Annotated in this window: 186 protein-coding genes and 13 pseudogenes; 170 read left to right on the plus strand and 29 right to left on the minus strand. The window is 29.2% G+C overall.

The annotated features are described in order from the left end of the window. The first annotated feature begins 327 nt into the window (after positions 1-327). The 18 genes from helD (at position 328) to J2Z24_RS09210 (ending at position 15,215) form a co-directional block, all read left to right on the plus strand. Positions 328-2,574: an RNA polymerase recycling motor HelD gene (gene helD / locus J2Z24_RS09125; protein WP_035153115.1), complete on the plus strand. Its 2,247-nt coding sequence runs from the start codon at positions 328-330 to the stop codon at positions 2,572-2,574. A gap of 82 nt (positions 2,575-2,656) precedes the next feature. Further along, positions 2,657-3,127: a hypothetical protein gene (locus J2Z24_RS09130; RefSeq protein ID WP_111947741.1), complete on the plus strand. Its 471-nt coding sequence runs from the start codon at positions 2,657-2,659 to the stop codon at positions 3,125-3,127. Between the two features lie 771 nt (positions 3,128-3,898). Next, the gene (locus tag J2Z24_RS09135) at positions 3,899-4,276 is read left to right on the plus strand and encodes a VOC family protein (RefSeq protein WP_035152871.1); all 378 of its coding nucleotides are present in this window, start codon (positions 3,899-3,901) and stop codon (positions 4,274-4,276) included. Between the two features lie 45 nt (positions 4,277-4,321). After that, positions 4,322-4,669 (plus strand): VOC family protein, encoded by a 348-nt coding sequence (locus J2Z24_RS09140; RefSeq protein ID WP_035152869.1) that lies wholly within the window; start codon positions 4,322-4,324, stop codon positions 4,667-4,669. A 225-nt stretch (positions 4,670-4,894) separates the two neighbouring features. Further along, complete coding sequence (locus tag J2Z24_RS09145; protein WP_035152867.1) at positions 4,895-5,281, plus strand: hypothetical protein; 387 nt, start codon at positions 4,895-4,897, stop codon at positions 5,279-5,281. A gap of 333 nt (positions 5,282-5,614) precedes the next feature. Next, on the plus strand, positions 5,615-5,932 hold the full coding sequence (locus J2Z24_RS09150; protein WP_035152864.1) for a hypothetical protein: 318 nt from the start codon (positions 5,615-5,617) through the stop codon (positions 5,930-5,932). Positions 5,933-6,147: 215 nt separating this feature from the next. Then, entirely contained in the window at positions 6,148-6,885 is a 738-nt protein-coding gene (locus tag J2Z24_RS09155) for a hypothetical protein (protein WP_035152861.1), read from the plus strand. A 25-nt stretch (positions 6,886-6,910) separates the two neighbouring features. Beyond that, positions 6,911-7,054, plus strand: coding sequence for a hypothetical protein (locus J2Z24_RS09160; protein WP_185665896.1), 144 nt, complete (start codon positions 6,911-6,913; stop codon positions 7,052-7,054). Positions 7,055-7,135: 81 nt separating this feature from the next. Further along, positions 7,136-8,155, plus strand: a complete 1,020-nt coding sequence (locus J2Z24_RS09165) for an Ig-like domain-containing protein (protein WP_035152858.1) — start codon at positions 7,136-7,138, stop codon at positions 8,153-8,155. Between the two features lie 105 nt (positions 8,156-8,260). Further along, positions 8,261-8,944 carry a response regulator transcription factor gene (locus tag J2Z24_RS09170; RefSeq protein WP_035152855.1) on the plus strand — a complete coding sequence of 228 codons (684 nt, stop codon included), beginning with the start codon at positions 8,261-8,263 and terminating at the stop codon, positions 8,942-8,944. Between the two features lie 5 nt (positions 8,945-8,949). Continuing rightward, on the plus strand, positions 8,950-10,383 hold the full coding sequence (locus J2Z24_RS09175) for a sensor histidine kinase (protein WP_035152852.1): 1,434 nt from the start codon (positions 8,950-8,952) through the stop codon (positions 10,381-10,383). 56 nt (positions 10,384-10,439) lie between these two features. After that, positions 10,440-10,694: a DUF4179 domain-containing protein gene (locus tag J2Z24_RS09180; protein WP_035152849.1), complete on the plus strand. Its 255-nt coding sequence runs from the start codon at positions 10,440-10,442 to the stop codon at positions 10,692-10,694. 210 nt (positions 10,695-10,904) lie between these two features. Beyond that, positions 10,905-11,267 (plus strand): WXG100 family type VII secretion target, encoded by a 363-nt coding sequence (locus J2Z24_RS09185; protein ID WP_035153117.1) that lies wholly within the window; start codon positions 10,905-10,907, stop codon positions 11,265-11,267. A gap of 51 nt (positions 11,268-11,318) precedes the next feature. Continuing rightward, positions 11,319-12,488, plus strand: coding sequence for a type II toxin-antitoxin system RelE family toxin (locus tag J2Z24_RS09190; protein ID WP_111947742.1), 1,170 nt, complete (start codon positions 11,319-11,321; stop codon positions 12,486-12,488). A 13-nt stretch (positions 12,489-12,501) separates the two neighbouring features. Next, positions 12,502-12,831: a hypothetical protein gene (locus J2Z24_RS09195; RefSeq protein ID WP_111947743.1), complete on the plus strand. Its 330-nt coding sequence runs from the start codon at positions 12,502-12,504 to the stop codon at positions 12,829-12,831. After that, a complete protein-coding gene (locus J2Z24_RS09200; protein ID WP_111947744.1) occupies positions 12,815-13,225 on the plus strand; it encodes a hypothetical protein in 411 nt (136 codons plus the stop codon). The genes J2Z24_RS09195 and J2Z24_RS09200 overlap by 17 nt, the downstream gene beginning before the upstream one ends. Positions 13,226-13,591: 366 nt before the next feature. Next, positions 13,592-15,085, plus strand: coding sequence for a sodium-dependent transporter (locus J2Z24_RS09205; protein ID WP_111947745.1), 1,494 nt, complete (start codon positions 13,592-13,594; stop codon positions 15,083-15,085). 16 nt (positions 15,086-15,101) lie between these two features. After that, the gene (locus J2Z24_RS09210; RefSeq protein ID WP_111947746.1) at positions 15,102-15,215 is read left to right on the plus strand and encodes a MetS family NSS transporter small subunit; all 114 of its coding nucleotides are present in this window, start codon (positions 15,102-15,104) and stop codon (positions 15,213-15,215) included. Between the two features lie 142 nt (positions 15,216-15,357). Here the strand turns inward: J2Z24_RS09210 and J2Z24_RS09215 are convergent, their stop codons facing one another. From J2Z24_RS09215 to J2Z24_RS09235, 5 genes are all read right to left on the minus strand, one after another. Beyond that, the gene (locus tag J2Z24_RS09215; RefSeq protein ID WP_035149077.1) at positions 15,358-15,885 is read right to left on the minus strand and encodes a GNAT family N-acetyltransferase; all 528 of its coding nucleotides are present in this window, start codon (positions 15,883-15,885) and stop codon (positions 15,358-15,360) included. Between the two features lie 814 nt (positions 15,886-16,699). Next, positions 16,700-17,902, minus strand: a complete 1,203-nt coding sequence (locus tag J2Z24_RS09220; RefSeq protein ID WP_035149082.1) for a hypothetical protein — start codon at positions 17,900-17,902, stop codon at positions 16,700-16,702. A 142-nt stretch (positions 17,903-18,044) separates the two neighbouring features. Continuing rightward, on the minus strand, positions 18,045-18,662 hold the full coding sequence (locus J2Z24_RS09225) for an ATP-binding cassette domain-containing protein (RefSeq protein WP_173680102.1): 618 nt from the start codon (positions 18,660-18,662) through the stop codon (positions 18,045-18,047). 5 nt (positions 18,663-18,667) lie between these two features. Further along, positions 18,668-19,582 carry a hypothetical protein gene (locus tag J2Z24_RS09230; RefSeq protein WP_035149085.1) on the minus strand — a complete coding sequence of 305 codons (915 nt, stop codon included), beginning with the start codon at positions 19,580-19,582 and terminating at the stop codon, positions 18,668-18,670. A 120-nt stretch (positions 19,583-19,702) separates the two neighbouring features. Beyond that, positions 19,703-20,350, minus strand: coding sequence for a hypothetical protein (locus tag J2Z24_RS09235; protein WP_051593323.1), 648 nt, complete (start codon positions 20,348-20,350; stop codon positions 19,703-19,705). 510 nt (positions 20,351-20,860) lie between these two features. On the opposite strand from J2Z24_RS09235, the gene J2Z24_RS09240 reads away from it, so the two are divergent. From J2Z24_RS09240 to J2Z24_RS09305, 14 genes and pseudogenes are all read left to right on the plus strand, one after another. Next, positions 20,861-22,591: a hypothetical protein gene (locus tag J2Z24_RS09240; protein ID WP_207657986.1), complete on the plus strand. Its 1,731-nt coding sequence runs from the start codon at positions 20,861-20,863 to the stop codon at positions 22,589-22,591. A gap of 21 nt (positions 22,592-22,612) precedes the next feature. Continuing rightward, positions 22,613-23,005 (plus strand): immunity 22 family protein, encoded by a 393-nt coding sequence (locus tag J2Z24_RS09245; RefSeq protein WP_035152745.1) that lies wholly within the window; start codon positions 22,613-22,615, stop codon positions 23,003-23,005. 319 nt (positions 23,006-23,324) lie between these two features. After that, positions 23,325-23,909, plus strand: coding sequence for a hypothetical protein (locus J2Z24_RS09250; RefSeq protein WP_146750609.1), 585 nt, complete (start codon positions 23,325-23,327; stop codon positions 23,907-23,909). A gap of 144 nt (positions 23,910-24,053) precedes the next feature. Then, a complete protein-coding gene (locus J2Z24_RS09255; protein ID WP_035149647.1) occupies positions 24,054-24,560 on the plus strand; it encodes a hypothetical protein in 507 nt (168 codons plus the stop codon). Beyond that, positions 24,557-25,006 carry a hypothetical protein gene (locus tag J2Z24_RS09260; protein WP_035152476.1) on the plus strand — a complete coding sequence of 150 codons (450 nt, stop codon included), beginning with the start codon at positions 24,557-24,559 and terminating at the stop codon, positions 25,004-25,006. Before J2Z24_RS09255 ends, J2Z24_RS09260 begins: the two co-directional genes overlap by 4 nt. Positions 25,007-25,504: 498 nt before the next feature. Beyond that, on the plus strand, positions 25,505-25,654 hold the full coding sequence (locus tag J2Z24_RS09265) for a hypothetical protein (protein ID WP_156950256.1): 150 nt from the start codon (positions 25,505-25,507) through the stop codon (positions 25,652-25,654). Positions 25,655-25,778: 124 nt separating this feature from the next. Continuing rightward, a complete protein-coding gene (locus tag J2Z24_RS09270; protein ID WP_206538612.1) occupies positions 25,779-26,294 on the plus strand; it encodes a hypothetical protein in 516 nt (171 codons plus the stop codon). Between the two features lie 19 nt (positions 26,295-26,313). Beyond that, positions 26,314-26,604 carry a hypothetical protein gene (locus J2Z24_RS09275; RefSeq protein ID WP_035149651.1) on the plus strand — a complete coding sequence of 97 codons (291 nt, stop codon included), beginning with the start codon at positions 26,314-26,316 and terminating at the stop codon, positions 26,602-26,604. A 103-nt stretch (positions 26,605-26,707) separates the two neighbouring features. After that, positions 26,708-27,022 carry a hypothetical protein gene (locus tag J2Z24_RS21360; protein ID WP_035152478.1) on the plus strand — a complete coding sequence of 105 codons (315 nt, stop codon included), beginning with the start codon at positions 26,708-26,710 and terminating at the stop codon, positions 27,020-27,022. A gap of 125 nt (positions 27,023-27,147) precedes the next feature. After that, positions 27,148-27,369: a Com family DNA-binding transcriptional regulator gene (locus tag J2Z24_RS09285; protein ID WP_035149657.1), complete on the plus strand. Its 222-nt coding sequence runs from the start codon at positions 27,148-27,150 to the stop codon at positions 27,367-27,369. A 165-nt stretch (positions 27,370-27,534) separates the two neighbouring features. After that, entirely contained in the window at positions 27,535-27,843 is a 309-nt protein-coding gene (locus J2Z24_RS09290) for a bifunctional DNA primase/polymerase (protein WP_111947751.1), read from the plus strand. A 10-nt stretch (positions 27,844-27,853) separates the two neighbouring features. Beyond that, positions 27,854-28,021, plus strand: a pseudogene (locus J2Z24_RS09295) (IS110 family transposase); the annotation flags it as partial. 221 nt (positions 28,022-28,242) lie between these two features. Further along, positions 28,243-28,437: a hypothetical protein gene (locus tag J2Z24_RS09300; protein WP_035149662.1), complete on the plus strand. Its 195-nt coding sequence runs from the start codon at positions 28,243-28,245 to the stop codon at positions 28,435-28,437. Between the two features lie 17 nt (positions 28,438-28,454). Then, positions 28,455-28,610, plus strand: a complete 156-nt coding sequence (locus J2Z24_RS09305) for a hypothetical protein (RefSeq protein ID WP_156950257.1) — start codon at positions 28,455-28,457, stop codon at positions 28,608-28,610. Here J2Z24_RS09305 and J2Z24_RS21920 read toward each other — a convergent pair. Continuing rightward, entirely contained in the window at positions 28,556-28,780 is a 225-nt protein-coding gene (locus J2Z24_RS21920; RefSeq protein ID WP_085059117.1) for a DDE-type integrase/transposase/recombinase, read from the minus strand. The two genes, J2Z24_RS09305 and J2Z24_RS21920, sit on opposite strands and share 55 nt — an antisense overlap. Further along, positions 28,762-28,914, minus strand: coding sequence for an IS3 family transposase (locus J2Z24_RS21925; RefSeq protein ID WP_085059118.1), 153 nt, complete (start codon positions 28,912-28,914; stop codon positions 28,762-28,764). Before J2Z24_RS21925 ends, J2Z24_RS21920 begins: the two co-directional genes overlap by 19 nt. A 234-nt stretch (positions 28,915-29,148) precedes the next feature. On the opposite strand from J2Z24_RS21925, the gene J2Z24_RS09320 reads away from it, so the two are divergent. The 3 genes from J2Z24_RS09320 to J2Z24_RS09330 are packed head-to-tail and all read left to right on the plus strand — an operon-like array spanning position 29,149 to position 29,827. Then, positions 29,149-29,370 (plus strand): DUF1659 domain-containing protein, encoded by a 222-nt coding sequence (locus tag J2Z24_RS09320; protein WP_035149664.1) that lies wholly within the window; start codon positions 29,149-29,151, stop codon positions 29,368-29,370. 13 nt (positions 29,371-29,383) lie between these two features. Continuing rightward, positions 29,384-29,602 carry a DUF2922 domain-containing protein gene (locus tag J2Z24_RS09325; RefSeq protein ID WP_035149666.1) on the plus strand — a complete coding sequence of 73 codons (219 nt, stop codon included), beginning with the start codon at positions 29,384-29,386 and terminating at the stop codon, positions 29,600-29,602. 45 nt (positions 29,603-29,647) lie between these two features. Beyond that, positions 29,648-29,827, plus strand: a complete 180-nt coding sequence (locus J2Z24_RS09330) for a YvrJ family protein (protein WP_035149669.1) — start codon at positions 29,648-29,650, stop codon at positions 29,825-29,827. A 10-nt stretch (positions 29,828-29,837) separates the two neighbouring features. Here J2Z24_RS09330 and J2Z24_RS09335 read toward each other — a convergent pair whose 3' ends face one another. Beyond that, positions 29,838-30,347: a GNAT family N-acetyltransferase gene (locus J2Z24_RS09335; protein ID WP_035149671.1), complete on the minus strand. Its 510-nt coding sequence runs from the start codon at positions 30,345-30,347 to the stop codon at positions 29,838-29,840. Positions 30,348-30,768: 421 nt separating this feature from the next. Here J2Z24_RS09335 and J2Z24_RS09340 point away from each other — a divergent pair, with 421 nt between their 5' ends. The 4 genes from J2Z24_RS09340 to J2Z24_RS09355 are packed head-to-tail and all read left to right on the plus strand — an operon-like array spanning position 30,769 to position 34,006. Continuing rightward, positions 30,769-31,479 (plus strand): LytR/AlgR family response regulator transcription factor, encoded by a 711-nt coding sequence (locus J2Z24_RS09340; RefSeq protein WP_035149673.1) that lies wholly within the window; start codon positions 30,769-30,771, stop codon positions 31,477-31,479. 12 nt (positions 31,480-31,491) lie between these two features. Further along, positions 31,492-32,799 carry a sensor histidine kinase gene (locus J2Z24_RS09345; RefSeq protein ID WP_173680103.1) on the plus strand — a complete coding sequence of 436 codons (1,308 nt, stop codon included), beginning with the start codon at positions 31,492-31,494 and terminating at the stop codon, positions 32,797-32,799. 39 nt (positions 32,800-32,838) lie between these two features. After that, the gene (locus J2Z24_RS09350) at positions 32,839-33,633 is read left to right on the plus strand and encodes a YhfC family intramembrane metalloprotease (RefSeq protein WP_035149674.1); all 795 of its coding nucleotides are present in this window, start codon (positions 32,839-32,841) and stop codon (positions 33,631-33,633) included. After that, positions 33,617-34,006 (plus strand): DUF3887 domain-containing protein, encoded by a 390-nt coding sequence (locus J2Z24_RS09355; protein ID WP_207714599.1) that lies wholly within the window; start codon positions 33,617-33,619, stop codon positions 34,004-34,006. Before J2Z24_RS09350 ends, J2Z24_RS09355 begins: the two co-directional genes overlap by 17 nt. Positions 34,007-34,142: 136 nt before the next feature. Here the strand turns inward: J2Z24_RS09355 and J2Z24_RS09360 are convergent, their stop codons facing one another. Next, a complete protein-coding gene (locus J2Z24_RS09360) occupies positions 34,143-34,691 on the minus strand; it encodes an L-2-amino-thiazoline-4-carboxylic acid hydrolase (protein ID WP_051593356.1) in 549 nt (182 codons plus the stop codon). 358 nt (positions 34,692-35,049) lie between these two features. On the opposite strand from J2Z24_RS09360, the gene J2Z24_RS09365 reads away from it, so the two are divergent. Continuing rightward, positions 35,050-35,340: a hypothetical protein gene (locus tag J2Z24_RS09365; protein ID WP_035149677.1), complete on the plus strand. Its 291-nt coding sequence runs from the start codon at positions 35,050-35,052 to the stop codon at positions 35,338-35,340. Positions 35,341-35,557: 217 nt separating this feature from the next. On the opposite strand, the gene J2Z24_RS09370 is transcribed toward J2Z24_RS09365, so the two are convergent. Further along, positions 35,558-36,640: a TolB-like translocation protein gene (locus tag J2Z24_RS09370; protein WP_035149679.1), complete on the minus strand. Its 1,083-nt coding sequence runs from the start codon at positions 36,638-36,640 to the stop codon at positions 35,558-35,560. A 287-nt stretch (positions 36,641-36,927) separates the two neighbouring features. On the opposite strand from J2Z24_RS09370, the gene J2Z24_RS09375 reads away from it, so the two are divergent. Next, positions 36,928-38,427, plus strand: a complete 1,500-nt coding sequence (locus J2Z24_RS09375) for a glycosyl hydrolase family 18 protein (RefSeq protein WP_085059119.1) — start codon at positions 36,928-36,930, stop codon at positions 38,425-38,427. Positions 38,428-38,481: 54 nt separating this feature from the next. Then, on the plus strand, positions 38,482-38,748 hold the full coding sequence (locus J2Z24_RS09380; protein ID WP_035149682.1) for an Rpn/YhgA-type helix-turn-helix domain-containing protein: 267 nt from the start codon (positions 38,482-38,484) through the stop codon (positions 38,746-38,748). 35 nt (positions 38,749-38,783) lie between these two features. Here the strand turns inward: J2Z24_RS09380 and J2Z24_RS09385 are convergent, their stop codons facing one another. Next, positions 38,784-39,788, minus strand: a complete 1,005-nt coding sequence (locus J2Z24_RS09385; RefSeq protein WP_035149684.1) for a CPBP family intramembrane glutamic endopeptidase — start codon at positions 39,786-39,788, stop codon at positions 38,784-38,786. Between the two features lie 431 nt (positions 39,789-40,219). On the opposite strand from J2Z24_RS09385, the gene J2Z24_RS09390 reads away from it, so the two are divergent. The 12 genes from J2Z24_RS09390 to J2Z24_RS09445 all read left to right on the plus strand — a co-directional run bounded on the left by J2Z24_RS09390 (position 40,220) and on the right by J2Z24_RS09445 (position 50,528). Next, entirely contained in the window at positions 40,220-40,414 is a 195-nt protein-coding gene (locus tag J2Z24_RS09390; RefSeq protein ID WP_035149687.1) for a helix-turn-helix transcriptional regulator, read from the plus strand. A gap of 131 nt (positions 40,415-40,545) precedes the next feature. After that, positions 40,546-41,082: a sigma-70 family RNA polymerase sigma factor gene (locus J2Z24_RS09395; RefSeq protein WP_035149711.1), complete on the plus strand. Its 537-nt coding sequence runs from the start codon at positions 40,546-40,548 to the stop codon at positions 41,080-41,082. Between the two features lie 64 nt (positions 41,083-41,146). Further along, a complete protein-coding gene (locus J2Z24_RS09400) occupies positions 41,147-41,935 on the plus strand; it encodes a conserved phage C-terminal domain-containing protein (RefSeq protein WP_051593357.1) in 789 nt (262 codons plus the stop codon). After that, complete coding sequence (locus tag J2Z24_RS09405) at positions 41,874-42,716, plus strand: ATP-binding protein (protein WP_051593358.1); 843 nt, start codon at positions 41,874-41,876, stop codon at positions 42,714-42,716. The genes J2Z24_RS09400 and J2Z24_RS09405 overlap by 62 nt, the downstream gene beginning before the upstream one ends. A 182-nt stretch (positions 42,717-42,898) precedes the next feature. Further along, complete coding sequence (locus tag J2Z24_RS09410; protein ID WP_035149692.1) at positions 42,899-43,513, plus strand: DUF3267 domain-containing protein; 615 nt, start codon at positions 42,899-42,901, stop codon at positions 43,511-43,513. A 249-nt stretch (positions 43,514-43,762) separates the two neighbouring features. Then, positions 43,763-44,416, plus strand: a complete 654-nt coding sequence (locus tag J2Z24_RS09415) for a response regulator transcription factor (protein ID WP_035149717.1) — start codon at positions 43,763-43,765, stop codon at positions 44,414-44,416. Next, a complete protein-coding gene (locus J2Z24_RS09420) occupies positions 44,417-45,838 on the plus strand; it encodes a sensor histidine kinase (RefSeq protein WP_111947754.1) in 1,422 nt (473 codons plus the stop codon). Between the two features lie 121 nt (positions 45,839-45,959). After that, the gene (locus tag J2Z24_RS09425; protein ID WP_035151212.1) at positions 45,960-46,625 is read left to right on the plus strand and encodes a hypothetical protein; all 666 of its coding nucleotides are present in this window, start codon (positions 45,960-45,962) and stop codon (positions 46,623-46,625) included. A 317-nt stretch (positions 46,626-46,942) separates the two neighbouring features. Continuing rightward, positions 46,943-47,593, plus strand: coding sequence for a TetR/AcrR family transcriptional regulator (locus tag J2Z24_RS09430; protein WP_035151213.1), 651 nt, complete (start codon positions 46,943-46,945; stop codon positions 47,591-47,593). 60 nt (positions 47,594-47,653) lie between these two features. After that, positions 47,654-48,487, plus strand: a complete 834-nt coding sequence (locus J2Z24_RS09435) for a CPBP family intramembrane glutamic endopeptidase (protein ID WP_051593412.1) — start codon at positions 47,654-47,656, stop codon at positions 48,485-48,487. A gap of 210 nt (positions 48,488-48,697) precedes the next feature. Continuing rightward, on the plus strand, positions 48,698-49,138 hold the full coding sequence (locus tag J2Z24_RS09440) for a MarR family winged helix-turn-helix transcriptional regulator (RefSeq protein WP_035151215.1): 441 nt from the start codon (positions 48,698-48,700) through the stop codon (positions 49,136-49,138). A gap of 7 nt (positions 49,139-49,145) precedes the next feature. Continuing rightward, complete coding sequence (locus tag J2Z24_RS09445) at positions 49,146-50,528, plus strand: MATE family efflux transporter (RefSeq protein ID WP_035151216.1); 1,383 nt, start codon at positions 49,146-49,148, stop codon at positions 50,526-50,528. Positions 50,529-50,827: 299 nt separating this feature from the next. On the opposite strand, the pseudogene J2Z24_RS09450 reads toward J2Z24_RS09445, so the two are convergent. Then, positions 50,828-51,523, minus strand: a pseudogene (locus J2Z24_RS09450) (agmatine deiminase family protein); the annotation flags it as partial. A gap of 228 nt (positions 51,524-51,751) precedes the next feature. Here J2Z24_RS09450 and J2Z24_RS21365 point away from each other — a divergent pair. From J2Z24_RS21365 to J2Z24_RS09520, 15 genes and pseudogenes are all read left to right on the plus strand, one after another. Further along, positions 51,752-52,096 (plus strand): MerR family transcriptional regulator, encoded by a 345-nt coding sequence (locus J2Z24_RS21365; RefSeq protein ID WP_278320994.1) that lies wholly within the window; start codon positions 51,752-51,754, stop codon positions 52,094-52,096. 441 nt (positions 52,097-52,537) lie between these two features. Then, positions 52,538-52,771 (plus strand): annotated as a pseudogene (locus J2Z24_RS21370) (fatty acid kinase subunit FakA-related protein); the annotation flags it as partial. A 49-nt stretch (positions 52,772-52,820) separates the two neighbouring features. Next, on the plus strand, positions 52,821-53,156 hold the full coding sequence (locus tag J2Z24_RS09460) for a hypothetical protein (RefSeq protein WP_035152620.1): 336 nt from the start codon (positions 52,821-52,823) through the stop codon (positions 53,154-53,156). Between the two features lie 407 nt (positions 53,157-53,563). Then, positions 53,564-55,039, plus strand: coding sequence for an AHH domain-containing protein (locus J2Z24_RS09465; protein ID WP_207657987.1), 1,476 nt, complete (start codon positions 53,564-53,566; stop codon positions 55,037-55,039). A gap of 18 nt (positions 55,040-55,057) precedes the next feature. Next, entirely contained in the window at positions 55,058-55,624 is a 567-nt protein-coding gene (locus J2Z24_RS09470; RefSeq protein ID WP_035152601.1) for an imm11 family protein, read from the plus strand. Positions 55,625-55,783: 159 nt separating this feature from the next. Next, positions 55,784-56,275, plus strand: coding sequence for a hypothetical protein (locus J2Z24_RS09475; protein ID WP_035152598.1), 492 nt, complete (start codon positions 55,784-55,786; stop codon positions 56,273-56,275). Next, a complete protein-coding gene (locus J2Z24_RS09480) occupies positions 56,276-56,497 on the plus strand; it encodes a Com family DNA-binding transcriptional regulator (protein ID WP_035152594.1) in 222 nt (73 codons plus the stop codon). A gap of 168 nt (positions 56,498-56,665) precedes the next feature. Next, positions 56,666-56,974 carry a bifunctional DNA primase/polymerase gene (locus J2Z24_RS09485; RefSeq protein WP_051593454.1) on the plus strand — a complete coding sequence of 103 codons (309 nt, stop codon included), beginning with the start codon at positions 56,666-56,668 and terminating at the stop codon, positions 56,972-56,974. Next, a complete protein-coding gene (locus tag J2Z24_RS09490) occupies positions 56,946-57,152 on the plus strand; it encodes a hypothetical protein (protein WP_035152592.1) in 207 nt (68 codons plus the stop codon). Before J2Z24_RS09485 ends, J2Z24_RS09490 begins: the two co-directional genes overlap by 29 nt. 108 nt (positions 57,153-57,260) lie before the next feature. Next, the gene (locus J2Z24_RS09495; RefSeq protein ID WP_035152590.1) at positions 57,261-57,659 is read left to right on the plus strand and encodes a hypothetical protein; all 399 of its coding nucleotides are present in this window, start codon (positions 57,261-57,263) and stop codon (positions 57,657-57,659) included. 18 nt (positions 57,660-57,677) lie between these two features. Continuing rightward, positions 57,678-58,511 carry a hypothetical protein gene (locus J2Z24_RS09500; RefSeq protein WP_035152588.1) on the plus strand — a complete coding sequence of 278 codons (834 nt, stop codon included), beginning with the start codon at positions 57,678-57,680 and terminating at the stop codon, positions 58,509-58,511. A gap of 96 nt (positions 58,512-58,607) precedes the next feature. Beyond that, positions 58,608-58,859, plus strand: a complete 252-nt coding sequence (locus J2Z24_RS09505; RefSeq protein WP_035152585.1) for a hypothetical protein — start codon at positions 58,608-58,610, stop codon at positions 58,857-58,859. A gap of 144 nt (positions 58,860-59,003) precedes the next feature. Beyond that, the gene (locus tag J2Z24_RS09510; protein ID WP_035153299.1) at positions 59,004-59,225 is read left to right on the plus strand and encodes a hypothetical protein; all 222 of its coding nucleotides are present in this window, start codon (positions 59,004-59,006) and stop codon (positions 59,223-59,225) included. Positions 59,226-59,766: 541 nt separating this feature from the next. Then, the gene (locus tag J2Z24_RS09515) at positions 59,767-60,219 is read left to right on the plus strand and encodes an ASCH domain-containing protein (RefSeq protein WP_035152637.1); all 453 of its coding nucleotides are present in this window, start codon (positions 59,767-59,769) and stop codon (positions 60,217-60,219) included. 249 nt (positions 60,220-60,468) lie between these two features. Beyond that, entirely contained in the window at positions 60,469-60,879 is a 411-nt protein-coding gene (locus tag J2Z24_RS09520; protein WP_035152634.1) for a hypothetical protein, read from the plus strand. A gap of 168 nt (positions 60,880-61,047) precedes the next feature. Here the strand turns inward: J2Z24_RS09520 and J2Z24_RS09525 are convergent, their stop codons facing one another. Continuing rightward, positions 61,048-62,709, minus strand: a complete 1,662-nt coding sequence (locus J2Z24_RS09525) for an MFS transporter (protein ID WP_035152631.1) — start codon at positions 62,707-62,709, stop codon at positions 61,048-61,050. A 155-nt stretch (positions 62,710-62,864) separates the two neighbouring features. Between J2Z24_RS09525 and J2Z24_RS09530 the strand changes: the two genes are divergently transcribed. The 3 genes from J2Z24_RS09530 (at position 62,865) to J2Z24_RS09540 (ending at position 64,591) form a co-directional block, all read left to right on the plus strand. Continuing rightward, the gene (locus J2Z24_RS09530; RefSeq protein ID WP_027625656.1) at positions 62,865-63,521 is read left to right on the plus strand and encodes a TetR/AcrR family transcriptional regulator; all 657 of its coding nucleotides are present in this window, start codon (positions 62,865-62,867) and stop codon (positions 63,519-63,521) included. A 48-nt stretch (positions 63,522-63,569) separates the two neighbouring features. Beyond that, positions 63,570-64,073, plus strand: coding sequence for a GNAT family N-acetyltransferase (locus J2Z24_RS09535; protein WP_035152625.1), 504 nt, complete (start codon positions 63,570-63,572; stop codon positions 64,071-64,073). Positions 64,074-64,339: 266 nt separating this feature from the next. After that, entirely contained in the window at positions 64,340-64,591 is a 252-nt protein-coding gene (locus J2Z24_RS09540; RefSeq protein ID WP_035152622.1) for a fatty acid kinase subunit FakA-related protein, read from the plus strand. 362 nt (positions 64,592-64,953) lie between these two features. Here J2Z24_RS09540 and J2Z24_RS21930 read toward each other — a convergent pair. Then, a pseudogene (locus tag J2Z24_RS21930) lies at positions 64,954-65,022 on the minus strand (putative holin-like toxin); the annotation flags it as partial. Positions 65,023-65,212: 190 nt separating this feature from the next. On the opposite strand from J2Z24_RS21930, the gene J2Z24_RS09545 reads away from it, so the two are divergent. From J2Z24_RS09545 to J2Z24_RS09625, 22 genes and pseudogenes are all read left to right on the plus strand, one after another. Next, positions 65,213-65,578, plus strand: coding sequence for a hypothetical protein (locus J2Z24_RS09545; RefSeq protein ID WP_035151219.1), 366 nt, complete (start codon positions 65,213-65,215; stop codon positions 65,576-65,578). A gap of 39 nt (positions 65,579-65,617) precedes the next feature. Next, positions 65,618-65,782: pseudogene (locus J2Z24_RS21375) on the plus strand (GNAT family N-acetyltransferase); the annotation flags it as partial. Between the two features lie 209 nt (positions 65,783-65,991). After that, on the plus strand, positions 65,992-66,450 hold the full coding sequence (locus J2Z24_RS09550) for a hypothetical protein (RefSeq protein WP_035151222.1): 459 nt from the start codon (positions 65,992-65,994) through the stop codon (positions 66,448-66,450). A gap of 87 nt (positions 66,451-66,537) precedes the next feature. Further along, a complete protein-coding gene (locus tag J2Z24_RS09555) occupies positions 66,538-66,969 on the plus strand; it encodes a hypothetical protein (protein ID WP_035151224.1) in 432 nt (143 codons plus the stop codon). Positions 66,970-67,066: 97 nt separating this feature from the next. Next, positions 67,067-67,243, plus strand: coding sequence for a hypothetical protein (locus tag J2Z24_RS09560; protein WP_169735837.1), 177 nt, complete (start codon positions 67,067-67,069; stop codon positions 67,241-67,243). A 445-nt stretch (positions 67,244-67,688) separates the two neighbouring features. Continuing rightward, positions 67,689-67,949, plus strand: coding sequence for a TfoX/Sxy family protein (locus J2Z24_RS09565; protein WP_035151226.1), 261 nt, complete (start codon positions 67,689-67,691; stop codon positions 67,947-67,949). A gap of 52 nt (positions 67,950-68,001) precedes the next feature. Continuing rightward, on the plus strand, positions 68,002-68,496 hold the full coding sequence (locus J2Z24_RS09570; protein ID WP_035151228.1) for a GNAT family N-acetyltransferase: 495 nt from the start codon (positions 68,002-68,004) through the stop codon (positions 68,494-68,496). Positions 68,497-68,600: 104 nt separating this feature from the next. Further along, positions 68,601-68,768, plus strand: a pseudogene (locus tag J2Z24_RS09575) (fatty acid kinase subunit FakA-related protein); the annotation flags it as partial. A 105-nt stretch (positions 68,769-68,873) separates the two neighbouring features. Further along, complete coding sequence (azlC, locus tag J2Z24_RS09580) at positions 68,874-69,584, plus strand: azaleucine resistance protein AzlC (protein WP_035151231.1); 711 nt, start codon at positions 68,874-68,876, stop codon at positions 69,582-69,584. Then, positions 69,581-69,913 (plus strand): branched-chain amino acid transporter permease, encoded by a 333-nt coding sequence (locus J2Z24_RS09585; protein ID WP_035151234.1) that lies wholly within the window; start codon positions 69,581-69,583, stop codon positions 69,911-69,913. The genes azlC and J2Z24_RS09585 overlap by 4 nt, the downstream gene beginning before the upstream one ends. A 15-nt stretch (positions 69,914-69,928) precedes the next feature. After that, positions 69,929-70,048: pseudogene (locus tag J2Z24_RS21380) on the plus strand (flavodoxin family protein); the annotation flags it as partial. 358 nt (positions 70,049-70,406) lie between these two features. Beyond that, entirely contained in the window at positions 70,407-70,730 is a 324-nt protein-coding gene (locus tag J2Z24_RS09590) for a DUF3788 family protein (RefSeq protein ID WP_085059157.1), read from the plus strand. Positions 70,731-70,779: 49 nt separating this feature from the next. Beyond that, positions 70,780-71,553 carry a class I SAM-dependent methyltransferase gene (locus J2Z24_RS09595; RefSeq protein ID WP_242990830.1) on the plus strand — a complete coding sequence of 258 codons (774 nt, stop codon included), beginning with the start codon at positions 70,780-70,782 and terminating at the stop codon, positions 71,551-71,553. Between the two features lie 57 nt (positions 71,554-71,610). Next, positions 71,611-72,072: a GNAT family N-acetyltransferase gene (locus J2Z24_RS09600; protein WP_035151237.1), complete on the plus strand. Its 462-nt coding sequence runs from the start codon at positions 71,611-71,613 to the stop codon at positions 72,070-72,072. Between the two features lie 471 nt (positions 72,073-72,543). Next, positions 72,544-73,146, plus strand: a complete 603-nt coding sequence (locus J2Z24_RS09605; protein ID WP_035151239.1) for a DUF6033 family protein — start codon at positions 72,544-72,546, stop codon at positions 73,144-73,146. Positions 73,147-73,285: 139 nt separating this feature from the next. Beyond that, positions 73,286-73,414, plus strand: a pseudogene (locus J2Z24_RS21385) (AraC family transcriptional regulator); the annotation flags it as partial. 517 nt (positions 73,415-73,931) lie between these two features. After that, positions 73,932-74,075 (plus strand): annotated as a pseudogene (locus J2Z24_RS21390) (AraC family transcriptional regulator); the annotation flags it as partial. Between the two features lie 103 nt (positions 74,076-74,178). Then, on the plus strand, positions 74,179-74,532 hold the full coding sequence (locus J2Z24_RS09610) for a GNAT family N-acetyltransferase (RefSeq protein WP_278320995.1): 354 nt from the start codon (positions 74,179-74,181) through the stop codon (positions 74,530-74,532). Between the two features lie 260 nt (positions 74,533-74,792). Further along, the gene (locus J2Z24_RS09615) at positions 74,793-75,326 is read left to right on the plus strand and encodes a hypothetical protein (RefSeq protein WP_035151243.1); all 534 of its coding nucleotides are present in this window, start codon (positions 74,793-74,795) and stop codon (positions 75,324-75,326) included. A 134-nt stretch (positions 75,327-75,460) separates the two neighbouring features. Beyond that, the gene (locus tag J2Z24_RS09620) at positions 75,461-75,874 is read left to right on the plus strand and encodes an IS607 family transposase (RefSeq protein ID WP_242990831.1); all 414 of its coding nucleotides are present in this window, start codon (positions 75,461-75,463) and stop codon (positions 75,872-75,874) included. After that, complete coding sequence (locus tag J2Z24_RS21395) at positions 75,840-76,070, plus strand: hypothetical protein (protein WP_242990817.1); 231 nt, start codon at positions 75,840-75,842, stop codon at positions 76,068-76,070. Before J2Z24_RS09620 ends, J2Z24_RS21395 begins: the two co-directional genes overlap by 35 nt. Positions 76,071-76,085: 15 nt before the next feature. Continuing rightward, the gene (locus tag J2Z24_RS09625; RefSeq protein WP_241392950.1) at positions 76,086-77,282 is read left to right on the plus strand and encodes an IS200/IS605 family accessory protein TnpB-related protein; all 1,197 of its coding nucleotides are present in this window, start codon (positions 76,086-76,088) and stop codon (positions 77,280-77,282) included. Positions 77,283-77,667: 385 nt separating this feature from the next. Here the strand turns inward: J2Z24_RS09625 and J2Z24_RS09630 are convergent, their stop codons facing one another. Both J2Z24_RS09630 and J2Z24_RS09635 read right to left on the minus strand, forming a co-directional pair. Further along, positions 77,668-78,333 carry a class I SAM-dependent methyltransferase gene (locus tag J2Z24_RS09630; RefSeq protein WP_035151246.1) on the minus strand — a complete coding sequence of 222 codons (666 nt, stop codon included), beginning with the start codon at positions 78,331-78,333 and terminating at the stop codon, positions 77,668-77,670. 164 nt (positions 78,334-78,497) lie between these two features. Beyond that, positions 78,498-78,677: pseudogene (locus tag J2Z24_RS09635) on the minus strand (IS1595 family transposase); the annotation flags it as partial. A gap of 115 nt (positions 78,678-78,792) precedes the next feature. On the opposite strand from J2Z24_RS09635, the pseudogene J2Z24_RS09640 reads away from it, so the two are divergent. The 10 genes and pseudogenes from J2Z24_RS09640 to J2Z24_RS09680 form a co-directional block, all read left to right on the plus strand. Continuing rightward, positions 78,793-79,053, plus strand: a pseudogene (locus J2Z24_RS09640) (M28 family peptidase); the annotation flags it as partial. Positions 79,054-79,141: 88 nt separating this feature from the next. Then, the gene (locus J2Z24_RS09645) at positions 79,142-79,558 is read left to right on the plus strand and encodes a 2-thiouracil desulfurase family protein (RefSeq protein ID WP_035151250.1); all 417 of its coding nucleotides are present in this window, start codon (positions 79,142-79,144) and stop codon (positions 79,556-79,558) included. A gap of 396 nt (positions 79,559-79,954) precedes the next feature. Further along, complete coding sequence (locus J2Z24_RS09650; RefSeq protein WP_035151252.1) at positions 79,955-80,716, plus strand: MBL fold metallo-hydrolase; 762 nt, start codon at positions 79,955-79,957, stop codon at positions 80,714-80,716. A gap of 465 nt (positions 80,717-81,181) precedes the next feature. After that, positions 81,182-81,349 carry an N-acetyltransferase gene (locus tag J2Z24_RS21935; RefSeq protein WP_372440080.1) on the plus strand — a complete coding sequence of 56 codons (168 nt, stop codon included), beginning with the start codon at positions 81,182-81,184 and terminating at the stop codon, positions 81,347-81,349. A gap of 273 nt (positions 81,350-81,622) precedes the next feature. After that, positions 81,623-82,741 (plus strand): DUF5667 domain-containing protein, encoded by a 1,119-nt coding sequence (locus tag J2Z24_RS09655; protein WP_051593416.1) that lies wholly within the window; start codon positions 81,623-81,625, stop codon positions 82,739-82,741. A gap of 233 nt (positions 82,742-82,974) precedes the next feature. Then, positions 82,975-83,586, plus strand: coding sequence for a dienelactone hydrolase family protein (locus J2Z24_RS09660; RefSeq protein WP_085059159.1), 612 nt, complete (start codon positions 82,975-82,977; stop codon positions 83,584-83,586). Between the two features lie 231 nt (positions 83,587-83,817). Continuing rightward, positions 83,818-84,351, plus strand: coding sequence for a MaoC family dehydratase (locus J2Z24_RS09665; protein WP_035151258.1), 534 nt, complete (start codon positions 83,818-83,820; stop codon positions 84,349-84,351). Positions 84,352-84,691: 340 nt separating this feature from the next. Beyond that, on the plus strand, positions 84,692-85,246 hold the full coding sequence (locus J2Z24_RS09670; protein ID WP_035151261.1) for a TVP38/TMEM64 family protein: 555 nt from the start codon (positions 84,692-84,694) through the stop codon (positions 85,244-85,246). Between the two features lie 153 nt (positions 85,247-85,399). Then, positions 85,400-85,687 carry a DUF3795 domain-containing protein gene (locus J2Z24_RS09675; protein ID WP_035151263.1) on the plus strand — a complete coding sequence of 96 codons (288 nt, stop codon included), beginning with the start codon at positions 85,400-85,402 and terminating at the stop codon, positions 85,685-85,687. A 118-nt stretch (positions 85,688-85,805) separates the two neighbouring features. Beyond that, positions 85,806-86,381 carry a GNAT family N-acetyltransferase gene (locus J2Z24_RS09680; protein WP_241392951.1) on the plus strand — a complete coding sequence of 192 codons (576 nt, stop codon included), beginning with the start codon at positions 85,806-85,808 and terminating at the stop codon, positions 86,379-86,381. Positions 86,382-86,787: 406 nt separating this feature from the next. Here J2Z24_RS09680 and J2Z24_RS09685 read toward each other — a convergent pair whose 3' ends face one another. Continuing rightward, entirely contained in the window at positions 86,788-88,527 is a 1,740-nt protein-coding gene (locus J2Z24_RS09685) for a methyl-accepting chemotaxis protein (RefSeq protein ID WP_035151267.1), read from the minus strand. Positions 88,528-88,919: 392 nt separating this feature from the next. Here J2Z24_RS09685 and J2Z24_RS09690 point away from each other — a divergent pair, with 392 nt between their 5' ends. From J2Z24_RS09690 to J2Z24_RS09750, 13 genes and pseudogenes are all read left to right on the plus strand, one after another. Next, positions 88,920-93,182 (plus strand): 2-hydroxyacyl-CoA dehydratase, encoded by a 4,263-nt coding sequence (locus tag J2Z24_RS09690; protein WP_035151269.1) that lies wholly within the window; start codon positions 88,920-88,922, stop codon positions 93,180-93,182. A gap of 330 nt (positions 93,183-93,512) precedes the next feature. Next, positions 93,513-94,403, plus strand: a complete 891-nt coding sequence (locus tag J2Z24_RS09695) for an NUDIX hydrolase (protein WP_035151271.1) — start codon at positions 93,513-93,515, stop codon at positions 94,401-94,403. An 18-nt stretch (positions 94,404-94,421) separates the two neighbouring features. Beyond that, on the plus strand, positions 94,422-95,219 hold the full coding sequence (locus tag J2Z24_RS09700; protein WP_035151273.1) for a phosphoribosyltransferase family protein: 798 nt from the start codon (positions 94,422-94,424) through the stop codon (positions 95,217-95,219). 14 nt (positions 95,220-95,233) lie between these two features. Then, positions 95,234-95,785 (plus strand): cysteine hydrolase family protein, encoded by a 552-nt coding sequence (locus tag J2Z24_RS09705; RefSeq protein ID WP_035151276.1) that lies wholly within the window; start codon positions 95,234-95,236, stop codon positions 95,783-95,785. Further along, complete coding sequence (locus J2Z24_RS09710; RefSeq protein ID WP_035151280.1) at positions 95,785-97,254, plus strand: nicotinate phosphoribosyltransferase; 1,470 nt, start codon at positions 95,785-95,787, stop codon at positions 97,252-97,254. Before J2Z24_RS09705 ends, J2Z24_RS09710 begins: the two co-directional genes overlap by 1 nt. Before the next feature lie 58 nt (positions 97,255-97,312). After that, positions 97,313-98,047: an NAD(+) synthase gene (nadE, locus tag J2Z24_RS09715; protein WP_035151282.1), complete on the plus strand. Its 735-nt coding sequence runs from the start codon at positions 97,313-97,315 to the stop codon at positions 98,045-98,047. A gap of 520 nt (positions 98,048-98,567) precedes the next feature. Next, positions 98,568-99,422, plus strand: a pseudogene (locus J2Z24_RS09720) (AraC family transcriptional regulator). A gap of 33 nt (positions 99,423-99,455) precedes the next feature. Beyond that, positions 99,456-100,265: an alpha/beta hydrolase family protein gene (locus J2Z24_RS09725; protein WP_035151285.1), complete on the plus strand. Its 810-nt coding sequence runs from the start codon at positions 99,456-99,458 to the stop codon at positions 100,263-100,265. Positions 100,266-100,621: 356 nt separating this feature from the next. Next, positions 100,622-101,302: a response regulator transcription factor gene (locus tag J2Z24_RS09730; protein ID WP_035151291.1), complete on the plus strand. Its 681-nt coding sequence runs from the start codon at positions 100,622-100,624 to the stop codon at positions 101,300-101,302. After that, positions 101,302-102,222, plus strand: a complete 921-nt coding sequence (locus J2Z24_RS09735; RefSeq protein ID WP_035151294.1) for a sensor histidine kinase — start codon at positions 101,302-101,304, stop codon at positions 102,220-102,222. The genes J2Z24_RS09730 and J2Z24_RS09735 overlap by 1 nt, the downstream gene beginning before the upstream one ends. 104 nt (positions 102,223-102,326) lie before the next feature. Continuing rightward, positions 102,327-103,004 (plus strand): ABC transporter ATP-binding protein, encoded by a 678-nt coding sequence (locus J2Z24_RS09740; protein WP_035151295.1) that lies wholly within the window; start codon positions 102,327-102,329, stop codon positions 103,002-103,004. Next, positions 103,001-105,496 (plus strand): ABC transporter permease, encoded by a 2,496-nt coding sequence (locus J2Z24_RS09745; protein WP_035151298.1) that lies wholly within the window; start codon positions 103,001-103,003, stop codon positions 105,494-105,496. Before J2Z24_RS09740 ends, J2Z24_RS09745 begins: the two co-directional genes overlap by 4 nt. A 615-nt stretch (positions 105,497-106,111) precedes the next feature. Further along, positions 106,112-106,621, plus strand: a complete 510-nt coding sequence (locus tag J2Z24_RS09750; RefSeq protein ID WP_035151301.1) for a GNAT family N-acetyltransferase — start codon at positions 106,112-106,114, stop codon at positions 106,619-106,621. Between the two features lie 228 nt (positions 106,622-106,849). Here the strand turns inward: J2Z24_RS09750 and J2Z24_RS09755 are convergent, their stop codons facing one another. After that, positions 106,850-106,951, minus strand: coding sequence for a putative holin-like toxin (locus J2Z24_RS09755; protein WP_035151303.1), 102 nt, complete (start codon positions 106,949-106,951; stop codon positions 106,850-106,852). 290 nt (positions 106,952-107,241) lie between these two features. On the opposite strand from J2Z24_RS09755, the gene J2Z24_RS09760 reads away from it, so the two are divergent. The 28 genes and pseudogenes from J2Z24_RS09760 (at position 107,242) to J2Z24_RS09890 (ending at position 131,945) form a co-directional block, all read left to right on the plus strand. Further along, positions 107,242-107,457 (plus strand): peptide deformylase, encoded by a 216-nt coding sequence (locus J2Z24_RS09760; protein ID WP_035151306.1) that lies wholly within the window; start codon positions 107,242-107,244, stop codon positions 107,455-107,457. Positions 107,458-107,640: 183 nt separating this feature from the next. After that, positions 107,641-107,901, plus strand: a complete 261-nt coding sequence (locus tag J2Z24_RS09765) for a hypothetical protein (RefSeq protein WP_035151309.1) — start codon at positions 107,641-107,643, stop codon at positions 107,899-107,901. Between the two features lie 15 nt (positions 107,902-107,916). Beyond that, complete coding sequence (locus J2Z24_RS09770; protein ID WP_035151312.1) at positions 107,917-108,117, plus strand: hypothetical protein; 201 nt, start codon at positions 107,917-107,919, stop codon at positions 108,115-108,117. Between the two features lie 248 nt (positions 108,118-108,365). After that, a complete protein-coding gene (locus J2Z24_RS09775; protein ID WP_035151314.1) occupies positions 108,366-110,180 on the plus strand; it encodes an ABC transporter ATP-binding protein in 1,815 nt (604 codons plus the stop codon). A gap of 1 nt (position 110,181) precedes the next feature. After that, on the plus strand, positions 110,182-111,978 hold the full coding sequence (locus tag J2Z24_RS09780; RefSeq protein WP_035151316.1) for an ABC transporter ATP-binding protein: 1,797 nt from the start codon (positions 110,182-110,184) through the stop codon (positions 111,976-111,978). A gap of 324 nt (positions 111,979-112,302) precedes the next feature. Next, on the plus strand, positions 112,303-112,467 hold the full coding sequence (locus J2Z24_RS09785; protein ID WP_173680125.1) for a hypothetical protein: 165 nt from the start codon (positions 112,303-112,305) through the stop codon (positions 112,465-112,467). A gap of 1 nt (position 112,468) precedes the next feature. Next, on the plus strand, positions 112,469-113,032 hold the full coding sequence (locus J2Z24_RS09790; protein ID WP_035151320.1) for an ATPase: 564 nt from the start codon (positions 112,469-112,471) through the stop codon (positions 113,030-113,032). A gap of 270 nt (positions 113,033-113,302) precedes the next feature. Beyond that, on the plus strand, positions 113,303-114,781 hold the full coding sequence (locus tag J2Z24_RS09795; RefSeq protein ID WP_372440079.1) for an aminoacyl-histidine dipeptidase: 1,479 nt from the start codon (positions 113,303-113,305) through the stop codon (positions 114,779-114,781). Positions 114,782-115,019: 238 nt separating this feature from the next. Further along, entirely contained in the window at positions 115,020-116,936 is a 1,917-nt protein-coding gene (locus J2Z24_RS09800) for an OPT family oligopeptide transporter (RefSeq protein ID WP_035151325.1), read from the plus strand. Then, positions 116,926-117,276: a PqqD family peptide modification chaperone gene (locus tag J2Z24_RS09805; RefSeq protein WP_035151328.1), complete on the plus strand. Its 351-nt coding sequence runs from the start codon at positions 116,926-116,928 to the stop codon at positions 117,274-117,276. Before J2Z24_RS09800 ends, J2Z24_RS09805 begins: the two co-directional genes overlap by 11 nt. A 300-nt stretch (positions 117,277-117,576) precedes the next feature. Next, a complete protein-coding gene (cbiM, locus tag J2Z24_RS09810) occupies positions 117,577-118,575 on the plus strand; it encodes a cobalt transporter CbiM (protein WP_035151331.1) in 999 nt (332 codons plus the stop codon). Positions 118,576-118,598: 23 nt separating this feature from the next. Continuing rightward, a complete protein-coding gene (locus J2Z24_RS09815; RefSeq protein WP_035151334.1) occupies positions 118,599-119,393 on the plus strand; it encodes an energy-coupling factor transporter transmembrane component T in 795 nt (264 codons plus the stop codon). Between the two features lie 4 nt (positions 119,394-119,397). Beyond that, entirely contained in the window at positions 119,398-120,126 is a 729-nt protein-coding gene (locus J2Z24_RS09820) for an energy-coupling factor ABC transporter ATP-binding protein (RefSeq protein WP_035151336.1), read from the plus strand. 151 nt (positions 120,127-120,277) lie between these two features. After that, a complete protein-coding gene (locus J2Z24_RS09825; protein ID WP_035151338.1) occupies positions 120,278-121,114 on the plus strand; it encodes an AraC family transcriptional regulator in 837 nt (278 codons plus the stop codon). Between the two features lie 93 nt (positions 121,115-121,207). Continuing rightward, positions 121,208-121,756 (plus strand): DUF6144 family protein, encoded by a 549-nt coding sequence (locus J2Z24_RS09830; RefSeq protein WP_035151341.1) that lies wholly within the window; start codon positions 121,208-121,210, stop codon positions 121,754-121,756. 296 nt (positions 121,757-122,052) lie between these two features. Next, positions 122,053-122,493, plus strand: a complete 441-nt coding sequence (locus J2Z24_RS09835; protein WP_035151345.1) for a GNAT family N-acetyltransferase — start codon at positions 122,053-122,055, stop codon at positions 122,491-122,493. A gap of 166 nt (positions 122,494-122,659) precedes the next feature. Continuing rightward, positions 122,660-123,184, plus strand: a complete 525-nt coding sequence (locus J2Z24_RS09840) for a CPBP family intramembrane glutamic endopeptidase (RefSeq protein WP_035151348.1) — start codon at positions 122,660-122,662, stop codon at positions 123,182-123,184. 220 nt (positions 123,185-123,404) lie between these two features. Next, positions 123,405-124,154, plus strand: coding sequence for a GNAT family N-acetyltransferase (locus tag J2Z24_RS09845; protein WP_035151351.1), 750 nt, complete (start codon positions 123,405-123,407; stop codon positions 124,152-124,154). A 165-nt stretch (positions 124,155-124,319) separates the two neighbouring features. After that, positions 124,320-124,391: pseudogene (locus tag J2Z24_RS21400) on the plus strand (glutamine amidotransferase); the annotation flags it as partial. A 52-nt stretch (positions 124,392-124,443) separates the two neighbouring features. Then, complete coding sequence (locus J2Z24_RS09850) at positions 124,444-125,160, plus strand: response regulator transcription factor (protein WP_035151353.1); 717 nt, start codon at positions 124,444-124,446, stop codon at positions 125,158-125,160. 108 nt (positions 125,161-125,268) lie between these two features. Beyond that, positions 125,269-126,180 (plus strand): ABC transporter ATP-binding protein, encoded by a 912-nt coding sequence (locus J2Z24_RS09855; protein ID WP_035151355.1) that lies wholly within the window; start codon positions 125,269-125,271, stop codon positions 126,178-126,180. A 157-nt stretch (positions 126,181-126,337) separates the two neighbouring features. Then, the gene (locus J2Z24_RS09860) at positions 126,338-126,910 is read left to right on the plus strand and encodes a hypothetical protein (protein WP_241392952.1); all 573 of its coding nucleotides are present in this window, start codon (positions 126,338-126,340) and stop codon (positions 126,908-126,910) included. A 14-nt stretch (positions 126,911-126,924) separates the two neighbouring features. Continuing rightward, a complete protein-coding gene (locus tag J2Z24_RS09865; RefSeq protein ID WP_035151358.1) occupies positions 126,925-127,638 on the plus strand; it encodes an ABC transporter permease in 714 nt (237 codons plus the stop codon). A gap of 68 nt (positions 127,639-127,706) precedes the next feature. Beyond that, complete coding sequence (locus J2Z24_RS09870) at positions 127,707-128,630, plus strand: ABC transporter ATP-binding protein (protein ID WP_035151360.1); 924 nt, start codon at positions 127,707-127,709, stop codon at positions 128,628-128,630. After that, positions 128,623-129,363 carry an ABC transporter permease gene (locus J2Z24_RS09875; RefSeq protein WP_035151362.1) on the plus strand — a complete coding sequence of 247 codons (741 nt, stop codon included), beginning with the start codon at positions 128,623-128,625 and terminating at the stop codon, positions 129,361-129,363. The genes J2Z24_RS09870 and J2Z24_RS09875 overlap by 8 nt, the downstream gene beginning before the upstream one ends. 115 nt (positions 129,364-129,478) lie before the next feature. Next, positions 129,479-130,378 (plus strand): sensor histidine kinase, encoded by a 900-nt coding sequence (locus J2Z24_RS09880; RefSeq protein WP_035151365.1) that lies wholly within the window; start codon positions 129,479-129,481, stop codon positions 130,376-130,378. Between the two features lie 30 nt (positions 130,379-130,408). Then, the gene (locus J2Z24_RS09885; RefSeq protein ID WP_035151368.1) at positions 130,409-131,494 is read left to right on the plus strand and encodes a UvrB/UvrC motif-containing protein; all 1,086 of its coding nucleotides are present in this window, start codon (positions 130,409-130,411) and stop codon (positions 131,492-131,494) included. A 286-nt stretch (positions 131,495-131,780) separates the two neighbouring features. Beyond that, positions 131,781-131,945, plus strand: coding sequence for a hypothetical protein (locus J2Z24_RS09890; protein WP_244983372.1), 165 nt, complete (start codon positions 131,781-131,783; stop codon positions 131,943-131,945). Between the two features lie 285 nt (positions 131,946-132,230). Here J2Z24_RS09890 and J2Z24_RS09895 read toward each other — a convergent pair whose 3' ends face one another. Continuing rightward, complete coding sequence (locus J2Z24_RS09895) at positions 132,231-132,392, minus strand: hypothetical protein (RefSeq protein WP_162175688.1); 162 nt, start codon at positions 132,390-132,392, stop codon at positions 132,231-132,233. A 213-nt stretch (positions 132,393-132,605) separates the two neighbouring features. Between J2Z24_RS09895 and J2Z24_RS09900 the strand changes: the two genes are divergently transcribed. The 5 genes from J2Z24_RS09900 (at position 132,606) to J2Z24_RS09920 (ending at position 136,423) form a co-directional block, all read left to right on the plus strand. Further along, positions 132,606-132,758 (plus strand): hypothetical protein, encoded by a 153-nt coding sequence (locus J2Z24_RS09900; RefSeq protein WP_206538620.1) that lies wholly within the window; start codon positions 132,606-132,608, stop codon positions 132,756-132,758. Between the two features lie 199 nt (positions 132,759-132,957). After that, the gene (locus J2Z24_RS09905) at positions 132,958-133,527 is read left to right on the plus strand and encodes a TetR/AcrR family transcriptional regulator (RefSeq protein ID WP_035151374.1); all 570 of its coding nucleotides are present in this window, start codon (positions 132,958-132,960) and stop codon (positions 133,525-133,527) included. A gap of 80 nt (positions 133,528-133,607) precedes the next feature. Beyond that, positions 133,608-134,099, plus strand: a complete 492-nt coding sequence (locus tag J2Z24_RS09910; RefSeq protein WP_035151375.1) for a hypothetical protein — start codon at positions 133,608-133,610, stop codon at positions 134,097-134,099. 44 nt (positions 134,100-134,143) lie between these two features. Next, entirely contained in the window at positions 134,144-135,025 is an 882-nt protein-coding gene (locus J2Z24_RS09915) for a hypothetical protein (protein ID WP_035151377.1), read from the plus strand. Positions 135,026-135,265: 240 nt separating this feature from the next. Beyond that, positions 135,266-136,423, plus strand: coding sequence for a MerR family transcriptional regulator (locus J2Z24_RS09920; protein ID WP_035151379.1), 1,158 nt, complete (start codon positions 135,266-135,268; stop codon positions 136,421-136,423). Between the two features lie 93 nt (positions 136,424-136,516). Here J2Z24_RS09920 and J2Z24_RS09925 read toward each other — a convergent pair whose 3' ends face one another. Further along, positions 136,517-137,842 carry a DUF4317 domain-containing protein gene (locus tag J2Z24_RS09925; protein WP_035151380.1) on the minus strand — a complete coding sequence of 442 codons (1,326 nt, stop codon included), beginning with the start codon at positions 137,840-137,842 and terminating at the stop codon, positions 136,517-136,519. A 231-nt stretch (positions 137,843-138,073) separates the two neighbouring features. On the opposite strand from J2Z24_RS09925, the gene J2Z24_RS09930 reads away from it, so the two are divergent. The 7 genes from J2Z24_RS09930 to J2Z24_RS09960 all read left to right on the plus strand — a co-directional run bounded on the left by J2Z24_RS09930 (position 138,074) and on the right by J2Z24_RS09960 (position 146,904). Next, a complete protein-coding gene (locus tag J2Z24_RS09930) occupies positions 138,074-140,905 on the plus strand; it encodes a HEAT repeat domain-containing protein (protein ID WP_206538621.1) in 2,832 nt (943 codons plus the stop codon). A gap of 53 nt (positions 140,906-140,958) precedes the next feature. Continuing rightward, a complete protein-coding gene (locus J2Z24_RS09935) occupies positions 140,959-141,438 on the plus strand; it encodes a hypothetical protein (RefSeq protein ID WP_206538622.1) in 480 nt (159 codons plus the stop codon). 96 nt (positions 141,439-141,534) lie between these two features. Next, the gene (locus J2Z24_RS09940; protein WP_156950269.1) at positions 141,535-142,767 is read left to right on the plus strand and encodes a cytoplasmic protein; all 1,233 of its coding nucleotides are present in this window, start codon (positions 141,535-141,537) and stop codon (positions 142,765-142,767) included. Between the two features lie 219 nt (positions 142,768-142,986). After that, entirely contained in the window at positions 142,987-144,084 is a 1,098-nt protein-coding gene (locus tag J2Z24_RS09945; RefSeq protein ID WP_035151385.1) for a PQQ-dependent sugar dehydrogenase, read from the plus strand. A gap of 198 nt (positions 144,085-144,282) precedes the next feature. After that, the gene (locus tag J2Z24_RS09950; RefSeq protein ID WP_035151388.1) at positions 144,283-145,602 is read left to right on the plus strand and encodes an ABC transporter substrate-binding protein; all 1,320 of its coding nucleotides are present in this window, start codon (positions 144,283-144,285) and stop codon (positions 145,600-145,602) included. Between the two features lie 30 nt (positions 145,603-145,632). Next, positions 145,633-146,619: an alpha/beta hydrolase gene (locus tag J2Z24_RS09955; RefSeq protein WP_035151488.1), complete on the plus strand. Its 987-nt coding sequence runs from the start codon at positions 145,633-145,635 to the stop codon at positions 146,617-146,619. A gap of 105 nt (positions 146,620-146,724) precedes the next feature. Further along, positions 146,725-146,904: a GreA/GreB family elongation factor gene (locus tag J2Z24_RS09960; protein WP_035151391.1), complete on the plus strand. Its 180-nt coding sequence runs from the start codon at positions 146,725-146,727 to the stop codon at positions 146,902-146,904. 129 nt (positions 146,905-147,033) lie between these two features. On the opposite strand, the gene J2Z24_RS09965 is transcribed toward J2Z24_RS09960, so the two are convergent. Next, entirely contained in the window at positions 147,034-147,753 is a 720-nt protein-coding gene (locus tag J2Z24_RS09965; RefSeq protein ID WP_035151394.1) for a gamma-glutamyl-gamma-aminobutyrate hydrolase family protein, read from the minus strand. 387 nt (positions 147,754-148,140) lie between these two features. Between J2Z24_RS09965 and J2Z24_RS09970 the strand changes: the two genes are divergently transcribed. The 3 genes from J2Z24_RS09970 (at position 148,141) to J2Z24_RS09980 (ending at position 153,271) form a co-directional block, all read left to right on the plus strand. Further along, a complete protein-coding gene (locus J2Z24_RS09970) occupies positions 148,141-149,508 on the plus strand; it encodes an MATE family efflux transporter (protein WP_035151401.1) in 1,368 nt (455 codons plus the stop codon). Between the two features lie 427 nt (positions 149,509-149,935). Next, positions 149,936-151,048, plus strand: a complete 1,113-nt coding sequence (locus J2Z24_RS09975) for a helix-turn-helix domain-containing protein (RefSeq protein WP_035151402.1) — start codon at positions 149,936-149,938, stop codon at positions 151,046-151,048. Between the two features lie 213 nt (positions 151,049-151,261). Beyond that, complete coding sequence (locus J2Z24_RS09980; protein ID WP_051593417.1) at positions 151,262-153,271, plus strand: methyl-accepting chemotaxis protein; 2,010 nt, start codon at positions 151,262-151,264, stop codon at positions 153,269-153,271. A gap of 143 nt (positions 153,272-153,414) precedes the next feature. Here the strand turns inward: J2Z24_RS09980 and J2Z24_RS09985 are convergent, their stop codons facing one another. The 8 genes from J2Z24_RS09985 to J2Z24_RS10020 all read right to left on the minus strand — a co-directional run bounded on the left by J2Z24_RS09985 (position 153,415) and on the right by J2Z24_RS10020 (position 164,284). After that, positions 153,415-154,539, minus strand: coding sequence for a Ger(x)C family spore germination protein (locus J2Z24_RS09985; RefSeq protein WP_035151409.1), 1,125 nt, complete (start codon positions 154,537-154,539; stop codon positions 153,415-153,417). Between the two features lie 12 nt (positions 154,540-154,551). Continuing rightward, complete coding sequence (locus J2Z24_RS09990; protein WP_035151411.1) at positions 154,552-155,622, minus strand: GerAB/ArcD/ProY family transporter; 1,071 nt, start codon at positions 155,620-155,622, stop codon at positions 154,552-154,554. Then, positions 155,623-157,080: a spore germination protein gene (locus J2Z24_RS09995; protein WP_035151414.1), complete on the minus strand. Its 1,458-nt coding sequence runs from the start codon at positions 157,078-157,080 to the stop codon at positions 155,623-155,625. A 429-nt stretch (positions 157,081-157,509) separates the two neighbouring features. Beyond that, positions 157,510-158,652, minus strand: a complete 1,143-nt coding sequence (locus tag J2Z24_RS10000) for a glycerate kinase family protein (protein WP_035151417.1) — start codon at positions 158,650-158,652, stop codon at positions 157,510-157,512. A gap of 82 nt (positions 158,653-158,734) precedes the next feature. Next, positions 158,735-159,988 (minus strand): GntP family permease, encoded by a 1,254-nt coding sequence (locus J2Z24_RS10005; RefSeq protein WP_035151418.1) that lies wholly within the window; start codon positions 159,986-159,988, stop codon positions 158,735-158,737. A 211-nt stretch (positions 159,989-160,199) separates the two neighbouring features. Further along, positions 160,200-161,303: a CdaR family transcriptional regulator gene (locus J2Z24_RS10010; protein WP_051593418.1), complete on the minus strand. Its 1,104-nt coding sequence runs from the start codon at positions 161,301-161,303 to the stop codon at positions 160,200-160,202. A 91-nt stretch (positions 161,304-161,394) separates the two neighbouring features. Further along, positions 161,395-162,492 (minus strand): hypothetical protein, encoded by a 1,098-nt coding sequence (locus tag J2Z24_RS10015; RefSeq protein WP_035151421.1) that lies wholly within the window; start codon positions 162,490-162,492, stop codon positions 161,395-161,397. 4 nt (positions 162,493-162,496) lie between these two features. Next, the gene (locus J2Z24_RS10020) at positions 162,497-164,284 is read right to left on the minus strand and encodes an HSP90 family protein (protein WP_051593419.1); all 1,788 of its coding nucleotides are present in this window, start codon (positions 164,282-164,284) and stop codon (positions 162,497-162,499) included. Positions 164,285-164,530: 246 nt separating this feature from the next. On the opposite strand from J2Z24_RS10020, the gene J2Z24_RS10025 reads away from it, so the two are divergent. The 10 genes from J2Z24_RS10025 (at position 164,531) to J2Z24_RS10070 (ending at position 178,956) form a co-directional block, all read left to right on the plus strand. Continuing rightward, positions 164,531-166,537 carry a methyl-accepting chemotaxis protein gene (locus J2Z24_RS10025; protein ID WP_051593420.1) on the plus strand — a complete coding sequence of 669 codons (2,007 nt, stop codon included), beginning with the start codon at positions 164,531-164,533 and terminating at the stop codon, positions 166,535-166,537. 194 nt (positions 166,538-166,731) lie between these two features. Continuing rightward, positions 166,732-167,379, plus strand: coding sequence for a class I SAM-dependent methyltransferase (locus J2Z24_RS10030; RefSeq protein WP_035151430.1), 648 nt, complete (start codon positions 166,732-166,734; stop codon positions 167,377-167,379). A gap of 100 nt (positions 167,380-167,479) precedes the next feature. After that, positions 167,480-168,481, plus strand: a complete 1,002-nt coding sequence (locus J2Z24_RS10035; protein ID WP_035151433.1) for a LacI family DNA-binding transcriptional regulator — start codon at positions 167,480-167,482, stop codon at positions 168,479-168,481. A 233-nt stretch (positions 168,482-168,714) separates the two neighbouring features. Then, positions 168,715-169,662 (plus strand): ROK family protein, encoded by a 948-nt coding sequence (locus J2Z24_RS10040; protein WP_035151435.1) that lies wholly within the window; start codon positions 168,715-168,717, stop codon positions 169,660-169,662. A gap of 214 nt (positions 169,663-169,876) precedes the next feature. Next, positions 169,877-171,550, plus strand: coding sequence for a glycoside hydrolase family 13 protein (locus J2Z24_RS10045; protein WP_035151438.1), 1,674 nt, complete (start codon positions 169,877-169,879; stop codon positions 171,548-171,550). A 34-nt stretch (positions 171,551-171,584) separates the two neighbouring features. Continuing rightward, entirely contained in the window at positions 171,585-173,243 is a 1,659-nt protein-coding gene (locus J2Z24_RS10050; protein ID WP_035151441.1) for a PTS transporter subunit IIBC, read from the plus strand. A 3-nt stretch (positions 173,244-173,246) separates the two neighbouring features. Further along, the gene (locus J2Z24_RS10055) at positions 173,247-174,041 is read left to right on the plus strand and encodes an endonuclease/exonuclease/phosphatase family protein (RefSeq protein WP_035151443.1); all 795 of its coding nucleotides are present in this window, start codon (positions 173,247-173,249) and stop codon (positions 174,039-174,041) included. A gap of 227 nt (positions 174,042-174,268) precedes the next feature. Further along, positions 174,269-175,264 (plus strand): AraC family transcriptional regulator, encoded by a 996-nt coding sequence (locus J2Z24_RS10060; protein WP_035151446.1) that lies wholly within the window; start codon positions 174,269-174,271, stop codon positions 175,262-175,264. A 220-nt stretch (positions 175,265-175,484) separates the two neighbouring features. After that, positions 175,485-177,230: an ABC transporter ATP-binding protein gene (locus J2Z24_RS10065; protein WP_035151451.1), complete on the plus strand. Its 1,746-nt coding sequence runs from the start codon at positions 175,485-175,487 to the stop codon at positions 177,228-177,230. Between the two features lies 1 nt (position 177,231). Next, positions 177,232-178,956: an ABC transporter ATP-binding protein gene (locus J2Z24_RS10070; RefSeq protein ID WP_035151454.1), complete on the plus strand. Its 1,725-nt coding sequence runs from the start codon at positions 177,232-177,234 to the stop codon at positions 178,954-178,956. Positions 178,957-179,123 lie beyond the last annotated feature (167 nt).

A 179,123-nucleotide genomic window follows, 5' to 3' on the forward strand; every position in this document is an offset into this window, starting at 1 on the left:
ACTCTTTAAATTAAAAAAAGCCTTAATGTTAAAGGCTTATTAAAATGCGTCATTTTTTAAGTGCTGAACTCATTTGGATTTAAAGCATCTTTAAACTTGCTATGAAATACCCAAAAAACGCTGTCGCGTTAGCAAATTTTTTATGCTAATGCGACATCCCCTTTAATATTGACATAACAAAATAAAAATGATACTATAAATCAAGTGTTACCTTTTTATATAATTTATTTCATATCTTCTCAATTATATTATACATCTTTAGAAAAGCAATGTCAATAGGTTTTAGAAATAATCTTACCAAATTATTTATTATTAAGGGGGTTCATTATGGAAAATAAGGATTTTGAATGGAAAATTGAAAATCAATGGCTGCTAGAGGTACTTAAAGAGGTTAAAAAGCAGTTTGATGAAAAACATGATTTTAAGGAAAAGTTTAAAAAGGATGCTATAAAGACACAAAAGCAGCTGTGGCAGGACATAGGTTCTGTTTCCATAAACAATGGACTGGAGCAGATTGTGGACTTTATGGAATTTATCAATACCATGAAAATACAAAAGAGAAGTCATGAGTTTACTAGAAAGCTTGAGGAAAAATATGGAATAATGCTTTTGTCCCCCTATTTTGCAAGAATGGATTTTGTTGAAAAAGGGGAGGAAAAGGCTGAAAAATATTATATAGGAATCTCCAATGTTATTGATGATAATTTTGATTTCCTCGTATATGACTGGAGAGCACCAATTTCCAGCATGTTTTATGATTATGAAATTGGAGAAGCAAATTATAAGTGCCCTGAAGGAACCATAAATGGGGAACTTACATTGAAAAGACAGTACAAAATTAATAAAGGTAAAATGGAGTATATGTTTGACAGCAATCTTAAGATAGATGATGAAGTACTACAGGATATCTTGAGTAAGAGTACCGATAGCAAGATGAAGGCCATAGTAACAACTATTCAAAGAGAGCAGAATAAAGCAATTCGTAATGAGGAGTACAAAAATTTGATTGTTCAAGGTCCTGCTGGAAGCGGAAAAACTTCTGTTGCTCTTCATAGAATTGCTTATCTTTTATATAAGCATAGAGATAAGATAACACCTGAGAATATAATAATATTTTCTCCAAACGATATTTTCAATGATTATATTTCTAATGTATTACCTCAGCTTGGAGAAGACAATATGTACCAGACTACGGTTAAGGAATATATGCATAAGGCATTAGGAAGTGAGCTTAAGAAGGAAAGTTACTGCGACATGATGGAATATATCCTTGATTCAAGGAAGGAATGCTCATATCAAAAGAGAATCAGCAATATAAAATTTAAATCTTCAATGGAGTTTATAGATATATTAAAACAATATGCAGCTTATGTTGAAAAATTGAATAGAAATTTTGTAGATATAATTTTTAGGGATAATTTAATAATCTCCTCAAAGGAGTTAGAAGAATTGTTTTTTAAAGATTACGCACAGCTTCCAGTAAAAAGAAGACTTCAAAAGATAAGAGAAAGAATTTTATTCCTTTTAGAGCCTTATGAAAAACATCATATAGAAGAAATTGCTGATGAGCTTAGGGATTCAGGCTATTATATAGATGAAGAAGAGATTAAGGAACTTAGTATAGCTATGGTAAAGGATGAACTGAAAGATATTTATTATGAAATCAATAGAATGACAAAGTTTGATTTATTGAATATTTATAAAAAGTTATTTGAGAATTTGGAGCTTTTCTTTAGTAGTTCAAATACCGAATATGGTGGAAAGAAAATTGGCGAAATAAAAAGCTATACCTTAGAAAAGCTGAAGGCTGGAAAGCTTAATTATGAGGATCAACCACCTCTTTTATATCTAAAAGGCGCACTAGGAGATCTTCCCAAAACCTCAGAAATCAAATACGTTATTATTGATGAGGCTCAGGACTATACACCGCTGCAGTATGAAATTTTTTATCAGCTTTTCAATCACGCCAATATAACTATACTAGGTGATCTTAATCAATCTATCAATCCGTTTATGAACGTAGGAGATTATAATAATATCTCTCATATATTCCCCAAAGATAATACCTGCATAATGAATTTAACTAAAAGCTACAGATCCACAATGGAAATCACTAAGTTTTCAAGAAGGTTGCTTAATAAGAACATTACTGATGAATGTGTAGAAAGAAGTGGAGATGAGCCTTTACTCCTTGGCTTTTCAGATGAAGAAGCTATAAAATCAAGAATTATTGACGATATAAAAATATATAAGGACAAAGGCCACCAATCTATTGGAATCATAACAAGGACTGCAAAGGAAGCACAGGAGGTATACAGTTTCTTGCAAGATAGGGTTCCAGTTAAAGCAATAATAAAGGATGATGATGAATATGTGAGTGATACCTTGGTGATTCCAGCTTACCTTGCTAAAGGATTGGAATTTGATGTGGTGCTTATCTATAATGCAGGAGATGAAAATTATATTTGTGAGGAAGAAAGGCTTCTGCTTTATACCGCCTGTACCAGAGCACTTCATGTTTTATGCATATACTACTCAGGTAAGGAAACACCATTGGTTAAAGGAAATTATTAAATAGTAATTTATAAGTGAGATTATGTAAGAATAATTTATTTATAATATATGATTAGAACTTAGATTTTTAGAGGTGATAAAAATGATGTTAGAACCGGATGGAGTAGGTACGGTAGTTGTTTTGATAAAGTTCAATAATTTATTACAATACTATGTTACAGATAAAGAAATATGGATTTTGAATGAGGAAATTTTAAAAAACGCTTTCATAGAAAAAGGGTATGAAATACCTGAATATGAAGATGATATCAGATATGGTTTTTCAATATTATCAGAAAAAAACATTGTTAGTTTTCTAGCCAGAGTTGTGAATTTTAAAGTAAGTAAGGAAGAATTAAAAGAATATTATATAATATATAAAGAATTATATGGTGATATAGATGTGCATTATGCTGCAACACCAATTTTTTATATTGATTTTGATAAAAGAGAATTCTATTCCTTTTTTACGGAACCAGGGTCATATGAAAAGTATATACCATATGGATGGAATGGGTATGATAAAGCAGGAAAATATGACAAATACGTTCCATCAGAAATGAAATACTGGTAATTTATATGATAATAGGTTGTAAACATCAAATTTCATTTTGACATTCATAGAATTAATATTTCAGGTATGGGCATCTTTTCTTTTATTTCTACTTGTGGTCAAGATATATATTTGTATCTTATAGTAAATGTGATAATTTACCATAATTTTTTTAATACATGCTATAATTAATTGGTAATAGTAAATTAATGTGAATTAAAATTGAGAGTAATTATATGAAAATACTTATCAAAAACATACAGTGTATATCTCTTGGTGCTTGCATAATCTATTTTATTTCGAGAATTATTTATGAAATATCACATATCAAAATCATTAATCAAATCACAGTAATAATAAGTATTTTTGTAGGAATAACAATGTTTATTATTTCTTTAATATCATTTTTTTATGAGAAAAAGAAGAAAGAGGCAATAGAACCGTTTATTATATCTATTATATTGATTTTTGCAGATATTATTTAAAGTAAATTATTCATTTATGTCTAGTTTATTTCACAATCTGAGAAAAATGTGACGTAACTGTTAAAGAGAAGATACGAGTGATGGTCTTTGAAAATTGAATAATGTAGTGTTTTAAAACGGAATTATAATCCATAGGTGTAATAATACGGTGTTAGCAATATGGAAGATGTGCTATAATTTCTATAGGTTAATAAACAATTGTAAGAAATCACGAAGTAAGATTTTATATTTGCTGAATATAATGGTAAACATGAAATAAGGTTGACCTACCTATTGTGATAGGATAAATAGAACTTGGAGGTAATATATGATTATTCCACATTTGCACTTTAGTGGTGAATGTTATCAAGCCATGGAAATGTACATTAAAGCATTTGATGCAACGATAAAAGAGATAATTTTCATTGATAAAGAAAAACCAGAAAAAGGTGTGCTTCATGCAGAGATGTTAATACATGGACAAAGAGTTATGTTAAATGATAACCGTAGTGAGGACTGTGATATAGCATTTCCATACGTTCAATTAGTAGTGATATTTGAGAATGAAGTAGAATTAAAAAAAGCATTTGAAATTTTAAAAGATGAGCAAAAGGTTATATGCCCTATGAAAGCAACTGATTTCACATCATGTACTGTTGGATTTTGGGATAAATATGGAATTAGATGGGGATTTATGGTTCAATAAATTAAGTTAATACATTTAATAAAAGTATTGGGAAGGAAGAAAAAAATGAATTTAGGAGAAGTTTGCTTAGAAACAAATGACGTAATAAAAATGGCAGATTTTTATAGAAATATCTTAAATATTTCCTCAGACTGTAGAAATGAAGTACATCAGACAATTATTGAAGAAGGCATAACCCTAAGTATTTACAATAATGGAGAAATAAAAAATAATCAAAACCAGAATATTAGTATTGCTTTTACTGTTGATGATGTAGATGAAGAATATAAAAGATTATTGAAATTAGGAGTACATATTATTGATACTCCAAAACTACAACCATGGGGAGCAAAGAATATGCATTTTTGTGACCCAGATGGTAATCATATATACTTTAGGAGTTTTCCTAGATAATAGCATAGTTAAGAATAGAAATATTGTAGTTCTCAATTTTCATATTATATGACATAAATGCTGAAGAAGGAAATATGAACGATGGTCTTTGAAAATGGAATAATGCAGTGTTAAAAATATCTATACTTTCTATATAATTGTGGAAATATATAGGAAACATGGTATGATTTTGATATAAATTAAGTCACAGTCGTAGAATATTACGAATTATAGGAGCGAGAATTCATGAATAAAAATAGACCTTTTATAATAACATTTATTGGAGATGTATCTTTTTTAGGTGCATTATTATCAATACTAATAGCATTATTACCAAGTTTTGCAGAGCGATTGGAAGTTTCTGTTATACCCGTACCTTTTTTTTCAGAGGGTATAACGCAGGTATTACTGCCAATAATTCTCCTAATAGCATCTTATGGATTTTTGAAACTTAAAAGATGGGGTTATTGGTTAATGACAACTTATACTATATTTTTCCTATTAGTAAATATTATTTGGTATCTACAAAATAAACATTCATTTCATTCTCCAAATTTCATTTTGAAATTCATAGAATTAATATTTATTTTGCCAACAAAAAAATATTTTTATGAAGAGAAAATTTCTTCATAATTTTAAGAAAATGTGTAGTAGAGGTTATTTATATATTTATGTAGGAAAAGTCTGTTCACGCTTATACAAGAATAACAGATTTTAAAGAAAGAGAGACAATAATTGTTTAGGCTATGGCTTTTAACGAAATATGTTAAGAAGAACAGATGCTAATATTTCAGGTATGGGCATCTGTTCTTTTATTTTTACTTTTACTTGTGGTCAAGTTATATATTTGTATCTTATAGTAAATATCATGATTTACCATAATTTTTATAATACATGCTATAATTAATTGGTAATAGTAAAAAACTACAAATTAGCTATTATTTATGTTTTTAGAGGTGATAAATAATGCACAAATCTAACACATTAAATTTGGATAAAGTCTTTTTTAAATTATTGGTAGAAGAAACTTTTGTTATTAATGGTAGAGGTGTTGTTGCTTGTGGAAGAGTAAGTTCAGGTGAGATTTCTCCTGATAGTGATGTTGCTATTACTGATGAGTCAGGTTACATAATAGGATATACAAAAGTTTCTACAATAGATTATGGCTTTATAAGTAAATCCCCCATTCCAAAATCAGCAAAAAAAGATTGGAATGTCGGTCTTTTATTAAAAGAAATTAGTTTAGAAGAAATTAATAGAGGCAACTATATTGTGATTGAATAGTATAAGTAAACGAGGCTGAATTGCTTCACAAATTTCTTAAACTCTGACGGAACAGTAAGAAAATGTATAGTAGAGGTTATTTATATTTCATGGAGGAATGAGCGATTGAATCAAATAAAATGAGCATAATCCGATGTTAATATTTGTGCTATTTATTAGTGATGATAGGATTTTAAAGGGTTTTTAAGAAAACTCTAAAGATATAGGAGAATAATATGAATAATAAGATTTATGATAAAAAAACTGATAAAAATTTATTCAAACTTTTAATAATATATGGAGTATTAATAGCAATATTTATTATATATGATTTTTTACAAATTAACTTACCTATGTATCTTAAATATGTAGTCTTGTCTATATCATGTATAATTATGGTAATAAAAAGTGTAAAATTAGTTAAATCTAAGAAGCATAGTGGTTCAAAAGTAATATATCCTATAGTTTCAACTTTGTTATTAGTAGCAACATTAGGACTTAATTATACAGGCTTTATAAAAACTTTTGGGGAGTATACTGTAAAATCTACTGATTTAAGTAAAGTTTATATAGATGGTTTAAAAATAGGTGATAGCTTAGAAAAGTTTAATAATAAAAAATATACATTTACAGATAGGTATAGTAATGACAATTATAACTTTATATATGAAGAAATTATGATATCTGAGAAGGATAATAAAATTAATAAAATTTTTGGACATGCTGATCAGGTTGATATAAGTATTAATGGATATAAAGCTATAAAAAATTTAGATAATGTAATATCTAGGTTAGGAAATAATTATGTTAAAGTCACTTATGATAGTGAACAATTATTAAAACAATATATTTATGTAGATAGGAAAAATAATATTAAAGTAAGTTTTATCTATAGAGAATATTTTGAGGGTAAGGCTAATAATCAGCTTGAATATGTAATTGTAAGTTATTGTGGCTTGGATATCACGTTATAGTTATGTATATTAGAGGTAAATTTAATTGGAGCAAAGGATGATAACAGGAATTGGAAAGGGGCTAATGAATTCCATTGAAGAATTGGAGGGACTTAAGATTAATATAAGAATGTATCAGTCAGAAGATTGTAAGGAAATCATAGTTTTTAAAAAAATTTTTATTTGTTAACAAAATGGCAATAAGTTCATCAACTTTGGCAAAATCATAGTGTTAATATTTAGGTATACTAAATATAAGGAGTGGTAAGACGTGAGAAAAAAAGTAATACTTTTGTCATTAACATTAACAGTTATGTTAAGTATTTCAGCATGTGGAAACAAAGAGAAAAGGACTATATTGACAGATGATGTAAAGCAAGAAGTAACCATGCAAGAGAATGAAACAAAGAAATTGATTGAAAATGGAATTGATTTTTTAAATAAAGGGAAATATGATGATGCTAAAAGCAGTTTTGAAAAAGCAATTTCTATGGACAAATCTAATAAGGGAGCATATATAGAAATAAAAAATAGATATATGGAAAAACAAAGGATGGATGATGCTTATTATATTATCAAATTGGCTATAAGTAACAGTGTTGATACTGAGAATATGAAAGAATTGTTAAAGGATATAAAATCAAAATTTCAGGTTACTAAGTTATCTGCATCTGTATACCAAAATGATGAATATAAATTACCAAATAAAATTAAAGCAAAAATAAACAATGAGGATAAAGAAGTTAATGTGGTTTGGAATAATAATACCGTAGACACAAGTAAATTAGGAAGTGTAAAGTATGAGGGTAAAATAGAGCAGTATGATAGAAGTGCGGAGTTAAATTTAAAAGTAACAAAGGTTGAAAAAGCAAAAAAAATAGGTGGTATAAGCAAAGTATATGAGGACAATGGTAAAAGATATTTAAGATTTGATGAGGTACAGTTTTTTAAAGATAAAGATGGTAATGATGACACTGCTGAAAAAGAAGCTAGAAAAGATGGGGCAAACCCTGCTAGTTTTGATGAGGGCAACGTAAATGGACGTTTATCCGATGGTTATTATATTAGAAATAAAGATAAGAGTTTAAAAACCTATGAAATATCTCCAAATGCAGACATATCTGTCTGTGGATTTAGTGTTAATTTAGATACTATAAATCAACAAAGGATAAGTTATGAAAAGTTTAAAACTTTAGATATGGGTGATAGACCTAGATATAGAGGGGTTTTATGTTATATATATTTAGAAAATAATGTAGTAGTTAAAATAGAGCAACAATTTATTCCTTAAAAAATATATCTGCAATACTAACTAAGTTGGAAGTGATTTGCACTAATTAGCGATTATCATTAGAATATAAATTAAGGATTAATGTTATGATAAGGAGAATTTTTAATGGAATTTAAGGTTTTAGTAGTTGAAGATGAAGTATCTATAAATGATATTTTGGTTTCTGCTCTAAGAGCGGATGGCTATATAGTTAAGGGTGTATTCTTAGCAAAGGATGCAAAAGATATAATAGATACTTTTAACCCAGATTTAGTATTGTTAGATATAAATTTACCAGATGAAAGCGGTTTTGAATTATGTAGGCATATAAACAGTAAATTTACTATTCCAATAATCATGTTAACTGCAAGGAATGATATTGTAGATAAGGTTCTAGGACTAGAGCTAGGGGCTGATGATTATATTACTAAACCATTTAATATAAAAGAGGTATTAACCAGGGTAAAGGTTGCAATTAGAAGAGTTAATAAATATAAAGAAAAGCCAGAGGAATCATTTATAGAGATAAATAAATTTGTTAAAGTGAATTTAGAGGCTAGGATGGTATTTAAGGATAATGAAGAAGCTAAGCTTAAGCCTCAGGAATATGAATTGCTTGAGTTTTTTATTACAAACAGAAATAAGGTTTTTTCAAGAGAACAGATTTTAGATGAAGTCTGGGGCATGGATTATGATGGAGATTTTAGAACGGTGGATGTCCATGTCAGAAGATTAAGGAGCAAGTTGGACAAGGAGAATGCAGCATCTATTATAGATACTGTTTTTGGAATAGGATACGTAATGAGGTAACTTTTATGAAAATAAGGGATAAATTCATAATTGGATTGACGTTTATATTGATAGTTTCATTGATAATTATGAATGTAGCAATAACAAATGTTTTAAATTCAAATATGGAAAATGGTATAAATAATTCTTTAAAACAGGTAATGAACAGTACTCATGAGTATATAAGATACAAGCTTTTAGCTAATGGTTCTAAAGATAAGAAAGAATCATTAGTGGAAGAAGGAAATTATATAATAAAATATATATCTTTAAATTATCAATGCAAATGTGATATAACGGATGTAAATTATAAATTAATAGAGGGAAATATTGAAGAAGAATTTAGAAGTACAATAAAAAATAGTAATAAAATGGCCATGCAAGGTAAAGCAGTAGTGGATTTAAAATATAAAGATAATAAAATAGCTGCTATGCTAACTTATCCAATATATATTGATAATAAGTATATAGGAATTATAAGTATAGTAAAGGGCTATGACTCAGAATATAGTACCTATAAAAGGACTATTAATATTATAAATATTATAGAGGTTGGAATATTTATAGCTATATTTATGTTTCTATTTTTAAGAACAACCAAAATTACCAATCCAATTAGTAAATTGACTGATGCTATAAAAAAGTTAGGAAATGGTGAGTATAGCATTTCAATTGATGAACATGGAAAAGATGAAGTGGGAGTATTAGCAAGAGAATTTATAAGCATGAGGGATAAAATAAAGGAGCAAATAGAAACTATTGAGTCGGAGAAGGAGAAAGTTTATAAGCTAGAAAAAGGGAGAAGAGAATTCTTTAATAGTGTAACTCATGAATTAAAAACACCATTAACGGCTATATCAGGATACGCTGAATTATTGCTTAGTGGAATGGTTAATGATAAAGAATTTGATAAAAGGGCTATCGAAAGAATATATTCAGAAAGTGATAGACTTCATAAGTTGGTATTACAACTTATAGAGGTTTCAAAGGGTATGTATATTGTAAAAGAAGAATTTAAAGAAGTAGATATGAAAAAACTTATTACTCAGATTTGTAATGATATGAGCATAAAAGCTAATAAGTATTCTTTAAAAATACTAAAAAATATAAGCAAAGGAACAATTCAGGCGCAAGAGGATAAAATTAGACAAGTTATGATTAACGTAATTGACAATGCAATAAAATACTCCTGTGGAGGAAATGAAATACAGGTTAATTCTTACGTATCAGATGATAAATATTATATTGAAATAATAAACAATAGTGATCCAATTCCAGATGAAATATTTAATAATATATTTGAACCTTTTATAAAATCCAATAATAGCATGACCAAGGATAGCAGGGGGCTAGGGTTATATTTATGTAGTGAAATAATCAAAGAACATGAAGGGCAAATAACCATGGAAAATGGATCTATAATAAAGGTGAAAATTTCTTTAAATTTAAGTAAGGATTAATATGTTAAAAAGTAAAAAGCTTCAGGTGAAACATTAGTTCATCTGAGGCTTTTGTTTTGACATATTTCTCGGGAAATCTTTCTTTTGCCAAATATATAAACAACCCATCTATAGCAATAGAAAATTTATTTAGTAAATTTAATGACAAACAAATAAATGCAGCTGTTAAAAATAGCTTTGTTCAAGGTTCTTTTAAAGATAAAAATATATCACATAATTCAGTTTCTGATAAAGGTGTTACAGTAATTATTCATCAACTTTCTATGGATGAAAATCCACTTATCATAGGATATACTTCAAAAGTTGATTGATAGTAGTTATAAATGGGATAACTTTAATCAAGAATATGGAGTTATTTTTAACCCTCTACGAGGTAAAGAATAGGAGAAATAATAATACCTCTAGGATAAGTGGATAATTAATTCACAGAATATTAATATTAATGTAAAAAATACATATATATTGTAAATTGTATTAATATTGACATGCAATAAAGCAAATGAGTATATAGGAGAATATGGATGGATTTTCAGTTAGACATTGGTGAATTAACTAATACAATAAATGAATATGAAAATTTCATAAAGATACTATCAGAGCAAAAAGAAAATATTAATAAAGTAGTTAAAGAACTTACTAATTTAGGATGGTCAGGTGAAGCAAAAGATAAATTTCTAGAAAATCACCAGAGAAAAGAAGCAGAATATACAAAGCTAGAAGAAGATATAAAATATATGAAAAGTGCTTTAGAAAATAATGAAAAACCAAAAGCAGTTCAATTAAAAAAGCGTAGCGAGGATTTTGAAAACTGTATAAAGAGGAGTGGAGGAGCAGCCCTTACAAGTGACGATATGGGAGTTATTTCACTTCAATATGGAGGGTAATTTCCAATAAATAATAATGTTAATGAATGTACAAACGATTATTATAGAAGGATGAATTCTAAATTTGAAGAAATACTAAGTTTGGTAAATAGTCTAACTTTTACATCATTTCCCATTACAGGGGATGTTTTAAATGCAGAAAACTCACTTAGAGATCAAACAATGACTTTGACAGAGTTTAATAATTCATTTAATGTATATTGTAGTGGCGTAAGAGCTATGGAAGACAATATATGTTCAGTATTTGGAAAAATATCTGGAGTAACTGAAGGAATATCTAAGTTTAGAGATGTTTCTATTATTTCAGAAAATGGACAAGTAGATAAAAATGAAGTAAGACAATTAATGTTGAAAAATCCTAATAATTTGACTAATGAGGAAAAAGAGCTATTATCATATGTAGAAAAAGTATTAGGTAAAGATGAGTATATTGAATTAAAAAAGTTAGCAATGAAGAAAAATGATGATTCGAGTTTTTGGGAACCAGTATGGGACTTTGAAGAAGGTGTAGATAATTTCTTAGCACAACATTTCAATAATCCTTTTGGGAAGTTTATGAGTAGGATTTCTGTACTATCAGGAAATATTGTGACTGGCGGTAATGGTTCAAAAGAAGTATTTGATACTGGAAGTCCAGCAGCTAATAAGATTGCTGATATAATAGGTGTATGTGGTGGAGTTTTATTTAACCCAGAAGATGGGCTTGAAGGTTCAATAGGTATGGTAAATGAAATTAAAGGCTTTCAAGGTTTTTTAGCAAGAAAAATTGAAAATATAGGATGCAAAGCAAAATATAGTTTTGAAGATATGGGACAGTACATAAGGTCAGTATTATATGAACAACATCAATTTGCATTACCTAATGGAGGAAAAATAAATACTTCAGAAGATTTGTTTAAGTTTGCTAAAGGTGAAGGTAATATAGCTAAGGGTGTGGGTAAAGCTGTAAATAAAACCAATAAGAACTTTTGGAAATCCTATGATAAACTTTCCAAGGATCTTCAAAAACAAGCAGACGAGGCTTTTAAATTGTTTAAAAAAAATCCAAATCATCCAGGATTAAATTTTGAACAATTATTGGGAGGAAAATATTACTCTGTTAGAATAAATGGTAAGTATAGAGCTTATGGCAGAAAACTGGCTGATGGAGGGATTGAGTGGATAGAAATAAATGGTCATGACTATAATAAAGCTATAAGAATGCTTGAAAATACGAAATAGAGAGGGTTTAAATATGAAGCATATTGTAATGGAAGCAAATTGTTTTTATGATAGTGATAAAAAGGAGAATGAATCTGTTCCTAAGTGTTGTAAATTTGGACCGAACAATATAAGTATTAATTGTTTAAAATTTAATGAAGGTGAGAATAGATATTGTCCGTTCTTAGTATTAGGCAGTGCTAGAACAACACTTGTATTAACAGAACAAAACGGTAATGCTGTTAATTCAGATAGTTTCTGGGGAGATTTAAAATTATCCGAAGAGGATTGGTTAAGAAAGGAGAAAGAATGGATAGAAAAACAAAATGACTATATTAATGACTTAAATGAAACTAAGGGCTAAAAAAGATGGATATACTTATATTTACAATTTAATAGAATGTCCTCCACCTACATTTAATGGAATAGAACTTCCTAATGATGATATAGTAACAAAAGATGGTGGAGTGATTAGCAATAAATTATATGGTTATAAACTTGTTTATACTAATGAACTAGTGGTATTAACAGGGACTGTTTCCGTTTCGCCTATAAAGTGGAAAGGCAAAGCTAAAATTATTAAAGGTAGAGGTAGTGCGACTAAGGGGGCGGGTAACACTAAAACTAATATCAGTTCTGAAATGCAAAATAAAATTTTAGAAGGTAAACGCAAATCACCTACAAAAAATGGAGTTATAGGTGGATATTCTTCAAAAAAAAGACCCAGTGGTAGCAACTGCATCAGAATTTATTTTTAACATTATATTGACATTATTAGAATAGTATGATATCATAACTTAAAATTACTAACAGGGGGATTATTATGAATACTAAAATGAATATATCTATTTCAAAAATGAATAATCTGCTCTTATTAGCTAACTTAAGATAGCGATTGCATTTGTAGATAATTACATACTACTATAGATGCAATCGCCAAAACAGGCGGTTTGCATCTATGGTGGCTAATATTTGTGTTGAAATAAATGAAGTCCCATAGATAAGCTATGGGACTTTTGTAATATCCTAGGTAAAAAAGTCTCATAGAAACTATGGGGCTTTTTTATTTATATAAATATATTGATATTTGAACAATTTAAATAGATCATCTAGGAGGAATAGAAATGAAAAAATCCAGAGAACAATGGGGGACAAAAGCAGGGTTCTTACTTGCAGCTATTGGCTCTGCTGTAGGACTAGGTAATATATGGAGATTTCCTTATGTAGCTTATTCAAATGGAGGGGGAGCTTTCTTAATACCATACTTTTTCGCTATATTTACAGCAGGAATACCTTTATTAATTCTTGAATATGGAATGGGACATAAATTCAGGGGATCAACACCATTAGCAATAGCAAGAGCAAATAAAAAATGGGAATGGCTTGGATGGTGGCCTATAATTAGCGCAGTTATAATATTATCATATTATTCAATGATTTTAAGTTTGGCTATGAAGTATTTAACATTGAGCTTTAAGAAATTATGGGGAAATGACACTAATAGTTATTTTTATAATGAAGTATTAAAATTATCCTCATCACCTTTTGATTTTGGTGGTATAGTTGTTCCAATACTAATAGGAATAACTTTAATTTGGCTAATTAACTGGTTTATATGTTATAAAGGAATAAAGGCTGGAATTGAAAAATTAAGCAAAGTATTGTTACCAGTTTTATTTATAATAATGATAATTATAGTAATAAAGGGAGTAACTTTAGAAGGTGCTTCTTTAGGGTTAAACACACTGTTTACACCTGATTGGCAGAAAGTTAAAGATCCTAAAGTTTGGATTGCAGCATACGGACAAGTATTTTTTTCATTAAGTATAGCTACAGGAATTATGATGACTTATTCTAGTTATCTTCCTAAAAAAACAGATATAAATAATAGTGCATTTATGACTGCTTTCGCCAACTGTGGTTTTGAATTTTTATCTGCAATAGGAGTTTTTGCAATACTTGGATTCATGGCAACAAATCAAGGAGTAGCTATTGACAAAGTTGTATCTGGTGGTATAGGACTTGCATTTATAGCATTTCCTAGAGTATTTTCTGTAATGGGTACATGGGGAAATATAATAGCTGTATTATTTTTTACTTGCTTGATATTTGCAGGGCTAACATCAGCAGTATCTTTAGTTGAAGCGATTTCCTCAGCTATAATAGATAAAACAGCATGGGAACGTAAAAAAGTAGTAACAGGGCTTTTATTGGTTGGATTCATTATAAGTCTTTCCTTTGCAACTAGAGCAGGATTATATCTATTAGACATTATGGATAACTTTATTAATAACTATGGGATAGTTGTAGTTGGATTACTAGAAACTATTTTAATAGGTTGGATTGTAAAACCTAAGACAATTCGTGAGCATACAAATTCAGTATCCTATTATAGAATAGGAAAATGGTGGGATGTAATTATTAAATGTATAAATCCAATTATTTTAACTTTCATCCTAGTGCAAAGTTTCGTAACAGAAATGCATACACCTTATGGTGGATACAATTTGAAAGCATTATTTGTCTATGGATGGGGAGTTATTCTTATAGGAATTACAGGAGCAATTTTAATAAGTAAACAACCTTGGAAAGATGATATTGATTTAAAAGTTGAATAAAGGTGTGGTGATATAGATGACATTAAGTGCAATAATATTTTTTGGTATAGGTGCAACAGTACTTTGGGGAGGATTATTGACTACTTTAATAATTTCAATGAAAAAAGATAGCTATTCAGAAAATAACTAATAGTAAATTTTATTAAAAAGAATAAGTAAAAATAAAAGCTTCAGATTAAATATTTTATTAATCTGAAGCTTTTTATATTCTATAGAAATATTTCGTAGTATAAGAATGTTGTATACTAAATGTTTTATCCATAATCTTCACATTATAGAACATATTCCAATTGACAGTCACATGGCTCTTTTTCAACATGTTTTTGATTATATTCCAATGCTTCAGTACACCCCATTGACTTGTAAAATGCCTGTGATTCCACAGCAGAGTGTGCAGAAATATATAGTTTTTTTGCCCCATGAATTTTCGCCCACTGAGCAGCCATCTGAAAAAGTTTTTTTCCTATACCGTGACCTCTCATATCTTCTGACACGTGAATAGATGAAAGGTCAAAATATTCTTGATTTTTGCCGATAAATCCATTTTCTACTGATACAAAGCCTTTCAAAGTATCCTCTAAAAATACACCATATACGATACCATCTGTTTTCAATGTGTTTTTAAGGCATTCTATGAGTTGATTATAGTCCTCCTCATTCCACTGATCTATAAATGGCACATTTTTAACAATCCACTCACCATTTATTTTTCTCCAACATTGTGTCACTTTCTGATGACGCTGAAATTTTTTAAATAACTGTCTGTGGATTTCTTCAGTTTGTAATTTCCTATATTCCATATGTTTTACCTCACTAATATAATTAATCTTCAGGTCGTAATTTTCTACGACTGTGACTTAATTTATATCAAAATTATACCATGTTTCCTATATATTTTCACAATTATATAGAAAGTATAGATATTTTTAACACTGCATTATTCCATCTTCAAAGACCATCATTCGTATTTCCTTCTTCAGCATTTACGTCGTATAATATGAAAATTGTTCATTAATTTAATCCTCATTATCTTTGATAATTTTCTTATTGGTAATATAAACGTTAATAAAACAGAGACAGGATGTAATTCCATTTAAAGCAAATAATAGAGGTGGTTTATTGCCTGATAAATTTATTATGAAAGCTAATAAAAAACAAAATCCAGAAAATAACCACAGGTTTCGTGATAGTTTTAAGTTCTTTTTCATAGAATCCCCCTAATTAATTTTGGTGCATAATATTTTACCATTATAGATTAATTATAACATATATTGTGAATACCGTATTATTCAATTTTCAAAGAACAAATTTTATTAGTTACTTCCCATTTATTTTAAATTATGAACTAACAATTTTGGTATACAAAGTTATTATGAAGAATCTTTGATTTAATGCTTAAGTTGAAAGATATTGATTCATTTTTTTAGTTTAGAGTTGAAAATTTAGATTTGAAAGTTAAACTTTTCTGTATGCAAAGGTAAGTAAATATAACGAAAAATTAACCAGCACCCATAAGAGTACTGGTTAATCATATATTTTCTAAAGTATCTAATTCATCATTTTTGGAGTAAAATATTTAATTTCTTCAATACAAAATTTCTTTAATTATATAATCTATTCAAATTCTTTACTGTATTTCAATAAAAATAAAATGTCATTTTTTACAATCTTTTTTATTAAAGTTATTCTGATTATTAAAGTTATTATAAATAATATAGATGCTTCAACTATTGTGATTAATGGAAATACAGATAAATTGTTAAAGCAAATAATAATATTAAATACGGATACTAAAGCAAATACTATTATTAATAATTTATATAATGTATGACTATAAATAGAATATATATTATTTTCACTATATCCAAAAAATTTTAATACGCCTATGTCCTTTTGCTGAGATTTTAAATAATTTTTATAAGTTAAAACAATATAAATAATACTTAAAGTTATAATTATAATTAGAATAACATTATATAATATATTTGATTTAAACAAATCAACACCAAAATTTTCAAATGAATCGAAAGCATAAGTTATAGAAAAGTTACTATTCTTTAGCTTATTAACTACTGAATCTATATTATATATGTTTTCTATATATACAAAAGTTTTTTCTACATCAATAAAATCATATATTTCTTTACTACTAAGATCTATACTACTTTTATTATTGAACATTAGATTAAGGATTTTTAAAAATGTTTTTTGGTTTGAAAACATTATTGGAAGATTACCAGCACTAGTAAAGAAGAAACTTTCAATAATTTTATTTTTTATTAAATTTTTACTGCTTTTTACTTCATATGTTTTTTCGCTATATGTTTTAGAAATTACATCACCATTACTAGTAAACTCAATATTAGGAATAATTAATGGTATTTCATTCATAGCTAAATCAGAATATAAAACATCATCACGTAATAAAAAATCATTATTCGTTATATATGAAAAGTTATCATCTAATGCATATATAATAATCCCTTTTTCATTTTTGGCATTTATAATACCACTAGACAGTTTAAATATAGAAGATACCTTATAATCTTCTTTACACTCTTTTAAAATGGCATTTATTTGTTCCAAATCTTTCTTTTTGAGTTTTTTAAAAGCATTATTATCTATTTTACCTTCGATTTTAATTATATGGGAATTTTTGTTATTATAAAAATTTTTAGTATTATTAGAACGATTAAAAACATAGAAGAATAAATATGATGAAATAATTATAAACATCAAAAAAAATATTAAAATCATTCTATAATAAGTTTTAATAGATTTTTTTATAATTATATTATTAATTTTATTGTATTTCATATTTATATCCATTCCTTTCGTTTGGACAAGACATTATGAAAAAATTCGGCCTTAATTTTCTTTTTTTGAAATTGGTAGCATATAAAGTGAGAAAAATCTTTTAAGACCATTATGATGTCATCATATGAATGGATAATTCTTGCTATTCTTTTTCATCTATTATAGCTCCATTCAACAGAACCAAATTTTTAGTTTTTGATTTAAAATCAATATGACTATGACTAGATATTATTATTATTTTATTATTTAATAACTTATCTTCAATATATAAAATTATTTGATTAATACTATCTTCATCTAAGTTTGCAACTGGTTCATCTAGTAGTAACACATTGGATTTATTTAATGATAGTAGTAATAATTCCAATTTCCTTTTTTGGCCACCTGATAAGCAAGAAACTTGTTTATTTAACAAATTACTTGAAAGCCCAATGTCATTAGTATTCTTAATAATAAATTCATTAAAATCTTTTTCATTGAATTGGTTATTTAAGATATATTTGATATAAATATTGTCTTTAACTGTTAAATTATTAAATAAAATTGTTTCTTGCATCATATAGGATATTTGAGCATCTTCCTTACAAATATCACCACTATCGGGTTTTATGTATCCTGCTATTAAATTTAATAAAGTAGTCTTGCCAATACCACTTTTGCCCTTTATTAAATATACTCCATCATTGAAGCAGTAATTTAAATTCTCAAATATGGTAGTTTCACCATATTTTAAGAATACATTTTTTAAGGTTATATACACTTGATTCACTCTCCTATTGTCAACTTATATATATTATTATTACAATATATATATAATAGATTATCTTTTACTTCAAAGTTAATAGGATATTTGAATTTATCGATTATTTTCTTAGTTTTTATATCCATTACACTACAAATCATATCATTATTTGAGTCGGAGTACATTTGAATCAATAAGTTTTTTACAAAAAAGTTTTCATACTTTTTATCAAAGGATTGATCGTCATTAAAAATTTTATCCTTACTTGAAAAATATAATTTATTATCAATATTATATAGCTCTCGAGTTTCCAAATCACTTTTCACAATCTTTGCTTTTTTCTCTCCTTCATTGCTTAAATCTATAGAATAAACAGAGTAGCTTTCTTTATTAGGATTACATACAGTATAATACATAAAACCATTTATAATAATGCCAGATGTGATTAGATCATTTGTATTTAGTATAGTATGTATTTTATTGTTTTTATCAAACGTAAATATAGTACGCTTTATATTTTTAGTATTTTTCTCATCTTCGTACATGACATAATAGAAGTTATTATTATCATTAGCTAATGGAAAGAAACAATCATTATTATTATTTAAATCAAAAATTTTACGTATACTTTTTCTGTTCTCATCAACTTTTAATAAGACAAAACCATTTTCTATACTATGACCACTTACAACATACTTACTTTCATTATTAAATACATATTGGAATAAGTTGTCCTTTGGGTATAAAGGCCTCCATTCACAACGATTTTTATCGTAAATTCCTAATTTTTCCTCAGGAATATTGTATAAAAAAATTTCGTTTTTATTTAATTCTTGATGGTTATATTGAATGGCATTACTATTAACACTTTCATTATTACATGCTGAACATATAACAATGAAAAAAATAATAAAAAGAAAAAACAATTTTTTTTTCATAAACAAATCCTCTTTAATATAAAAATAATATACAGGCATATTATTTTTAAATTGCATTTATTTTTGTATTAACATATTTTATACATGAAAATTATTTTGCCTGAAAGCAAGAAACTTAAATTAGCAACCTGACTGTAAGCTATATGGTTTAGCATCGCCTCTTAATTTTAGCTTTGATGTATGAACTATACTTACTTCGTATTGATATAAATCTCTGTCAGGAGAAACTGTAAAATTAGATTGTTCATAAGTTGCTTTAGTTCCATTTGTGTTTGTCCATGTTTTTTTAGGTGATGTAACATTTTGCCATGTAGATGATACACCTGCTGATATTGAACTACTACTGCCAAGTGTTGTATTTAATGTCAATGTTGCTGAGCTTCTTAATTTTGCAGTGGTATACCATTCTGAAGATATTTTTTCAACTGTAGAATTGCCATCGTATTTGGAATAGATATAATAACGGAAGCTTCTTACATTACCACTTAAATCTCCATATCTTTGTCTTTCTGCATGGGAATATAGTTTTCCACGATCTGCGGTAGGGATTGGAGAAGGATCAGAAAAATAATAGTATTCATCACTTCTTGGTACTATTTTTATCGTTCCATCGTAACCATCAGAAGACTCTCCTGTATCCTCAACAGAACCTTCTTTACTTGTAACAATTGTATTGTTAGTATCCAAGATTTCATCTTCTGCATAAACATTAAATGGCATAAGTAATAATAATGAACTAAGTACTACACTGAATATTTTTCTTTTCAAAATTTACACAACCCTTCTAATTAACTTTATGCAATTTAAATAATATGCCTGTCTGTATTGTATATAATAACATAGAATTAACATTATTACAAATTATACAAAATTATAAAAAATATACCATATAAATATGATTGTGTTGAGGAAGAGGAAATTTATTTTGAAGTATAAATGAAATTCACTATGAAATAGGTGTTAGCAGAATTGTTATTTAAACTACATAATAGTTTCATTTTATAAAAGGGATAGGAGGGATAATCTTTAGCTAATTCCAATTTTCTTATTTATCATTTTAATTGTATATGCACTTTCATAAGCTACCTAATTAAAGAAACATCAATAACTTAAAATATTCTACATTATTCCAGGAAAGATAAAGCAAACTTGACATTAATATATAGAATTATTAAAATAAAGAAAGTATATTGATATTAATGTAAAAAATAGATATATATTGTCAATTGTATTAATATTGAAATACAATAAAGCAAATGAGTATATAGGAGAATATGGATGGATTTTCAGTTAGACATTGGTGAATTAACTAATACAATAAATGAATATGAAAACTTTACAAAGATACTATCAGAACAAAAAGAAAATATTAATAAAGCAGTTAAAGAACTTACTGACTTAGGATGGTCAGGTGAAGCAAAAGATAAATTTTTAGAAAATCATATGAAAAAGCAGGAGTTTTATACAAAGCTAGAAGAAGATATAAAATATATGAAAAGTGCTTTAGAAAATGGTGAAAAACCAAAAGCAGTTCAATTAAAAAAGCGTAGCGAGGATTTTGAAAACTGTATAAAGAGGAGTGGAGGAGCAGCCCTTACAAGTGACGATATGGGAGTTATTTCACTTCAATATGGGGGACAATTTCCAATAAATAATAATGTCAATGAATGTACAAACGATTATTATAGAAGGATGAATTCTAAATTTGAAGAAATACTAAGTTTGGTAAATAGTCTAACTTTTACATCATTTCCCATTACAGGGGATGTTTTAAATGCAGAAAACTCACTTAGAGATCAAACAATGAGTTTGACAGAGTTTAATAATTCATTTAATGTATATTGTAGTGGCGTAAGAGCTATGGAAGACAATATATGTTCAGTATTTGGAAAAATATCTGGAGTAACTGAAGGAATATCTAAGTTTAGAGATGTTTCTATTATTTCAGAAAATGGACAAGTAGATAAAAATGAAGTAAGACAATTAATGTTGAAAAATCCTAATAATTTGACTAATGAGGAAAAAGAGCTATTATCATATGTAGAAAAAGTATTAGGTAAAGATGAGTATGTTGAATTAAAAAAGTTAGCAATGAAGGAAAATAATGATTCGAGTTTTTGGGAACCGGTATGGGATTTTGAAGAAGGTGTAGATAATTTCTTAGCACAACATTTCAATAATCCTTTTGGGAAGTTTATGAGTAGGATTTCTATAACAGCAGGAAATGTGGTAACTTGTGGCAATGGTTCAAAAGAAGTAGCTGATACTGGAAGTCCAGCAGCTGATAAAATTGCTGATATAATAGGTGTATGTGGTGGAGTTTTATTTAACCCAGAAGCTGGACTTGAAGGTTCAATAGGCATGGTAAACGGGGTTAAAGGCTTTCATGGTTTTTTAGCAAGAAAAATTGAAAATATAGGATGCAAAGCAAAATATAGTTTTGAAGATATGGGACAGTACATAAGGTCAGTATTATATGAACAACATCAATATGCATTACCTAATGGAGGAAAAATAAATACTTCAGAAGATTTGTTTAAGTTTGCTAAAGGTGAAGGTAAGGGAGCGGGTAAAGCTGTTGAGTTAACTGCAAAAGATATTCCAAGCGCCAAAAGTGGGCAATTTAATCAGTTTTTTAATTCATTAACTACTGAAGAATTAGATGAGCTATGGAAAAATAAAAGCATAAGAAAGAAAATAGAGAGAGAGTTAAGAGCACCAGGAGGATTACATGAGTGGCATTTAGTATCACAAGCACCAAAATTCAAATATTGGGATGTAAGTGCTGAACAAATAAAAGATTTGAGGTCTGTAATTTCCGATGTTAAATTTAAAAATCCTAGTGGTCAACATGGAGGATTAGGGTCAACTAAAGCACATAATGAGTTAATAAGTATAATTGAGTCATCAAATGATTACAATTCATTTATAAGAAGATTAAATAACTGGGCTAATTATAGATTAGAAGGTGGAATAAATTCATTACCAGAAGGATTAAGATTAAAGTAGATTAGAGAGGAGAAAATAAGTATGGAAAAAGAAGGCGTAGTTTCATTATGGATAGGAAATACTAAGTCAAATAAATTTTTAAATGACTATATGGAAATGAAATATACAGAAGAAGGAGAATGGGAACCATCAGAATTTTTAAATGACTTTAATATTGACATGGATGATGTTGAAGAAGACTTCATTGAAAAAGTAAGATATGAAGAAGTAAGTGATGATTTAGAGTGTTTGCTGTCAGGATGTTCATATGAAGATGTTGTTATACCAAATATAAAAAAGAATGTAGGAAATATAGGGGGAAAAAATATTAATACAGTGATTTTAGTTTATAACTTAGAATATTCTGGTGACAAGGTAACTGTAAATAACGGTACATATAGTATGGAGTATATATGTACTGTAGAATATCAATAAAACTCAACACAAAATTAGTTAATATTTAACTGCATAAAATTAATAATAAAATAAATATAATAAATTTAATAAAAGAATTTAAGTAATTGAATGTATAATTATCATAATGCAGTAAGATGTAACAAAAGTAAAAACTAAATACAGCAAAGAAGCAGTAAAGGCTAACGTTAAAAAAGGCGTTAGCCTTTTTTTATGTATAAAAGGCAAGCTCGCTTACATCTGGCAAAGGGGTCAGACCCTACCCGAAACACTTCAATATGGAGGACAATTTCCAATAAATAATAATGTTAATGAATGTACAAACGATTATTATAGAAGGATGAATTCTAAATTTGAAGAAATACTAAGTTTGGTAAATAGTCTAACTTTTACATCATTTCCCATTACAGGGGATGTTTTAAATGCAGAAAACTCACTTAGAGATCAAACAATGAGTTTGACAGAGTTTAATAATTCATTTAACGTATATTGTAGTGGCGTAAGAGCTATGGAAGACAATATATGTTCAGTATTTGGAAAAATATCTGGAGTAACTGAAGGAATATCTAAATTTAGAGATGTTTCTATTATTTCAGAAAATGGACAAGTAGATAAAAATGAAGTAAGACAATTAATGTTAAAAAATCCAGGAGAGTTAACAGCAGAAGAAAAGCAAATACTAGAATATGCAAAAATTGTTTTAGGAGAAGATGAATATAAGAAAATAAAAGAAACTGTATTTACATATGAAGAAGCAGGGAAATACATTAAATGTAATATTCTAGGAATTTATGTAGGACTTAAGACATATTTTGCAAATGAGATATCTAATTTGCCTAAGCAAATAGTTTATCCGATGACTACCCACTCTAATACTTCCATCTTTTTCAAAGTTGGAGTAAAGAGTGGCTATGTCCCTGGATAACGAGTTCTAAGGAGTAAAACTCCTAAGAACTCTGTTTATAAAAAAGATGGATATACTTATATTTACGATTTAATAGAATGTCCTCCACCTACATTTTATGGGGTAGAACTTCCTAATGATGATATAGTAACAAAAGATGGTGGAGTGATTAGCAATAAATTATATGGTTATAAACTTGTTTATACTAATGAACCAGTGGTATTAACAGGGACTGTTTCCGTTTCGCCTATAAAGTGGAAAGGTAAAGCTAAAATTATTAAAGGTAGAGGTAGTGTAGTTAAGGCTAGCTACGAGAAGTCAATAGATTTTTCAAATGTTAAAGTTAAAGATTTTATTGATAACCCTAAAATTTTCAAGGGGAAATCAGCTAAAGAAATAGCACAAATGTTAGAAGAATCAGGATATGAAGTAGAAGTTGTTGCGTCTAAAAGATCAAGATCAGGAGCTCAAATTATAAAAATTAAAAATTCAGGGGAAGGAAAAAATATTTCACAAGTTCAAGTTTCATCAGGTGGAGGCAGGCATGGTGAAAATCCATATGTAAAAGTCAGCACAACTGATGAAGGAAGAATAAAAATTATAGATGGTCCAGAAAGTACATACAAAACAAATGGAGATGAAAAATCAACAATTATTTTTACAGAGGAGTGATAATTATTAATAATATAATAATACCAATGATAGGTGTTGGTAAATATAAGTTAAACAGTTGCATAAAAGAGTATTATAATGATATAAAAAAGTATTCAATTGAAAAAGATATGTTATTAATAGGAGAGTTTATAATAAGATATAATATCAATAATAAACTTTATCTATTTTTCAATATTAATAATGGGAAACTATTCAAGATAAGTATATTAAATAATGATATAGGACAAATGGAGAATGGAATATGTATAGGAATGCATATTAATGAAGTATTAAGAATTGAACCACAACTTACTTATGATGATTTTGAAGAGATATATAGTATGAAAGGTGTTGCAATCGAAACAAATCCATGTAATGATACGGTGGAATGTATTACAATATATATTGAGTATAATGAGGATTTGCAAGATGAATGTGAAAAATTTGAAAAAGGTGAATGGTAATAATAGTTTATACTAGTAAAATATGTATAAAAATTTTTGATAAAAATGAAATTTCAAAATATAAAAAGAACAATTTTTTCTAATACTATTTATAAAATTCAGTATGGGAAATTTGGTAACTTTATAAAGAAGACCAGTAATGAATTATATGACTATTTAGATTTAAACCAGTATATTATAATCACGATAAATTATGTAATAGAAGTAATATCCCAGTGGGGACCGAGCATTGAAGTACTAAAAAATAAAGTATAAACTATAATAAAATCTTGTATTTTAATATCTAATTTTTTGATATTAAGATTGATTGATATTATTTGAATTCAGGTAAAGAGTACAACTATAACTTATTATGTAATATTAATAATGCAATGAAAATGTGAAATGAACTAGCTGAAATTTAAGTAGGCTGGTTTATTATTTTTTAGTAGTTAACATATGCAAGTAGCTAATAAAGGATTTACTAGCTAATTAACCCTAGATCCTTTTGGGAAGTTTATGAGTAGGATTTCTATAACAGCAGGAAATGTGGTAACTTGTGGCAATGGTTCAAAAGAAGTATTTGATACTGGAAGTCCAGTAGCTAATCAAATTGCTGATATAATAGGTGTATGTGGTGGAGTTTTATCCGATGACTACCCACTCTAATACTGGTCTTTTTCAAAGTGGGAGTAAAGAGTGGGGACGTCCCTGGATAACGATTTCTAAGGAGTAAAACTCCGAAGAACTCTGTTTATTTAACCCAGAAGCTGGACTTGAAGGTTCAATAGGCATGGTAAACGGGGTTAAAGGCTTTCATGGTTTTTTAGCAAGAAAAATTGAAAATATAGGATGCAAAGCAAAATATAGTTTTGAAGATATGGGACAGTACATAAGGTCAGTATTATATGAACAACATCAATATGCATTACCTAATGGAGGAAAAATAACTACTTCAGAAGATTTGTTTAAGTTTGCTAAAAGTGAAGGTAATATAGCTAAGGGTGCGGGTAAGGCTGTAAATAACATGTCCGAATTCTTTAAAACAGAATTTGGAGGTACAATAAAAAATGGATTAAACAAGACGAAGCAACAATTCCAAGGTCAATCTATTTATGAAGTTACTAATAAAATTGATAGTCCGTATTTAAAGAAGGGGGATCAGTTATATCTAGATAATTTGCATAAAGACCATATAGAAGTATTTGATAAGAGAGGAAATGCTAAAGCTGTTCTTAATTTAGATGGAACATTAAATGTATCCAAAACTGAAAGTGCATTAAAAGAAGGAAGAAAAATAGGAAAATAGAAGAATGGAGAATATTTATATGAAAGAGATGATTAGTACATTACAAATACTAGAACAATTAAATAAAAGTAGAGATAATATTATATATACAGATAAGGAAATAGATGAAGAAAAAGAAAATATTAAAGAAATGAAAGAAATTTATTTAAGGTTGAAGAAAGTTTTAGAGGAACTTGGCAATATGTCTGACAAAGAAGAAGATATTATTGTTGAACAATTAATTCAGTTACATTTGGTATACTCTGATTTTGTATGGCAGTATGATCAAATGCATGATATGATAAAAAAAATGATAAAATTGTATAGATAAATATCTACAATATGAAAGAACTCACACATTTGAGGATAGTAACATTAGGTGTGTAGATATTATAAACATCAGACTAACCAAAGATTGCCCACAAGTATCCTTAATGGATGAAACTGTAAAGGCTCTTGGTATATCAAGAAATGAAATGATTGTAAGGGCAATAACTATGATGGTGAACTTTGACACTACATTTTACAAGAAACTTGAGAAGTATAGTGAAAATGTAAGAGTACCAATGCATCTAGCAATCCAAAATACTATTATCAAAAGATGGGCACAGGATAATGCTAAAAAAACTGTTTGGGGAACTAACAAAGATTTATTATTGGAATTTGCCTACAATGAAGATGGAGTTGTTACTACAAAGGAACTATATGAAATGATTTATAAAATGACCTTTGAGGAAGAAACGAAATAAAGATTTAGATTACTTCAAGAGGATATTAATCATGGCATAGAATTAAGAGGAGAAGACAAAAACTTTTTATGAAGAATTCAAACCTAAGTATGGTTATAAGCCAAAGATGGAAAGAGAAAGTTTAAATGAAGGAAGTGCATTTTGGGAAGGTGAAGATGATGGAGAAAAGTAATAAAGAGAAACCTATAAGATGTCCACATTGTAACCAAAGACTTCTTGATGCAGAATACGTTGTTGGCACTATAAAGTGTCCTAGATGTAGAAATATTATAAGATTAAAGGAAATTCCTATTAGGAGTAACTTAGAAGAACTAAACCATAGATTTTCAGTTAACAAGGTAGGTTAAAAATGAATAGAGAGCATAGAGTCAAAAGGAGCCGATTTATGAGCTACCGCCGAGCCTAGCAGATAATCTTTTAAAGAGATTGTTTGTTAGGTTTTTTATTTTACTCAAAAATGAGTAAAAGGTATATTGGTTTCCAAAAAGTGGCCAAGGAAAGGAGGAATATGAGTGAACAATGATATTTTAGATATGGCTTTAAGATATGCAGATATAAAAATACCAGTAATGCCACTGCATGGCATTAAAGAAGATGGCTCTTGCACCTGTAGAAATGGTAGTAAATGCTCCAGTAAAGGCAAGCACCCTATCTTTAGTAGATGGAGTAAGATAGCAACTACTGATAAAGCAATAATTACAAAATGGTGGAGTAAATATCCTAGTGCCAATATTGGTATTCCAACAGGAAAAAAGAGTGGGTGGTTAGTTTTAGATATTGATACTAAATATAATGAAAAAGGTATCAAAGTATTGCACTAATGGTACAAAACCAGTATTTCATGAATACTTCCAAAGAAAAATAGGAGAAGGCAAAACAAAGCCACAAGCACTGGTTTCTATAATGAGAAGGCTTGTTAACATAGTTTATGGAATGCTTAAAAACAAGACAGAATATAGAGTTCCACAACTACCAAACAATGTGGACAATATGGTATAATTCGAAAATAATCAAGAGAAAATTCAAGTATCGGCAAGACAGTAATTTTTAAAAAGAGAATAGGGAGCGACGGATAAATATAGGGCTTTGGTGTTTATGCTAAGGGGGCGGCTGAAGCTGCCGATAAGATTCCTTCAATTAGTGATGATATTATTGAAGGATTAAAGAATGCTAAAATCCAATACAAGAAAAGTCCAATAACAGGTGAAATGGAACCTTATATGAAACAATATCAAATAGATGATAATTATAAAGCAGTTATGAGGAGAGATATAGGTGATTTTTCTCATGGGGATGCAAATCATTGGAAGCTGGAAATTCAGACGTTAAAGGGAAATTTAAGGTATCACTTACACATTTATATTGATGATGCTGGTAATGTTATAAATACTGGAGAGTATATTCCAAAGAAATAATATATAGGAGGTTTTAAATGGAAACTAATTATATTTCTATTCCACTTTATAGAGTTAATAGAAATGAGATGACTACAAACGTTGGCGAAATACAAGTATATGGAAAGGATATAATTTCTCAGAACTGTGAAATTTGCTTAGAAATGAGTAAGGAAGCTTTAGTTGGTTTCTGAAGCCTTACGGCGTTTTTTATAGCCTGCAGAGCTAATGAGGTATCAATAAACTTAGACATAGAATATCCAATTATCTTTCTACTATACAAATCCATAACTGAAGCTAAATAACACCAACCGTCTTTAATTGTATGTATATAAGTGATGTCTGTTACCCACTTTTCGTTGATAGTAGTTTCTTCATTAAACGTTGAGTTCTCTTTAAACTAATAGTTATACCTAATGCTTTTAGTGATTTATTTATTTTTGGTGATCCATAGCGATTTTTACTCACTTTGTGAATATTTATGATTTCTTTTTCTATCTTTTTATTTTCTAATTCTCGATTGCTTGGCTTCTTATTTAGGTACTGAGCTCCTAGACCCCTTTAAAACTTTACACATGAGCTTAATATTATGATATTTCTTGTTATTAGTAATGAAATCAAATACAGTAGTTATTTCCTTGCGAATATGCCCATAACTTTTTTTAATTTTTACCGCAAATTTATCAGTAAGGTCATATATATAGGTGAAAACAAAATAAAGGAGGGGTTAAAATGGCTGTTATGGCAGACAAGTATGGATCTAGTTTAGTTCTAGAATTAGTAACCGGACAGGATGAGAAAGGAAATGAGAAAACTAAGAACAAGTCAATATCTAAAATAAGTGTCAATGCAACAGATGAGGACTTATATGCTGTTGGACAGGCTATATCAGAAGTGCTTATGTATCCTATGGCAGCAGTAAGAAGAATTGACAAGAGCATATTATTAGGTTAAAGGAGGATAAATCATGGAAAAGAAATTAATTATGAAATTTAAAGACAACTTAGACAAAAAGGTGCCTATTACTATTACTGAAATAAAAGAGGATATAACTAAAGAGGAAGTAGTAGCCTTAATGGATACCATATTACAAAAACATCAGGTGTTTGACCTTAAAGCTCCACTAGTAGCTAAAGTGTCAGCAGATATAGAAGATAAAACTGTTAATGAAATTTACACAGCTTAGTTTAGTATGTGCTCTGTACTCTTAAAAAAAGGTGGTGGGAATACTTTGTATGACGAATTAATTATGCTTATAAGTAATTTAGGATTCCCCGCAGCAGTAAGTATATATCTTTTAGTAAGGGTAGAGAAAAAGCTTGATGATTTAACTGAAGCTTTTTCAGAGTTTACTAAAGTTTTAATTACCATGTTAAGAACTAAAAGAAGTGAGGAACTCATTAAAAGATGAGTTCCTCACTCTATTTAATAAATTCCCAGTAAATTAATTCATTGTCTCTATTAACTTCTTTCAGTCCAGCTTTTTCTAATATTCTAGCAGAAGGTTTGTTGCTAATTAGACACTCAGCTTTAATAACCTTAACGCTTTCTTGAAAGTTTAACCAATTCATAATAGCATTTAAAGATTCAGAACCGAAACCTTTTACTCTTTCATGTTCTACTAATCCAAATCCAACTTCAACTTCGCCATTTTCATTAGGTTTTCCATGGAAACCTATATCTCCAATTATTCTCTTATTGGCTTTGTCTACTATCATCCAAGTTTCAAATCCAGTAGGTATTTTACTCTTTTCTAATGAATTATTTATAATAGGCAAAATATCCATTGTATCTTCTGTAGGCCATTTTTTATCGCATTTAATTCCAAGGTTCTCAATTTCTTTACTATTTCCCTTTAGTAAAGATTTAGTTATTTCCAATGTTATAGGGATTAATATTAACCTATTTGTGTATATGTTTTTTAAATTCATCTTAATTTCCACCTTTCAATATAAAGAATAACATATAGAAATAAAGGTGGATTAATACCTGTAAATTTAACTTAAGTAATAAACCACCTTATTTCCATTTATAAAACTTTTCATAAAACCAACTCCTATTATAATTCATTTTAAAGGGATACAAATACAATATATGCATCCTTTTGTACAAATTGTATTATATATATAATCAAATGTAAATAGGTTGTACTTAAAACTAATGCAGTAAAGAAAGGTAAATATCACTATTACAAGGAATAAGCTCTGCCAATCAATAAAACACTACAAAATATGTATCTTATGTATTAAAAACTGTACCTTATGCAACATATATTGTAATAAAATTTTCTAAATAATATAATTAAATTGAGCTCGGAAAATAGATAAAATAAATTGTGTGTGGAGAAAGTATATGATTAATATTGCAATATGTGATGATGATGAAAGTGTTATAAATCAAATTAAAAAATATATAGAAGAATATGATGCATGCAAGAGTATAATAAGTATCTACAATTGTGGAGAAGAATTATTAGGTGAAAGAAAGAAGTTTCATGTGATATTTTTAGATATTGATATGGTAGGAATAGATGGAATTGAAACTGCAAAAAGAATAAGAAAATATGATAAAACTGTAAAAATAATTTATATTACAAATTTCGCTGACTATGTAAACTTAGCCTTTCAGGTTCATGCTTTTGGGTATTTGAACAAGCCTATTAAAAAAGAGCAGATATATACTCAATTAAATGAGGCTATTGCATATTCAGAGGATAAAGAAGAAAAGGAATTAATAGAATTTATAACATTAGAGGGGGTTGTACGATTAGCTCCAAGGGATATATATTATTTTGAATATATAAACCGCAAGGTTAAAATTAAAACTTTAAATAATAATTATATGTTAAAGAAAAATATAACTACTGTTTCAAAAGATATGAAAGAATATGGATTCTTAATGCCCCATAAGAGTTTTATAGTAAATTTATTTTATGTAAAATCTATAAAAGGATATGATATTTTTATGATGGATGGAAGTATTATACCTCTGTCTCAAAAAAAATCGTCAGAGTTTAGAGAACAGTTTAATATATTTTTAGAAAATCACATTAAGAATATGTAAGGTGGGGCGGTTATGTTGAATAATTCAGTTACAATTTTAGGACAGGTAATAACATTTTTATTAGGGTTATTTTCTACTTATATAATTCTTGATTTTATGAGTAAATTTGAAAGAAATCTATATTATAAAAAACATTTTTATGTAATAGCTTATGTATTGTTTACTATAGTAATCTTAATATCTAAAATTTTTTGTGGTGAGCTTTTGAATTTAATTATAACTATAGTGGCTACATCAATAGTTGGACACTTCCTTTATAACAATAAGAAAATATATATTTTATATTACTGTATGTATATAGTAAGTTTGGTGGTTTTTCAAATTGTAGTTAATCTTATATTCTCAATAATCATCTTAAATTTTAATATTAATTTTTATAGTGCTGATATATTTCTTATAACAGCTTCTATAATAGTACAATTTGTTAATTTAAGTGTTTCAAGGTTATTTATAATATGTTATAGAAAGAAAAAAATTGAGAAGATTACGCCTGTACAGTATTTGAATTTTCTAGTGCTCCCTATATTTAGTATTTTTTATATTACTACTTTAATGATGTATATTCAAATTTATTTATCAATGGAAGATATAATTTTATTATTAACAAATATTGTTTCCATTATTGTGCTAAATATATTTATTACAAATATATTTCAATCAATATCAAAAAACAATGAGCTGAAAAATGAATTGCAGCTTTATGAGCAGCAAGCTAAAATTCAGTATGAATATTATACATCTTTAGAAAGTAAATATGAAAATTCTAGAAAAATTGTTCATGATGTAAAAAATCATTTGCAGACCATAGAGAATCTATATAAGATTAATGATAATGAAAAGGCTGAACAGTATACTGAAGACATATATAAAATATTTGATAAGCTTGGTCAAAAATATTATACAACTAACAAAGTGTTAAACATAATTATTAATGATAAAATGCAGAGAGCAGAGAATTTTAATGTAAGTTTGGATTGTAAAATAGGAGATGTAAACATAGAATTTATCAAGGACATAGATGTTACTACTATATTTTCTAATCTTTTAGATAATGCAATAGAGTGTGCCAAAGATACATTTGAGAATAAAGTTATATTTTTAAGAATTGATAAATTTAATGATTTTATTGTAATAAACATAACTAATGCTTTAGATAAACCACCTATAAAAGATAATGGAAATTTTAAATCAACCAAGAAAAATCATAGTGGCATTGGGCTACAAAATATAAAGAGGGCATTAGAAAGATATGAGGGAAACATGAGAATTGAATATGATGAAAAAGCTTTTAAAGTAAATATAGTTATTCCTAATAATTAGTATAGGTGGCTATAGGAAATATTTAAAGGAGTTGATTTCATGAAGTTTTCAATAATAATATTATGCTTTGTCATAAATATTGTTATATGTTTTGGAATACCAATAGGTTATCTTATTTACCTAATAATGAAAAAAAGATCAGGATTAAAACCATTTTTTATAGGCATTTTGGTATTCTTAATATCTCAAGTGTTTTTAAGAATACCAATTATTCAGCATGTTTTACCTAAAATAGAGTGGTACAATATTATGACTGCTTTTTATCCTATAATTTACTGTGTATTTTTAGGTGTAACTGCTGGATTATTTGAGGAAATAGGTAGATTTTTAGGCTTTAAATTAGCTCTTAAGGAAAAAAGAAGCTGGTTTGATGGATTTTCTTTTGGAATAGGACATGGTGGAATAGAAGCTATGATTATATCAGGTGTTTCTAGTATACAAAACTTATTAATATTAATTTCTTTGCATAAAGGAAGTTATGATGCTAGTAAATTTGGTATTAGTGAAGAAAAAATTAGAGAGATGTTTAAGGCAGTAACCGGTATGGATGTACTGCTTGGAGGTATTGAAAGAATATTTGCCATTATTATTCATGTTGGACTAACCTTATTGATACTATATGGAATAAATGAAAAAAAGAAAATATATTTATGGTTAGCTATATTAATTCATGGAAGTATTGATGCTATTGTTGGTATTTTATCCACATTAGGCTTTAACGTATATGTAGTTGAATTTTGGTGTGGAATTTGTGCTATAGCATTATTAATCTTTTCTATAAAAACAAGATATAAATTTAAGGGAGATGTATATAAAAATGAAGAAGTTATCTAGATTTATTGCAATAATTTTATGTATTATAGTGCTTGGAGGATGTGGTGCTAAAAAATTAAGCTCTGATTATAGTGAAGATAAGTTAAAAACTGCATCAGAGGAGATTATAAGCGATTTAGACAATGAAAAATATGATGATGTTGTGGCAAAATTTGATTCAGTCTTAAAGGATAAATTACCTGCAAGTAAGTTAAAAGAAGTATGGGGTGATTTTAAAAATCTAGGAAAGTATGATTCCATATCTAATATAGCATTTCAAGAAAAAAATAATAATGCTGTAGTTGTAGCTACAGCAAAATATGAAAAAGGTAAGATTATATTTACATTGTCTTTCAATAAAGATATGAAGTTAAATGGTATTTTTATGAAGTAGTTAATAGGGAAAAAAGAAGTGTTCTAGAAGCACTTCTTTCTTTCGTGATATTTTTGAAATGCGACACAAAAGCACCGCAGAATTCAAAATTGAATAATGCAGTGTTCTAGCAAATTGTTCGTTTTTAGTTATGACATTAAATTTCATTATTTATAAATTTGAAATCACAATACTTTCCACCCATGCCTAAAGTTTGAGTTCTTTTAAAAGTTATTTTTTTCATAGAACTATAGCATACATTATCGCCTTGGCAAAACATCTCACACATTTCTGGACAATTATTCTTCACACAAGTATCATGCCATAAACATTTTTTCATAGTAAATATCATAGCTTTATTGTCACATTGTATAATTGTACTTTCCCAATTATCACCTTTTAAATCTTTACTAAATGCCATACAAAAATTTTTATAGAAGCATTGACTTTCCTCCATTTTGCGAAGATTCTTTACTACTTCTTGCAAATCCTGTAGAAAACCTTTCTTTACAATTTGTAAAGCTAGCTCCTTACTCAATGAAAGTTCCTGCAAAGCTTGGTAAAGTGCTATTCGAGGGAGAATACTATTTTTTAAAGTTTTTAGCTGACTCTCACTTTTTCCTGTACTCTGTTTAACAAGTGCATAAAACCTTTCTTGTTGTTGTTGATATATTTTTTCTCCTTGCTCTTTTCCAAATTCATTCATTAAAAAGTTCTTCGTACTTACCACCCCATTAAATCATGTAAATAATCTTGTTTTTATAATATCTTGCCATTTGTAATTATAACATTTTTATTTGGATATGACACACTTTTGTAAAATACAGGTAACATACTTGTTTTTATACACCGCATTATTCAACTTTCAAAGATCATCATTCGTATTTTCAATTTAAGTAGTTACATCACATTTTTTTCAAATTATGAACTAATAATTTTGTTATACAAAGTTATTATGAAGAATCTTTGATTTAATGCTTAAGTTGAAAGTTATTGACTTTGGGTATTAAATGGTATAATATTGAAATTGTTAAATAATTATATAGAAAAGTGATGTTTTGAAAATGAATAATCCTAAAAGAATTAAGATAATATTTTTAATTATATTAAATACATGTATAGGTATAAGTATTGGCATAGGTTCGACCTTAGCTTGGGAACATTATAAAAAAGATTTAAATAATAATGATTCCATAATAGCGATAATTGGAAAGTATGACAGCACAGCAAATAAAATAACAACTACTAAAGTAATTAAAGATACTGTTGATGTATATGATATAATAGCAACCTATCTACAAAGTGAAACAACTAATCTAATTGCTGATAGATTAAAAAACCAGATTATAATATAGGGATTGATATACCTAAAGATTCAATAAGGTTTGTTAATTCTGACATATGGGTAGAGAAGGATTCTATAATTATAAGATTAGGTAATAATGGACCGTATAAAGTAATATCAAAAAACGATGATTCATATTTTAGAAAGATACTAACTCAGCAATAAAAATGTATGTTTATCATACGAAAAATGAAAAGCTATCTAAAAAACATGTTAACAATATTGCTTTACTGGTACGTAGAAGATATTGAAGAAATGAATGTATCAGGTACTTTAAAGATTTTACGTATCTGCTTTTCTTTTAAATTGTAACTATATAATGCATTAGGATACGCAGTTATTCCTCCGAAAAAATCCTTTGGCTTAGTTCCAGTAGGATTAGCTGCAAAATAGATGTCTTGTTCATTAGAGCTCAAACATGCTATATATGGTTGAGAAAGTTCAATATCCTTAAGTTGTCCCTCAGTTAATAAAGTAGTTAAATTACTCTCTTTTAAATCTAATTTGTAGAATCCAGTTTCGTCCTTTAGCATACCTTTTCCACCTAAAATAATAGCTTTTCCTGATTTTGAGAAAGAAATTGAATCTAATCTTACAGCATTTATATCTTTTAGGTCTTTCGTTACATTCCCACTAAAGTCTAGTTCCTTTATTGAATACTTCATTTTTGAAAAGCTATTTTGCTGCTTAATGCGTTTTGTTAAAAACTCATTAAATGAAAATGTTATTGCAATAATCTTGTTATTACGCACATCAAAATCTTCCACGCCAATATCCGAACCTAGGATAAATGTTTGTACTTCTTTTTTATTAACATCTATTTTGGATATTTGCGGTATAGGCGAACTTTTGCCACCACTTTTTGTAAAAATTATGTTCCCTTTTTCATCACCGAAATGTACGTTGAATTGACCTAACGGATCATTAGTAATTTGATATGTTTCATTACTCTTTATATCTAGCTTAAATATGTCCCATGGATTAGTTCCAATAGCGTCAGAATAAAGTAAAATGTTTCCTTTGGCATTTACTTTACCAGTTACTTCAATGTCTTTATTATTTAGTAATTTTTGTTTTGTTTGCGTCTTAGTATTTATTAACCACAAATCGCTTTTATTTTGAGTGTTAGAGACAGTAACAGTAATCCATTCGCCTTTATTTGTTGTAAAAATGTGTGCAGATTGTTTACTTTTTGTATGATAGAAAGTAAATATTGCTCCCAACGAAAAGAAGATAAGTAAAACTGCTACTAAATATATAATTGGCTTATTTTTAAAAGAGAGCTTATTCTTAAGTTTATGAAACAGCAAAATATACCACCTCCAAGTTGTTACTTTTATAGTTTAGATATTTTATGAATTGTTGATCAAAATGGGATTGCCATATGAGCTGCACTTGTAGTTAATGCTGTAGTGTATATGGAATATATTATCATATAAGGTGTTCATTGTAAACATATTCAAAATAATAATAAAAGTAGGGGTAAAAATTAGAAATTTGTTTATTATTTTAAATGTAAAAGATATTTGGAATAATTTAATGGATAGCGTCCTATGTATTAATATGGAAGTATTAATAATGAAAGGAGATTAGAAAAATGGAAAAAGTGTTTAAAAGGATATTTCCAATGTCTTTAGTATTGGTTATGGTATTTTTGTTTATGCCTATAACTAATGTATTTGCTAGCTCAAATTCTTCTGACAAAATATTGGTGGGATATTGGCATAATTTTGACAATGGCACTGGAATTATTAGACTAAAGGATGTATCTACTAAGTGGGACGTTATAAATGTAGCTTTTGGAGAATCTATAGGGGATAGGGCTACTATAAAATTTTCACCGGAAATAGGAACTGATCAGGAATTTAAAGAAGACATTGCATATCTTAATAGCATAGGAAAAAAAGTTGTTCTTTCTATTGGAGGGCAAAACGGAGTAGTATTATTACCTGATGAAACCGCAAAAAAGAATTTTATAGATTCTATGATATCTTTGATTGATAAGTATGGGTTTAATGGCATAGATATTGATCTTGAATCTGGAATAAATTTAATAAATAATGATAAAGATTTTAAGAATCCTAAGACTCCGCAAATTGTAAATCTTATCTCTGCTGTTAGAGCTATATGTGATCATTATGGTCCGGATTTTATATTAAGTATGGCTCCTGAAACAGCATATGTACAAGGTGGATATGTGGCTTATGCAGGAAATTGGGGAGCTTATTTACCAATAATACATGGATTAAGGGACAAACTTACTTACATTCATGTACAGCATTATAATGCGGGAGGAAATACAGCACTTGATGGAAATAATTATACACAGGGCACAGCAGATTATGAGGTAGCAATGGCAGAAATGTTATTACAAGGCTTTCCTGTAGCAGGGAATACAGATAATATATTTCCACCATTAAATGAGGAACAGGTGGTAATAGGGTTACCAGCTTGTCCGTCAGCTGCTCCTAGTGGAGGATATATTAACCCTAGCGAAATGAAAAAGGCTTTGGACTATCTTATGAAAGGAATTCCTTATGGAGGAAAGTATAAACTTGTAAATAGTAATGGATATCCGGCTTTTAAGGGATTAATGACATGGTCAATTAATTGGGATGCAAAAAGTAATTATGAATTTTCGACAAATTATAGAGAGTATTTTGATAATTTTAAGCAGCCACCAGTAACTGAGAAACCATTTATACCAACAGGTTTAAAGGGAGAAGCCAAAGGTAAGTCGCAAATAAATGTAACATGGAATGCAGCATATGGAGCAACTAGCTATGATTTAAAGGTTGATGGAAACATAATAAATAATGTGAATAATCCATACAAACATATTAATCTTAAACCAGGCTCTATGCATAGCTATGAGGTAAGGGCTGTGAATTCAGTAGGGAAGAGTGAATGGAGTAAGGCTATATTAGTACAAACTAAATCTGAATCTGATGTGGAAAAGTGGGAAGCAAATATTTTATATAAAGCTGGACACATTGTAAGTTATGAAGGAATTAATTACAGATGCATACAGACACATACTTCTTTGATGGGATGGGAACCTATAAATACCCCTACCCTGTGGGAAAAAATAAACTAAACATATTACAATATATGAAGATTTTTAATTATTCTGCAGAAGGGAAGCGTTTCTATGCAACTAATGTCTGTAGGCCAATTTATATTCACGGTTTTTTTAATATCAATTATACTTTTAGCTATTTTTGCAGTACTTGTATACATCTTTAGGCTGTTAGAAAAAATATGTAACAAAGCAGAAGGAATTAAGGAAGGAGAAAATAGAAAGGCTGTAGAAGTAGCAAGAAATTTATTATCTATGGAAATGGATTTATTAACTGTAGTGCAGGCAACAGGGCTATCAAAAGAAGAAATTGAAAAGATTAAAGAAGATATGAATTAGAAGCTGTTAGCATATTGTGAAAAGTGAGGAACTCATTAAAAGGTGAGTGCCTCACTTTTGTTTTTTCTATATTCTTTAGTAAATAGAAAAGGTACATATATTATACAGATATATATTAAGGTTCCTAAAACCGATTTTAAATCACGGGTAGTATTTACTCCTTTACTGCTGAAAAGTAGAGAAACAAGACTATTGTTCAAAAAATGAATTATAGAAACAGTCCAGATGTCTTTTGTCTTCATGTATACAAAGCCAAGGAATATAGCAGAGCCAATACAATAAATTATATAATTTATAACAGAATAAAAAGGTGATGCTGGACTATAGTAAAATAGGTTTAATGGAAGATGCCATATGCCCCATATAAAGCCTACAAGAATTACACCAATTCGTTTACCAAGTCTCTGTTGAAGAGAGGTTTGAAGAAAATATCTCCATCCATATTCTTCTCCTAAAAATATAATGAATTGGAGTGGGAAAGAAACAGGTAAGAAAAATATAGTAATAAATGTTTCAGGGTTTTTCAAAGGATCAATAACTTCTTCAGAGCCACCAAAAATAAGTGCACTTAAAATGATTGGAAATAAACGTAGAATAATAAATAACACAATGCAGCCAATGGATGTTTTTATATTTTTGGAAAATCCCAATCCGAAGCTCTCTATATTCTCTTTTTCATCTGAAAAATACATAAGTCCTAAGATAAGGCTTACTGGCAACACTAAGTATTCACTGTAGGTACCAGGAGCCTTATGAAATACAAATATCTCTACTAAAACAAGAATAACAGAAGTAATTGTGAAACATAAATATGATATATAAAATTTTATTGGAAGATTTTTATGCCTTTCTTTGTTTAAAAGTAAAGCTGTTATCACACCTATAGTTGGATAATACATCTGTATCAGAGCAAAACAATCCACTGGATAGTTATATTTAGTATATGAAAATGCCATAATAATACCCATACCTATGGTCAAACCAAAGTTTATCATAAAAAATATAGCAAGTTCTTTGTTAGAAAAAGTGTATTCAGACATTTCTACCTCCCTATTAATGGAATATTTATTCCAATTTATATATTAATTGTAACACGAATTTAAATATATTTCATATACAGGATATTGGAACAAATATCTACAAAATAGGAGTTAAATAGTGAAAGATTTATTTCATAAAGAATATAGCAATGTTAAAATATTAACAAGTTAAAAGTGAAAATAACATTTATAACGTTAAAATTATACACAACATTAATACCTATATGAATGTTATTTAATAGATTGTTGCAAAAGGTTTTATAAGGGAAATGGATTAATATTGAGATAAACAGAGAAAAAGGCAATTATATACATTTTTAAATAATACATAGAATTTTCAAAAAAATGCATAAAATGTATAATGAGTTACAAAGAGTGTTGCAATAATAACAAAGAATTTGCACTATATAATGCAAGGAGGAGATTTATTTATGAAAGTAAATTATCAGCTAAAGGCATTAAGAGCTAAATATAATATAAGTCAGGAGATTATAGCAGATTTACTTAATATGACTACATCTACCTATAATCGCAAAGAAAATGGAAACAGTAGTTTTACTGTGGAAGAGGCAAAATTTATAGCTACACTTTTTAATACAACCATAGAAAAAGTTTTTTGTGAATAAGATAAATTTGCATATTTTATAATTTTATTGATATATTTATAAATTATTTGATACTTTAACAATTAGCGACAAACCTAAAAGAAGGTGCTGTATAATGATGGTAAATGGTTAAAAAGGATGGTGTTGATGGAATGTATCAGTGCTTACAAAGATGGAGAGAAGGGGACAGTGAAGCTTTGGCAGAAATCGTTGACAATTTTACACCCTTAATAATAAAAGAAGCTTCAAAATATAATGTTAAGTGTTATGAATATGAGGATTTGGTACAGCATGGATACCTTTCTGTTATTAAAGCAGTAAATATGTTCAAAGGAGAGGGACAAGCTTTTGTACCTTATTGCATTAGGGCTATTATAGTAAATTATAAGGCTCTTTTAAAGGGACAGATAAAGCACCACAGAGAAATACCAGATGAGTTTATTTATGATAAAGGTGAATATGTATTTACAATAGAAGATGAGATGATTGCTTATGAAAAGACAAAAGAACTATACGAAGCTTTGGACAAGCTACCTTTAGAAGAAAGACAGATTATAAATGGAATCTATATTAAAAACAATAGCGCTAAAGAGATAGCGGCTACTACTAATATGACTTATGCTAAAGTTAGATACAGAAAAGAAAAAGCTCTTAAAAAGCTGAAAAAAATGTTGAAAAAGCATGATTGATAGAGAAAGGTTAAAATTCCATAACTTTCAACTCTCAACTAAAATAAGTAAGGAGGTAGCTTCTATGAGATATAACATCTATGGTTTTAATCAAAAGAAATTAATTGAGTATGGATTGGATCAGATAGATGCTATGTTGCTTAGATATTTTATAGATTTTAAAGGCACAGGGAAAATGGTAACTAAAAAGATTAATGGTAAGAATTATTATTGGGTTCAATATAAAAAGATAATACAGGAATATCCCATATTGAGATTAAAAAAGGACAGCGTTTATAGGAGATTTAAAAATATGACAGAGAAATCTATATTAACACATAAGTCTGTAGTAGATAAGGGTGTATATTCTTTTTATAATTTGGGCACAGAGTTTAAGTATTTAGTTGGTTATTCAAAAGGGGATGAATTAGAGGATGAGTGGGCACAACCCTCGGAAATAAATCCTGTATCTTACGGAAACAAATCCGGTGCCCCTACGGATTTAAATCCGGAACAAATAATCCCTCTACTAAAAGATAATTCTACTAAAGATATTAATAATATATATACCTTAGTTATAAAGTATTTAAATAAAAAAGCTAATAAAAATTACAGAACTACTACTAAAAAAAGTCAGCAGTTAATAAGAGCAAGGGTAAATGAAGGATTTTTAGAACAGGATTTTTATAAAGTTATTGACAATAAAGTAAGTCAGTGGTTAGGTACAAAAATGGATAAGTATTTAAGACCAGAAACTCTTTTCGGCACAAAGTTTGAAGGATATCTAAATGAAAACAGGGGGGAAGATAGATATGGAGAAGATTTTGGAAACCTTGAAGAAACAGAACAATCTAAGTTTGGAATTAAAGTGTGATGATTTTAAGAATATACCTAAATGTGAAATTTGCAATGAGCCTATTGGAATTGTGGTAGAAATGCCTTTTGGTAAAAGATTATATCCAAGGGCTTGTAAATGCAGAAGAGAGATTTATAACAAGCAAAAAACAGAGGATGAAAATAAAGAAAAGCAGGAAAGACTTAATAGAGTTATATCAAATAGCATGATGAATGATAATTTTAAGAATTGTACTTTTAAAAATTGGAATCATGCTGTAGGAAATGAAAAACTATATAAAGTTGCTAAACAATATGTAGATAACTTCTCTAAGATGAAGAGAGAAAATCAGGGTATGCTTATATATGGACGACCTGGTAATGGTAAAACATATTTTGCATCTTCCATAGCAAATCAGCTATTAGGAAAATTGATTCCAGTTATTTGTATAGGAGCTATAAGCCTTACAGAGAGAATAAGTCAAAGTAAAAAAACTTGGGGAGATGAAGGTATATTTACAGTGCTTAATGCTTTGGACAATGCAGATTTGCTTATTATAGATGATTTAGGTACAGAAGAGGACAATAAGTGGACAAGAGCCATGATATATCAAATAGTAGAAAAGAGAAATAATTCTAGACTTCCACTTATTATAACGACCAATATGAGTATAAACAAAATTGTAGAAAGATATGATTACAGAACCTATAGCAGATTGAAGGAAATGTGTTTTTTCATAGAGAACACAGGAAAGGATATAAGGGAATTTCAAGGGGAAAAAAAGGCGGAGAAATTTATACAACAGGTATTTCAATATTAGGCTATGTTTTAAGTAGATGTTGAAATTGATATATGAGTTTAAGGTATGCTATTATTAATCCATATTACAGCAAATGTTACCTCTTTGGTTTCAAATTTGAAAAATTATCAGTATCTCAAAAAGAGCAGTTGATTTTCTATTTTATTTAGTTATATACATTACACATGAAAGGATTTTGATTAATGAAATATGTAAAGAAAACACCGTCCCAGGATAAAGAATTAAGTATCAAACTAATATCAGAGGGATGGACAAAGCTGAAAGAACCACCTAATTTAACTATAGCAACTTTATTATCATTGCCTTTTGCTTTCATCAATGGAATTATTTTTATGGCTATTGCATTTTATTTATATCCACCATTAGGAGAACTTTTTAATAATGAAAATGGCTTTAGCATTAAATTTACAATAAATTTATTTACTCTCATATATGCTATTATTATTTTTATATTTATGGCAATACATGAATTTCTTCATGCTTGTTTTATACCTAATGTACTAAAATCTGATGAAATATACTGGGGGATTAATGGTTTTTTTGGGTTTGTTTACACCACTGAAAAAATCAAAAAGGGCAGATTTTTAATTATTTCCATTATGCCTTTTATTTTGTTATCAGTTATATTGCCATTTATTCTCAATGTTCTAGGATGGCTAAATGGGTTCACAATATTTCTATGCCTAATAAATGCAATGGGATCATGTGTTGATTGCTTAAATATGTATTTAGTTGCAATTCAGGTGCCAAAGGGCTCATATATTGTTAATAATGGATTTGAAACATATTTTAAGTAATTTAAGATTGTGAGTATATATTTTACAACTATTTTACAACTAATAAACATTTTTGATAAATGCCAATATTATACTTTAACTATGGGATATGTTTCGTTAACTGGAAATAGTCAGATATAAAATATTATGCTGCTATTATTAAACATCAAAAGAATAATATATTACATGGTTAATGAAGAGTTTTTAAGTAATAAAACTCTTCGTTTTCTTTTATGTGATTGAATTTTTAAGGAGAGTGAGTTGATAAAAATGGAAAAAGTTTTAATTGTAGAAGATGATTCAACTATTTCAGATTTAATAAAGCTTAATTTAAAAATGGTTAATTATGAAACTAAGCAGGCTTATAATGGGATACAAGCTTTAGCAATAATTGAAAAAGAAGAATTTGATTTAATACTTTTAGATATTATGCTTCCTGAATTAGATGGATTTAGTGTAATAGAGAAAATAAAGTATAAAGACATACCTGTAATTTTTTTAACTGCTAAATCATCCATTGCAGACAAGGTTAAGGGTCTTAAAATGGGGGCTGATGACTATGTTGTTAAACCTTTTGAATCCATAGAACTTTTAGCTAGAGTTGAGGCGGTTTTAAGACGTTATGGAAAAAACAATGATATTTTAAGATTTGAAGATTTAGAAATATGTTTAAAAGAAATGATTGTAAAAAAACAAGGTACTATTATAGATTTAACTTTAAAAGAATTTGAACTTTTAAGCCTTTTAATACAGAATAAAGGCATAGCTCTATCTAGAGATAAAATTTTAGAAAAAGTATGGGGATATGATTACTTAGGTGAGACTAGAACAGTTGATATGCATATTCAAAGGCTTAGGAAAAAACTTGATTTAGAGGAAAAAATTAAAACTGTATATAAGGTTGGTTACAGATTGGAGGATTAAATGAAGTTTTGGCAAAAGATATTCATATATTCATTGTTGTTATTTTTAATATCCCTTAATTTTGGTTCTATTTTTTTAATAGAAAATAGCCATAATTTAAATTTAAAAAGAGAGATAGATAGGTCAATTAGTGAACAAAGTAATATTTTATCAGGAATTAGTTATTATAATATGATTTCAAATTATTATTTAAATACAGATTCAAAAGAAGATAGTAAATCTAACTATAAAGAAATCATTAAAAACTATTTAAAAAAAATTAATTCTGAAGATATTTATTTAGAAGTTTTAGATAAAAATAATGATGTAGTTTTTAGCAACTTAAAGTTTAAGGTTTTAGGAGAAAGAGAAGAACTAAAAAATGTTTCTTCTGATGAAAGGAAATACATTATAAGGGATGTAGGAAATAGAACATTATTATTTATAACTGGTTTAGTACATATACAAGAAGAAGATTTAAAGCTTTCATATATTCATGATGTAACATACATTTATGAAGATAGAAAACAACAATATAATTTTTTTATTGAATTATCAATAATAGTAACTATAATTTTGGCTATTGGTATGTATATATTAAGTAAGTATATTACCAGTCCTATAGATAATCTAATAAACACCACAAGAATAGTATCAAAAGGTAATTATTCAGAGAGAGTAGCTATTAATTCTAAAGATGAAATAGGAATTTTAGCAGAAAACTTTAATAAAATGGCAGATGCTGTTGAGGGGAAAATAAATGAGTTAGAACTTAAGGCTGAAGAAAAACAAAGATTTATAGATAATTTTACACATGAATTAAAAACACCCTTAACTGCTATAATTGGGTATGCAGATTTTCTTCGTTCAACTTCATATAATGAAGAGATATTTATAGAGGGATTAAACCATATATTTAAAGAAGGGAAAAGGCTAGAAGAACTATCATGGAAGATGATGGATTTAATATTGCTTAAAAGAGAAAATTTCAAAATGAAAAAAGAAAATATAAAAAATATACTGGAAGAATTAAAGGATATTCTAAAACCTAAGTTACAAAATAAAAATATTGATTTAATAATTTGTGGTGAAGAGCATGAAATTGTTGTAGAAAAAGATTTGATTAGTAATTTAATTAGTAATTTAATTGACAATTCTATTAAAGCATCAAAAGAGGATAGCAATATATATTTAAATGTATATAAGAATAAAGAAAGTAAAGTTGTACTCCAAATAAAAGATGAAGGCATAGGAATTTCTAAAGAAGATATACCTAAAGTTTTTGAAGCCTTTTATATGGTTGATAAATCAAGAACTAGAGCTAATAATGGTGCCGGACTTGGGCTTGCTATATGTGCTGAAATAGCAAAAATTCATCAGGCTGAATTAGAAATAGAAAGTGAATTAAAAAAGGGAACAACTATAAAAATAATATTTAATTAGATTTTACAACTATTTTACAACTAGTAGATAGTTTATATAATTATCTATCCTATACTTTAATCATAGTAAGGGAGAAGAACAAATTAAATCCCAAAGTGTAAATTAAAGGAGGAAAAGTACTATGAAATCAAAAGGAGTAATGGCATTAGCATTAATTGGTGCATTAAGTATTGGAGGTGTTAAAACTTATGCACAGGTGTCAAAAAATACTACACCAAAGAATCAGGTAATGACTAAGAAGGTTGTTGCACAACAAGATAGCAAGAATAAAAGTAAAGAAGATAAACTTAAACAAACAGCACTGGAGGCTTTTGAAAAGAATTTAGGCGAAACAGTAGATGTTAAAAACTTATATGAAATGAAAAATTATTTTTATAATGCAGGTGGGAAAAATTTTTATGTAGCACAATGGTGTAATGGAAAGGATAAAGCTATAAATGATGATGATACAATTTATTATGGTGCTGTGATAGATACTGAAGCTAATAAGATAGTAAAGCTAGAGTATATTTCAGGAAAACCAAAAAATGAAAATTATAAGAATTTTTCTTATGATAAAGCTAAAAATTTAGCAGTTGATTTTGTAAAAAACAATAACATATTAAGTGGTAAAAGTTATGAATTGTCAGAAGCAGAAAGTAAAGAAGCAAACTGCTCAGAAGGAGCTTGGAACTATCATTTCTATGTTAAATATGATGGAGGAAAAACATGCTTAGTTGATGTAAGCAAAGATCTTCAGAAAGTAAATCAATTTATATTACTTGATGAATCTGGTGCTGAAGGCTAAAAATTGTAAAAGTGAGAAACTCATAAAAGGTGAGTTTCTCACTTTTTCATATACGATTAAATATTTTGTATTTTAGAGAAGATGGAAGCAAAAAAGATTTATGCTGTTGAATCTCATAGGATAGATAGTCTGGAATTTAATTCCGGTTGTTTTCACTATGAAACCCATGACAATACAGAAATGTGTTGTTATGGGTTTTTAAAAAATACATTTTAAATGAGAGTTATCTCATTTTTTTATTGACATTAAATTATTAGATAAAGTAAAATAGAAATATAAAAATGAGATGAGTCTCATTTTGCAAAGGAGAGAAATTAATGCCAAAAGTAAATGAAGACTATATTAATAAAAAGAAAACACAAATATTAGATGCAGCTTTTAGGATGTTTCAACAAAAGCCATTATATGAAATAACTATGCTAGACGTTATAAAGGAAGCTGGTATAAGTAAAGGGGGAATATATAGGTACTTTAGTGATATTGATGAAGTTATTATAGCTTTAATCAATAGGGAAACGGCTCAAAACAATTATAAACATAAAATTGATGAGATACTAGCAAGTAAAGACACTACAGAAGGTATAATTGAAGCTTTATTTACTTTCTTGGGGAACTATATTAACGACAGTTCAACTACACTTGGTAAATTTCAATTTGAACTTACTGTATATTTGTCAAATCATCCTGAAAAAGCAGAAAAATTTAAAAGTCTCCTTACAGAACAGGAAAATGGACAATATCTTGTAGATGCACTTTTTAACAAGATAATGGAAGGAGTAAATAAGGGAGAGTTTGAGGTAAGCTTTCCATTAAAGGATATCTTTACTTATATTATTGCCACAATTGATGGTGTGGTTAATAAAGTTGTATTACAAAAATGTTATGGGACTAATGGAGATAGCATTGATGTCATAAAGATTTTTAAGATTATATCAAACTCAGTTTTACATATGTTAGCGATGAAATAGTTATATATCATAAATTTTGACATGGTAAAAGGTATGAAAAATTTTTTGGGGGGACTATGCATGAAAAATAAGGATTTAAAGGAAGTTATGATATTTTTTCTAATCACTATATTCTTAAGTCTATTTGTGTTTTGGGGACCAATTGCTTTATTTAAAGTTCCAACTATAGGCTTTAATAGCGGAGCAGTTGGGCCAGTTTGGGCTATTATACTGTTCATGATTGGAGGTTTTGTTCCTTCAATAACAGGGATAATTCTTACTGCTGTTTTTGAAGGTAAAAAACAGGCTAAACAACTGTTAAAGAAAGCATTTCAAGTTAGAATTGGTTTTAAGTGGTTTATAGCTATTAATTTAACAGCAGCTTATTTTGCTGTATCTTGGATTATTATTTATTCAGCTTTACATGGGAACTTTAATTACTCTAAATTTTTCACTCTACTACCTACTATTCTTCCTCTATTTATATTTGGACCTCTATCTGAGGAATATGGTTGGAGAGGTTTTGCTTTAAAAAGATTATTAAAAATTGTAAACCCTAACATAGCAAGTTTGGCAATTGGGTTGGTTTGGTCTTTATGGCACTTGCCATTGTTTTACATAGTAAGTACTAATCAGTATGAACATAATCTGTCCTTTCTTACTTTCATGATATCCATTACTAGCAGTTCTTTTATTTATACCTATATCTATATTAAAACACATGGAAAATTGTTTACAGCAGTATTCTTTCATTGGATTTACACCTTTCTTTCTGATGTAGTACACGGTGGCATTGTAAAGTCAAATTTATTTAATTTGTTAGAATTTGTACCAGCATTTCTAATTGGACTAGTATTTGCTTTTATGCTACACAAGGTACAGCCTATAGCAAACACTGTTAATGATAAAGTGTGAAGGTATACTCTTAAGCTACTAAATTAGTTTGAACAATAGTATCTTAAAGTCAACTATATTTACTTACGAAGAACCGTACCACATAGGAAGAGCAGCCATAAGCAAGGAAACCTTTATCAGGTTAATTTGCAGGCAGTAACGCCACATTAGTTGACTTATCAACTAATGCGGCGTATAATAGTTGATAAGTCAACTAAGGAGGAGAAGATTTTGAAAAAGGCAATGGGACGGTTTATATCAATACTGTACAGACAATCACAAGTATATTTTAACTACATCTTAAAAGAATTTGATATCACTTCTGCAGAGTATTCTTTATTACTATATCTATATAAAAAAGATGGGATTACCCAAGAGGATTTGTCTACCTATTTATATATAGATAAGTCAGCAATAACTCGAGCTATAAAATCACTAGAACAGAAAGGCTATGTGAAAAGGCAGAAAGATGATATGGATAAAAGATTTAATAGAGTTTATCTTTTGGATAAGGCAAAGCTTTTTAAGAATGAGATAAGAAAAAGAGTTTGGTCCTGGAATGAATTGCTGACAGAGGGGTTAGATGAAGAAACGGTTGATATGGTTTTATTAGTACTTGAAAAAATGGTAAATAAAGTAGCCTGTATCGATTTTAAAAAGGAAATGGAGTGATTGAGATATGGAAGATGTAAATCCATTAGGAGAAGAAAAAATATCAAAACTGTTGGTGAAATTTTCAGTGCCTGCCATTGTAGGAATGATGGTCAATGCTTTATATAATATTGTTGATAGAATTTTTATTGGAAATAGTAGTGATTTAGGTACATATGGTTTAGCAGGAATCACTATAGCTTTTCCGATTATGATTATACTTTTGGCAATTGGTATTTTATTTGGTGTAGGTGGAGCCACTTTATTTTCCATACGGCTAGGTGAAAAACAGAAGGAAAGCGCAGAAAACGTCATGGGCAATGCTTTTGTCCTATTAGTTATAACTGGTTTTATATTTATGCTTTTGGGTCAGATTTTTTTAAAACCTATATTGTCATTGTTTGGAGCCAGTGAAGCTGTTCTACCTTATTCAATGGAATACATGAGAGTGATTTTCTTTGGAGCAATTTTTCAGGTAGTAAGTATAGGTATGAATAATTTTATACGTGCCGATGGCAATCCTAAAATAGCAATGATGACCATGTTTTTAGGTGCAGGTGTGAATATCTTACTGGATCCGCTGTTTATTTATGTTTTCAAAATGGGTATGGCTGGTGCAGCTTTTGCTACTATTCTAGCTCAGGCCATTTCGGCTACATGGGTGGTATTATACTTTATAGGTAAACGCAGCAGAAACAAGCTTAGACTTAAACATATGAAATTAAAATTTGATATTGTAATTAAAATAACTTCTTTAGGGCTTCCCGGATTTTCCATGCAACTTGCCAACAGCCTATTAAACATGGTACTTAATAAGAGTTTATTTATTTATGGTGGAGACATAGCTGTATCAGGAATGGGTGTAATAAACAGTATTCAGACTATGCTTTTAATGCCTATAATTGGTTTAAACCAAGGAGTTCAGCCAATCATTAGTTTTAATTATGGTGCTAAAAAATATAATAGGATAAAAACTGCAATAAAGCTTGCTATTATAGTTGCTACTATGATTGTGGTGTGTGGTTATATTATTACAAGGTTGTTCCCAAAACAGATGATAGCAATGTTCAATCAAGAAAGGGATTTGTTGGATTTTGGAAGTTATGCGTTGATAAGCTGGTTCTTATGTTTCCCTGTTGTTGGTTTTCAAATTATTTCTTCTAACTTTTTTCAAGCTATTGGCAGACCTAAGTCCTCTATGTTTTTAGTTCTTTCAAGACAGATAATACTTCTTATCCCGGCTATAATCATATTTCCAAAATTTTGGGGTATGAATGGTTTATTACATGCGGCACCCTTTGCAGATTTTTTATCAGCTTTACTAACGGGTGTTTGGTTTTATAAGAGTATAAAAACTTTGGAGGAATCGAAATTTGAGGGTACAGTGGATGCTGCTGATACACCTATATAAGCTGGAATAAGATTAGTTTTGTTTTTGTGTAATAATATGGTGTAACATTATAAATAAAACTAGCTTAGGAGTAAATATATCATATATATAAGAGGAAGGTTGTTGTTCTTACTTGGGGAGTTGTGATAGATGTATTATCAGATAATATAATTCATAAGATAGTAAAAAAGTAGAGTGTTGGTGCACTCTACTTTATATACAACTTCTAGTTGCATAGGCAACTGATATGACTATAATTTTATAATAAAAAATGGGAAAAACTCACTTGAAGTAGTTATGGTGAACCGTATCATAATTAATTACGGTTTAATTGTTGCCACAGGTATATTCCTTGTATGACAATGAATGCCACCTCCGTACAAGTTAAGTGCTAAAGAATTGACTTGTACAATATGATGATTTGGAAAAGCAGATTTTAGAACCTTTAATGATTCTTCATCCTTTTCTCTAATTAATTCTGACATACCTTCTTCATAATACTTTTGAGCAACAACTACATTATTTGCAATTAAGAAATTACAGTAACTCATTGCTGGTAATACGTTTATTGTGTTAGGTGGAAATGGTGTGCCATCTAAAAACATACCATTCATAACTTCTCTTGCCTCATGCCAATGTGTATAAGCATCATCTTGTGGATTTATATTAATATATATTGGTTCTGGTACAGGCGTTTTTAGAATATTAAAAGGCTTACCATCAAAATTTTTAGCGTTTTTAACAAGTTCAAATGCTTTATATAGTCTTTCTTTATTTAGTGCATGAAGCTTATTATTTTTGGCTTCTTCATCAGAAATATAAGCAATTAAAATTGTATCTTCGCTAGTAAATCTACATATTTCATCAATGTGTCCATTAGGAGAAGCTGCACGGAAAGAATTAAAAGAGCCATCAGCAGATGGAATAGGGCCACAATATGAGTAATCATCATCATATGAACATTTAGGAACCCAAATAATTTGTTTTAAATTAAATACTTCCATTAGTTTTATTTCATTAATTATAGCCTTAACTATTTCAACGCTAACAATATCATTATTTAGAGTATTAGTTGCATAAGCATTGTGTGGCCATATAATCATTACAGATTCTTGTTTTTCAAATTCTCCTACAGTTCTATATGTTTTCATAATAATATCTCCTTTATAACTTTATTTGAAATTTATCTAATTAAGATGCATTATAAAGTATAGAGTTAATCCATAGTCAAGAAGGAGATTAAAATCAGAGAAAATTCAAAAGCTTTTACAACTGGTGAATTTGCAAAAATATTTGGTGTTAAAAAAGATACCTTATTTTATTATGATAAAATAGGCTTATTTAAACCAGCAGGTGTAAGTGAAAATGGATACAGATATTACACAACGTCACAATTGGATGTGTTCTCGGTAATTCATTCATTAAGAGAACTTAAATTTCCTATAAAATTATTAGAAAATTATATTGAATTACCATCACCAAAGTCTTTAATTGAATTATCAAAAAAACAAATAAGTAAATTAGATGAGGAAATTGAAAAAATAGAACAAATTCGTTCTATTTTACATAAAGTTATTAAACAATCATAAGAGGCTTTAAATGCACATATAGATAAAATCATGCTTAAAAACCTGGAAGAGGAATATGTCTTATTTAGTGATAAAAATCCATGCGAAAGTGATACCAGTATTGAACAGTGGTGTAACTATTATGATGAATTTTTGAATAAGATAAAATTAAAGGAGCCTTTATATATTGGGTCTGTAATTGATAAAAAGGATTTAATGCTGAGTAGATTTGGAAGGGTTGATAGACTATTTATTAGAACGGATGAAAAGTTTGACATGGTAAAGCAAGCTGGACTATATGCAATAACTTACTATAAAGGTAGCTACGAATTAATAGGAGATTTTTACAAAGACTTTATGAGGAAACTTAAAGAAAAAGGTTTTACAGTATGTGGTGATGCTTATGAAGAGTATTTACTTAATACGTTATCAACACCAAACAGTAGTGATTTTGTAACGAAAATTAGTGTGAAAGTTAATATGTATAAGAACCTTGATGAAGATGTAATTAATGACTATTTTACTAATAATTTTAAAGGAGATTGCTTACTTGCTGTAGGTGATGAAGAACTTATTAAAATTCACTATCATACTAATGAACCTTGGGAAGTATTGAAATACTGTGCTTCTTTAGGAGAAATATATGATATTGTAGTAGAAGATATGGAACGTCAATCAAGAGGACTTAAAGGTTAATAAGTTTTAATGTGTTTGATAAATTCCAATTTATTTATAGGGGGTATAAATGAGTTTAGGATTTGAAGGCTATGCCAGATATAAAGAAGAAAGTGATGGCTATTTAATATATGAATATTCAGGAGCAAATTGGAATCTACCAAATGAGGAGGAAGGCTGCCTTTTATATGATGGATTAATCTCTATTGAGAAAAACGTTCTTAATGAAGAGGAATGGGGTAAGGCTGTCGATGAAGGCCGAATTAAAATAATAAAGGAGTGCAAGAATGCATTTTATAGGTATGAAATGAAATTTGATTATTTAGCTATACATATAATACGTCATATCTATGTAGATTATAAAAAAATAGGCAAACTACCCCAAGAAGTATCATTTATTCAGTAATCCACCATGTGTAGCACTAAATAAATGTGTAGATTGTTTATCAAATGAAAGGGTTTGTAATAGCCTTTCTATAATTGAAGGTCAATCCGATAGTAACAGAATTAAATTGGTTATAGTCAATGAAGAATGTGGGTACTAATGCACAATGTTTTTATTTAACGTCACAACTGAAAAAACAAACAATTTATCTAAACATCGCATTATTCATGAATTGAATTATGCGGTGTATTATGTTATTAATGTTAGCTAATTCAGAATAGTTTTACAATAAACCAAACTTGACACTCATATACAAAATTATTAAAATAAAGGAAGAATATTAATATTAATGTAAAAAATACATATATATTGTCAATTGTATTAATATTGACATGCAATAAAGCAAATCAGTATATAGGAGAATATGGATGGATTTTCAGTTAGACATTGGTGAATTAACTAATACAATAAATGAATATGAAAACTTTACAAAGATACTATCAGAACAAAAAGAAAATATTAATAAAGCAGTTAAAGAACTTACTGACTTAGGATGGTCAGGTGAAGCAAAAGATAAATTTTTAGAAAATCATATGAAAAAGCAGGAATTCTATACAAAGCTAGAAGAAGATATAAAATATATGAAAAGTGCTTTAGAAAATGATGAAAAACCAAAAGCAGTTCAATTAAAAAAGCGTAGCGAGGATTTTGAAAACTGTATAAAGAGGAGTGGAGGAGCAGCCCTTACAAGTGACGATATGGGAGTTATTTCACTTCAATATGGAGGGCAATTTCCAATAAATAATAATGTTAATGAATGTACAAACGATTATTATAGAAGGATGAATTCTAAATTTGAAGAAATACTAAGTTTGGTAAATAGTCTAACTTTTACATCATTCCCCATTACAGGGGATGTTTTAAATGCAGAAAACTCACTTAGAGATCAAACAATGAGTTTGACAGAGTTTAATAATTCATTTAACGTATATTGTAGTGGCGTAAGAGCTATGGAAGACAATATATGTTCTGTATTTTCAAAAATATCTGGAGTAACTGAAGGAATATCTAAGTTTAGAGATGTTTCTATTATTTCAGAAAATGGACAAGTAGATAAAAGTGAAGTAAGACAATTAATGTTAAAAAATCCAGGAGAATTAACAGCAGAAGAAAAGCAAATACTACAATATGCAAAAATTGTTTTAGGAGAAGATGAATATAAGAAAATAAAAGAAACTATATTTACATATGAAGAAGCATGGAAATACATTAAATGTAATGTTTTAGGAATTGATGTAGGATTTAAGACATATTTTCCAAATGAGATATCTAATTTGCCTAAGCAAATAGTCTATAAAAAAGATGGATATACTTATATTTACGATTTAATACAATGTCCTCCACCTACATTTTATGGGGTAGAACTTCCTAATGATGATATAGTAACAAAAGATGGTGGAGTGATTAGCAATAAATTATATGGTTATAAACTTGTTTATACTAATGAACCAGTGGTACTAACAGGGACTGTTTCCGTTTCGCCTATAAAGTGGAAAGGTAAAGCTAAAATTATTAAAGGTAGAGGTAGTGCGACTAAGGGAGTGGGTAACACTAAACCTAATCAAGTCCATCACTTTGCTACAAATAAGAGTAAAAAATATACACAACAATTTGAGAATGTTGCAAATAAATATGGATTGGACTTAGACGATGTATGGAATAAGCAATTAATGCCACATCAAGGTAGACATCCATATGCATATCATGAATATGTATTACGTGAAATGACTAAATATGATAACATTGCTAGGGGAGATAAAGATAAATTTCTTAAATTATATGAACAGCTAAAAAATAAGGTTATGAATAATCCAGATATGTTAACAAAGGATTATTGGAAATAGAATTGGAGGAAAAGTAATATGAAATACTATCTTTTATCATATGACTATGAAAATGATGATGATTATATAATTGTTACAGCAAATGAGGTAGCAGAAAAATATAACTATGATATGTTTAAAGGAGAGCATTTAGAAAGTTGGGATAATGATATAAAATTCTATTATACTAAAGATGATGGTAATATGTTAACAGATTATCTTGCAACTGATAATAGGTGGCTAGTAGTATCACAAAAATTTAGAAATGTAATAGATAAAATAGAATGTAATTCAATACAATATTTAGATATTAAAATAATAAATAAGCAAACTAATGATACTAATGATACTTATAAGGTTGCCAATGTTATCAATGTTTTAGAAGCTTTAGATTTAGAAAACTCTAAATATGATATTTTTGAATTAGGTGATGAAAAAATAATTTCAGTTGAAAAATATGCTCTAAAAAAAGAAAGGATACAAAACCATCATATTTTCAAATTAAAAGGAGATACAATTCCGGTATTTGTTTCAGAAAGAGTAAAGGATATTATAGTGAGTAATAATTTATTAGGATTTGCTTTTTTGGAGGTAAAGGTAGTGTAAAATAAACATATTGATTTCCCAGCACATCACTAACAATGGTTACTGCTGGGTTTCTTTTTATTCTCATACTCTACATACAAAAACTACACATATGTATTTACAAATAATCTAAATAAGTATATAATATAATTAAGAAAACATAAAGGAGGTCATATTCATATGGCAGATATTATAAACATCAGATTAACCAAGGAGTGTCCAGAAGTATCTTTAATGGATGAAACAGCAAAGGCTCTTGGTATATCAAGAAATGAAATGATTGTAAGGGCAATAACTATGATGGTGAACTTTGACACTACATTTTATAAAAAGTTAGAAAAATACAGTGAAAATGTAAGAGTACCAATGCACTTAGCAATCCAAAATACCATTATCAAAAGATGGGCACAAGATAATGCTAAGAAAGCTGTTTGGGGAACTAACAAAGATTTATTATTAGAATTTGCTTATAATGAAGATGGTGTTGTTACTACAAAGGAACTTTATGAAATGATTTATAAAATGACATTTGAGGAAGAAACTAAAGAAAGATTTAGATTACTTCAAGAGGATATTAATCATGGCATAGAATTAAGAGGAGAAGATAAAGCATTTTATGAGGAATTTAAACCAAAGTATGGTTATAAGCCAAAGATGGAGAAAAAAGTTTAAATGAAGGAATTACATTTTGGGAAGGTGAAGATGATGGAGAAAAGTAATAAAGAAAAAACTATAAGATGTCCACATTGTAACCAAAGACTTCTTGATGCAGAATATGTTGTTGGCACTATAAAGTGTCCTAGATGTAGAAATATTATAAGATTAAATGAAATTCCTATTAGGAGTAACTTAAAAGAACTAAATTATAGATTTTCAGTTAATAAGGTAGGTTAAAAATGAATAGAGAGCATAGAGCCAAAAGGAGCCGAATAATTACGAGCTACCGCCGAGCCTAGCAGATAATCTTTTAAAGAGATTGTTTGTTAGGCTTTTTATTTTACTCAAAAATGAGTAAAAGGTATATTGGTTTCTCAAAAGTGAGCAAGGAAAGGAGGAATATGAGTGGACAATGATATTTTAGATATGGCTTTAAGATATGCAGATATAAAAATACCAGTAATGCCACTGCATGATATTAAGGAAGATGGTTCTTGCACCTGTAGAAATGGTAGTAAATGCTCCAGTAAAGGCAAGCATCCTATCTTTAGTGGATGGAGCAAGATAGCAACTACTGACAAAGCAATAATTACAAAATGGTGGAGTAAATATCCTAGTGCCAATATTGGTATTCCAACAGGAAAAAAGAGTGGGTGGTTAGTTTTAGATATTGATACTAAATATAATGAAAAAGGTATCAAAGTATTGCACTAATGGTACAAAACCAGTATTTCATGAATACTTCCAAAGAAAAATAGGAGAAGGCAAAACAAAGCCACAAGCACTGGTTTGTATAATGAGAAGGCTTGTTAACATAGTATATGGAATGCTTAAAAATAAGACAGAATATAGAGTGCCACAGCTACCAACCAATGTGGACAATATGGTATAATTGGAAAATAATCAAGGGAAAGTTCAAGTATCGGCAAGACAGTAATTTTTAAAAAGAGAATAGGGAGCTACAGGATAAATATGGGGCTTTGGTGTTTATGCCAAGGGAGTGGCAGAAGCTGAGATTATTCCACCAGAAAAGTTACTGGGAATAGAACATGACAAAATACCTAATCCTAGAGGCGCTCTTAACGAAAAAATTCCTAGAAGCAAGAGTGCAGATCCAAGAAATAGGCCTAATCAGCTATTAACGCGTGAAGAGAAGAAATTAGCTAATCAGCATTTAAATGATCTTATTGTTAGAAGAAATGGGGATAGTGCTGCAGCTAATAGATTAGCACAATATAGAGAACATGCTTTAACTGATAGAAGAATTACTGGAGGAGATAATTTTGCAGGATGGACTTCACTAGATCTTTCTTCTTTTTCAAGTTCATCAAATATAATGAGATTACTTTATAAGGAAGTTGGGGATGGTATAGAATGGAAAATAATTCAGCAACATTAATAAGGAGTGAAGAATTAAATGAATATAATAGAAGATTTAATAAATTATACAGTTAATAATTATTCTGAAGAAGAGTGGTATATATTTTATGATTCATTAATATTAGTAAAAAAATATAATTATTTAGAGTATATAAAAAGTGAATCAATTAATAAGTTAGTTAATATATTGCCTATAGTAAAGAATAGTTTAACTAAAATTATACTTATTGAAATTATAGTAAATTATTTATGTTGTCAATATGATGTAGATGAAGAAGAATTATTATTTGATGATAATGAAAAGTTGCTTGATAAATATATAGATGCACTTGCTGAAAATAAAATTAATATTAATATTAAAGATATAGAGGCTTGTCTTAAGTGCTTTATTGACTTAGGTATAGAAAAAAATAAAATAATTCATCAACTATTGAAAAAATTAGATAAAAAAATTGCAATAAAAATACTTATATTTTTGATAGAGTATAATGATGAAAACATACTACAACAATTTAGTGAAATATATGAAGAAGTTAAAATTGCACAAAGAGTATATTATCGTTCAAATATTATATCTACATTTATACTAATAGTTCATCCTTTGTGTTCAAAATATGAATGTATAAATTGTATCTCGACTCAGTACTCAGAGCTTACTAATTCAATTGAAGATTGGGGATGGAATACACCAGGTGCTACTAAATATCTAATTGAGAAAAATATATTTACTGAAAAAGAAGGAAAAATTTTAGAACATTTAGGTGAGTTGTTATTAAAAAATGTAGATTTAAATTCAAAAGAGATAAGAGATTTATATTTTGAATTCTTTGAAAATAAAGATCCTTATGATGTTATGTTTACTTTACCATAAATGGTAGGATTTTAGGTGAGATTATATAATTGCTTTATTAAAATATTACTGAAAGTTATGACTTTCAGTAATATTTTTTTGCGTTTATAAGTTAATATGACACTTATAAAAAGGAAAATTGTTTTAGGCCAAGATGAATATAAGAAAATAAAAGAAACTATATTTACATATGAAGAAGCACGGAAATACATTAAATGTAATGTTTTAGGAATTGATGTAGGACTTAAGACATATTTTCCAAATGAGATATCTAATTTGCCTAAGCAGATAGTTTATCCGATGACTACCCACTCTAATACTCCCATCTTTTTCAAAGTTGGAGTAAAGAGTGGCTATGTCCCTGGATAACGAGTTCTAAGGAGTAAAACTCCTAAGAACTCTGTTTATAAAAAAGATGGATATACTTATATTTACAATTTAATAGAATGTCTTCCACCTACATTTAATGGAATAGAACTTCCTAATGATTATATAGTAACAAAAGATGGTGGAGTGATTAGCAATAAATTATATGGTTATAGACTTGTTTATACTAATGAACCAGTGGTATTAACAGGGACTGTTTCCGTTTCGCCTATAAAGTGGAAAGGTAAAGCTAAAATTATTAAAGGTAGAGGTAGTGCGACTAAGGGGGCGGCTGATGCTAAATATACAACTAAAATAAAATGGGCAATTAATGACATAGAAGCAAGACCATTTGGCAAGGGATTTTAGGAAAAAAGAATACCTCAGAAAAATACAAGGGTAGATGATTTTGAATTAAAAATAAATCCTAATAATGAAAGTTTTTATTTGCCACATCCTAACGGTGGATATGTGCAATTTGAAAACTTAGCTAGGGATATAGTACAAGACGGCAAGCTAATAATTAAATAAAAATCATTTTACCATGTAGAAGATTTGCCCAAATTTGCACAGAATAAGGTTATACAAGAAGCGATGAGACAAATTGGTTCAGCTAAAACAGCAGGGTATAAAGTGGAGTGGTTAGTCTCAGAAGAAAAAGCTATGGATCAATTAACTAGATTGTTTGAAAGAGAAAATATTGATATAACGGTAAGGTATTACCCTGAATAGAGGAGGAGAACAAAGTAGAAATAATTAATGAACTTGAATTAGAAAAAATAATTGCATTAGCAAAAGATGATACTGTTAGGACAATTGATATTACTGATGAAACACTTAAGAAAGTTTTAGTTTATTACGATTTTTTAAGTAATAATATTGAAAATTTCATAATGTAAGGAGAAAGAAAATGACTGAAATACAAATGTGGAATGAATATATAAAAATTAATAAGAATGCTAAAAATTACGAGGCATGGTCATTTGGTGGAAATACTCCTGAGATGTCAGATTTATTGGCTAAATTAGTATTAAAGGGAATTAAAACTGCAACAGCTAGTGCGTATCCTTGTTACGTTGCAGAAAATGCTCCATTACCACCAGTCGGAGGATATAATTTGATATTAAATACAAAAGGTGAAGCTCTTTGTATCACGGAAACGACAAAAGTATATATAATATCTTTCAATCAAGTGAAGGAGGAACATGCATATAAAGAAGGTGAGTTTGACCGTACGCTTACATCTTGGAGAAAATGTCATTCTGAAATTTTCTCCATGGAGCTAAAAGATATTGGCCAAAATTTTACAGAAGATATGCTTGTGATTTGTGAAGAATTTAAGGTTGTATATCCAATAATATGAGTATAACTAGTAGCTTTCAAATTCCTACTTCTAGAGTGAAGAATACACGAAAATTTATTCTCCATGAAGCTATAGATTTCCAATTCAATAGTAAATATAGTATTACGTAAATACGCGTTAGCGGCATAGAAATATTTTATTAAAGTAGGGCAGTTCTGTGGTTGGAGAAATTTATAGGAATTAATCGATAATTAGGATAATTATGTTAAAATATAATGGAGATAAAAATTTTGAGAGTGGTGAATTTAAATGAAGATGGCTAAAATCATGGAAGTTACTATATATAAATCCTTAAATGATGTTGAAAAGCAACTAAAAGCCAATTTTGCAGGTCTTAAGTGGGAAATTGAGCATACAGAAGATTTGAGAACTGTAGAAGGGAATAGAGTGAAAATTTATTTTGGTGTTACTTCACCCTATGGAGGAGTAAACATCGTGTCATTTATGTATCATGGGGGAGGATATGTTCCATATTATATTAAACTGACAGAGGTTGGTGATTATGAAACAAAAGTCATGGTGGTAATAACAGGTTCGGAAGATGTGATCAGTGATTATGGTGAGCGAAATATGAATATTGCAAAGCAAACGTTGGAAATGTGTGAAAAAGATTGTACAAATAAATCCTTTAAAGAAAAAGCAAAAGAGTTTTTTAAATAAACAGAGTTCTTGGTTTCAGTGGAAGTTTTTACCTCCACTGAAGCTTATTAATAGACTTCTAAGGAGTTTTACTGCTTAGAAGTCGTTATCCTTTATATGAAGCAAATTTAACCAAACTAATATATAAATGCAGAAGAGTATTTAGTATAACACATTTTTATTCTTCATCTATACTACTGCTTTAACTTTTTCTAATTCGGCTTCATTTTTTTTATTAAAAGGTACTGCTATTAGACCTAGAATTGCAATAATTGATGTAAAAAGGAAGCACTTATTATAAACTTTATTGAGTTCATCATTTTTTATTGCAGTTACTTCATCTAGTATATTATATACCTCTTTTACTTGTATATTGAACTTTTCTTTTACAGATGGTTTCATATTATCAGGAACAGTTGCTAATACTGTGTTTTCCTGAGTTTTAATTAATTTATCAATCATATCTCGCGTAAAGGGGGTATTTTTGCTAGTGTTTGAAGTCTTTATTGTATCACATATGATAGATTTAACTTGTTGTTCAAGCACTGCATTATTATTAACAGAATTTATGATTCTGACTTTTGTATTGTCTATAGCTTGAGTAGTATAATGATTGCTTAGAGTTGAAACTAAAGCTATTGCCAAGCAGGCAGTTAATTGCCTAAAGCTGTTTAGTATTCCTGATGCAATACCATTTTTATCTGGTGAGATTTCTTCAAATGCACTCTTATATAAAGGAGAAGTTGAACCAAGTCCAAGTCCTACTAGAATAAATGCAAAATAAAATATCTTTGTATTATTTGAATTATTCATAAATACAAAAATAAAGTCACCAAGAGATACAAAAATTACAGCTAATAGTGAAATAACTCTGGCACCATATTTTTGAGATATAATTCCAAAAATAGGTGAAGTAATAAAGGAGATGCAGCTTACTATACCTAGTATCATTCCAGATTTTAATACTGAATAACATAACTGGGTTTCTAGATAAAAATTCATTAAATATGAGATAGGCATATAAGCAAAGAAAATTGTTCCAATTATAACTATAGAAGAGGTATAACTTTTAGTTTTAAATAACTTAAATTCTATCATTGGATTTTTTGACTTAACTTCATGTATTATAAAAGCAGCAATTGAAATTGTTGAAGTTATTACTAATACAACTATTTTTTTACTTCCCCAACCATAGTAATTGCCTTTAACAAGTAAGAAGGTTAGGGCTCCAATTCCATAAGCTAATAATGCAGAACCAATAAAATCTATTTTCTTTTCTAGTGTTTTATCATAGCATTCCTTAACATACTTTGCTCCAAAGAATGTGGAAATAATAATAAAAGGAGTATTTACATAAAATATTGCCTTAAAACCAAAGGTTTCATTTAAAATTCCACCTATAACAGGACCAGAAGCTGCTGCTATAGAGATTATCATGCCAATTAATATACCTAGCTTTGATAGAGCATCTTTGCCGAATAATTCTATACCTAAAGGAATGGATAGTGGAGTAAGAATCGCAGCTCCTATACCTTGCATAATTCTAAAAATTATAATCATAGAAAGAGAGGTTGAAAGTCCGCAAAATATTGATGAAGAGCCAAAAACTAAAAGACCTATTATAAATAGTTTCTTCCTTCCATAAATGTCTGCAATTTTAGAAAAATTTATTAATAGTGCAGAGAAAGGAATTAAGTAAGCTATACTCACCCAAGATATTCCTGTTATATCGGTTTTAAAATAACGAGCCATGGATGGCAAAGATACATTAACTATAGTTGAGTCTAATACTGTTAAGAAGCAAGCAATTGCTAGAGATATAAATGCTAATACTTTTTGTTTTTTATTCATAATACCCTCCAAAATTAATATTATTATTTAAACATGAAACTAATTTCATATTCATATTTTATATGGGAAAAATTTAAATGTCAATACATGAAATCAATTTCATATTTCATTGACTTATATTTTTTTATATTTTATTATTAGAGTAGGTGATGAAAATGGAACGAAAAACAAGGATACCAACTCAAAAAAGAGCTTTAGAAAAGTATAATAGAATATTAGAAGCAGCTTATAAATTATTCAATGAAAAGGGTTATTACAATACAACTACAGCGGATATATCTAAAGAAGCAGATGTTGCTACTGGATCTGTATATGCCTATTTTGAAGATAAGAAGGATATTTATATTAAGGTAATTGAAAGGCTTAATGAAAAATTTATACATCCGACTCATGATTTTTGGATGGAGAATGTTGATAAACAACTTAATAATGCTGAAGAGGCAAAACAACTTTTTAGGATATTTATAAAAATGATGATAAAAAATCATGACTTTTCTAAAATCTTTCACGATGAAATGGAGGCATTAACACTTTTAGATGAGGATATAGCTATGGTAAGAAAGGAACAGAAGAAGCGTAGAGATGAAAATATAGCAGATATTTTTAAATTTTTATCTATACCTTTTAAAGGAGAAGAGGAGAAAAACATATTTTTTCATTACTCATTTTTCATAATTGATGATCTATGTCATAAGCTTATATACAATGATGAAATAAAAGATGTGGATTTATACATTGAAAAATGTGTGAATATGCTATACTTTTTATTTCAAGATTGTACGGATTATATGAAGATAAATAAGAATAAGTAATTTTTTAGTGAAAGATAAATAGCAAATAATTTGTAGGAGTGATTATTAATGATAGAATTGGGATTTAGGCTAGCACAAAAAGAAGATTTAGATAATGTTATGGATATGTTTACAGGTGCTATTAATGAAATGAATAAAAATGGTATTAACCAATGGGACAATATATATCCAGATAGGAATATACTTGAAGATGATATAGTAAAGAAGCAATTATATATAGGGTTAGCTGAAACTACAGTTGTATCTGCCTATGTGCTAAATCAACAATGTGATGAGCAATATGTTAATGGTACATGGAAATATCCTAATTCTACATATTATGTGATTCATAGATTATGTGTCAATCCGATATTTCAAAATAAAAGAATTGGAACATTAACAATGCTACACATAGAAAATGAGATTGGAAAAATGGGAATAGATACAATTAGATTAGATGCATTTACGTTAAATCCATATGCTGTGAAATTATATGAAAAGTTAGGATATTCAAAAGTAGGATTTGCCCATTGGAGAAAGGGAAAATTTTATCTTATGGAGAAAAAAATTTAAGTACAACAAATTAGTTGGTGGAGATTTTAATAAGGTTATTGATTAATTTAAGACGTATAGATATTACAATGAATTTATGTGGAATGGAAGATATGCAAAATGTATTTCATTATATGAAACAATTAAAAAAAATTTTTGACCCAGAGACTAAAAATCCAACAATGTAAAAAATGGGTTAATAAATAAACTAAATGCTAATTTAAGTTAAGCATTATAAATAGTAATTTTTAGATAAGCATATAAAAAATTGAGAGGATGAAAATATTATGTTGGAATATAGATATGATACGCAGTTACTGATTGAGGGGAAGAACCTTGATGAAGATGTAATTAATGACTATTTTACTAATAATTTTAAAGGAGATTGCTTACTTGCTGTAGGTGATGAAGAACTTATTAAAATTCACTATCATACTAATGAACCTTGGGAAGTATTGAAATACTGTGCTTCTTTAGGAGAAATATATGATATTGTAGTAGAAGATATGGAACGTCAATCAAGAGGACTTAAAGGTTAATAAGTTTTAATGTGTTTGATGAATTCCAATTTATAACAGGTTTTTATAGTACTAAAAGAGATAACAATATACATATTTAAAAGAAGAGGATATGGATAAATTTGTTGATGAAAGTGCTGAGAAAATTAGTGAAATATTAAAGGAAGAGTATTTGTGAAATGATAATAAAAATTTAAAAATAAAAAACATAGAGGTTTATTTTTAATAAAAATTTGATATAATATAAATAAGAAATGTAGATAATAAAAAAGTAGAGTGCGTCAACACTCTACTTATATACAATTCTAGTTGCTTAGGCAACTGGTATCACTATAATATTTATAATAAAAAAATTAGTAGCTAACCAATTCGACCTGGGGCTACTATTTTTTTGACATTTTATCAATAAGTAACACTATAAATGTTAGTAGTGCTAGTAAAAATAATCCTGCCTGAAATTGTACCCTAGAATTATACCATAATTATGTAGAATATATACACAAGAATAAAATGGTAAAAACCTCATTTGTAGTTGATACAAAGAATTGTCTCATAAGTAATGGTGCATCTACAAAATATGTTATACTAAAAAATAAGTAATTTTTTAGTATAACATATTTTGTAAATTTGAGGTGAAATGCTATGGACAAATATACAAGAGAAGAATTGGTAGAAGCACTACAAGTTGTATCTTCAACTATCAGTAAATGTGAAAAAATGCAATTAAAATTTGCGGAGGGAACCTCTCATCACACACTCCTTAAGAATAGGATAAAAGCAATGTATATTTCAAAATCATTAATAATAGATGAAAATGTTATGGACAAATATACAAAAGAAGAATTGATAGAGGCACTACGACCCGTATCTTCAATTATCAGCAAATGTGAAAAAGCACAGTTAAAATTTGCGGAGGGAACCTCTCATCACACCCGCTTTAAGAACATAATAAAAGCGATGTATATCTCAAAATCATTAATAATAGATGAAATTAGTAAAAGAGGTTAATTTCTAGTTTTTAGTAAACACAGCCAAATAGTAAAGTGACAGTATGAAATAACCCAAAAAGACCCTAACAATTATTTATGGCATAGCTTTTTTTTCTTCATTCGCAAGGATGATAGGGTTGTAGTAGGTTCAGCGGATTTTAAAGATATTCCTAATGAAAATGGTGAAGTTGAGATTGGTTATGGTTTACGTAAAGAGTTAGAAACTCTTTGGTGGAGATTATAAGCATAATCGTGTGTTACGTTTTTATTTAAGAGAAGGTTTTACAAAGTATTCTTGTTGTAATAATTAATGTATAGACTTACAATATTTCCTTTTAGTAATATGTTATAATTAATTTACAATAGTAACTTAATGCGGTATGTGAACAATATAAACAACTCAATTAAATATATAAGGAGAGAAGTAAAACTATGGGTTATAAATTGAAAGAAGTAACAATAAGAACGAATAATTCCGAAGAAGGAATAAAAATAATTGATGAAATTTGGCAAGATATTGCTAGTGGAAAACTACCCCTTCTTTTTGATAGTGAGCATGTGTTTCAACAAGGTGTTTCTCCAGTTTCAAAATACAGTAACTATTCCAGCGATGAAAGAGGAGATTATGATCTTACCATAATGTCTGTGACAGCTGACTTTTTTCAAACAATGGAAATAGCAGTAAGTAAAGGCTTGTATAAAAAATATGATGAAAAAGACGAAAACGGAGAAATAGGTGTATGTACAAAAAAGGCATGGGAAAAAGTATGGTTTGATCAAAAATCAGGGCATATAAAGAGAGCCTTTACAGAGGATTATGAGAGCACTGTTCCTGGTGAATATACGAAAGATGGAAAACCACATTGTTATTTATATATTGCTATTCAGTAGAATGGAAAAATGGGATTATGAAAATAATATAAAACCGGCAAATAGTAATTTGGATTGGAATTATTTATATAACAGGAGGTAACTACTATGAGTCTAGAGTTAAAACAGATTTTTTTACCAAATGTTAATACAAATAATGTGCATGTGACTTATGAAAATAAGCTACAACCACGCATGATATTCGGAGATTTATCACTTAAAACATTATTTGAAAAGCATAATGATGAAATTTTTAAAAATATAGTTAGTGAAATAACTGATTATGTGAACGATGAAAATGTTTGTAATGATAGCATTGATATGTTTCCTCGAAATTGTGAAATGACTGGTGAGTGGTATATTGGAGATATTTATTTTGAGGATTTTGATTATCTAAGTGTTATGACACGTTTTTTAGGATTTCATCCAAATTCAAAACGAATGCCTATTGATGATTATTTAGGACTTGAAGTTCATTTTTTTTATGATGAAGATCAAGATAAATTTATTTTCGATGGAATTGACAGCTCTTGCATTTAACTATGAAATTGTACCCTAGAATTATACCATAATGGTGCATTTACAAAATATGTTATTAGTAAAAGAGGTTAATTTACAATTGGGGGAGGTTATAAATATGTCTAAAAGCAGAAAAATTTTGCGTGGTATTATATTGGCTGTATTGTTAATTTGTACAGCGTTTTTGGTATATTCCATTGTAACAAATCCGCTTGGCGAACATGATATAATGTTTGCACTTGCTGTTACAGCAGGTTTTATTGCACTCGGAGATGATAAAGTTGGAAAAAGATAAATCCCAATTTGTAGAGTGAGGTAACATAATTTTAGCTTTAGTTCTGTCAGATATTTCTTATTTAATGCCACAAATGAAAAACAAATAATTTATCTGAACACCGCATTATTCATAAATTGAATTTTGGGGTGTTTTTATGTCGCAATTCAACTATATTACGAAAAGAAAGGAGGTCTTGACACACATTTGTATATCATTATTCTCTCCACGTTAATTTCTTCACTACAAGCCTATTATCTCTATGAAACCTCCTAGCCGCTTTCAAATCACAATCTTTAAAATACCTACTTATTTTTCTTTTTATTATACTCTATCTTTATACTGGTCTACTGACTGAAAATTATAACTTTCCCATATTTTCCTTTGGTAATATGCTATAATTAATTTTCAATAGTAATCTAATGCGATATTTGAAAAATAAATGGTAATTTTTGGGAGGATTATTATGGGAGAATTATCAAAACTACCTAATATCGGAAAAGAAGTTGAAAGACAGTTGAATAAAGTAGGTATATTTACCTATGATGAATTAAAAGATATTGGAGCAGAACAAGCATGGCTAAAAATACAAGAAATTGATACTTCTGCCTGTATTCATAGACTGTTAGCACTGGAAGGTGCAATTCAAGGCATTAAGAAAACAGCTTTACAACAGGAACGAAAAGCAGAGCTGAAAGATTTTTATAATTGGCATAAATCTAAGTAGCAATTTATGGAGCTGTTTTACAGAAAGATTTTTATTTAATGGAGGAAACAAAATGATAATACAAACTGAACGATTGGAACTTATACCTCTAACTCTTAATCAATTAAAATTATGGATTGAAAATATTCCTGAACTTGAAAAGGAATTAGACTGTTCCTATAAGGCAGAATCAATGGAAGGATTTTTTCTTGAAATAGTAAAGGGACAGTATGAAATAACCCAAAAAGACCCTAACAATTATTTATGGCATAGCTTTTTTTTCTTGATTCGCAAGGATGATAGGGTTGTAGTAGGTTCAGCGGATTTTAAAGATATTCCTAATGAAAAGGGTGAAGTTGAGATTGGATATGGCTTAGGCAAACAATTTGAGCACAATGGTTATATGACAGAAGCTGTAAAAGCAATGTGTGAGTGGGCATTAAAACAAAAAGGAGTTAGAAATGTGATTGCAGAGACTGATTTAGATGGTTTTGCATCTCAAAGAATTTTAGAGCGTTGTGGATTCAAAAAGGATAAAGAATTAGAAACTCTTTGGTGGAGATTATAGGCATTGTACAACTTAAATTTCAATTTAAGGTTAACTATTATAAATAGTAATTTATTGATGAGTTTATAATAAAGTATACAAAAATTTGAAAGGATGAAAATATTATGTTGGAATATAGATATGATACGCAGTTACTAATTGAGGGAGAAAACCTTGATGAAGATGTGATTAATGACTATTTTACTAATAATTTTAAAGGGGATTGTTTACTTGCTGTAGGTGATGAAGAACTTATTAAAATTCACTATCATACTAATGAACCATGGAAATTATCAGTCATCATACCCTCATAAAATTGTAATCCATACGATTATATCGTTGATTGTATGGATTTACAATGATAAAATTTTATTGACTATAGGGGGTGTATATAAAGGATGGAAAAAAGAAATGAAATTAAGAAAGCTTTTTATGTAGCGTTTCCACATACTATTCCTATTTTTGCAGGATTTTTATTTTTAGGGATAGCTTATGGAATCTATATGAACGTATCAGGCTTTAGTGCCATATATCCAATACTTATGAGTTTCACCATTTTTGCAGGTTCTGTAGAATTTGTGGCTGTCAATCTGTTGCTTGGTGCTTTCCAACCATTAGGAGCACTCATATTAACGTTAATGATAAATGCGCGACATTTATTTTATGGAATTTCAATGTTAGACAAGTATAAGGGAACTGGAATGAAAAAATATTATTTAATTTTTGGTATGTGTGATGAATCCTTTTCTATAAATTGCACAGCAGATATTCCTGATGATGTGGACAAGGGCTGGTTTATGTTTTTTGTTACTTTGCTTAATCATTTTTATTGGGTTTTCGGAGCTACAATTGGTGGCATTTTTGGAGGATTAGTAAAATTCAATACAAATGGTCTTGAATTTGTAATGACTGCACTTTTTATTGTAATTTTTCTAGAACAATGGAATAAGGAGACAATACATCATAGTGCATTGCTAGGGGTAGGAATTTCACTATTGTGTCTTATTCTCTTTGGAGGAGACAATTTTATTATTCCATCTATGATAATGATTATTGGTATACTTACTTTACTTAAAAGACATTTAGAGAAAGCGGGTGGATTTGAATGATAATGACTTTAACGCAGCGAATTATTATAATTGGTATGGTTATATTAGGAACGGTAATAACACGATTTCTTCCATTTATAATATTTCCATCAAATAAACCAACACCTGAATATGTGAAGTATCTTGGAAAAGTATTACCTTCTGCAGTATTAGGAATGTTAGTGATTTATTGCCTAAAAGATGTTAATTTGCTTATAGGAAATCATGGCATCCCAAAGCTTATTTCAATAGTAGGGGTTGTATTAATCCATTTATGGAAAAAACAGATGTTAATTTCAATTGCAGTGGGAACCATTTCATATATGTTTATGATTCAACTGATATTTTGATTTTCACATTATTTTACTATATGTGGATATCGCCCAGAGAAAAGGGCTGATCTTTGGGAAAATGGGATAAAACGATATTGCAAGCATTCAGAACTCCAATACATAGGGAAGCTTGCAGAGAGAGATTTTAGGTTTTATTGAAGCATACTTCACCACGACTAGATACAAGGATATTTCAATAATTGAGGCTTTCCTTCGTATTTGATTAAAATATGTGAAAGAAGTAAGGGGTCTTGGATATAAAACTGTAATTTATGTTAACTATGTAATCAATGACTAGTAGTTATTGTAAAAACCTCGCTTATAATTGATACGGAGAACAGTACCACAAATAAATATGAGATTTATAGTCTTAGCCATTAATATTACTTGGTTAAGACTATTTTTGTGCATAAAAAAACTGTATTATAAATAATGTGGTGTTTACAAAATATGTTATAATAAAAAACAAGTAATTTTTTAAGTGCAAGAAAATTTGAAGGGAGACTTAAAGATGTTAGATAAAGTACCTACAAGCGAGGATTTGATTGCTTTAATTGGGAAAACATTATTTGAAGTTTGGACAGCATTATGTGATATGATCGAGAAAAAATATGACATGGAACATTTATTTAATAATGGAGGCAAAGCGTGGAAATATGAGTACAAATATCGTAGAGATGGAAAAACGCTTTGTGCATTATATGCGAGAGAAAATTGCTTAGGTTTTATGGTTATTTTAGGGAAAAATGAACGGACAAAATTTGAAGCAGATAAACAAAATTATTCCCTTATAAAAAGTGATTGTGAAATTCCAATACCACAAACCTATTTCTAATTTGGATTAGCGATTATTTATATAATGGGAGGGGTAAAAAATGTAAATAATTAAAGGTTTAGAAACCACATTTAACTCTGTTTACACTGAATACGACAAGTGGCGTCCTGCTTATGTTAAAGAACTATATGATGATATTTTTGATGTAAAAGAAATAAATTCATCAAGCAATGTGCTTGAGGTTGGAATGGGGACTGGACAAGCAACATTGCCAATACTTGAAACAGGTTGTAGTTTAACTGTAATTGAGTTAGGTGACCAGTTGGCGGAATTTTCAAAACATAAATTTAAAAATTATGATAAATTTAATGTTAAAAATTTGGCATTTCAAGATTTTGAGTGTCCTCCTAATTCATTTGACCTGATCTTTTCAGCAACAGCTTTTCATTGGATTCCTGAAGATATAGGATATACCAAAGTATTTGATATGCTAAAAAGCGGTGGCGTTTTTGCACGATTTGCGAATCACCCATGCAAAGACAAGAAAAATAATAACATACATATTGCATTTGAAAATATATATGCAAAGTATATGCCAGGTTCATTAGCTGGAGATGAATATAGCGAGGAAAATGCCAAAAATATAGCGGATATAGCTTATAAATATGGATTTATAGATATAAGTTATAAGCTTTATCATAGAACAAGAACCTTTACAGCTGATGAATATACATTATTATTAGGTACCTATTCAGACCACATTGCTATGGAAGAAACAACAAGAATGAAGTTCTTTGATGAAATAAGAGAAGCGATTAATGATAATGGCGGTATTATTACTGTATACGATACAATAGACATACAACTTGCAAGAAAACCATAACTGTATGTTATGAGCATAACATGCAGTTGGCTAAATAGTAATTTTAAGAGGTGAAATATGGAGATTAATTTTAGAAAGATAGATAAAACAAATTATAACACTTGCGTGTCTTTAAAGGTAGGAGAACATCAAACTAACTATGTTGCAAGTAATGCATTTTCATTGGTACAAGCTTTTTATGAAGATGAATTATATCCATTAGGAATATATAATGGTGATAAAATGGTGGGATTTTTATTATATGATTATGATGAAGAATTAAAAGGATGGTCATTTTCAAGATTCATGATTGATATTAAGTATCAAAACAAGGGATATGCTTCAAAAGCGTTAGAAAAGTTTTTAGATTTTTTTCATGATAAATTTCCAAATGAAAATTTATATACAAGCGTAGAAATAGATAACGAAGTAGCCATTAAATTATATGAAAAATATGGTTTTAATAAAAAAAATTCATTTGAATATATAGTTGGGGATATTACCTATAAGGAATTTAGGATGTTGAAGGTATTACGGTAGTATATAGACAAGTTCCAATTTATAATAGGTTTTTATAGTACTAAAAGAGATAACAATATATATATTTAAAAGAAGAGGATATGCATAAATTTGTTGATGAAAGTGCTGAGAAAATTAGTAAAATATTAAAGGAAGAGTATTTATGAAATAATAACAATAAAAATTTGATATACACTTTATAAAAGTATCAAAAATATCTAATACAACTCCACCCCTGTGTATAGAGAGTGGTTTTATTTAGGTCAAGAAGAATAATGGTCTCACGGAAAGAGTCTTGATTTTGGAGCAGTTCTAATGGGTTTTGGATCTATTCCACTTGAGCACATTCTAAATTTTTAAAATACCTTTCTTAGAAGCTGTATTAAAGAGTTATTCATGACAAACTACATTTAAAAACCATTAAGTTGAAGAAAATGTAGTCGATAACAATATAGGCAGCATTTATAAAAGTATGTGAAAGGGATGAATAACATGACAATGAAGGTAGGAAACGGCTATAATTCCTATTATACGCAGACAATAAATAAATCTATAAATGGTTCAGATAAGGCTGCGGTTAACAGTAAAAGCATAATAGACAAACCAGATAAAACAGTCTCAAAAGAAGAGTATTTTAAAAATCTTTGTAATGAACATCCTAATGTTAACATAAATATGAGCGACTCATATTTATTTAGAAAGAATGAAGCAGTAACCTTTAATGTTTCTCCTAAACTTATAGAAAAGTCAATGAGAGATCCAAAGGCAGCTGCAAATTTAAACAGATTGTTAGATTTAGCACCATCATTTCCACAATACCTTAGTATGCATAAGTATATGCCAGATGGTAGAGAAGTAACCAAGGTGAGTTTTGTGATAGATGAAAATGGTGGGGTTAGTTGTGATTGTGAATATAAAAAAAATAAATCTAAGAATACAGATGAAGAAAGTTATATTGAAAAATTACTAAAAAAGAAGTTGAAAGCATTAACAGAAGAAAGAGCAAAAATGAGTAAACAGCAAAAATTATATTATAATAATACAACTAAAGTTGATGATATCATTAACTTTAGTTTTTTAGATACAAAGATATAGCTAGACAATATACATCTGATGCTAGAGGATATGTATACAAATGGAATGATAGATTCCTTTAGTAATATGTTATAATTAGCTCACAATAGTAACTTAATTCGGCATGTGAACAATATAAACATATATAAGGAGAAAAGGAAAACTATGGTTTGAACAAAAATCAGGCCATATAAAGAGAGTCTTTACCAAGGATTATGAGGGCACTGTTCCCGGTGAATATACGAAAGATGGAAAACCACATTGTTATTTATATATTGCTATTCAGTAGAATGGAAAAATGAGTTTGTAAAAATAATATAAAACTCACAAATTCTAATTTATATATTAGTTGAAGGAAGTTCGAAATATAAAAAATATAGATGTTTATTTTTTATAAAAATTTGATATAATAATATTAATGAAACTCCTTAGCGAGGCTAAGGAGTGCAGAATTCTAAAGAAATAAAATTTCTAAGAATTCTAGCAAGAAAAGCTTAGTGCTGGTAACACTAAGCTGAGTCTTAGAACATTTATTTTGTTTTAGGGATATTGGATTAGATTTATGTTAAAAATTATTAATCTTAGAAAAAGTGCTACTCTTTGCTGGATGGAGCACTTTTTTTCTTTGATTTTAACTTCTATATTAAGACCAAGAAACTTAAACTTAATTTTTAAATTATGTATAAACAGATTATGCTTTAAAACTAATTTTATCACATAAACAACAGATATACATTTAATAAAAGTATCAAACATATCCAATACCATCCCCTAGCTATAGTGAAATAGTTCACCAATAGCCCAGGAGAATAAAATGGGAAAAAGTATGGTTTGAGCAAAAATCAGGCCATATAAAGAGAATCTTTACCAAGGATTATGAGAGCACTGTTCCCGGTGAATATACAAAAGATGGAAAACCACAATGTTATTTATATATTGCTATTCAATAGAATGGAAAAATGAGGTTGTGAAAATAATATAAAGTTGGAAAATTGTAATTTATTCAATATGAAGATAAATGTTAAAGCTGTTAAATGAATTTCGTTTGTATCAATCAAAGGTAGTTCAAGATTTTATATAGTAGAAAATAACGAAAAAGTACTTGCATATATGAAACTTAATTTTGACAAAGCACAAACGGAGACAGGTCACGATAACACATTAGAAATTCAAAGAATTTATGTATTACAGGAATATAAAAGTAAGCATATCGGTAAAATGTTAATGCAAAAAGCAATAGAAATTGGGAAAAATAGCAATTTAAATTATATTTGGTTAGGTGTATGGGAACACAACATAAATGCGATAAAATTTTATGAAAAACAAGGATTTGAAAAATTTGATACACATATTTTTAAATTGGGTGAAGATGAACAGACAGATAATTTAATGAAATTAATATTATAAAGTTTATTTATAATAAATAAAATAAGACACAATCTTTATATTTAACGTTACAACTGAAAAAATAAACAGTTTACCTGAGCACTGTATTATTCAAATTTGAATTTTACAGTGTTTTTACTTCACATTACTGAAATATTGCGAAGTAACTAATAAAATTTATTCTTTGAAAATTGAATAATACCATATTTACAATATATGTTATAATTAATTCATAATGGTAAAATAAGTGAACCAACAATTATAATTATGGAGGAAATTTAATGTGTAAGAAACGAGTTTTATATTTATTCGCTATTATCCTTACTATTATTTTTACTTCTTGTAGTGGTGAAAATGAAAAAATAAAGTATTCAGCACCAACTACATCACAAGTAAATGAATTTATTTCTAAAAACTCATTAAATGTATTATCTATAAAGAAAACGAGTGATTTTACAATTGTGTTGTATCAAAATGATAATAGCCATGGGCATTATGTTTTGTATAAAGACCAAAAAAATCAATTATATAGTCCTGGTGTAAAAGCATATGGAAATTCAAAAGAAAGCAAAGTATCTCTTGGTGGAGTTGGTTCAGGAAATACACCTTTTGTTACAATTATTATAAATGATGAAGATATATTGCAAAAAGCAAAAGAAGTAAAAATAACTTTTGCGGATGGAACAGTAGTATCTGAGTGGATTTTAGGAAAAGGGACAATAGTTTTACATCATAATGAAATGAATAAAGAGCCAGTGTCTTATACAGAATTAATTATATACGATAAAGATATGACAAAATTATATGAGAATTAATTCGTTTATGATGTCCCTAAAATATATTATAATCTATATAACATTAATATAGATTGTATAGGTTCTAAAAAAGGAGGGTATCTACAAAGAAGCAACAAGAAAGTGGTAATCTTCAAAGACAAAAAGAAAGATTAATTCAATATTGTAGTGAAAGACAATATAATATAATTCATGTATTCGAAGAAACTGCTAGTGGATTAAACGATAAACGTAGAGAGTTGACTAAGATGTTTAGAAGATTAACTGAAATAGATAGTATAGTAATAGAATATCCTGATAGATTAGCAAGATTTGGATATAATTATCTTAAAGAATTTACTAAATCATTTAATGTAAATATAGAAGTTGTCGAAGAAAAAGCACAGTTAGAACCAAATGAAGAAATGGTAAATGATTTAATAAGTGTTGTTACTTGTTTTAGTGCTAGAATGTATGGTGCAAGAGGTGGAAGAAAAATTAAAAAAGATATAGAAAAATCAATAAAAGAATTATCAAAGAAAGGAGATGAGAATAGTGAAAATAACAATGAAAGCAATATTAATAAATGAAACTGATGAACAAAGAAATATTATTGACAATATAATGTTGGTATTTTGCACAGCTATAAGATATTCATTTAAAAGACTATTAGAAAATAATATTAAAATTGGTGAATTAGAAAAAATAGTATCTAAAAAATACAATCTTAATATTAGACAATCAAAAGATGCAGTAGAATCAGCCAGACAAACTATTCTCTCTTAAAAAGAATTAATTAAAATGAATTATGATAATTATTGTAATAAGGTTAAAGCTATTGAAAAAATATTAAATGGTAAAAAGAAAATATCAGATAAGAAAAGAAATGCTTTAATAAGTAAATTAGATAAAAGACAAAGAAAAGTTAATTGTTTTAAAAATTTTATTGATAAAAATATGATTCCATCAGTTATTTTTGGTACTAAGAAAATGTTTATTAAAAGATGTAAAGCCTTAATTTCTAAAGAAGAATGGATTAATTGCAGGAATAATAGAATTTATAGTCGAGGAGATAAAACTAAAAATGGTAATCCAAATCTAAGAGTGATTATTAAAGATGGAATGAGTTTTTTAGAAATCTCTACATTAAAAAAAACTAAGACTAATAGAGCTATAAAAATACAAGTTCCTATTTATTTACCACAAAAACTAAGTAAGAAAACTGGTAAAGTTAATGGAATTAATTATAGAGAATTATTTATAAATCATTTAGTTACAGGTGAAGCATATCAAGTAGAAGTATTAAAAAGAAATGGTAAATATTATTGTCATATAACCTTTGAATTGTCTAAAAAAGAAGTTGATTATACAGGACATAATGGAATTATAGGAATAGACACTAATCCTGATGGTTTTGCTTTAACAATGATAGATAACAAAGGTAACTATAAATGGCATACTTATTTAAAACAATATGAATTGTTATATGCAAGAACCAACAGACGTGAAAATCTATGTGGTGAATTAGTAAAACAAGTTGCTTCAATAGCAAAAACTTATGGATGTAGAATAGCTATTGAAGATTTAAAATTTAAAAATCATAAAGATGTTCATAGTAAATTTGCTAGAATTAAACATCAATTTATATATTCCAAATTATTAACTATGCTTGAAAGTGCTTGTATTCGTGAAGGTATAGAAATTGTAAAAGTTAAACCTCAAATTACAAGCAAAATAGGACTATATAAATATTGTCATCAATACGGTATGGTTGTTCATAATGGTGCGTCAATGGTTATTGCAAGAAGAAGTTATAAATTTAAGGAAAGAGTACCTAAAATTTTAAAAGATAAATTAGTTAAAGATTTAGATAAATTTAACAAGAAAAATGAATGGTCAAAGTGGAATGAAATTAATAAAGACATTAAAAGAAAGGTAGGTGAAAATCCTGATTTATGGTTAGTAAATAGGAAAAGAATACTTGGATTAGTGAGTTAAATATTAACTTTAATATAGATTTAAACTGCCAAAGTACACCTAGTAGGAAAGGCTTTGGTGGATAATAAATATTAGGGGCTGAGTAACACTCGCAATTCTATCGTACTTTATAAGAGTATAAAATTATAAAGGCTATATGGAATTTTAGTATTAAGGTACTAACCTAAGTAGTTGAATCCTGTGATACTACTGCATTATTGATGGATAATGTGAAAAACTATATAAAATAGTTAATGTTACTATTTGTTATGGTTTTAGAAATCAGGAAAGCTTGCTTTAAAAAATAGGCTATGTTTTAATATAGTGTTGAAAATTAATTAATATTTATAACAGGAAGTTATTCTCTGTTTTGAATATAGAATATTACAATATCAACCAGAATACTTTATTTCACACACCTAAAATACACAATAGATTTAATATTATAAACCTCGACTTTTGTATATAATTTATCAAGTATTTGAAAAACTTTATCTTTTGTATAAAACGGAGGTGTAAACCATCCTTTGGGCATTAGAACTTTAGTTACTATTAAATCTGTTGCTTTACGTTCACCACTAATGTAAAAGCAACCACAGAATATGCCACCTTTTTTAAGAACTCTCGCAGTTTCTTTAAATGCAATTTCCTTGTTAGGAAACGCATGAAACCCATTCATCGAAAGAACCAAATCAAAACTATCTGTTTCAAAAGGAAGATTTGATACATCACCTTGTACACATTTAATATTGTTAATTTTCAGGTCTTCAAAGCGTTTTTTCGCCTGTGAAAGCATATCTGTAGAATAATCTAATGCAGTAATATCAGCGGTTTTTATTGTTTCATATTTACTTGCAGTAAATATTGCTGTTCCTACAGGTACATCAAGTATTTTACCATTGAAGTCATTAGGAATAAAAGAAAGTAGTGTTGGAACATAATCCTCGTCTTTCATACCCCACGCCAATTTATTATAGACTTTTGACCAGAAACTATTTGCAGTCAAAACATTGTCATATATATTTTTTGATTCTTTATATGCAACTTTAATTTTATTCTCTATATCATTCATAAAAGTCCTCCTACCAATTTACTTTATTGTATACTAAACTATAGTATAGTTTTATACTAATTATAGCACTAATTTCAAGGTGTTTTATATGATTAAACAAATATTGGTTCTCTTTCCTTCAAATCTGTTATTCTTGTATACGCATGGGCTACATTACATTGAACCTCAGCATTACAACGAGGGCAGACCTTTCCCTTGGCAAATCTAAATTCCTTAACTTCTTGTGTTACTTGACCTACTTGCGAACCTAATACAAGCATTTCGTCTAAATAAGAAAGTAATTGCTACTGTTGAGATAATGATAATTTTTGAATATCTGAAATTAAAGCCTTCACACTTGCCATAATGCACCTCTGAGCATGTATATATGGCTTAATAATAGCATATCTACAAAAATATATAAATTTTCAACATTGATTTAAAACATAGCAAAAAAATAAAAGTAAAGTATCTGATAAACTATATGATTCTATGAAAACTACTCTTAAAAAGAATAATATTGAATTTGCAGATACAGATGTAAGGAGTACAAGTGATCACAAGAATTTTGAAGATGAAAGGATTCCTAATTTTTTCTTTGTACAGGAAAATATAGAGAAATTAGTTCATAAGCCTACAGATACGCCAGATACTTTGGACTATAATCAAATAGATAGGATTGCAAATGCTATAAGTGATTTTGTAGAAACAAATAATGGTATAATGTTTGAAGCAAAATAGTAGCTACTAAGAAAATTCAATAGTTGTGATATTTAAAAATATGTTATAATGTACTAAAACATAAATGACGATTTTAAAGGTGATAATTATGAAAGTATTAGTTAGTTCTTGCATCATAGGATGTAACTGTAAGTATAATGGTGATAACAATTTAAATTCAAGAGTAGTAGATTTTTTAAGAGATAAAGAAGTAATTGAAATTTGTCCAGAAATGTTAGCTGGTATGAGTATTCCAAGGGCTTCTGCTGAAATAGTAGATGGTTGTGTTACTGAATCTAATGGTAAAAATGTTGATAAGGAGTATCGAAAAGGGGTTGAATTGGCATTAGAAAAAATAAAAGATGAAGATATTGATTTAGTAATTCTTCAGTCACGTAGTCCTACTTGTGGAGTCAATAGAATTTATGATGGGAGCTTTACAGGAAACTTGATTGAAGGTCAAGGACTATTCGCCAAGGCTCTTATTCGTGCTGGATATAAAGTAATTGACTCAGAAGATGTTTAATAAATTGTAATTTGTTAAGTAACTTAAAAAATAAATATAAAATAATATATTAAAATATCGCATTATTTAGAAATGAAATTGCGGTATTTTTGCGTGGCATTCTGAAAACAATGGGACGTAAAAAGTTGGAAGGTATGATGGCTCTATATATGAATTGTGATGGTTGGAAAAATCCTTGTGGTCATATAGATAAGTATTCAAAAATTAGGGAAGAAGCTAAAAATAATGGCTTAAATAAAGAATAGTATAAGTGAAAATTTGAAGTAGTAATTAATAAAAATGTTCTTTGAAAATTGAATAGTGTGATACATATATGTTATAGTTTAATAGTAAATAAATTGAATTTTGTTGTGATTTATTTACAGATTCAATGAAATGGAAAGAAGGACAAGTTAAATGAACAATTGGTTTACAATAGATCATATTGATAAGGATACACATATCATCAGTGAATACCGACATTGGGAGGAAACACATGCTTATCTTTTAAATGGTACTGAAAGAAGCCTATTGGTTGATACTGGTCTTGGTATTTGCAATATTTATGATGAAGTGATAAAGCTGACTGACAAACCAGTAACTGCTGTGGCAACTCATATTCATTGGGATCATATAGGCGGGCATAAGTTTTTTCCTGACTTTTATGCTCATGAGGATGAATTAAACTGGCTAAATGGAGAATTTCCACTAACTTTGGAACAAATCAAGGACATGGTAGTAGATCGTTGCGATTTGCCAGAAGGTTATAATGTGGACAATTACAAATTCTTTCAGGGTACGCCTACAATGGTTCTAAAAGATAATGATATCATTGATATAGGAGGTCGTTTTATTCAAGTGTTACATACGCCTGGTCATTCACCAGGACACATATGTTTTTTTGAAAAGGAACGTGGTTATCTTTTCACAGGTGATTTAGTTTATAAAGATACTTTATTTGCTTATTACCCTTCTACTGATCCGAAAGCCTATTTGAAATCAATTGAGAGAGTTGCAACACTTCCAGTAAAAAAGGTTTTTCCAGCGCATCATAGTTTGGATATACATCCAGAAATACTCATTAGAATGCGGGATGCTTTTAGACAGCTGGAATCGGAAGATAAATTGCATCACGGCAGTGGTACTTTTAAATACAAAGATTTTGCTATCTGGATATAATTGTAAATTGTAAAAGACAGAATGAGTATAGCAAAAAAATTACAAATTTCAATTTATAGTTTAATAATACAAGTTTATTAAAAAATAAATACCATTTTTAAATATCACATTATTCAAAAGTAAATGAATGTTGTGGTATTTTTTTCTATGTAATCCAAAGACCAGGTACAAGTTATGTAATAAAAAGAAAGGTTGTTGAAAATGGGAAAAGAGAAATTTAAAAAAGGCGATTATGTAATACATGAAAGCCAAATTAAGTCAATAACAAGTTTAATTAATGATAAGTTTACAGTTCAACTGTATTATATAATGTAACACTTTTCCGTATTTTCCTTTAGTAATATGCTATAATTAATTCCAATAGTCACTATTGTGAATACAAAAGGAGTGCCTGATTGATGATAATAGAGATAAAAGATACAAAATTACAAGATGCAGAAACTATTAGATGTTGCATTAGCAGATATGAAAAAAGATGGTTATCAAAATATTTATTTGTGGGTATTAAAAGAAAATAAGAATGCACAACTTTTCTATGAAAGGAATGGTTTTCAATATAATCAATATGAATATAATTTTGAAATCATGGGAAAACAACTAACTGATATAAGATGTGTTATTGATTTAAATTAGCACGGAAATGAATGCCATTTTCATTTGTATTAAGCATATATGATTCTTACTTAATCTAATAACTGATAATACTGAAAATATAAAAGATGGTCTTTGAAAATTGAATAATGCGGTGCTTAAAAATGGAATTATAATTCATAAGTGTAATAATGCAGTGTTAACAATATGGAAGATGTGCCATAATTTCTATAATATTAATAATTTGAAGTACCCCCCTAAAATAGAATGGCTTGTATGTATAATTAAGTATAACATTAATGGGAGGAATAACTTATGAGAAAAAGGATTACTGGAATGGTATTAACAGTTTTTTTAACGAGTATATTTAGTACTGCTGCATATGCAGCCGAAGTGAATAGTACAAGTACAACTGAGGCAACAAGCAGTGTAACATCTTCAACTACAACACAAGTAGAAAATCAATCAGGAGCAGCAGAAGAAAATGTGGTTAAGGATTTAGCGGGTGTACTGCCTGACTCACCTTTTTATAGCATAGAGCGTGGAATAGAAAATCTCCAGATTGCGATTACTAAAAGTCAGGAAAAACTGGCGGCACTTAAAGCACAATTTGCTACTGAGAGGGCTGGGGAGGCAATTGTTATGACAAACGAAGGCAAAGAAGAACTTGCAAGTGAAGCTACAATTGAATACATGGAGATGCTTGCATCAGCTACAGAACATATAAACAATGCAATTGAGGCTAAGGATGAAGCTGGAAAAACTCTTGAAACCCTCAATGAATCATATAAGAGGAGCGAGGAAATCTTAAAGACTATGCTTGATAAGGTACCTGAATCTTCCAAGACAAGTATTGAAAATGCATTAAATGAGCAGGATAAAGCAATTGCAGCAGTCAATGGTTTCTATGCAACAAAAAAGGCTTTCTTCGATGCAAAGCACCAATTTGAAGAGGCAAAGAAAGAGCTTGAAGCTGCCAAAAAGAGTGGAGATGTAGAGGCAATAAAAGCTGCTGAAGAAAAGGTAAAGGAAGCTGAGGCTTTAAAAGATGAACTTGAGGGGTTAAAGGACTCTGCTGATTCAGCAAAGGAAGAAGTAAAAAATCTCGTTAAACAAGCTGAAAAGGGAATTGAGCAGGGCATGGACCAGATTGACAAGGCAAATGAAAAGATGAAAAAGGTACAAGAAAAGGCTTCTGAGGATGCAAAAAAGGTAGAGGAAAAGGCAAAGAAAAAAGAGGAGAAAGATAGTCAAAAAGTTAAAAAGGAAGAAGAAAAATCAAAAGAAGCAATAAAGAAGGCCGAAGAAAAAGCTAAAGAAGAAGCTAAAAAAGCTAAAGAAAAAGCTAGAGAAGAAGCAAAAAAAGCAGCAGAAAAGGCAAAAGAACAAGCAGAGAAATCTCAGGAAAAACATAAAGACCAATCAAAAAAATAGTTTAAATATAACAGGGACTGTAGGTTAACTTAACACTTCAGTCCTTATTTATTTGAGTTACCTGTAAAACAAAGAATTTAAAAGTTTATAACTTTACTTTGCATTATAAATATTTTGTGTATTATTAGCAAAGTTATTAATGTGTTATACACATAAAATAGTATAAAAAGAAAAGAGGTGAATTTTAGTGAGGGTCTGGTACTTGTTATATACTCTCTCACTAAAGATAAATAGTGAAAATTATAAATAATTCCGATTCTGTAATAATAGTATTGCATGAAATATATGGAATTAATCAACATATACAGATGGTTTGCAAAAAATTTTCTATGAATGGATATGACATTATTTGTCCAAATTTAATTGACAAGCCTCAACCGTTCAATTACGATTTGGAACAAGAGGCATATGAATATTTTATGAATAATATTGGATTTGATTCAGCAGTTCAGCAAGTAAAACAGGTAATTATACAAGCAAAAAAGCAATATAAAAACATATATTTAATTGGTTATAGTGTAGGTGCAACAATTGCGTGGTTATGCAGTGGTGAAGAAAATATGTGTAATGGTATTATAGGATATTATGGTTCACGGATTAGAGATTATAGGAATATTACTCCAAAATGTCCAGTCCTATTAATTTTTTCTACTGAAGAGAACTCATTTAATATAAAAGAATTAGTTTATTCTTTGAAAAAACAGAGCATTAATGTTTATATGTTAAAGGGAAAACATGGATTTAGTAATCCTTTTTATAAAAACTATTGTGAACAGTCATTTGAAAAAGCAGAAAAATTAGTAGATAACTTTTTAAAGAAGATAAATAATGGTCCTTCAATATAGGGGACTATTAATCAACATTCTCATTTAAAACTGATGAGGGAAGATTTAATTATAGAAATGGTTAAACTATAAAAATATGTTAAATATTACCACCGAATACCAATTAAAAGATTAAAAGTAAAAATAATATTTACCTATGGGCATACAAGTTATTTGGAATTTTTATTGATATTCAGTATAATTAAGAAAAGATAAAATTATAATTTACGATATGGATATAAGGAGAACAAAATGATAGATTTATTTAAGGCATTTACTACAAAAGAAGATTTTTTTTATGATGGTGCATTTATTGCTAAAGTAAAATATCAACGATTTCAAGCCAAATTAGATAAAGAAACTTATAAAAATGAAATTGTAAAAAGTAATAGACGACTTTGTGTAATCAACTGTAACGGATATGTTAATAATGAAATTGCAGAAACATTAACAGTTTACTTAATGATGAATGTAAAAGTTAAAGAATATACTCAAACAGAAATTTCTATAGATAAGGGAACTTTATGGCGTAACTTCTCAAAAGAAGAAATTGCAGATTTTAGCCATTTAACAGGAGATACAAATTCTATTCACCTTACAGAAAATCCTGTTGTGCAAGGATTGTTTATTTTAAAAGAACTTTGTGACACCATTCAAACTGATGAGATAGAAGTGAAATATATTCATCCTGTCTATGCAGGTAATCCAGTTTATATAGAACATGAAGAAAATATTATAAAGGGTTTTAGTAATGATATGTTATGCTTTCAAGCAAATCTGCTTTAAAATACTTTTATAAAATTAAGGGAAGTCTGTAATATACTTCTCTTAAAATTTACAATTTATTATTGGTCTTTTCATTTAAATTCCTATTTTAACAAGTACATAGACAGCACTAAATTAATTACCCAGTCCTACCCCTACGATAATACTTGTATTAAATTTTTTCATGCCTCTTTAAAAAAGAAGAAAGTCCATCTTGTTAAGTATTTTGATTTTAATACTGATAAGTTAGCAATATTTGAATACGAATAAAAGCTTATATAAATATAAATTTTCGAAAGGTTTGAAATCACTATATCTAAATAATGATTAAATTAAATGGTAATCTAAAAAGGAGAAAGCAATGTTTAATGTAAATGATATGCTTGAGGTTTTAAAAAATAACAGTTCTCTGGCAGTTCCTATAAGCTTTTTGGTAAGTATAGGTATTTCGTTGGCGGGGGTACTACCTTCAGTATTTGTAACTGGAGCTAACATAGCTTTCTTTGGGCCTGCTCAGGGTTTTCTGATATCCCTGTTAGGAGAAACAACAGGAGCATATATTACTTTTATTGTTTACAGATTAGGTTTTAAGAAGAGGATAGAGAAATTCACAGATAAACATGCATTACTTTCGCAGATAGTTAATAGTAAAGGAAAAAAAGCTGGCCTATTAATATGTGAAGGGAGAGTAATTCCATTCATACCATCAGGATTTGTGACACTGGCAGCCTCAATAAGTAATGTTAATGGTATGATATTCACCGTTGCAACCTTGATTGGAAAGGCTCCATCTATAGCTTTAGAAGCACTTATTAGCTATGATATAGTTAATATTTATAATAATTGGCTACGATTAGCTATAACAATTATTACGTTAATACTTATCAAATTTACAATTGGAAAAGGAAAAAGCTAATTACTAATTTACTTGAACACCGCAGCATTTATAAATTGAATTTTAGGGTGTTTTTACATTTTAATATGGTATAATTTTTACATCAATTAAGTAACATATAGTAAATTTATGTTAATTATCATGATAATGTTATATTAAGAGGTGGATGAGAGTATGGAGAAAATCATAAGCTGTTGCGGAGTAGTATGTTCTGAGTGTAAGTTTTTCCTAGAAGATTGTGAAGGCTGTGTGGGAATCAAAGGTAAGCCATTTTGGTTAAAATATATAGATGAAGATATTTGTGATATATATGATTGCTGTATTAATGAAAGAAAGTTAGAACATTGTGGTAAATGTATGGATTTACCGTGTGAACGTTATTTTAAAGATGACCCAACAAAATCACCAGAAGAAAATGCTGAAGATCGTAGAAGACAATTAGAACAATTGAAATTTATGTGAAATTTCAATATAATCAGCTGTTTTCAAGCGACTCATATCTATTCCAAATACATTTATTACAGGAACAATACTTACTATTGATGGTGAACCAGCTAAATATGTTCCATATGAGAGGGGGATGATAATTTTGAGGAAAAGTCTATATGAACAATTTCCGCATATTGTAGCAGATGAAATAACATTAAGAAAAATTGTAGATTCTGATCTCGACAATATTTTTGAAATATATAGTAATGAAAAACTTTTTCAATACACTCCTATAATGCTTAAAAAGAATAAAAGCACTGTTGCCAATATGATAGGACATTTTGAAAGAGACTTTCATAAAAGAAAATGTATATTTCTTGGAATCTGCCTAAATAGTGAACCTAACAATATTGTTGGTATAGCAGAAATGTTTGACTACTCCAATGATGTAAATATGATAACAATAGGTTACAGACTAAACCATAGATTTTGGTCTAAAGGAATTGCTACAAAAACCGTTAAAGCAATGACAGATTACCTCTTTAACGATATTGGCATTAACCGTATACAAGCCTTTGTCATGCCAGAAAATATTAAATCACAAAATGTATTACAAAAAAATGGGTTTAATAAAGAGGGAATAATTCGGCAAGGGTATGTTTGGAAAGGTCAAGGTGTTGTTGATTTGATATTATATTCTTTATTGAAGGCTGATATTGAAAAATAAGTATTTTTTAATAATTAGTTATTACATAATATTCTTATTTAATAATTCAACTATAAAAATTAAATAATTTATTAAAATACTACATTATTCATAAATTGAATCTTGTGGTATTTTTATTTTGCAATCCAAATATATTACGAAAAGAAATGGGACTTGACACTCATTTGCATATCATTATTCTCCTAATAATTTTTGTAAATTATTGCAACACTTTTATAATGTGGATTGTATTATAAGTAAAAAGAAATTTGAATATTAAAGACGAGAAAGATTATGAAAAAGTAATAGCACTTTTATTAGGAGCAGGTGATATGGAGAACCGTACAATAAATAAATGAAGTTTTACTAAAAAAGGATACCTTAACCAGCTTTTTAAAACACAGTCTTTTTATTAAATGAAATAGAGTTATTCATATTTAAAGCTATTTACTACACCTTTTAAGTCACTAGTCAGTTTATTAAATTCAATAACCATGTTATTCACATTGGCAATGCTGTTAGTTTGTTCTTCTGTAGATGCCAGTGCCTCTTCTGTTGAAGCAGCAGTCTCTTCTGCAACAGCTGAAATATTTTGAATGGAGGTATTTAAAGAACCTACTTGGTCAGTAACTTCATTCATTCTTTCTCCAACTTGCTTAGTGTTATTCATTATTAAGGATATGTGTTCAAGAATTTCATTGAAGGAAATATCAGTTTTGTTTACAATAAATTCTTGTTTTTGAAGTCTATCATTTGCATCATTTATATGGATAATTGTTTGTTTAACAGCATCTTGCATAGCTTGTACATTTGAATAAACTTCCTTTGCTGATAAAGCAGAGGATTCCGCCAGTTTTCTTACCTCTTCTGCCACCACGGCAAAACCTTTACCTTGCTCTCCAGCTCTAGCCGCTTCTATAGCTGCATTTAATGCTAATAGATTTGTTTGTTCAGCAATTGAACCAATAGTGCTTACTATAGTATTTACTGAATTTGACTTTTCTTCAAGAGTTTTAGCTGCAACTAAAACATTATTAGTAATAGTGTTTATTTCATTCATGTGACTCTGTTGTTCCAGTAAAGCATTTTTACCTATACTTATTGATTCGTTTGTTTCTTCATACTGTTTTATTATTTCTGTCATATCTTTGGCAGTTGTTTTGGCATGCTTGCTTATCTCATTTAAGGTAGAGCAAGCACTTACTATTTCACTTGCTACTTGTTGATTACCTTTGGCAATTTCAGAAACAGTACAAGTTATCTGATTCATCGATGTATTTACTTCACTAGTACTTTCTGTTAAACTATTGCATCCATTAGTTAGAACGAAAGTACAGTGCGCTGCATCAGCTATATTTTTCTTTAGCTTATCTATAAAAATATTGAACTTTTCAGATACAAGACCAAGTTCATCTTTACTTGTAATAGGTAGTTTAACCGTTAAATCTCCATCTTTTTCTGCTAAATCAGAAATTTTATTCTTTAGCATGTTTATGGAGCTTATTATTTTCTTTACAAATGTGATGGTTAAAATCAAACAAATAGCTGTAATTAATGTTATTCCAATTATTGATGATATTACCTCTTTTTTGAATTGCTTCTCTGAGCTATCTTGCACATATTTTAAGTTTTCAGTTGAATAATCCTGTATTTGCTGAACAATAGCATCAATATTATCTGTAGGGGCACGGTCTATACCCTTTACTAAATTATCTACCACATGAAGACTATTGGTGTTTTGGAAATCATAGCTTTTAAGAGCATCCTTATATTTACCTCCCAATTTTTCATGAGTTTTTATAGCCTCATCTACTTTTAAGATATCTAATCCTTGCTGATTCATAAGATATTTTAAAGATAATAAATCCTTCTGAGTAGCCTTTTCTTCATCATTAAACCCTGATAGGTATTTTTGAAAGTTATTAGGGTCATTTCCTCTAATTAATAAGTTCTTCCATTCTTGAACTTGCTTTTTAAAATGCACTTGTGCACTTCTAGCAGTATCTATAGATTTAGTTCTTATTATCTCGGAATTAATATTAGTATGGATTTGTTTGTTCATGCTGTATAAAGAATTTAAACCAAATGTTCCAATTGTGATCATGGATATAATCATAATAGCTAACAAAATATAAAATGCTATTTTGATTTTAAGATTTTTTAGCAATGTACTCCCTCCTGTCTTAGTATAAGATATTATCCTTTAATAAAGATGAAAATTTTTATTATATATATTGTCGATAGCTATTTATAATCACTTTACTTCCAATTGTAGGAAATTTAGTTCTTTAGATGACAGTTATAAATCTGGAACTTGCAAAATTTCAAGGTGTGAAACATAAGATTTAATATTGAATTCTTATATAAGCGTAGAATGTGATACCCTGAACCGCACCATAAGTAACGGAGGTTATTACTAAATTTAGGTGAGGATAGGTGGTAAGGTAAATCTCACTTTGTATATTATGCATGAAAAAGGGCAAAATTACAGAATGATGTTTAAATATTATACATCATTTTAATTATATTAATAATAATTTATGTTGGAGTGAGAAGTTTATGAAAGAAATATTACATTTAGGAATTGATATAGGATCCACCACTATTAAGCTTGTATTATTAGATATGAAAAACAACATTATTTATAGTAAGTATGAAAGACATTACTCTAATATAAAGGAAGCTGTAGTTGTCTTTATAAAAGAAGTTTTTAAGAAATATAAAGATTATGATATTACAGCAATGATAACAGGATCCAGTGGATTATCCCTATCAAAGCTTTTAGGAGTATCCTTTATTCAAGAAGTTATTGCTTGTACAGAAGCGGTTGAAACCTTTATGAATAATACGGATGTAGCAATAGAATTAGGTGGAGAAGATGCAAAAATAACATATTTTGAAGATAGTTTAGAGCAACGTATGAATGGGGTTTGTGCTGGTGGTACAGGTGCTTTTATAGATCAGATGGCTACATTACTTGAAACAGATGCTAAAGGATTAAATGAATTAGCTAAAAATTATAAAATAATCTATCCAATTGCTGCAAGGTGTGGTGTTTTTGCAAAAACTGATATACAATCTCTTATAAATGAAGGAGCTACCAAGGAAGATATAGCTGCATCTATATTTCAAGCTGTTGTAAACCAGACTATAAGCGGGCTTGCTTGTGGAAAGCCAATAAAGGGAAATGTTGCATTTTTAGGAGGCCCTTTATACTTTTTATCAGAGCTTAGGAAAAGGTTTATTGATACCTTAAAATTAAAGCAGGAGGAAATATTATTTCCACAAAACCCTCAACTATTTGTGGCTATTGGTGCAGCTATTGAATCAAAAAAAGAGAAAGTTATAACTTTTGAACAACTATTAAAAGCTGTTGAAAGTTTAGATAATAATATAGCTACTTCAGCTACATTAGAGCCATTATTTAAAAATGAACAGGAATTACAAAACTTTAGACAAAGGCATTACAATTACAAAGCAAAGACAAGAGATATAACTACATATGAAGGAAAAGCTTTTTTAGGTATAGATGCTGGTTCTACTACTACTAAAGCTATATTAATAGATAATGAAGGAGCTATATTATATTCTTTTTATGGTAGCAATAAGGGTAATCCTATGCAAATTACTGTAAACATATTAAAAGATATATATAGTAAAATTAATGAAAAAATAAAAATTGCTAAAGTTGCTGTTACCGGGTATGGAGAGGCCCTTATAAAGTCAGCTTTAAATATTGATATTGGAGAAGTTGAAACCATTGCACATTATAGAGCAGCAAAGCATTTTTTAAAAGATGTGGACTTTATTCTTGATATAGGAGGGCAAGATATGAAGTGCATCAAGATAAAAAATGGAGTAATAAATTCTATTCAATTAAATGAGGCTTGTTCATCAGGTTGTGGTTCTTTTCTTGATATGTTTGCACAATCTTTAAACATGAGCATTGAAGAGTTTTCCAAAGAAGGTCTACTATCAAAAAGTCCAGTGGATTTAGGGTCAAGATGTACTGTATTTATGAATTCTAAAGTTAAGCAAGTTCAAAAGGAAGGCGCTGATATTGGAGCTATATCTTCTGGATTGTCTTATTCTGTAATTAAAAATGCTCTTTACAAAGTTATAAAAATAAAAAAATCTGAGGATCTCGGAGAAAAAATTATGGTTCAAGGAGGAACTTTTTATAATGAAGCTGTCTTAAGAGCCTTTGAGAAAGTTACTGGTAAAGAAGTTGTAAGGCCTGATATTGCTGGTCTTATGGGAGCATTTGGAGCTGCTCTTATTGCAAAAGATAACTATAATGGAAATGAGCTTTCTAATATTTTAGGGGAATCTGATCTTGAAAAATTTGGAGTGTCAAATGAATTTAGGCATTGTGGATTATGTAGTAATAATTGTTTACTTACTGTAAATAAATTTTCTGATGGTAGAAAATTTATTTCTGGTAATAGATGCGAAAGAGGTATAGGAGTCAATAAAAATACAAAAAAAGCAGCAAATTTATTTGATTATAAATATAAAAGAATTTTTGGATATACACCTCTTTCAATAGAAGAAGCAACAAGAGGAGAAGTAGGTATACCAAGAGTTTTAAATATGTATGAAAATTATCCATTTTGGTACACTTTCTTTACAGAACTAGGTTTTAGGGTAATATTATCTCCGGACTCTACAAAGAAAATTTACAATGAAGGTCTTGATACTATACCATCAGAGTCTATTTGTTATCCTGCCAAAATTGCTCATGGACATATAGCAAGTCTTATAAAGAAAGGTTTAAAATTTATATTTTATCCATGTATTTCTTATGAGAGATTAGAAGATAAAAGTGCAGATAATCACTATAATTGTGCCATAGTAATTTCTTATCCAGAAGTTGTTAAAAATAATATTGGATTTTTGAGAAGTAAAGACATAATATATAAAAATCCATTTTTGAATTTTAATGATATAAAGTCAATGAAAAAGAACTTATATGATGAACTAAAGGTATTTGATATAAGTCAAAAGGAAATAAGCCTTGCAATTGATAAAGCTTATGAAGAAGTTAGCAAGGTTAAAGAAGATATAAAAAATAAAGCATTAGAAATTCTAGAAGACTTAGATAAAAGTGGTAGAAAAGGTATTGTATTAAGTGGAAGACCCTATCATTTAGATTTAGAAATAAATCATGGTATAGCAGATATGATATCACAAGAAGGATTGGCAGTCTTTACAGAGGATTCTGTAGCTGATTTAGTTAAAATTCCAAGACCATTAAGGGTGCTAGATCAATGGACTTATCATTCAAGGGCATATAGAGCAGCACAGTTTGTAGGTACTAGAAAAAACTTAGAGTTAATTCAATTGAACTCTTTTGGATGTGGATTAGATGCAATTGCTACAGATCAAGTACAAGAAATATTGGAGAGCTTTGGTAAAATATATACACTTTTAAAAATAGATGAGGTTAATAATTTAGGCGCAGCTAGAATTAGAATTCGTTCTCTTAAAGCTGCTATGGATAATATAAATAAATCGCCAATTTCCAATTCAAAAAATATTAAATCAATTAAACCCTATGATAAAACTATATTTACAAAAGAAATGAGAGAAAAACATACAATACTTTGTCCTCAATTTTCACCAATACATTTTGAACTATTAGAAGTTGCTTTTAAAAGCTCCGGATATAGTTTAAAAGTATTACCTACAGTTGATCCACATATTATAGAAGAAGGATTAAAATATGTAAACAATGATACTTGCTATCCTGGCATTGTAGTAGTAGGTCAAATTATAAGTGCACTTAAGTCCGGGGAGTATGATTTAAATAATACTTCTGTAATTATTTCTCAAACAGGAGGTACTTGTAGAGCATCTAATTATATTGCCCTTATAAGAAAAGCATTAAAAGATGCTGGATATGAGAAAATACCAGTTATATCTATAAGTGCTCAAGGAATAGAGAATAATCCAGGATTCAAAATAACATTGCCAATGATTAATAGAGCATTAATGGCATTATCTTATGGAGATATGCTTTTAAAAATGACAAATAGAGTAAGACCCTATGAAAAAATAAAAAATTCAACAAAATTACTTTATTTGAAATGGTTATATAGATGTAAGAATAATATATGTGATGGAAGTTTTAAGGAGTTTAAAAATATTACAAAAGAAATGATAAATGATTTTGATAGTTTGGAAATTAAAAATGTAATTAAGCCAAAGGTAGCAGTAGTTGGAGAAATTTTCTTGAAGTATAACAGTTTAGCAAATAATAATATTATAGGAATATTAGAAAAAGAGGGAGCAGAAGTAATAATACCAGATTTAATGTATTTTCTATTATATTGTTCCTATAATCAAAAATTTAAATATGAGAAGTTAGGTGGAAACTTAAAGAATTTCTTAGGTGGTAGATTGACTATTAAATATATAAAACTTTATTCAATAGAAATGAAGAGATCACTAAGGAATAGTAAAAGATTTATGGCACCACAAAGAATTGAAAAATTAGCTAAAGGAACGGATGATATTTTATCTCTTGGTAATCAAGCTGGAGAAGGATGGTTATTAACAGCAGAGATCGTTAAATTATTAGAATCTGGAGTTAGCAATATGATTTGCATACAGCCCTTTGCATGTTTACCAAACCATGTAATAGGCAAAGGCATGATCAGGGAAATTAAAAGAAGATATCCTTATTTAAATATTACTCCAATAGATTATGATCCTGGAGCTAGTGAAGTAAATCAATTAAACAGGATAAAACTTATGTTTTCCACTGCGATTAAAAATATGGAAAAATTAGAAAAAGGTAAAATAGGTATAAAAAATTAAGGATTTAGCCAATAGAATTAATAAGCGTATAATTGATATATAATCTTTTCGCTTTTCAATTTTTAAATAATATAACCATAGGGCAAACGCATATACAATTCTGGTTGCTTAGGCAACTGGTATCACTAAATTTTCAGTTTGTAAAAATAGTAGCATCCAATTGCGAGTAGGGGCTACTATTTTTTTAACATTTTATCAATAAGTAACACTATAAATATTAGTAGTAATAGTAAAAATATTTATTGACATATGATGGAATAAGTTGTATTATAATAACATAATATCAAATTGATATTATCTAATTGAAACTAAGCCGAGGTGGAAAATAATATGGATAAGCATTTTATAGATAAGGAAGAAGAATTCTTAAAAAATTATGATGAGAATAATTATAAAAGACCAAGTGTTACAAATGATATTATAATATTTACAACTGATGATATAAAAGAAGATAATCTTAGGAAGGTGCCAAAAAAAGGCCTTCAGGTTATTTTAATTAAAAGAGATGATTATCCCTATATAGGAAAATGGGCATTGCCAGGTGGGTTTATTGGTATAGAAGAAGACTTAGAAGCTAGTGCTATGAGAAAGCTTAAGGAGAAGACAGGAATAGACAATGTTTATACAGAGCAGCTTTATACTTTTGGAGATGCTTACAGAGATAAAAGAACAAGGGTTATCAGTGTAGGGAATATTGCTTTAGTAGAAAAGAGTAGCATAAGATTCAAAGAAGTAGATTTCCAAAAGAAAAGTGAATGGTTTTGGATAGATAAAACTCTTGTTAGCTCTGAAAAGCAAGAACAATATACAGAAAACAAACATCTTTTGTCTCTTAAATCCATTGATGAAAAAATAATAATGAATTATGAAGTAACAGAGAAAATTGGAAGAGACATCTTTAGAAGAAAGGAAACAAGTTATAGATTATTAAATAATTCTACAGAGGAATTGGCTTTTGATCATTATAAGATATTAGATTATGGCATAGATAGATTAAGAAATAAAGTGGAGTATACACCAATTGCATTTAACCTTTTGCCAAGAGTATTTACTGTAAAGGAATTGCAGAATGTATATGAAGCAATAATGGGAAGAGAAATTTTAAATTTCAGAAGAAAGATGGGAGAAATGATTATAGAAACTGATGAAAAAATAGAGGGTAAACCCTTTAGACCAGCTAAGGTGTTTAAATTTAATGAAGATTGGGAGCATAATTTTTAAAGGTGAGGAGGGTACAAAATGATTTATTTTAATAATGAGAGAGTTGAGATTAAGAAATTTTCTAATGGCGAATCTCTTATTCATAGTGAAAATTTAAAGTTAAGAAATGATGATAATGAGATTAGAGTTTATTTTGAAAATGATGAGGATATAACTCAATTAATATTTTTAAAAAGTCATTTAGATGAATTAAAAGTAAAATGCAATTTAATACTTCCTTATATGCCTTATAGTAGAATGGACAGAACTGAGGGAATAGCAATTTTTACTTTGAAGCATCTTTGCAAACTAATTAATAGTTTAAAATTTGAAAGCGTAACAATTTATGAGCCGCATTCGGATGTATGTATTGCATTATTGGATAGGGTGAAGATAGTAAATATGTCAAAAATGCTAGCTGAGAGGCTGTTAAAAGAATTGAATAATGGAAAAGAAGAGATATATTTAGTTTATCCCGATGCAGGTGCAGCTAAAAGATATGGAAAAGAAATAGACTATGAAAAAATTCTTACTGCAAGCAAAGAACGAGACTTTAAAACGGGATTTATTAAGAAGCTAGAAATCAATGGAAATGTAGAAAGTAAAAGCTTTAAGGCTATTATAGTGGATGATTTATGTTCAAAGGGTGGTACTTTTATGCTTACAGCCTCTAAGTTAAAGGAAATAGGGGCAACGGAAATATATCTAGTAGTTACCCATTGTGAAAATACAGTTTTTCAAGGTGAGTTATTAACTAGTGATTTAATAACTGGGATATATACAACCAATAGTATTTTAAGCAAAGATCATGAAAAAATTAAGGTGTATGAAATTTAAAGGGAGGATTAATTATGAAAAAACTATTAGTAGTTATTGATTATCAAAATGACTTTGTAGATGGAACACTGGGATTTGAAAAAGCAAAGACATTAGAGCGACCTATATATGATAAGATTACTAAGTATTTACAACAGGGACATAAGGTGATATTTACCTATGATACTCACTGTGAAGAATATTTAAAAACCAGAGAAGGTAAAAACTTGCCTGTGTTACATTGTATTAAAGATACCAATGGTCATAAGCTATATGGAAAAATAAAAGATTTTTCAAGCTCAGAAAATACAATGCATTATGAAAAAAAAGGTTTTGGAATATGTCCAAAGGATATGCTTCAAATAGCCAATGAAGTAGGAGAAGATATTAAGGAAATTGAGATAGTTGGAGTTGTTACCAATATATGTGTAATTAGTAACGTGGTATTGTTTCAGTCCCAATACAGAGATGCTGACATTATAGTGGATGCAAGTCTTTGTGCTAGTTTTGATGATAAACTACATGAAAAGGCATTAGATGTAATGGAAGGTCTACAAGTAAAGGTAATCAATAGGGGGAAGTTATAATGATAAATCCATTATTGCTTGCAGATTTTTACAAAACAATTCATCATATGTGTTATGCACAAGGAATGACTAAATTAGTAAGTTACTGGACTCCAAGAATGTCTAGAAAAGAAAATATGAATAAAGTTGTTATGTTTGGACTACAACCTTTTATAAAGAAGTATTTAATTCAATACTTTAATGAAAACTTCTTCCAAAGGGATAAGGAAGCTGTGGTTTCGGAGTATAAAAGAATTATCTCCAAAACCATGGGAAATATTGCAGCTGATACAAAGCATATTGAAGCTTTACATGACTTAGGATATTTGCCAATACAAATTAAAGCTGTAGTAGAAGGCTTAAGAGTAAATATTAAAACACCAATGATTGAGATTACTAATACACATGCTGATTTTCCTTGGCTGGTGAATTATTTAGAAACCTTTATGAGCTGTAATATATGGCAACCAATGACAAGTGCCACTATTGCATATAGATACAGAGAAATAGTAGAAAAGTATTTTAATCTTACTGTAGAAAATGGGGATGTAAGAAAAGCTTGTGGAGATTTTAGTATGAGAGGTTTTAGTTCTGTGGAAAGTGCAGAACTTAGTGGTGCAGCACACTTGCTTTCATTTTTAGGAACAGCAACAATACCCGCTATTAGCTATTTAGAAAAATATTATAATTGCAATATAGAAGAGGAAATAGTTGGACTAGGAACACCTTCTACAGAGCACAGTGTAATGTGTAGCTACGGCGAAGATGAGTTTGCAGCCTATAAGAGATTAATAACTGAAGTGTTTCCAAGTGGAGTTTTGAGCATAGTATCTGATACCTATGATTATTGGAATTTTATAACAAATATACTTCCAACATTGAAGGAAGATATATTAAATAGAGATGGCAAAATTGTTATTAGAGGGGATAGTGGAGATCCAGTAAAAATAATTTGTGGAGATAAGGATGCAGCAAAAGATAGTGAGGAATATAAAGGAACTGTTGAACTACTTTGGGATATATTCGGAGGAGAAATCAATTCAAAAGGATATAAGGTTCTAAATAGTAAAATAGGGACGATTTATGGAGATAGTATAACTGTAGAAAGATGTGAACAGATTTGTAGAGGCTTGGAGGAAAAGGGATTTGCAGTAAATAACTGTGTGTTTGGAATAGGTTCATATACCTACCAATATAACACTAGAGATACTTTTGGATTTGCCCTAAAGGCTACTCATGCAGTAATAGATGGTGAGGAAAAGTTTATCTTTAAAGCTCCTAAAACAGATAAAGATAATTTTAAAAAGTCACAAAAGGGAATGTGTTATATATATAGAAAAGGACAAGACATTTTATATAAAGATGAATTAACTATAAAAGAACAAGCAGAATATAAGGATAATCTACTAGAAATTGTATTTAAGGATGGTAATTTGATAAAAGATTATTCATTATCAGAAATAAGAAGTAGGTTGCATGGCAGCTTCTAGTAACATTTTAGAATAAGGCAGGAGATTAATTTTGCCATTTTCACGGGAGGTATAAAAATTGAGAAAAGATTTTAATGCAAAAAAGGAATGTGAAAATATTATAAATTGGATTAAAGAATATTTTAAAGCTCAGCCTAATGCCAAGGGAGCTATTATTGGAATTAGCGGTGGAAAGGACAGCTTGGTAGCAGCTAAGTTATTATTTGAAGCTTTGGGAAAAGAAAGAGTGTTTGGAGTTTTAATGCCAAATGGTGAGCAAAAGGATATAGATGATAGCTTAAGAGTTGTAGATATTTTAGGAATTAATTATAAAATAGTTAATATAGAAAAAGCTTACAATGGATTATTAGAGGGGATTGGAGATGAAAATTTATCTATTGATGCTAAAATCAATATTCCTCCAAGAATTAGAATGACTACTTTGTATGCAATTGGCACTAATATGAACTTTAGGGTATGTGGTACAGGAAATAAATCAGAAGGATTTGTAGGATATACAACGAAATGGGGAGATAGCGCCTTTGACTTCAATCCTATAGGAGATTTAACTACTGAAGAGGTTGTAGCAGTGGGAGACTCTTTAGGCTTACCTTATGAATTGGTTCATAAAACTCCAAGTGATGGGCTAAGTGGAAAATCCGATGAGGAAAAATTAGGCTTTTCCTATGAGCAAGTTAATAAGTATATAGAAAATGGCAGCTGTGGGGATAAAGAAGTGGATAAGAAAATTAAGTTGAAGCACGAGTATAATGAACATAAGAGAAATTTGCCACCAAAGTATGAGAGAGGTTAAGATGAGAAGTTAACTGGTTGTTTTTTATAGGAGTTTTAAGAGGTTCGCCTTCACCATTGAAACCCACGATACATATGACCGTACTGGAATTCAGTGCGGTTTTTTAATACAAGTTTATTGACTTTTTCAAACTCATTTAATCACATAGTTAAGTTTTCTTCATTTCCTAATTTTATTTTAATTCTTATCAGAAACTTTTTCGATTTCTCTTGTACTATTTTTATTCTGGTATCATTGGTAATGAGTTATGCTAGAATAGCAAAACAATAAATCTAAATATATAAATGTCCTTTGATAATTCCAAATGACTTAAATGGTTTTTTAACATTTAAATATAATATTAAAATTATTTATTTCATGTAAGAGTGAAACTATAATTTTTATAGAAATTAAGTTAAAATGAAATTATGTTATTGCAACTTGGAAAAATACATAATTATAACCTGTCATTAAAAAGCATTTAAAGATAGGACAAATAAGCAAAGATTATTTATTATAGAAAGAGAGAGAAATAAGTTTTATGGATTGGCTTAATGCAATGAACAATGCAGTAGAATATATAGAGATTAACATTACCAAAAAGATTGATATTGAAGAGGTGGCGAAAATTGCATTATCATCTACATTTTACTTTTAGCGTATGTATCATATGATAACAGGTGTTACAGTAGCTGAGTATATAAGGAGAAGAAGGCTTACACTGGCTGTACAGGATATTATATCGGGGGAAAAGATTATTAATGTAGCATATAAGTATGGTTATGAAACCCCTGAAGCCTTTATAAAGGCTTTTGGAAAAATGTATGGAATAAGTCCCACTGCAGTCCGTGAATCAGGGGTAAATCTTAAGGCATATCCAAAATTATCTTTTCATATTTCAATAAAGGGAGATAAAGACATAAAATATAGGATTTTTGATAAAGAAAGTTTTACAGTAATAGGTAAACAAACAAGAGTAACTATGATGGATGAACAAAACTTTAGGGAGGTTCCTGAGTTTTGGCAGGAGTGCATGAAAGATGGTTCATACCAGTGGGTTTCCTCAAAAGCAGGTAAGCTTGGTGTTCTAGGTATATCTAAGGGTTTTGATAAATATAAATATGAATTTAATTATATGATAGGAATCGAGGAAATTCAAGGCCCTATTCCGAAAGGATATGTTTTAGAAGTCATACCAGCAGCAACTTGGGTTGCATTTGAAGCAGTAGGACCAGCACCAGAAGCTTTGCAGGATCTTCTTCGAAGGATATATTCAGAGTGGATGCCATCTATGGGATATCGACATGATTGTGCACCGGATCTTGAGATATTCCCTGTAGGAGATATGTTCTCTGAAAACTATAGATGTGAAATGTGGATTCCTATTGAGAAATAAATTGATATTAAGTTATTTAAGAGGAGAAATGATATGTTAAGTATTGAAGAAATTTTGAAAAAAGAGATAGTATACAGTATTAATAACATGGAAAATGTTAATATACAAAAAAATATAGAGTGTAAGATTACAGATAAAGAAAAACTACTAATGGATTTATACACTCCTTTTTGTAATGGTAAAAAAGAAAAGTTGCCTGTAGTGATTTTAGTACATGGAGAAGATGCGTCTATAAATTTCAAGGAGACTGGACAATATATTACTTACGGAAAATTAATAGTAGCTTATGGATTTAATGCAATAACTTTTAATCATAAAGTTTTATCCGAGGGTTTTAGTGTTGAAGAAGTTACGAATGATATAGATGTAGTTATTAATTATTTAATAGAAAATGCTGATGAGCTAAGTATAGATAAAGATAAAATTGCTATTTGGTGTTTTTCTGGAGGTGTTCCATTTGGTTTATATGTGGGTATGCATGATTACTTTAATTATATTAAATGCGTTATTGCTTATTATGGTTTTGGAGATTTCACATCCGCAAGAGAGCTTCTTAAGTTTAATATACAGGCTGAAGAGCTAGAGAAGTACTCACCAATAAATCTTATAAATAAAAATTCCAGTAAGATTCCTCCTTTATTTGTTGCAAGAGCAGGTCTTGACAGTCCAATAATTAATGAATCAATTGATAGGTTTATTTTAGAAGGATTAAAAAATAATTTAAATATTGATATTTACAATCATTCTACAGGTGGACATGGATTTGATTTATTTAATGATAACAATAGAACACATGAAATAATATCAGAATCATTAAGCTTTTTAAGAAAGCATTTAAAATAATATATGAACTAGCATTAAGGAATATATAATATATGGTGGGTTTTAAAGGTTGCGCTTCGCCTCCACCATTAAAAACCACCATATATTATATAATGAACGTACTGGATGGAGAAATCCAGTACGTTTTTTTGCGCAACGAATACCCATGGTTATACCAAGGGTTTAAAAAAGCTTATAGCTATGAGTAGAAATCTTCCCCAAAATGGAAAGTTTGCGGGGAACGAGTACAAAACTTTCTGTAGAAAATTGCATATGAGTATGGTACACTTTAGCCGTATGTGGTTAATTCTCAAAGATGTGGAAAAACCTAAAGATGGACAATATAAAGATAATTAGCCAAGGGGGGACAACCGTAAATGAAACGAATATTGATTGTTGAAGATGATTTGTCCTTAGCGAACGGCATAGCGCTGGCTTTAAAAGACAATGAATTTACCTTTGTACAGGCGCAGGATCTGCATTCTGCATGGCAAGAGACTGAAAACACGGTCTTTGACCTTATCATTCTGGACATCAATCTACCGGATGGGAATGGACTAGATTTTTTGCAAGAGTTACGCAGACGCTCTGCTGTTGTTCCAGTGATAATTCTTACCGCTAATGATCTGGAAACAGATGTGGTCACAGGCCTTGAACTGGGGGCGGACGATTATATCACTAAGCCCTTCAGTCTGATGATCCTAAGGGCGAGAGTGGGCGCCAGGCTTCGAAGCGCTGCACCTGTTATTGTGGATCCAATATTGATTAATGGCTTTCAATTCTTCTTTGCAAGAATGGAGTTTTTCAAAAATAGCATTCCCATTGAATTGAGCAAAACTGAACAAAAGCTGCTCCGTATTTTGGTTGAAAATAGGGGGCATACCATGACAAGAGCGCAATTGGTGGATGCCATCTGGACTGATGGCGCCGTATATGTAGACGAAAATGCCCTCTCAGTTACAGTTAAGCGTTTGCGTGATAAATTGGAAGACAACCCCTCTTCGCCTATATATATTAAAACAGTGTACGGCATTGGCTATACTTGGGCGGTGGTGTAATGGACAAGTGGTTTTTAATAATGGGAGTTGTCTTAGTCACTTCAATGGCCGCCATAATTTCCGTCATCTGTCTATATCGTAGAAGAATGCGGCGGCTTATGGATTCTTTGACTGCTATGCTGGATAGTGCTATAGACGGGGATTTTATCGAAAATACTTTTGACGAATCTGTTCTATCCGCTGTGGAAGCGAAAATGGCTCGCTTTTTATCCGCCTGTGCTGTGTCTTCTAAAAATCTGGCTGCAGAAAAGGAAAATATCCAGCGCCTAATCTCGGACATATCTCATCAAACCAAAACGCCTGTTGCGAACATTCTGCTTTACTCACAGATTCTTTCGGAGCATAAACTGAGATCGGACAGTGCTGTATGTGTAAAAGAGCTGTCTGATCAGGCTGAAAAACTGGATTTCCTAATGGTGGCCCTTGTGAAAGCTTCCCGTTTGGAAAGCGGGATTATTGCTATCAATCCGCAAAGAAACACTATAAGAGAGCTGCTTGATGCTGTTATTACCCAAATCCGGCCCAAAGCAGAAGAAAAAGAGATTACCATTGATACTGAATTGAGCGATGGCTCAGCCTATTACGATCCTAAATGGACGGTTGAAGCGGTGTATAATGTCCTTGATAATGCAGTGAAATATTCCCCTACACAAAGCACCATCAAAGTTTATGCCATATCCTATGAGTTGTTTTTTCGGATTGATGTCACAGATCAAGGTATTGGCATAGCGGAGGATGAGCAGGAAAAAATATTTACCCGTTTTTACCGTTCTGCTAAGGTCAGTGGATATGAGGGCGTGGGGCTTGGCTTATTCCTGGCACGGGAAATTATCTCTGGCGGAGGAGGGTATATCAAGGTCTCTGGAGCAAAGGGACGAGGTTCCACCTTTTCCATTTTCCTACCCACCGAGAAAAGGTAGATCTTTCAAAACTGATAGATTTCAGAAAGAATGTGGAAAGAATGTTCTGTTATTCTGTTTGTATAACAAAAGAATTTGATACAGATTTTTGGGAGGACGCTATGATGACCATATTAAAAACAACAAACTTAAAAAAATATTACGGCAGCGGTGAAATGGCTGTCCATGCACTGGATGGTGTGAATCTTTCAGTAGAAAACGGGGAATTTGTTGCAGTAATCGGAACATCGGGCAGTGGAAAATCCACGCTCCTTCACATGCTAGGCGGCCTTGATTGTCCCACTAGTGGAAGTGTGATGGTAGATGGTAAGGAAATTTTCAAGCTGAAAGAGGAAGAACTGACAATTTTTCGCCGCCGCAAAATTGGTTTTATATTCCAGAGTTTTAACCTTGTGCCTATGCTGAATATCTATGAAAACATTGTCCTGCCTATAGAGTTAGACGGTAACAAGCCGGACAAAAGATATGTAAAGCAGATTATTCAGACGCTGGGACTTGAAAGTAAATTGCAGAACTTTCCGAACCAACTTTCTGGTGGACAGCAGCAACGGGTAGCTATTGCAAGGGCATTGGCCACAAAACCGGCTATCGTACTGGCCGATGAGCCCACCGGTAATTTAGATAGCAAGACCAGTCAGGATGTGATAGGGCTTTTAAAAGTGACCGGGAAAAAGTTCAATCAGACCATTGTTATGATTACTCATAATGAGGAACTGGCACAGCTTGCAGACCGTATTATCCGTATTGAGGATGGAAAAATATCAGGTGGTGATGCGAGATGATTCGAGTAGGAAACAGAAAAATAATCCGCAAATTGGCAGTGAAGAACTTTCATGCTGCCAGAACACGCAACATCATCGCTGTGTTTGCAATTGCACTGACCGCACTTTTATTTACCAGCCTATTTACAATGGGATCTGGCATGATGAAAAGTATGCAGCTGGCCGATATGATTATGTCCGGAGGGGACGGACAAGCTTCTGTGAATTATATGACCGAATCAGAGTATCGCACCATAAGCAACCATTCTCTGATAAAGGAAATCGCCTATTGTCGCAAACTTGCCGACAGCGTGGATAATGACGCCCTTATCAAGCGGCATACAGAGTTTTGGTATTATGATGATCTTGGTTTGAAATATGCGTTTGTTGAGCCGACTAGTGGGCATAAGCCGCAAGCAGAAAATGAGATAATCACCGATACGACGACACTAGAGATGCTTGGTGTTCCACAAAAACTGGGCGCTCATATAAAATTAGACTTCACTGCCCACAATAAAAAAATTACACGTGATTTCGTGCTGGCCGGTTGGTGGAAAAGTTACCCAGGTGTGCAGACAGGGACGATTATCGCCTCTCAAGCTTATGTTAATGCTCATTTGGATGAATTGAAAAGCACCTACCGTGAGGACCGAGCAGAAACTGGAACCATCTCTGGAATTATAAAATTTGAAGGCACAGAAAACATTGAAAAAGACCTGAAGAAGGTAGTGGCAGATAGCGGATTTTCTATGGATTCAAATGCACAGAACTATATAAATACAGGAATTAATCCGCGATATTTGTCAAAAAGTACAACAATGGGGGTTGGAACGGCTGCTGCACTGTTCTGTGCATTGCTGTTATTTGTATTCACAGGATATCTGATTATCTATAACATATTTCAGATTTCCGTTTTGCGCGATATGTACTTTTATGGATTGCTGAAAACTATCGGCACCACAAGACGGCAACTTTATGCTATCATCCTGCGACAGGCATGGATGCTTTCACTGATTGGCATTCCATTGGGGCTTTGTGGCGGCTTTTTTGTGGGTAAGGCACTGCTGCCGGTGCTGATGGCGCAATCCAGCTTTAAGGGGGAGGCGGTGATTGTATCCCCCAATCCTTTCATCTTTGTAGTGGCCGCCATATTCGCACTAATTACCGTGTTTATCAGTACCCGAAAGCCGGCAAAAATGGCAGCAAAAGTATCTCCTATCGAAGCAGTTCGCTATACAGATGCCAATTTAAGCGATGGTAAGGAAGGAAAGAAAAAAGTTCAAAATGGAACTCCACAAAAAAGAATGGCATGGGCTAATTTTGGGCGAAATAAGAAACGTACTGTGCTGGTGATTCTAAGCCTTTCGCTGAGCATCGTACTGACCAATACGGTTTTTAATTTCTCACAGAGCGTGGATCCAGAGAATGCTCTCAAAAATGCCAGTACTTCGAATTTTCGCATCGGTCAGGCCAACCTATTTTTTCAGTACCAAGTCAATGCAAAAAGTGCGCTTAGCGAAAGTTTTATTAGCGCTGTAGAAAAACATGATGGATTTAAAACAGGTGGTCGCCAATATGGCTGTAAAGCCACATACACAAGCAAAACCACCAAGCAAACAGCCAACCAAAAACAGGATGGTTCATTTTCTACACATATATATGGTATGGATGAATTCCCATTTTTTCGTCTAAAATTAGTGGATGGTAAAATAGATACACAGAAACTTGCAACAGGGAAGTACATCCTAGAGGGGGTCTGGGTAGATTCCCGCGGTCATATGGATATGAGCAGTATGAATCATAGTATTGGAGATAAAGTGAAATTGAATTATAACGGTAATATTCATGAAGTAACTGTACTTGGCCATGTCATCGCAAACGAAGCAAATACTTATGACTGGATGGACTCCTGCTTCTTTCTTCCAGGGGATGTTTATAAAAAATTTACTGGCAATACCTATGCCATGAGCTATGTTTTTGATGCTACGCAAGATAAAGAAATTGACATGGAGCACTTTCTAAAACAGTATACGAACAGTGTTGAGCCAGCAATGAGTTATAAATCCAAGCTCACTACCTTAGCAGGTGTTACGGATATTAAGAATACCATCGTATCCATTGGCGGCACCATTGCATTCATTATTGGAATCATTGGTATTTTGAATTTTATCAATACCATTTTAACCAGTATCCTAATTCGCCACAGAGAACTGGCCATACTGCAAAGTATCGGCATGACTAGAAAGCAGCTTGTGGCAATGCTATGCATGGAGGGATGCTATTATGTCGCATTTACTGCGGTAATTTCTGTCTTGCTAAGCCTTGGAAGTTCACTATTTATTGTGCGCCCACTATGTGATCAGATTTGGTTTTTAAACTTCAAGTTTAATTTCTGGCCAATGGTAATCATCTTCCCCATATTATTTGTTCTAGGTGTTTTGATTCCCTATTTTGTCTATCGCTTTACGGGTAGACAAAGTGTTGTAGAACGATTAAGGATTGATGTGTTATAAAGGAGCTGGATTCAGGCACACAAGAAAAGGCTATTGGAGAATATCTAATAGCCCTATTTTAGCAAGAACACTATCTAACTAAATACCTTAAAGAACAAGGATTTATAACATCAACTGAAAAGTATTTATCATTAGGTAATTCTTATTGAACCGTACCATAAGTAATGAAATATTTACAAAATATGTTATAATGAAAGAGAAAAATAATTTTTAGGTAGTAGACAAATAGTAATTTGTCATGGTGATTGACATAATCAAAGACAAATGGTATTCTAATAAAAAAGTAAATAGTGTCATCGGAGGACAGTACACCGTAGTGTAGGGGATAGTAAGCGCACTGCTTGCAGGCCGCCTGTCAGATAAGATGTCGAGTGAGCTCGGTTATTACGTATATGTGTATATGTAATAACCGAGTATTTTTATTTTTAGGAGGTATGAAATGAATATTATATTAAAACAGACCAAGTAAGAGTAACTTACATATTTGACAGAACTTGAATAAATTTCATTTGATGTAAATAGTAAATATTTTAAAAATGGAATTCTTCTCACGTTCTCTGAAGAAGAGAGGGAATGTGGAGTGTTCGTATTTGAGAAACGAAAAGGGGTGTAATAATGGAATTATCGCTTGTAAAAATCAATGATAAAGACTTAATGCAATATAAGAAAGATATGCAGGAGGCCTTTCAAAAAGGGTTTGAAGATGTCTATGGCAAAACGGAAGATATTATTCTTCCTGAAAAGGATATCGACTGTTCCTTGAATGAAAAAGGCGCTATTGCATACAAAGCAGTTGTTGATGGGCAAATGATTGGTGGTGCTGTTGTAGTCATTGATAGCTTAACGCAACATAATCATCTTGATTTTCTCTATGTAAAATATGGCACTCAAACAAAAGGCATTGGTTATGCAATTTGGAGTGAAATTGAAAAATTGCATTGTGATACAAAGGTATGGGAAACTTGCACTCCATATTTTGAAAAAAGAAATATTCATTTTTATGTAAATAAATGCAAGTTTCATATAGTGGAATTTGAAAATAAATATAATCCAGCACCAGGTACATCCGAAGATTTTATTGGTGATGGAGGGGATGGAATGTTTGTGTTCCAAAAGAGTATGTAATTTACCAAATTCCAATTTATATTATTGAGATTAAAATTTTTAAATAAAAAAATTATATAGGTTTATTTTTTATAAAAATTTGATATAATATAAATAAGAAATGCAGAAAATAAAAAAGTAGAGTGCGTGAACACTCTACTAATTATAAAATACTAGTTGCTTAGGCAACTGGTATCGCTTAATTTTTAACTTGTAAAAATAGTAGCTTCCAATTGCGAGTCGGGGCTACTATTTTTTTGATATTTTATCTATAAGTAACACTATAAATGTTAATAGTGCCAATAAAAATAATCCACCAGTAAATAGTAACATTAAAACGTCATTAATCATTAAGTATCACCTCCCTTCATAAAAGAGGTAAGTGATACCAGTAGCCCACGATTAACTATTAAATTGTACTTTAGAATTATACCATAATTATGTAGAATATATACAGAAGAATAAAATGAAAAAACCTCATTTAGAATAGTTACGGAGAACCGTACCATAAATAATAATGAATTTACAAAATATGTTATAATAAAAGAGAAAAATAAGGTTAAAGTGACAAATAGAAATTTATAAAGGAGATAAAAATGAAAAATTTGTCATTGAGTTAAACATAAATTTCTTCCGGTTCAATGTATCATCATAAACAATTTGTAAAAAATTCTAAAAAATGCAGCTCGATCAGTGTCATTGATGATTTAATAGATACATTAAAAGCAAATCTTGAGAATTGTGTTGGATTGGCTGGTAATATGATTGGAGTAAAAAAGCGTATATTAGTATTTACTGGATTTATAGCACAAATAATTCAATATGAAATGGATCATTTTGAAGGTATAATAATCTAGCTGAATAATTAAAATATGAAGTAATTATTAGCCTAGAGGATATTGAGAACCATGTGAGTTTGATAAGTGAGGTTTTCCTCTGATCATTAATTAATAATGATTAGGTCTACTGTTATTTAGAAACATAGTATATACTTGATTAGAAGAGAAATAGGTATTTTAAAAAAGAAAGAGAGCGAAAAAATGGAAAAGTTTTTTAAAGCAATAGAGGAAAAGATAAGAAAGTCAGGATATCCTAGAGAAGTCAGTGGCGAAGAAATCTACGCTGAAATAAGTGATGAGGCCGAGAATCAAGAAGAAGGAAGTTACTTATTCATGAAGAAGCAAAATGATGATATCATGTTCGAATACAGAGTGGATATTTTAGAGGACAATATTAATTTAGCAACCCTCACGATACATACATCAGAGAGAAATTACTTTATTGATTTTGATGCTGAATAGATAGATGTATTGAGGATGAAGTATGTTACTGGTAAAATAAAATTTGATTTTAAGAATTTTTATGATTTTTTTAAATTAAGAAATAGTTTTGTTGATAATAACTATGGTGTGATTACACTGGAAGGAAACTTATTTCCAGTTAGAAAGCCTAGCGACACGTATAGAAATAATAATATTGAAGCAATAACAAAAATAAATTCTGAAATTTTTGCATAAATTTAAAGACAAATTCCAATTTGCTAAAAAGAGAGATGGTGAAAATTAATGATGCATACATTAGATTTTTTAGCATCTGTTTGGAAGTCAAAGGATATAAAAGAAGAATTATTAAATAGTATTATTTGTTAAAAAATATATAAATTACAAAAGATAACAGCTTTCTATGATAAAATATAAATATCATAGGAGGCTGTTTTGTTATGGAAAAAAGAATATTTTTAAATATATAGAGAGGGAGAAAATTAATGAAAAATAGTAAGAGAAGTGTTACGGCTAATATTGAGTTTTTAGTTAAGAAGGTTTGGAAATGGGACAAAAAATTATTTTTTTACTTTGGATTATATACAATAGTAACAGCTATAGTTCCATTTATAAATATATTTGCACTGAAGTTTTTACTGGATGAATTAATGGGAGCTAATAGGGGGGAACGGTTAATTACTATATTATTAAGTTATGTTATTATATCTGCTGCATTAAATTATTTTAATGCATATTTAGAGGGGGCTTATGCTCCTAGATTAACAGATATAGGATTTAGATTTAGTAATCTTATGAATGAAAAGTGTATGAATATGGATTTTAAATATACTGAAGATACTAAAACCTTAAATGATATAGAAACTGCATACAGAGCTGTAAGTGGTACTCTTGTTGGTATTGAAGGAGTGCTTCGTAAGCTTTTTGGATTATTTGGTTCAGGCATTACATTCCTCGGATATATAACTATTGTAGTTAACTTAAGTCCATGGATTCTATTATATTTGATAGATAATGTAGTTACTATTTACTATTTGACTATTAGAGTGAAGAAATATGAGTATAGAAAAAAAGATGATATTTCAGAATTAAAAAGAAAAAGCGATTATATTTATGATATTATGTCTAATTTTGCTTATGGCAAGGATGTAAGAATTTTTAATTTAAGTAAACGTATAGCTAACAAATTTCAATACATTAACATGGAGCTAGTTAAAATTCAGAAGGATATTAAATATAAAGATTTTAAGGTAATGTTAGTGGATACTTTTCTTCTCCTTATTAGAGAGGGCGGAATATATGCTTACTTAATTTACAAGGTATTATATGATGACATGAGTATAGGAAATTTCACACTGTACTTTGCTATAATTGGGGGATTTGCAGCTTGGATGCAAAAGATTTTGGAGGATATAGCTCATATAAATGCTCAGAATTTATATATAAACGACTATAGAAACTTCTTGGAAACTGATTTAAAAATAGAGAATTCCAATTACGTAGATATTCCTAAAGAAGAGAATTACGAAATAGAATTTAAAAATGTATCCTTTAAATATCCAAGTAGTGAAGGATATATTTATAAAAATCTTTCCTTAAAAATAAATAAGGGTCAGAGATTAGCTATAGTAGGAGTTAATGGAGCAGGAAAAACCACTTTTGTTAAATTGCTAACTAGATTATATGAGCCTACAGAGGGTGAAATATTACTAAATGGGATAAAAATTTCAAAGTTTTCTAAGGATGAGTATTATAAGTTATTTTCAGTAGTATTCCAAGAAATAAAAATGTTTGCCTTTTCTATAGCTGAAAATATAGCTCTTAAGGATACAGATAAAATAGATAGGGAAAAGGTAGTTAAGAGTATTCATAGGGCTGGAATGAAAGAAAAAATTGATTCTTTAGAAAAGGGAATAGATACATCCTTACTTAAAATATTAGATTCCACTGGTATAGAACTTTCAGGAGGAGAAAATCAGAAGCTAGCACTTGCAAGAGGATTGTACAAAGATGGACCTATTGTAATTTTAGATGAACCTACAGCAGCCTTAGATTCTATTGCAGAATACAATATTTATAAAAGCTTTAATGATATGATTGGTAGTAAAACAGCACTTTTTATATCTCATAGATTAGCCAGTACACAGTTTTGTGATGTTATAGCTTTTTTTGAGGATGGAGAAATAAAGGAATATGGAACGCATAATGAACTTTTAAATAAAAATGGAAAATATGCAGAGATGTTTAATGTACAAGCATCTTATTATAAAGATGTAAGTTTAGCATCGGAGGGGGTATAGCATGAACAAAGAAAAGATTTTAGGATTAAAAAAAGATTTTAGTACTGCTGTACATTTTCTAAAGTTAACTTACAGAATTTCAAAGTCATATATTCCTGTCCTAATTATATCCTGCATATTTAAGGCGTTACCCCCTTTTGTTAATATAATAATGCCTAAATTTATTATAGATGAATTAACTAATCAAAAGAGAGTAGAGATAATTATACCACTGGTATTCATAATTGTAGTTGGAAATTTCATATTGAATTTATTTAATAGATGGTTGGATACTATACTAGATATAAAAAACATGGAAATTTCCAATGAGTTTAATTTATTAACTGGAAGAAAAATAATGAACATGGACTTTGAAAAAATAGAGGATCCTGAAGTTTTAGATTTGAAGGAAAAGGCTATATATCTTATTAATAATCAAAATGTTATAGAGAGAATGATAAGTGAAACAACGAAAATATTTACACATATTATAACTATAATAGGGCTTATGACAGTAATTGCAACTTTAAATTTATATATTGTTTTATTTACACTTTGTGTAGTAGTGGCAAATTCTTTTATGTATAAAAAATCTCAGGAAGCACGTTTCGGAATATATAAAGTATTAATTCCACTAAATAGAATTAGTCAATATTTTGATGAAGTAATTAAAGATTTTTCTAGTGGTAAAGATATAAGATTATACCATATAAGTCCTTTAATTATGAAAAAATATGAAGAATATAATAAAGATTCATTAAATGAATTTAGTAAGATGTTTAAAATTGTATGGAAATATAATGGATTTAATAAGATAAATCTTCAAATTCAGATGGCAGTTATTTATGCGTATATGACTTATAAGGTGTTTACAAAATCTGTAGGCATAGGTTCATTTACAATGTATGCATCCTCAGCTATTAATTTTAGTATCACAATATCTGATTTTAGTACTGCGATTATTTCCTTAAGGCAGATGTGTAAATTATTAGAACCATATATGGAATTTGAACAAATTAAATCTAAAAATGTAGAGGGAACTAAGAAGACTGGGAATATAAGTGAATTTAATATAGAATTCAAAAATATATCCTTTAAATATCCACGGAACAAAGAATATACCTTGAAAAATGTATCTATTGCCATTAAAGACGGAGAAAAACTATTAGTGGTAGGACTAAATGGGGCAGGAAAAACTACTTTTATAAAATTACTTACAAGACTTTATGAACCTACAGAAGGGGAAATTTTATTAAATGGTGTAAACATAAAAGAGTATGATTATAAGGAATATATGAAACTATTGTCTGTAGTATTTCAAGATTTTAAGCTTATGGCATTTAGTATAAAAGAAAATATAGCTCTTAATGATTATGAAAGTTCAAAAGATGAGGATATTGAAAGAACTCTTAGAGAGGCAGGACTTGAAAAGGATATATTGAATCTACCAAAAGGGATAAGCACTAATATATATAAAACCTTTGAGGAAGATGGTATAGAGTTCTCAGGAGGTCAGTCTCAAAAGATAGCTATTTCAAGAGCAATTTATAAGAATGCACCAATAGTAGTTTTAGACGAACCAACAGCAGCGTTAGATCCTATTGCTGAGTTTGAGATATATAGTAGATTTAGGAATTTAATAGGGGAAAAAACAGCTATATATATATCACATAGATTATCAAGCTGTAAGTTATGCGATAAAATAGCCATATTTCATAATGGTAAGATTATTCAATATGGAACTCACGATGAATTAATAAAAGAGAAGGGGAGCCAATACGAAAGTATGTATATGGCTCAGGCACAGTATTACGTTTAGATGATGGAAAAGTATATATAAATTATTGGTATTATGTAATAATGATTATTCTATATCGTTAATAATACCATTTGAGATTATGCCTGAAAATCTATTGAAGTAGATGTAAAGGAGCCGGAATTAATAAGAAATGATACTTAAAGTTGAATAGAGAGCTTTAAGTATCATTTTTTTAAGTTATGATGGAATTTAAAAAGTGAAAGTAGTACTATATTAAAAAGATTTTGATAAGGTATTAAATTTAGCTATGTATAGATTATTAGAATAGGATATAATATAAATAATAAGAAAGAAAAATACTTTTGCTGAGAGGGAGGTATATTAATGGATGATTACAATAAGAAATTGTATGATGTATTTTTGAATTATTCATATAGTGATTTGATGGATTTGTTTAGAAAAGCAAAAACTAAAGAAGAACAGGATTTTTATGTTATGCTTTCAAATTTAGTGTTAAAGAGAGAAGCGAAAAAGGTTATAGGTAAGTAATATGGCAACATATACAATATTTGCTGGTGTTAATGGAGCAGGTAAAACTTCAATATATCAATCAACTTATTATGAGCAGAATAAAAATGAAAAAAGAATAAATACTGATGAAATGGTGGCAAGAATAGGTTCTTGGAAAGATAGTAATTTACAAATGAAGTGCGCAAGGGAAGCTGTTAAATTGATAAAAACTTATATTTCAGAGGAAGTATCTTTTAATCAAGAAACGACACTGAGTGGTAGAAGTATTATTAATAACATTAAAAAAGCAAAGCAAAATGGATACACAATTATTGTGAATTATATAGGTGTTGAGAGTGCAGAAATTGCTAAACAAAGAGTAGACTTAAGGGTTAAAAAAGGTGGACATGGAATTGAACATAAGGATATAGAAAGAAGATATGTTGATTCATTAGAAAATTTAGTTAACATTATACCAATATGTGATGAAATTAATGTTTATGATAATACTGATATATTTAAGTTGATAGCTTGTATAAGAAATGGGCAATTAATTTGGAATGATGAAGAATTGCCAGAGTGGATAAAGCAAATAGTAAAATAATAAATAATCGGTGGATTTTAAAGGTAACGCTTCGCCTACACCAATGAAATCCACGAATACATATGACCGTATCAGAGAATTCTGATATGGTTTTTTAATTTATTGATAAAGTGATATTATAAATATGCAAGACTAAGCGTTTTAATGTTTAATTATATAGAAATATGAAAAATACGTAAAATTATATATGTTGATTTTTATTTTAGTTTGTGGTAAATATAGCTATAGGGATATTTACAATTTTTGGAATATTTCTATAAAAAATATAAAATGAGAAGGGTGGTAATAACAATGAAAGAAGTACTTAAAGATGTACAACCAGTTGAAGTATTTAAATACTTTGAAGAGCTATCACAGATTCCAAGAGGGTCTGGGAATGAAAAAGGGATTAGCGACTATTTAGTATCCTTTGCTAAGGATCATAATCTAGAATATGTGCAGGACTCCGCATTAAATGTTGTTATAAAAAAGAAAGCAACATCTGGATATGAAAACAGTCCTGCTATTGTTTTGCAAGGTCATATGGATATGGTGTGTGAAAAAAATATAGGTATAGAGCATGATTTTACTAAGGATCCGCTAAAGTTAAGAATAATTGATGACATGATATATGCAACTGGCACAACTTTGGGAGCAGATAATGGAATTGCGGTTGCAATGGGACTAGCAATTTTGGCTTCTAATGAATATCAACATCCGGCAATAGAATTGCTTGTTACCACTTCAGAAGAAACAGGAATGGATGGAGCAATCGCATTAGAACCTAAAAATATAGAAGGAAGAACAATTATTAACATAGACTCCGAAGTAGAAGGTACGCTATTAGTCAGCTGTGCTGGTGGAGTTACAGTTAAAACAACAATTCCTGCAGCATGGGAAGAAATAGATGTAAACCTTGTTCCATATATAATTAGAATAAGAGGTTTAAAAGGTGGACATTCTGGAATGGAAATAGATAAAGAAAGGGGTAACTCAAATAAATTAATGGGTCGTATACTTATGTCTATTTTATCTGAAATAGATTTTAGACTCAGTTCATTAAACGGTGGATCTAAGCACAATGCTATTCCACGTGAGACAGATGCTGTTATCTTAGTAAGAGCTGAGGATAAAGCTTTAGTTGAGCAAAAAATATCTGAGTGTGAAGAATTATTTAAAACTGAATTGAGAACACCAGATCCTGACGTAAGAGTAGAATTTGAAGTTTTACCTACCTTGCCTCAAGAAATGCTTTCAAAAGAATCAACTAATAATGTAGTTAACTACTTATACTTAGTTATAAATGGGGTAACTTCCGTGAGCATGGATATTAAGGGTTTAGTACAAAGCTCCTTGAATCTTGGAATAATTTTTACTCATAAAGATTCGGTAGAATTCATAACCTCAATCAGAAGTTCCGTTAGAAGCTTAAAGAACGAATTATATAATAGATTGGCTGTAACGGCTAAACTGAATGGCGGAAGTATTGTTGCCGAATCTGGTTACCCTGAATGGGCATATAATCCTGATTCAAAAATAAGAACAATTTTTGAAGATGTATATGAAAAAATGTACAAAAAGAAACCTCATATAACTGCAATTCATGCTGGGCTTGAGTGCGGACTGTTTGCAGAAAAATTTGGTGAAATAGATGCTATTTCTTTTGGACCAAATCTATATGATGTTCATACTCCAAATGAACATATGAGTATTTCTTCAGTTCAGAGGACCTGGGAATACTTATTGGAAGTATTGAAGAATGTAAAATAAGGCACATTTAAAAAATAAATCTAGGCTATTTTGAATTGTTATTTATTTTAATGTTCCTAATTAAATGTTTGGACCAAAGATTTTGATCTTTGGTCCTTATAATTTATTATTCTAATTAGTAGCCTCATTGCAATTAAATAAGTAAAAAAAACTTATATTTAAAAATATTTTAAAAATGGTATATTTCAATGGTAAATATATTATAATATGTATATAAAATACATTAGGGGGATATATGGTGAATAAAAAGTTATCTAAATATGCATATGGTGGTGTAGCTGGTAAAGACTACGTACCTTATGTTTCTAGTGGTTCTAAATCTGGTGGAAACGTTGTCGTATTGATAATTGGTATCATCTTAGCTGCTTTGTTCGCAGCATCTACTGCCTATTCAGGTATGAAATCAGGTCTTACAGTTGCGGCTGGTATACCTGGTTCTATACTAGGTTCCGGTCTTATAGCTATATTTTCTAAACAAAAAAGTATTCTTGGCAAAAATTTAATTCAAGGTATGTCAAGTGGTGCAGAATCTGTTGCTAGTGGTATAATATTTGTTTTACCAGCAATTCTATTAATAGGTTCTAAAGTTACTTTCTTAGAAGGTTTTGCTGTTGGTATAGGTGGAGTTTTATTCGGTATAGGAGTAGCTTCCCTTGTACACAATTACTTGATGGTTGAAGAACATGGTAAATTAATGTACCCTGAGTCAATGGCTATAGCTGAAACCCTTGTTGCTTCAGAAGGTGCTGGAGAATCAATAAAGTACATGGGAATTGGTTTTGGAATAGGTGGTATTATAACTGTTATAACTAGTTCATTTTTAAATGTAGCTAACAACGTTATAAGTTATGTAAATGAAACCTTCTACAAGTGGAAATTTGAAATTGAAGTAAATCCTTTATTATTAGGTATAGGATATATAGTTGGATTAGAGGTTTCTTTAACTATGTTTGCTGGTTCTATATTATCCAACTTCTGTATTATGCCTTTAATAGGTTACTTCGCTGATATTGGACAAGACGGTGCAGTTGTATGGAATAGTCCTAATGTTGCTATAAACGCTATGCAGGTTAAACATATAGCTGGTAGTTATGTAAAATATATCGGTGCTGGAGTGATGCTTTCTGGTGGTTTAATAGGTGCTATAAAGCTTATACCTACAATAGTATCTTCCATAAAAGAAACTATTAATGCTAAGTCTTCAAATAGTGGTGAGGGTTCATCTGCTGGAAACATAGTATTACTTAGTGGTATAGTAATATGTTTCATAGGCGGTTTCTTGATATCTGGTGGTAATATATTAATGGCAATAGCTGCTTCTATTTTATCATTATTCTTATCATTACTATTTGTTATAGTTGCTGGTCGTTTAACTGGTACTATAGGAACTTCAAACCTTCCTGTATCTGGTATGACTATAGCTTCTATAGTTGTTGTAACATTATTATTCGTTGCAATGGGATGGAAAAATCCTGAAAGCAACAAATCATTACTTTTATTTGGTACATTTATAGTTACTGCTATAGCTATGGCTGGTGGTTATTCTCAATCACAAAAAGTTACTTTCGTAATAGGTGGTGACAAAAATGAAATGCAAAAATACTTTGCTATAGCTGGTATAGTTGGTGTTACAGTAGTTGTTGGTACTATATTATTACTTTCTAACCAACTTGCAATGACTGGTGATAACGTTCCATTTGCACTACCTCAAGCTAACTTGATGTCAACATTAACTGCTGGTATAATGTCAGGTAAATTACCTTGGGTTATGATAATTGCTGGTGCTGTTATGGGAGTTGTTTTGTTCTTATTAAAACTTCCTGTAATGACAGTTGCTATAGGATTCTATTTACCAATATCTACAACTTCTATAATACTATTAGGTGCATTAGTTCGCTTATTTGTAGAAAGAACTTCTAAATCTGAAAAAGAAAAAGAAGTTAAAATTTCTAATGGTATAAGTTTATCATCCGGACTTGTTGCTGGTGGATCTATAATAGGACTTATAGGCATAATACTTAGATTAAGATTTTTCAAGGATTATGCACCAAATGGATTTGCTGCTACTAATGGAATGGCATTTTTAATATTAATAGTTCTTGTAATAGCTACTATAGTACCTATAATGAACAGTAAGGTGAAAGATGGTGAATGATAACGAAGAGGTTTTAAGTATAATATTTAAAGTCTCTGATAGCTTAGAATATGAAGTAGATAAGGACAATATTGTGACAATACTTGAAAAGCAAGATCACAAAATCCAAAAATTCTTTAGAAAACTTAAATTTAGAATTCCAGAATATAAAAGAATTTCTATGGATCAATATGGAAGTTATGTGTTTTTGCAAATAAATGGAAAGAAAACTGTAAAAGATATTGGAGAAAATCTAGAAGCAAAGTATGGTGATAAAACTCACCCACTTTATGAAAGATTATTGTTGTTCTTAAACCATATCGACGTTAATTGTCACTATATAGAAAAAATAAATTTCTAATACAAAAGATGGCACTACATTGTAGTTGCCATCTTTATTCAGTAACAAACTCCATAGGCTATACTTAGAAATGGCAGCTTAAAAAGTTTATTGAAGAAAAGATAAAAACAAGATTTGGAAAATAAGTAAATATTTGCAAATTAAAAAACGTATGGTATTATAAGCTTGTATGCTACGAGAGTATACATTTCATTTTAATAAACACATTATTTTTGATTAATAACCACGAAGGTTGATTGCTGTAGGCAGTTATCAATTTTTGTGGTCTTATTTTTGTTAAATTTTAGAGGAGGGGATAAAATGCATATTCCAGAAAATTATTTAAGTCCAGCTACCTGTGCTGTAATGGGAGCTGTAATGATTCCAATTTGGACAAAGTCAATTAAAAAGGTAAAAAGTGAGGTTAGTAAAAAGAAAATGCCACTTATGGGAATAGGGGCATCACTTTCGTTTTTAACAATGATGTTTAATGTTCCCTTACCTGGAGGAACAACTGGTCATGCTGTTGGGGGAACATTATTAGCTATTCTTTTAGGACCTGAATCAGCTTGTATTTCTATAACTATTGCACTTCTAATTCAAGCTCTATTATTTGGTGATGGTGGTGTTTTAGCTTTTGGAGCAAATTGTTTTAATATGGCATTGGTTATTCCATTTGCAGGATATTATATTTATAAGTTTTTGAAAGAAACAATCAAGGGAGAAAAAGGAGAATATATTTCAACTTTTATTGCTTCATACTTAGCTTTAAACGCGGGTGCTTTATGTGCTTCAATAGAGTTTGGTATACAGCCATTGTTATTTAAAGATGCATTAGGAATGCCACTATATTGTCCATATCCATTATCAATCTCAATCCCTTCAATGCTTGTTCCACACCTTGCAGTTGCAGGTGTTATAGAAGCAATTATTACACTTGGGGTATTGGGTTTTGTAAAGAAAGTTTCACCTGATATTATATACGAAGACTCTACTGCGAAAAGGAAACCTATATATGTTTTAATAATTGCATTAATATGCTTATCTCCCATTGGTTTATTAGCATCAGGTACAGCTTGGGGAGAATGGGGAGCTGATGAGATAAGTTCTGTGACTACAGGTGGTAAAGCATTAGGATTTATACCTAAAGGTATGGAAAATGGATTTAGCCTTAGTGCATTAATGCCAGATTATTCAGTTGAAGGACTACCAGATTATTTTGGGTATATTTTATCAGCAGTTGCAGGAGTTGCCATACTTTTAATAGTATTTAGAATGATAGCAAGTATGAGAAAAGATATCAAGAGTGTGAACAGATAACCTGAAAAGAGAGGATGTTATAAATGCCAGAATGGCTTTTAAAAAAAGATAACTATATACCTCAAAAAGATAAGGATGCTTTTATTAATAAGAGCATCCTATCTATGTTTGAGGTACTTACAAGATTTAGATTACAAACAGAATATAGAGCTAATAAACTTGGGATTAATGCAGTACTTAAACTTATTACAACATTTGTGTTAATTATTTTTGTTTCTTTGACTAAGAGCTTTACTTTTGTTTTAATTAGTAATGTATTTTTGCTTGTATTAATTAATTTTTTAAGTATTAATGAAATAAAATATATATTGAAAGTTAGTTTCGTAGTAGCAATATTTACTTTAATTATTCTATTACCATCAGTTTTTTTGGGATACGGTAATAATGCTTTAATGATTACTTTAAAGGTTTTAGTTTCCGTTGCATCAGTTAATATATTAGCTTGCACAACCCAATGGAATGACCTAATAAGAGCTTTAAAAGTATTTCATGTGCCTGACATGTTTATTTTTGTACTTGATATAACAATAAAGTATATCATGGTATTAGGAGAGTTTTCATTAAGTATGGTTTATGCACTTAAATTAAGATCTGTTGGTAAAAGTGATAATAAGAGTGCATCTCTTTCAGGAATAGTGGGAACGATGTTCATAAAGTCAAAGGAAGCAGCAGAAGAAATGTATGGAGCAATGGAATGCAGAGGGTATACAGGTGAATATAAAGTATATAACAAATTTAAATTTAGATTAGCTGATTATATCTGTATCTTAGCTAATGTATTATTTATAATAACATATTTTTATTTTGATAGGGTGTGATTTTATGATTGATATAAAAAATGTTTCCTATTCATATGACAAGAACGTTGAAGCATTAAAAAATATAGATTTATATGTTCAGGAGGGTGAAGCTATTGCTTTGATAGGGGTAAACGGCAGTGGAAAGTCTACGCTAATGAAATTGATTAATGGTTTAATATCTCCACAGCAAGGGGGATACTTTTTTGAAGGCGAAGAAATAACTTATAAGAAATTACAGAAGGAAAAATTTTCAAAAGCATTTCATAAAAAAATAGGTTTTGTTTTTCAAAATTCAGAAGTACAGCTCTTCTGTTCCAATGTTTATGACGAAATAGCATTTGGACCAAGACAAATGGGAATCAGTGAAGAAGAAGTTGAAAAACGAGTAAATGACACTTTAAAACTATTGAAAATTGAGGAATTAAGGAATAGACATCCATATCATTTGAGTGGTGGAGAAAAGAAGAAAGTATCAATAGCCACTGTAGTGGTTCTAAATCCAGATGTATATATCTTTGATGAGCCGATGAATGGACTGGACCCTAGAACCAAAAGGTTTTTAAAAGAATTCATGATTAACATAAATAATGCTGGAAAAACTATTTTATGTTCTACACATGACTTTGAATACATAAACGGAATATTTAAAAGAGCAATAGTATTTTCAAAAGACCATTCAATCATTAGAGACGCTACTTATGATGAAATAATGAGCGATACTGGATTCCTATATGATAATAACATTATTTAATATATATTATGTAAGATTATATTTTCTATTATCAATGTTATTGATGAAAATTATCATTTTTAGTAATATTATTTATAAATGGAGATAAAATTATTAGGAAAATAGAATCATTAGTAACTATGTAAAAAGTATTTAGGGGAGTGGGACTAAAATGATAATTAAAAAGTCTTTGATAAATAAAGGTATTCAGTATATTTTACAGCATATAGATGAGGATATTTCTATTGAAGATGTTGCTAATCACTGTAATTTTTCAAAATATCATTTTAGCAGAATGTTTAAAGAGGAAACAGGAGTAAGTATTTATGCTTTTATCAAACGTATAAAAATGGATCAAAGTGCAGTAAGTCTTAAGGTTGAAAAAGATAAAACTATTACTGATATTGGAGTTAATTATGGATACAGTTCTTCGAATTATAGTTCAGCCTTTAGCAAGCAGTATAGTATTTGTCCAGTGGAATTTAGAAAGTCTATGAATTCAACAGGTGTTGCTAATCCATTTTATCCTAGTGAATATAATATTTTTAAGTCTTTTGAATATTATGATGAGAAGATTATTATACAAAATCTAGCTGATTTTAAAGTGATTTATGAAAGATATATTGGAAATTATAGTGATATAGGAGTTAATTGGTATAGTTTTATGGAACGGTACAAAACATATATTAAAGCAGATACACTTTTGATTGAAAAATCTTATGATGATCCAGCTATTACCCAATTAGACAAATGCATATATGATTTATGTATCACTGCTAACGAAGATGTAGAGCTCGAAAATGTTACAACCATAAAAGGTGGCAAATTTGCAGTTTATCGGTTTAATGGATTTATACATGATATTTTTGTCACATTCCAGGGGATTTTTAACATTTGGCTTCCACGTAGTGGATATAAAATGGATGAAAGATATGGATTAGGCATTTACCACAATATTGATAGAAAAAATAATCATGTTGCTATGGATTTATGTATTGCTATTAAATAGAGCAAGAATTCAGAAGTAAAAAAGTAAGATTTCCTTTATTATGAGGATAGTGACAAAGCTATCACTAAATAAAGTTATGAAAAGAGGAATTTTATGTTTGATATAAGGAAAATCCAAGAGCATGTTATTTATGAAGCTGTAAAAAATCATAGCAATGAAGAGATTGCTAAGGAAGTTGTATATGGAAAAGAGGAAAGTGGTAAATCAGAGGATAATGCTATATGGGTAAATTCTACAATGAAGAGATTAGAAAGCAAATTTGATAAGGTAACTACTAAGAAGATTAGAATGAAGTGTCAGTGTGGATATGGAATGGATAAGAAGTTAGAATTAGTGAAGGAACTAATGGAATTATCATCAAGTTTAGAGGAGCTTGGAAATTTACAGAAAGCAAAAGATGCAGGGTTATTTTATGAAAATGGAGATCTATATTTACAATTTAATTTTTGTCCATGCCCAATGCTTGCAGATGTAGATAGGCTAGATTCTGATGCATGGTGTCAATGTACTACTGGGTATAGTAAAGTACTATTTGAAGAAGCTTTTCAGTGTAAAGTTGATGTGGAGCTATTAAAAAGTATAAAAATGGGTAATGAAAGATGCCTTATGAAAATAATGCCAGAAGGGGTTATATGGAAATAGAACAATTTTTATAATAAATTAAAGTTGTATTAATAGTTATGGTAATAGAACATTGTAGTTGGTCATTTGAAAAGGCTATGGAAAAACCTCACTTACAGTAGTTACGGTGAACCGTACCATAAATAAGTGAGGTTTTTAGTTTAGGTATTGATATGACTTGATTAAGGTTGATTACATATGTGGAAATACCGTATCACAAGTAATGATAAATTAACAAAATATGTTATAATAAAAGAGGGAAATAATTTTTAAGTCATAGACAAATTGATAATTTGAAAGAAAAGTTGAGGTGTACAATGGAACTAAAAGTAATTAAGTTATCAGAAGAATATTTGGAAGAATGTGTAGATTTATTTATAGATACATTTTCAAGAGCCCCCTGGAATGATGAATATGATTCCAGACAACAGGTAAAGAATTTTTTCATAAATCATATGAAAAATAATTATTTTTTAGGATATATAGGATTAATAGATAAAGAAGTTGTAGCATTAAGTGTAGGAATGAAAAAGCCGTGGATTTGTGGTATGGAGTATTACATAGATGAATTTTGCATAGGGGATGGTTTTCAAGGAAAAGGTATTGGTAGTCTGTTTTTGAAAGATATAGAAAAGTTATTATATGATGAAAAAGTAGAAGGAATGATACTAAATACAGAAAGAGATTATCCGTCTTGTAAGTTCTATGAAAAAAATGGCTTTCAAGTCTTAGGAAATCTGATTGTTTTGGGCAAATAAAAAATTGCGAGAACAGACAAATCCCCAATTTATTACTTATATTTTTACTTGTGGTCAAGCTATATATTTGTATTTCATAGTAAATATGAGGATTTACCATAATATCCCTAATATGTGCTATAATTAATTGGTAGTAGTGGATATATATGTAGAAAGGTGGAAGAATATGAACGAAATCAATGCACTTATTAATGAAATTAGTGGTACTATACTTAATATCTTATTGTTTTCAATTATACCTTTTATATGGTATCTAATTAGAGAAAAAACAGTAAAAGGATTTGTTTATTCAATAGGTATTTATAAACCTCATAAAATTAACCTTGTTATGACAATTTTTGTTATTACTACAGTTTACTTAATAACATTATCAACTAATGTTTTGGTAATCAAATTAGGGTATAGTGGCAGAAGTATTGTTGATACTCATGACTTCACAAGAATAACATTTTTCATTTATCTTTTGCTTTACGGCTTGAAAACAGGAATAGCAGAAGAAATCTTTTTTAGGGGATTTGTTGCAAAGAAACTTATTAAAAAACTTGGATTTTCAAAGGGAAATGTCGCTCAAGCTCTTGTGTTTGCATTGCCACATTTCGTAACACTAGGTTCAGCATCTTTAGTAGATATCATTGTACGAATTATAAATGCTTTTTTTTTTAGGATATACATTTGGATATATTATGGATAGAAAAAGTAATGGGAGCATTATACCAGTTATGATTTCACATATACTTATCAATATGATCTCAAGTTTATTATTGTCAATGATCCTATAGGATATTTATTATGAATATAATTTATAGTTTTCGTCTAGGACACAATATAAATATATGGAGAAGTAAATATGATTTCTTAAACATAGATTTTCTAAATCTATGTTAGAATTTGGAAGAGAGGAAAATTAAAATATGTGTACTGATTTTGTTAACTTAACAAAAGAAAATCTTGCTAATGAACATTTATGCTGTATTATACGCAGTAGAAAACCTCATCAAGGTATTGACGAAAAACGACAATGGCTTTCTGATAGACTAAATGAAGGGCATGTTTTTAGAAAGTTAAATGAAAAGGCAATAGTTTTTATTGAATATGCTCCTCTTGAAATAGCTTGGGTTCCTATAACTGGCGATAACTATTACTATATATATTGCTTATGGGTTTCCGGTAGTTATAAAGGAAAAGGGTATGGAAAATCACTAATGGAGTATTGTTTGGCAGATGCAAGAGAAAAGGGTAAATCAGGTATTTGCATGCTGGGAGCAAAGAAACAAAAACATTGGCTTTCTGATCAATCATTTGTGAAGAAGTTTGGTTTTGAGGTTGTTGATACTACCGATAATGGATATGAACTACTTGCACTTTCTTTTGATGGAACAACACCAAAGTTCACAGAAAATGCTAAAAAACAAGAAATTGAATGTAAAGATTTAATAATTTATTATGATATGCAATGCCCTTATATCTATCAAAACATTGAGAAGATAAAACAGTATTGTGAAATGAATGATGTTCCTGTATCTTTAATTCAAGTGGATATACTACAAAAAGCAAAGGAATTGCCTTGTGTTTTTAATAACTATGGTGTGTTTTATAAAGGAAAATTTGAGACGGTGAATTTATTAGATATCGGAAGTTTAGAGAGAATACTCAAGAAATGAGAATACAATTTTGGGTTTTTCTTTTGATAATTAGGACTGTCTATTAAAAAGAAGAGTCACTTGAATGTATGATGGAGATATAGCTATAATAGAAATATATTATAGCTATAAGGTTTGTTAAATTAGAATTTATTGAACAGGGTATTTTTTATATATTAATAAAAGGAAGAAAATAATCAGATTTTAGAAAAAGCTCTATCATATATAGATAAGGGTATTCTTGTAGGGGCTATATGTGAGGATAAAGAAGTAGATAAGAAAATTAAATTGAAGCAGAAGGTGTAAATGCATGTTAGATAATATTAATAGTATAAACAAAGTAAAAATATTAGTGGTGGAGGATGACAATGACATAAATAATATGCTGACTAATTTAGTGCGAAGAAATGGATATGAGGCTATACAAGCATATTCAGGTACAGAGGCAGCGCTTCACTTAAAGAGTACTGAGTTTAATCTAGTTCTTCTGGATATAATGATTCCTGGTATGGATGGTAAAGAGTTATTGACAAGAATTAGAAAAACTATGGACATGCCAGTTATAGTGATTTCTGCAAGGATTGATAAGACGGATAAAATAGAAATGCTTAATATGGGAGCAGATGATTATATTACTAAACCCTTTGATATAGACGAATTGTCCGCAAGGATAAATTCAAATCTAAGAAGATATTCAAAAGATAATAGCATGGCCAGTGAATCCAGGAACAGCTTATCCTTTAAGGATATTACATTAAATAAAGAGACCAAAGAGGTTTTAGTTAATGGGAATGGGGTAAATCTTACTGCTAGGGAGTTTATAATATTGGAGTTGTTTCTAAGCAATCCGAAAAAGGTTTTCTCAAAGGCTAACTTGTTTGAAAGTGTGTGGGGAGAAGAATATATGGGGGATGACAATACTGTAAATGTCCACATGAGCAATCTGAGAGGAAAGCTGCAGAAATGCAACAAAGAAGAAGAATATATAGAAACCATTTGGGGAATGGGCTATAAATTAAAGCTATAATTTAAACTTAAAGAATGAACTTAAGGTTTTCTTAAGGATTTCTTTAAGTTTTTTTATTTTTCCTCTTATAAACTTAGAACATAAGGTTTGGCAATAAGGAGGATATTTATGAGTAAAGTATTAAGTATTAAAAATGTAAATAAGTTTTATGGAAAGCAGAAGGTTTTAGATAATATTAATTTATCCTTAGAACCTGGGGAGATAATGGGGCTTGTTGGACCAAATGGAGCTGGAAAAACAACCATAATGAAGATAATAACAAGGCTTATAAAAAACTATGATGGCGATATTTTCATAGGTGATGAAAATATTAGAACCAATAGAAAACATGATACAAAACAAATAGGATGTGCAATTGAGACGCCTGGTTTTTATCCAAATTTGACTGGATACGAAAACTTATTATTCTTTGCAGAGATTTCAGGCTTAAAGGATAAGAAGGAAATTGAAGAGATAGCTAAGAGATTAGGCATAGAAGGTTATCTTAATAAAAAGGTTAAAACCTATTCTTTAGGAATGCGACAAAGATTAGGCGTAGCTCAAGCGGTATTAGCTTATCCTCAAATATTAATACTAGATGAACCAACTAACGGTATGGACCCGGCGATAATTCCACAACTTAGAGAATTCATAAAGTATATAGCTGCAAAAAAAGGCGCCACTGTACTAATATCAAGCCATATATTATCCGAGATTGAATTAATGTGTGATAGAGTTACCTTTATTCAAGGGGGAAAAATTATTAAGGTAGAAGACTTAAAGAAGGTTCAAAAGGATATTTCGACTATGGCTTTTGTTACTAGCAGACTTGATGATTTAAAGAAATTCTTTAATGAAAGAAAAACAGATTATAAGGTTACAGGAGAAGATAGCTTACAGGTTGTATTGAAAAATAATGAAATTGAAGCATTAACCTCTTGTATAGCTAAAAAAGACATACCTCTTAGAGGTGTTTATGAAGTAAAGGAAAGCTTAGAGGAAACATACTTAAAGGTTATGGAGGATGAAAAAAATGCATAATTTATTAAGGCTATCTTGGCTAAATGTAAAGAATAAGATGTTTTCAAGAATATTTTTATTTGGTATAGCTTGTGCCTTTGCTTATCCTTTATTATAGGTTTTTGCCATTTCTAAAAAGTATCATCTTGATTTGTATTGTTTTGAGATGGGAAGATTTATGTATGTAATAATGCTTTATGCTGCTGTTTCACTATTAAGAGATGATATTAAAGATAACACTACAAAAACAGTTTTTACTGGTGTATTCAGTAGAACTGAGATTATGATTTCAAAGGCAATATCCTTAGCTATATGGGGATGTGTCTTTGCCTTCTTTCTAGAAATTAATAATATAATTGTTTCAGCTATTCTTCATAAAACTATTGGGATTAATGGATTTTTAAGTGTTAATCATGTTCAAATATTTATCAACTATATTGTTATTCTTTTTTCTATGGGAGGCCTCATGCTTTTAATAGCCTCTATAGCCTTTAATGACAGTAAAAACATTTTATTTTATATTGTTTTCTTTGGTATGGTAAACTTTTTTACTTCAGCAATAGTTACAATGGTCCATAGAAAGCCAGAATTGAAAACTAAGTTTATAGCTTATATTGCCACACCTTTTTACAATGCTGTAGAGCTGGCAGGGTGGGATTTTAATCCACAAGCTATACTGATAAATCTTCTATGGGGTATTGGATTTTTGTCTATAGCCACTTTAATAATTAATAAAAGAGAGATTAAATAAGGGATGTGTTTACTTTGCAAAGAATTATGAAAGTTTTGACTTTAGATATGAAAATGAAGGGATTTTTTAAAGGTACAATTATTTCTTTATCAATGCTGCTTGGATTTTTATTAGTGGGCATTGAGGGAGAAATCTTATTTTTAAATTACCCAAAAGCTGCTATAAAAGGTACTGCTGTAGCATTGCTCTCTTTGCTACCTTATATTATTTTGGTAACTTTAAGTGTTTCTCTAACAAGAGAATTTGAAAACAAAACAGATAAAACTATCTTCACAGGAATATTTACCAGAACTGAAATAATAATTTCAAAGTTAATGAGTTTTGTGGCTACAGGTTTGGTATGCTGTGTTTTTTATATAGTAGTGTCAATAATATTTGGTGGGTTTTCCTTTAAAGGAACAGTAAACAGTGTTATGACTTTTACTATTTATACCTTTGCTTTAGGAAGCTTTACACTTTTAGTATCTGCTATTACTTCAAATGGTATTATAACAGGGTTAATAATTTATGCACTACATTTTGACTTAAGCTTGGCAGTACTAGGTCAAGCAATGGCTTCAACTAAAAGTTTATTTGTAAAAAGGGCCATTGAAAATCTACCATTTTTCATAGCAAATACTGGCTTTAAGGCAGGCATGTATACTTTTCAGCAAGCTTTTGTAATGATATTGTATGGAGTACTAGCATTAATCATAACTTTTGTTATAATTAATAAGAAAAACATATAAGTGTTGTAGATGTATAAATTAAGTGTCTACATAAAGCAAATTTAGATTTCATAGGAGATATTGAGTTAATGAAAGAGTGTGTACTAAAAGTAAATGGAGTTACCAAAAGCTACAGAGGAAATAAAATTCTTGATAATATTAATATGACAATAAAAAAAGGACAGATATATGGTCTTGTAGGGTTAAATGGAGCAGGAAAAAGTACTTTACTTAAGATTATAACTGGTCTTGTTATGCCAGACAGTGGAAGTCTAGAACTGTTTGGCCACCATGAGAAGAATAAAATAGAAGCAAATAGGAGACGTATAGGTGCATTAGTAGAAACAGTTGCACTTTATGACAATAAAACTGTATATGAAAATATGAATCTTAGTAGAATTCTAAAGGGAATTCCAGGAGAGGATTCTATAGATAAATTTTTAAATATAGTTGGACTAGCTGAACTAAAGCATAAAAAGGTAAAGAAAGTATCTTTAGGAAGCAAGCAAAGGCTTGGCATAGCCATGGCACTTTTAGGGGAACCAGAATTTCTGATTTTAGATGAACCTATAAATGGGTTAGATCCAATTAAGATAATAGAGATTAGGGACTTATTGATAAAATTAAATGTGGAATATAAAGTTACAATGATTATATCAAGCCACATATTAAGCGAACTTTATCATGTGGCAAATTATTATGGCATAATTCATAAGGGAAAACTAATTAAACAGATAAGCTTAGAAGAGCTAGAAGAACAGTGTAAAAACTATGTTCACATAAAGGTAGATGACACTGCTAAGGCTTCTGTAGTAATAAGTGAGAAATTGAACACAAAGAATTTTGTGGTACTACCAAGTAATATGATAAAGTTATATGATTATGTAGATTCCACTGGGAAGATAACAGAAATTCTAGTTAATGAAGGAATAACCGTTGAGCAGATTATGCCTATGGGAGATGATCTTGAAAGTTACTTCACAAGAATGGTTGGGGGGAGCAGAGATGCTTAATTTGTTAAAGATGGAGCTAAGAAAATTAAAAGCTTCAAAATTATTTTATTTCTTTATTTTTCTAAGTTTACTACAAGCAATTCCAGTATATCTGCTTTCACAAAGATTGGGCATCACTAATGGAAAGAATACTTTTAATTATATGCTTTTCCTTCAATTATCTCTTTCTTCAGGAATAACAATAGGGGTATTTGCGGTAGATGTTGTTTGCAACGAGTTTACATCAGCATATATAAAGAATCTAATAAGCTATGGGCATAAGAGAAGAAATATATATCTATCAAAAGCTATAACTGCCTATATAGGAATATATATCATTACTTTTATAGCACCAATAATAATAACAATTATTAATACTCATAAAAATGGTTTTGGAGAAGTGTTTACTACAAGCTCATTTTTATTTATGGTAAAAATATTTCTCATGGCATTGATTGCACATACAGCAATTGGAAGTATGGCAGTTTTAGTTTCCTTTATAGTGAGAAAGCCAGTAGCAGGGTGCGTTATAATAATGGGGATGGATTTTATAAACCGACTTTTAAATCTTATATACGTCCAAAAGCCCAATTTGAGATGGGCACTTGATAAATATCCTTATATGCAATTATCTTCGTTTTTTGCAGAAGAAGTAACTGAGATTCAAAAGATGCAATCCATAATGGCATTTTTATGTACTATATTAATAAGTACAGTTTTAGGAATTTATATTTTTAAAAGGTCAGATATATAGACACTAACTGACCATACTTAACTTATGTGATTAGATAAGCTAAGTTCCTAAGCTTCAGTAAGAGTAAGAACTTTTTCTGAAGCCAAGAATTCTGTTTATGAGAAGGAGAAATGGCATGATTTACTTAGTCTTAGTATTATCAATTCTAGTGGTATATTTAGGATTTCGCACATTTTATGCAGATATGCAAATAAAAAGTTTAATAAATCAGCTTACAGATATTAATGAAAACAAAACTCATAGTAAATTAACTATAGGATTATTAAATAAAAAGATTGAAAAGTTAACCCTTAAAATAAATGAAATAATACAACTAAAAAAACAGAGCGAGGGGAGTAAAATAAAGCTAGAAAGGGACTTAAGAAAAACTATTGCCAATATATCTCATGATTTAAGAACTCCTTTGACTTCCATTATAGGATATATTCAGTTTCTGAAGTTAGATAATATAAGTGAAGCTGAAAAAAATGAGTATGTAGTTATTGCAGAGAAAAGAGCAAAATCCCTTGAAAACTTGTTAAATGATTTTTATGAGCTATCATTAATCGAGTCTATGGATTATGAACTGCAGTCAGAGAAAATAAATATCAATAGAATAGTAGAAGAAGTGGTTTTAGGAAAGTATGCGGATTTCATGAACAAAGGAATAAATCCAACAGTAGAAATCCCAAAAGAAAATGTATATATTTTAGGCGATGCAAAAGCCTTTGAACGTATTATTGAAAATTTGCTTGGTAACACTGTAAAATATGCAAAAGATAGAGTTTCAATAAGCTTACAGGTTGAGAAAAACAAAACTTTTATAAAAGTAAGCAACAATGTGGATAACATAAGCAAAGAAGATGTGCAGAAAGTTTTTGACAGATTCTATATGGCAGATAAAACCCGCAATGGAAAAGGTACTGGGTTAGGGCTATCAATTGCAAAAGGATTAATAGAAAAAATGAATGGACAAATTTCTGCATCTCTGAAAGGAGACGAATTTACTATCATTATGGAAGTCCTTATAATGTAATTAATATTTACCTTTAGGAGGAGCATAAATTTGAATATAAAAGAAAAAATTAAAAAACTGCCTTCTTCACCAGGAGTATACCTTATGAAAGATTCGATAGATACTATTATTTATGTAGGAAAATCTAAAAATCTAAGAAATAGAGTTGGATCATATTTCATAAATTCTAAATCTCATTCTCCAAAGGTAATAAAACTAGTGAAAAATCTTAAGGACTTTGATTATATTCTAACAGATACAGAATTTGAAGCTTTATTGCTTGAATGTAAATTAATCAAAGAAATTAAACCAATATATAATAGACAAATGAAAAGTCCAAAAGGTTATTGCTATATCAAAATAAAAATGAAGGAGAAATATCCGGATATTGAAATCCATAGTGAGCCTAACAGTTCTGATGGAGGGCTTTATTTTGGACCTTATACTAATAAAAATACTGTAGAAAAAGCCATTTACGGTATAAAAGAACATAGTAAAATTTTATGTACTAATGGTTCTAGAAAGGCTTTAGGCTGTTTAAAGTATTCCATGAACTTGTGTATTGGTATGTGCACAGCTAATCCTTCTACTGACCATTATTTTGCTTTAGTAGAAAAAGTGATAAAATTGCTTAGTGGCACGGATTTAACTATTTTAAATGAAATGGAACAGGAAATGAATGTTGCTGCTGCAAATCTTGATTTTGAAGGTGCAGCCAAATATAGAGATTATATAAAAGCAGTAAAGCATTTAGTAAGTACTGCAAAAATTATTAAATTCATAGAAGCCAATAAAAATATTGTTTTGGTAGAATTTCTAAATAATGAAGAAATCAAGTTTTTTTTGATAAGATATAATAAACTGCTGTTTAGTGAAAAGTATAAGCTTAGCAATATTAGTATTAATGAATTAAAGCATAAATTTAAAAGTAATATTATATCCTATTTCAGTGATACTTTGAAAAGTTCAGTTAATATTGGTAAGAACGAAATAGATGAAGCTTATATAATATATAATTATTTAAAAAGTAAAGAAAGTACATGTAAATATATAGCTATTCCAGAACAATGGATTAATGATATGGACAGCTTAAGTGTTGACAGAGTTATTGATGAATTTATGAAAATTTTACCATAAATATTATTGCTTATTGTATAGTAAGTTATTTAAAACTCCCAATAATTCTTAATTATATACTTGTATTAATATTATAGTGGATTTCAAAGGTCGCACTTCAACTCCACAAATGAAATTGAGGAATATATATGAGCTATTAAAGAAATCTAATACAGTTTTTCATTTTATTATGCTTTAGGATTATGAAAGGTGAACCATACCATAAGTAAATGAGATTTATAGCCTTAGACAGGATAAAGAAAAAGCCATAGAAATGATTATAAATATGGTAAATGAAGCAAGTAGCATGGATGATTCCCTGAAGTCAAAATTATATAAGCATATGAAATTTCATGTAACCAACAGTTGGGATAAAGATAAATATGAACGATTAGTAAAATCCACAATTAAAAAAGACAAAACTCTTGATTTTGTGAAAAATGATTCTAGAATAAAATTTCTGTTGGAATAACGCTAAAGTTTGTACAGGTAGATAAGCTCAAATTTGTAGTTTGATGAAATTAGAGTTTTTAAATAAAAAAATATAGATGTTTATTTTTTATAAAAATTTGATATAGTAATATTAATGAAACTCCTTAGCGAGGCTAAGGAGTGCAGAATTCTAAAGGAATAAAATTTCTAAGAATTCTAGCAAGAAAAGCTTAGTGCTGAGAACACTAAGCTAATTCTTAGGACATTTATTTTGTTTTAGGGCTATTGGATAAAATTTATTATGTGAATTTAAGAGATGAAAGCACTATTCTTTTCCGGATGGGTGCTTTTTCTTTTTGCCACTAAGTTCTATATGAATACCAAGAAATTTAACCTTGATAATTAACTTAGAAATAAAAAGATTATGTTGTAAAACTAATTTAATAATATAAATAGTAACAAAACTTTTTATAGTTAGTTCTAGCATATCCAATACCACCCCCTTAGCTATAGTGAGATAATTCACCAATAGCCCAAGGAGGATAAAATATTCAAAACCGACCTAGCCATCCATCTACGGTCATTAAATTATGAAGGATATAAAAATGTAACTTTAATTGATTTAAGTGGTATTCCATTTGATGTATTAAGTATAACGGTATCTTTGATATCAAGAGTTCTGTTTGAGTATGGATATTATATGAAAAGAAGATATGGAAAAGTCGATACCCCGCTTTTACTTGTTTATGAAGAAGCACATAAATATGCCCCAAAATCTAGCTTAGTAAAATATCGTGCATCATCAAGTAATATTAATTACTTGGAAGAATGGAAGAAAGAATGGCTTAAATAATTTAATATTAGATTCTACGTTATACTCGTTACGGTGAACCTTATCATAAATGGCGTAAACTTTTATTAGTCTTGATGTTACTAGATTATTGGTTGTTAACATAACAAAAAAATTATATTATAAGAAATAAATTTATACTAAAAACATGTTTTCAGTATATACTGTTTATGCTATTATAGTATAAAGGGTGGTGGAATTTGTGAAATTTAATGATGTAAATATTGAACAAAGAATATTAGAAAAAACTACTGACTTGATATTTAGAAGAGGCATTAAAGGTTGGAATATGGATCAATTATCTCAGGAAGTAGGTTTAGCCAAAAATACATTATATAAGATAATAAGTTCAAAGGAAATTCTCATTGAGAAGATAGTAATTGAAAACATTAGAAGTGTACAGAAACAAATAGAAAGTGTCATTATTAATGAAAAAAATCATTTGGTTGCATTAGAAAAAGTTGTAGTCCTATTTCCCATTCTATTGAATAAATATTGTACTAGTTCAATGCAGGAAATATTTATAGAGTATCCAGCTATAGAAAAAAGTGTACGAAGTCATAAAGATGAAATAACAAAAAGTGTAATAGACTTCATTGGTAAATGCATTGAAGAAGGAATAATAAGGAGCGATATAACCAAAGAGTTTATGTTTGAAATGCTTCAAGCTTTAGTATTATATTTTATAAAAAGTGGTACAAAAGGTGAGGATATAACAAAAAAATTATCAGTTGCCTTTAATTGTCTCATGGATGGAGTAAGAAAAATATAAATTTTTTAAATATATTTATACTAAGTGGACTATATTAGTATAAATAATTTTAATGTATATAAAGATGGAGGATGATTGTAGTGTTATATACCAATCCTATTTATGGTTTTATAAGAAATTTATTATTGTTTATTACAGGAAGAGTTAATTATTCAAAAGAAGACATTGGCAAGAATATTACAATGGAGGATGGGAAAGTTTATACAGTTTTTAGAAGAGTCATAATTAAACATTTCTTTAATAAAAATAGAAAACCTGAAGGATTATTTATTATTAGGTTTAAGCCAGATGGAGTAACTATTGAAGAAAATATTAGATTCTCAAGAAAAGCTATGATGGTTTTTCAGGGATTTAAAGGCTTTAGGACTAAGTATTGGACTGTAGATTATAATACAGGAGAGTGTCAGGGGATCTATGAATGGGATTCTTATAAAGACGCTGTTAGGTATTCAAAATCAATTGCTGTAAAAGTAATGACAAATAGATCAGAAAATGGTTCTGTTTCTTTTAAAGTATTAGAAAATACAGAAGCTAATAGAAATTTTAAGATAAGGGATAAAAATTCCTTCTGAAGTTAAGAATTCTGTTTATTAGTGATAAGATTGGGGAAATGAAAATGAAGGTAAGTTCAAGAGAGATAAGAATTTCCATATTATATTTTGCTAATGCATTAATGATGAGTTTAGGAGTATTTTTAGTGACAAAATGTAATTTGATAAATTGGGATAGTAAGGTTGATCACGGAAAAATAGGAATTGTTGTTTGTGCAACCATTATGATGCTTTCAGTAATTCCACTCCTTATAATATCAATTTATCATATTAGGAAGGCTTTTAAATATAAGAAGATATACTATAATGAGGAAGTTTATATTGAATGGAAGTATGAAAAAAGTGAATGGAGAGAGCTTGTCATCAAAAATTTTAAAATTAATATTTTTAATGATTTGAAGGGTCATTTAAAGGCCATGACAATAGTTTTAATAATAACAATTATGGCATTAGAACTACATAATATTATAAATTTAAGAGGTACTGAAAAAATAGTTCCATATATAGTGATTTGTATGGTAGTGATAGTAGTAGTATTTTTAATAGATGTTTTAAAAGAAATTATAAGTTTAATAGATCATTTAATATTTACAAACTGTACTATTACCATTACTAAAGGAATGGCTATAGCTAATGAACAAGTTTATAGATTCAATATACAGTGTGAAAGTGAATTGGAAAATAAACAGATAAGGGATAAAAATATTGAAATAACTTATGCAGTGCCAAGTAAAACATCAAGAAAAATTGATAATATAAGGGCTTTAGAATATAAGGATTTAAAAAAATTAATAATTCCAATACCAAAAAATAAATATGAAGAGGCAGAAAAGTATATAGACGCACCTTATCCTATATATAATTATTTGAGAGATAAAAAAGAGAGAAAAAATAAAAAGAAAAGAAAATCATCCAAAGTTAGTACTAGTAAAAATAATCATGTTTGAAATTGTACTTTAAAATTATGTCAAATGGAGGAGAACCAAATCCAGATGATGGAGGCGATTTTCCTTCTTCTTTTGTTTTTAGAAGAAGATTTAGAATAAATTCTTTTATAGAGTGTTGACTCTAACACCACGTTATAGTGTAGTATAAAAATAGAGCTTAAAGATATTATCAAGTGATTCTTAGCCGGCAGATTATTAAATAATATTGTAAGCTCTAAAATCAAACTTTGAGGTGTAGTAATGAGAACAGTAAAACAAGTTTCGGATTTGACAGGAATAAGTGTGCGCGCACTACATTATTACGATGAAATAGGATTATTAAAACCAAGTGAGGTTACAGAGGCAGGATATAGACTTTATGACGATGAAGATCTTAAAACCTTACAACAGATTTTATTTTTTAAGGAACTTGATATACCTTTAAAAGATGTTAAAGAGATAATGTCCAGTCCATACTTTGATAAAATGGAAGCTCTAAAAAACCAAAAAAAGTTGCTTATGTTAAAACGCAAAAGATTGGATGGTTTAATAAAGCTTATAAATAAAACATTAAAAGGAGAAAGTACAATGAATTTTAAAGAATTTGATATGAGCGAATATTATAATGTATTGGAAGAATTTAAACAAGAACACGAAGATAAGGTAGTTAGAATTTATGGTAGTGTAGATAAATATAATGAATTTATTGAAAAATGTAAATCTAAGGAAGATGAAATTGCTAAAATGGCTATAAAGCAATATGGAAGTATTGAGAAGTATGCTAAAGCTGTAAAGAAAAATCTTAATAGCGATATGATAAATTTATCAGAACAATATGATAAGTTTAAAAAGGATTTTCTTAACGATAAGCATCCTAAATTAAAAGAATTATATAAAAAGCTTACAACTGACTTAAGTAAAGATCCTTCTTCAAAGGAGATTCAACAAATTGCTGAAGAAATAATTAATATAGTTAAAAAAGATTATGAAGCTTTCAAAATGGATAATGGAGATGATCATTGGTACTACATGGTACAAATTTATTTGGTATATCCTGAATGGATAGAAGCAGTTGATAAGAAATATGGCCAAGGTGCATCTAAATTTATCGGAGAAGCTCTAAAAAATTGTTCGAAAACTAAGCAGCCTAAAGTAGAAGAACTATATGAAAAGCTTGTATCTGATTTAAGTAAAGATCCTTATTCACAGGAGATTCAACAAATTGTTGAAGAAATATCAGATGAAAGTAAAAAAAATCAGGAAGTTTACAAAGTAGATGAGGGAGAAAATTATTGGGGTTACATGGCAGAACTTTATTTATCAAATTCTACTTTTATAAAAGTAATTGATAAGAAATATGGCAGTGGTGCATCTAAATTTATTGGAGAAGCTTTAAAATTTTATTCTGATAAAGTATAACGACTTCTAAAAAGTAAAACCCCTAAGAAGTCTGTTAATAAGCTTCAGTGGGAGTAAAACTCCTTCTGAAGCTTAGAAATCTGTTTATATAACTTAAATCAAATGGTCTAAGCCATTAACTGTGGTTTGTTCATTCTCATTAATAGGAATAACTATGCATTTTTGACCATCAATTATCTGAGATTTTATTTCAGGTATTTTTTCAGGCTTTACTTGAAGTATAACGTCATAGTCAGAAGTGATTTTGTTATCTTCTGAATTTGTATCCTCAGCTTCTTCTAAGACCACATTATCATCATTAATTTCTGTAGACAGGTCAGCTTCATTATCTATAGCCCCCTCTTGTTTAACTTGCTCAAGTCTAGCTTGAAGCATTTCTACTTTTTTTTCAAGCTGTTCTTCCTTTTTTCTTTGAGCATTTGCTTTAAGTACTTTTGAGTCAATTAAATTCTCTGCTAAAGGCAAGTCTTCACCAAAGTTTTCTACATAAGATTTTTCAATTTTAGTGGTAGCTTCTTCAGGAACTCCGCTTTCTATTAAAAGATTTTGTATATCCTTTTGTGTTAAGGTTATAGGTTCAGCATCTGTATCATCATATATTTCATTGTGTTCATCTATCATATTATTTAGGTTTTCTTGTATTTCCATAAAAGTTTTTTCAGCTTTTTTTTCATCAGCGTCAATATAATCTTTAATAATTGTTTGGAAGGTTTCTTTTTGGATAGTGGCAGTTTGTCTTGAAGAACAACCTAGAGCCTCTTCCATCAGTTCAGGATGTGGATCTTTTGCATTTTTAGTGTAGTACATAATAGAGTTAACATCTGAACTACGGTTAATAAAAGCAGGAAACACAAAGCCAAGGGTTGGAGCATTCACAACCCAATCTCTAATACGTGCCTTTATCTTCTTTTCTTCTTCAAAGTATCTAAGTCCAGGATCTGAAAGTGAAACGGGACATATTGCACATAGAATATACTCATATACTTCCTCAGATTCATCTATTTTAGCAGTATCAGTAGTTTTGGTAATAACATCGTAAGCATCATGAAAAACTAGTATTAAAAAATTACCAGTATAATCATAGCAATCTATAATGGAGTTATAAAAATCCTGAAGTAGAGCATCATCCTTTAATTGGCTTTTTTTAAGCTTAATAAGAGAAATCTGTTTTTCATTTTCAAGATTTTCATCAAGTGGAAAGTTAAGCTCTAAAATATTATTGCCAATAGTTCCAGATAGGACTTTTTTAGCAATTTCTAAATACTTAAAGTACTCATCCTCCTCTAAATTTAAAAAGGTTTCTCTAAAATTTAAAATAATATTTTTTTCACTATTAACATAGCAACCACACAATTTAGTGAAGGTGCACTGTTCTTTTTTTAAACGTTTTTTTAACTCAAGTATATCTTTCTTTTTCATATATAAATCCCTCCATTCATTAAGTATAGTATTTTTTTAATGTTAATAAAAGATTTTATTAGGTAAATTTAGTAACTATATTGGCTCATTTTCTTTTATGAAAACAGTTAAAGGAAATTGCAAAGTTTTTGTCTTTAAATAAATTATATAACAAATTAAAATGTATATTAAATGCTACGATATTCTAAAGTAATAATGAAAACTCAGTATGTAGACAATGGAGGATAACTTATGATTTTTAGTAAAGATATTATGAATAAAAAGAATTTGCTTAAAGAATTAGATTCATTAGCATATTCAGACAGAGCAAATAAAATGGCTTTATTAGGTCGTGATAACAATGGATCCAAGCAGTATTCAAAATTACTTTCTTCATTATTAGAAGATGGTGCATATGAAGCAAGTCTTGCGTTAATTGGTGCTAGTGTAACAAAAGATTTGAGTATTACTTTGGCAGCATTAAAACATCCTGCATATAGTGTTAGAAATAAGGCAGTAGGGCTTTTAGCAAAATTAGCTTCAGATAGTGATATTGAAGGTGAGATAATAAATTTATCTTATGATTGTCGCCGAAAATTACTACATAATATTTCAATTATAAATCGCCAAAGTGCAGCAGATAAATTATTACCTTTTGTATATTCTAAATGGGGAGCAAAAGAAGCAGCTATTTTATTACCAGCATGTTCTAAAGAAACTGTTGAGGAGTGGATTATAAAGATTGGATATGCAATAACAAATTGGTGCAAATTAGTAGCTCATCATTCTGATATAGTGTTAGAGTATTTTAAGACAACTTTAGAGAAAGCAACCGTTGGAAAAAGAATTTATGTTTGGTATAGATTTTCATCTGCAATGGAAACTTTGTGCATGTCAAATGCAGATTTTATATTGGATTGTGCAATAAACTTAGGGCCAATGAATGTAATATATTTAGTGTTAAAAAAGCAACTTGGCACTTTAGTCCGTATAAATCCTAACAAGGCTTATATGTTACTTGTAGGAAATGAATCAAGAAAGGAACTTATTTCATATGGAGTGCCAGAGGGCATTTTGAAAAGAAAAAATTATCTATCAAAAGACCAATGGATTGGATTAGCGAAATTGCTAGCGGATAGTCCTTTTCATATAGCAAAATTACTTCATCATATGGCACCTTCAAATAGGGAAGAGATTTTTGAAGCTGTGTATGAAGAAGATAAACGTAAGGAAAGAATTTTTCCAGAATTCCTATTGTATCAGTTGCCAAATAAATTACGTGATAAGGAAGCTTATAGAATGCTTGGGCTTCGTGGAATTTATGATAACAAAGAAAAGAAGATTATGATTACTGCATGTCGTCATATTGATAATTCAAGGGAAATGCTTCAAAAAGCAGCACAAGCATCAAGTGCAGATGAGCGCGGAAGGGCACTTGTGGAGCTTATTAAGAGTACTGCATTATCAAGACATGGCGTTCATGACACACTAGTGTTTTTAAGCCGTATTAAAAATGATCAAGACCCTGTGCGAAATGCAGTGATTAAAGAGCTTTCAAATTGTCCACCATCTATTTTTACAGATGAGAATACAAAAGAACTCACTTTACTTATTGATAGTGTCAATGAGGCTAGAGATACTTCATATGGCACACTGTATGCAACACAAAGATTAGCTTTTAATATTATGCGATATAATATATCAAATCCTGAAAGCGAGATTTTTAAATTTTCTATAAGCACAATTATAAAGCTAGCAAAGAAAACAGGAGAACTTGCATTACCATCACTTGAAAAAAATTTACCAAGAGGTGCGGAAAAGATATTGTTTGAAGAGCTTTACCCATTAATTGTTGAGGCAAATAAAAGAGAAAATTACAACTTTACAATTGATATAGCAGATTCATTAGGAAAAAGAGGCTATAATATAATAAAACTTCAAAATTTATTAAAAGAGGTCATAACTGCTAAACCAGATGGTATAGCAATACAAGCAGTAAGATATTGGCTTGCAGGTAAAAAAACACGTGATGAAAGAGTTAAGGAGTTACTAGCTTTGGATAAATCCTTTATTACAATAGAAGAAGTGTTTTTACATTTACACTACACACGTCAAGAATGGTTAGATCCATTTATTTCTGGTAATGTTATCAAAGGTAGATTTCTAACTGGTAAAACAATTTATGTTGTGCCAGCTGATAATGGATTTAATAGGTGGTTGCCACGTCAGCAAAATTCTTTAGGGATTATGTTAGAAAAAATTGCCTCTGATTCAAAACGCAGTCTTTGGGAACGTTCAAGAGCTATAAGAATACTTGCAGGGATGCCTGATTTCTCTTCAAGCAAAGTGGAAGAGTTTTTAAAGTATAAAGAAGTAGCTATAGTGGAAGCTGCACTTCATGCATTATCACTTACTCAAGAGCCTGAAGCTGCACTTTCAATTCTTTTGGAGAATTTGGATGGAGACAGAGCACGTGTAGCAATGTATTCTATACCTAGATGTGTTCGTAAGGTGAATCCAAATCTTTTAGCTTCAATGCTTAAGGAGCTTTTAAAACGAGACAAGCTTAAAATTACTGTTAGAAAAGAGGCTATTAGGTTATTGGGTGCTTATAGAACCAGTGATAGCATTTTACTACTTATAAATGAATTTGAAAAAGCAAATTTGCATAAAGATGTACTAATTGCAATAGGACATGCAGCCAAGGAATTTTTAGATGATGAACGTGGGTGGAATATTTTAAATACTATGGCTTGCTCATCCAAAAGTGATGTTGTAAAAAGTTTATTATACCAAGCTCCAGATGAACTTCCAGAAGAATATAGAGGTTTATATTTACAATTAATAATTAAGATTGCAAATCATATAGATGCAGAAGTTGGACGAGAAGCTTTTAATTGCATGAGGCGTTGGACAAATGCAAATGAAAAAATAATCGCGGAAGCCACATCAAAGGCTATTACTGATGTTGAAGATAGCACTAGGTGGAATGCTGCCATGAATACTTTAGTAAAAACATGCCGTGATGGTAAGGTCAATGAATTTGTCATAGGTGTTTTTAAGGATTTATCTAGCGTACAATAGTCCATAAGTGGAATGCCAATAACCAAAGAGATTTACCTCATAGGCAGCGTTTAATGAAGCTAACAGATAAACTTATATCTTTACCAAATCTTACACGGTTAAATCTTACATCTTTGTATATGGAAATTATTGATAGTATTGCAGCAAATGACACATTAAAATATGTTGTAGTGAAATTTTATATAGCCTCAATTGACTGGAATAATGTAGATGAATCCACTGAATATATAAAAAGTATTGCAAATTGTATTAAAAATCAACCATACCTTATAAACAATGTATATAGAGACATTGCAAAGAATTTAAAAGATGACAAAGGATACTGGAATCCAGAAATAATACTGCAAATTGTTGACATATTATGGTCTGAAGGATTTTATGAATCTCAATTTATAGGACTTTCTTTACTTGAAGCTGCTGGAAATGCTTTATTGTGGAGAGAGGATTGTGCCAATAGGTTGAAGTTATATAGAAATCACCCTGACATTAATATTCAATCACTTGCATTAGATATTTGGACAGCAACAGAGTAAATTGTGCACTTTGAAATAATGATTTTTGAGTTTATTTCGAAGATATAAAAGGTCTAGGTTACATACTAATAATTCAAAATGTTAAGGGGGAAAATCATGTTAAGAAACTCAAAAGTAGAACAAATCCAAATTCTAAATAATTCAGAAATTCTATTTAGAGTAAAAAATGGATTTGGAAAATTAAATATGAGTTTTGTTAAGGATAAAAATGATGAAATAAAAATCACCTATTTTTTAGGGGATACACCATTGATTATGAGCAATACAGAATATTGTCCAACTTGTTCTACCATGATTCAGTTAGCTGAAGGTAGAGAAAAAGTTGATAGTAAAGTAGTTGAGGTTTTAAATAATATTAATACAATACAAAGTATAGAAGATGGATTTGAAAAAATTAAGCCTATACTAGTTTTACTAGATGATGGTTATTATGTATTAAAAGAAATAGAATTAATTCCCACAGATGGTGAAGGAAATTATTTTTGGAATTTAGATGGGAAGAGTAAAAATTATAATGCAAGTGCGGATTTTTATTTGCGTGATTATGGAACAATTTATGGAACACCTAAATTTATGCTTCCATCTCAGGGAACTAATTGTTATAACAATGAGAGGGTAGAATATTATAGAGAAAAAATTAGAAATGGTGAAAAGTTGTTCGGTATTGCTATTGAATTAAGATCTTTTATGTCATTATTGATAGACGGGCATCATAAAGCAACAGCTTGTTATTTAGAAGGAGAAACTCTTAGCTGTATTACAATAATAAAACCTTATTCCTATAAAAATTATAATACTGGTGAGGAGGGTATTAATTATTTAGGAAATGATATTCCTTTTAGTAAGTTGAGTGATGCAAAAGACATAAAGCATTATTACAATAAGAAAAATACAAGTAGTAGAAATGAATATAAGCAGATAATTTTAGAAGAAAAACATACTATGCCAATTAATATAGGTAAACCTAAGGTTGATTTTCCTGATTATGAAGATATAGCTTTATCAAATTTAGCCCAAGATACTTCTGATGAAAAGATATCAGAATTACTAAATTATATAGGAGAGTATCCTTTAGAAGAATTAGAGTATATATTTTATAATTTAAAAGTTAACAACAAAGCAAAAGCTAAGGATTTATGTTTTAAGATTCTTTCTTCAAATGAATTCCAAAGTATATGGGATATATGTGTTAAATTCTTATCTCAATATAGAGTTAAAGAAGTAGAAGATTTATTTATAAATATTCTAGTTGACTATGATCAATATGATTGTATTAGTTACGAGAAGATTAAAAAGATAATAGATGACTATTTTAAAGAAAACAAATAAGATATTTAGTAATAGTGAATTTCAAAGGTCATACCTCGCCTCCATCAATAAAAACCACACCGGTATTGGATAATTCAGTACCGGCGTTTTAGTTTTTGTAAATATATTAGAGAGTATTATATTTTAGTAGATTATATATTTTCAAGTAAGTGATATACATAATTTATTATGAATATTATATATGGTGGCTTTTATCATTTAAGTTTGGAGGATAAGAGTATGAAAAAAATTCCCAACATTTTATCTAAAATGATATTTCGTGGTGGTAATGCAGCTAATGTGAAAACAAGATCAATTACATCAAGGCAATTTCAGTATGAAGTTGAGGTTATTGCTGAAAATTTATATGTACCCTGGGCTATGGACATAAGCAATGAAGGGAAAATATATTTTACGGAGCGATCTGGGGCAATTAGAATTATTGAAGATGGTAAACTTCTAATACAGCCACTAATCACATTTGGGGCACCCTTTGTAAGTAGGGGAGAGGGTGGTCTAATGGGTATTGCTTTAGACCCTAATTATTCACAAAACCATTATATGTATGTTATGCATTCATATGCAGAAGGTAATCGAATATATAATCGCGTTGTAAGATTGATTGAAAACAATAACAGGGCATCCATTGATAGAGTTCTTCTTGATAGGATTCCTGGTGGAAAAATTCACAATGGAGGAAGGTTAAAGATAGGGCCAGATAAGAAGTTATATATAACAACAGGAGATGCAGGAAACTCTGCATTGGCACAAGATTTAAGAAGTATAGCAGGAAAAATACTGCGAATAGAATTAGATGGAAGTGTTCCAAAAGATAATCCAATTGCTAATTCACCGATTTATAGCTTAGGTCATCGAAATCCGCAAGGTTTAGCGTGGAATTTAAAAAATATTTTGTATGCATCAGAACATGGACAGTTAGCACATGATGAGATAAATATAATACAACCAGGAGGCAATTATGGATGGCTTCTTGTTCAAGGATATGAAGAGTCTCAAGAAGTTAAGATACAAAAGCCTTTGATACACAGCGGAGCAGAGACATGGGCACCTTCTGGAATTGCCTTTGTAAATCAAGGACCATGGCAAGGTAAACTACTGGTTGCTAATTTGCGAGGACAGCAATTACTTGCTATTTCGTTAAACAAAGAAGGAACGGTAGTGAAGAATGTAGAATCATGGTTCAAGAATCAGTATGGACGTTTGCGTGATGTTATTCAGGGGAAAGATGGATCAATTTACCTTACAACAAGTAATAGGGATGGCAGAGGAAACCCTAATATAACTGACGATAAAATTATCAGGCTCATTCCCAAATAAAGATTATACACAAAGTAAAATTACTGTGCCTTAAATTATGGAAAATACTGTCTGAAAAGACCATGTTGGAGTTATCTTCAATGTGGTCTTTAATTATGAAATATATGATATTATATTTAAGTAGTTGTTACATAATTGATTAAATGTTATATAATTGAATATATAGAAAACTTATAATTGCAAAAGGGAGTATACATTATGAAAAGTATAAATTTTAAATGTTATTTGTTAGTTTTTGTGTTTTTATTTTCTTATATATTTGTTGGGTGCACCAAATCCGTATCCCCTGTAGTTTCAGAAAAAAGTAATGAGAAAATAAAACTTAGCTGTGCTATACCAGCAGAAGATACTGCTAAAATAAAAGCATTTAAAAGTTTTGAAACCAATATAAAAAAACAGTTTTCAGACTATGATATATCTTTTAAGTATATAAAAGGTGATACTAAAAGTTATGAAACAAAAATTAAGGTGCTTTTATCTTCAAATCAGAAACCAGATATTTTTTTCTCAAAAGAAAATTCTTTTTTTGAACAGCTTTTTTCCGCAAACGCAGTACAACCTATAGATAAATATTTAAAGGAACTAAAGTTTTGGCATATGGTTTTGCCTTTTGTAAAAAATGATGGATATAAGGGGAAAGTTTATGCTGTTCCTTTTGAAGAAGTGCATTATGAAATAATGGCTATAAATAGTGATATATTTAATAAAAATAAAATTAAAATTCCTACTAATTTTGAAGAGCTTAAAAATGCAGTTTATACACTTAAGTCTAAAGGGATTATACCTATAGCTATTGGAGGTAAAGATGGAGGAATTGTTTATAATATGATTGGAAGTTTTGCAGCTACTATTGACCCTGAAGTTACTAAAAACGTTATAAATGGAAAAGAGAAATTTTCTAGTAATAATTTTAAAGAAGCTGTTTTAAAGGTAAAGGAGCTTATAGATATGGAAGCCTTTGGTAAAGAAACTCAATGCCGTACAGATTTACAAGCAGCACAACTTTTTAATTCAGGTAAAGCAGCTATATATTGCACAAGCTCCTCTAATCTTAATATGTGTAATAAAAAACTTAATGGAAAATGTAAATTAATTTATTATCCTTATATAGGAGAGGAAAATGTTAATAATTATAATAGTCTAGTAAGTGATTTACAAAAGAATTCTGGCTTGTTTATTTCATCAATATCAGAACATCCAAAAGAAGCAGTAAATTTAGCTATAGAAATATCCAAAGAGTATAATAAATATTTATATGAAAAGCAAAATAATCCTGCAACTATTTATATTCCTAGTAAGCAGGGCTGGGAAAATAATAATAAAAATAATAAAGACTTACAACAATTTATGAAGAGTTTATATGAAAACAAAAATATTACCAGTAGTTTATTAAATGGAAGTATCAATGTTAAAGCTTCAAAGGCAATAATGGAAGCCTCTACAGCTTTTATGACGGGATTTTTATCTGTAGACACGTATACTAAAGAGTTGGATAAGGCAATGGAATTGAAATTTTAAGTTTAAACATATAAAAGTTGTTTCATGGAGATGATTTTGTTGAATAGCTTAGAAGTGAGAGTACCTAAGTTTAAGAAAAAATATAAAGTAATATTAATAGTATCAATAGTTTTATTTATTTCCATAAATTTAATAGGCTTCTATTTAGGAAATATGTATTATGAAAAGGTATGTAAAATATATATTGATAGGACTAATACTGGTATTGAATATTATAAAGAAAGCTTTAATTTTGAGAGATTTAAGAGTCTTGAATCTTATGATATAGATATAGAATCTAGTTTTGATTACAAGCTTGCGGGCACGTATATTTTTAATGCAAAACCTACAAATAATACAGTTATTATAGCTCATGGTATTACTGCAAGTCGCTGGGAAGCAATGAAATATGCAGATATGTATTTAGATATGGGATTCAATGTAGTTGTGTATGATTCAAGATATCATGGGAAAAGTGGAGGAAATGATATAACTTTAGGTTTTTTTGAAAAAAATGATCTTGATAATATTGTTAAATGGGTAAAGTGGGTAAATCCTAATGCTATAATTGGTGTACATGGTGAATCCCTTGGAGCAGTAACTGCGTTATTACAGGCGAATTTAGATATAGATAAAAGAAATGTGAATTTTTATATAGTAGATTGCCCTTATTCAGACATATCACAGTTATTAAGTATGAAATTATCCAAAAGTGAAAAGCTTCAATTTCAACTTGCTTCAAAATTCATTTTATTCTATGCAAATGTGATTGCTCTTAATAAATCTGGATTTTCACTATATGCAGTGTCACCTATAAAAGCAGTAAAAGATATTAAAGCTCCTGTTATGTTTATTCATGGTAGCAATGACACCTTTATACCCGCATCAATGTCTTTAGAATTATATTTAGAGAAAACAGGAGTCAAGACCATATATATTTCACCAGATGCAGAACATGCTATGTCATATTTTATTAATAAATCTGAATATGTTTCTAAAGTAAAACAATTTCTTGTTCAAAACAAGATTATTCATTAATAGATATTCTATTTTGTAGGAATCAGGAAGTTTTTACAATAACGCAGGATTTGCCACAAAGAAACTAATGTTCATATAACTTTTGTATTTTTAAGAAGGTTTAATATGAAAAAAATTAGGATTACCCATGAAAAACTTGCAAAACTTGCTAAGGAAGTACAGTATCTAAAAACTGTTAGACGAATGAAAATAGCAGAAAAAATTAAAGATGTATTAATAAATGGAGATCTAAATTTTTATGAAAACTTAGAATACATTTCTGCAAAAAAGAGCAAGCAGAAATAAAGAGCAGATGAGGATAATTTTTCGCCAATGACATTAGGAAAAATTTAAAATTAAAGCTTTTCTGTAGCCATAACAAAAGAAAAGTTACCTCATCTGCTCTTTGTAATTTACATAATGTGCTCTAAAAAATTATTCTTTAATTTTTCTACATTGTTCAACTAGGTGCTTGTATATCAATAGCTGCTCAGGATACTTTTCAAATAGCAGTTCTGGATGCCACTGTACTCCCATGATTGAACCGTCAATGGATTCTATGGCTTCTATAATTCCATCTGAAGATTTTGCAGTAATTTTCATTTCTGCACCAACAGATAAAACTGCCTGATGATGCCAGGAGTTTACTCCTATTTTTTCACTTTTAAATAATTTATATAGTTTGCTATGATCATATAAAGAAACGGTGTGAAATAATTCATCAAGCTGTTCTTCAGGTTGGCTATGTCCAATGGTGTTTGGATGTTGAGTGAAAATATCCTGATAAATTTTGCCACCAGTACATAAGGCTATAATCTGACAGCCCTTACAAATACCAAGTATGGGCTTATTTTGATTTTTGGCTTCTTCAAATAATGCAAATTCAAAACGGTCACGTTGTGAACTAATGTAACTAATTCCTCTTAAAGGCTCTTCATTTAATAATATAGGGGAAACATCTTCACCACCAGGGAGTAACAATCCATCACACATGGAAATATATGATTTCACTTCATTTAAATCATTGGTAATTGGTGCTAGTATCGGAGTACCACCAGCAGCACGTATTGCATTAACATAACTTTCGTGTATTAGAAACTCTTTTCTTGAACTTTTTAAATTACGAACAGCACAAATCAATATTATTGGCTTCATAAATAGCTCTCCTTTCTATTAATAACTTTAGCAAAAGCTTGTATATAATCTTATACTATGCATGTTTAGTATATCATTAGACATTTTATGGGTGGTAATATATAATTTATATGCATTTAGTATTTGTTCTAATAACACTATGGCCTATAAAGAGGAAAAGGCTTATGAAAAAATACGATTAATTGAAGCTGTAATAAAAAATAAAATTTTAAAAAATCTAATAATCCCTTTAATTACAAAGATTACAATAGAATGCATAATTTCAAGTTTTAAATATAGAGCTATATTGCATTCTAATAAGGTGTGCTATAAAATACAATTAGAGAATGATTTTCATTTAATAATAAAACATATTCTCAATAATCATTTTGAAAGGGATGGAGGATAATGGATTCAAGAAGTAGAATTAAATTAATCAGTGAAGGGAAAATTTCAACGGCTTTATTAAAGCTTGGAGTACCTATGATTATAAGTATGCTTGTAACTGCTCTTTACAATGTTGTGGATGCATATTTTGTAGGGGGACTTGGCACAAGTGCTATAGCAGCAGTTTCTGTGGCATTTCCCATATCAATTGTTTTTTCAGGAGTGGGATTAACTTTTGGAAGTGGAGGCGGTTCTTATATTTCAAGGCTTTTAGGGGCAGAGAATAGAGAAGGAGCCAGTAGAGTTGCCTCAACTTCATTGATTAGCGCTGTATTTATAGGTATAATTTTAGCAGCAATTATATTGGGGTTTTTAGATAGCACTTTGATTTTTATGGGAGCAACTGAAACCATACTACCTTATGCAAAGTCCTATGCTATTATATTTATTATGGCATCAATTATAAATACTTTTAATGTAGCTATGGGAAATTTAGCAGTATCACAGGGTGCTTCAAATATTTCTTTAAATGCAATGCTTGCAGGTGCAATTTTAAACATGATTTTAGATCCAATATTTATATATACATTGGCAATGGGCATAAAAGGTGCGGCTATAGCTACTCTTATATCCCAATGTATTACTACTCTTATTTATGTGTGGTACATTTTAGGAGGAAAAAGTTATGTGAAAATAGCTTTTAGCTACTTTACTTTGGATAAGAATATATATGCTGAAGTGTTTAAGATAGGCATATCAATGCTAATTTTACAATTGCTTACAAGTATCTCAATGGGATTAATTAATAAAATAGCTAGCAATTATGGAGATGCTGCGGTAGCTGCTATGGGAATTGTAACTAGAGTAACTGCTCTAGGGACCTATGTTGTATTTGGATATGTAAAAGGCTTTCAACCTATTGCAGGATACAATTATGGAGCTAAAAGCTATAAAAGATTGAATGAGGCAATTAGTGTTTCTCTTAAATGGACTACACCATTTTGTGCTATTTGGACAATAATAGTATTTATTTTTTCCAAGCAAATTGTATCAATATTTAGTAGTGATACAAATGTTATTAGTATAGCTGAAAAAGCTTTGAGAGCATACAGCATTATGTTTATTTCTTTTGGATTTCAATTTGTATATTCCACACTATTTTTATCTTTGGGCAAAGCAAAAAAGGGTGGCATATTGACCATGGGAAGACAGGGCATATTTTTTATTCCAGTTATATTAACTTTACCTAGTATTATGGGTTTAAATGGGGTAATTTACACTCAAGCAATTGCAGATTTGCTTACAACAATACTTACCTTTATATTTGCCTATAATATAAAAAATGAGATAAATACATTGATAGAAGATAATAATATAGTAAAAGCTTGATTTTTACAGGAAATGCTCCAAATACAACAAAAGTGATGAGAATATTTAAATCAATATGACTTAGATGAAAGGTATCTGTTAATTTTTGATTTTAGAAAATCCACAAATTTAATAGGAGAAGTAAAGGAATCCTACATGGATACAGGAGATAGTAGAAAGAAAATAATAGAGGGTTATTGTTAGGTTATTAGAACAAAATTTTTATAATTTATATTTTAGTTTATGAACACTAAAATTAGTGTTCATTCTTTTATTATTTGAAAAATTTTTGTCAAAAAAAGAATAATTTTAATATTAAAAAATTTTAATTTAACCTACAGTTAAGTTTTCTATAGCATATTCAACTATGAATCCATTGGTATGTATGATAAATTACGGTATACTAAGTGCATAGGATCCTATAATAACTATATGGAGTGATGAGAATATGGAGAAATTATTAGTAGGTGAAGTTATTTATAAATTAAGAAAAGAAAGAGGAATTACTCAAGATCAGTTAGCAAATTTTATTGGAGTATCAACAGCTGCAGTATCAAAATGGGAAAGTGGAATTTCATATCCAGATATAACCCTACTTCCAATACTTGCAACATTTTTCAATGTTACTATAGATAAATTGTTGAATTTTAAAATTGAGCTTTCAGATGAGGAAGTTATGAATATATTTAGTGAGTGTGAAAAGCTATTTAGCAGAGGTGATTTGGATAAAGCAATAGATAAGAGTAAGAGCTATATAGAAAAATATCCATCAAGTTATTATTTAAAGCTTAGAATAGGATTTTTATTTACTATGTATTCATGGAAAGGTTCAGATGAGGAAATGGCTAAGAGAATGATGGGATATTCTATTCAATTATTTGAGGAAGTATCTAAAAATTCTAGTAGACCAGAATTAATTGAACAAGCATTATTTCAACTTGGAGCCTTATATCCAACAATAGGGGAAGAAGATAAGGCAATAGAGGCTTTAAATAAGATTCACAAAAGTGAACTTGATCCAAATGTTTTGCTTGCAGGAATATATATAGAAAAAAATGAATCAAAAAAGGCAAGAGAAATACTTCAAAGTAAGTTATATAAAAGTATTAGTGACATAAGTTTTGCATGCTTAGGATTAGCTAATTCATATATGAAGGATGAGAAAGACTTAAGCATGGTAGAGAAATATTATGATTTATCAATTAATGTTAAAAAAGTTTTTTCACCTGCAGGAGATTCCGTGTTAACATTAGCAGCTGAGTACTTAAATTTTGCACATACTTATTTAAAATTCAATGAAGCTGAAAAAGCTATAGATATGTTAAACAAAATGATAGAAGATATGAGAAAATATGATATAAATAAGCCTGGAGGTTTTAGATCTATTTGGTGTTTTAATAAAATACCAGAGGGAAAACGTACTATAACTATGAATTTATATGAAAACATATTTAAGATTTTTGAAGCACCTGAATTTAATTTAATTAGAGAAAGAGAGGAATTTACTCATATAATAAATGAATTGAAAAAAATAGAGAAAAAATATTTAAGTGATAAATAAAGAAAAAGCTTAGGATGGAATATTTCTTCATCCTAAGCTTTTTTATTCCATCAATTTTAAAATCCTATTTTGTTTATTAAAATTTATGAGAAAGTATAATGCCGAAAAATCGTACTATTATTTAAAAAAAATTTATAAAAATGTTAATAAGTTTATTATAATAAACGATATTTATAGTAATAAAAGTAGAAATACAAAGAAAGGATGATAAAATTGTCGAGTAAAACAGAAAAGAAAAATAAATTTCATAGTATTAAATTTAAATTAGCTTTGGTATTAGTTAGTTTATGTTTAAGTTCTATAATTGTAATGGCTGTAATATCATATATTCAAGCTAATAATATATTAGCAAGTAATTTAAAAATGAGTACTGAACAAAATCTAAAAGAGATAAATAGGGGAATAAGCAACTATTTTCAGGGCATGGAAAGTTATTTGAATATATTGTCTGAGAATACAGATTTTAAAGATCTCAATAAACGTCCTGAATACCAGTCTTCTGCAATAGAAGAATTGAAAAAATTTAAAAATAGTAATAAGGATATAATGGCAATGTATTTTGCACAATTTAATAAAAAAATGATTATTTATCCTTTAACTACGTTTCAAAGTGACTATGATCCTACTGCAAGAGATTGGTATAAAAATAGTGTGAAAGAAAAAGGAAAAGTAGTTTATACAGATCCATATAAAGATGCTAGTAGTGGAAAGTTAGTTGTGTCTTTATCAAAAACTGTAGAGAAAAACGGACAAGTAGTAGGTGTTGTTTCTCTAGATATTAATTTAGAGGATTTAGTTAATACACTTTCTAACATAAAAGTAGGTAAAAGTGGGTATATATTTATAACAGATAGTAAAGGTACAATGATTGCACACCCAGATAAAACTTTGCTTGGAGGGGACACAGTTACTAAATTAAGTATTTGGTCAAAAATAAAATCAGAGCAGGAAGGTTTTGAAAACTATAAACATAATAATGAAGTAAAATATGCAAGCTATATAACAAATTCCTTAAGTAATTGGAAGATTATTGCTGAACTTGAGGAGTCAGAGTTACTGAAAGATACAAGTGTTATAAAAAAAGCTGCATTTATTATGGTTGTAATATTAGGATTAATAGTTACAATTATTTCTTTAATTATAAGTAATAAAATAGGTAAATTAGTAGGAAAATTAGAAGATGAATTTGGCAAAGCTGCTAAGGGAGATTTACGGGCTAAAGTTAATTTTAATACTAAGGATGAATTTGAGAATTTGGGAAATAGTTTTAACATAATGATGAAAAATATGGCAGCTTTAATAAGCAATGTTAAAAATTCATCTGATGAAATTGTTAATAGCTCAGATTCTATAAGTAAAATGACACAAGAAACTAGCACAGCTATAAATGAGATTGCACTTACTATTGATCAAGTGGCTCAAGGTGCATCAGCTCAGGCACAGGATATTTCTAGCAGTGCTACCATAGTTAATGAATTAGCCAGTGAAATTGATAATATTGAAAAATTAACAATTGATATGATAGAAAAGTCTAATGATTCTAATGAATTTGGAAATGAAGGGTTAAAAATTGTGGATGAACTTACTGAAAGGACAAATAAAAATAATGAAGCAGTATCACAAGTTGCAGAAGTAGTAGATAATATGAATGAAGCTACTGGAGAAATAGGATTAATAACAGACACAATAAATGAAATAGCAGAACAAACTAATTTACTTGCATTAAATGCAGCAATAGAAGCAGCAAGAGCAGGAGAAGCGGGAAAAGGATTTTCTGTAGTAGCAGATGAAATTAGAAAGCTTGCAGAGCAATCCACAGATGCTACTAAGAGAATACAAAATTTAATTAATAATATAAAACATAAGTCAGAGTTAGCAGTTAAATCCATTGATGATACTAAACATATTGTAAAACTTCAAAATGAAGCAGTAACTGAAACTAAGGATATATTTAATAAGATATTAGATTCCATTAAGGACACATTAAGTAAAATAAATTTAGTTCAAAATTCCATAATGCAGACTAATGAAAACAAAAACCACATAGTTAATAAAATACAAAACATATCAGCAGTATCTGAAGAAGCTTCAGCAAGTACAGAGGAAGTATCTGCCAGTACAGAAGAAGTAACAGCAACTATGCATGAATTTAATAATTCAGCATTAAATCTTAAAAATATATGTAGCAAATTAGAAGCTGAAATTAATAAATTTAAGCTATAGAAAAGTTGGCAAAATGGGGATTTGATATACTAGTATTTGACGCTCTAGAAGAAAATAAATTAGGAGCATATATAGATTTGATTTACACAAGTCTATATATGTTCCGTTTTTTAAAAGAGAAGTTTTTTACTCTCAATAGTAGTCTAACTTATATTACCATGATGTAAAATATGCACATTTACATTAATATTAAAATTAACAAGTGGGTATACTTCATTCCAATCAACACTTTTCCAATATGAATTATGCTTGGCACGAATTATATCACCTATACCTAGGGGGTCACTACCAACCTCTTGAGTGTATTTTAACACTTGACTACAATTTTTTTTTATTTCATTTGCTAGCATTTTTTCAATATTCTCTTGTGCAGCTTTATTTGAAATTGCATCCCAATGAAATTCACTTAGAGATCCCTTAAAATCTAGAGTGATATCTACTGATGGTGTATTTTCTACTACATATGTACTAATCTTTCTTTTAACTTTACTAATATTAAAAGCACAACCTTTTTTAATATTGTTATAATCTAAACTTTCAAGTGAACTATTTATGTATGTTGATTTTTTTGCCTTACCCATCATTGATAACAAAAGCAAAGTATGTTTTGTATCTATTTTACCAACAAATTTATCACCTGAAAACAGAGCTGTTCCAGTTATTTCAATACCTTTCCCTTTGCTAAGTTGCAATTTTAATATAGGTGCTATTGGGTCTATTCCTGGTGAAAAAAAATTTGTAGTAAAAATATGTACTTGAGTATCTGGTGCATATGATAGTTTTATATTATGCTCAATAAGTTGACTTATATAAAATGCTGGCCTTGGTTTATCACCAAAAGTTTGAGCTGTTTTTATTAAATTGTTAGGGCTACCATCTACAATTGCTACATAGGCTATTGAAGGGTTAGATGGTTCACGCTCAAAAGCTTCTAATAAATTACTTATTCCGCCTTTTGCTGCCAGAGATTCTGATATTAAGATTTGTTGAATTTTTCCACCCTCTAAAAGTTTAGGGGATATTTTTCTAGCATCTTCTCTAAATTCTCTTAATAGGTTTTCATTGTTATCATATATAACTTCAATTTGCTCTTTTGTATTTGGTTCTACAACAGGACTTGAATAAGTCATAAAAACATTATCCTGGTGATTATTTGAAGGTTCTAATCCAATTTGTAATATAAATCCTGTTCTTTCATAAATTTTTTGGTCCCAGCAGCCTTGTAAAAATACAGATAGTATAATAATTACAACGATTAATCTTTTCATTATTAGTAAGTATTACCTCCTTTTTACCAAAGAAATGAAAAATGAAAATACCATAAGTAATATATTAGCTGTACCCAATAATCCTAAATAATTCATATATATGGAGATTTCTTCAATGTTCTTTGGTATTCTACCAATTGATAGTGCAATAATAAAAACTATGGCAATCAATAGTTTTTTTCTGCGTGTTTTAAATATTTTAGATAAACAGTAATAGGATGAAAAAAAATAGCTTCTTACGGAGCCTGCCATAATAGGAAACCAAAATACAATAAAAAATATATCCAATCTCTCTAGTATTGGAACTTTTATTGATTGCTCAATATTGTACATTGGGAATACAAGCATTTTTAATTTATTTTCTCCAAATAATGCTGTACTAAAGATAACAATAATAATATAAATTACAGATACATATGTAATTCCTGTAATTATGTGTTTTAATGTACTTTTTTTATCTGTAACATTTGGATAAAAAATTGTTATTAATTCAACACCTAAAAATGAATAAAAGGCATAAGTAATATCTTTAGCTATTGCAAGAAAACCTGATTCACCTATTGGTAATAAATAAGTAAATCTTGCATTTTTCATAACTAATAGAAAAGTTGAAATTAATAAAATATGTGTTAATAATAGTAAGGTAGCAAATCTACATATAACTTTTAATCCTTTTGCTGTTTGATAAATAGTAGGTATAGAAACTAAAGCTCCTATAATAATTACAGGCGTTTGATTTAATACTATAATTCTAATTACTTCAGCAAAAAATCTATTTCCTAAGCCTGTAATAAAAAGCAGATAGCATATAAATATAAAATTAAAAAACATTCCCCAATATTTGCCATATAATAAAACATTAATATCTAAAATTGATCTATTTTGATATCTGTTCATAAGTAATATTATAAAAGTAACAAGAATTATTATCATGCATCCAGATAAAGCTACAGCAATCCATCCATCATGTCCTATTTTCTTTGCAAGGGTAGAGGGTAATGTAAGAACACCTAATCCAATTTGAGCGGATATACTAAAGATTGTTAATTGCTTTAATGTAATAATATTTTCTTTATTATCCAATTATTTATCCCCTCTTTTCTTTTTTAATGGTAGAGAAATATGGGGCCTTATTTTCATGAAATTTAATGGTGCTCTAATTATTGTGTCTTTAATACTATCTTTTTTAAAAGGTATTATTGGCATAAAATAAGGTTGACCTAATGATTCCAAAGATAACAGATGTGAAATAACAAAAACTACTCCTACAATCACTCCAATAATTCCAAAAAAAGATGCTAATATTAAAAATAAAAATCTAGTAAATCTTAATGTCAATCCAAAATCATAAATAGGAACTACATAGGAGGACATAGCTGTAACTGCAACTACAATAATAAATAAACTGCTTACGATTCCTGCATTAACTGCTGCCTGCCCAATTATAATTCCTCCTACTACACCAATAGTAGCTGAAATATATGTGGGTAATCTAATTGATGCTTCTCTAATAATTTCAATTGTAAATTCCATTACTAAAGCTTCAACAACTGGTGGAAAGGCCACACGGGTTCTAGATATTGCTAATGGTATAAGTAAGTTAAGAGGAACTAAATAATATTGGAAAGCGGTTGCAGATATATACAATGATGGTAAAATAAGTGAAGTAATTATTGAAATTGTTCTTATACATCTTATAAATGATCCCAACATCCACCTAGTACTATAGTCATCAGGGGTTTGAATAAAAGACCAAAAGGAAACTGGAACAATTAATGTAAAAGGAGTTCCATCCATTAATATTACCAGCCTTCCTTCTAGTAAAGCTGAAACTACTTTATCAGGTCTTTCTGTTGGTAAATATTGGGGAAATGGGGAATTAGGTGAATCTGTAATATATTGTTCTATATAACCAATGTCAAGCACTCCATCTGTATTAATTTTACTAACTTTATCAATTAATATATTTAATAGCTCAGGGTTTGCAATTCCATTAATATATGCAATGACAATTTTTTGTTTTGTTTCATTCCCTAATATTATATTTTTAAATTTTAAATTTTCACTTTTAATCCTTTTTCTTATTATGCTAAGGTTTGTATCAATATTTTCTATAAATCCCTCATGTGGACCTCTAACATTTTTTTCATTTTCCGGTTCGCTGATACTTCTTTTTTCAAAATCCTTTAACTCACATATAATAGCATAATTTGATTTATCTATTAAAAGAACTGTTTTCCCATTAAACACTGATGAAATAACAGTATCAATATCATAACATGTGGAAGTATTGAGTAAAGGTAGATACTCTAAAATTTCTTTACCAGATACACTGGCAATATCTATTGACATTATAGATTTTATAAAGTCCCTTTGGATTAAATCAATATTTATAAAACCTTTTATAAAAAATAAACATCCTTGTCTTCCATCCTTAAGTATTAACTTTTTATTAGCTATATCAGGACAGTCTTCGAATTTTGCAGTTAATTCATCTATATTTACACTTATATCTTCAGATAAAAGTTTAGTAGCACTCATTTCTCAAAAACCTCCATTAAATAAAGGATTAATATTTATAATTAATATAATATATTTATCAATTTATCATTTGCATTTTTTAATAAAGTATACATTTTATAGATGTAATGATTGACTAGCTTAATTCAGCATCGCAAACTTAGGAAATTTTTAAGTATTACTACTAATATTTTTAGTTAGTAAAACATAGCTAATTATTTAAAACCTAAAAAAGAATAAAAGTGGTAAACTAGAAATTGTAATTTCGCTGAAGCTGAAATAGACATCTTATCCGAAAATAACAATGTGAAAAAGGTATCTTCAAAGTAAATTACATATGAATATTCAGTACTAAAAAATCCACCTAGAATTTAAATTCTAGGTGGACAGTCTGTTTTATTGTGTACTTGACAAAGGGTACATTTTTCAATAATATTACACTGTTTAAATTTATTTTTTATTACTAACTATTTTAAGGATTCTAGTTACATTTTCCGCTGATATTTCCATATTTTTCATTCCTTCTTTAAGAGCTGTTTCTAAATCCATTGCTCCAGGTAGAATTCCTACTATTGAATTTATACCGCAATCATAAAGAGGCTCAATTCCAGAACCTATTCTTCCGGCAAAGGCAATTACTGGTATATTAAATTTTTTAGCCACCATGGATACCCCATAAGGAGTCTTTCCTGAAATAGTTTGAGAATCTATGCTTCCTTCACCAGTAAATACATAATCTGCCACCATGATTTTTTCTTCTAAGCCTGTAAATTTTATAACCAATTCTACTCCACTTTTAAGATTAGCGTTTAAAAAAGCCATCAGTCCTGCGCCAAGTCCTCCCGCAGCTCCTGCTCCAGGAACATTTGCGATATCTTTTTTTAAGCTTTCTTTTATTATATTTGCATAGTGAGCAAGATTTCTATCAAGAGTTTCTACCATTTCGTAAGTTGCACCTTTTTGAGGACCAAATATATGGGATGCTCCATTTTTTCCTATTAAAGGATTAGTTACATCACAAGCTACTTCTATTTTTACATGGTGTAGTGCTGGATGAAGATTAGACAAATTTATTTTACATAATTTATTGAGAGCTCCTCCACCAAAAGGAATTTCATTTCCATGATTATCTAGAAGTTTTGCTCCTAAAGCTTGTATCATTCCTGCACCACCATCATTAGTAGCACTTCCACCTATACCTATAAGTATGTTATCTACTCCTCTATCTAGAGCCGCCTTTATAAGCATACCTGTACCATAGGTAGTAGTTAAAAGGGGATTTCTATCTTCTTTTTTTACAAGATGGAGTCCACTTGCACTAGCCATTTCTATTACCGCAGTTTTTCCATCTCCTAAAATTCCAAAGGAGGATTCTATTTCATTACCTAAAGGAGCTATAGTCTTTACAGTTACAAGTTCTCCACAGGTGGCATCTATAAGGGATTGAACTGTTCCTTCTCCACCATCTGCCATGGGAACTTTAATACACTGTGCATTAGGTAATACTTTTTTTATTCCTCTTTCCATAGCATCTGCTGCTTCTTTTGCTGTCATACTTTCTTTAAAAGAATCTGGAGCTAATACAAATTTCATAATGAATCTTTAGCAAAGTACATAATCTAGGTTATGTCTTTGCTAAAATCCACCTCCTTTCAGTATTTTAGTAGAATACTGTCTATTTAAAAATAAAACCAAAAATAATTGTGGATACTATAGTCATTGATAAACCTACTAAGGATTCATAGGATATAAGTTTAAGTCTTTCTTTCATATTCATAAATACACTTCCACCTGTGGCATGAAAGAAACTTCCATGTGGTAGATGGTCAAGAACTGTAGCTCCTGAGTGAATCATAGCTGCACCGGCTAAAGGTTTAACTCCAAGTTGAAGTATAGTAGGGCCAAATACCTGACTTGCCACAGCTGTACCTGAAGTTGTGGATGCTGTAGCACCGGACATAAGTATACCTGCTACTGGTGCCAATGCAAAAGCTGGAAGGCCTAATGTATTTAATCCATTTATTATAACATCTTTAAGTCCTGAATTAGAAATAATGCCTGCTAATGTACCAGTTCCTAAAAGAAGTATTGCAACCCCACTCATTTTTCCCAATCCTGCAGTAGCATATTTGTTAATATTTTTTATTTTACCCATGCATAAAGTTCCAATTATACCCCCAACAGGTAAAGCTACAAGGGGATCAATGCTAATATTAAATAAAGGTCTTAAGGATAGCATTATAATTGCGGCTAATGGTCCTGCTATAGCCGGAAGAAAGTTTGGCTTTTCTTCTGAGGTAGCCTGTATTTCATCCTGTGTAATATTAGATCCTTTATGAGCAAGTTTTTTTGATATAATGCAAGTAACTATAAGTCCTGCTATGGCTGGAATTATACCTGCTGCCATTACTGAAGTTAATGGAGTTTTAAAACTATCTGAAGCTGCTATGGCATTAGGATTTGGAGACATAATATTTCCTGCCTTACCTCCACCTATCATAGCAATCAGTATTCCTGTTTTAGTAATATTTGCTCTTTTACCAATAGCTAATGCTATAGGAGCAACAGTTATAACTGCTACATCTACAAATACTCCTACCGAAGTTAAAACTAATGTTGCCATAGAAAGGGCTATAAGAGAATTAGATTCTCCAAGCTTGTCCACTATAGTTTCTGCAATTTTTGCTGCTGCACCAGATTCTATAAGAACACCTGCTAATACACCAGCGGTTAATATTCTAAGTACTGCTGGGATTATACCCTTTGCGCCATTAATCATTAAGGTAACAGTAGTTGCTACTCCTGCACCGCCTACTAATCCTCCCACTACGGCTCCTATAATCAATCCATAGGCAGGATGTACTTTTTTAATAATAAGTACTATAGCTAAAATTAATCCAATTAGAGCACCGAAAGCTGTAACATGCATTTTAAATTCCTCCTAAATTTTATAATATGATTTCGTTTTCATATTAATCTTATATCATTGGATTTTAATAATCATTGTGTAGTTGATAAATTATTTACATTAAATTTTTGTGCGTTTGCACAAAATACAAATTGATAGAGCTTTTAAAAGAACAAAAAATCAATGAAATAAGCATTCCATTGATTTTTATTCATGTCTACCTGACCTAATACTAATCATTTGATTTGTTTAATTTAAATACCACTAAGGCTGTAAAAAGTTCCAGTAGATCTGTATATTTTCTGAGATTTTTACCTGTAAGGGCTTCAATTTTTTTTATTCTATAGTTAAGAGAATTTCTATGTATATGAAGATCTTTAGCAATTAAGTTAATCTCTCCATTATTTTTTATAAAATACATCAAGGTTTCTATAAGGCCTGAATCCTTACCTTTTTGTTGTAAGGTCTTGATGATTTCTAAGTACTTTTCTTTATAAGATACATTGCTAAGTGCATCTATAGGAATTATTTGACTGTATTCGCTTAAATCCATTGAAAAATCCAACTTTTTATTAATCTCTACACATTTTAAAGCTTCTTCTATGGATTTTGATATTATTTTATTTTCAGTGCCTACACCTATAGTACTGTTTTCAAGAAATTTTTCTTTATGGATTTCTTTTATTCTATAATTTAAGGTTTTATCATCTTTTAATAATAAAACTACATCTTCAGTATTGATTTTTAAAATATATTCCTCTTGATTTATGTAAATTCTAAGACTATCTATGCTAACATTTTTTAAATTTTTAGAGCTTATTACCACGGCTCTTCTAGGAAGTGATAAATCAATATTTAAATCTGAGGCTCTTTTTATAAAATCTTCATCATAAGTATCTTTTGAAAATGCCCATTGATATAGGAACTCATTTTTAACATGTTCCCTGGATCTTTGCTTAGAAAACATATATTCTTGATTTATAAGTAATGTAGCAGTGACATTTACTATAGAGGCAAATTGTTTTACTATATTAGGATCTCCACTGATACCTATTACTCCTACTACTTTATCCTTAAAATAAATAGGCATATTTACTCCTCGCCTAGCATCTCCTTTATCTTTATGAATTTCTATAAGTTTTTTAAGAGAAATAGCCTTGACTGCTCCTTCATGAGTTTTTCCTATTCTTGAACTATCTCCACTTCCAATAATAACACCTTTTGAATTCATTATATTAACGTTGTATGGTATTACATCCATCATTTTATTTACTATATCATAAGCCAACTGATCTGTTAAAAACTCTTCTTTTATTGATTCACTTATCTTACTCATGATAGGGACCTTCCTTTTTAAATTTTCAATTTTATGAGGTTACATATGGATTAATTGACAAATAACAAATATATAACTAATAAGAGACTTTCTAGCACCCACAGACTTTTAAATGTGTTTTTAAGAACTCTGATATAATGTGATTTCCATTCTTTTTGTTAAAGGCATTCATAAATTTTTCAGTTTCATTGAAAAAATATTCTTTTAAAGTTTTAATATCATAGTCATCATTACAATATATAGGGGAATCTTTAGGAAGTTTTAGCTTAATATTTTCTATGCCTTTTTTGTAAATATTATAAAATAAAGCATAGCAAGCAGCATTAAACCACATAGTAGTTGTATCATCTTCATTTTTAAATAAAGTGGCATAATTTTTTTGAAAAACTTCAATTCCCTTTTCAATATTAGTAATGGATAGGTACATTATATGATTTGGTGTGCAAGTAATTAGTCCTTTATTTTCATTAATTGCTCTAAGACCTTTTTTATGAAATTCTTCTGCTAATTCATATTTGCCTAAGGAATAAACTGGAATCAATAAATTAGCAAAGGTAGTACTAGGAACTTCTCCACACTTAAATTTGCCATTTAAAATATCTTTTGCTTGACGCAAAGCTTTCTCATAATCTCCTATAAAAATATAATAATCCACTTTTTTATTTATAGTGCAGGCTGTACAATCTTCATATTTATGGTCTACAGGTGTTGTGAGCCATTTTTGGTAGTACTCTTCTATACTAGTGCCATCCTCAATGCCTGATTGGCAAGCTTCTACTTTCAATGAATAGTATGGACTAAGACTTATGTTATTTTCTAAATAAAAATTCTTCATCTTTTCAAAAGTTTCATTTATTTTTTCATTAGGAATAACTAGGTAGTCACACATATTACTCAATATATATTTATACTCCCAAATAACTTGATATACTACTTCATCATTTGTATATCCTTTTTCCATTTGAGATACGCACCAAAAAAAAGTAATCATTGCTTTTTTGGCTTGGTTAGAAAATACATAAGCTGTTATTAAATCAAATTTACAATACATTTCATTTAATATATCATTATTCTCTCTTGCTATACTTACTGCCTTTTCTAGTAGGGGTACACATAAAGAGTATTTGTGTACATCCATATAATCATAGGCTTTAAAAACTAATTCTTTAATTTTATCTTCATAATTCATATCTTTACTTTCCCTCTAATACTAAATTTATTAAATTATTAATTCCCATTGCAAAAAGTTCATTATCCTCTTTTTTTATTGGGTGGTTTCCAAGCATCAAACTTTGTACATAAAGTATTTCTATAACAGATTTTTTTATATAATCATCTTTGCAGTTTATTAGTTTTTTTACTAAAAAATTATTGTAGTTAAAACATAAGGTTACAAAACTTTCTTCAAATTCATTTTCAAATATACTTGCTAAATCTCCAAATAAGTCATTATTACTGCTAAAGGCTTGGGATTTAGTTTCTGAAATTTCTTTTAAAAATTTTGCTTCCTCACTAATGTTATATATGGCAGGAAGTTCTGAAGGCTCAAATTTTTTAATGTTGCAAATACATTGTTCTTTTCTTAAAACATTATCTGTAAAATTAATAAAGTCAAAAACTTTATCTGATTCATAAAAGTTTAATTCTTCAAATTCCTCTGTAATATGTTCTGGTTTTATTCTTTCAACAAAACCTTGTGGCATATATTCATTGAATTTTTCTATTAAATCTGCATCATTTACATATCCGCCATTTATAATGCAAATATCTTGAGCTTTTGCTGTATTTTCTATTTGTCTAAATTCATCCACAGTTAATGTATATTTTATATACTTATACTCTTCATAAATGTTCCAAAGAGTCTTTTTGCCTAAAGAAGTTTGGAAAGGAAGATAGTTAATTAATACAGCGTAAAGTTCCTCATCTTCAACTGCCATTAATTTTAAAGAATCATAATGTATATTTATGATATTTACTAGCTTTCTTTGATCTTCTTTTGCTAATTTATAAAAATAGTCTTTAATACAATCTGAGATTTCTTCTCTCATTTTTTCTAAGGCTTTATCCTCAAAAAAGTCTTCTCTTGAGGCAGTAAGCCTGATGTTTTCAACATTTATAAGTGGTTTAGTGAAAAATGCCCAACATGGCATAAGTTTTTCTAAGGCTTCTGATACAAACATATCTTTAACATAAATTTTTCCTTTAATTTTTGATGAAATACTAACGCTTCTAGATAAAATATAGGCTACTCCATTTAAATTACCATTAGAAGATTTTATAGGAATACAATCTATGAAGTCTTCTTTAAATTCTTCTTTTCCTACTAAAAGCCAATATTCCTTGTTTGTAATACCTTTTTTCCAAGGAGCCAAATATTTATTAACTTTTTTGCTGGTATTTTTATTACTTAATGTAATTTCATAAGGTAAAAACTTACCATAATATTTTAAAGTAGTGTATACATAGTGATAGTCAAAGAATTCCTCAGAGCCTTTTTTTGCTTTTAGATACACTCTAGTTCCAGGCTCTAAAGTTATGTCCATTTTCTTTATAGTATATGTACCATCATTTTTACCTTTCCATTCATAAGTAGAATCACTATGAATAGAAGTGGTAATTAGGGTTATTTCATCACAAACAATAAAACAGGACAACAATCCTATACCAAATCTTCCTATAAAATCGTTAAGGTCTGCTCTTAAGTTTTCACGCTTTGATGATTGTCCAATAACAGATAAAAAGCTATGAATATCCTCTAAAGTTAAACCTATACCGTTGTCTTCAATAATAAGTGTGTCTTCCAATAATTCAAAATTAATAATTCCTTCAAAATCCTGGTTTATCTTTTTATATGCTGTAATAGCATCAATTGCATTTTGCAATACTTCTCTTATGTAAACCCCTGGATTACTATATAAGTTTTCTGAAAGCAAAGAAATTATGCCATCTAAATTTACTTGAAAATTATAATTTTGTTCCATATTATCCTCCTAAGGAATTTCTGTATTGGGTATCAGTAGTTTTCCACACAATTATCGATATAAAAATAGAAAATCTTAAATAAATTTTCCAATTATAATGATATTAATGAAATATTTATTAATTTAATATTAGTTTGGATTAAATGTAAAAGATTAAATTTTTCTATAAAAAATTGTAATGATTTCACTATAATAAACGATATTTATAGTGCAGAAAACTAAAAGCTTAAGGAAAGGATGGTAAAATTGAAAAACAACAAAAGAAAATTTAATTTTTATAGTATTAAATTTAAGTTAGCTGTGGTGTTAGTCAGTTTATGTTTGGTTTCCATAATTACAATGTCTGTAATATCTTATAATCAAGCTAACAAAGTATTATCAAATAATTTAATAACCAGTACAGAGCAAAATTTACAAGAAATAAATAGGGGAATAAGTAGTTATTTTAACACTATGGAGAGTTATTTGAATATATTATCAGAGCAGACAGATTTCAAAGAGCTTAATGAACATCCAGAGTATGAGCCTTTTGCAGTAGAAGCCCTTAAGAATTTCAAAAATAGTAATAAAGATATAATGGCAATGTGTTTTGTACAAACTAATAAAAAAGCAACCAGGTATCCATCACGTACATTTGCAAGTAACTATGATCCAACTACAAGAGATTGGTATAAAAATAGTATGGAAAATAAGGGAAAAGTAGTTTATACAAATCCTTATAAAGATGCTAGTAATGGAAAGTTAGTTATATCTTTATCAAGAACTGTAGAAAAAAATGGCAAAATATTAGGGGTTATTTCTATAGATGTTGATTTAGAAAATTTAGTTGATACACTTTCTAATATAAAAATAGGTAAAAGTGGATACATATATATAACAGATAGTAAAGGTACAATGATTGCACATGAAGATAAAGCTTTGCTTGGAGGAGATGAAGCAACTAAATTAGAGTGTTGGTCAAAAATAAATTCAGGTAAGGAAGGTTTTGAAAAATATAAATATAATAATGAAGTAAAATATGCAAGTTATACAACAAATGAAAAAAATAACTGGAAGCTTATTGCATCACTTGAAGAGTCAGAGCTATTAAAAGATACAAGTGTTATTAAACGTGCTGCATTTATCATGAGTTTAATAATAGGAACAATAGTTATAGTTATTTCTTTAGTTATAAGTAACTTTATAGCTAAATTGGTAAGAAAATTAGAAGATGAATTTGGTAAAGCCGCTAATGGAAATTTACAAGCTAGAGTTAACTTCAATACTAAGGATGAATTTGAAACATTAGGTAATCATTTTAATACTATGATGGAAAATATCAGTGGGCTTATAAAGAATGTTAAAGATTCATCTGACACAATAGTTAGTAGTTCAGAATCTATAAGCAAAATGGCAGGAGAAACCAATGTAGCAATAAATGAAGTTGCACTTACTATTGATCAAGTTGCTCAAGGCTCATCATCACAAGCACAGGATATTTCAAGTAGTGCTAGTTTAGTTAATGAATTAGCTAATGAAATTGATAATATTCAACAATTAACAGTTGATATGATAGAAAAATCTAATCATTCTAATGACCTAGGCAATGAAGGATTGAAAATTGTTAGTGAGCTTACACAAAGGACACATAAAAATAATGAAGCAGTATCACAAGTTGCAGAAGTAGTGGATAATATGAATGAAGCCACAGGACAAATAGGATTAATAACAGATGCAATAAATCAAATAGCAGAACAAACTAATTTACTTGCATTAAATGCAGCTATAGAGGCAGCAAGAGCAGGGGAAGCAGGAAAAGGATTTTCTGTAGTAGCAGAGGAAATTAGAAAGCTTGCAGAACAGTCTACAGATGCTACTAAAAAAATACAAAGCTTAATCAATAATATAAAAGAAAAATCAAATTTAGCAGTTAAGTCCATTGAAGATACTAAAGATATTGTTAAGATTCAAAATGAAGCGGTAAATGAAACTAAGGATATATTTAATAAAATACTAGATTCTATTAAGGACACATTAGGCAAAATAAACTTAGTTCAAAATTCTATAATAGGAACAAATAAAAACAAAAATGAGATAGTTAATAAAATGCAAAATATATCAGCGGTATCCGAAGAAGCTTCAGCAAGTACAGAAGAAGTATCCGCAACTACAGAAGAAGTAACTGCAACTATGAATGAATTTAATAATTCAGCTTCTAATCTTAAGAATATATGTGATAAATTAGAAGATCAAATTAATAAATTTAAATTATAAAATTTAGAACTTAGAACTTAGGAACTTAGGGACGGTTAACAACTTTTAGCTTTTTAATAAGAGATAATTGTTGATAACTGTCTTTATTTATTATTTATAATGGATATAGAATATATTTTTGTTTATTTGATTGTTTTACAAAAATTTAGTATATATAATAAATATTATTAATATATTTTTAGGGGGAATTTAAAATGAATTTAAAAGAAAATCAAAAAGAATATTGGAACAAGGTGGCTACAGACAAACAGTTTACCACACCATTCCAAATTGAATTATTCTCTAAATTTGTTCATAAAGAAGACAGGATTTTAGATGTGGGTTGTGGTTATGGAAGGACATTAAATGAGTTGTATTCTCAAGGATTTAAAAACTTATTTGGTATAGATTTTTCTGATAAGATGATTGAAAGAGGTAAGGAACAGTTTCCATGGTTAAATCTAAATGTAAAAGAAGATAAAAAAATACCATATGAGGATAACAGTTTTGACTCAATAATTTTATTTGCAGTATTAACTTGCATAGTTGATGATGAGGATCAAATTTCTATTATGAATGAGATAAAAAGAGTATTAAAGCCAAATGGAATATTATATATAAATGATTTTTTGTTAAATACGGATGAAAGGAATATAAAGAGATATAAAATGTATGAAGATAAATATAACAAATACGGTGTTTTTGAATTGCCAGAAGGAGCTGTACTTAGACATCACCATTTAAATTGGATTGAATCAATTACCTCAGACTTTGATAATATAAAGCTGGAGAAAGTTACATATACAACTATGAACGGTAATAAATCTAATGGATTTTTTTATTTAGGCAAAAATACTAAATAATTATTGATACTGTCCTTATTTATTGTTTACTCTTGTAAAAGTTAAAAAGAGATATTACAATATGTATAATCAAATCATATTAAAAGGAGATTAGTATAAAATGAAAGTTACTATAAAAGATGTAGCTAGAGAAGCAAAGGTTTCACCTTCTACCGTTTCAAGAGTACTATCAAATAATCCTAGAATAAGTGATGAAACAAAACAAAAAGTATATAAAGTCATAGAAAAACTTAAATATAAACCTAATGCAATAGCTAGGGGATTAGTTAATAACAAAACCAGAATATTAGGAGTTGTTCTTCCAGAAGAAGCGGAAAATTTATTATCTAATCCTTTTTTTATACAAGCCATGAAAGGGATAAGTTCCTCTGCTGAGAAGAGAGAATATTATGTAACTTATGCTTTTAGTAGTAATAAAGAAAGTGAAAGGAAGCATATAAGAGATTTAACAAGTAGTGGCTTGATAGAAGGGATGCTTATTTTAAGACCAAAAGAAAATGATGAAAATATAAAATATCTAAAAGATATAGATTTCCCTTTTGTTATTATGGGACGATTAAAGGATATAGAAGGTGTACTATGGGTTGACAATGATAACTTCAAAGCTATGTATAATATAGTTAACAAATTAATAGATAAAGGACATACAAAGATAGCTTTAATAGGAGCTAATAGGGAACTGAATGTATGTAAGGATAGAGAAAAAGGATATAAAGTAGCACTAGAGATGAATGGCATTAGTTTTAATAAAAAGTTAGTTAGTTATGGAGAGGAATTTAAAGAAAAAGAAGGATATGTACAAATAAAAAAAGTATTAGAAAATATAGAGCCAACAGCAGTGGTGGCAATGGATGATTTATTAGCTATAGGTGTTATGAAAGCATTAAAAGAAAAAAATTTGAATAATATTTCTATAGTTGGATTTAATAATATACCTTTATGTGAATTTCAAAAACCTGCTTTAGCTTCTGTGGATATAAATGGAGTAGAACTTGGATATTATGCAACGAAGCTATTAATAGACAATATAGAAGCAGTAGAGAATAGTAGAGAACATTACATTATAGAAACAACATTTGTGCAGAGAGAATCCTTTAGATAAATTAAGTGAAGCATTTAACACATCCTTGCACAAACGTTTGCACAAGGATGTGTTAAAAATAGCGATTATTTTATGGAAATTATCATAATAAACTAATAAAATTGATGAATTTGAAGAATTCTTTTGTTGTAAACTTTTTCTTATATTGATAGAATAAAAATAGATTTAATATTAACAATATTGATAATATTACTAAGCTTAAAATCTACATTATTAATTATTGAGGTGATGAAATGAATAAAAAATATGTAGTAGGTGTTGATTTAGGTGGAACAAAGATTTACACAGCACTTGTGGATTTAGAAGGAAATATAGTAAAAGAAAGAAATGTTGAGACAGAAGCAAATAAAGGAGAACTTCAGGTATTATATAAAATAATGGAAACTATTGACAATGTTATAGAAGGCATAGATTTAAAAGAGGTTAAAGCTATAGGAATAGGATCACCAGGACCTTTAGATGTTAAAAAAGGTATTATACTTTCAGCTTCAAATCTACCTTTTAGAAATTTTAGTTTAGTTAAACCTATAGAGGATAAATATAATATTTCAACATATTTGGATAATGATGCTAATGTAGCTACTTTAGCTGAATTCATGTTTGGTACAGGAAAAGGTACTGAAAACATGATATATATAACTGCAAGTACAGGCATAGGAGCAGGAGCTATGATAAATGGTAAAATATATAGAGGAAGTACAGGAAATGCTTTAGAGATAGGACATACAACTGTTATGAAAGATGGACCAAAATGTGGCTGTGGTAATAGTGGCTGTGCAGAAAGTTTAGGGTCTGGTACTGCCATAATGAAAAAAGCAAAAGAAGCTTGTAAAAATAATATAGAAACATCCTTAAAAAAGTATGATAATTTAACTGCTAAAGAAGTTTTTGAAGAAGCTAAAAAAGGAGATAAGGTATCAAAGGAAATATTAGAATTTTGTTTATCTTATTTAGGCATAGCTGTAGCCAATATAATAAATACCTTTGATCCAGAAATGGTTGTTATAGGCGGAGGAGTTGCAAATGGAGGACAAGTTGTTTTTGATACAATAAATAGAGAAGTTGAAAATAGATGCTGGAAAGCTATTAGCGACAATTGCAAAATAGAAAAAGCAAAGCTTGGAGGAAAGGCAGGAGTTTTAGGAGCTGCAGCTTTAGCTATAACTGAAAGTAAGAGCTAATATTTTAAATTTGATATATTATTTAGCTGTGTTATATTTTATAAAATTATATAGGTGTGGTTAAAGCAATATTTTTTAGCATTTTGCGCAAACGATTGCATAAAGTAGTGTTAGAAGTAAGTAAACATATAAAGTTTAAATTTATCCCACTGAACCTAAAAATTATCTAATGGAAGATTAGAAAATAAAAATATATTTGAATGGAGGGTTATTAATGAATAAGGTATGGTGGAAAGAAGCTGTGGCATATCAAATATATCCACGAAGTTTTAAGGATTCAAACAATGACGGTATAGGAGATATACAGGGTATAATTTCAAAATTAGATTATTTAAAAGATTTAGGTGTAGATATAATTTGGATCTGTCCTATGTATAAGTCTCCAAATGATGACAACGGTTACGATATTAGTGATTATACAGAGATAATGGATGAGTTTGGAACTATGGAAGATTTTCATAAGTTGCTAAAGAAAGTTCACGAGAAGGGCATGAAGCTTATAATAGATTTAGTTATAAATCATACCAGTGATGAGCATAAGTGGTTTGTTGAATCAAGGTCTTCTAAAAACAATCCAAAGCGAGATTTTTATATATGGCGTGATGGTAAAGATGGAAAGGAGCCTAACAATTGGGAAAGCATATTTAAAGGTTCTGCTTGGGAATATGACCAAAATACAGACCAATATTTTCTTCATTTATTTAGCAAAAAACAACCAGATTTGAATTGGGAAAATGAGGATATGAGAAAAGAATTGTATAAAATGATTAACTGGTGGCTAGATAAAGGAATTGATGGGTTTAGGTTGGATGCTATAAGTCATATAAAAAAAGAACATGGATTAAAGGATATGGATAATCCTAAGAATTTAGATTATGTGCCTTGTTTTAAAAAACATATGAATGTAAAAGGAATTGAAAAATATCTTAAAGAGTTAAAGGAAAATACCTTTGATAAATATGAAATAATCACTGTGGGAGAAGCTAATGGAGTAAAGGTTGAACAAGCTGAACAGTGGGTTGGAGAAAAGAATGGAACCTTTAATATGATATTTCAATTTGAGCACCTAGATCTTTGGGATGCTAGTAATAAACAGCACTGTACAATAAAAAACTTAAAAGAAATATTAAGTAGATGGCAATATGGATTAGAGGGAATTGGATGGAATGCTTTATTTATAGAAAATCACGATATTCCAAGAGTTGTTTCAACTTGGGGAGAGGATAAAAACTTTTGGCAGGAAAGTTCAAAAGCATTAGCCCTTATGTATTTTATGCAAAAAGGTACTGCTTTTATATATCAAGGGCAAGAAATAGGAATGACTAATGTTAAATTTAAAGATATTGAAAATTATAATGATGTAAAAACTATAAATATTTATAAAGAAAGCATAGAAAAGGGTATTTCAAAGCAGCAAGTTCTTAATTATATATGGAAAACTTCAAGAGATAACTCAAGAACACCAATGCAGTGGGATGCATCAAGAAATAGTGGATTTTCAGAGGGAGAACCTTGGATAAAACTTAATCCCAATTATATAAATATAAATGTTAAAGAACAAGAGAATAATACCAATTCTATTTTAAACTTTTATAAAAAAATTATAAAAACAAAAAAAGAAAATGAAACACTTATATATGGAAAGTATGATTTAATTTTAGAAGAGCATGAGCAAATATATGCTTACACAAGAGCTTTAGCAGATGAAAAGTTTATAGTAATTGTGAATTTAACAGATAAAGAAGCTAGATATAGTTATAAAAAAGAGAAACTGAATTACAAAGGACTAATGCTTTCAAATTATCCAGTAGAAAAACATGAAGATATAATGGAGATATTATTAAAGCCTTTTGAAGCTAGACTCTACAAAATAGTTTCAAAGTGTTAGTTAATATGCCACTATAAACATTGGGGGGATAAAAATGAGAAAGAATAAATTTATATCTTTTGATTTCTGGCAAAAGTTTGGTAAAACCTTGTTAGTTGTTGTGGCAGTTATGCCAGCAGCAGGAATTATGATTTGTATTGGTAAACTTATAGGAATGCAATTTTCCTCAGCACTATTTCAATCAGTAGCAAGAGTAACTGAAGATATAGGATGGGCAATAATAGGGAATTTGCATATTTTATTTGCAGTAGCAATTGGTGGATCTTGGGCAAAAGAACGTGCTGGAGGAGGCTTTGCAGGATTACTTACTTTTATTCTTACTAATAGAATAACAGGAGCTATTTTTGGGGTTAAACCTGAAATGTTTTCACAGGAAGCAGCAAAAGTAACCTCAATGTTTGGAAGAAGCTTAGTGGTTAAAGACTATTTTACTAGTATACTTGGAGCACCAGCATTAAATATGGGTGTATTTATAGGCATAATTTCAGGATTTTTAGGTGCTTACTTATATAATAAATATTATAATTTTAACAAATTACCAAAATCTTTAGCTTTTTTTAATGGAAAACGATTTGTACCTTTTGTAGTTATACTTGGCTCTGTAATAACAGCAATAATCTTATCTATTGTTTGGCCACCAATTCAAGGAGGATTAAATGCTTTTGGAAAATGGATAGCCACATCAAAGGATAGCGCACCAATAGTAGCACCATTTGTTTTTGGAGCATTGGAACGTATATTATTACCATTTGGACTTCATCATATGTTAACAGTACCATTAAACTATACCCCTCTTGGAGGAACCTATGAGATTTTAACAGGGCCAACTGCGGGAACTATAGTTTCAGGACAAGATCCATTATGGCTTGCATGGGTAAATGATTTAATGAATTTAAGAGCAGCTGGAGATATGACACAGTATAACAATGTGTTGGCAAGTATTGTACCTGCACGTTTTAAAGTAGGACAAGTAATAACATCCTTTGGTTCATTATTAGGAGTAGCTTTTGCAATGTATAAAAATGTAGATGCAGATAAGAGAGCTAAATATAAAACTGTTTTTTTATCATCAGCATTAGCGGTATTTTTAACAGGTGTTACAGAACCTATAGAATTTATGTTTATGTTTATATCACCAGTTCTATATGGGGTTTACGCACTTATTACAGGAACAGCTTTTGCTTTAGCAGATTTAATAAATTTAAGAGTTCATTGTTTTGGATTTGTTGAATTTATAGCTCGTACTCCAATGATGATAAATGCTGGAATTTCAAAGGATATAATAAACTTTATAATAGCAACTTTAGCATATTTTGTAGTAACTTATTTAATATTCAGCTTTTTAATAAAGAAATTCAATATACCTACTCCAGGTAGAGCAGGAAATTATATAGAAATGGAAGGAGAAGAAGATAAAAAAGAAGAAAAAGTAGAAGCAAAAGATGTTGATGAAGGTTCATTACCAGTAAAAATAATAAGTTTATTAGGAGAAAAGGAAAATATACTAGATGTGGATGCTTGCTTGACTCGTCTTCGTGTAACAGTAAAGAATAAAGATTTAGTTGCAGAGGAAAAGGAATGGAAAAAACTTGGAGCTATGGGTCTTATAGTGAAAGATAAAGGGGTCCAAGCAGTATATGGACCAAAAGCAGATGTATTAAAGTCAGATATTTTGGATATTTTAGGAGAATAGTTTATGAAAGTTCTTACTTTAAACTGTCATTCTTGGCAGGAAAAAAAACAATTAGAGAAAATACAATATTTAGCAAAGGTTATATGCCAAAATAACTATGATGTAATAGCGCTTCAAGAAGTCAGCCAAAGCATTAATAGCAGAATATTATTTGATAATATAAAAGAGGATAATTTTGCTTTCATATTGATAAAAGAACTTGAAATACTAGGAGAGGATAAATTTAAATTTGTATGGGATTTTTCACATATGGGCTATGATAAATATGAAGAAGGTCTTGCTATATTAACTAAATATCCCATAGAGGAAAAACATTCATTCTATGTTTCTCAAAGTAAGGATGAGAATTATTGGAAAACTAGAAAAATAATAACATGCAAAATAAAACACAACAATAAACCTATTTCACTTTACTCTTGTCATCTAGGCTGGTGGCATGACAAAGAAGAAAGTTTTAAATTTCAAGTAGATAAATTAATTGAGGATTTAAATGAAGAAGAAACCTGCATACTAATGGGGGACTTTAATAATGATGCTTTTTTAAAGCAGGAAGGATACCATTATCTTATAAATAAAAATCTAAAAGACCTATATGATTTAGCAAAATCAAAAGATAATGGAGTAACTGTTGTTGGAGATATTGATGGTTGGCAAGGTAACACAAAAAATATGAGATTAGATCTTATATTATCCAATAAAAATTTAAAAGTAGAATATTGTAAAGTTATATTTAATGGAATAAGAAAAGAAATAATTTCAGACCACTTTGGGGTGGAAGCAAAAATAAAAGAAGTATGATTAATAAGTAATAAAGGTGACATATGCTTTTTTATCATGAATCAGATTATATTTTAATAACTTAAATGCTAAAAAACATATTAGGGTATAGGATAAATTCTATTAAAATGATAAAATGAATATATATTATATAGTTGAGAATTATATTCAGTTGATAATTGACTTTGATAATTGTCAATTGTCCTCTGTCAACTAAAAAGTGTATTACACTTTTTAAAATGGGAGGGATGGTTTTGGGAATTAAAAGTGATATCGTAGAAAAGTACTGCAAATACATTGAGAAAGAGTTTAGTTGTAAAACTTCAGAGGAGTTTTTAGGTAAAAGGTATGTTATTGGCGAAGAATTTGGCATAGGCAATTTTTCAACAATGAAAATAGAGGATGGATTAGAAATTTCAATATCTAATATGTATAAAGCAGATACGTATTTTGATAATAGAAATTATAAAGATGAGATTTTAGAAGTAAGCTATTGTTATAGTGGAATCGGGCAAATTAATACTTTGCCACATAATGAGGAATATATATTTAAAGAAGGCCATATTTGTATTTATAAAGGGTTAAATGATGTGGAATATTTTAAATTTAAATATGATAAGTGCAAAACTGTATCTGTCCACATGAACTTTAGTACAGTTAAAAATATTGTGAATCCAATATGGGAAGACAAGATGATAATAGATTGGGAGAATAATATAAATAAGATATTTAAAGAAGACATATTAATAATTGAAAAGGCTAGCTATGAAATGAAAAAGATAGCGGAAGAAATAGGGGATATTTCAATAAACAGTATGTTAGATTATATGAAGTTAAAACTTAAGACTATAGAATTTTTGGCCACCTTTTTTGAAGAAAAATGCAATAAGAAGCCTTCATTAGATTTACCTAGACAGGAAACGGAAATCATAGTTAGTGCTAAGGAAATAATAAATAGAAGCTTTCCTAATATACTCTCTGTTAAAGAATTAGCTTGTAATTTAAATATAAGTATATATAAATTACAAGAAGAGTTTAAAAATATAACAGGATATACAGTGTATGAATATATAAAAAAGCTAAAAATTGAAAAAGCTAAAGATTTATTAAAGAATACAGATATGTCAATGTTGCAAATTGCAAATGAAATAGGATATGAAAATCCAAGTAAATTTGCCAGTGCATTTAAAGAGTATAATAAAATCACTCCATTAAAATATAAAAAATTAAATATGTATAAGTAGAATCCTTTATACAAAATAGCTGTAAAGAAAAATGCTTTCAATATTAACAAAATCATTGAATTTTGTTTTTTTGGAGCATTTTTTTATTTTTTGGAGTAGATAATGATAATCATTATCAATTATAATAGTTTTATAAGAACTTATAAAAATAATAAAGGAAAGGTGAAAATTATACATATTTATTATCTATTAATTTTTATTTTTTAAGGGGGGGGTAATTATGAAGAAACAATCAAATTTGGGATTTCTTTTAGAGATATCCGGTAAAGAAAAATTAAAGTTATATTTATCTGCTATATTTAGCGTAATAAGTTCACTGCTTTCTATAGTACCATATATTCTTATGTACAATATAGTATTAGAGCTTTTTAAAAATACAGTAGATTATGAAAGAATTAAATCTATGGCTATAACTGTAGGTATTATTGTAGTAATTAGGATGGCCGTGTTTTTACTATCAGGAGTATTTTCTCATATAGCAGCCTTTACCATACTTTATGAATTGAGAATGAAAGCTATAAATCATATGTCAAGGCTTAACATGGGATTTTTTACAGGTCATACTCTAGGAGAAGTTAAAAAAACCATAAATGAGGATATAGAAAAGTTAGAGAATTTTATAGCACATCAAATTCCTGATTTATCTGCAGCAGCTGTAACTCCTATTATAATTATAGGATATCTTTTGTATTTAGATTGGAGACTAGCTTTAGTTTTATTTATTCCTATTATTTTAGGAATTATAAGTCAAATAGGTATGTTTAAGGCTATGAAAGAAAGGATGGAGCATTATCATTATTTACTCCAAAAGATTAATTCTACTATTATTCAATATATAAATGGAATGAATGTAATGAAAGCTTTTAATTTATCTGCAAAATCCTTTAAAAATTATAAAGATATCACAAAAGAATATGCAGATTACTGGGTTCAGATGACTAAGGAAAGTTCACCTGCCTATGCAGTATTTTTAGTTCTCATAGATTCAGGACTTTTATTTATGATTCCTATTGGAGGAATAATGTTTTTAAAAGGAAGTATAAATGTATCTACCTATTTATTGTTCTTAATATTAAGTTCAAATTTCCTTACTTCTTTTAAACAATTATTAGAATTTGGAGTATCATTTTCAATGCTTTTAGAAGGAGCTGGAAAGGTAAGAGATATTTTGGATCAGCCTATACAGGTAGAAGGCATCAGAGATCTAAATGAAAAAATTAATGGAAAAATACAGTTTAACAATGTTACATTTAAATATGATAAAGAGGAAGTTATAAAAAATCTATCCTTAACTATAGAACCTAAGACTGTGGTTGCTTTAGTAGGTCCTTCAGGTTCAGGAAAAACCACATTAGGTCAATTGGTAGGAAGGTTTTGGGACGTAGATAAGGGAAGTATTGCTATAGATGGTATAGACTTAAAGGATATTAAAATGGAAGAGCTTATGGATAAGGTATCCTTTGTATTTCAGGATGTATTTATGCTTCAAGATACAATATTAGAAAACATTAAAATGGGATCTGATAAAACTATGGATCAGATTATTGAAGCTAGTAAAAAGGCACAAATTCATGACTTTATAATGAGCTTACCTGATGGATATAATACATCCCTTGGAGAGAACGGAATTAAACTTAGTGGAGGAGAGAAGCAAAGGATATCTATTGCCAGGGCAATATTAAAGAACAGCCCTATTGTAATTTTAGATGAAGTTACTTCCTATTCTGATATAGAAAATGAAAGCAAAATACAAGAAGCTCTTAGAAACTTGTTAAAGGGCAAAACTGCTATAATCATAGCTCATAGATTGTATACCATAAAAAATGCAGATAAAATTATAGTTTTAGATGAAGGAAAAATTATAGAACAGGGAAAACACAAGTATCTTATGAATAAAAAAGGATTATATAGACATCTTTGGGATATGTATGACTATGAATTAGCAAAGGCAGCAGGAGGGGAATAGTATGTTACAGGATATAAAGATATTATTAGGGAATCACAGTAAAAAACTTAGAAAACCTATAATTTTGTTAACTATAGATAGTTTATTTAACATGTTTTTTTATTCAATGTTGTATTTTGTACTTTTGGATTTAATTAGCTCCCAATTAAGTTTCTCTAAAATTAAAAATTATACTATTGCAATGGTGATAGCTTTTATGACTAGGGCTATAATCAATGCCGTAGGATATACAGGAATACAGGCTAGAGGAGCGAGAGGTATTGAGAGTATGCGTATATCCCTAGGAGATCACATTAGAAATATAAATTTAGGATTTTTTAATAAAAACAGTATAGGAAGTTTATCTAATATAATGACCAATGATTTGCAGGATTTTGAAAAAATAATAACTCACAATACCAGTGATTTAATAAAAACAGTGGTTCTTAGTGCTTATCTTCTTATAATAACATTTTTTATTGATACTCAGTTAGCTATTATTCAACTAGGGATTGTACTTGTGTCTATACCTATTATCTTAGCAGGAGGGCGCAAAGTTGCTAAAGTAGGTAAGGAAAAGAAGATAGTAATGAATGAAGTTATATCAAGAATGGTTGAATATCTTAGTGGTATACAGGTGTTTAAAGCACATAATTTAGTAGGTGAAAAGTTTGAAAGACTTGAAAAATCCTTTAGAGATTTTAAAAGAGAAAGTATAAGAACAGAAGTTTCAATTGTTCCCTTTGTACTTGTATTTCAGATAATAGTAGATTTAAGTTTTCCTATACTACTTATTATAGGTACAGCGAAATTTGGAGTAGCCAGTATTGGTAAAAAAGAGTTTTTAACATTTATTATAATAAATATAGCACTTACAAATATAATAAGAGCTTTTGCGGCTCAATATGGAAGTTTTAGATATCTTAAATTGGCAACAGAAAAATTAATAGGAATCTATAATCATCCAGAAATGAGCTACAAATATGAAGAGGTAGACTTTGAAAATTATGATATACAATTTGATAATGTAAGTTTTGAGTATGAAAAGGGAGAAAACACTATTAATAATTTAAGCTTTAAAGCAGAGGAAGGAACTATGACAGCATTGGTAGGACCTTCTGGATCAGGAAAAACTACAATTACAAGTCTTATAGCTAGATTTTGGGATGCAAGTAAAGGAACAATAAAAATAGGTGGACAGGATATAAAGAATATAAATCCAGATTCATTATTAAAGCATATAAGTATGGTATTTCAGGATGTGTATCTTTTAAATGATACCATATACAATAATATAAAATTAGGAAATCCTAATGCTACAGAAGAAGAGGTAATAGAAGCGGCAAGGATTACAAATTGTCATGAATTTATAGAAAAACTAGAAGATAAATATGGAACCATGGTAGGGGAAGGTGGTTCAACTTTATCAGGAGGAGAAAAACAAAGAATATCCATAGCAAGAGCTATATTAAAAGATGCACCTATAGTATTGTTAGATGAAGCCACTGCTTCTTTAGACGCAGATAATGAGTTTGAAATTAGAAAAGCCATAAAAAAACTTACAACAAATAAAACTGTAATAGTAATAGCACACAGATTAAACACTATAAAAGATGCGGATCAAATTATAGTATTAAATGCAGGTCAAATAGAAGAGGTGGGCAGCCACGAAAAATTAATAGAAAATAAAAAGAGATACTACAATATGTATAATGAAATGGAAAGGGCGCAAAACTGTGCACTCTAAAAAAGTGTATCTTTTAGTAAATGGTAAAGAAAGAGAAGAGAAGATAATAATTTAATCTTTTCTTCTCTTTTATTGTCTATAAATAAAACCACCTGCTATGCAGGTGTGTTCAGAAAAGCTTAAGCGTTGAAAAAAAACACCTCACTTTGATAGAATAGATATGGTTT

The sequence above is a fragment of the Clostridium tetanomorphum genome, assembly GCF_017873215.1.
GTDB classification, from domain to species: domain Bacteria; phylum Bacillota; class Clostridia; order Clostridiales; family Clostridiaceae; genus Clostridium_AO; species Clostridium_AO tetanomorphum.

What these genes read in the sequence shown, in the direction of transcription:
- J2Z24_RS09405 (WP_051593358.1), top strand. Translation starts at nt 41,874, where the DNA reads ATGGAGAAGATTTTGGAAACCTTGAAGAAACAGAACAATCTAAGTTTG.
- J2Z24_RS09845 (WP_035151351.1), top strand. Translation starts at nt 123,405, where the DNA reads ATGTGTACTGATTTTGTTAACTTAACAAAAGAAAATCTTGCTAATGAA.
- J2Z24_RS09130 (WP_111947741.1), top strand. Translation starts at nt 2,657, where the DNA reads ATGATGTTAGAACCGGATGGAGTAGGTACGGTAGTTGTTTTGATAAAG.
- J2Z24_RS10060 (WP_035151446.1), top strand. Translation starts at nt 174,269, where the DNA reads ATGGTTTTGGGAATTAAAAGTGATATCGTAGAAAAGTACTGCAAATAC.
- J2Z24_RS09860 (WP_241392952.1), top strand. Translation starts at nt 126,338, where the DNA reads ATGTATGTAATAATGCTTTATGCTGCTGTTTCACTATTAAGAGATGAT.
- J2Z24_RS09385 (WP_035149684.1), bottom strand. Translation starts at nt 39,788, where the DNA reads ATGTCTGAATACACTTTTTCTAACAAAGAACTTGCTATATTTTTTATG.
- J2Z24_RS09815 (WP_035151334.1), top strand. Translation starts at nt 118,599, where the DNA reads ATGCCAGAATGGCTTTTAAAAAAAGATAACTATATACCTCAAAAAGAT.
- J2Z24_RS09420 (WP_111947754.1), top strand. Translation starts at nt 44,417, where the DNA reads ATGAAGTTTTGGCAAAAGATATTCATATATTCATTGTTGTTATTTTTA.
- J2Z24_RS09960 (WP_035151391.1), top strand. Translation starts at nt 146,725, where the DNA reads ATGAAAAAAATTAGGATTACCCATGAAAAACTTGCAAAACTTGCTAAG.
- J2Z24_RS09520 (WP_035152634.1), top strand. Translation starts at nt 60,469, where the DNA reads ATGAAGATGGCTAAAATCATGGAAGTTACTATATATAAATCCTTAAAT.
- J2Z24_RS09345 (WP_173680103.1), top strand. Translation starts at nt 31,492, where the DNA reads ATGTTGAATAATTCAGTTACAATTTTAGGACAGGTAATAACATTTTTA.
- J2Z24_RS09875 (WP_035151362.1), top strand. Translation starts at nt 128,623, where the DNA reads ATGCTTAATTTGTTAAAGATGGAGCTAAGAAAATTAAAAGCTTCAAAA.
- J2Z24_RS09365 (WP_035149677.1), top strand. Translation starts at nt 35,050, where the DNA reads ATGAATAATCCTAAAAGAATTAAGATAATATTTTTAATTATATTAAAT.
- J2Z24_RS09745 (WP_035151298.1), top strand. Translation starts at nt 103,001, where the DNA reads ATGATTCGAGTAGGAAACAGAAAAATAATCCGCAAATTGGCAGTGAAG.
- J2Z24_RS09625 (WP_241392950.1), top strand. Translation starts at nt 76,086, where the DNA reads ATGAATTATGATAATTATTGTAATAAGGTTAAAGCTATTGAAAAAATA.
- J2Z24_RS09730 (WP_035151291.1), top strand. Translation starts at nt 100,622, where the DNA reads ATGAAACGAATATTGATTGTTGAAGATGATTTGTCCTTAGCGAACGGC.
- J2Z24_RS09900 (WP_206538620.1), top strand. Translation starts at nt 132,606, where the DNA reads ATGAAAAGAAGATATGGAAAAGTCGATACCCCGCTTTTACTTGTTTAT.
- J2Z24_RS10070 (WP_035151454.1), top strand. Translation starts at nt 177,232, where the DNA reads ATGTTACAGGATATAAAGATATTATTAGGGAATCACAGTAAAAAACTT.
- J2Z24_RS09200 (WP_111947744.1), top strand. Translation starts at nt 12,815, where the DNA reads ATGAAACTAAGGGCTAAAAAAGATGGATATACTTATATTTACAATTTA.
- J2Z24_RS09835 (WP_035151345.1), top strand. Translation starts at nt 122,053, where the DNA reads ATGGAACTAAAAGTAATTAAGTTATCAGAAGAATATTTGGAAGAATGT.
- J2Z24_RS09530 (WP_027625656.1), top strand. Translation starts at nt 62,865, where the DNA reads ATGGAACGAAAAACAAGGATACCAACTCAAAAAAGAGCTTTAGAAAAG.
- J2Z24_RS09975 (WP_035151402.1), top strand. Translation starts at nt 149,936, where the DNA reads ATGGAGAAATTATTAGTAGGTGAAGTTATTTATAAATTAAGAAAAGAA.
- J2Z24_RS09630 (WP_035151246.1), bottom strand. Translation starts at nt 78,333, where the DNA reads ATGAATGATATAGAGAATAAAATTAAAGTTGCATATAAAGAATCAAAA.
- J2Z24_RS09895 (WP_162175688.1), bottom strand. Translation starts at nt 132,392, where the DNA reads ATGCTAGAACTAACTATAAAAAGTTTTGTTACTATTTATATTATTAAA.
- J2Z24_RS09425 (WP_035151212.1), top strand. Translation starts at nt 45,960, where the DNA reads ATGAAATCAAAAGGAGTAATGGCATTAGCATTAATTGGTGCATTAAGT.
- J2Z24_RS09740 (WP_035151295.1), top strand. Translation starts at nt 102,327, where the DNA reads ATGACCATATTAAAAACAACAAACTTAAAAAAATATTACGGCAGCGGT.
- J2Z24_RS09645 (WP_035151250.1), top strand. Translation starts at nt 79,142, where the DNA reads ATGAAAGTATTAGTTAGTTCTTGCATCATAGGATGTAACTGTAAGTAT.
- J2Z24_RS09795 (WP_372440079.1), top strand. Translation starts at nt 113,303, where the DNA reads ATGAGAAGGGTGGTAATAACAATGAAAGAAGTACTTAAAGATGTACAA.
- J2Z24_RS09350 (WP_035149674.1), top strand. Translation starts at nt 32,839, where the DNA reads ATGAAGTTTTCAATAATAATATTATGCTTTGTCATAAATATTGTTATA.
- J2Z24_RS09770 (WP_035151312.1), top strand. Translation starts at nt 107,917, where the DNA reads ATGAAGTATGTTACTGGTAAAATAAAATTTGATTTTAAGAATTTTTAT.
- J2Z24_RS10020 (WP_051593419.1), bottom strand. Translation starts at nt 164,284, where the DNA reads ATGGAACAAAATTATAATTTTCAAGTAAATTTAGATGGCATAATTTCT.
- J2Z24_RS09765 (WP_035151309.1), top strand. Translation starts at nt 107,641, where the DNA reads ATGGAAAAGTTTTTTAAAGCAATAGAGGAAAAGATAAGAAAGTCAGGA.
- J2Z24_RS09135 (WP_035152871.1), top strand. Translation starts at nt 3,899, where the DNA reads ATGATTATTCCACATTTGCACTTTAGTGGTGAATGTTATCAAGCCATG.
- J2Z24_RS09395 (WP_035149711.1), top strand. Translation starts at nt 40,546, where the DNA reads ATGTATCAGTGCTTACAAAGATGGAGAGAAGGGGACAGTGAAGCTTTG.
- J2Z24_RS09380 (WP_035149682.1), top strand. Translation starts at nt 38,482, where the DNA reads ATGCAACTAATGTCTGTAGGCCAATTTATATTCACGGTTTTTTTAATA.
- J2Z24_RS09410 (WP_035149692.1), top strand. Translation starts at nt 42,899, where the DNA reads ATGAAATATGTAAAGAAAACACCGTCCCAGGATAAAGAATTAAGTATC.
- J2Z24_RS09320 (WP_035149664.1), top strand. Translation starts at nt 29,149, where the DNA reads ATGGCTGTTATGGCAGACAAGTATGGATCTAGTTTAGTTCTAGAATTA.
- J2Z24_RS09430 (WP_035151213.1), top strand. Translation starts at nt 46,943, where the DNA reads ATGCCAAAAGTAAATGAAGACTATATTAATAAAAAGAAAACACAAATA.
- J2Z24_RS09190 (WP_111947742.1), top strand. Translation starts at nt 11,319, where the DNA reads ATGAATTCTAAATTTGAAGAAATACTAAGTTTGGTAAATAGTCTAACT.
- J2Z24_RS10030 (WP_035151430.1), top strand. Translation starts at nt 166,732, where the DNA reads ATGAATTTAAAAGAAAATCAAAAAGAATATTGGAACAAGGTGGCTACA.
- J2Z24_RS09325 (WP_035149666.1), top strand. Translation starts at nt 29,384, where the DNA reads ATGGAAAAGAAATTAATTATGAAATTTAAAGACAACTTAGACAAAAAG.
- azlC (WP_035151231.1), top strand. Translation starts at nt 68,874, where the DNA reads ATGGAAAAAAGAAATGAAATTAAGAAAGCTTTTTATGTAGCGTTTCCA.
- J2Z24_RS09820 (WP_035151336.1), top strand. Translation starts at nt 119,398, where the DNA reads ATGATTGATATAAAAAATGTTTCCTATTCATATGACAAGAACGTTGAA.
- J2Z24_RS09205 (WP_111947745.1), top strand. Translation starts at nt 13,592, where the DNA reads ATGAAAAAATCCAGAGAACAATGGGGGACAAAAGCAGGGTTCTTACTT.
- J2Z24_RS09970 (WP_035151401.1), top strand. Translation starts at nt 148,141, where the DNA reads ATGGATTCAAGAAGTAGAATTAAATTAATCAGTGAAGGGAAAATTTCA.
- J2Z24_RS09475 (WP_035152598.1), top strand. Translation starts at nt 55,784, where the DNA reads ATGGCAGATATTATAAACATCAGATTAACCAAGGAGTGTCCAGAAGTA.
- J2Z24_RS10015 (WP_035151421.1), bottom strand. Translation starts at nt 162,492, where the DNA reads ATGAATTATGAAGATAAAATTAAAGAATTAGTTTTTAAAGCCTATGAT.
- J2Z24_RS09150 (WP_035152864.1), top strand. Translation starts at nt 5,615, where the DNA reads ATGCACAAATCTAACACATTAAATTTGGATAAAGTCTTTTTTAAATTA.
- J2Z24_RS09245 (WP_035152745.1), top strand. Translation starts at nt 22,613, where the DNA reads ATGGAAAAAGAAGGCGTAGTTTCATTATGGATAGGAAATACTAAGTCA.
- J2Z24_RS09710 (WP_035151280.1), top strand. Translation starts at nt 95,785, where the DNA reads ATGATAAATCCATTATTGCTTGCAGATTTTTACAAAACAATTCATCAT.
- J2Z24_RS09545 (WP_035151219.1), top strand. Translation starts at nt 65,213, where the DNA reads ATGGACAAATATACAAGAGAAGAATTGGTAGAAGCACTACAAGTTGTA.
- J2Z24_RS09415 (WP_035149717.1), top strand. Translation starts at nt 43,763, where the DNA reads ATGGAAAAAGTTTTAATTGTAGAAGATGATTCAACTATTTCAGATTTA.
- J2Z24_RS09145 (WP_035152867.1), top strand. Translation starts at nt 4,895, where the DNA reads ATGAATAAAAATAGACCTTTTATAATAACATTTATTGGAGATGTATCT.
- J2Z24_RS09195 (WP_111947743.1), top strand. Translation starts at nt 12,502, where the DNA reads ATGAAGCATATTGTAATGGAAGCAAATTGTTTTTATGATAGTGATAAA.
- J2Z24_RS09950 (WP_035151388.1), top strand. Translation starts at nt 144,283, where the DNA reads ATGAAAAGTATAAATTTTAAATGTTATTTGTTAGTTTTTGTGTTTTTA.
- J2Z24_RS10005 (WP_035151418.1), bottom strand. Translation starts at nt 159,988, where the DNA reads ATGCATGTTACAGCTTTCGGTGCTCTAATTGGATTAATTTTAGCTATA.
- J2Z24_RS09780 (WP_035151316.1), top strand. Translation starts at nt 110,182, where the DNA reads ATGAACAAAGAAAAGATTTTAGGATTAAAAAAAGATTTTAGTACTGCT.
- J2Z24_RS09140 (WP_035152869.1), top strand. Translation starts at nt 4,322, where the DNA reads ATGAATTTAGGAGAAGTTTGCTTAGAAACAAATGACGTAATAAAAATG.
- J2Z24_RS09555 (WP_035151224.1), top strand. Translation starts at nt 66,538, where the DNA reads ATGAGTCTAGAGTTAAAACAGATTTTTTTACCAAATGTTAATACAAAT.
- J2Z24_RS10010 (WP_051593418.1), bottom strand. Translation starts at nt 161,303, where the DNA reads ATGAGTAAGATAAGTGAATCAATAAAAGAAGAGTTTTTAACAGATCAG.
- J2Z24_RS09790 (WP_035151320.1), top strand. Translation starts at nt 112,469, where the DNA reads ATGGCAACATATACAATATTTGCTGGTGTTAATGGAGCAGGTAAAACT.
- J2Z24_RS09600 (WP_035151237.1), top strand. Translation starts at nt 71,611, where the DNA reads ATGGAGATTAATTTTAGAAAGATAGATAAAACAAATTATAACACTTGC.
- J2Z24_RS09760 (WP_035151306.1), top strand. Translation starts at nt 107,242, where the DNA reads ATGTATCATCATAAACAATTTGTAAAAAATTCTAAAAAATGCAGCTCG.
- J2Z24_RS10040 (WP_035151435.1), top strand. Translation starts at nt 168,715, where the DNA reads ATGAATAAAAAATATGTAGTAGGTGTTGATTTAGGTGGAACAAAGATT.
- J2Z24_RS09230 (WP_035149085.1), bottom strand. Translation starts at nt 19,582, where the DNA reads ATGAAAAAAAAATTGTTTTTTCTTTTTATTATTTTTTTCATTGTTATA.
- J2Z24_RS09830 (WP_035151341.1), top strand. Translation starts at nt 121,208, where the DNA reads ATGTTTGATATAAGGAAAATCCAAGAGCATGTTATTTATGAAGCTGTA.
- J2Z24_RS09505 (WP_035152585.1), top strand. Translation starts at nt 58,608, where the DNA reads ATGACACTTATAAAAAGGAAAATTGTTTTAGGCCAAGATGAATATAAG.
- J2Z24_RS09375 (WP_085059119.1), top strand. Translation starts at nt 36,928, where the DNA reads ATGGAAAAAGTGTTTAAAAGGATATTTCCAATGTCTTTAGTATTGGTT.
- J2Z24_RS09995 (WP_035151414.1), bottom strand. Translation starts at nt 157,080, where the DNA reads ATGAGTGCTACTAAACTTTTATCTGAAGATATAAGTGTAAATATAGAT.
- J2Z24_RS09670 (WP_035151261.1), top strand. Translation starts at nt 84,692, where the DNA reads ATGTTTAATGTAAATGATATGCTTGAGGTTTTAAAAAATAACAGTTCT.
- J2Z24_RS09390 (WP_035149687.1), top strand. Translation starts at nt 40,220, where the DNA reads ATGAAAGTAAATTATCAGCTAAAGGCATTAAGAGCTAAATATAATATA.
- J2Z24_RS09465 (WP_207657987.1), top strand. Translation starts at nt 53,564, where the DNA reads ATGGATTTTCAGTTAGACATTGGTGAATTAACTAATACAATAAATGAA.
- J2Z24_RS09490 (WP_035152592.1), top strand. Translation starts at nt 56,946, where the DNA reads ATGAAAAAGGTATCAAAGTATTGCACTAATGGTACAAAACCAGTATTT.
- J2Z24_RS09210 (WP_111947746.1), top strand. Translation starts at nt 15,102, where the DNA reads ATGACATTAAGTGCAATAATATTTTTTGGTATAGGTGCAACAGTACTT.
- J2Z24_RS09400 (WP_051593357.1), top strand. Translation starts at nt 41,147, where the DNA reads ATGAGATATAACATCTATGGTTTTAATCAAAAGAAATTAATTGAGTAT.
- J2Z24_RS21360 (WP_035152478.1), top strand. Translation starts at nt 26,708, where the DNA reads ATGGATGAAACTGTAAAGGCTCTTGGTATATCAAGAAATGAAATGATT.
- J2Z24_RS09590 (WP_085059157.1), top strand. Translation starts at nt 70,407, where the DNA reads ATGTTAGATAAAGTACCTACAAGCGAGGATTTGATTGCTTTAATTGGG.
- J2Z24_RS09665 (WP_035151258.1), top strand. Translation starts at nt 83,818, where the DNA reads ATGATAGATTTATTTAAGGCATTTACTACAAAAGAAGATTTTTTTTAT.
- J2Z24_RS09565 (WP_035151226.1), top strand. Translation starts at nt 67,689, where the DNA reads ATGGGAGAATTATCAAAACTACCTAATATCGGAAAAGAAGTTGAAAGA.
- J2Z24_RS09755 (WP_035151303.1), bottom strand. Translation starts at nt 106,951, where the DNA reads ATGATTAATGACGTTTTAATGTTACTATTTACTGGTGGATTATTTTTA.
- J2Z24_RS09265 (WP_156950256.1), top strand. Translation starts at nt 25,505, where the DNA reads ATGAGTAGGATTTCTATAACAGCAGGAAATGTGGTAACTTGTGGCAAT.
- J2Z24_RS10000 (WP_035151417.1), bottom strand. Translation starts at nt 158,652, where the DNA reads ATGAAATTTGTATTAGCTCCAGATTCTTTTAAAGAAAGTATGACAGCA.
- J2Z24_RS09515 (WP_035152637.1), top strand. Translation starts at nt 59,767, where the DNA reads ATGACTGAAATACAAATGTGGAATGAATATATAAAAATTAATAAGAAT.
- J2Z24_RS09940 (WP_156950269.1), top strand. Translation starts at nt 141,535, where the DNA reads ATGTTAAGAAACTCAAAAGTAGAACAAATCCAAATTCTAAATAATTCA.
- J2Z24_RS10065 (WP_035151451.1), top strand. Translation starts at nt 175,485, where the DNA reads ATGAAGAAACAATCAAATTTGGGATTTCTTTTAGAGATATCCGGTAAA.
- J2Z24_RS09880 (WP_035151365.1), top strand. Translation starts at nt 129,479, where the DNA reads ATGATTTACTTAGTCTTAGTATTATCAATTCTAGTGGTATATTTAGGA.
- J2Z24_RS09680 (WP_241392951.1), top strand. Translation starts at nt 85,806, where the DNA reads ATGATAATTTTGAGGAAAAGTCTATATGAACAATTTCCGCATATTGTA.
- J2Z24_RS10045 (WP_035151438.1), top strand. Translation starts at nt 169,877, where the DNA reads ATGAATAAGGTATGGTGGAAAGAAGCTGTGGCATATCAAATATATCCA.
- J2Z24_RS09920 (WP_035151379.1), top strand. Translation starts at nt 135,266, where the DNA reads ATGAGAACAGTAAAACAAGTTTCGGATTTGACAGGAATAAGTGTGCGC.
- J2Z24_RS09550 (WP_035151222.1), top strand. Translation starts at nt 65,992, where the DNA reads ATGGGTTATAAATTGAAAGAAGTAACAATAAGAACGAATAATTCCGAA.
- J2Z24_RS09690 (WP_035151269.1), top strand. Translation starts at nt 88,920, where the DNA reads ATGAAAGAAATATTACATTTAGGAATTGATATAGGATCCACCACTATT.
- J2Z24_RS09340 (WP_035149673.1), top strand. Translation starts at nt 30,769, where the DNA reads ATGATTAATATTGCAATATGTGATGATGATGAAAGTGTTATAAATCAA.
- J2Z24_RS10035 (WP_035151433.1), top strand. Translation starts at nt 167,480, where the DNA reads ATGAAAGTTACTATAAAAGATGTAGCTAGAGAAGCAAAGGTTTCACCT.
- J2Z24_RS09725 (WP_035151285.1), top strand. Translation starts at nt 99,456, where the DNA reads ATGTTAAGTATTGAAGAAATTTTGAAAAAAGAGATAGTATACAGTATT.
- J2Z24_RS09570 (WP_035151228.1), top strand. Translation starts at nt 68,002, where the DNA reads ATGATAATACAAACTGAACGATTGGAACTTATACCTCTAACTCTTAAT.
- J2Z24_RS09945 (WP_035151385.1), top strand. Translation starts at nt 142,987, where the DNA reads ATGAAAAAAATTCCCAACATTTTATCTAAAATGATATTTCGTGGTGGT.
- J2Z24_RS09825 (WP_035151338.1), top strand. Translation starts at nt 120,278, where the DNA reads ATGATAATTAAAAAGTCTTTGATAAATAAAGGTATTCAGTATATTTTA.
- J2Z24_RS09615 (WP_035151243.1), top strand. Translation starts at nt 74,793, where the DNA reads ATGTGTAAGAAACGAGTTTTATATTTATTCGCTATTATCCTTACTATT.
- J2Z24_RS09700 (WP_035151273.1), top strand. Translation starts at nt 94,422, where the DNA reads ATGATTTATTTTAATAATGAGAGAGTTGAGATTAAGAAATTTTCTAAT.
- J2Z24_RS09155 (WP_035152861.1), top strand. Translation starts at nt 6,148, where the DNA reads ATGAATAATAAGATTTATGATAAAAAAACTGATAAAAATTTATTCAAA.
- J2Z24_RS09535 (WP_035152625.1), top strand. Translation starts at nt 63,570, where the DNA reads ATGATAGAATTGGGATTTAGGCTAGCACAAAAAGAAGATTTAGATAAT.
- J2Z24_RS09750 (WP_035151301.1), top strand. Translation starts at nt 106,112, where the DNA reads ATGGAATTATCGCTTGTAAAAATCAATGATAAAGACTTAATGCAATAT.
- J2Z24_RS09560 (WP_169735837.1), top strand. Translation starts at nt 67,067, where the DNA reads ATGTCTAAAAGCAGAAAAATTTTGCGTGGTATTATATTGGCTGTATTG.
- J2Z24_RS09460 (WP_035152620.1), top strand. Translation starts at nt 52,821, where the DNA reads ATGAGTTTAGGATTTGAAGGCTATGCCAGATATAAAGAAGAAAGTGAT.
- J2Z24_RS09445 (WP_035151216.1), top strand. Translation starts at nt 49,146, where the DNA reads ATGGAAGATGTAAATCCATTAGGAGAAGAAAAAATATCAAAACTGTTG.
- J2Z24_RS09915 (WP_035151377.1), top strand. Translation starts at nt 134,144, where the DNA reads ATGAAGGTAAGTTCAAGAGAGATAAGAATTTCCATATTATATTTTGCT.
- J2Z24_RS21935 (WP_372440080.1), top strand. Translation starts at nt 81,182, where the DNA reads ATGAAAAAAGATGGTTATCAAAATATTTATTTGTGGGTATTAAAAGAA.
- J2Z24_RS09470 (WP_035152601.1), top strand. Translation starts at nt 55,058, where the DNA reads ATGAAATACTATCTTTTATCATATGACTATGAAAATGATGATGATTAT.
- J2Z24_RS09500 (WP_035152588.1), top strand. Translation starts at nt 57,678, where the DNA reads ATGAATATAATAGAAGATTTAATAAATTATACAGTTAATAATTATTCT.
- J2Z24_RS09850 (WP_035151353.1), top strand. Translation starts at nt 124,444, where the DNA reads ATGTTAGATAATATTAATAGTATAAACAAAGTAAAAATATTAGTGGTG.
- J2Z24_RS09925 (WP_035151380.1), bottom strand. Translation starts at nt 137,842, where the DNA reads ATGAAAAAGAAAGATATACTTGAGTTAAAAAAACGTTTAAAAAAAGAA.
- J2Z24_RS09585 (WP_035151234.1), top strand. Translation starts at nt 69,581, where the DNA reads ATGATAATGACTTTAACGCAGCGAATTATTATAATTGGTATGGTTATA.
- J2Z24_RS09605 (WP_035151239.1), top strand. Translation starts at nt 72,544, where the DNA reads ATGACAATGAAGGTAGGAAACGGCTATAATTCCTATTATACGCAGACA.
- J2Z24_RS10055 (WP_035151443.1), top strand. Translation starts at nt 173,247, where the DNA reads ATGAAAGTTCTTACTTTAAACTGTCATTCTTGGCAGGAAAAAAAACAA.
- helD (WP_035153115.1), top strand. Translation starts at nt 328, where the DNA reads ATGGAAAATAAGGATTTTGAATGGAAAATTGAAAATCAATGGCTGCTA.
- J2Z24_RS09220 (WP_035149082.1), bottom strand. Translation starts at nt 17,902, where the DNA reads ATGAAATACAATAAAATTAATAATATAATTATAAAAAAATCTATTAAA.
- J2Z24_RS09250 (WP_146750609.1), top strand. Translation starts at nt 23,325, where the DNA reads ATGAATTCTAAATTTGAAGAAATACTAAGTTTGGTAAATAGTCTAACT.
- J2Z24_RS09655 (WP_051593416.1), top strand. Translation starts at nt 81,623, where the DNA reads ATGAGAAAAAGGATTACTGGAATGGTATTAACAGTTTTTTTAACGAGT.
- J2Z24_RS09240 (WP_207657986.1), top strand. Translation starts at nt 20,861, where the DNA reads ATGGATTTTCAGTTAGACATTGGTGAATTAACTAATACAATAAATGAA.
- J2Z24_RS09705 (WP_035151276.1), top strand. Translation starts at nt 95,234, where the DNA reads ATGAAAAAACTATTAGTAGTTATTGATTATCAAAATGACTTTGTAGAT.
- J2Z24_RS09695 (WP_035151271.1), top strand. Translation starts at nt 93,513, where the DNA reads ATGGATAAGCATTTTATAGATAAGGAAGAAGAATTCTTAAAAAATTAT.
- J2Z24_RS09170 (WP_035152855.1), top strand. Translation starts at nt 8,261, where the DNA reads ATGGAATTTAAGGTTTTAGTAGTTGAAGATGAAGTATCTATAAATGAT.
- J2Z24_RS09185 (WP_035153117.1), top strand. Translation starts at nt 10,905, where the DNA reads ATGGATTTTCAGTTAGACATTGGTGAATTAACTAATACAATAAATGAA.
- J2Z24_RS09525 (WP_035152631.1), bottom strand. Translation starts at nt 62,709, where the DNA reads ATGAATAAAAAACAAAAAGTATTAGCATTTATATCTCTAGCAATTGCT.
- J2Z24_RS09300 (WP_035149662.1), top strand. Translation starts at nt 28,243, where the DNA reads ATGAAACAATATCAAATAGATGATAATTATAAAGCAGTTATGAGGAGA.
- J2Z24_RS09805 (WP_035151328.1), top strand. Translation starts at nt 116,926, where the DNA reads ATGGTGAATGATAACGAAGAGGTTTTAAGTATAATATTTAAAGTCTCT.
- J2Z24_RS09540 (WP_035152622.1), top strand. Translation starts at nt 64,340, where the DNA reads ATGTTGGAATATAGATATGATACGCAGTTACTGATTGAGGGGAAGAAC.
- J2Z24_RS09355 (WP_207714599.1), top strand. Translation starts at nt 33,617, where the DNA reads ATGAAGAAGTTATCTAGATTTATTGCAATAATTTTATGTATTATAGTG.
- J2Z24_RS09965 (WP_035151394.1), bottom strand. Translation starts at nt 147,753, where the DNA reads ATGAAGCCAATAATATTGATTTGTGCTGTTCGTAATTTAAAAAGTTCA.
- J2Z24_RS09870 (WP_035151360.1), top strand. Translation starts at nt 127,707, where the DNA reads ATGAAAGAGTGTGTACTAAAAGTAAATGGAGTTACCAAAAGCTACAGA.
- J2Z24_RS09650 (WP_035151252.1), top strand. Translation starts at nt 79,955, where the DNA reads ATGAACAATTGGTTTACAATAGATCATATTGATAAGGATACACATATC.
- J2Z24_RS09840 (WP_035151348.1), top strand. Translation starts at nt 122,660, where the DNA reads ATGAACGAAATCAATGCACTTATTAATGAAATTAGTGGTACTATACTT.
- J2Z24_RS09305 (WP_156950257.1), top strand. Translation starts at nt 28,455, where the DNA reads ATGGAAACTAATTATATTTCTATTCCACTTTATAGAGTTAATAGAAAT.
- J2Z24_RS09675 (WP_035151263.1), top strand. Translation starts at nt 85,400, where the DNA reads ATGGAGAAAATCATAAGCTGTTGCGGAGTAGTATGTTCTGAGTGTAAG.
- J2Z24_RS09985 (WP_035151409.1), bottom strand. Translation starts at nt 154,539, where the DNA reads ATGAAAAGATTAATCGTTGTAATTATTATACTATCTGTATTTTTACAA.
- J2Z24_RS09360 (WP_051593356.1), bottom strand. Translation starts at nt 34,691, where the DNA reads ATGAATGAATTTGGAAAAGAGCAAGGAGAAAAAATATATCAACAACAA.
- J2Z24_RS09785 (WP_173680125.1), top strand. Translation starts at nt 112,303, where the DNA reads ATGGATGATTACAATAAGAAATTGTATGATGTATTTTTGAATTATTCA.
- J2Z24_RS09890 (WP_244983372.1), top strand. Translation starts at nt 131,781, where the DNA reads ATGGATGATTCCCTGAAGTCAAAATTATATAAGCATATGAAATTTCAT.
- J2Z24_RS09335 (WP_035149671.1), bottom strand. Translation starts at nt 30,347, where the DNA reads ATGAATTTAAAAAACATATACACAAATAGGTTAATATTAATCCCTATA.
- J2Z24_RS09175 (WP_035152852.1), top strand. Translation starts at nt 8,950, where the DNA reads ATGAAAATAAGGGATAAATTCATAATTGGATTGACGTTTATATTGATA.
- J2Z24_RS09480 (WP_035152594.1), top strand. Translation starts at nt 56,276, where the DNA reads ATGAAGGAATTACATTTTGGGAAGGTGAAGATGATGGAGAAAAGTAAT.
- J2Z24_RS09935 (WP_206538622.1), top strand. Translation starts at nt 140,959, where the DNA reads ATGAAGCTAACAGATAAACTTATATCTTTACCAAATCTTACACGGTTA.
- J2Z24_RS09955 (WP_035151488.1), top strand. Translation starts at nt 145,633, where the DNA reads ATGATTTTGTTGAATAGCTTAGAAGTGAGAGTACCTAAGTTTAAGAAA.
- J2Z24_RS09270 (WP_206538612.1), top strand. Translation starts at nt 25,779, where the DNA reads ATGGTAAACGGGGTTAAAGGCTTTCATGGTTTTTTAGCAAGAAAAATT.
- J2Z24_RS09855 (WP_035151355.1), top strand. Translation starts at nt 125,269, where the DNA reads ATGAGTAAAGTATTAAGTATTAAAAATGTAAATAAGTTTTATGGAAAG.
- J2Z24_RS10050 (WP_035151441.1), top strand. Translation starts at nt 171,585, where the DNA reads ATGAGAAAGAATAAATTTATATCTTTTGATTTCTGGCAAAAGTTTGGT.
- J2Z24_RS09775 (WP_035151314.1), top strand. Translation starts at nt 108,366, where the DNA reads ATGAAAAATAGTAAGAGAAGTGTTACGGCTAATATTGAGTTTTTAGTT.
- J2Z24_RS09735 (WP_035151294.1), top strand. Translation starts at nt 101,302, where the DNA reads ATGGACAAGTGGTTTTTAATAATGGGAGTTGTCTTAGTCACTTCAATG.
- J2Z24_RS09215 (WP_035149077.1), bottom strand. Translation starts at nt 15,885, where the DNA reads ATGGAATATAGGAAATTACAAACTGAAGAAATCCACAGACAGTTATTT.
- cbiM (WP_035151331.1), top strand. Translation starts at nt 117,577, where the DNA reads ATGCATATTCCAGAAAATTATTTAAGTCCAGCTACCTGTGCTGTAATG.
- J2Z24_RS09435 (WP_051593412.1), top strand. Translation starts at nt 47,654, where the DNA reads ATGAAAAATAAGGATTTAAAGGAAGTTATGATATTTTTTCTAATCACT.
- J2Z24_RS09930 (WP_206538621.1), top strand. Translation starts at nt 138,074, where the DNA reads ATGATTTTTAGTAAAGATATTATGAATAAAAAGAATTTGCTTAAAGAA.
- J2Z24_RS09275 (WP_035149651.1), top strand. Translation starts at nt 26,314, where the DNA reads ATGAAAGAGATGATTAGTACATTACAAATACTAGAACAATTAAATAAA.
- J2Z24_RS09285 (WP_035149657.1), top strand. Translation starts at nt 27,148, where the DNA reads ATGAAGGAAGTGCATTTTGGGAAGGTGAAGATGATGGAGAAAAGTAAT.